At 62.1% G+C, this 222,180-nt stretch carries 236 protein-coding genes, 1 tRNA gene and 2 pseudogenes (2 of these 239 only partly in view); 103 read left to right on the top strand and 136 right to left on the bottom strand.

Annotated elements, in window-relative coordinates:
• From Q0949_RS04440 to Q0949_RS04430, 3 genes are all read right to left on the bottom strand, one after another.
• Positions 1-658 carry the start of a patatin-like phospholipase family protein gene (locus tag Q0949_RS04440; RefSeq protein WP_299369500.1) on the bottom strand. 1,259 nt of this gene lie to the left of the window's left edge, so only the first 658 of its 1,917 coding nucleotides appear in the window; its start codon is at positions 656-658; its stop codon lies beyond the left edge, outside the window.
• 154 nt (positions 659-812) lie between these two features.
• Positions 813-1,514 carry an arsenical resistance protein ArsH gene (gene arsH, locus Q0949_RS04435; protein WP_299369498.1) on the bottom strand — a complete coding sequence of 234 codons (702 nt, stop codon included), beginning with the start codon at positions 1,512-1,514 and terminating at the stop codon, positions 813-815.
• A 22-nt stretch (positions 1,515-1,536) separates the two neighbouring features.
• Positions 1,537-1,995, bottom strand: coding sequence for a hypothetical protein (locus Q0949_RS04430; RefSeq protein WP_299368992.1), 459 nt, complete (start codon positions 1,993-1,995; stop codon positions 1,537-1,539).
• Between the two features lie 451 nt (positions 1,996-2,446).
• On the opposite strand from Q0949_RS04430, the gene Q0949_RS04425 reads away from it, so the two are divergent.
• A complete protein-coding gene (locus tag Q0949_RS04425) occupies positions 2,447-3,025 on the top strand; it encodes a thymidine kinase (protein ID WP_299368990.1) in 579 nt (192 codons plus the stop codon).
• Between the two features lie 161 nt (positions 3,026-3,186).
• Here Q0949_RS04425 and Q0949_RS04420 read toward each other — a convergent pair whose 3' ends face one another.
• From Q0949_RS04420 to Q0949_RS04400, 5 genes are all read right to left on the bottom strand, one after another.
• Positions 3,187-4,143, bottom strand: a complete 957-nt coding sequence (locus Q0949_RS04420; protein WP_299368988.1) for a D-glycerate dehydrogenase — start codon at positions 4,141-4,143, stop codon at positions 3,187-3,189.
• Positions 4,140-4,478 (bottom strand): tRNA-binding protein, encoded by a 339-nt coding sequence (locus Q0949_RS04415; RefSeq protein WP_299368986.1) that lies wholly within the window; start codon positions 4,476-4,478, stop codon positions 4,140-4,142. Before Q0949_RS04415 ends, Q0949_RS04420 begins: the two co-directional genes overlap by 4 nt.
• On the bottom strand, positions 4,471-5,283 hold the full coding sequence (gene proC / locus Q0949_RS04410; RefSeq protein WP_299368984.1) for a pyrroline-5-carboxylate reductase: 813 nt from the start codon (positions 5,281-5,283) through the stop codon (positions 4,471-4,473). The genes Q0949_RS04415 and proC overlap by 8 nt, the downstream gene beginning before the upstream one ends.
• A 30-nt stretch (positions 5,284-5,313) precedes the next feature.
• On the bottom strand, positions 5,314-5,814 hold the full coding sequence (locus Q0949_RS04405) for a YbjN domain-containing protein (protein WP_299368982.1): 501 nt from the start codon (positions 5,812-5,814) through the stop codon (positions 5,314-5,316).
• Between the two features lie 311 nt (positions 5,815-6,125).
• The gene (locus Q0949_RS04400) at positions 6,126-6,362 is read right to left on the bottom strand and encodes an accessory factor UbiK family protein (protein WP_299141687.1); all 237 of its coding nucleotides are present in this window, start codon (positions 6,360-6,362) and stop codon (positions 6,126-6,128) included.
• A 96-nt stretch (positions 6,363-6,458) separates the two neighbouring features.
• Between Q0949_RS04400 and lgt the strand changes: the two genes are divergently transcribed.
• The 5 genes from lgt to Q0949_RS04375 all read left to right on the top strand — a co-directional run bounded on the left by lgt (position 6,459) and on the right by Q0949_RS04375 (position 10,551).
• Positions 6,459-7,352, top strand: a complete 894-nt coding sequence (lgt, locus tag Q0949_RS04395) for a prolipoprotein diacylglyceryl transferase (RefSeq protein ID WP_299368980.1) — start codon at positions 6,459-6,461, stop codon at positions 7,350-7,352.
• Positions 7,349-8,410: an SAM-dependent methyltransferase gene (locus Q0949_RS04390; protein WP_299369496.1), complete on the top strand. Its 1,062-nt coding sequence runs from the start codon at positions 7,349-7,351 to the stop codon at positions 8,408-8,410. The genes lgt and Q0949_RS04390 overlap by 4 nt, the downstream gene beginning before the upstream one ends.
• Positions 8,407-9,162, top strand: a complete 756-nt coding sequence (gene pgeF / locus Q0949_RS04385; protein ID WP_299368978.1) for a peptidoglycan editing factor PgeF — start codon at positions 8,407-8,409, stop codon at positions 9,160-9,162. The genes Q0949_RS04390 and pgeF overlap by 4 nt, the downstream gene beginning before the upstream one ends.
• A gap of 243 nt (positions 9,163-9,405) precedes the next feature.
• Positions 9,406-9,546, top strand: a complete 141-nt coding sequence (locus Q0949_RS04380; protein WP_299368976.1) for a hypothetical protein — start codon at positions 9,406-9,408, stop codon at positions 9,544-9,546.
• A gap of 225 nt (positions 9,547-9,771) precedes the next feature.
• Positions 9,772-10,551 (top strand): Hint domain-containing protein, encoded by a 780-nt coding sequence (locus tag Q0949_RS04375; protein WP_299368974.1) that lies wholly within the window; start codon positions 9,772-9,774, stop codon positions 10,549-10,551.
• A gap of 33 nt (positions 10,552-10,584) precedes the next feature.
• Here the strand turns inward: Q0949_RS04375 and Q0949_RS04370 are convergent, their stop codons facing one another.
• Entirely contained in the window at positions 10,585-11,085 is a 501-nt protein-coding gene (locus tag Q0949_RS04370; RefSeq protein WP_299368972.1) for an Lrp/AsnC family transcriptional regulator, read from the bottom strand.
• 194 nt (positions 11,086-11,279) lie between these two features.
• Here Q0949_RS04370 and trxB point away from each other — a divergent pair, with 194 nt between their 5' ends.
• The 3 genes from trxB to Q0949_RS04355 all read left to right on the top strand — a co-directional run bounded on the left by trxB (position 11,280) and on the right by Q0949_RS04355 (position 16,204).
• A complete protein-coding gene (gene trxB, locus Q0949_RS04365) occupies positions 11,280-12,245 on the top strand; it encodes a thioredoxin-disulfide reductase (protein ID WP_299368971.1) in 966 nt (321 codons plus the stop codon).
• 73 nt (positions 12,246-12,318) lie between these two features.
• Entirely contained in the window at positions 12,319-13,995 is a 1,677-nt protein-coding gene (locus Q0949_RS04360; protein WP_299368969.1) for an adenylate/guanylate cyclase domain-containing protein, read from the top strand.
• Between the two features lie 106 nt (positions 13,996-14,101).
• Positions 14,102-16,204: a bifunctional sulfate adenylyltransferase/adenylylsulfate kinase gene (locus tag Q0949_RS04355; protein WP_299368967.1), complete on the top strand. Its 2,103-nt coding sequence runs from the start codon at positions 14,102-14,104 to the stop codon at positions 16,202-16,204.
• Positions 16,205-16,262: 58 nt separating this feature from the next.
• Here Q0949_RS04355 and Q0949_RS04350 read toward each other — a convergent pair whose 3' ends face one another.
• The 4 genes from Q0949_RS04350 to Q0949_RS04335 are packed head-to-tail and all read right to left on the bottom strand — an operon-like array spanning position 16,263 to position 18,846.
• The gene (locus Q0949_RS04350) at positions 16,263-17,132 is read right to left on the bottom strand and encodes a PhzF family phenazine biosynthesis protein (protein WP_299368965.1); all 870 of its coding nucleotides are present in this window, start codon (positions 17,130-17,132) and stop codon (positions 16,263-16,265) included.
• Positions 17,132-18,208, bottom strand: coding sequence for a hypothetical protein (locus Q0949_RS04345; RefSeq protein ID WP_299368963.1), 1,077 nt, complete (start codon positions 18,206-18,208; stop codon positions 17,132-17,134). The genes Q0949_RS04350 and Q0949_RS04345 overlap by 1 nt, the downstream gene beginning before the upstream one ends.
• Positions 18,208-18,432 (bottom strand): DUF1150 family protein, encoded by a 225-nt coding sequence (locus Q0949_RS04340; RefSeq protein ID WP_299368961.1) that lies wholly within the window; start codon positions 18,430-18,432, stop codon positions 18,208-18,210. Before Q0949_RS04340 ends, Q0949_RS04345 begins: the two co-directional genes overlap by 1 nt.
• 3 nt (positions 18,433-18,435) lie before the next feature.
• Positions 18,436-18,846 carry an Hsp20 family protein gene (locus Q0949_RS04335; RefSeq protein ID WP_299368960.1) on the bottom strand — a complete coding sequence of 137 codons (411 nt, stop codon included), beginning with the start codon at positions 18,844-18,846 and terminating at the stop codon, positions 18,436-18,438.
• 159 nt (positions 18,847-19,005) lie between these two features.
• Between Q0949_RS04335 and Q0949_RS04330 the strand changes: the two genes are divergently transcribed.
• The 3 genes from Q0949_RS04330 (at position 19,006) to Q0949_RS04320 (ending at position 20,854) form a co-directional block, all read left to right on the top strand.
• Positions 19,006-19,230 (top strand): DUF465 domain-containing protein, encoded by a 225-nt coding sequence (locus tag Q0949_RS04330; protein ID WP_299368958.1) that lies wholly within the window; start codon positions 19,006-19,008, stop codon positions 19,228-19,230.
• Positions 19,231-19,299: 69 nt separating this feature from the next.
• Complete coding sequence (gene purE / locus Q0949_RS04325) at positions 19,300-19,794, top strand: 5-(carboxyamino)imidazole ribonucleotide mutase (protein ID WP_299368957.1); 495 nt, start codon at positions 19,300-19,302, stop codon at positions 19,792-19,794.
• The gene (locus tag Q0949_RS04320) at positions 19,787-20,854 is read left to right on the top strand and encodes a 5-(carboxyamino)imidazole ribonucleotide synthase (protein ID WP_299368956.1); all 1,068 of its coding nucleotides are present in this window, start codon (positions 19,787-19,789) and stop codon (positions 20,852-20,854) included. The genes purE and Q0949_RS04320 overlap by 8 nt, the downstream gene beginning before the upstream one ends.
• Here Q0949_RS04320 and Q0949_RS04315 read toward each other — a convergent pair.
• On the bottom strand, positions 20,851-21,987 hold the full coding sequence (locus tag Q0949_RS04315) for an alpha-D-ribose 1-methylphosphonate 5-triphosphate diphosphatase (protein ID WP_299368955.1): 1,137 nt from the start codon (positions 21,985-21,987) through the stop codon (positions 20,851-20,853). The two genes, Q0949_RS04320 and Q0949_RS04315, sit on opposite strands and share 4 nt — an antisense overlap.
• Positions 21,974-22,744 (bottom strand): alpha/beta fold hydrolase, encoded by a 771-nt coding sequence (locus Q0949_RS04310; RefSeq protein ID WP_299368954.1) that lies wholly within the window; start codon positions 22,742-22,744, stop codon positions 21,974-21,976. The genes Q0949_RS04315 and Q0949_RS04310 overlap by 14 nt, the downstream gene beginning before the upstream one ends.
• Before the next feature lie 71 nt (positions 22,745-22,815).
• Between Q0949_RS04310 and Q0949_RS04305 the strand changes: the two genes are divergently transcribed.
• On the top strand, positions 22,816-23,268 hold the full coding sequence (locus Q0949_RS04305; protein WP_299368953.1) for an NUDIX domain-containing protein: 453 nt from the start codon (positions 22,816-22,818) through the stop codon (positions 23,266-23,268).
• Here Q0949_RS04305 and Q0949_RS04300 read toward each other — a convergent pair.
• Positions 23,234-24,082, bottom strand: coding sequence for a DMT family transporter (locus tag Q0949_RS04300; protein WP_299368952.1), 849 nt, complete (start codon positions 24,080-24,082; stop codon positions 23,234-23,236). The two genes, Q0949_RS04305 and Q0949_RS04300, sit on opposite strands and share 35 nt — an antisense overlap.
• A gap of 541 nt (positions 24,083-24,623) precedes the next feature.
• Here Q0949_RS04300 and Q0949_RS04295 point away from each other — a divergent pair.
• The gene (locus Q0949_RS04295) at positions 24,624-25,256 is read left to right on the top strand and encodes a tyrosine-type recombinase/integrase (RefSeq protein ID WP_299368951.1); all 633 of its coding nucleotides are present in this window, start codon (positions 24,624-24,626) and stop codon (positions 25,254-25,256) included.
• Between the two features lie 114 nt (positions 25,257-25,370).
• On the opposite strand, the gene Q0949_RS04290 is transcribed toward Q0949_RS04295, so the two are convergent.
• Complete coding sequence (locus tag Q0949_RS04290; protein ID WP_299368950.1) at positions 25,371-26,870, bottom strand: CoA-acylating methylmalonate-semialdehyde dehydrogenase; 1,500 nt, start codon at positions 26,868-26,870, stop codon at positions 25,371-25,373.
• A 91-nt stretch (positions 26,871-26,961) separates the two neighbouring features.
• On the opposite strand from Q0949_RS04290, the gene Q0949_RS04285 reads away from it, so the two are divergent.
• A complete protein-coding gene (locus Q0949_RS04285) occupies positions 26,962-27,861 on the top strand; it encodes a LysR family transcriptional regulator (RefSeq protein ID WP_299368949.1) in 900 nt (299 codons plus the stop codon).
• On the opposite strand, the gene Q0949_RS04280 is transcribed toward Q0949_RS04285, so the two are convergent.
• From Q0949_RS04280 to iolG, 8 genes are all read right to left on the bottom strand, one after another.
• Entirely contained in the window at positions 27,846-28,808 is a 963-nt protein-coding gene (locus tag Q0949_RS04280) for an aldo/keto reductase (protein WP_299368948.1), read from the bottom strand. The genes Q0949_RS04285 and Q0949_RS04280 overlap by 16 nt on opposite strands.
• Positions 28,809-28,867: 59 nt before the next feature.
• Entirely contained in the window at positions 28,868-29,923 is a 1,056-nt protein-coding gene (locus Q0949_RS04275; protein ID WP_299368947.1) for an ABC transporter permease, read from the bottom strand.
• Positions 29,920-31,401: a sugar ABC transporter ATP-binding protein gene (locus Q0949_RS04270; protein ID WP_299368946.1), complete on the bottom strand. Its 1,482-nt coding sequence runs from the start codon at positions 31,399-31,401 to the stop codon at positions 29,920-29,922. Before Q0949_RS04270 ends, Q0949_RS04275 begins: the two co-directional genes overlap by 4 nt.
• 24 nt (positions 31,402-31,425) lie before the next feature.
• Positions 31,426-32,445 carry a sugar ABC transporter substrate-binding protein gene (locus Q0949_RS04265; protein ID WP_299368945.1) on the bottom strand — a complete coding sequence of 340 codons (1,020 nt, stop codon included), beginning with the start codon at positions 32,443-32,445 and terminating at the stop codon, positions 31,426-31,428.
• 158 nt (positions 32,446-32,603) lie between these two features.
• Positions 32,604-33,569, bottom strand: coding sequence for an NAD(P)-dependent oxidoreductase (locus Q0949_RS04260; protein ID WP_299368944.1), 966 nt, complete (start codon positions 33,567-33,569; stop codon positions 32,604-32,606).
• A gap of 1 nt (position 33,570) precedes the next feature.
• A complete protein-coding gene (locus Q0949_RS04255) occupies positions 33,571-34,389 on the bottom strand; it encodes an aldolase/citrate lyase family protein (protein WP_299368943.1) in 819 nt (272 codons plus the stop codon).
• 11 nt (positions 34,390-34,400) lie between these two features.
• Entirely contained in the window at positions 34,401-35,834 is a 1,434-nt protein-coding gene (locus Q0949_RS04250; RefSeq protein ID WP_299368942.1) for an NAD-dependent succinate-semialdehyde dehydrogenase, read from the bottom strand.
• Entirely contained in the window at positions 35,834-36,844 is a 1,011-nt protein-coding gene (gene iolG / locus Q0949_RS04245; RefSeq protein WP_299368941.1) for an inositol 2-dehydrogenase, read from the bottom strand. Before iolG ends, Q0949_RS04250 begins: the two co-directional genes overlap by 1 nt.
• A gap of 116 nt (positions 36,845-36,960) precedes the next feature.
• Between iolG and iolD the strand changes: the two genes are divergently transcribed.
• From iolD to Q0949_RS04230, 3 genes are read left to right on the top strand one after another with little or no spacing between them, the layout of a single operon-like run.
• Positions 36,961-38,832: a 3D-(3,5/4)-trihydroxycyclohexane-1,2-dione acylhydrolase (decyclizing) gene (gene iolD / locus Q0949_RS04240; RefSeq protein WP_299368940.1), complete on the top strand. Its 1,872-nt coding sequence runs from the start codon at positions 36,961-36,963 to the stop codon at positions 38,830-38,832.
• Entirely contained in the window at positions 38,832-39,728 is an 897-nt protein-coding gene (iolE, locus tag Q0949_RS04235) for a myo-inosose-2 dehydratase (protein WP_299368939.1), read from the top strand. Before iolD ends, iolE begins: the two co-directional genes overlap by 1 nt.
• Positions 39,725-40,558, top strand: a complete 834-nt coding sequence (locus Q0949_RS04230; RefSeq protein WP_299368938.1) for an SDR family oxidoreductase — start codon at positions 39,725-39,727, stop codon at positions 40,556-40,558. The genes iolE and Q0949_RS04230 overlap by 4 nt, the downstream gene beginning before the upstream one ends.
• A gap of 48 nt (positions 40,559-40,606) precedes the next feature.
• On the opposite strand, the gene Q0949_RS04225 is transcribed toward Q0949_RS04230, so the two are convergent.
• From Q0949_RS04225 to Q0949_RS04215, 3 genes are all read right to left on the bottom strand, one after another.
• Positions 40,607-41,491: a MurR/RpiR family transcriptional regulator gene (locus Q0949_RS04225; RefSeq protein WP_299368937.1), complete on the bottom strand. Its 885-nt coding sequence runs from the start codon at positions 41,489-41,491 to the stop codon at positions 40,607-40,609.
• A gap of 545 nt (positions 41,492-42,036) precedes the next feature.
• Positions 42,037-43,677, bottom strand: coding sequence for a chaperonin GroEL (gene groL / locus Q0949_RS04220; RefSeq protein ID WP_299369494.1), 1,641 nt, complete (start codon positions 43,675-43,677; stop codon positions 42,037-42,039).
• Between the two features lie 67 nt (positions 43,678-43,744).
• Positions 43,745-44,032: a co-chaperone GroES gene (locus tag Q0949_RS04215; protein WP_299368936.1), complete on the bottom strand. Its 288-nt coding sequence runs from the start codon at positions 44,030-44,032 to the stop codon at positions 43,745-43,747.
• A 294-nt stretch (positions 44,033-44,326) separates the two neighbouring features.
• On the opposite strand from Q0949_RS04215, the gene Q0949_RS04210 reads away from it, so the two are divergent.
• Both Q0949_RS04210 and Q0949_RS04205 read left to right on the top strand, forming a co-directional pair.
• A complete protein-coding gene (locus Q0949_RS04210; protein WP_299368935.1) occupies positions 44,327-44,608 on the top strand; it encodes a PepSY domain-containing protein in 282 nt (93 codons plus the stop codon).
• Between the two features lie 64 nt (positions 44,609-44,672).
• On the top strand, positions 44,673-45,167 hold the full coding sequence (locus Q0949_RS04205) for a hypothetical protein (protein ID WP_299368934.1): 495 nt from the start codon (positions 44,673-44,675) through the stop codon (positions 45,165-45,167).
• On the opposite strand, the gene Q0949_RS04200 is transcribed toward Q0949_RS04205, so the two are convergent.
• Positions 45,164-45,838: a DUF2161 family putative PD-(D/E)XK-type phosphodiesterase gene (locus tag Q0949_RS04200; protein ID WP_299368933.1), complete on the bottom strand. Its 675-nt coding sequence runs from the start codon at positions 45,836-45,838 to the stop codon at positions 45,164-45,166. The genes Q0949_RS04205 and Q0949_RS04200 overlap by 4 nt on opposite strands.
• Before the next feature lie 569 nt (positions 45,839-46,407).
• Here Q0949_RS04200 and Q0949_RS04195 point away from each other — a divergent pair.
• The 5 genes from Q0949_RS04195 to Q0949_RS04175 all read left to right on the top strand — a co-directional run bounded on the left by Q0949_RS04195 (position 46,408) and on the right by Q0949_RS04175 (position 50,304).
• Positions 46,408-47,328 carry a manganese-dependent inorganic pyrophosphatase gene (locus tag Q0949_RS04195; RefSeq protein ID WP_299295138.1) on the top strand — a complete coding sequence of 307 codons (921 nt, stop codon included), beginning with the start codon at positions 46,408-46,410 and terminating at the stop codon, positions 47,326-47,328.
• 105 nt (positions 47,329-47,433) lie between these two features.
• Complete coding sequence (locus Q0949_RS04190) at positions 47,434-48,306, top strand: TIGR01459 family HAD-type hydrolase (protein ID WP_299368932.1); 873 nt, start codon at positions 47,434-47,436, stop codon at positions 48,304-48,306.
• Between the two features lie 88 nt (positions 48,307-48,394).
• The gene (locus tag Q0949_RS04185) at positions 48,395-48,838 is read left to right on the top strand and encodes a MaoC family dehydratase (protein WP_299368931.1); all 444 of its coding nucleotides are present in this window, start codon (positions 48,395-48,397) and stop codon (positions 48,836-48,838) included.
• Between the two features lie 66 nt (positions 48,839-48,904).
• Positions 48,905-49,837 (top strand): bifunctional riboflavin kinase/FAD synthetase, encoded by a 933-nt coding sequence (locus Q0949_RS04180; protein ID WP_299368930.1) that lies wholly within the window; start codon positions 48,905-48,907, stop codon positions 49,835-49,837.
• On the top strand, positions 49,834-50,304 hold the full coding sequence (locus Q0949_RS04175) for a YcgN family cysteine cluster protein (RefSeq protein ID WP_299368929.1): 471 nt from the start codon (positions 49,834-49,836) through the stop codon (positions 50,302-50,304). Before Q0949_RS04180 ends, Q0949_RS04175 begins: the two co-directional genes overlap by 4 nt.
• Positions 50,305-50,540: 236 nt before the next feature.
• Here the strand turns inward: Q0949_RS04175 and Q0949_RS04170 are convergent, their stop codons facing one another.
• Together Q0949_RS04170 and Q0949_RS04165 are read right to left on the bottom strand one after the other, a co-directional pair.
• Entirely contained in the window at positions 50,541-51,338 is a 798-nt protein-coding gene (locus Q0949_RS04170; protein WP_299368928.1) for an alpha/beta hydrolase, read from the bottom strand.
• The gene (locus Q0949_RS04165; RefSeq protein WP_299368927.1) at positions 51,335-51,934 is read right to left on the bottom strand and encodes a 2-hydroxychromene-2-carboxylate isomerase; all 600 of its coding nucleotides are present in this window, start codon (positions 51,932-51,934) and stop codon (positions 51,335-51,337) included. Before Q0949_RS04165 ends, Q0949_RS04170 begins: the two co-directional genes overlap by 4 nt.
• Before the next feature lie 106 nt (positions 51,935-52,040).
• Between Q0949_RS04165 and Q0949_RS04160 the strand changes: the two genes are divergently transcribed.
• On the top strand, positions 52,041-53,060 hold the full coding sequence (locus Q0949_RS04160) for a ribose-phosphate pyrophosphokinase (protein ID WP_299368926.1): 1,020 nt from the start codon (positions 52,041-52,043) through the stop codon (positions 53,058-53,060).
• 3 nt (positions 53,061-53,063) lie between these two features.
• On the opposite strand, the gene Q0949_RS04155 is transcribed toward Q0949_RS04160, so the two are convergent.
• Positions 53,064-54,116: a fatty acid desaturase gene (locus Q0949_RS04155; RefSeq protein ID WP_299368925.1), complete on the bottom strand. Its 1,053-nt coding sequence runs from the start codon at positions 54,114-54,116 to the stop codon at positions 53,064-53,066.
• A 118-nt stretch (positions 54,117-54,234) separates the two neighbouring features.
• On the opposite strand from Q0949_RS04155, the gene Q0949_RS04150 reads away from it, so the two are divergent.
• From Q0949_RS04150 to Q0949_RS04140, 3 genes are read left to right on the top strand one after another with little or no spacing between them, the layout of a single operon-like run.
• Positions 54,235-55,050 (top strand): ABC transporter substrate-binding protein, encoded by an 816-nt coding sequence (locus Q0949_RS04150; RefSeq protein WP_299295149.1) that lies wholly within the window; start codon positions 54,235-54,237, stop codon positions 55,048-55,050.
• Positions 55,051-55,094: 44 nt separating this feature from the next.
• Complete coding sequence (locus Q0949_RS04145) at positions 55,095-55,856, top strand: amino acid ABC transporter permease (RefSeq protein WP_299369492.1); 762 nt, start codon at positions 55,095-55,097, stop codon at positions 55,854-55,856.
• Positions 55,843-56,571 carry an amino acid ABC transporter ATP-binding protein gene (locus tag Q0949_RS04140; RefSeq protein WP_299368923.1) on the top strand — a complete coding sequence of 243 codons (729 nt, stop codon included), beginning with the start codon at positions 55,843-55,845 and terminating at the stop codon, positions 56,569-56,571. The genes Q0949_RS04145 and Q0949_RS04140 overlap by 14 nt, the downstream gene beginning before the upstream one ends.
• A gap of 6 nt (positions 56,572-56,577) precedes the next feature.
• Here Q0949_RS04140 and Q0949_RS04135 read toward each other — a convergent pair whose 3' ends face one another.
• The 7 genes from Q0949_RS04135 to Q0949_RS04105 form a co-directional block, all read right to left on the bottom strand.
• Complete coding sequence (locus tag Q0949_RS04135; protein ID WP_299368921.1) at positions 56,578-56,994, bottom strand: VOC family protein; 417 nt, start codon at positions 56,992-56,994, stop codon at positions 56,578-56,580.
• 49 nt (positions 56,995-57,043) lie between these two features.
• Positions 57,044-57,394 (bottom strand): H-type lectin domain-containing protein, encoded by a 351-nt coding sequence (locus Q0949_RS04130; protein ID WP_299368920.1) that lies wholly within the window; start codon positions 57,392-57,394, stop codon positions 57,044-57,046.
• A gap of 124 nt (positions 57,395-57,518) precedes the next feature.
• A complete protein-coding gene (locus tag Q0949_RS04125) occupies positions 57,519-57,944 on the bottom strand; it encodes a F0F1 ATP synthase subunit epsilon (protein WP_299368918.1) in 426 nt (141 codons plus the stop codon).
• Between the two features lie 86 nt (positions 57,945-58,030).
• Positions 58,031-59,455: a F0F1 ATP synthase subunit beta gene (gene atpD, locus Q0949_RS04120; RefSeq protein WP_299368916.1), complete on the bottom strand. Its 1,425-nt coding sequence runs from the start codon at positions 59,453-59,455 to the stop codon at positions 58,031-58,033.
• An 18-nt stretch (positions 59,456-59,473) separates the two neighbouring features.
• Entirely contained in the window at positions 59,474-60,346 is an 873-nt protein-coding gene (locus tag Q0949_RS04115) for a F0F1 ATP synthase subunit gamma (protein ID WP_299368914.1), read from the bottom strand.
• 12 nt (positions 60,347-60,358) lie between these two features.
• Positions 60,359-61,900: a F0F1 ATP synthase subunit alpha gene (gene atpA / locus Q0949_RS04110; protein WP_299368912.1), complete on the bottom strand. Its 1,542-nt coding sequence runs from the start codon at positions 61,898-61,900 to the stop codon at positions 60,359-60,361.
• The gene (locus tag Q0949_RS04105) at positions 61,901-62,461 is read right to left on the bottom strand and encodes a F0F1 ATP synthase subunit delta (protein WP_299368910.1); all 561 of its coding nucleotides are present in this window, start codon (positions 62,459-62,461) and stop codon (positions 61,901-61,903) included. It lies immediately after the preceding gene.
• Positions 62,462-62,847: 386 nt separating this feature from the next.
• On the opposite strand from Q0949_RS04105, the gene Q0949_RS04100 reads away from it, so the two are divergent.
• Complete coding sequence (locus tag Q0949_RS04100; protein WP_299368908.1) at positions 62,848-64,317, top strand: hypothetical protein; 1,470 nt, start codon at positions 62,848-62,850, stop codon at positions 64,315-64,317.
• Positions 64,317-64,859, top strand: a complete 543-nt coding sequence (locus Q0949_RS04095) for a DUF3859 domain-containing protein (RefSeq protein ID WP_299368907.1) — start codon at positions 64,317-64,319, stop codon at positions 64,857-64,859. The genes Q0949_RS04100 and Q0949_RS04095 overlap by 1 nt, the downstream gene beginning before the upstream one ends.
• Here the strand turns inward: Q0949_RS04095 and Q0949_RS04090 are convergent.
• Entirely contained in the window at positions 64,856-65,599 is a 744-nt protein-coding gene (locus tag Q0949_RS04090) for a hypothetical protein (protein WP_299368905.1), read from the bottom strand. The genes Q0949_RS04095 and Q0949_RS04090 overlap by 4 nt on opposite strands.
• An 81-nt stretch (positions 65,600-65,680) precedes the next feature.
• On the opposite strand from Q0949_RS04090, the gene gloB reads away from it, so the two are divergent.
• The 3 genes from gloB to Q0949_RS04075 all read left to right on the top strand — a co-directional run bounded on the left by gloB (position 65,681) and on the right by Q0949_RS04075 (position 69,931).
• Positions 65,681-66,448 carry a hydroxyacylglutathione hydrolase gene (gloB, locus tag Q0949_RS04085; protein WP_299368903.1) on the top strand — a complete coding sequence of 256 codons (768 nt, stop codon included), beginning with the start codon at positions 65,681-65,683 and terminating at the stop codon, positions 66,446-66,448.
• A 193-nt stretch (positions 66,449-66,641) separates the two neighbouring features.
• Positions 66,642-68,963 (top strand): ATP-dependent Clp protease ATP-binding subunit ClpA, encoded by a 2,322-nt coding sequence (gene clpA / locus Q0949_RS04080; RefSeq protein ID WP_299368901.1) that lies wholly within the window; start codon positions 66,642-66,644, stop codon positions 68,961-68,963.
• Complete coding sequence (locus Q0949_RS04075; RefSeq protein ID WP_299368899.1) at positions 68,963-69,931, top strand: M23 family metallopeptidase; 969 nt, start codon at positions 68,963-68,965, stop codon at positions 69,929-69,931. Before clpA ends, Q0949_RS04075 begins: the two co-directional genes overlap by 1 nt.
• A 2-nt stretch (positions 69,932-69,933) precedes the next feature.
• Here the strand turns inward: Q0949_RS04075 and Q0949_RS04070 are convergent, their stop codons facing one another.
• The 3 genes from Q0949_RS04070 to Q0949_RS04060 form a co-directional block, all read right to left on the bottom strand.
• Positions 69,934-72,522 carry a peptidoglycan -binding protein gene (locus tag Q0949_RS04070; RefSeq protein ID WP_299368897.1) on the bottom strand — a complete coding sequence of 863 codons (2,589 nt, stop codon included), beginning with the start codon at positions 72,520-72,522 and terminating at the stop codon, positions 69,934-69,936.
• A 2-nt stretch (positions 72,523-72,524) separates the two neighbouring features.
• A complete protein-coding gene (locus tag Q0949_RS04065) occupies positions 72,525-73,742 on the bottom strand; it encodes a biopolymer transporter ExbB (protein WP_299368895.1) in 1,218 nt (405 codons plus the stop codon).
• A gap of 74 nt (positions 73,743-73,816) precedes the next feature.
• Positions 73,817-74,347, bottom strand: a complete 531-nt coding sequence (locus tag Q0949_RS04060; protein WP_299368893.1) for a gamma-glutamylcyclotransferase — start codon at positions 74,345-74,347, stop codon at positions 73,817-73,819.
• A gap of 65 nt (positions 74,348-74,412) precedes the next feature.
• On the opposite strand from Q0949_RS04060, the gene Q0949_RS04055 reads away from it, so the two are divergent.
• Positions 74,413-75,411: a DUF2125 domain-containing protein gene (locus Q0949_RS04055; protein ID WP_299368891.1), complete on the top strand. Its 999-nt coding sequence runs from the start codon at positions 74,413-74,415 to the stop codon at positions 75,409-75,411.
• Between the two features lie 2 nt (positions 75,412-75,413).
• On the opposite strand, the gene Q0949_RS04050 is transcribed toward Q0949_RS04055, so the two are convergent.
• The 4 genes from Q0949_RS04050 to Q0949_RS04035 form a co-directional block, all read right to left on the bottom strand.
• The gene (locus Q0949_RS04050) at positions 75,414-76,175 is read right to left on the bottom strand and encodes an extensin family protein (RefSeq protein ID WP_299368889.1); all 762 of its coding nucleotides are present in this window, start codon (positions 76,173-76,175) and stop codon (positions 75,414-75,416) included.
• The gene (locus Q0949_RS04045; protein WP_299368887.1) at positions 76,172-77,083 is read right to left on the bottom strand and encodes a prephenate/arogenate dehydrogenase family protein; all 912 of its coding nucleotides are present in this window, start codon (positions 77,081-77,083) and stop codon (positions 76,172-76,174) included. Before Q0949_RS04045 ends, Q0949_RS04050 begins: the two co-directional genes overlap by 4 nt.
• A complete protein-coding gene (hisC, locus tag Q0949_RS04040) occupies positions 77,080-78,168 on the bottom strand; it encodes a histidinol-phosphate transaminase (protein ID WP_299368885.1) in 1,089 nt (362 codons plus the stop codon). Before hisC ends, Q0949_RS04045 begins: the two co-directional genes overlap by 4 nt.
• A 357-nt stretch (positions 78,169-78,525) precedes the next feature.
• Positions 78,526-78,945, bottom strand: a complete 420-nt coding sequence (locus Q0949_RS04035) for a hypothetical protein (RefSeq protein ID WP_299368884.1) — start codon at positions 78,943-78,945, stop codon at positions 78,526-78,528.
• Between the two features lie 110 nt (positions 78,946-79,055).
• Between Q0949_RS04035 and Q0949_RS04030 the strand changes: the two genes are divergently transcribed.
• Positions 79,056-79,802, top strand: a complete 747-nt coding sequence (locus tag Q0949_RS04030) for a helix-turn-helix transcriptional regulator (protein ID WP_299368882.1) — start codon at positions 79,056-79,058, stop codon at positions 79,800-79,802.
• Here the strand turns inward: Q0949_RS04030 and Q0949_RS04025 are convergent.
• The 3 genes from Q0949_RS04025 to Q0949_RS04015 form a co-directional block, all read right to left on the bottom strand.
• Complete coding sequence (locus tag Q0949_RS04025) at positions 79,799-80,287, bottom strand: DUF2867 domain-containing protein (protein ID WP_299368880.1); 489 nt, start codon at positions 80,285-80,287, stop codon at positions 79,799-79,801. The two genes, Q0949_RS04030 and Q0949_RS04025, sit on opposite strands and share 4 nt — an antisense overlap.
• Positions 80,288-80,465: 178 nt before the next feature.
• Positions 80,466-81,086, bottom strand: coding sequence for a 30S ribosomal protein S4 (gene rpsD, locus Q0949_RS04020; protein ID WP_299368878.1), 621 nt, complete (start codon positions 81,084-81,086; stop codon positions 80,466-80,468).
• 132 nt (positions 81,087-81,218) lie between these two features.
• The gene (locus tag Q0949_RS04015) at positions 81,219-81,794 is read right to left on the bottom strand and encodes a DNA-3-methyladenine glycosylase I (RefSeq protein ID WP_299368876.1); all 576 of its coding nucleotides are present in this window, start codon (positions 81,792-81,794) and stop codon (positions 81,219-81,221) included.
• A 120-nt stretch (positions 81,795-81,914) separates the two neighbouring features.
• On the opposite strand from Q0949_RS04015, the gene Q0949_RS04010 reads away from it, so the two are divergent.
• From Q0949_RS04010 to Q0949_RS03990, 5 genes are all read left to right on the top strand, one after another.
• Entirely contained in the window at positions 81,915-82,754 is an 840-nt protein-coding gene (locus Q0949_RS04010) for an EAL domain-containing protein (protein WP_299368874.1), read from the top strand.
• A 139-nt stretch (positions 82,755-82,893) separates the two neighbouring features.
• Positions 82,894-84,069: an acetyl-CoA C-acetyltransferase gene (locus Q0949_RS04005; protein ID WP_299368872.1), complete on the top strand. Its 1,176-nt coding sequence runs from the start codon at positions 82,894-82,896 to the stop codon at positions 84,067-84,069.
• A 141-nt stretch (positions 84,070-84,210) separates the two neighbouring features.
• The gene (gene phbB, locus Q0949_RS04000; RefSeq protein WP_299368870.1) at positions 84,211-84,933 is read left to right on the top strand and encodes an acetoacetyl-CoA reductase; all 723 of its coding nucleotides are present in this window, start codon (positions 84,211-84,213) and stop codon (positions 84,931-84,933) included.
• A gap of 322 nt (positions 84,934-85,255) precedes the next feature.
• Positions 85,256-86,203: a transcriptional regulator GcvA gene (locus tag Q0949_RS03995; protein ID WP_299368868.1), complete on the top strand. Its 948-nt coding sequence runs from the start codon at positions 85,256-85,258 to the stop codon at positions 86,201-86,203.
• Complete coding sequence (locus Q0949_RS03990; protein ID WP_299368866.1) at positions 86,200-87,072, top strand: EamA family transporter; 873 nt, start codon at positions 86,200-86,202, stop codon at positions 87,070-87,072. The genes Q0949_RS03995 and Q0949_RS03990 overlap by 4 nt, the downstream gene beginning before the upstream one ends.
• Before the next feature lie 9 nt (positions 87,073-87,081).
• Here Q0949_RS03990 and Q0949_RS03985 read toward each other — a convergent pair whose 3' ends face one another.
• From Q0949_RS03985 to Q0949_RS03975, 3 genes are all read right to left on the bottom strand, one after another.
• Positions 87,082-87,246, bottom strand: a complete 165-nt coding sequence (locus Q0949_RS03985) for a DUF465 domain-containing protein (RefSeq protein WP_299368864.1) — start codon at positions 87,244-87,246, stop codon at positions 87,082-87,084.
• Positions 87,247-87,358: 112 nt separating this feature from the next.
• Positions 87,359-88,102 carry a methyltransferase gene (locus Q0949_RS03980; protein ID WP_299368862.1) on the bottom strand — a complete coding sequence of 248 codons (744 nt, stop codon included), beginning with the start codon at positions 88,100-88,102 and terminating at the stop codon, positions 87,359-87,361.
• Positions 88,080-88,295, bottom strand: coding sequence for a DUF2007 domain-containing protein (locus Q0949_RS03975; RefSeq protein WP_299368860.1), 216 nt, complete (start codon positions 88,293-88,295; stop codon positions 88,080-88,082). The genes Q0949_RS03980 and Q0949_RS03975 overlap by 23 nt, the downstream gene beginning before the upstream one ends.
• A 57-nt stretch (positions 88,296-88,352) precedes the next feature.
• On the opposite strand from Q0949_RS03975, the gene Q0949_RS03970 reads away from it, so the two are divergent.
• Complete coding sequence (locus Q0949_RS03970) at positions 88,353-89,351, top strand: polyprenyl synthetase family protein (RefSeq protein WP_299368858.1); 999 nt, start codon at positions 88,353-88,355, stop codon at positions 89,349-89,351.
• On the opposite strand, the gene Q0949_RS03965 is transcribed toward Q0949_RS03970, so the two are convergent.
• The 4 genes from Q0949_RS03965 to soxR all read right to left on the bottom strand — a co-directional run bounded on the left by Q0949_RS03965 (position 89,327) and on the right by soxR (position 94,374).
• On the bottom strand, positions 89,327-90,244 hold the full coding sequence (locus Q0949_RS03965) for a 4-(cytidine 5'-diphospho)-2-C-methyl-D-erythritol kinase (protein ID WP_299368856.1): 918 nt from the start codon (positions 90,242-90,244) through the stop codon (positions 89,327-89,329). The genes Q0949_RS03970 and Q0949_RS03965 overlap by 25 nt on opposite strands.
• Positions 90,231-91,943 (bottom strand): tetratricopeptide repeat protein, encoded by a 1,713-nt coding sequence (locus Q0949_RS03960; RefSeq protein WP_299368854.1) that lies wholly within the window; start codon positions 91,941-91,943, stop codon positions 90,231-90,233. Before Q0949_RS03960 ends, Q0949_RS03965 begins: the two co-directional genes overlap by 14 nt.
• 169 nt (positions 91,944-92,112) lie before the next feature.
• Entirely contained in the window at positions 92,113-93,762 is a 1,650-nt protein-coding gene (locus tag Q0949_RS03955) for an electron transfer flavoprotein-ubiquinone oxidoreductase (RefSeq protein WP_299368852.1), read from the bottom strand.
• 132 nt (positions 93,763-93,894) lie between these two features.
• Positions 93,895-94,374 carry a redox-sensitive transcriptional activator SoxR gene (soxR, locus tag Q0949_RS03950; protein WP_299368850.1) on the bottom strand — a complete coding sequence of 160 codons (480 nt, stop codon included), beginning with the start codon at positions 94,372-94,374 and terminating at the stop codon, positions 93,895-93,897.
• Between the two features lie 73 nt (positions 94,375-94,447).
• On the opposite strand from soxR, the gene Q0949_RS03945 reads away from it, so the two are divergent.
• The 3 genes from Q0949_RS03945 (at position 94,448) to Q0949_RS03935 (ending at position 96,487) form a co-directional block, all read left to right on the top strand.
• Positions 94,448-94,831, top strand: a complete 384-nt coding sequence (locus Q0949_RS03945) for a VOC family protein (protein ID WP_299368848.1) — start codon at positions 94,448-94,450, stop codon at positions 94,829-94,831.
• A 164-nt stretch (positions 94,832-94,995) separates the two neighbouring features.
• A complete protein-coding gene (greA, locus tag Q0949_RS03940) occupies positions 94,996-95,466 on the top strand; it encodes a transcription elongation factor GreA (protein ID WP_299141822.1) in 471 nt (156 codons plus the stop codon).
• A 4-nt stretch (positions 95,467-95,470) separates the two neighbouring features.
• Positions 95,471-96,487, top strand: a complete 1,017-nt coding sequence (locus Q0949_RS03935) for a hypothetical protein (protein ID WP_299368846.1) — start codon at positions 95,471-95,473, stop codon at positions 96,485-96,487.
• On the opposite strand, the gene Q0949_RS03930 is transcribed toward Q0949_RS03935, so the two are convergent.
• Genes Q0949_RS03930 through Q0949_RS03905 form a run of 6 tightly spaced genes read right to left on the bottom strand, consistent with a single transcriptional unit; the run spans position 96,484 to position 101,162 of the window.
• Entirely contained in the window at positions 96,484-97,089 is a 606-nt protein-coding gene (locus Q0949_RS03930; RefSeq protein ID WP_299368844.1) for a chemotaxis protein CheB, read from the bottom strand. The two genes, Q0949_RS03935 and Q0949_RS03930, sit on opposite strands and share 4 nt — an antisense overlap.
• 31 nt (positions 97,090-97,120) lie before the next feature.
• Positions 97,121-98,365 carry a gephyrin-like molybdotransferase Glp gene (gene glp / locus Q0949_RS03925; protein ID WP_299368842.1) on the bottom strand — a complete coding sequence of 415 codons (1,245 nt, stop codon included), beginning with the start codon at positions 98,363-98,365 and terminating at the stop codon, positions 97,121-97,123.
• Entirely contained in the window at positions 98,352-99,188 is an 837-nt protein-coding gene (locus tag Q0949_RS03920; RefSeq protein ID WP_299368840.1) for a molybdopterin guanine dinucleotide synthesis, read from the bottom strand. Before Q0949_RS03920 ends, glp begins: the two co-directional genes overlap by 14 nt.
• Positions 99,185-99,676: a molybdopterin-guanine dinucleotide biosynthesis protein B gene (gene mobB / locus Q0949_RS03915; RefSeq protein ID WP_299368838.1), complete on the bottom strand. Its 492-nt coding sequence runs from the start codon at positions 99,674-99,676 to the stop codon at positions 99,185-99,187. The genes Q0949_RS03920 and mobB overlap by 4 nt, the downstream gene beginning before the upstream one ends.
• The gene (gene mobA, locus Q0949_RS03910; RefSeq protein ID WP_299368837.1) at positions 99,673-100,275 is read right to left on the bottom strand and encodes a molybdenum cofactor guanylyltransferase MobA; all 603 of its coding nucleotides are present in this window, start codon (positions 100,273-100,275) and stop codon (positions 99,673-99,675) included. The genes mobB and mobA overlap by 4 nt, the downstream gene beginning before the upstream one ends.
• Positions 100,272-101,162 (bottom strand): formate dehydrogenase accessory sulfurtransferase FdhD, encoded by an 891-nt coding sequence (locus Q0949_RS03905; protein ID WP_299368835.1) that lies wholly within the window; start codon positions 101,160-101,162, stop codon positions 100,272-100,274. The genes mobA and Q0949_RS03905 overlap by 4 nt, the downstream gene beginning before the upstream one ends.
• Positions 101,163-101,212: 50 nt before the next feature.
• Here Q0949_RS03905 and Q0949_RS03900 point away from each other — a divergent pair, with 50 nt between their 5' ends.
• Positions 101,213-101,923 (top strand): AzlC family ABC transporter permease, encoded by a 711-nt coding sequence (locus Q0949_RS03900; RefSeq protein WP_299368833.1) that lies wholly within the window; start codon positions 101,213-101,215, stop codon positions 101,921-101,923.
• Positions 101,920-102,243: an AzlD domain-containing protein gene (locus tag Q0949_RS03895; protein WP_299368831.1), complete on the top strand. Its 324-nt coding sequence runs from the start codon at positions 101,920-101,922 to the stop codon at positions 102,241-102,243. Before Q0949_RS03900 ends, Q0949_RS03895 begins: the two co-directional genes overlap by 4 nt.
• A 54-nt stretch (positions 102,244-102,297) precedes the next feature.
• On the opposite strand, the gene Q0949_RS03890 is transcribed toward Q0949_RS03895, so the two are convergent.
• The 5 genes from Q0949_RS03890 to Q0949_RS03870 form a co-directional block, all read right to left on the bottom strand.
• Positions 102,298-102,903, bottom strand: coding sequence for a hypothetical protein (locus Q0949_RS03890; protein WP_299368830.1), 606 nt, complete (start codon positions 102,901-102,903; stop codon positions 102,298-102,300).
• Positions 102,904-102,940: 37 nt separating this feature from the next.
• Complete coding sequence (locus Q0949_RS03885; RefSeq protein ID WP_299368828.1) at positions 102,941-103,075, bottom strand: aa3-type cytochrome c oxidase subunit IV; 135 nt, start codon at positions 103,073-103,075, stop codon at positions 102,941-102,943.
• A gap of 119 nt (positions 103,076-103,194) precedes the next feature.
• Entirely contained in the window at positions 103,195-103,653 is a 459-nt protein-coding gene (locus tag Q0949_RS03880) for a DUF6173 family protein (protein WP_299368826.1), read from the bottom strand.
• Positions 103,654-103,656: 3 nt separating this feature from the next.
• Complete coding sequence (locus tag Q0949_RS03875) at positions 103,657-104,703, bottom strand: MBL fold metallo-hydrolase (RefSeq protein WP_299368824.1); 1,047 nt, start codon at positions 104,701-104,703, stop codon at positions 103,657-103,659.
• 3 nt (positions 104,704-104,706) lie between these two features.
• The gene (locus Q0949_RS03870) at positions 104,707-106,416 is read right to left on the bottom strand and encodes an acyl-CoA dehydrogenase (protein ID WP_299368822.1); all 1,710 of its coding nucleotides are present in this window, start codon (positions 106,414-106,416) and stop codon (positions 104,707-104,709) included.
• 131 nt (positions 106,417-106,547) lie between these two features.
• Here Q0949_RS03870 and Q0949_RS03865 point away from each other — a divergent pair, with 131 nt between their 5' ends.
• Positions 106,548-107,483 (top strand): L-threonylcarbamoyladenylate synthase, encoded by a 936-nt coding sequence (locus tag Q0949_RS03865; protein ID WP_299368820.1) that lies wholly within the window; start codon positions 106,548-106,550, stop codon positions 107,481-107,483.
• An 8-nt stretch (positions 107,484-107,491) separates the two neighbouring features.
• Here the strand turns inward: Q0949_RS03865 and Q0949_RS03860 are convergent, their stop codons facing one another.
• A complete protein-coding gene (locus Q0949_RS03860) occupies positions 107,492-108,064 on the bottom strand; it encodes a YqgE/AlgH family protein (RefSeq protein ID WP_299368818.1) in 573 nt (190 codons plus the stop codon).
• A gap of 143 nt (positions 108,065-108,207) precedes the next feature.
• Between Q0949_RS03860 and Q0949_RS03855 the strand changes: the two genes are divergently transcribed.
• Positions 108,208-109,020 carry a protein-disulfide reductase DsbD domain-containing protein gene (locus tag Q0949_RS03855; RefSeq protein WP_299368816.1) on the top strand — a complete coding sequence of 271 codons (813 nt, stop codon included), beginning with the start codon at positions 108,208-108,210 and terminating at the stop codon, positions 109,018-109,020.
• Here the strand turns inward: Q0949_RS03855 and Q0949_RS03850 are convergent.
• The 5 genes from Q0949_RS03850 to Q0949_RS03830 form a co-directional block, all read right to left on the bottom strand.
• Complete coding sequence (locus Q0949_RS03850) at positions 109,017-112,634, bottom strand: efflux RND transporter permease subunit (RefSeq protein WP_299368814.1); 3,618 nt, start codon at positions 112,632-112,634, stop codon at positions 109,017-109,019. The two genes, Q0949_RS03855 and Q0949_RS03850, sit on opposite strands and share 4 nt — an antisense overlap.
• A gap of 3 nt (positions 112,635-112,637) precedes the next feature.
• The gene (locus Q0949_RS03845) at positions 112,638-114,098 is read right to left on the bottom strand and encodes an HlyD family efflux transporter periplasmic adaptor subunit (protein ID WP_299368812.1); all 1,461 of its coding nucleotides are present in this window, start codon (positions 114,096-114,098) and stop codon (positions 112,638-112,640) included.
• A gap of 94 nt (positions 114,099-114,192) precedes the next feature.
• Positions 114,193-114,735 (bottom strand): molybdenum cofactor biosynthesis protein B, encoded by a 543-nt coding sequence (gene moaB, locus Q0949_RS03840; RefSeq protein WP_299368810.1) that lies wholly within the window; start codon positions 114,733-114,735, stop codon positions 114,193-114,195.
• Entirely contained in the window at positions 114,732-115,340 is a 609-nt protein-coding gene (locus tag Q0949_RS03835) for a LysE family translocator (protein ID WP_299368808.1), read from the bottom strand. Before Q0949_RS03835 ends, moaB begins: the two co-directional genes overlap by 4 nt.
• Positions 115,333-116,109, bottom strand: coding sequence for a uracil-DNA glycosylase (locus tag Q0949_RS03830; RefSeq protein ID WP_299368805.1), 777 nt, complete (start codon positions 116,107-116,109; stop codon positions 115,333-115,335). Before Q0949_RS03830 ends, Q0949_RS03835 begins: the two co-directional genes overlap by 8 nt.
• Positions 116,110-116,239: 130 nt before the next feature.
• Here Q0949_RS03830 and Q0949_RS03825 point away from each other — a divergent pair, with 130 nt between their 5' ends.
• The 11 genes from Q0949_RS03825 to Q0949_RS03775 all read left to right on the top strand — a co-directional run bounded on the left by Q0949_RS03825 (position 116,240) and on the right by Q0949_RS03775 (position 123,499).
• Complete coding sequence (locus tag Q0949_RS03825; protein ID WP_299368803.1) at positions 116,240-117,184, top strand: aspartate carbamoyltransferase catalytic subunit; 945 nt, start codon at positions 116,240-116,242, stop codon at positions 117,182-117,184.
• Positions 117,181-117,654 (top strand): hypothetical protein, encoded by a 474-nt coding sequence (locus Q0949_RS03820; protein ID WP_299368801.1) that lies wholly within the window; start codon positions 117,181-117,183, stop codon positions 117,652-117,654. Before Q0949_RS03825 ends, Q0949_RS03820 begins: the two co-directional genes overlap by 4 nt.
• Positions 117,651-118,193 (top strand): hypothetical protein, encoded by a 543-nt coding sequence (locus Q0949_RS03815; RefSeq protein ID WP_299368799.1) that lies wholly within the window; start codon positions 117,651-117,653, stop codon positions 118,191-118,193. Before Q0949_RS03820 ends, Q0949_RS03815 begins: the two co-directional genes overlap by 4 nt.
• Complete coding sequence (gene pyrC / locus Q0949_RS03810; RefSeq protein ID WP_299368797.1) at positions 118,190-119,473, top strand: dihydroorotase; 1,284 nt, start codon at positions 118,190-118,192, stop codon at positions 119,471-119,473. The genes Q0949_RS03815 and pyrC overlap by 4 nt, the downstream gene beginning before the upstream one ends.
• Complete coding sequence (gene plsY, locus Q0949_RS03805) at positions 119,474-120,088, top strand: glycerol-3-phosphate 1-O-acyltransferase PlsY (protein WP_299368795.1); 615 nt, start codon at positions 119,474-119,476, stop codon at positions 120,086-120,088.
• Positions 120,085-120,339 (top strand): hypothetical protein, encoded by a 255-nt coding sequence (locus tag Q0949_RS03800; protein ID WP_299368793.1) that lies wholly within the window; start codon positions 120,085-120,087, stop codon positions 120,337-120,339. The genes plsY and Q0949_RS03800 overlap by 4 nt, the downstream gene beginning before the upstream one ends.
• 9 nt (positions 120,340-120,348) lie before the next feature.
• A complete protein-coding gene (locus tag Q0949_RS03795) occupies positions 120,349-120,972 on the top strand; it encodes a LysE family transporter (RefSeq protein WP_299368791.1) in 624 nt (207 codons plus the stop codon).
• A gap of 68 nt (positions 120,973-121,040) precedes the next feature.
• Positions 121,041-122,027: a hypothetical protein gene (locus tag Q0949_RS03790; protein WP_299368789.1), complete on the top strand. Its 987-nt coding sequence runs from the start codon at positions 121,041-121,043 to the stop codon at positions 122,025-122,027.
• Between the two features lie 75 nt (positions 122,028-122,102).
• A complete protein-coding gene (locus Q0949_RS03785; protein WP_299368787.1) occupies positions 122,103-122,642 on the top strand; it encodes a MarR family transcriptional regulator in 540 nt (179 codons plus the stop codon).
• Positions 122,643-122,665: 23 nt separating this feature from the next.
• Positions 122,666-123,118, top strand: a complete 453-nt coding sequence (locus Q0949_RS03780; protein ID WP_299368785.1) for a hypothetical protein — start codon at positions 122,666-122,668, stop codon at positions 123,116-123,118.
• 12 nt (positions 123,119-123,130) lie between these two features.
• Positions 123,131-123,499 (top strand): hypothetical protein, encoded by a 369-nt coding sequence (locus Q0949_RS03775; protein WP_299368783.1) that lies wholly within the window; start codon positions 123,131-123,133, stop codon positions 123,497-123,499.
• 61 nt (positions 123,500-123,560) lie between these two features.
• Here the strand turns inward: Q0949_RS03775 and Q0949_RS03770 are convergent, their stop codons facing one another.
• The 4 genes from Q0949_RS03770 to Q0949_RS03755 all read right to left on the bottom strand — a co-directional run bounded on the left by Q0949_RS03770 (position 123,561) and on the right by Q0949_RS03755 (position 127,165).
• Positions 123,561-124,931, bottom strand: a complete 1,371-nt coding sequence (locus Q0949_RS03770) for a glutamate--cysteine ligase (protein WP_299368781.1) — start codon at positions 124,929-124,931, stop codon at positions 123,561-123,563.
• 112 nt (positions 124,932-125,043) lie between these two features.
• Positions 125,044-125,580 (bottom strand): hypothetical protein, encoded by a 537-nt coding sequence (locus Q0949_RS03765; protein WP_299368779.1) that lies wholly within the window; start codon positions 125,578-125,580, stop codon positions 125,044-125,046.
• Positions 125,577-126,443, bottom strand: a complete 867-nt coding sequence (locus Q0949_RS03760; protein WP_299368775.1) for a GNAT family N-acetyltransferase — start codon at positions 126,441-126,443, stop codon at positions 125,577-125,579. The genes Q0949_RS03765 and Q0949_RS03760 overlap by 4 nt, the downstream gene beginning before the upstream one ends.
• Complete coding sequence (locus Q0949_RS03755) at positions 126,440-127,165, bottom strand: 16S rRNA (uracil(1498)-N(3))-methyltransferase (RefSeq protein WP_299368772.1); 726 nt, start codon at positions 127,163-127,165, stop codon at positions 126,440-126,442. Before Q0949_RS03755 ends, Q0949_RS03760 begins: the two co-directional genes overlap by 4 nt.
• 11 nt (positions 127,166-127,176) lie before the next feature.
• On the opposite strand from Q0949_RS03755, the gene ubiA reads away from it, so the two are divergent.
• The 3 genes from ubiA (at position 127,177) to Q0949_RS03740 (ending at position 130,427) form a co-directional block, all read left to right on the top strand.
• Positions 127,177-128,139, top strand: a complete 963-nt coding sequence (gene ubiA / locus Q0949_RS03750; RefSeq protein ID WP_299368769.1) for a 4-hydroxybenzoate octaprenyltransferase — start codon at positions 127,177-127,179, stop codon at positions 128,137-128,139.
• A 61-nt stretch (positions 128,140-128,200) separates the two neighbouring features.
• Positions 128,201-130,114 (top strand): OmpA family protein, encoded by a 1,914-nt coding sequence (locus Q0949_RS03745; protein WP_299368765.1) that lies wholly within the window; start codon positions 128,201-128,203, stop codon positions 130,112-130,114.
• Positions 130,101-130,427 carry a hypothetical protein gene (locus tag Q0949_RS03740; RefSeq protein WP_189369708.1) on the top strand — a complete coding sequence of 109 codons (327 nt, stop codon included), beginning with the start codon at positions 130,101-130,103 and terminating at the stop codon, positions 130,425-130,427. The genes Q0949_RS03745 and Q0949_RS03740 overlap by 14 nt, the downstream gene beginning before the upstream one ends.
• Positions 130,428-130,538: 111 nt before the next feature.
• Here Q0949_RS03740 and Q0949_RS03735 read toward each other — a convergent pair whose 3' ends face one another.
• The 11 genes and pseudogenes from Q0949_RS03735 to Q0949_RS03685 all read right to left on the bottom strand — a co-directional run bounded on the left by Q0949_RS03735 (position 130,539) and on the right by Q0949_RS03685 (position 139,220).
• A complete protein-coding gene (locus Q0949_RS03735) occupies positions 130,539-130,985 on the bottom strand; it encodes a molybdenum cofactor biosynthesis protein MoaE (protein ID WP_299368761.1) in 447 nt (148 codons plus the stop codon).
• A 3-nt stretch (positions 130,986-130,988) separates the two neighbouring features.
• Positions 130,989-131,234: a molybdopterin converting factor subunit 1 gene (gene moaD, locus Q0949_RS03730; RefSeq protein ID WP_299368757.1), complete on the bottom strand. Its 246-nt coding sequence runs from the start codon at positions 131,232-131,234 to the stop codon at positions 130,989-130,991.
• 5 nt (positions 131,235-131,239) lie between these two features.
• Positions 131,240-131,899 (bottom strand): CDP-diacylglycerol--glycerol-3-phosphate 3-phosphatidyltransferase, encoded by a 660-nt coding sequence (gene pgsA / locus Q0949_RS03725; protein ID WP_299368754.1) that lies wholly within the window; start codon positions 131,897-131,899, stop codon positions 131,240-131,242.
• Between the two features lie 56 nt (positions 131,900-131,955).
• Positions 131,956-133,842: an excinuclease ABC subunit UvrC gene (gene uvrC / locus Q0949_RS03720; RefSeq protein WP_299368750.1), complete on the bottom strand. Its 1,887-nt coding sequence runs from the start codon at positions 133,840-133,842 to the stop codon at positions 131,956-131,958.
• Positions 133,843-134,118: 276 nt separating this feature from the next.
• Positions 134,119-134,904, bottom strand: a pseudogene (locus Q0949_RS03715) (SDR family oxidoreductase); the annotation flags it as partial.
• 18 nt (positions 134,905-134,922) lie between these two features.
• Entirely contained in the window at positions 134,923-135,876 is a 954-nt protein-coding gene (locus Q0949_RS03710) for a calcium/sodium antiporter (RefSeq protein WP_299369490.1), read from the bottom strand.
• A 5-nt stretch (positions 135,877-135,881) separates the two neighbouring features.
• Positions 135,882-136,049, bottom strand: a complete 168-nt coding sequence (locus tag Q0949_RS03705; RefSeq protein ID WP_299368748.1) for a hypothetical protein — start codon at positions 136,047-136,049, stop codon at positions 135,882-135,884.
• A 3-nt stretch (positions 136,050-136,052) separates the two neighbouring features.
• A complete protein-coding gene (locus Q0949_RS03700) occupies positions 136,053-136,850 on the bottom strand; it encodes a S49 family peptidase (RefSeq protein WP_299368745.1) in 798 nt (265 codons plus the stop codon).
• Between the two features lie 69 nt (positions 136,851-136,919).
• Positions 136,920-137,681, bottom strand: a complete 762-nt coding sequence (locus Q0949_RS03695; protein WP_299368742.1) for an ABC transporter permease — start codon at positions 137,679-137,681, stop codon at positions 136,920-136,922.
• Positions 137,678-138,616 carry an ABC transporter ATP-binding protein gene (locus tag Q0949_RS03690; RefSeq protein WP_299368739.1) on the bottom strand — a complete coding sequence of 313 codons (939 nt, stop codon included), beginning with the start codon at positions 138,614-138,616 and terminating at the stop codon, positions 137,678-137,680. The genes Q0949_RS03695 and Q0949_RS03690 overlap by 4 nt, the downstream gene beginning before the upstream one ends.
• 85 nt (positions 138,617-138,701) lie before the next feature.
• Positions 138,702-139,220: a carbon monoxide dehydrogenase subunit G gene (locus Q0949_RS03685; RefSeq protein WP_299368736.1), complete on the bottom strand. Its 519-nt coding sequence runs from the start codon at positions 139,218-139,220 to the stop codon at positions 138,702-138,704.
• A 108-nt stretch (positions 139,221-139,328) separates the two neighbouring features.
• Between Q0949_RS03685 and Q0949_RS03680 the strand changes: the two genes are divergently transcribed.
• The gene (locus Q0949_RS03680; RefSeq protein WP_299368733.1) at positions 139,329-140,312 is read left to right on the top strand and encodes a DMT family transporter; all 984 of its coding nucleotides are present in this window, start codon (positions 139,329-139,331) and stop codon (positions 140,310-140,312) included.
• A 4-nt stretch (positions 140,313-140,316) separates the two neighbouring features.
• On the opposite strand, the gene Q0949_RS03675 is transcribed toward Q0949_RS03680, so the two are convergent.
• Positions 140,317-141,282, bottom strand: coding sequence for an NADPH:quinone oxidoreductase family protein (locus Q0949_RS03675; RefSeq protein WP_299368731.1), 966 nt, complete (start codon positions 141,280-141,282; stop codon positions 140,317-140,319).
• Positions 141,283-141,531: 249 nt separating this feature from the next.
• On the opposite strand from Q0949_RS03675, the gene Q0949_RS03670 reads away from it, so the two are divergent.
• The 6 genes from Q0949_RS03670 to Q0949_RS03645 all read left to right on the top strand — a co-directional run bounded on the left by Q0949_RS03670 (position 141,532) and on the right by Q0949_RS03645 (position 145,959).
• Positions 141,532-142,026, top strand: a complete 495-nt coding sequence (locus tag Q0949_RS03670; protein ID WP_299368728.1) for a nuclear transport factor 2 family protein — start codon at positions 141,532-141,534, stop codon at positions 142,024-142,026.
• A 51-nt stretch (positions 142,027-142,077) separates the two neighbouring features.
• Positions 142,078-142,959, top strand: a complete 882-nt coding sequence (locus tag Q0949_RS03665; protein ID WP_299368725.1) for an MBL fold metallo-hydrolase — start codon at positions 142,078-142,080, stop codon at positions 142,957-142,959.
• A 61-nt stretch (positions 142,960-143,020) separates the two neighbouring features.
• Positions 143,021-143,788, top strand: coding sequence for a nuclear transport factor 2 family protein (locus tag Q0949_RS03660; protein WP_299368722.1), 768 nt, complete (start codon positions 143,021-143,023; stop codon positions 143,786-143,788).
• An 82-nt stretch (positions 143,789-143,870) separates the two neighbouring features.
• Entirely contained in the window at positions 143,871-144,755 is an 885-nt protein-coding gene (locus Q0949_RS03655; RefSeq protein WP_299368719.1) for a LysR family transcriptional regulator, read from the top strand.
• Positions 144,756-144,945: 190 nt separating this feature from the next.
• The gene (locus Q0949_RS03650) at positions 144,946-145,380 is read left to right on the top strand and encodes a hypothetical protein (protein WP_299368716.1); all 435 of its coding nucleotides are present in this window, start codon (positions 144,946-144,948) and stop codon (positions 145,378-145,380) included.
• A 105-nt stretch (positions 145,381-145,485) separates the two neighbouring features.
• Entirely contained in the window at positions 145,486-145,959 is a 474-nt protein-coding gene (locus Q0949_RS03645; protein WP_299368713.1) for a DNA starvation/stationary phase protection protein, read from the top strand.
• A 31-nt stretch (positions 145,960-145,990) separates the two neighbouring features.
• Here the strand turns inward: Q0949_RS03645 and Q0949_RS03640 are convergent, their stop codons facing one another.
• From Q0949_RS03640 to Q0949_RS03625, 4 genes are all read right to left on the bottom strand, one after another.
• Complete coding sequence (locus Q0949_RS03640) at positions 145,991-146,236, bottom strand: DUF1289 domain-containing protein (RefSeq protein ID WP_299368710.1); 246 nt, start codon at positions 146,234-146,236, stop codon at positions 145,991-145,993.
• A 76-nt stretch (positions 146,237-146,312) separates the two neighbouring features.
• Entirely contained in the window at positions 146,313-146,789 is a 477-nt protein-coding gene (locus Q0949_RS03635; RefSeq protein WP_299368708.1) for a hypothetical protein, read from the bottom strand.
• Between the two features lie 2 nt (positions 146,790-146,791).
• On the bottom strand, positions 146,792-146,968 hold the full coding sequence (locus Q0949_RS03630; protein ID WP_299369488.1) for a hemin uptake protein HemP: 177 nt from the start codon (positions 146,966-146,968) through the stop codon (positions 146,792-146,794).
• Positions 146,969-147,134: 166 nt separating this feature from the next.
• Positions 147,135-148,133, bottom strand: coding sequence for an extracellular solute-binding protein (locus tag Q0949_RS03625; protein WP_299369486.1), 999 nt, complete (start codon positions 148,131-148,133; stop codon positions 147,135-147,137).
• Positions 148,134-148,479: 346 nt separating this feature from the next.
• Here Q0949_RS03625 and Q0949_RS03620 point away from each other — a divergent pair, with 346 nt between their 5' ends.
• Entirely contained in the window at positions 148,480-149,724 is a 1,245-nt protein-coding gene (locus Q0949_RS03620; RefSeq protein ID WP_299368705.1) for a cation:proton antiporter, read from the top strand.
• On the opposite strand, the gene cysG is transcribed toward Q0949_RS03620, so the two are convergent.
• The 21 genes from cysG to Q0949_RS03515 all read right to left on the bottom strand — a co-directional run bounded on the left by cysG (position 149,721) and on the right by Q0949_RS03515 (position 175,878).
• Positions 149,721-151,124 (bottom strand): siroheme synthase CysG, encoded by a 1,404-nt coding sequence (gene cysG, locus Q0949_RS03615; RefSeq protein WP_299368703.1) that lies wholly within the window; start codon positions 151,122-151,124, stop codon positions 149,721-149,723. The genes Q0949_RS03620 and cysG overlap by 4 nt on opposite strands.
• Positions 151,121-152,056 carry a glycosyl transferase family protein gene (locus Q0949_RS03610; RefSeq protein ID WP_299368700.1) on the bottom strand — a complete coding sequence of 312 codons (936 nt, stop codon included), beginning with the start codon at positions 152,054-152,056 and terminating at the stop codon, positions 151,121-151,123. Before Q0949_RS03610 ends, cysG begins: the two co-directional genes overlap by 4 nt.
• Positions 152,053-154,629, bottom strand: a complete 2,577-nt coding sequence (locus tag Q0949_RS03605; protein WP_299368697.1) for a nitrate reductase — start codon at positions 154,627-154,629, stop codon at positions 152,053-152,055. The genes Q0949_RS03610 and Q0949_RS03605 overlap by 4 nt, the downstream gene beginning before the upstream one ends.
• On the bottom strand, positions 154,626-154,961 hold the full coding sequence (nirD, locus tag Q0949_RS03600) for a nitrite reductase small subunit NirD (protein ID WP_299368694.1): 336 nt from the start codon (positions 154,959-154,961) through the stop codon (positions 154,626-154,628). The genes Q0949_RS03605 and nirD overlap by 4 nt, the downstream gene beginning before the upstream one ends.
• A complete protein-coding gene (gene nirB, locus Q0949_RS03595) occupies positions 154,958-157,384 on the bottom strand; it encodes a nitrite reductase large subunit NirB (protein ID WP_299368691.1) in 2,427 nt (808 codons plus the stop codon). The genes nirD and nirB overlap by 4 nt, the downstream gene beginning before the upstream one ends.
• Positions 157,381-157,806, bottom strand: a complete 426-nt coding sequence (locus Q0949_RS03590; protein WP_299368688.1) for a globin family protein — start codon at positions 157,804-157,806, stop codon at positions 157,381-157,383. The genes nirB and Q0949_RS03590 overlap by 4 nt, the downstream gene beginning before the upstream one ends.
• Before the next feature lie 5 nt (positions 157,807-157,811).
• Positions 157,812-159,476: an ABC transporter ATP-binding protein gene (locus Q0949_RS03585; protein WP_299368685.1), complete on the bottom strand. Its 1,665-nt coding sequence runs from the start codon at positions 159,474-159,476 to the stop codon at positions 157,812-157,814.
• A 5-nt stretch (positions 159,477-159,481) separates the two neighbouring features.
• The gene (locus Q0949_RS03580) at positions 159,482-160,555 is read right to left on the bottom strand and encodes an ABC transporter permease (protein ID WP_299368682.1); all 1,074 of its coding nucleotides are present in this window, start codon (positions 160,553-160,555) and stop codon (positions 159,482-159,484) included.
• Between the two features lie 77 nt (positions 160,556-160,632).
• A complete protein-coding gene (locus Q0949_RS03575; protein ID WP_299368679.1) occupies positions 160,633-162,003 on the bottom strand; it encodes a CmpA/NrtA family ABC transporter substrate-binding protein in 1,371 nt (456 codons plus the stop codon).
• 248 nt (positions 162,004-162,251) lie between these two features.
• Positions 162,252-163,397, bottom strand: a complete 1,146-nt coding sequence (locus Q0949_RS03570) for a CmpA/NrtA family ABC transporter substrate-binding protein (RefSeq protein ID WP_299368675.1) — start codon at positions 163,395-163,397, stop codon at positions 162,252-162,254.
• Positions 163,394-163,978: an ANTAR domain-containing protein gene (locus Q0949_RS03565; RefSeq protein ID WP_299368672.1), complete on the bottom strand. Its 585-nt coding sequence runs from the start codon at positions 163,976-163,978 to the stop codon at positions 163,394-163,396. Before Q0949_RS03565 ends, Q0949_RS03570 begins: the two co-directional genes overlap by 4 nt.
• Before the next feature lie 140 nt (positions 163,979-164,118).
• On the bottom strand, positions 164,119-164,511 hold the full coding sequence (cueR, locus tag Q0949_RS03560; RefSeq protein WP_299368669.1) for a Cu(I)-responsive transcriptional regulator: 393 nt from the start codon (positions 164,509-164,511) through the stop codon (positions 164,119-164,121).
• A gap of 10 nt (positions 164,512-164,521) precedes the next feature.
• Positions 164,522-167,032, bottom strand: coding sequence for a heavy metal translocating P-type ATPase (locus tag Q0949_RS03555; RefSeq protein ID WP_299368666.1), 2,511 nt, complete (start codon positions 167,030-167,032; stop codon positions 164,522-164,524).
• A 373-nt stretch (positions 167,033-167,405) separates the two neighbouring features.
• Entirely contained in the window at positions 167,406-169,022 is a 1,617-nt protein-coding gene (locus Q0949_RS03550; RefSeq protein ID WP_299368662.1) for an MFS transporter, read from the bottom strand.
• 96 nt (positions 169,023-169,118) lie between these two features.
• On the bottom strand, positions 169,119-171,272 hold the full coding sequence (locus tag Q0949_RS03545; RefSeq protein WP_299368660.1) for a molybdopterin cofactor-binding domain-containing protein: 2,154 nt from the start codon (positions 171,270-171,272) through the stop codon (positions 169,119-169,121).
• A gap of 46 nt (positions 171,273-171,318) precedes the next feature.
• Positions 171,319-171,771: a (2Fe-2S)-binding protein gene (locus Q0949_RS03540; RefSeq protein ID WP_299368657.1), complete on the bottom strand. Its 453-nt coding sequence runs from the start codon at positions 171,769-171,771 to the stop codon at positions 171,319-171,321.
• 177 nt (positions 171,772-171,948) lie between these two features.
• A complete protein-coding gene (locus Q0949_RS03535) occupies positions 171,949-172,251 on the bottom strand; it encodes a GNAT family N-acetyltransferase (protein WP_299368654.1) in 303 nt (100 codons plus the stop codon).
• Positions 172,252-172,263: 12 nt separating this feature from the next.
• Positions 172,264-174,129 carry an amidohydrolase gene (locus Q0949_RS03530; RefSeq protein ID WP_299368651.1) on the bottom strand — a complete coding sequence of 622 codons (1,866 nt, stop codon included), beginning with the start codon at positions 174,127-174,129 and terminating at the stop codon, positions 172,264-172,266.
• Positions 174,130-174,252: 123 nt separating this feature from the next.
• Complete coding sequence (locus Q0949_RS03525; protein ID WP_299368648.1) at positions 174,253-174,891, bottom strand: hydrolase; 639 nt, start codon at positions 174,889-174,891, stop codon at positions 174,253-174,255.
• A 31-nt stretch (positions 174,892-174,922) separates the two neighbouring features.
• Positions 174,923-175,177: a DUF1427 family protein gene (locus Q0949_RS03520; RefSeq protein WP_299368645.1), complete on the bottom strand. Its 255-nt coding sequence runs from the start codon at positions 175,175-175,177 to the stop codon at positions 174,923-174,925.
• On the bottom strand, positions 175,174-175,878 hold the full coding sequence (locus Q0949_RS03515) for a pirin-like bicupin family protein (protein WP_299368642.1): 705 nt from the start codon (positions 175,876-175,878) through the stop codon (positions 175,174-175,176). The genes Q0949_RS03520 and Q0949_RS03515 overlap by 4 nt, the downstream gene beginning before the upstream one ends.
• Before the next feature lie 120 nt (positions 175,879-175,998).
• Between Q0949_RS03515 and Q0949_RS03510 the strand changes: the two genes are divergently transcribed.
• Positions 175,999-176,940, top strand: coding sequence for a LysR substrate-binding domain-containing protein (locus tag Q0949_RS03510; RefSeq protein WP_299368639.1), 942 nt, complete (start codon positions 175,999-176,001; stop codon positions 176,938-176,940).
• Positions 176,941-176,944: 4 nt separating this feature from the next.
• Here Q0949_RS03510 and Q0949_RS03505 read toward each other — a convergent pair whose 3' ends face one another.
• On the bottom strand, positions 176,945-177,550 hold the full coding sequence (locus tag Q0949_RS03505; protein WP_299368636.1) for an alpha/beta hydrolase: 606 nt from the start codon (positions 177,548-177,550) through the stop codon (positions 176,945-176,947).
• 12 nt (positions 177,551-177,562) lie between these two features.
• Positions 177,563-178,498, bottom strand: coding sequence for a VOC family protein (locus Q0949_RS03500; RefSeq protein ID WP_299368633.1), 936 nt, complete (start codon positions 178,496-178,498; stop codon positions 177,563-177,565).
• A gap of 112 nt (positions 178,499-178,610) precedes the next feature.
• Here Q0949_RS03500 and Q0949_RS03495 point away from each other — a divergent pair, with 112 nt between their 5' ends.
• The gene (locus Q0949_RS03495; protein WP_299368630.1) at positions 178,611-179,516 is read left to right on the top strand and encodes a LysR family transcriptional regulator; all 906 of its coding nucleotides are present in this window, start codon (positions 178,611-178,613) and stop codon (positions 179,514-179,516) included.
• A gap of 110 nt (positions 179,517-179,626) precedes the next feature.
• On the opposite strand, the gene Q0949_RS03490 is transcribed toward Q0949_RS03495, so the two are convergent.
• From Q0949_RS03490 to Q0949_RS03465, 6 genes are read right to left on the bottom strand one after another with little or no spacing between them, the layout of a single operon-like run.
• Entirely contained in the window at positions 179,627-181,381 is a 1,755-nt protein-coding gene (locus Q0949_RS03490; protein ID WP_299368626.1) for an FAD-dependent monooxygenase, read from the bottom strand.
• Positions 181,378-182,439, bottom strand: coding sequence for a branched-chain amino acid ABC transporter permease (locus Q0949_RS03485; protein ID WP_299368623.1), 1,062 nt, complete (start codon positions 182,437-182,439; stop codon positions 181,378-181,380). Before Q0949_RS03485 ends, Q0949_RS03490 begins: the two co-directional genes overlap by 4 nt.
• On the bottom strand, positions 182,439-183,302 hold the full coding sequence (locus Q0949_RS03480; RefSeq protein WP_299368620.1) for a branched-chain amino acid ABC transporter permease: 864 nt from the start codon (positions 183,300-183,302) through the stop codon (positions 182,439-182,441). The genes Q0949_RS03485 and Q0949_RS03480 overlap by 1 nt, the downstream gene beginning before the upstream one ends.
• Positions 183,299-184,006, bottom strand: coding sequence for an ABC transporter ATP-binding protein (locus Q0949_RS03475; RefSeq protein WP_299368617.1), 708 nt, complete (start codon positions 184,004-184,006; stop codon positions 183,299-183,301). Before Q0949_RS03475 ends, Q0949_RS03480 begins: the two co-directional genes overlap by 4 nt.
• Positions 184,006-184,725: an ABC transporter ATP-binding protein gene (locus Q0949_RS03470; RefSeq protein ID WP_299368614.1), complete on the bottom strand. Its 720-nt coding sequence runs from the start codon at positions 184,723-184,725 to the stop codon at positions 184,006-184,008. The genes Q0949_RS03475 and Q0949_RS03470 overlap by 1 nt, the downstream gene beginning before the upstream one ends.
• A 37-nt stretch (positions 184,726-184,762) precedes the next feature.
• Positions 184,763-186,148, bottom strand: coding sequence for an ABC transporter substrate-binding protein (locus Q0949_RS03465; protein WP_299368611.1), 1,386 nt, complete (start codon positions 186,146-186,148; stop codon positions 184,763-184,765).
• Between the two features lie 209 nt (positions 186,149-186,357).
• On the opposite strand from Q0949_RS03465, the gene Q0949_RS03460 reads away from it, so the two are divergent.
• From Q0949_RS03460 to Q0949_RS03435, 6 genes are all read left to right on the top strand, one after another.
• Complete coding sequence (locus tag Q0949_RS03460; protein ID WP_299368608.1) at positions 186,358-187,308, top strand: LysR family transcriptional regulator; 951 nt, start codon at positions 186,358-186,360, stop codon at positions 187,306-187,308.
• Between the two features lie 1,330 nt (positions 187,309-188,638).
• Complete coding sequence (locus Q0949_RS03455) at positions 188,639-188,974, top strand: hypothetical protein (RefSeq protein WP_299368605.1); 336 nt, start codon at positions 188,639-188,641, stop codon at positions 188,972-188,974.
• A gap of 59 nt (positions 188,975-189,033) precedes the next feature.
• Positions 189,034-189,501 carry a DUF411 domain-containing protein gene (locus Q0949_RS03450; protein ID WP_299368602.1) on the top strand — a complete coding sequence of 156 codons (468 nt, stop codon included), beginning with the start codon at positions 189,034-189,036 and terminating at the stop codon, positions 189,499-189,501.
• A complete protein-coding gene (locus tag Q0949_RS03445; protein ID WP_299368599.1) occupies positions 189,501-189,965 on the top strand; it encodes a cytochrome c in 465 nt (154 codons plus the stop codon). Before Q0949_RS03450 ends, Q0949_RS03445 begins: the two co-directional genes overlap by 1 nt.
• Before the next feature lie 12 nt (positions 189,966-189,977).
• Entirely contained in the window at positions 189,978-190,322 is a 345-nt protein-coding gene (locus Q0949_RS03440) for a copper resistance CopC family protein (protein ID WP_299368596.1), read from the top strand.
• A complete protein-coding gene (locus tag Q0949_RS03435) occupies positions 190,319-191,197 on the top strand; it encodes a CopD family protein (protein ID WP_299368593.1) in 879 nt (292 codons plus the stop codon). The genes Q0949_RS03440 and Q0949_RS03435 overlap by 4 nt, the downstream gene beginning before the upstream one ends.
• 4 nt (positions 191,198-191,201) lie before the next feature.
• Here Q0949_RS03435 and Q0949_RS03430 read toward each other — a convergent pair whose 3' ends face one another.
• Positions 191,202-191,474, bottom strand: coding sequence for a metal-sensitive transcriptional regulator (locus Q0949_RS03430; RefSeq protein ID WP_299368590.1), 273 nt, complete (start codon positions 191,472-191,474; stop codon positions 191,202-191,204).
• A gap of 155 nt (positions 191,475-191,629) precedes the next feature.
• Here Q0949_RS03430 and Q0949_RS03425 point away from each other — a divergent pair, with 155 nt between their 5' ends.
• Positions 191,630-192,415, top strand: coding sequence for a glutaredoxin (locus Q0949_RS03425; RefSeq protein WP_299368587.1), 786 nt, complete (start codon positions 191,630-191,632; stop codon positions 192,413-192,415).
• A 311-nt stretch (positions 192,416-192,726) separates the two neighbouring features.
• Here Q0949_RS03425 and Q0949_RS03420 read toward each other — a convergent pair whose 3' ends face one another.
• Positions 192,727-193,281, bottom strand: coding sequence for a TetR/AcrR family transcriptional regulator (locus Q0949_RS03420; RefSeq protein WP_299368584.1), 555 nt, complete (start codon positions 193,279-193,281; stop codon positions 192,727-192,729).
• Positions 193,282-193,586: 305 nt separating this feature from the next.
• Here Q0949_RS03420 and Q0949_RS03415 point away from each other — a divergent pair, with 305 nt between their 5' ends.
• Both Q0949_RS03415 and Q0949_RS03410 read left to right on the top strand, forming a co-directional pair.
• On the top strand, positions 193,587-194,312 hold the full coding sequence (locus Q0949_RS03415) for a hypothetical protein (RefSeq protein WP_299368581.1): 726 nt from the start codon (positions 193,587-193,589) through the stop codon (positions 194,310-194,312).
• 106 nt (positions 194,313-194,418) lie between these two features.
• Positions 194,419-195,633 (top strand): multidrug effflux MFS transporter, encoded by a 1,215-nt coding sequence (locus Q0949_RS03410; RefSeq protein WP_299368578.1) that lies wholly within the window; start codon positions 194,419-194,421, stop codon positions 195,631-195,633.
• A 73-nt stretch (positions 195,634-195,706) separates the two neighbouring features.
• On the opposite strand, the gene Q0949_RS03405 is transcribed toward Q0949_RS03410, so the two are convergent.
• Positions 195,707-196,276 carry a TetR/AcrR family transcriptional regulator gene (locus tag Q0949_RS03405; RefSeq protein WP_299368575.1) on the bottom strand — a complete coding sequence of 190 codons (570 nt, stop codon included), beginning with the start codon at positions 196,274-196,276 and terminating at the stop codon, positions 195,707-195,709.
• A 129-nt stretch (positions 196,277-196,405) separates the two neighbouring features.
• Here Q0949_RS03405 and Q0949_RS03400 point away from each other — a divergent pair, with 129 nt between their 5' ends.
• From Q0949_RS03400 to Q0949_RS03390, 3 genes are all read left to right on the top strand, one after another.
• Entirely contained in the window at positions 196,406-196,783 is a 378-nt protein-coding gene (locus tag Q0949_RS03400; protein ID WP_299368572.1) for a DsrE family protein, read from the top strand.
• Between the two features lie 71 nt (positions 196,784-196,854).
• Entirely contained in the window at positions 196,855-197,802 is a 948-nt protein-coding gene (locus Q0949_RS03395; RefSeq protein WP_299368569.1) for a pyridoxamine 5'-phosphate oxidase family protein, read from the top strand.
• Positions 197,803-197,880: 78 nt separating this feature from the next.
• A complete protein-coding gene (locus tag Q0949_RS03390; protein WP_299368566.1) occupies positions 197,881-198,309 on the top strand; it encodes a GFA family protein in 429 nt (142 codons plus the stop codon).
• A gap of 108 nt (positions 198,310-198,417) precedes the next feature.
• Here the strand turns inward: Q0949_RS03390 and Q0949_RS03385 are convergent, their stop codons facing one another.
• On the bottom strand, positions 198,418-199,314 hold the full coding sequence (locus Q0949_RS03385; protein ID WP_299368563.1) for a LysR family transcriptional regulator: 897 nt from the start codon (positions 199,312-199,314) through the stop codon (positions 198,418-198,420).
• A gap of 100 nt (positions 199,315-199,414) precedes the next feature.
• Between Q0949_RS03385 and Q0949_RS03380 the strand changes: the two genes are divergently transcribed.
• Positions 199,415-200,566: an FAD-dependent oxidoreductase gene (locus tag Q0949_RS03380; protein WP_299368560.1), complete on the top strand. Its 1,152-nt coding sequence runs from the start codon at positions 199,415-199,417 to the stop codon at positions 200,564-200,566.
• A gap of 51 nt (positions 200,567-200,617) precedes the next feature.
• Complete coding sequence (locus Q0949_RS03375) at positions 200,618-201,505, top strand: SDR family oxidoreductase (RefSeq protein ID WP_299368557.1); 888 nt, start codon at positions 200,618-200,620, stop codon at positions 201,503-201,505.
• Between the two features lie 59 nt (positions 201,506-201,564).
• Here the strand turns inward: Q0949_RS03375 and Q0949_RS03370 are convergent, their stop codons facing one another.
• The gene (locus Q0949_RS03370) at positions 201,565-202,158 is read right to left on the bottom strand and encodes a flavodoxin family protein (RefSeq protein WP_299368555.1); all 594 of its coding nucleotides are present in this window, start codon (positions 202,156-202,158) and stop codon (positions 201,565-201,567) included.
• Positions 202,159-202,313: 155 nt separating this feature from the next.
• Between Q0949_RS03370 and Q0949_RS03365 the strand changes: the two genes are divergently transcribed.
• Positions 202,314-203,234 carry a LysR family transcriptional regulator gene (locus Q0949_RS03365; RefSeq protein WP_366523984.1) on the top strand — a complete coding sequence of 307 codons (921 nt, stop codon included), beginning with the start codon at positions 202,314-202,316 and terminating at the stop codon, positions 203,232-203,234.
• A gap of 10 nt (positions 203,235-203,244) precedes the next feature.
• On the opposite strand, the gene Q0949_RS03360 is transcribed toward Q0949_RS03365, so the two are convergent.
• Complete coding sequence (locus Q0949_RS03360; RefSeq protein WP_299368553.1) at positions 203,245-203,844, bottom strand: TetR/AcrR family transcriptional regulator; 600 nt, start codon at positions 203,842-203,844, stop codon at positions 203,245-203,247.
• 318 nt (positions 203,845-204,162) lie between these two features.
• Between Q0949_RS03360 and Q0949_RS03355 the strand changes: the two genes are divergently transcribed.
• The 3 genes from Q0949_RS03355 (at position 204,163) to Q0949_RS03345 (ending at position 205,989) form a co-directional block, all read left to right on the top strand.
• On the top strand, positions 204,163-204,633 hold the full coding sequence (locus tag Q0949_RS03355) for a hypothetical protein (protein ID WP_299368548.1): 471 nt from the start codon (positions 204,163-204,165) through the stop codon (positions 204,631-204,633).
• A 749-nt stretch (positions 204,634-205,382) separates the two neighbouring features.
• Positions 205,383-205,763, top strand: coding sequence for a nuclear transport factor 2 family protein (locus Q0949_RS03350; RefSeq protein ID WP_299368545.1), 381 nt, complete (start codon positions 205,383-205,385; stop codon positions 205,761-205,763).
• A 4-nt stretch (positions 205,764-205,767) separates the two neighbouring features.
• Positions 205,768-205,989, top strand: a complete 222-nt coding sequence (locus Q0949_RS03345; protein ID WP_299368542.1) for a 4-oxalocrotonate tautomerase family protein — start codon at positions 205,768-205,770, stop codon at positions 205,987-205,989.
• A 226-nt stretch (positions 205,990-206,215) separates the two neighbouring features.
• Here Q0949_RS03345 and Q0949_RS03340 read toward each other — a convergent pair.
• From Q0949_RS03340 to Q0949_RS03320, 5 genes and pseudogenes are all read right to left on the bottom strand, one after another.
• Positions 206,216-207,023 (bottom strand): annotated as a pseudogene (locus Q0949_RS03340) (transposase); the annotation flags it as partial.
• Between the two features lie 339 nt (positions 207,024-207,362).
• Positions 207,363-207,439 (bottom strand) — tRNA-Arg (locus tag Q0949_RS03335).
• A 69-nt stretch (positions 207,440-207,508) separates the two neighbouring features.
• Positions 207,509-208,891, bottom strand: a complete 1,383-nt coding sequence (locus Q0949_RS03330) for a HAMP domain-containing sensor histidine kinase (protein ID WP_299368539.1) — start codon at positions 208,889-208,891, stop codon at positions 207,509-207,511.
• Between the two features lie 12 nt (positions 208,892-208,903).
• Complete coding sequence (locus Q0949_RS03325) at positions 208,904-210,322, bottom strand: FAD-dependent oxidoreductase (RefSeq protein ID WP_299368536.1); 1,419 nt, start codon at positions 210,320-210,322, stop codon at positions 208,904-208,906.
• A gap of 5 nt (positions 210,323-210,327) precedes the next feature.
• Positions 210,328-211,059: a TVP38/TMEM64 family protein gene (locus Q0949_RS03320; RefSeq protein WP_299368533.1), complete on the bottom strand. Its 732-nt coding sequence runs from the start codon at positions 211,057-211,059 to the stop codon at positions 210,328-210,330.
• Between the two features lie 318 nt (positions 211,060-211,377).
• Between Q0949_RS03320 and rpmH the strand changes: the two genes are divergently transcribed.
• From rpmH to Q0949_RS03260, 12 genes are all read left to right on the top strand, one after another.
• Positions 211,378-211,512 (top strand): 50S ribosomal protein L34, encoded by a 135-nt coding sequence (rpmH, locus tag Q0949_RS03315; RefSeq protein ID WP_005980833.1) that lies wholly within the window; start codon positions 211,378-211,380, stop codon positions 211,510-211,512.
• 43 nt (positions 211,513-211,555) lie between these two features.
• The gene (gene rnpA / locus Q0949_RS03310; protein WP_299368531.1) at positions 211,556-211,930 is read left to right on the top strand and encodes a ribonuclease P protein component; all 375 of its coding nucleotides are present in this window, start codon (positions 211,556-211,558) and stop codon (positions 211,928-211,930) included.
• Entirely contained in the window at positions 211,927-212,169 is a 243-nt protein-coding gene (yidD, locus tag Q0949_RS03305) for a membrane protein insertion efficiency factor YidD (RefSeq protein ID WP_299368528.1), read from the top strand. Before rnpA ends, yidD begins: the two co-directional genes overlap by 4 nt.
• A 60-nt stretch (positions 212,170-212,229) precedes the next feature.
• Entirely contained in the window at positions 212,230-213,108 is an 879-nt protein-coding gene (gene ttcA / locus Q0949_RS03300; protein ID WP_299368525.1) for a tRNA 2-thiocytidine(32) synthetase TtcA, read from the top strand.
• Positions 213,109-213,183: 75 nt separating this feature from the next.
• Positions 213,184-214,731 carry a bifunctional diguanylate cyclase/phosphodiesterase gene (locus tag Q0949_RS03295; protein WP_299368522.1) on the top strand — a complete coding sequence of 516 codons (1,548 nt, stop codon included), beginning with the start codon at positions 213,184-213,186 and terminating at the stop codon, positions 214,729-214,731.
• 175 nt (positions 214,732-214,906) lie between these two features.
• Entirely contained in the window at positions 214,907-216,721 is a 1,815-nt protein-coding gene (gene yidC / locus Q0949_RS03290) for a membrane protein insertase YidC (protein WP_299368519.1), read from the top strand.
• A complete protein-coding gene (locus Q0949_RS03285) occupies positions 216,718-217,449 on the top strand; it encodes an MOSC N-terminal beta barrel domain-containing protein (RefSeq protein ID WP_299368516.1) in 732 nt (243 codons plus the stop codon). The genes yidC and Q0949_RS03285 overlap by 4 nt, the downstream gene beginning before the upstream one ends.
• On the top strand, positions 217,446-218,099 hold the full coding sequence (gene yihA / locus Q0949_RS03280) for a ribosome biogenesis GTP-binding protein YihA/YsxC (protein WP_299368513.1): 654 nt from the start codon (positions 217,446-217,448) through the stop codon (positions 218,097-218,099). The genes Q0949_RS03285 and yihA overlap by 4 nt, the downstream gene beginning before the upstream one ends.
• A gap of 124 nt (positions 218,100-218,223) precedes the next feature.
• Positions 218,224-219,087: an acetylglutamate kinase gene (gene argB, locus Q0949_RS03275; RefSeq protein ID WP_299368510.1), complete on the top strand. Its 864-nt coding sequence runs from the start codon at positions 218,224-218,226 to the stop codon at positions 219,085-219,087.
• Positions 219,088-219,144: 57 nt separating this feature from the next.
• Positions 219,145-219,939: a sterol desaturase family protein gene (locus tag Q0949_RS03270; protein WP_299368507.1), complete on the top strand. Its 795-nt coding sequence runs from the start codon at positions 219,145-219,147 to the stop codon at positions 219,937-219,939.
• Between the two features lie 44 nt (positions 219,940-219,983).
• Positions 219,984-220,550, top strand: coding sequence for a ferredoxin (locus Q0949_RS03265; protein ID WP_299368504.1), 567 nt, complete (start codon positions 219,984-219,986; stop codon positions 220,548-220,550).
• The gene (locus tag Q0949_RS03260; RefSeq protein WP_299368501.1) at positions 220,547-221,038 is read left to right on the top strand and encodes a histidine phosphatase family protein; all 492 of its coding nucleotides are present in this window, start codon (positions 220,547-220,549) and stop codon (positions 221,036-221,038) included. Before Q0949_RS03265 ends, Q0949_RS03260 begins: the two co-directional genes overlap by 4 nt.
• Before the next feature lie 26 nt (positions 221,039-221,064).
• On the opposite strand, the gene Q0949_RS03255 is transcribed toward Q0949_RS03260, so the two are convergent.
• Positions 221,065-221,832, bottom strand: a complete 768-nt coding sequence (locus tag Q0949_RS03255; RefSeq protein WP_299368498.1) for an amino acid ABC transporter ATP-binding protein — start codon at positions 221,830-221,832, stop codon at positions 221,065-221,067.
• Positions 221,833-221,847: 15 nt separating this feature from the next.
• Positions 221,848-222,180 carry the 3' portion of an amino acid ABC transporter permease gene (locus tag Q0949_RS03250; protein WP_299368495.1) on the bottom strand. It continues 957 nt past the right edge of the window, so the window shows 333 of its 1,290 coding nt (coding positions 958-1,290); the start codon falls outside the window, past its right edge — the gene reads right to left on this strand; the stop codon is at positions 221,848-221,850.

Raw genomic sequence — 222,180 nt, 5'->3', positions numbered from 1 at the left:
TATCCACGCAGAGCAGCACCAGCTTGCCATGGGCCGCCTCCTGCGCATCCAGCCACCGCGCCAGCGCCACCCGGTCGCCCACCACCTCCTCCGGACAGCCCGCAGGCTCCAGCACCCGCCATGACGGCTCCCCGTCAAAGGCCGCCCTCACACCGTCCACAAATCCCGGATCCAGCGGCAGGTCCGCCGCCGGAAAAACAGCACAGACCTGGCCCGCCTGCGGCCGCAAAACCGGGCTCGCCGCCACCGTCCGCGACAACCGCTGCGACACCGCCGCAAGAATACCATTGGCCAGCGCAGGGGTCCGCGCGGCCAGCGCATCATAGGCCCCGCGCGTCAGGCACATCACCGAACTGTCCCGCGCCGCAACCACGGTTGCCGTCCGCACGCCACCGGCAAAAAACGCAAGCTCTCCAATGGGTTCGCCCATGCCGATCTCTGCAATCGCACGGCCCGCCGCCAACACGGTAAACCGTCCCCGCAACACGATATACAAACTGTCCGCCGCGGCCCCCTCGTGGATCAACGCCGCCCCGCGCGGCACCATGCGGTACTCGGACATGGCCGCCATCTGCTCCAGCACATCAGGCGCCAGAACACTGAACCCATCGATACCATGCAACAGAGCAATCAGCTCGGTATGCCCAACCTCGTCCACCAAGAAACAGCCGCCCCCTCACACTGGGTAAAACTCTACCAACCGATCACGTCGAAACAACCCACAATGACCCACGCAAAACGTGGCGCCCCGGCCAAGGGTCGGCGGGTGGGCGCCTTTTTCCGCCACGCGGAAAAACAGTCCCACCCGACGGCTAGATATCCTTCAACGACACCCGTACATGCACATCCTCGACGCTCTCGCAGCGCTCCGAATAGCGGTCCACCAGATACGCCGACCGCCCGCGCACCATCCAGGTGAACTTGACCAGCTCCTCCATCACGTCCACGACACGGGCATAAAACGGCCCTGCCGGCAAACGCCCGTCCTGAAACTCCAGCCACGCCTTGGCAATGCTTGACTGGTTGGGGATCGTCACCATCCGCATCCACCGGCCAGGGATGCGCATCTGGTTCACCGCATTGAAACTCTGTGACCCGCCCGACACCTGCATCACCGCCAGCGTCTTTCCCTGCGTGGGCCGGATGCCCCCCTTCAACGACAAAGGCAACCAGTCGATCTGGCTCTTCATAAGACCGGTCATCGCCCCGTGACGCTCCGGGCTCGACCACACCATGCCCTCGGCCCAGACCGCCAGCTCCCGCAACTCCACGACCTTCGGATGGGTCCCGTCATCGCCATCCACCTGCGGCAGGCCCGCCGGATCGAACATCCGCGTCTCACAGCCCAGATGACGCAGTACGCGCGCCGCTTCCTCCGCGGCACGGCGCGAATAACTCTCCGCCCGCAACGACCCGTACAACAGCAGAATACGCGGCGGATGGCCCGGATCATCCGGCGCCCGCAGCACCTCCACATCAATCGCCGGCAAGGCCGCCGCGACCAGTGCAGGCAATCCATCGTCCCCGCGGGATGGCTCAGCCACTCTCTTCTTCCAGATGCAGCTTCATGTCGATCAACACCTGCTGCAACAGCGTCGTCTCCTTCAGCAGACGCTTGGCCTCGTTGACGGTGATGATCCCGTCCTCGATGGATTGCTGATACTCGCTCATCAACATGGCAAACCGCTGGCTCAGCGCGATCACGTCGCTGTTCACCCCGCCAGAGCGTTCGGAATTGGGCCGCCGGTCGTCATGGCTCAGCGAAATGCCCTGCAACTCGGCCAGCGCGCTGGTGACATGCGGATAATCCGCCACCTTCTCCAATGCGACCACCGCATCGATGGGCATGAACCGGTCGGCATGTTCGGGATTGTCGGAATAATACCGCCCCAGCGTCGCCTTCGATTTGCCCGTCGCGGCACAGGCGGGCTCGATGCCCACATCCTTCACCAGCGCCTCGGTGTGCTTCTTCAAATAGCTGCCTTCTCCGGCCATGCGCCCATCCCTCATTACCCCGTCCGACGATTCAACCAAAAGTGTGGGGAACCTGACAGGTCTTTTCCCATTAATTGCAGACGATTGAAATGTCATTCCTTTAATCGTCCCATCGGTTTTCGGGACGTAACGAGTACCCGGTGCCCCCAGCATCGGGTCCGGGTGGGGCCCACCAACAACCTTTGTCGTGTGGGGGCGGCAGGCTGGCGCAAGCCAGCAGCAGGTTTGGTGGGTCTGTCGGAGGTTACGAGTAACAGGTCGGGCGCCATCCCCAAAAGAGCTTTGCCGCTCGATTGCCCGGCCTAAGTGCCCTTGGTGCCGAAGCGGCCCGGTGGTCTTCAAGACGTGCAACCCAATGCACGCGAGGTCACCGGTCCCGCCCGCACTGCCCCCCCTGTTTCACACGTCCCGACCCTTGTTCCGGCACGGGCTGCGCAGTATGCAGCCCGCCATGGCGAAGCTTTACTTTCACTACTCCACCATGAACGCGGGCAAATCGACCGTTTTGCTGCAAGCCGCGCACAACTACCGCGAACGCGGCATGGCGCCCTATCTGCTGACCGCGCGATTCGATGATCGCGCAGGTGCGGGGCGCATCGCTTCGCGCATCGGGATCGAGGCCGAGGCCGACACGTTTGATACCCGCGATGACCTCTTTGCCCGGCTTGAGGCCCGGCTGGCGCAGGGCCCGGTGGCCTGTGTCTTTGTCGACGAGGCGCAGTTCCTGACCGAAGACCAGGTCTGGCAACTGGCCCGCGCCGTCGATGATCTGAACGTGCCCGTCATGTGCTATGGCCTGCGTGTGGATTTTCAGGGCAAGCTCTTTCCCGGCTCCGCCACCCTGCTGGCCCTTGCCGATGAAATGCGCGAGGTCCGCACGATCTGCCATTGCGGGAAAAAGGCGACGATGGTGATCCGTCAGGACAGCAGCGGCCAGGCCGTCACCGATGGTGCGCAGGTGCAGATTGGCGGCAATGAAACCTATGTTTCGCTCTGCCGCCGCCACTGGCGCGCGGCCACCGCCACCTGACCCCCGCGCCCGGTCGGGCGTCATCTTGCCGGATGTCTGGTTAACGGCGGACTAGCGAGGCGTGCGCTGCGCACGGCATTGATCCTGTTGGAAAAATGCGCAGGCATTGCCAAATCGCAAAGCCCGCGCACGCCCTGTCCCCGCGGGGACAGCGCCCCGTTTCAGACCGCGTTCGGCACCCGATCGCCTGCACAGAACGCGGCAATATTGTCCACCGCCATCAGCCCCATCGCCGTCCGCACCTCCAGCGCCGCGGTGCCCAGATGCGGCAAGAGCGTCACCCGGTCCAGCGCCCGCAGTGCCTCGGGCACCTCCGGTTCACGCTCATAAACATCCAGCCCCGCGCCCCCGATCTGCCCCGTCTCCAGCGCGGTGATCAGCGCGGCCTCGTCCACCACGTCGCCGCGCGCGATGTTGATCAGGTGCGCGTGCGGCTGCATCGCGGCAAATGTCGCGGCGCCGATCATGTGGCGCGTCTCCGCCCCGCCCGGCACGGCCACCACGACAAAGTCGACCCGGCCCGCCAGTTCCTCCAGCGTCTCCGCCCGCGCGGCCGGAAAGTCGAGCGTCTTGGCCGACCGGTTGGCATAGTGCACCTCCATCCCGAACCCGAAATGACAGCGCCGCGCAATCGCCTGCCCGATCCGTCCCATGCCGACGATGCCCACGCGCTTGCCGGACATGTGCAGGCCCAGCATCTGCGTCGGGTGCCAGCCCGCCCAGTCGCCCGCGCGCACCAGCCGTTCGCCCTCGGCGGCCCGGCGGGCCGACATCAGCATCAGCATCACCCCGATATCCGCCGTCGCATCCGTCACTGCACCGGGCGTATTGCTCACCGTCACCCCCGCGGCCTGCGCCGCGGCCACATCGATATGGTTGAACCCCACGCCAAAGTTCGCCAGCAACCGGCACCGGGGCGCCGCCACATCGGCAAAGACCTGGGCCGAGAACTGATCCCCAAGCGTCGGCAGGACGATGTCGAAATTGGTCAGTGCCGCGCGCAACTCGTCGGGTTCAAGCGGCATCGTGTTCTCGCGAACAACCACGTCGTCGCAGAGCTTGCGCGCCGCCGCGACAACCTCATCCGGCAAAGGCCGCGTGATCCAGATCCGAGTCAATGCAACCGCCCCCCCTCGGGCACATCATGGTCGGGGCGCGCCAGCACGATCGCCCCGTCCGCATCAGGAAAGCCCAGCACCAGCACCTCGGACATGAACGGCCCGATCTGGCGCGGCGGAAAGTTTACGACCGCCATTACCTGCTGCCCCACCAGCGTGGCAGGATCGTAGTGCACCGTCACTTGGGCCGAGGTCTTCTTTTCCCCCAGTTCAGGCCCGAAATCGATCCACATCTTGATCGCGGGCTTGCGCGCCTCGGGAAAGGGTTCGGCCCGCACCACACGCCCGACCCGCACGTCCACCTTCAAAAAATCGTCAAAGTCGATCTCAGCCACGGGCAAGCTCCTTCGATCTGTCCGTCGCCGCCGCAACCGCTCGCGGCATCAGCGCGGGAAAGCCCTGCGCCGCGTCCATCAGCACCTCAAGCGCGGCCTGCGTTGTCCCGTTGGGGCTGGTCACATTGACCCGCAGCTGTGCGGGGTCCTCACTGGCCCGCATGGCCAGCGCGCCCGCACCCGCGACCGTCGCCTTGGCCAGCTGCATCGCCAGCGGCGCGGGCAAGCCCTGTGCCTCGCCCGCCGCAGCCAGCGTCTCGATCAGATGGAAGACATAGGCCGGGCCCGACCCGCTGACCCCGGTGACGGCATCCATCTGGTGCTCGCCCTCCAGCGTCACAACATCGCCCACGGCGGACAGCAACGCCTCTGCCATGCCCAGCGCGGATTGACCGGCGGCATTGGCACAGATCGCGGTGATCCCCTGCCCGATGGCCGCGGGCGTGTTGGGCATGGCGCGCACGATGGGCGTGGCCGCACCAAAGGCCGCCTCGAACGCCGCCAGCGGCGTGCCCGCCGCAACAGAGACAAAGACCGTGTCGCCCCCGCCCAGTGCGGCAAGCGTCGGCAGGGCATCGCCCATCATCTGCGGCTTGACCGCGATCAGCACGACGGCAGGCGCCTCTGGCACGCCTGCATTCACATGCACGCCCAGCGACTGCACCCAATCGGATGGGTGCGGATCCAGAACCCAGACACTGTCCTCGGGCAGACCACGTTCCAGCCACCCGGCCAGCATCGCCGACCCCATCTTGCCGCAGCCCAGAAGCACAAGGCCCCGCGCCGCGATCTCTGTGTCTTTCATGGATACCCCCCGTCTTATCAGGGGCTCAGGTTACGCCCGGCCATAGGCCTCTGCAATGGCAACCTGCATGGCATCCGCCGGAGTGCGATCCCCCCAGATCAGCAGCTGCAAGGCGGGATAATACCGCTCCGCGCTCATCACGGCGGCACCGATCATGGTGTCGATCTGCTCGGGGCTGGCCATCTGGCCACCGCTGAGCACAAGACCATAGCGATAGACCATCAGCTTCTGCTCTTCCCAATAGGTGAACGACCCCGCCCAGCATTGATCATTCACGTGGTTGAGCAACTCGTACAGCCCCGCCAGCTTCTCTTCGGGCGGCTCCATCTCGAAGGTGCAGACCATGCGCAATGTCTCGTCATAGCCGGACCAGGCCAGCGTGAGCGAATACGTCCGCCACTGCCCTTCCACCGCCATCGCGATCTGATCATCCGCAATGCGGTCGAAATCCCACTCGTGATGCTCCGCCAGATGTTCGACGATATCAATCGGGTGAATTTCATCTTCCAGGAACTGCTCGGAAAGGGCCATGTCGCCACCTCTTATTCGCTGTAGCGATTGGGGCTGGCAGCGCCCCAAGCGCTAGGTGCCTGCTCTGAGATCTCGGGGCGATCCCCCGTGCCTCTACCAGATATGGTGACCGTGCCGCCGCCATCTGGCAACCCTTTATTTGGGGATAACCTCAATAAGTTGGGGAGAACTCTGAACTAACACCAAAATAGAGGCATGCCGCTGGCACGGCGTGCGCGCGCACCCGGCCACAAAAAAACGCCCGGTCCGAACACCGGGCGATCATCATCCGCTTGCAGAATATGGAATGGCGCGGCAGCGCCGCCGTTTGGTTACTTTTCCAGCGCTTCGATCCGGGCCTTGAGCGCCTCGTTCTCTTCGCGCGCCTTCTGCGCCATTGCGCGCACCGCGTCGAATTCCTCGCGGGTGACAAAATCGCGGTCCGCGAGCCAGCGGTCCATCATCGACTTCATCGCCGTTTCCGCCTCTTCGCGCGCGCCCTGTGCCACGCCCATCGCGTTGGTCATCAACTGCGAAATGTCGTCAAAAATCTTGCCGCGTGCCTGCATGGTGTCGTCTCCCGTTCAAACGCACCCTCTATATGGGGTGCATCCGCCCCCCAAGCAAGGTTGACCTTGGCCTAACACAGGGGCATTCAGACGCAGATGAACGCCATGATCCCCTTTCCCGACATCTCGCCCGAGATCTTTACCATCACCGCCTTTGGCATGGAATTTGCCCTGCGCTGGTATGCGCTGGCCTATATCGTGGGGATCATCATCGGCTGGCGGCTGGTGGTGATGACGGTCAAGGCACCACGTCTGTGGCCCGGCCAGACGCCTGTGATGACGCCCGCGCAGATCGAGGACATGCTGACCTGGATCATTCTGGGCGTGCTGCTGGGCGGGCGGCTGGGTTACGTGCTGTTCTACCAGCCCGGTGCCTATCTGGACGATCCGCTGTCGATCATCGCGATCTGGGAGGGGGGCATGGCCTTTCACGGCGGCGCGCTGGGGGTGATCCTGGCCGCGTGGCTTTATACGCGGCGGCACGGGATCAACCGGCTGAGTGCCGCGGATGCCATCGCGCTGGGTGTGCCGCCGGGCCTATTGCTGGGGCGGTTTGCAAATTTCATCAACGCAGAGCTGTGGGGGCGTCCGACGGACATGCCCTGGGGCGTGGCCTTTCCGGGCCGCGCGGCGCAGTTCTGTCCCGAAGTGGCGGGCGTTTGTGCGCGCCATCCCTCGCAGCTTTACGAGGCATTCCTCGAGGGGTTCGTCCTGCTGGTGCTGTTGTTGTGGATGGTGTGGCGGCGCGGGGCCTACAAGCGGCCCGGTCTGGTCTGCGGCACCTTTCTGGCGGGGTACGGTCTGGCGCGGTTCGCGGTGGAATTCGTGCGCCAGCCGGATGCGCAGTTCGTGTCAGAGGGCAATCCGCTGGGGCTGGCCTGGCAGATGGGCGGCTATGGCCTGACCATGGGACAGATCCTGTCGTTGCCGATGATCCTGATTGGCGCGTGGCTGATCCTACGGGCCCGCGCCCGGCCGCCGCTGGCATGAGCCTTGGCGCGGATCTGGCGCAGCGGATTGCCGCGGCGGGCCCGATCACCGTGGCCGATTTCATGGAGACGGCGCTGCTGCACCCGACCAAGGGCTATTACACGACCCGCGATCCTCTGGGTGCTGCGGGGGATTTCACCACCGCCCCCGAGATCAGCCAGATGTTCGGAGAGCTCATGGGCCTGAGCCTCGCGCAGGCCTGGCTGGATCAGGGGGCGCCGCCCGATTTTGTGCTGGCGGAGCTGGGCCCCGGTCGGGGGACGCTTATGGCCGATGCGCTGCGGGCGGCGGGCCGGGTGCCCGGCTTTGCCGAGGCCGCGCGCGTGGTGCTGGTCGAGGTGTCGCCTGCCCTGCGCGCGCGCCAGAAGGACGCGCTGGCGGGCATGGACGTGGCTTGGGTGGATCACGTGGATGCGTTGCCCGCTGGGCCGCTGTTCCTGCTGGCCAATGAATTCTTTGATGCGCTGCCTGTGCGGCAGTTCCAGCGCGCAGGCGCGGGCTGGCGCGAGCGCTGTGTGGGGCTGGAAGGTGACAGGTTGCGCTTTGGCTGGTCGCCCGTTGGCCCGCAGGCCACGCTGGCGCACCGGTTGGAGGACACCGCCGAGGGCGACATCGTGGAGACCTGCGCACTGGCCGCAGGCGTCGTGGCCCGTATTGGCGCGCAGATCGCGGCAGAGGGCGGCGCGGCGGTGATCATCGATTATGGCGACTGGCGCAGCCAGGGCGACACGTTGCAGGCGCTGCGCGCTCACAGCCCGGTGGATCCGCTGGCCGCCCCGGGCAGTGCAGACCTGACCGCGCATGTGGATTTCGAGGCACTTGCCCGCGCCTCGGCCCCGGCCGCGCACAGTCGTCTGACCCCGCAGGGCGTGTTCCTCGAACGGCTGGGCATCACCGACCGCGCCCGCGCGCTTGCCGCAAATCTGGCCGGAGCAGCGCTTGACAGCCATATCGCCGCACATCGGCGGTTGACGCATCCCGAGGAAATGGGAAACCTGTTCAAGGTGCTGGGGATCTATCCCCCCGCCGCTGCCCCGCCGCCCGGATTGTTGCCATGACCCTTGAAATCCTCACCGCAGACAGCCTTGGCCCTGTGCGCCACGGCTTTTTCACCCGCAAGGGCGGGGCGTCGTCGGGGATTTTCGCAGGGTTGAACTGTGGCACGGGCAGTTCGGACCAGACCGAGATCGTGGCCATAAACCGCGCCCGCGCGGCGGACGCGATGGGCGTGGGCCCACAGATGCTGGCCGCGGTGCATCAGGTGCATTCCCCGGACGTCATCCACATGGAGGCGCCGCAGGACCCCAAGCCAAAGGCCGACGCGCTGGTCACGGCCACGCCCGGCGTGGCGTTGTCGGTTCTGACCGCAGATTGCCAGCCGGTGCTGTTCAGCGCCCCGGAAGCGGGTGTGATCGGTGCGGCCCATGCGGGCTGGAAAGGGGCGCAGGCCGGTGTGCTGGAGGCGACGGTGGATGCGATGGTCGCGCTGGGGGCCGCGCGGTCGGACATATCCGCGGTGATCGGCCCGTCGATCAGCCAGCGCGCCTATGAGGTCGGGCCGGAGTTCTTTGACATCTTTCTGGACGAAGACCCCGAGAACACGCGGTTCTTTGCGGGCGGTGACGGCGACCGGATGCATTTCGACCTGCCGGGATACGGGTTGGCGCGGCTGCGCGCGGCGGGCGTGGGATCGGCGGAGTGGACCCGGCACTGCACCTATTACGACCCCGACCGGTTCTATTCCTACCGCAGGTCGGTCCACGCCAAGGACCCCGATTACGGGCGGCTGATTTCGGCCATCGTGCTGTGATCCGGGCGCAAATGCGGCGGCGCGCGGCGTGGTTTTGCCTCATTCGGCCGTGACGGCGGCGGGCCGCGCCGCCGGACCCTTTTGAAAACTTGGGGTTTGGGCCGCGCCACAGTTCGCGGCAGACCGCGCCAATTTTCTGAAAAGTTTCTGCACCTGCGCCGCAAACCTGCCGGATTGGCCCGCCAATATGTCCATGAGCCGGGCAAAAGACCCGGTACAGAGATCGAGCACAGGACCAAACATATGAAGACCACCCGCTTTGTCACTTCTGTCGTCAAGACAGCACAAGAGCAGACCCCCCAGATGCCATGGGCACGCGGCACACGCCGGGCGGCGTTCATCGCCAAGCGCAAGGGCGCGCTGGAGCTGCGCAAGACGGCCTGAGCCGACCCTCGTAGAATCAAATTGTGGCGCACAGCCTATGCGTGCGTGGACAATTCCGGAAAAAGGCGCGCCATTGGTGCGCTTTTTGACGTTAATGTCCGGTGAATTTTGACAATTTGAAGGAATTCACCAAATTATCCACCATCACTTTGACACATGGACACATTCCATCTGTCGTCGCTGGTGGGGGCCGGCACAGATGTGACCAGATTTATGAGGTTACATATGACTCGTCCCATCGCCCTGCGCGTGCCCCGCGCTGACGCAACCCTGCGTGCCAGCCGCACACCCTATGACCGGTTTGCGTCCCCGATGACCCAATCCAACACGGCCGCGCTGCGCAGTTTCGAGGTCGCCGCGATCCGCGCCGATGGCAGCCGCAGCATCGCGACGTTCAAGGCGCCCGCCCTGCCGCTGTTCGAATCCGCCTTTTCCGCCTTTGCGCGCGGCGTGGTGCTGTCGAGCCCCGAGGGCAGTGTCGCCATCGAGGACCTGCAACCCGGTGACTGGCTGAACACCACCGCGGGTGATCCGGCGCAGGTGCTGTGGATCGGGTCGTCGAATTTCGTGCCTGCGGATGCGGGGCGGCGGATGCCGCTGATCCGGATCATGGCAGATAGTTTCGGGCAATCGCGGCCTGCGTCCTTTGTGACGGTGGGACCGGGCGCGCGCCTGTTGCAGACGCCTGCGCATCTGCGCGGCACCACGGGCGGTGCGCCGCTGTTGACGCCGGCCAGTGCCTTTGTCGACGGGGTCAACGTGATCGAGGTTGTGCCCCCCACCCCGGTGCGCCTGTTCCATATCTGCCTGTCGCGCCATGCGGCCATCGATGTGGGCGGAATCGCGATGGAGACGTTCCATCCCGGCATGGCGGCGACCCGTCAGGTGACCCACGCCCAGCGCGACCTGTTCCTGTCGATGTTCCCGCATATCGCCCACGTGACGGATTTCGGGCCGCTGGCGCATCCGCGCGCGCCCGAAGAGGATATTGCGCAGGCGGGGTGATCCCGCCACGCGCCCGGTGTCAGCTGCCGGGTGTCAGGCGGATTTGGCCAGCCGGTCCTCGAGCACGTCAAAGGGCACGCCGGGCGCGTCCTTGGCCTGCCGGATCACCAGCGACGTCTTGACGCTGGCCACATTGGGCGTGGTCAGCAGTTCGCCGGTCAGAAAGCTCTGGAAGCTTGAGAGGTCGGGGGCCACGCATTTGAGGATGAAGTCCACCTCACCATTCAGCATGTGGCATTCGCGCACGAGCGGCCATTCGCGGCAGCGGTCCTCGAAGGCACTGAGGTCTGCCTCGGCCTGACTGCCGAGGCCCACATTGGCGAACACCTGTACCTCAAAGCCCAATTCGTGGCTGTCCACGTCGGCGTGGTAGCCGCGGATATAGCCATTTTCCTCGAGCGTGCGCACGCGGCGCAGGCAGGGTGGTGCCGAGATGCCCACCCGTTTGGCCAGTTCAACATTGGTCATGCGGCCATCGGCCTGCAATTCCGCCAGAATCTTGCGATCAATGGGATCGAGTCGCGTGCTTGCCATAAGCGCCCCTTTATTTTGCGGTTGTTATAACAGCCCCGGCGTTATGCGCAATATTGTTTCGCAATTGCGCAATATTGTGAAATCCGAATGCTTGCATTCTGTGCAACCCGGCTGCCCAATATCAGGGTTCAAACCGGCGCGGGCTGCGTCTATATCGGGTGGACTGCTCAATCAAGCTGCATCGGGGGTGCGACATGGCCGACACAAAACGGACAAAGGTTTTGATCATCGGATCGGGTCCTGCGGGATATACTGCGGGCGTTTATGCGAGCCGTGCGATGCTGGACCCAATTCTGGTGCAGGGCATTGAGCCCGGCGGTCAGCTGACCACCACCACGGAAGTCGAGAACTGGCCCGGTGACACCGAGGTGCAGGGGCCGGACCTGATGGTGCGGATGCAGGACCACGCCAAGGCGATGGGCTGTGAGATCATCGGCGACATCATCACGTCGGTGGATTTCTCGCGCCGTCCGTTCGTGGCGCAGTCCGACAGCGGCACGGAATATGTGGCGGATGCGATAATCCTGGCGACGGGCGCGCGCGCCAAGTGGCTGGGCCTGCCGTCGGAAGAGAAGTTCAAAGGATTTGGCGTCAGCGCCTGTGCGACCTGTGACGGGTTTTTCTATCGCGGACAGGAGATCGTGGTGATCGGTGGCGGCAACACGGCCGTCGAAGAGGCGCTTTTCCTGACCAATTTCGCGTCCAAGGTGACGCTGGTGCACCGCCGCGACGAGTTGCGTGCGGAGAAGATCCTGCAGGACCGGTTGATGAAGAACCCCAAGATCGAGCCGCTGTGGTTCCACCAGCTTGAGGAAGTGTATGGCACCGACAGCCCGTTGGGTGTCGAGGGCATCAAGGTCAAGCATGTGGAGACCGGCGAGATCACCGACATCCCCGCCAAGGGTGTGTTTGTCGCCATCGGCCACGCGCCTGCCAACGAGTTGGTCAAGGACGTGCTGGAGACGCATATGGGCGGCTATGTCGTGACCAAGCCCGACAGCACCGAAACCTCCATTCCGGGCGTCTTTGCCGCGGGCGACCTGACCGATCACAAGTACCGGCAGGCGGTGACGTCGGCGGGCATGGGCTGTATGGCAGCACTTGAGGCGGAGCGGTTTCTGGCCGAGGTCGAGGACGCCGCGGATCTGGCCGCCGAGTGAGGCGGAGCCCCTATTGGCTTGACCGGGGGCGCGCGCGCGGCCACGAATGAAGCGTGGCAAGGGAAGGTCAGGCATGACACATGTGTTGTGGCGCGGCAGTTGGGCGGCCCGGGTGCGGATTGCATCGGGGCTGATCCTGATGGGCTATGTGACGCTGCATCTTCTCAACATCGCCACCGTTCTGATTTCGCCCACGGCGTTTGACGTGTTTCAGGATGCGCGGCTGTGGCTGACGCGGTCGCTGCCCGGTACGGTGGTGATCGGGGCCGCGCTGCTGGCGCATATGGTGCTGTCGCTGTCCAAGGTCGTCACGGGTCGGACGCTGCGGATGCCGGTGCGGGACTGGGTGCAGATCGGGCTTGGCGTGCTGATCCCGCTGCTGCTGGTGGATCACATGATCTATACCCGTGGCGCGTACGAGATGCTGGGCGTGGACACGATGCTGGGCTATGTGACGCGGCTGATCTGGGGCACGCAGGATGGCTGGGGCCAGGCGGTTCTGCTGCTGGTGACGTGGGTGCACGGGTGCATCGGGCTGCATATGTGGCTGCGGCTGACCGACTGGTGGCGACGCTGGCTGCCGGTGATGTTCGGGCTTGCCGTTCTGGTGCCGACACTGTCGCTGATGGGATTTGTGGTGTTCGCGCGGGTGATTGACGGGCTGTTGAGCGATGCGCGGGCCGAGGCGGCGGCCCATGCGGCGTGGAACTGGCCCGATGCCGCCGGGTTTGCGCGGCTGGACATGGCCGCCACCAACACGAGCTATGTGGTCTATGCGGTGCTGGGGGCGGCGGCGGCGGGGTTTGCGCTGCGGCGCATCGTGGCGGCCATCGCCAAGCCGATCCGCGTGCATTATGTCGACGGGCCGTCAGTGCGGGCACCGCGCAACCAGACCATTCTGGAGACATCGCAGGCCAGCGGCGTGCCCCACACCGCCCTGTGCGGGGGCCGGGGCCGCTGCACGACCTGCCGGGTGATCATTGAGGACGGGCTGGAGGATCTGCCCCCGGCGTCGGAGGCCGAGCGCCGCAGCCTCGCCGCCGTGGGCGCGCCGCCCAATGCGCGGCTCGCGTGCCAGGTACGGCCCACCGCGCCGGTGACCGTGTTCCGCGTCTTTGACCGCGACGGCAAGAAGGGGCGTGCCCATGCGAGCCAGGGCAAGGAGGCGCGGCTGGCCGTCCTGTTTCTGGACATGCGCGGGTTTACCGCGCGCACCGACGGGCAGCTGCCCTATGACGTGGTGTTCCTGCTGAACCGGTTCTTTGACCAGATCGTGCCGCCCATTGTCGCGGCACGCGGCACGGTGGACAAGTATATGGGCGACGGGCTGATGGCGGTGTTCGAGACCGACAGCGCCGACAGTTCGGCCCGTGCCGCCATCGAGGCGGTGCAGGGCATCGGGGCCGCGCTTGACCGGTTCAACGCCACATTGGCCAGCGAAGGCGGCGCGCCGGTGTCGATTGGCATTGGTGTGCATCTGGGCACTGTGGTGCTGGGCGAGATCGGCGCGGCGGGTCAGGCCCCGCGCACCCTGATCGGGGACACGGTGAATTTCGCCTCGCGGCTGGAAAGCGAGACCAAGGCGATGGGCGTGCAGGCGCTGTTGTCCATCGACACGCTGGAGGCCGCGGGCATGGCCGCGCCCGAGGGGGGCCTTGTCGCGCTGAGCCTGCGGGGGCGCGAGGCGCCGTTGGAGGCCCTGCCCCTGACGCTGGCGGCGGACGCCGCAGGTCTGCGCGCACATGTCTGATCCGGCCCCATTCGGGACCGTTGCGTTTTAACCACGATGTTCAAAATCGTCGCAGGGATAAAGTTTGTTCTTTCGTGAACATACTTTTTCTGACATGTGTTCACGCATGAACGCAACTGAGTCTCATCCAGCGCCAAGCGTCGCCGTCAAGGCAAGCCCGGACCATGAGGACCAGCTGTTCCGCCTGTTGCGCCAGCTTGATCTGGCCCCGCAGGCGTCGCAGCGGTCGACGGCCCAGGCCATCGGCGTGTCGCTGGGCCGCCTGAACGCGCTGCTGCGCGATGCCACGGCGGCGGGATATGTCAAGGTTGGCGGGCATGACGGCCCCGACAAGCGCCAGCGCTACTCCTATGCGCTGACCACACGTGGTGCCGCCGAGAAAAACCGGCTGACCGACAGTTTCCTGACCCGGAAATTTGCGGAATACGATGCCCTTTATTCCGAACTGACCGGAACGACTTCCGGTTTCAACCCTTTGAAATACAGGACCAAATTTATGGAAAACAACCTCGCGCCGATCCCGGAGCTGTATGTCTCTTATGACAGCGCCCAAAAGCTGAAGGTCGAAGCCGCCGATCTGGTGAGCTGGGACCTGACACCGCGCCAGATCTGTGACCTCGAGCTGCTGATGAACGGCGGGTTCAACCCGCTCAAGGGGTTCCTGTCTGAGGCCGATTACAACAGTGTCGTCGACACGATGCGCACTGTGGACGGCGCGCTGTGGCCGATGCCCATCACGCTGGACGTGAACGGGAAATTTGCGGACAGCCTCGAGATCGGTCAGGACATCGCCCTGCGCGATCAGGAAGGTGTGATCCTCGCCACCATGACCGTCACGGACCGCTGGGCCCCCAACAAGGCGCACGAGGCCGAGAAGGTGTTTGGCGCCGATGACAGCGCGCACCCTGCCGTCAACTACCTGCACAACACCGCGGGCGACATCTATCTGGGTGGCCCGGTGACCGGCATCCAGCAGCCTGTGCACTATGATTTCCGCGCCCGTCGCGACACGCCCAACGAATTGCGCGCTTATTTCCGCAAGATGGGCTGGCGCAAGGTTGTGGCGTTCCAGACCCGGAACCCGCTGCACCGTGCCCACCAGGAGCTGACCTTCCGCGCGGCACGCGAGGCACAGGCCAACCTGCTGATCCACCCCGTTGTGGGTTTGACCAAGCCCGGCGACGTTGATCACTTTACCCGCGTGCGCTGCTATGAGGCGGTTCTGGACAAGTATCCGGCGGCCACCACGTCCATGTCGCTTTTGAATCTGGCGATGCGGATGGCCGGCCCCCGCGAGGCGGTCTGGCACGGTCTGATCCGCAAGAACCACGGCTGTACCCATTTCATCGTCGGCCGTGACCACGCGGGCCCCGGTTCGAACAGCCAGGGCGAAGATTTCTATGGCCCCTATGATGCGCAGGACCTGTTCCGCGAGCATCAGGAAGAAATGGGCATCGAGATGGTCGACTTCAAACACATGGTTTGGGTGTCGGAGCGTGCGCAATACGAAGCCATCGACGAGATCAAGGACAAGGATGACATCACCATCCTGAACATCTCGGGCACCGAGCTGCGCCGTCGTCTGGCCGAAGGTCTGGAGATCCCCGAGTGGTTCTCGTTCCCCGAGGTGGTCAAGGAACTGCGCCGCACCAAGCCGCCGCGCAACAAGCAGGGTTTCACCGTGTTCTTTACCGGGTTCTCCGGGTCGGGCAAGTCCACCATCGCGAACGCGTTGATGGTCAAGCTGATGGAGATGGGTGGCCGTCCCGTGACGCTGCTGGATGGGGACATCGTGCGGAAAAACCTCTCGTCAGAGCTGGGTTTCTCGAAAGAGCACCGTGACCTGAACATCCGCCGCATCGGCTATGTGGCATCCGAGATCACCAAGAACGGTGGGATCGCGATCTGTGCGCCCATCGCGCCCTATGCCTCGACCCGCCGGGCCGTGCGCGAGGACATCGAAGCCTTTGGTGCCTTTGTCGAGGTGCACGTGGCCACGTCGATCGAAGAGTGCGAGCGTCGCGACCGCAAGGGTCTCTACAAGCTGGCGCGTGAGGGCAAGATCAAGGAATTCACAGGGATTTCGGACCCTTACGACGTGCCTGCCAACCCCGAGCTGAGCGTTGAGACAGAGAATGTGGATGTGGACAACTGTGCGCACCAGGTTCTGCTGAAGCTGGAGAGCATGGGCCTGATTTCGGCGCAATAAGCGACCGATTGGCAAGATTTGAAAGGCGCGCCTCTCACCAGGCGCGCCTTTTTCGCGTTCAGAGGTGGAGCGTGCCGGACATCAGCACATGCGCCTTCCCCGCGACCACCACGCCGGTGATGGCGTCGCGGGGGCCCAGCACCTCGACCTGTGCCTGACCGGGGCGGCCAAGATCGTGGCCCTGTTCGGTGGTGAAGGCGGGGCTGTCGATCAGCCCTTCGGACCAGAGATAGGCGGCCATGGCCCCGGTGGCGGAGCCGGTGAACGGGTCCTCTGGCGGGCTGGGCGGGGCCATCAGCAGGCGCGAGAAGGTGTGGCCGGTGGCGGTGGCGCCGTCGAGGGTGACCCAGAACGGCTCCATCACATCTGTGCCGTGCACGCCCAGCGCGTCCAGATAGGCGCGGAAGGCGGTCATATCGAAGCGCAGGGCGCGCAATGTCGCCTGATCGCGCAGGACGGTGATGCAGAACGGCAGGCCGGTGGAGACGACGCGGGGCGGGTGCAGGATGTCGGAGGCCGCGATGCCACCCACGGCGGCCACAAGTTCAGGTGCGGGTTGCGCGCCAAAGGTCGGGGCGACTTGCGTCATGCGCACGGCCATGCCGTCCGCTATCACCTGCACCACCCCTGCCCCAGTTTCGAGTGTGAGGGGGCCGTCGCCGATCAGGCCCCGGTGCCGCAGGGCCGCGACGGAGGCCACGGTAGGGTGACCCGCAAAGGGGATTTCGCGGCTGGCCAGGAAATAGCGGACGCGCACATCCGCCACATCAGAGGGGCCGAGGAAGGTGCATTCGACAAGGGAGGTTTCGCGCACGAAGGCCATGCAGGTCGCGTCGTCCAGCGTCGCACCACCATGCACCACCGCGCAACCATTGCCGCCAAAGGCGCGGTCCGAGAACGCGTCCACCCAATCCACATCATATTGCATCAGCGATCCTCGCGCCCAAACCGTCGGGCGGCACCATAGTCACGGCGCAGGGTTTCGAACAAGGCCGCATAGGCGGCTGGGGATTGGTCGAACGTGGCCTGGAACGCCTGCGCCTGATCCATGCCCCGGCCCAATGCACGGAAATAGTCAAAGAGCGCGGCCATTCCGTGCCGTTGCGCCAGCAGATAGGCGGCAAAGCGGGCAACGCCGTAAGCCTCGCTGTCGCGCACGGTGCCATGGGCGGACAGTTGATCCAGCGTCAGGCGGCTGCGGCGCGCAGCGGTTTGCAGATCAAAGAGCGCAGGCCCGTCGGCCAGTATCCGGTCGCTGTCGAACTGCCATTCCACCAGTTCCGCGACACCCTCGACCATCCAGTGAGGGCCGAGCGCCCAAGCTCCATCGACCTTTTGCGCAGGGTCGTCGGCGGCCAACGCATATTGGACCTGATGGGTGTATTCATGGGCCATCACCTTGGCCAGGCGGGCGGTGTCTTCGGGCGACCAGCCCCCTTGGGCGATGGTGTCGGACCAGCAGAACATCACATAGGCCCGGTTGGCCGCGCCGCCGACCCCGCGTTCGGGGCAAAAGCGGGTGGTGTCCACGGGTTTGGCGCGGCCCGGTCGCTGTTGGGCAGCGTTCACGCGGGCGATGGCCGGATCGAACGTCGCCGGGTCGGCAGAGCCGATGACGGCCACGGCAGTGGCGAGTTCGATGTCGTGACTGTCCCGGAAATAGGCGCGCACGCGGTCCAGCGTGGCGCGCAACAGATCCGCATCGGCAGGCGCTTCGGTCAGGATCAGGGGGTCCTGTTCGCTTGGCCAGAAGGCGCGCATGTCGGGGTTTGTGCGGCCGATCTCGCGGCACCAGCTGGTGGCGGTCCGGCGGCGCAGGTCCGGCAGGCCGGGGACCTGGTCCACCTGTGCCGCCGCCGCCCGCACTGACGGGCGCATGGTGCCGTCGGCAGGCCCCGGATAATGGCCAAGGGCGGCCAGTTGGTTTTGCAGACAGGCCACACCATCCTGCGCGGCCAAAGGCCCGGCCCATACCGCGAGGGCAAGGGCCAGGGCACACCGCATCAGTGCAGCGGTTGCGGGGCGTAGTCGTTCTGGACCGCGAGGGCGAAGGCCATCTTGCGATCCGCCACCAGCGCCAGTTGCTGGCCTTCGGCGTCGTGTACGGCAAAGAGCAGTTCCAGCCCCTCGGCCTGATCGCGCACCTCGCGCGGCAGGTCGGTCACGAGGACCGGTTTGACATATACCATTCGGCCCACATCGGCGTTCAAATCAAAGGGTGTATGCATGACTTATCCTTTCCGTATGTTGATCGTCTGGACGACGGTTTCGGGTTGTGCGCGGGTCAGATCCACGTGCAGCAGGCCGTTTTCCATCACGGCCTCGCCCACCTCGACCCCGTCGGCCAGCACAAAGCTGCGCTGGAACTGGCGGGCGGCGATGCCGCGGTGCAGGAACACGCGTCCCTCGCTGTCATCGGCCTGACGGCCCCGGATCACCAGTTGGCGGTCCTCGACCGTGATCGACAGGTCCTGTTCGCCAAAGCCGGCCACGGCCAGCGTGATGCGGTAAGAGCAGTCGGAGGTCTGTTCGATGTTGAACGGCGGGTAGCCTTCACTGCTTTTGGCGGTACGCTCAAGCAGCCGTTCGAGTTGTTCAAATCCCAGCATGTGGGGATAGGAAGCCAAAGTCATTTTCGTCATGCGACACGTCCTCAGGTATATCAAGCGACAGTCAGGTCCCGCCCCTGAAACGGCAGCGGATGCGGTAAATATGGGCAGAAACCATGTCCGGAACAAGGTCTAGGCGTGAGGGATGGTGATGATTATATTAAGGATTGCCCAACTGCCTGGATTCGCACCATGAACGCACCGTCCGACATCTCGATGAAAACCGATGACGTGCTGCGCATCGAGCTTGAGGTGTTTCGCAGCGAGCACCGCGATCTGGACGAGGCGATCCGGGCGTTGCAGGAAAAGGGCACGGCGGATCAGCTGACGGTGCAGCGGCTGAAGAAGAAAAAGCTGCGGCTCAAGGACAAGATCGCGGTCATTGAAGACCGTCTGACCCCCGATATCATCGCCTGATACCGGCCATTGCGCCGGGGGGCGATCTGGCTATAGTGCGCGCTTTCTGATTTGCCGGGGCCTTTGAACATGACCGAACCCAAGCCTGTTGTGGGCATTATCATGGGCAGCCAGTCCGACTGGCCCACCATGCGCGAGGCCGCAGAGATGCTGGATGCGCTGGAGGTGCCATACGAGACGCGGATCGTGTCGGCGCACCGGACCCCGGACCGGTTGTGGGACTATGGCAAGGGGGCCGTTGGCCGGGGCCTCAAGGTGATTATCGCAGGTGCTGGTGGGGCCGCGCATTTGCCGGGCATGATGGCGTCCAAGACGCGGGTGCCGGTGATTGGCGTTCCCGTACAGACCAAGGCGCTGTCGGGTGTCGACAGCCTCTATTCCATATTGCAGATGCCGCGCGGCTTTCCGGTGGCGACCATGGCGATTGGTGCGGCAGGTGCTGCCAATGCCGGACTGATGGCAGCGGGCATTCTGGCGGTGTCTGACGCGGATCTGGGCGCGCGGCTGGATGCGTGGCGCGACGCGCTGTCGGCGTCGATTCCGGAGGTGCCGCAGGATGACTGAGCCCCTCGCCCCCGGTGCGACCATTGGCATTCTGGGCGGTGGCCAGCTGGGCCGCATGCTGTCTGTCGCGGCCAGCCGCCTTGGGTTTCGCAGCCACGTGTTTGATCCCGGCGCCCTGCCCCCGGCGGGCGATGTGGCGCATCTGGTGACCACCGCCGCCTATGAGGACAACGACGCGCTTTATGCCTTTGCCAGCACGGTCGATGTCATCACCTACGAGTTCGAGAACATCCCCACGCTGACGCTGGACGCGCTGGAGGATCACGCGCCGATCCGTCCGGGCCGCGAGGCGCTGCGGGTCAGTCAGGACCGGCTGGTGGAAAAGGAGTTTCTGGTCGGGCTGGGGCTGAAGACCGCGCCTTATGCAGATGTGCCGGACATGGCCGCGCTGGCCACGGCCCTGGGCCAGATCGGCGCGCCTGCGATCCTCAAGACGCGGCGTTTCGGCTATGACGGCAAGGGGCAGGCCCGGATCATGGATCCCGGCGACGCGCAGGCCGCGCTGGACGATATGCAGGGCGCGCCCGCGATCCTCGAAGGGTTTGTGGAGTTCAGCCACGAGGTGTCGGTGATTGCGGCGCGTGGGCTGGACGGGGCCGTGGCCTGTTTCGATCCCGGCGAAAATGTGCACCGCGACGGCATCCTGCACTCGACCACGGTGCCTGCGCGCCTGTCGGCCAGCCAGCGTACGGATGCGGTGTTGTTGGCGGCCAACATCCTGAATGCGCTCGACTATGTGGGGGTTCTGGGCGTCGAGCTGTTTGTGACGCCCGCCGGGCTGGTCGTGAACGAGATCGCGCCGCGCGTTCACAATTCGGGCCACTGGACGCAGAACGGCTGTGTCGTGGATCAGTTCGAGCAGCACATCCGCGCCATTGCCGGTTGGCCTTTGGGTGATGGCAAGCGCCATGCGGATGTGGTGATGGAGAACCTGATTGGCGACGACATGGACCGGGTGCCTGCGCTGGCCACCGACCCGGCCACAGCGCTGCATCTTTATGGCAAGGCCGAAGCCCGTGCGGGCCGCAAGATGGGCCATGTGAACCGGATCACCGGCTAGGCCGCGACGAACCGTTCGGCCACGTCGCCGGACATGAAGCTGACGCGCCCGCCGCTGATCGTGGCGGCGACGCGGTCGGCGTCATCCAGCACCACGAGATCGGCGCGCAATCCCGGCGCGAGCGTGCCACGGTCGGTCAGGCCCAGCACCGCCGCAGGCCCCGAAGACACCAGCGCCCACGCACCTGCCAGATCCAGCAACCCGCTGCGCGCCAGCATCAGGGCGGCACGGCGCGGCGACGGGTAGTGGTAGTCGGAGGCCAGCGCATCGCAGAGCCCCATGGCCACCAGATCGAGCGCGGATACGTTGCCCTTGTGCGACCCGCCGCGCACGAGGTTGGGCGCGCCCAGCACGACACCTGCGCCTTGTGCCTGTGCGGCCTCGGCCGCCTCGTGCGTTTCGGGGAATTCGGCCACTTGCGCGCCGCGCGCGTGCCAGACCGCGCGGCCCTCGGCGGTGGCGTCATCGTGGCTGCCCATGCGCACGCCCATGGCCCCCAGCCTGTCGCAGAGCGGGCCCAGCAACGGTTGCGCCTGCACCGCGTTGGCGTGCAGGTCGAGCAACATGGCAAAGTGGGCCTCGGGGTTGCGCCCGGCCTTGAGCGCCTGCCCCGTCAGGCGGGGCGGTTTGCGCCCTTGGGCCAGCCGGTCATGGGGCAGATGGTCGTTGAAGACGACGTATTCGACGCCCCATGCCGCCACCCGTTCGGGCAAAGTGTCATAGAGCTCTGTCAGGCTGATCTCGAACCGAAGTTGCGGGCGCAGGTCGGTCACCACATCCGCATCCCGCAGCGCGCCAAACACCTTGTCGGCAAAGTCGAGGCCGCGCAGCCCCCCCTCCCAACTGACGAACTGGGCCAGCACACCGGTGGTGATGCCGTTGGCGGCCAGTTCCGCCTCGACAGCCGCGAGGCCTTGGGCCGTGTCCTTCATCGCGCCGCGGCGCGGGGCCATGTGCCGTTCGAACCCGTCGCCGTGCACGTCGATGATGCCGGGCAGCACGCGGTAGCCGGTCAGGTCCACGGCGCGGCCCATCGGGTCGGCGGTGATCACGCCCCCGGCCATCGACAGCGGCGCGTGGGACAGGCCCTGCGGGTGCAGCACCTCGGCCCCCGTCAGATCAATCGCGAGCATTGCCGCCCCCCACGAAACAGGACCCTGCAGGGCAGCCCAGCTGATCCAGCACCTCATCGACCCAGCCGCGGCTGTGGTCGAAGACGCCCAGTTCCAGAAAGGTCAGCACCTGCGTCATCACGTTGGGATTGTTCATCATGAAGGTGTGGGTGACCGGCAGCACCATGTGGTCGGCCATCCCTTCGACATGGGTGGAGGCCACCGACACCTTGCCATCGTCCGGGCCGGGCAGCAGGGACGAAAAATAGGGGTTGAGCGATTGATCGCCCGCAATCACGCCCACCGAATAGTCCACGGGCGGCAGGGCGCGGGGCACGCTGTCGGCACCGGTGCCCATCTGCACCCCCGCCGGCCCGTTGAGCCAGCCAAAGGCCTCGAGATCGCCCAGCGTGTCGACAACCTCGCTGCCCTGATTGGGCGGGCCCATCATCACCACGTGGCCCAGACGCGCGGGCCGGGGGTGGTTGGCCAGCCAATACCGCACGAGGATGCCACCCATCGAGTGGGTCACGAAGTGGACGCGCGTGTCACCGCATTGCGCCATAGCCTGCGGCACCACCGCCGCGGCCAGCGTTTGCACCGTTTCGGAGGTGGAGGGGTAGCCGGGGCGCACAACCTCGTAGCCTTCGAGCCGCAGCGCCTGTTCCATGACCACCAGCGATGCCTCGGTCCGGGCCAGCCCGTGCAGCAGCACGACGCAGTCGGCGCGCGCGGCATCGGCGGTCAGGATTGCAAAAAGAAGCGCAAGCAGTCTCATGCTGCTTGAGATAGTCGCATCCGACGCCCTATGGAATGGGGACGCCCCGTCGCAAAGGAAAGATTCCCGCCATGCGCCCCAAATCCCCCCGCCTTGCCGTGCGTGCCATCATTGTCGAGGATGGGCGGCTGTTGGTGGTCAACGCCTGGCACACGGCCAAGAGCGCGTTGATGTGTGCGCCGGGCGGCGGTGTGGAGGTGGGCAGCAGCCTGCCCGACAATCTGGCCCGCGAGGTGCACGAGGAGACCGGCTTGACGGTGACGGTGGGCGCGCCCTGTCTGGTCAACGAGTACCACGATGCGCCCAGCCAGTTTCATCAGGTCGAGGTGTTCTTTCGCTGCACCATCGTGCCCGGCACCCTGCGCCCCGAGGTCTGGCATGACAGCGAGGCGGTGGTGACGGAGCGGCGTTGGCTGACCCGCGCAGAGCTGGCGCAGACGCCGCACAAGCCCGACAGTCTGGGGGCGGTTGCCTTTGACGGCGACGCGATCAGCTATGATCCGCTGGAGCCTTTGGCGCGGTGATGGCCAGCGCGATGCCGCCCAGCACTAGCACGGCGGCGGCGATGATCGTGAGGCTGATGGCCTCGCCCAAGAGCGCCGCGCCCATGGCAATCGCGATGATCGGCACCGACAGCTGGATCACGGCCGCGGTCTGGCCCGCGAATTGCGGCAGCACGTGGTACCAGAGCGCATAGCCCAGCCCCGAGGTGATGGCCCCCGCCAGAATGGCCAGCGCGATGCCCGAGGGTGCGGCGTGCAGCCCTGCCCCCGCCACCAGCACCAACAAGAGCGGCAGGGCCACCACGAAATTCGCAGCCGTCGCGGCCAGCGGGTCCGTCGTGCCGCGCCCTGCGAGCGTATAGGCGGCCCAACCCAGCCCCGCGATCACCATCAGAATGGCCCCGCTCAGGTCGCCCGCCGCCCCGTCCTTGGGCCAGAGCGCCAGCAGAAGCCCCGCAAAGGCCACGCCCGCCCCGCCCAGTTGCCGCGTTGTGGGTGCGGCCCCGCGCAGGGCAGTCCATGCAAACATCGCGATCTGCACGGTGCCAAACAGGATTAGCGCGCCGATGCCCGCGTCGAGCGTCACATAGGCCAGCGAAAACCCGATCATGTAGGCCGCCAGACTGACCGCCCCGATCACCCGCCCGCGCACGAGGATGGGCAAGCCGCCACCGCGCACCGTCAGGATCATGCACAGCGCGATGGCCCCCGCCAGCACCCGGATGATGGCAAAGCTCGACGGATCAATCGCCCCGCTGTCCACCGCCACACGGTTCAGGATCGAATTGGAGGCAAAGGCCACCATGGTCAGGCAGGTCAGGAGGATCAGGCGCATGGGCGCGGGTTACGCGGATTGCCCTGCGCCGTCCAGTCACAGATGTGGCAGGTGGACTGCGGGGCGCGGCGTTGCAGCCTTTAGGGTTGAACTTGTGTACCTTGGAGCGGTTCGCAGCGAAGGTCGGCTTTGAGCCCAACCTGTGAGTTCCAATTTTTCGCTGCGCGCGCTCGCAGCAAGAAAATCGCCGCAACGGCATCGCTTCCTACGCCGCCGCGCAGCGAGAAGAACTGCCATTCGTTCGGGATGCATTGAGGCTCAAGGCAGCAATCTACAGGTTGTGGTCCTACTTGCCGTTGATGATGAGCCGTGCCGTCGACAGAACGGTGGCTGGCGATTGCATGGCGGCCTTCGGACTTAACTCCGTGCCTTGGAACTCTTCGCAACCGACTTCCAAAACGAGATCCAAGCGGGCGAATCTATGAGCAGAAACAAATTGCTCAAATTGCCTTCGCAACGGGCCGTTCAACGCCTCTTGTAGTATCAGCACATCAGCGCGGTGCTGATGAAAGGGCGCGGAGGGAGGATCGGAGGACAAACCATGCCAAGAGTCCAACTACCCGCCGTCACCCCGAAACGCAGAGCCTGGAATAAAGGCCGGATCATCGGACAGAAACGACCGCTGCTGCCAAAACAGGTCTGGGCAATCCGCGCGCGGCTCGAACTTGCTGGCAACCTGCGTGACCTTGCGTTGTTCAACGTCGCGATTGACAGCAAGTTGCGCGGGTGCGACCTCGTCAAACTACTTGTAGCCGATTTGGTGAAAGACGGCCGCGTTCGCGAACGGGCCTCGGTCGTTCAGAGTAAAACCAGGAGGCCGGTCCGGTTCGAGCTTTCCGACAGCACAAGAGACACGGTCATCGCATGGACAAGATCGCCCGAGATGATCGGGTGCCGGTACATGTTCCCTAGCCGGTTCCATGACCGCCAGCACATCTCGACGCGTCAATATGGTCGGATCGTTCGCGGTTGGGTGTCGTCAATTGGCCTAGAGCCCAGCGGCTCTGGCACACATTCACTGCGGAGGACGAAAGTCGCTGAGATTTACCGCAAGACCGGCAATCTCCGAGCTGTTCAGCTTCTGCTAGGACACACGAAGGTCGACAGCACTGTTCGGTATCTGGGCGTTGAACTCGATGACGCTCTGAGCATTGCAGAAAGCATAGATATCTGAGCGGCGTCTACGCACTCAAGTCTGCCGATTTTCCGCCGATTGCTCTGCCGCATTAGATGCATTGTCTTGATGCAAGCGGGGCGGCCAATGGCCGCCCCAAATTCTCGCAATAGTTTAGCCCAGCGTCGGCATTGCGAACTCCGGACCGCTTCGCACACCCGTCGGCCATCGGGTCGTGATTGCCTTCATTCGCGTGTAGAACCGCACGCCTTCCATGCCGTGCATGTGGTGATCGCCGAAGAGCGATTGCTTCCAGCCGCCGAAGGAGTGAAACGCCACCGGAACGGGCAGCGGGACGTTCACACCGACCATACCAACCTCGATCTCGTGCGAGAACGCGCGGGCCGCGTCACCGTCGCGTGTGAAAATAGCGACGCCGTTGGCGTATTCATGCGCCTGCACTAGTTCAACGGCCCCGGCGTAGGTATTCCGCCGAACCACCGAGAGGACTGGCCCGAAAATCTCGTCCTTCCAGACGCTCATGTCCGGCGTCACGTGATCGAGGAGGGTCGGGCCGACAAAATACCCGTTCTCATGGCCCTGCGGAGGGATAAAGCGACGCCCGTCCAAAACAACTTTGGCTCCCGCAGCCTCTCCCTGACCGATGTAGTCGACAATTCTCTTACGAGCCGCCTCGGACACAACTGGCCCCATCTCTGCCGAACGGTCTGTAGCTGGACCAACCCGGAGCTTCTCCATCATCGGAACCAGTCGCTCGACGAGCGCATCGGCGACCGCATCGGTCACCGGGACCGCAACCGAAATCGCCATGCACCGTTCGCCTGCCGAGCCGAAGGCTGCGCCCATCAATGCGTTCGCGGCCTGATCAAGATCGGCATCGGGCAGGATCACCATATGGTTCTTTGCTCCTCCAAGCGCCTGGACGCGCTTGCCGTTCGCAGTCCCCTTGGCGTGGATGTACTTCGCGATCGGAGTGGAGCCGACGAAGCTGACGGCCTTCACGTCAGGATGCTCAAGGAGTGCGTCGACGGCCTCCTTGTCACCTTGGACGACGTTGAAAACGCCATCGGGAAGGCCTGCCTCAGAGAGCCATTCGGCGAGCAACAGCGACGCAGAGGGCACCCGTTCTGACGGCTTCAGCACAAAGGTATTGCCGCAGGCAAGCGCCACCGGAAACATCCACATCGGCACCATCGCCGGGAAGTTGAACGGCGTGATTCCGGCAACGACGCCCAAGGGCTGGCGCAGGGAGTAGCTGTCAACAGCGGTGCCGACATTCTCGGAGACCTCGCCCTTCAGAAGGTGCGGTGCGCCGGTTGCGAACTCCACCACTTCGATACCACGTGTCACTTCGCCAAGCGCGTCGTCGTGGGTCTTGCCGTGCTCGGAAGAAATGACTTCCGCGAGGGTTTCGGCACGCTCCCAGAGGATCGATTTGAAACGATCGAGGATGCGTGCGCGACGCAGTGGCGACATGCGGGCCCATTCGGGCCAGGCGGTTCTTGCCTTCAGAACCGCGGCGCTGACTTCTGCCGCGGTCGCAAGCGCCACAGTCTTCGTTTGCTGACCCGTTGCCGGATCGAAGACTGGCGCGGTGCGATCAGACCCGTGAGAAACGGCAGTGTTGCCAGTGAATTGCGGAATCTCGTTCATGTTCGTATCTCCTTGGATACCCCTGTTTCTCTAATTCTTTTTCGTATATAAACACCCAACATTGGGTAACTGTTATGCGAAAATATACATAATGAACTGGGACGATCTGAGATACTTTCTCGCCGTGGCAAGAGAAGGTCAGATGCTTGGCGCATCGCGTCGCCTTGGCGTCAGTCAAGCCCTGCTCAGTCGCCATCTTGCAAGGCTCGAAGAAGACGTGGGCGCGCGCCTTTTTGATCGCAGTACACGCGGCTGCACATTGACGGACGCCGGTTCCGATTTGCTTCAGACCGCTGAAAGGATCGAAGCCGAACTGCTTTCGGGCACGTCAAACCTGGAACGCGCGGGGGCGGTTAGCGGCACGTTGCGGATCGGTGCGCCAGACGGGTTCGGCAGCGCCTTTCTCGCTCCTAGGCTCGGAAAATTGCGGCAGCGCCATCCGGACTTGCGGCTGCAACTTGTTCCGGTTGCCCGTACGATCTCGCTGTCCGAGCGCGAGGCGGATGTGGCCATTATGATCGGCCGCCCTGCGAAAGGACGCCTCAGGGTCCGGAAACTCACGGAGTATACGCTCGGTCTCTACGCGGCGCAGTCCTACATCGATCGTCATGGGCGCCCGCGCTCAAAGGATGAACTGCGCGCCCACCCGCTCGTCGGGTATGTCGACGATCTGATCTACAGCTCCGATCTGACCTATACCCGCGATATCTTGCGCGACTGGAAGAGCGATATAGAGATCGCCACCGCTGTCGGTCAGTTCCACGCCGTTCGCGCCGGAAGCGGCATCGGCGTGTTGCACGACTTCATGGCCCATAAAGACAACGACCTTGTGCCGCTTCTGCCCGAAATCTCGATCCGGCGGGAGTACTGGCTGGTCTGGCACGAGAACCTGCAAGGATCGCCGAGATTGCAGGCATTCAATGACTGGATCGACGCCGAGGTTCGGCGCGATCGGACGATCTTCATACGGCAGTCTCAGCCAGGAACATAGACGCGCGCGGCCTCGGGATCGACCGTGTCAAAGGGCAGACCCGCCAGTTCAGACCAGAGATCTTCGACGACACTTTCGTTTGCCCACCCCAAGGTCTGGCGCACGCGGTCCGGTTTGCTGACGCCAACAACCGTGGTCCCGATCTGCGGCTGGCGCATCGAAAACTGAAGCGCTACTGCGCCGGGGGCAACGTCGTATGCCGCGCATGCCCCTTCGATCCGCTTGACCGGGGCCAATGCAGCGTCGTCCACCTCTTGATAGGTAATGCGCTTGACCTTGTCGCTGCCCTTGGCGAAGACGCCGCCTGCATAGGGCGCAGCGTTGAAGACGGTCATGCCCTTCTCAACGGCACGACTGAAAACCCCGTGCGCCGAGCGGTTGAGAAGCGTGTATCGGTTGTGGACCAGAACGAGGTCGAACGGCCAGTTTTCAACAAGCGGCGCCAAAATATCTGTCCGGCCCATCGCGATGCCCGCGGCCTGAACAAGACCCTCGTCTTTCAGCTTGAAAAGTGTGTCGAGAGCCCCGCCCCTCCGGGTGATCTCGTCGAGATCGCGGGCGTGCTCGGGGTCGTGTAAATGCAGAATCTGAAATCGGTCGATTCCTAGGGCTTGCAGGCTCTCTTCTGCGGACTGGCGCACCCGATCGCCGTCAAAACGCCCGGTCTCCATGTCACGATCGAGCTTGGTCGAGATGACAAACCCGTCGGGGATACCGCCGCGCTCGCGAATGACCTTGCCAATCCGTTTCTCGGCGCGTCCAAACCCGTAGTTCCGTGAGGTGTCGATCAGGTTGACCGGCCCGTCAAAGATTTCGCGGATGGTGGCGTTGGCCGTCTCGTCATCGACGCCGTAACCGTAGGTGTCGGGCATCCCGCCGAGGGCTGCTGTGCCGAAGCCGATGGGCGTTACGGAAAGCCCGGTGTTTCCGATGGGTCGCTTGTCCATGTCATCCTCCGGCAAAAAACAGGTGCCGCCCGTTGCCGGACGGCACCATTTCGACCCGATCAGGTCCGTGTCTTGACGCCACCCGAACGGCGGCTGGCAACGGTGGTCAGGATCGCGGCGATGATGATGACCGCGCCCGTCGAGGCCTGGACGTAGAAGCTTGGCACCTGTGCCAGGGTCAGCAGGTTGTTGATCACGCCGATCAGCAGCACACCGGAGACAACACCGACAATCGTTCCGCGCCCACCGCCGAGGCTGACGCCACCAATCACTGCTGCGGCGAAGGCCGAGAAGATGATGCCCTGGCCTTGCGTTGTGACCGCCGAGTCGAGACGACCCGTCAGAAGGATACCGGCGAGACCAGCGAGCAGACCGGCGAAGAAGAAGGCCGACCAGATCATGCGATCCACATTGATGCCCGCCGCCCGCGCTGCGTCTTCGTTGCCGCCGATGGCGTAGAGCGCCCGGCCGTAGCGGTGATACTTGAGCACCAGCCCCACAACCGTGGCCACGGTCAGGAAGACGAAGACCGCCATCGGAATCCCAGCAAACTGGGCCGAACCGAGCCATGTCAGCGACTCACCCGGCGAGTAGATCGAGCGCCCGTTCGAGATAATGAGAATACCGCCGCGCAACAGGACCAGCAGGCCGAGTGTCGAGATGAAGGGGTTGAGCCCGACCTTCACCACAAGCAACCCGTTGAAAAGCCCGATCAGACCGGCGCAGCCAAGCGCCACGATCAAACCCATCCATTGCGGCAGTTCGACCCCGAAACCGCCCGCCGCAGCAGGCACGAGCATCACGGCAGCCAGCATCGGAGCAAAACCTACGACGCCTTCAAGGGAGAGATCCAGGCGTCCGATCAACAGGACAAACGTCAGCCCGATGGTCGTCAGACCCAGCACGCTGACCTGCTCGAGGATGTTGATGATGTTGATGAAGGACAGGAAACGCGGCGCGATGAATGCGCCCACTATGATCAGGAGCAGCAGGACCGGATACATCGTCCAGCCGCCCGCCACGAAACCATGTCCGAAACGCGCCAGCGCCGATTGTCCGTCTGCAGCCATCTTCTTCCCCCCGTGCCCCTCGGGCACTCCAATTTCCATGGTCATGTTGCGCCCTCCATATGCAATATCAGGTCTTCCATGCGGTAGTCTCCGACCATTTCGTCGACGATCCGGTCTTCGAACACGATCACCACACGGTTTGCGAGTTGCGAGATTTCGTCCTCTTCATCCGAGACGACGATCACCCCGAGCCCCTTGCTCGCGAGATCGCGCAAGAGGGCATAAAGCTGTTCCTTGGCGCCCACGTCGACGCCGCGCGTCGGACTTAGGGCCACGATGATCTGCGGGTCGCGACACAGCGCGCGCGCAAAGACCACCTTCTGCTGATTGCCGCCGCTCAGCTGGCTGACGGCCTGATCGAGCGAAGAGGCAATGACATCGGTCTGCCGGGTCAGGCGGCTGACGAGGCTGTCCTCCTTCGCTTTCGAAATGAACCCAAAGTTGCCTGACAAGACTTCGAGACCGCCAAGCGCCACGTTTTCGCGAACGCCGAGGATGCCGACATAGCCGCTGGCATGACGATCGGTCGGCACGTAGCCGATGGTCGGCAAAGCGCCATTCGGCCCGCTGACCTGTCCGCGAGCAGGCGCTTGTTGACCGGCCAGCACCATCGCGAGGTCTTCCTTGCCGCTTCCGACAGGGCCTGCCAGCGCAATGATCTCGCCCGGACGCACATCGATGTCGATCTTCGGGCTGTCGGGCTTCAATTGAACCTGTCGCGCCGACAGGAGCGGGGCCGCGTCGCCGAAGGTGTGATCCTCACGTGCGCTGCGGGTCGTTTTCTCGCCCATCATCAGGTTGGCGAGCGTTTCCGTATCGAGCCCCTCGACCGAGGCGCGCGATTTCACAACCTGGCCATCCCGCAGGATCGTCACCGTGTCCGCAATCTCGAAAATCTCGTCGAGGTGATGCGAGATATAAACGAAGGACACACCGGCAGTTTTCAGCAACTTGACCTGATCGAACAACACCCGCTTTTCGGCATTGCTGAGGGCCGCCGTAGGCTCATCGAGAATGATCACCGGGACACCCCGGCTGAGCGCCTTCATGATTTCCAGAAGCTGACGCTGTCCTGCACCCAGTTCCCCGGCGAGATCGCTCGGAGCAATATCCATGTTCCAGTCGCGCATGAGCTTCTCGGTCTTCTCGATCATGCGCGTGTAGCTGACCATGCCCCAGCGATTGCGGACCAGGTCGTTCTCGAGGAAGAGATTCTCGGCCACCGACAGCAGGTCGAACATCTGCGGCGTCTGCTGCACATGGGCGATGTCGCCCCGGATGCGCGCCGCGTAGCTGCTGCCGTCGGCATTGAATTCTGTGGAGGCGATGCGGATCGTGCCTGTGTCGGCGGGCGTGTAGCCGCTCATCGCTGACACTAGGGTACTCTTCCCGGCACCGTTGCGTCCGAGGAGGGCGTGGATCTCGCCCTCCTCCAGGGTGAAGTCGACATCGCGAAGCGCGCGCGTGGAGCCGAAGGTCTTGGAGATGCCGCGCATCTCAACGATGGGTCTGATCTGTTCCATGGCCTTCGCCTCCCTGCGCGTTGCTTACATGCCGATCTTGTTGGCCCAGAGATCGTCCGAGTCGACGTTGTCAGACGTCACCAGCGTCGCATTAAGCTGGTACTGCGGACCGACAGGCGTCTCTACGACACGACCGTCATCCTTCTGGCCGATCTCGATGGTGCCACCGCCCATGACCAGTTCGATCAACTCGGCCGTCTTTGTCGCGTAGGCGCTCAGCGGCTGCGAGACGGTGGCGTCGAGGGCACCTTCGCGGATCAGCTGCAGGCCCTGGGGCGTGCCGTCGATTGCGATGCGGATGACGCTTTCAGGATCGCCAACCTCGGCACCGCGACCAGCACGCTTCAACTGCGCGTTCACCGCCGTTGCCATCAGTTCGGACGCCATGAACACACCATCCAGATCAGGGTTCTGTGTCAGCACGTTCTGGGTCGCATCGGCGGCCATGTCCGCGGTCCATTCGGTCGGACGCTGAATGATGGTGACGTCCGGCGCCAGCTCAGCCAACTTGTCGGCAAAGCCGTTCGAGCGGTCGAGGCCGTTCGGTGTGGTCAGCCCGCCCTGCAGTTCCAGGACAGTGCAGGATTTTGCGGCCCAGCAGGCGTCGTTCTGAAGACGGCGTGCCATCTCCTCGGCGCCCTGCGCACCGGCGTTGACATTGTCGGCGCGGACCGTTGCGGTCACCTGGCCGCCAGCCGGGCTATCGTCGATCGAGAAGACAAGCGCACCGGCGTCGTTGGCCCGCTTGACCGCCGGAACGATACCGGCCGCGTCGATGGGTGCGAAGACAACAACATTGGCGCCGTTCGCGATGAGGTTCTGCAGTGCATCCACCTGAGCGGCGATATCGCCGTTCGGATCAGGCGCGCCGACAAGCTCGAAGCCCTTGGCATCGAATGCAGCCTTGGAGAGATCCAGCATGAGTGTCTGGAAGTCGTCCTTCAGGAATTTCGGTGTGAAGCCGACCCGGACGTCGTCCGCGAAGGCGGTTCCTGCGGCGAGTGTGATGGCGCCTGCAAGTGCGGTGGTCGTGAAGTAGTTCATGGTCTTTCTCCTCCATTGTGGTTGCCCCGGCACTCCCGAACCAAGGCGGGTCTATCAGCCGTCGCTTTGCAAAGCTTGTTGCGACTTGACGGTATTGTCAACAAAAATTGCAAGAATATTTATTTCGCAACTTACGTTGAAATCTTTGCTCCCGGCAATCATGCCGAGAATCGAATTTCATGTGCATTTACAACTAGTTCTGGGTCCAGATGACCGTCGAAAAAGTCGAGAATGTTTTGCGCCGAGACAACCGCCATGCGCTCAGCACATTCCGCAGTCATGCTCGCGGAATGCGGCGTCAGCGTTGCGGTCGCACAGGTCGTCAAGCGGTTCGCAATCGTCGGCGGTTCGTCGACGAAGACATCCAGCCCCGCGCCGAAAATCCGTCCTTCCGACAAGGCATCGGCGAGCGCGGCCTCTTCGATACTGCCGCCGCGCGCCGTGTTGACGATGACAGCCGTGGACTTCATCAGGCCAAGCTCGCGCCGACCGATCAGCGGCTGATCCGTGCGCGGCACGTGGACCGAAACGAGATCTGCCGTTGCCAGCGCAGTGTCTAGATCGTCGACAACGGACACGCCGAGCGGCGCTGCCTGGGACATGTATGGATCGTAGGCGATGACCTCGATGTCGAAACCGCGCGCCATCCGCGAGAGATGCCGCCCGATCCGCCCGAGACCAATGATCAGAAGCGTCTTCCCTGAGACCTCTCGCGCCGAAAGGCTGTTGCGAAACCCCCAATCGCCGCCCGGACGGGTCGCACCGTCGTAGCTGATCAGCCGCCGGCTGGCCGACAGCAACAGAAGCATCGCGTGCTCGGCGACCGTTTGAGCATTCACATCGCCCACAATCGCCAGAGGGATACCGCGGGAATTCAGCGCCCCGACATCGACCGCATCGAAGCCGACGCCATGGCGCGACACCATGGCGAGCTTTCGGCTCTTGGCGATGGCCGCTGCTTCGAACGGCTGCGTTCTGAGAAGCACGGCCGTCGCGTCGGCGAGATAGGGCTCCATCGACGCTTCGCTGATTTCCTCGATATAGTCGATTTCGAAATCACTGCGTGCTTGCAGAAGCGCGAGACCGCTGTCGTGCAGTTTTCCGGCAACAAGAACACGTGCCATCTCAATACCCCGCTTGTTCAAGTTCTTCGGGCTCCGACGCCTGATCGTCGGCCATCGCCCGCGCCTGTTTGACAGTGCGCGAAGCCTCAGCGGCCAGCAGCCTGACGTCATTCGACAAGGTCACCATGTCGAAGCCCCAGTTCATCGCCGTGGCGGCGTAGTCCGGCGTCCCACAATGCAACGCGGCGCGGATACCTGCCGCCTTGGCCGCGTCGCGGATCCGGTGGATCGCCGCAATCATCTCGGGCTCTTTGCGATCAAACCCCGGCGGCAAGGCGCCGTCCGACAGGCCCAGCGTCAGATCGGCAGGGCCGATATAGACACCGTCGAGGCCAGGCGTTCTGACGATCTCGTCGAGGTTCGCCATCGCCTCTGCGGTCTCGATCATCGCGAAAGCCAGCATCTCCCCATTGGCCTCATCAGCGTATCCCTCCCCGGCGGAGAAATTCGCCCGCGTCGGGCCGAAGCTACGAGTGCCAAGCGGCGGGTAACGCATGTAGCTGACCAGCCGCTCCGCATCAGCGCGGGTGTTAACCATCGGACAGATGATCCCGTAGGCCCCTGCATCCAGCGCCTTCATGATCGCGCCCGGATCGAGCCAGGGAACCCGCGCCATCGGCACTACGCCCGACGCTCGCATCGCCTGCAGCATCCCGAGCGCCCCTTCGTAGCTGACCGCCCCGTGCTGCATGTCAATTGTGACACTGTCATAGCCTTGCGCAGCCATGATCTCAGCCACGAAGGGTGAATTGATCGAGAGCCAACCATTGATGGTCGCTTGTCCGGCGTCCCAGGTCGTCTTGAGTTTATTCTTGATCATGCCGGCTACCCTCAAAAAACCGATTGCGTGAGTTTGGTGTCGAGATATTCGGCGATGCCCTCTGAGCCGCCTTCCCGACCCATGCCCGAGAACTTGGTGCCGCCGAACGGCGCTTCAGCCGCCGCCAAAGCAAAGCTGTTTATCCCAACCATCCCCGCCTTGAGCGCCGCCGAAACGCGTCGCGCTCGTGCTGCATCCTTGGTGAAGGCGTAGGCAGAAAGCCCCATGTCGCAGGCGTTTGTGCGGGCGAGCGCTTCGTCTTCGTCTTCAAAGGAGGTGATCGCGGCAATCGGACCGAAGTTCTCTTCATCCATGACGGCCATGTCATCGCGCACATTTTTCAGAACCGTCGGCTGGAAGAAGAAGCCCTTGTCCCCGACGGCCTTGCCACCAGTCACGATTTCCGCTCCGCCAGCCACGGCACCCGCGACTGCGAAGGCGATCTCGTCGCGGCGCTTCTTGTTGATGAGCGGACCCATCGCATTCGCTGGATCTAGCCCATCGCCCAACTTCAGCGCCGCTGCGCGTTTCGCAAAACCGTCGACAAAGGCGTCATGCAGCGACGCATGGACGAAAAACCGATCCGGCGTCACACAGACTTGGCCCGCATTGGCGAACTTCGTCGCGACCGCGACATCCAGCGTCGCCTCAAGATCGCAATCCTCGAAAACGATCAGCGGCGCATTGCCACCAAGCTCCATCGACACCTTTTTCATCGTGTCGGCGGCATCTCGGACCATTTGTTGTCCGACATGGGTCGAACCGGTCAGAGACACTTTCCGCACCACCTTTGACGCCATCAAAGGCCCGTAGGTTTTCGACGTCGGACCGACAACGAGGGCGACCGACCCCTCGGGCAATTCCCCGGCCCGCACGCAATCCACGAGCACCATCGCAACGCCAGGCGTTTGCGATGATGGTCTGCAAATGACCGGGCAGCCTGCAGCGAGTGCGGGGGCAACTTTTCGCGCAACCAAGGCAGCCGGGAAGTTCCAGGCTGTGAATGCGGCGACAATGCCGACAGGCTCTTGCGTGACGTGAAATTCGCCGCCCGGCACACGTGACGGCACGATCCGCCCGCTCAAACGCCGCGCCTCTTCGGCGTACCAACGGAACTGATCGACCGCGAGCGCCCACTCCCGGCGCGATTGCGCAATCGGCTTGCCGGTCTCAACCGAGATCATGGTCGCCGCTTCGTCTTCCCGGCGCTTCATTTCGTCGGCGATACGATGAAGTCGATCCGCGCGCTCCCAACCGCCCAGGGAGGATAGCGCCGGAAGCGCGCGTTCGGCAGCGGCAATCGCCGCTTCAGTGTCTTCGATGGTCGCCGGGCGGTAGGCCCCGACGGGGCGTTCGGTGACCGGGCTGATCACCGGTGTGTCGCCATCTGTTCCGCCGATCCAGGAACCCGCGATGAAATTGCCAAAGGGTTCGTAGAGTGACATCACGCGATCTCCGAAACTTGCACCAGCCGACCTTCGGCAAGTGACTTGTAGGCCGCCTCGGCCAGGATCAGCGCCTGCCGCCCATCCTCGAAACCGACTTCTGGTGCGGTGCCGTTCTCGACCGCGTCGACGAAGTAGTCGATCTGGGCGTTGAAGGCCTCGCTGTACCGTTCGAGGAAGAAGAACTGGTAAGGCGCGGAGACTTCGGTCGTGGTCGCCGAATAGGTCCGCATCTCGTGCGGTTTCCGGTTGTCGGAAAGCGCCATGCCTTTTGAGCCCATTAGCTCGACGCGCTGATCATAGCCATAAACGGCTGTGCGCGAGTTGTTGATGTGACACTGCTTGCCGCCCTCGGTGCGCATGATGATCATGGCACTGTCGATCTCGTTCAGTTCTGCGCCAAGCTCCGGATCGATCAGCGCACCCCCGACGGCAAAGACCTCCTTCACGGGGTCGTCCCCCAGCATGAAACGCGCCAGGTCGAAGTCGTGGATCGTCATGTCGCGAAGAAGACCGCCCGCGGCCTCCAGGTAAGCACGCGGCGGAATGGCCGGATCTCGCGAGGTGATGATCACCTGATGCAAATCGCCAATCGCGCCATCCCGCATCGCGTCGCGCGCGGCCCGGTGGCCGGGGTCGAAGCGCCGGTTGAAGCCGAGCTGGATCGGAACGCTGGTCCCGGCGATCTTCTCGGCGCAGGCGTTGACGCGGCCGAGGTCGAGATCGATCGGCTTCTCGCAGATCGCGGCTTTGCCGGAGGCGACAGCCATCTCGATGTAATCTGCATGTGTGGGCGTCGCTGTTGCGATCAGGACGGCATCGACATCTTTCGACGCAAAGACATCCTCTGCCGTTGCCGCGATCTTTGCCCCCTCGCGTAAAGCTACAGCCTCGGCGGCGGGCGCGTGGACATCATAGACCATGGCGAGCTCGGTCCGCGCATGCCGCGCGACATTCGCCGCGTGCATCTGCCCGATTCTCCCGCATCCAAGGACCGCAATTCGCAACATTTATCAACCTCCCGAAGTGTTCTGCAATTTTTGTAGCAGCATCGCAATAAATGTTGCAAGAGATTTTTTTCGCAATTATACGTTTTTCAAACGATACCGAAATTTGGGAGGTTCAGATGACAGAAACAGTCCATCTTACTATGGGTCAGGCGCTTGTACGCTACTTGTGCAATCAGTTCACAGAGATCGACGGAGAGCGCGTTCCGCTCTTTGCCGGCGTCTTTGGAATCTTCGGGCACGGGAATGTCACCTGCATTTCCGAAGCGCTCGAACAGGTGCAGGACACCCTGCCGACCTGGCGCGGTCAGAACGAACAAAGCATGGCTTTGGCCGCGATCGGCTATGCAAAAGCCAAGCAGCGCCGCCAGATCATGGTGTCACTCTCTTCGGTTGGCCCTGGGGCCACCAACATGATTTCCGCGGCGGGCGTTGCACATGCCAACCGGCTTCCGGTGCTTCTGCTGGCCGGCGATACATATGTAAATCGTCTGCCCGATCCGGTTCTGCAGCAGGTCGAACACTTCGGAGACCCGTCGATCACCGTCAACGACGGCTTCAAAGCGGTATCGCGGTACTGGGACCGGATCGTTCACCCTGCACAAATCCTGCAATCCCTGCCGAACGCGATCAGGACGATGCTCGACCCGGCGGATTGCGGACCCGCTTTCATAGGTCTGCCCCAGGACATCCAGGAAGTCGCTTATGACTACCCGGTCGCTTTCTTTGCCGAGAAGACCTGGTCGATCCCACGCCCGCGCCCCGCGCGGCACGAGGTCGCAAAGGCCGCCGAACTGCTAAAAACCGCCAAGAAGCCCTTTATCATTTCGGGTGGCGGCGTGCGCTACTCGGGCGCCGGTGAAACATTGGCCGAGTTTGCAACTAAACGCGGCGTTCCCTTTACCGAGACCATCGCGGGCAAGGGCGCGGTCGTGCATGACCACCCGGCCTATGTCGGCGCGATGGGCATCGAGGGTACCGAGGCGGCCCGCGAACTGGCGGAGGCGGCCGACGTCGTCATCGCTATCGGAACCCGGATGCAGGACTTCACGACCGGCTCGTGGACGACCTTCTCCAAGGACGCGAAGTTCATCAACATCAACGCGGCCCGCTTCGACGCCTCCAAGCATTTCGCGCAGCCTTTGGTGGGAGACGCGCTCGAATCGCTCGCTGAACTCGACGACGCCCTTGGAGACTGGAAAGCCGACCCGGCCCAGATGCAAATGGCACAGCAGCTTTACGCGGATTGGAACGCCTTCCTCGATGCCGAACAGGCGCCATCCAACGCACCTGTGCCGTCCTATGCGCAGGTGATCGGCGTTGTGAACAAGGCGGCCCGCGAGGTTGATACGATGGTCACGGCGGCAGGAGGACTGCCCGGCGAGACAGCCAAGAACTGGCGCGTAAAAGCCCCCAACACTTATGATCTCGAGTTCGGGTTCTCCTGCATGGGCTATGAAATCGCCGGCGGCTGGGGCCACGCAATGGCCAAGACCGACAAGGATGGCAATCAGACGGGGGTTCCCATCGTTATGGTGGGCGACGGCTCCTACATGATGATGAACTCGGACATCTATTCGACTGTCCTGACGGGCCACAAGATGATTATCGTGGTGTGCGACAACGGCGGCTTCGGCGTCATCAATCGCCTGCAGACCGGCATGGGGGTTCCGGGGTTCAACAACCTGCTGAAAGACGCGCGTATCAAAAATCGCGAAGAACCGCTCCACGTCGACTTCGCGGCGCATGCCAAAGCCATGGGAGCGGAGGCGCGGCACTGCGACGGCCTCGCCGACCTCGAAGCTGCAATGGAATGGGCGCAGACCACCGACCGAACAACCGTTCTGGTGATCGAGTCCGACGCCCATGCGTGGACCGACGGAGGCGCCGATTGGTACGTCGGCGTGCCTGAGATCAACGAACGCGAAAGCATCCGTGAGGCCCGCGCCAGACAAGAGACTTTCCGCGCCAAGCAAAGGGAGGGCGTCTGATGCCATCTGCGAAACTTGGCATCGCGCCCATCGCGTGGTGGAACGACGATCTGGAAGAACTGTCAGACGACGTGAGCCTCGACGAGTGCCTGCGACAAGCGGCCGAGGCCGGACTGACCGGCATGGAAACCGGGCGCCGCTTTCCCATGAACATGGACGAGCTTGGCCCGATCCTTGACCGGCACGGCATCTCGGTCTGCGGCGGCTGGTTCTCCGGCCTGTTGCTTGACGGAGATATCGAAGCCGAGAAAGACCGCATCGCCGAACAGCATGCGTTCTTCAAAGCGGCTGGTGCTCCCTGCATCGTCTATGGCGAAACCGCGCGGTCCGTTCAGGGCGAGCGCCAGACACCTCTCGCCCAGAAACCCGTCATCTCGGAACCCGAGATGGCCGCCTACGGTCGCAAGATCAGCGATTTCGCCGACTGGTGTGCAACCGAAGGCATGCCGATCGCCTATCATCATCACATGGCCGCGGTCGTCGAAACCGAGGCTGAGCTTGATCTGCTGATGAAGCATTCCAGCGTGCCTCTGCTGTTTGATGCCGGGCACATGGCGTTCGCCGGCGGCGACAACTTTCGCGTGATCGACAACCACCACGCCCGCATCACCCATGTCCACACGAAGGACATCCGACAAACCGTCATTGATAGCCTCGACCGCACAAGCGAGAGCTTCCTCGATGCCGTCATCAAGGGCGCCTTCACGGTCCCCGGCGATGGCTCGCTGGATTTCGAAGCCATCGTGAAGGCGCTGGCTGACAAAGGCTACGAGGGCTGGTTCGTCATCGAGGCGGAACAGGACCCGAAAGCCAATCCCCCGCTTGATATGGCCATCAAGGGCCGTGCGGAATTAAAGCGCGTCATGGACGCAGCAGGATACGAGGTAACGAAATGAATCGCATCGATGGAAAAATCGCCGTTGTGACGGGCGGTACGCAAGGATTGGGCGCAGCCATCGCCCGCCGCCTCGCAGAGGCCGGGGCCGCAGGCATCGTGACCTGCGGGCGCGGCGTCGAGAAAGGAGAGGCCGTCGCCGCGGCCATTCAGGCGGACACCGGCTGCAAGGTCGTCTTCCAGAAGGCCGACCTTGGAAACGTCGCGGACTGCAAGGCGGTGACGGCGCGGGCGGATGCCGAGTTCGGGCGGATCGACATTCTGGTCAATGCGGCAGGCATCACGGATCGCGGCGACATCCTGCGGACAGACGAGGCGCTCTTCGACAAGATGTTCGCGGTCAACACACGCGGCCCGTTCTTCCTGATGCAAGGCGCGATCGAGATCATGATCCGCGAGGGCATCGAGGGCGCAATCGTCAATATCGGCTCCACGTCAGCACTCGCCGGTCAGCCGTTCATTTCGACCTATTGCGCATCAAAGGAGGCATTGGCGACGTTCACACGCAACACCGCTTTCGCGGTCATGCGCAACCGCATCCGCGTCAACCAGCTCAACATCGGCTGGATGGCCTCCGATGGCGAGGATAAGACCCAGCGGGAATATCACGGCGCCGATGAGAACTGGCTTGAAAAGGTCGCGGCCGAGCAACCCTTCGGCCGCCTCCTGGCGCCCGAGGAAGTCGCCAAGGCAGTGAACTATCTGGCGTCCGAAGATGCGGGCATGATGACCGGGTCGGTCATCAACTTCGACCAGTCGGTCTGGGGCGGCTATCAGTTTGCGCCGCCGACGCCCGAGCGGGCGATGTCGCTGGAAGCTCAATACGGCTGACAATTACAAGACCGTCGGGCACCCCCCGATGGTCTTTCCCGAACCGCGTCAGGGCGCGCTGACAACCGGAATGAGCGGCGCCTTGGGGGCAGTGCCATCTGCCTGCCGCGCCGCCAATCCCAGCATCAAAGCCTGCGCAAGACAAATGGGCGCGGCCAGTGAGCGCGAAAAGGCCTGCTCTCGCTCCGGCACCTCGAAGAGCACGTCGGCAGACTTTGCCAGCGGCGAAAGTGTCGAATCCGAGATCGCAATGATCGGAATGCCACGCGCAGCCACTTCTTCCGCCGTGTTCACAACTTCCTTGGCATAAAACCGAAACGACACCGCCAGAAGCACGTCGCTCTCGCCGATGACTTTGCCCATATGCGTCGCCAAACCGCCGGCGGCATCAATCAGAACCGCGCGCCGTCCCAGCATGGTCAGAATGTAGCGCAACAGGACCACAACCGGTTCCGACCGAAGCTGCCCGATGAGATAGACGCAATCGGCGGCCTCGAGAAGATCGATGGCGCGATCCAGATCCTTCTCGTCGATGTCGGACACAAGCTGTTCGAGCGACGCCAGATCGTTTGCGACGAGATCGAGAAGATGTCCTCTCACCCCACTGTCGCCAGCCTCGGCCAATCGCGCCTTCATCTGCTCGGCGCGCGTTTCAAACCCCGGCGCGGCGGTATTCAGGCGCTGGCGGAAGATGCCCTGCAACTCTTTGAACCCCTTATACCCGAAATGCTGCGCAAAACGGACGAAGCTTGACGGATGCACACCTTGCTTCTCGGCAATGGAGTTCACCGAGTTCATTGCCACGTCGTTTGGATTCTGGGTCAGATAGACGGCAATCTGTTGATTGGTCTTGCTCAGATCGTCGTACTGCGCGTGGATCTCCGTGATGAGGGCTTCGAAGCTCCCGGGTTGTTTCGTATCTGTGGCCTGCATTCGTTCCATCTCCACGCCGTAAGTGCTGTAATTGCAACAAATGTATTGTGCAATTTTTGTTGCAGTACAGCAAGTGCTCGTTCAGAATTCTCTGCGGACTGAAGTCAAAAAATCGAGACTGTGGAGCAGTCGGTTAATTCCGACGGGAGCCACAGTGCGGTAGAAGGTCAGATCTGAGGCGGTGTCAGGGTCGTCAATTCGAATGACCGGTTTGGCGCTTGGGCCACAACACGAAGCCGATCCCGCGGCGCCTGCAAACAAATGCTGCGCAAGCAATAGCTGCAACTGCACAAGGCCGGTTTGTCCCGCACACCCGAAACCCCTTCAAAGTATCATTCCGATCCAATTCAGCCCGTTTGCCAGCGCAAACCATCCCGACCTTTTGCGGCCGATTTCTGCGCTAACGACGCTGATGGGGGCAGATTTCGTGACAAAGGCCCCACGAGGGGGCCTTTGCTTTTGGGTCTGACGCGTCCCCTGTCGGGACCATTTTGCGGGCAAAACAATCCTGCCGGGGGGCCAGACTTCGCGAAAGCGAAGTCTACTTACATCATGCCGCCCATGCCGCCCATGTCGGGCATTGCGGGCGCGCCGCCGCCGTCTTTGGCGGGTTTGTCGGCAACCATCGCTTCGGTGGTGATCAGCAGGGCTGCGACCGATGCGGCGTCTTGCAGAGCTGTACGCACCACTTTTGCCGGGTCAATCACGCCGAAGGAGAACATGTCGCCATATTCTTCGGTCTGCGCGTTGAAGCCAAACGTGACGTCGTCGCTTTCGCGGATCTTGCCCGCAACCACGGCACCGTCCACACCGGCGTTCTCTGCGATCTGACGCAGGGGCGCTTCGATGGCCTTGCGCACGATCGAGATACCGACGTTCTGGTCGTTGTTGGCGCCTGTCAGACCTTCGAGGCCCTTGGCAGCTTGCACCAGAGCGACACCGCCGCCCACGACAACACCTTCTTGAACAGCTGCACGTGTCGCGTTCAGAGCATCGTCCACACGGTCCTTGCGCTCTTTCACTTCGACTTCGGTCATGCCGCCGACGCGGATCACGGCAACACCGCCAGCCAGTTTGGCCACGCGCTCTTGCAGTTTCTCACGGTCGTAGTCGGAGGTGGTTTCCTCGATCTGGCCACGGATCTGTGTGACACGGGCTTCGATCTCGTCCTTGGAGCCCGCACCGTCGATGACGGTGGTTTCGTCCTTGGTGATCTGAACGCGCTTGGCGGTGCCCAGCATGTCCATGGTCACGGATTCCAGCTTCATGCCCAGCTCTTCGGAGATCACCTGACCGCCGGTCAGAATGCCGATGTCCTGCAGCATGGCCTTGCGGCGATCGCCGAAACCGGGTGCTTTGACGGCTGCGATTTTCAGGCCGCCGCGCAGTTTGTTGACAACCAGAGTTGCCAGCGCTTCGCCTTCGACATCTTCAGCGATGATCAGCAGGGGTTTCTGCGACTGGATCACTTGCTCCAGCAGCGGCACCATGGGTTGCAGCGACGACAGTTTCTTTTCGTGCAGCAGGATCATGCAGTCTTCGAGCTCGGCGGTCATCTTGTCCGCGTTGGTCACGAAGTAGGGGCTCAGGTAGCCACGGTCGAATTGCATACCTTCGACGACGTCGGTCTCTGTTTCCAGACCCTTGTTTTCCTCGACGGTGATGACACCCTCGTTGCCGACCTTCTGCATCGCGTCCGCGATCTGCTGGCCGATGTCGGATTCGCCGTTGGCCGAGATGGTGCCGACCTGGGCAACTTCGTCGCTGTCGGACACAGGGCGGGCGGCCGCCTTGATCGCGTCGACGACCTTGGCTGTCGCCAGATCGATACCGCGCTTGAGGTCCATCGGGTTCATGCCTGCGGCAACCGATTTCATGCCTTCCTTGACGATGGCCTGGGCCAGAACAGTTGCGGTTGTCGTGCCGTCGCCTGCTTCGTCATTGGTGCGGGAAGCAACTTCCTTCACCATTTGTGCGCCCATGTTCTCGAACTTGTCTTCCAGTTCGATTTCCTTGGCAACCGACACACCGTCCTTGGTGATGCGGGGCGCGCCGAAGGATTTGTCCAGAACCACGTTACGGCCTTTGGGGCCCAGCGTGACTTTGACGGCGTCTGCGAGGATGTTCACGCCGGACAGCATCCGGTTGCGGGCATCCGTGTCGAATTTGACGTCCTTAGCCATGATATTTCTCCTTTGAGAATGTCGTAGTCGTAGGGTGCGCAGTCACTGCGCACCATGCGTCAGGGCTCGATTACTCGATGATCCCCATGATGTCGGATTCTTTCATCATCAGCAGCTCTTCGCCGTCGATGGTGACCTCGGTGCCGGACCATTTGCCGAACAGCACCTTGTCGCCGGTTTTCACACCCATCTCGATCAGCTCTCCGCTGTCTTTGCGGGCGCCGGGGCCTGCGGCCACGATTTCGCCTTCGCTGGGCTTTTCCTTGGCGCTATCGGGGATGATCAGTCCGCCAGCGGTTTTCTCTTCGCTTTCCGTGCGGCGTACCAGCACGCGGTCATGAAGCGGTTTCAATGCCATCTTTGCAGCTCCTTAAGGCTCAAAGTTTCTCCCTCGGGGCCGGTTTCGACCCCGTTAGCACTCAGTAGGCCTGAGTGATAACGACGGGTAGTTAGGCAGAGCCGGGACCCGAGTCAACGCCCGCGCGCGCCCGGACATCGAAAATTCTCGCAAAATTTTGCGCATCGGCCGCATAAACCTTTGGCCTACACGCTGCGGCATCCGTCGCAAGGCCGATTCCGGTGCCTGCGCTGGCCCCACATCTCCATCCCAGCCGCAACGGTGCGGCGTAACATGACCACACAGGAGAAACCCATGACAACTTTCGTAAAATCCGCCGCCCTGACCGCCCTGCTGGTGCCTGCCGCCGCCCTTGCCGGTCTCGATGTCGGTGCCAGTGTCGGCACGACCGAAGCCGATATCCGCGCGGCACTTACCGAGATGGGCTATACCGTGCAGGAGATCGAGGTCGAAGACGATGAGATCGAGGCCGAGGCAACCCTCGAGGGCGTGGCCTATGAAATCGAAATCGCGGCCAGCACCGGCCTGATCACCGAGATCGAGCTGGAGGATGACGAAGACGACGCAGACGACTAAGCTGCGCAGATCACACGGCCGCCCGGCCCCGTTCGGGCGGCCTTTGCACTACATGGAAGACCACATGCCGACACGTCGCACCATCCTCTGGGCTCTGTTCACGCTTCAGGCGCTGTGTTGCGCCTATTTCCTGGCCGACATCTTTTTCGATCTGGTTCTGCCGGCGCAGACAAATACGCTGGCCGACAGCGACGCGATCGAGGCCATCGTGACCATCGCACTGTTTTTCGGGCTGGCTTTTACCGGGTCGGAACTGCGCCGGATGATGCGGCGCGAGGACCGCATCAATGACCAGCTCAAGGTCGCTTCGGGGGCCTTTGCCGATCTGCTGGAAGTCCGGTTTGACGAATGGGGCCTGACAGAGGCCGAGCGGGCCGTCGCGGTTCTTGCCCTCAAGGGATATTCCGTGGCCGAGATGGCCGAACTGCGCACCACGGCGCAGGGCACGATCAAGGCGCAGTGCGCCGCGCTCTATCGCAAGGCCGACGTGTCGGGGCGGCTGCAATTGCTGAGCCTGTTTCTCGATGACCTGATGGCCGACACGCTGATGCCTGCCTAGCCGCCCAGCACATCGCCCGACGCGGCGACGGCCTCTGCACCTTTGGGAGACAGGCCGTAGACGCCCTTGTCGACCTTTTCGAACCAGCCATAGTGGTCGTCGCGCATCATCGTGGTGGCGCGGGCCACACCGGTTTCGCGGGCCACATCCGCGCCTTTGCTCGCGCCCACTTCGAACAGGTACATCGCCAGTTTCAACGCGTCCTGACGGTAGGCGGTGATCAGCCCCACGCGGGTCTGGCCGCCATCGTTGGGATCCCCCACTCGGCCCGCGAATTCCTTGAGCAACTGCCCCTGACGCTTGGTGTTCTTGCGCGGCGCATAAGGCCCCGGATCGCAATGCACCTGCACCAGCCCGTCCGACCCGCGCACCGTCATCAGACCGATCCCGAGGCGGCGGCACAGGCGGGTCATGTCCTTGACCGACTTGAGGAACCGCTTTCCCTTGCCGCGCGCGACGGCCATGTAGACGTCATCCGTCACCGACAGGCGCGCCACGCATTGATGCACAAGCGTCAGGGAAAACCCCAGCTTCAACTCGACGATCACCGGCGGCTCGGCCCCGCGCAGGGCCACAACATCGGCGGCGCCGACCTCGGACTTCACCACATATCCCTGCCCTTCGAGAAAGGCTTTGACGGGCGGGTAAAGATCGGTTTCGCGCTCGGCCACGTCGGTCTTCTCTGGTCTGTTGCGGGCCGCGCAAGGAAACCCCACGCGCGGCCCGCTGGCAAGGGACTAGCGCCCCCCGGTGCGCCCCGGAAAGCGCGGTGGCCGCCCGCCACGCACTTGGGTACGCAGGTGCTGGCGGTCCGGTTGCGTCACGGCGGGTCGTGTTGCACCCGGCTTGGCGGGGGTAGACACAACTCGGGTGTCGCCGCGCGTGCGGCGTTTGCTGGTTTTTCTGGGCATATGGTGCCTCGTGGGTCTGAAATCTTGGAACATGCAGCGCAATGCGCCACGGATCACATCACCCGCGCGGGGCGGGTCAGGCGGACTTGTCCATTGTCAGATCACTCCTCTCTGAAGGGCGCGCATCAGGGGCGCGGGAACGGGCGTGCGGTCAGGCCAGTTTGTCCATGTGCAGGGCACTCCTTTTCAGATGGCGGCAACGGTATCTGGCCGGGCCGCCATGCGTCAAGCGCATACCGCGACATTTGGACAGGAACACCCCCCGTGACACGGCCACACACCTTGTTATAAGGGCGCAAATTTCATACCCGCCCGAAGGACGCATTCACATGACAACGCTTGTATTTGGCCACAAATCCCCCGACACCGATTCCACCGGATCGCCGATCATCTGGTCGTGGTACCTCAACGAGATCAAGGGCGTCGAAGCCGAGCCCGTGCTGCTGGGTGAGCCGAACACCGAGGCGGCGTTTGTGCTGCAAAAATGGGACCTGCCCAAGCCGCGCATCATCAATGCCGTGGACGCCGACCAGCCGGTCGTGATCGTGGACACCAACAACCCCGCCGAATTGCCCGACGCCATCAACGATGCCGACATCACGGCCATCATCGACCACCACAAGCTGGTGGGCGGCCTTGAGACCAAAGGCCCCATCGACATCCGCATCGAGCCGCTGGCCTGCACCGCCACCATCATGTGGAAGATGATCGGCAAGGACATGGCGCAGATGCCCACGGGCGTGAAAGGCGCGATGCTGTCCTGCATCCTGTCTGACACGCTGGAATTCCGGTCGCCCACCACGACACAGGAAGACACCGCGATTGCCCATGATCTGGCCAAGGATCTGGGCGTCGACATTTCGGCCTACGCGTCCGAGATGTTCGAGGCGAAATCCGACGTATCGGCGTTTTCCGATGCGGAACTGCTGCGCATGGACAGCAAGGAATATGCTGTGGACGGCACGCAGTTCCGCGTCTCCGTTCTGGAAACCACCGCGCCCAAGCTGGTGCTGGACCGCAAGGACAGCCTGATGGCGTCCATGGTTGATGTGGCGAAAGAGGACGGCGCGGACGAGGTTCTGCTGTTTGTCGTCGACATCCTGAACGAAGAGGCCACCATGCTGATCCCCAATGACCGGGTGAAAGGCGTGGCCGAGAAAAGCTTTGACGCGACCGTGACCGGCGACACCGTGGTCCTGCCCGGCATCATGAGCCGCAAGAAACAGATCATCCCGAACCTGAAGGTCTGAGGATGTGGGCGGGGCACGTCCCTGCCCTAGATCAACATGCGGCGCGTGGCGTCGCGCTGCGGGCGGGCCATCGGTCCGCCTGACTTTTTTGAACCGGAGTGACAGATGACCCAGATCGTTTCCTCGCTTGCCGAGATTTCCGACCGCTATGACGCGCTGTTCGTCGACCTGTGGGGGTGCGTGCACAACGGTGTGCATGCCCTACCCGAGGCGGTCGCTGCCTTGCAGGCCTATCGTGCAAAGGGCGGCAAGGTCGTGTTGGTCACCAATTCGCCCCGCCCCCGCGCTGGCGTGACCAAGCAGCTGGTGCATTTCGGCGTGCCGGATGACGCGTGGGACACCATTGCGACCTCGGGCGACAGTGCGCGCGCGGCGATGTTCCGTGGCGTGGTCGGCTCGCGGGTCTATTTCATAGGGCAGCCGGGGGAAGAGAAGTTCTTTGAGCCCATCGGCGTGATCAAGGAACCCATCGACGTCGAGATGGTGCCGCTGGAACAGGCGGAGGGCATCGTGTGCACCGGTCCGCGCGATCCCATGGCTGACCCGGATACGATGCGGCCCGAGTTCCTGATGGCCAAGCAGCTGGGTCTGAAACTGCTCTGCGCCAACCCCGACATCGTGGTGGACCGGGGCGAGGTGCGCGAGTGGTGCGCCGGCGCTCTGGCACAGCTTTATACCGAGATGGGGGGCGAAAGCCTCTATTTCGGGAAACCGCACCCACCGATCTACGATCTGGCGCGGCGGCGGTTGTTCGAACTGGGCGTGGACGTGCCCGACAGTGGCATCCTGGCCATCGGTGACGGGGTGCTGACGGACATCGCGGGTGCGATGGGCGAGGACATTGATTCCCTGTTCATCTCGGGCGGGTTGGCCGCGGAGGAGACAAAAACGTCGCACCAGCCGGATGCGGATGCGCTAAACGCTTATTTGCAAAAGGAAATGAGCGCGCCGACCTTTACGATAGGGCATTTGCGCTGACATTCTTTTCGCTTGATTTTCTGCGCGCGCAAAGTAATAACCTTGCGTGACAACCGCGATTGCGGTCAGAAAGTTACCGGAGCCTGACATGTTGGACAATCTGCCCCGCGGCACAATCTGCATCGAAGATATCGAGATGGGCATGACCCGCCACCTGCGCAAACAGGTGACGGACCGCGATATCGAGATGTTTGCCGAGGTGTCCACGGACCACAATCCGGTGCATATGGATGACGACTATGCGCGCGACACGATCTTTGCCGGGCGCATCGCGCATGGGATGCTGACCGCTGGTCTGATCTCTGCCGTGATCGGGGAGCAGCTGCCGGGTCATGGCACCGTCTATATGGGTCAGTCGCTGAAGTTTCTGGCTCCGGTGCGCCCCGGCGACATGGTCTATGCCGAGGTCAAGGTAATCGACATCGACTTTGCCAAGCGGCGCGTGCGTCTGGATTGCCATTGTTCGGTGGACGGCAAAAAGGTTCTGATCGGCGAAGCCACGGTGCTGGCACCCTCGCGCAAGTTCGACTGAAACCCCCCGCCGGTCGGTGGGAAACTGCATCTTGCCCTCGCCTGTGCGCGGGACTAGGCAAGGGCCATGAAGATCATTCGCGACTATCAGTTTGTGGACCCAAGTGATCGCGGCGCGAGCGTGGCGATCGGGAATTTCGACGGTGTGCATGTGGGCCACCGGACGGTGATCGACCTGGCACAGGCCGCAGCACCCGATGCCCCGCTGGGCGTGCTGACGTTCGAGCCGCATCCGCGCGAGTATTTCGCCCCCGACGCCCCGCCTTTTCGCCTGATGAGCCAGGCCGCGCGCGCCAGCCGGTTGGACAAGATCGGCATCCGCTATCTCTTTGAATTGCCTTTCCATTCTGGCCTTGCGGGCCTCAGCCCCGAAGAGTTTGCGCGCGACGTGATTTGTGACGGTCTTGGGTTGGCGCATGTGGTCGTTGGGGCGGATTTCTGCTTTGGCAAAAAACGCGCGGGCACGGCGCAGGATCTGGTGCGATTTGGCGAACAGATGGGGTTTGGTGTCACGGTGGCACCATTGCTGGCGCGGGGCGACAAGACGGTGTCGTCCACAGCCATCCGCACCGCATTGACCGAAGCACGGCCACGGGACGCCGCCGACATGCTGGGCCATTGGCACCGGATCGAAGGGCCGGTGATCGGCGGCGAACAACGGGGTCGCACGCTGGGCTATCCAACCGCGAACATGTCCATCGAAGGGCTGCATCCGCCAGCTTTTGGCGTTTATGCCGTTCTTTTCAATGTGTTGGACGGGCCACACAAGGGCGCGTATCACGGCGTGGCGTCGATGGGCGTACGCCCGATGTTCGGGGAAAACCTGCCCAATCTGGAAACCTATGTCTTTGATTTCTCTGGCGATCTTTATGGCGCGCCGGTGTCCGTGGCGTTGGTCGAGCATCTGCGAGGCGAGGAGAAGTTCGACAGCCTTGAAGCGCTGATTACCCAGATGGATGCCGACAGCGCGCAGGCCCGCGCAATTCTGGCCGCCCTATGAGCGATCCGATCCCCCGCGACGGGCTAAGCCCCCGGTTTTGGGAGAAAAAGCCGATCTCCAAACTGTCCCGCAAGGAGTGGGAGGCGCTGTGCGACGGGTGTGGCAAGTGTTGCCTGAACAAGTTGGAAGACGAGGACAGCGGCGAGGTGGCGCTGACCCGAGTGGCGTGCCGTCTGTTGGACGATGACACCTGTTTGTGCGCGCATTACGACACCCGCCACCAGTTTGTACCGGATTGCATCGTGCTGAAGCCGTCGAATATCGAGGACCACCTCTATTGGATGCCGCAGACCTGTGCCTATCGGCTGGTGTATCACCGTCAGCCGCTCTTTGACTGGCATCCGCTGATCTCCGGCACGCCGGACAGTGTGCATGCTGCGGGCGTGTCGATGCGCGGGCGGACGGTGAGCGAATTCGATGTGGCCGATGACGATTGGGAAGATCACATCATCGATGAGCCGACCTGAGCGGTCGGTCCGTTAACCGGGCCTTTGCGTGCATGCGACGGGCCGGAACCGGGCACGCAGGGCGCGTAACCGAGCAGTTTGCAGCCTGAACTGTACAGTTTGCGCGCCGCACGCGGAGCAGGTTTCGCAGCCATTTCGGTAAAATGTACAGTTTCGGGGCCAGACTGCACATTTCGGCCAATGCATTGATAAATCGTAAATAAAAGTGGTTAACGCGGGTCGATATGCCGCAGTGTTCAAGCCCTGCCCAGCAGGTCCAGCCAAACGGCGGCCACTGCGTCCGGATGGGTGATGGGCCCCATATGTCCCACATCAGGCAGCGTGATGTTCGTGGCGTTGGGCAAACGCCGCGCAATCGCGTTGTTCACGGGTGCGGCCATTTTGGACCGGGCCCCTGCGATCAGCAGCGCGGGCATGGTGGCGGCATCAAAGCGACCCGGACAAAGCAGGCCCGCGCTGTCGTCCACCAGAAACGGCGCGGAGTGCGTGACGAAATGGATGCGGTCGGCCATGTACTGTCGGGTCAGGGCGGGGATGTCATCCCAGGCCGGGCCCTCGGCCCATGTCGCGTTGAAGGCCCGCGCGGCGGCCTCGGTATTGCCCGCTGCGATGGCCGCGTCAAAGGTGGCCGTGTCCTGTTTGTAGCGGGGCAGAAACGTCGGGTCGTCGGCGATTGCAGGCGCGAAATAGACCGGCTCGTACATCGCCACGCTGCGCACGCGGTGGGGATGTTCGATGGCCAGCCGCAGGGCGACGGTCGCGCCAAAGCTGTGGCCGATGAGGTCGATGGGATCGGGGCCGATGTCACCCAGCACCGACAGGGCCATATCGGTGGCCGTGTCGTGCATGATCCCCTGCCCGTCCCAATCGCCGGACTTGCCGTGACATGGCAGATCGAAGGCGTGCAGGGTGAGGTGGTCGCCCATGTGCTGCGCCAGCCCGCGCCACGCGCCGGAATGGGCGAGCGAGCAGTGGATGGCCAGCACAGGCCGCGCGCCGGACCCGAAGGTCCGGCGGTGGATGTGTGGGATCACAGTTTGCCAGAGAGGTGCAGGTCGAGGTCTTCGATCTTGTCCTGACCCCAGAACCGCTGATCCCCGTCAACGATGTAGAAGGGCGCGCCAAAGGCCCCCTTGTCGATCGCCTCTTCGAGGTTGGCGGCATAGGTTTCCGCACCACTCAGCAGGCCGCTGTCGGCAAGGCTGGGATCGAACCCCGCGGCTTCGAGGCAGGATTTGACCACATCGTCCTGCGCGATGTCCTTATCCTCGGCCCAGACGGCGCGCAGCACACCCTGAACCAGCGCACCCAGATCCCCGCCGCCTGCGTTTTGCGCTGCGATGATGGCGTAGGACGAAGGTGCCGCGTTTGTGGGCCAGTGGGCGGGTTTCAGGTTGAACGGCATCTCGTATTTCTTGGCCTGCCGCACCAGTTCCTGCGCACGGTATTCGACGCGGTTGATATGCCGATCCTTGGGCGGTGTGCCGCCCGTGCGCGAGAACAGGGCCATGATGTCGAGCGGTTTGTAGGTGACGGTCGCGCCGTGCCGTTTGGCGACCTCTTCGAACCGGTTCCCGGCCAGGTAGGTGTAGGGGGACAGTGTCGCAAAGTAATAATCGATATGGGCCATTTAATCTCTCCGGTTCGGGGTCTTTGGTTTGGCGGGACGGTACGCGCGTGTTAAGCGGTGTCAACATCACGAATCTGTCACATTCGATGCTGCCCGGGGAAAACACATGCCGACAATCGAAGAACCGAAGCTGATTTCGGGCAATGCCAACCTGCCGTTGGCCAAGGCCATTGCACGGCGCATGTCGCTGCACCGTGGGGTCAATGTGGGGTTGGTCGATGCCCGTGTGGAACGGTTCAATGACGGCGAGATTTTCGTCGAAGTGTTCGAGAATGTGCGCGGCGAGGATATGTTCATCATCCAGCCGACGTCGAACCCGGCCAATGACAACCTGATGGAACTGCTGATCATGTGTGACGCGCTGCGTCGGTCGTCGGCGGCGCGCATCACGGCGGTGATCCCCTATTTCGGCTATGCCCGTCAGGATCGCCGGACCAAGGCGCGCACGCCCATTTCGTCCAAGCTGGTGGCCAACATGCTGGTGGGTGCGGGCATCGAGCGGGTGCTGACGATGGACCTGCACGCAGCCCAGATCCAGGGGTTCTTTGATATCCCCGTGGACAACCTCTATGCCTCGCCGATCTTTGCGCTGGACATCAAGACGCAGTTCGCGGGCCGCATGGACGAGTTGATGATCGTGTCGCCTGATGTGGGCGGTGTGGCGCGGGCGCGCGAGTTGGCCAAACGGCTGAACGCGCCCTTGTCGATTGTGGACAAGCGTCGTGAGAAACCCGGCGAGATTGCCGAGATGACCGTGATTGGCGACGTGAAGGACAAGGTGTGCCTGATTATCGACGACATGGTCGATACTGCGGGCACGCTGTGCAAGGCCGCCGAAGTGCTGGTCGAGAACGGCGCCAAGGAAGTGCATTCCTACATCTCGCATGGCGTGATGTCGGGCCCGGCGGTGGAACGTGTGACCAATTCGGTGATGAAGTCGCTGGTCATCACCGACAGCATCCAGCCCACTGATCCGGTCAAATCCGCACCGAACATTCGCATCGTGCCTACGGCTCCTGTGTTTGCGCAGGCGATCCTGAACATCTGGCACGGCACGTCCGTGTCGTCCCTGTTCGAGGCCGAGACGCTGTCGCCGATCTATGACGGGATGTATGCCGCCGAGTGACGCCTACACGGCGTGGGGCAGCAGGGCGTTGACCTCATCCCGGTAGGGCGTGGCCCCGGCGGGCAGGTCCGGCACGATCACCGCATCCTTGTACCGCAACTGTTTGCGCAGCACCGGGATCAGCCGCCCGAAGGCCGCCGCCAGCGATGGGTCGGGCGCGGGCAGGTCGTGTTTGACGATCTCGTGCAGCGCCGGCAGGTGGTAGTAGGGCACCATCGTGAACATGTGATGTTCGACGTGGTAGTTCATGTTCAGATAGATAAAGCGGCTGACCGGGTTCATCAGCACGGTGCGGGTGTTGAGCCGGTGGTCGGACACGTTTTCCGCCATGCCCAGATGTTGCAGCACGCCCGTCATCACCCGGTGCCACGCGCCGTAGAACGCAGGCAGCCCGATCACCATCAGCGGCAGGATCGACCCCATCCAGAGCGCCAGCAACAGCGTTGCGCCGTGCAGGGCCAGATGAATGCGGGCCACGCGGGTGATGCGCGCGCGGTCGCCCTCGCGGACATAGGTTTCCTCGCCCGGATGCAGCCGGCCCCGCGCGTGCAGGACCATGCGCCGGATCATGTGCCAGCCATCGACCAGTCCGAACACGTTCAGCATCAGCAGCCCCAGATCCGGCGGGCGCATCGCCTGAATTTCCGGGTCGCGCCCCACGACGATGGTGTCGGTGTGGTGGCGCACGTGGCTGTGCCGCCAGACGTAAGGATTGCGGAACAGCATGAAACTGGCGATGTGATAGACGGCGTTGTTCATCCACTCGGTCTTGAACGCCGTGCGGTGGCCGCATTCGTGCCAGCGCGCATCCGCGCCCGAGCCGTACATGACCCCGTAGACGAACCAGAACGGTGCGGACCACCACGACGGCCAGAGCGCGATGCCAATTGCGGCGCAGACCGCCATGATCCCCAGCCACAGCAGCGCATCGCGCCCCGCAATCGCGTCGGATTTCTGCATCAGCGCCCGCATGGCGTCCTTGTCGACCTGCGGGCGGAACCAGTTGGGCGTTTGCAGCGCGGGCGTGCTGTCGGTGAGGGAATAGCGCGTGTCCATACCCCGGACGCTAGAAAACACGGCAGGCCCGGTCAATCATTTCGCGCAGGTTCCGAACGGGCTGGACACCTTTGGCGGCTTGGCGGAATATCACGGCAACCACATGGGGAGACATCGCATGAAGACCTTTCTGACCGCCACCATCCTGAGCCTCGCCGCCACCGGCGCCTTTGCGGCAGGCCACTGCGCTGCGGGCAAGACGCTGACCGACGGGACGCTGACCATCGCAACGGGCAACCCGGCCTATTACCCTTGGGTGCTGAACGACGCGCCCGAAGCGGGCGAAGGGTTCGAGGCCGCCGTGGCCTATGCGCTGGCCGAAGAGATGGGATTTGCCGCCGACGCGGTGACATGGGTGCGCACGTCCTTTGACGAGGCGATCCAGCCCGGCGCCAAGAATTTCGACCTGAACATGCAGCAATATTCCATCACCGCAGAGCGCGACAAGGTGGTCGACTTCTCGGCCCCCTACTACACCGCGCCGCAAGCGGTGATGACCACGACGCCCGTGGTCGAAGGCGGGGCGACCGCCACGATGGAGAGCCTCAAGGGCCTGAAATGGGGTGTGGTTGCGTCGACCACCGCCCTGCCCGTGGTGATGGAACAGATCCAGCCGAGCCAGAGCCCGCTGGTCTATGACGACAATGCCAACATCACCGCTGCGATGAAGGCGGGCCAGATTGATGCCGCCCTGTTCGACCTGCCCACGGCGCTGTTCACGGCCGCGGTGCTGATGGACAATGGCGTGGTGCTGGGCCAGTTCGACCCCGCAGCCGCAGAGAACCCGGACCAGTTCGGCATGTTGATGCCCGAGGGCTCCGCACTGAAGGCCTGCGTTGACGAGGCACTGGCGGCGATGACCGAGAACGGCACGCTGGCGGCCATCGAGGCGCAGTGGCTGCAAGAGGCAACCGGGGTTCCGCTGATCAAGTGACACGGCGCGCGGCTTACGAGGCGCGGCAGAAACGCCGCGCCAACATGATCGCAGGGGTCAGCACCGCCATTGTGCTGGCCCTTGTTGTGTTGCTGGTCCCGCTTGCTCCGGGGTGGGAGGCGGTGCGGTCGTCGTTCTTTAACGGCGAGGTGTTTGTGCGGGTGTTTCCGGACCTCTTGCGTGCCTTTGTGTTGGATGTCGCCATCTTTGCGTGGTCGGTGCCGTTGATCTTTGCGCTGGGGCTGGCGATTGCGCTGGCGCGGGGCAACACGAACCCCGCCCTGTTCCCGTTGCGCATCTTTGGCGCGGTCTATGTCGATCTTTTCCGCGGCATTCCTGTGGTCCTGCTGGTCTATCTGGTGGGGTTCGGCATCCCCGGTCTGGGCCTGCCGCGCCCGTGGAATTCGCCCTATATCTGGGGCACTGTCGCGCTGGTCCTGACCTATTCGGCCTATGTGGCCGAGGTCTTGCGGTCGGGCATCGAAAGCATCCATGCCAGCCAGCGCAACGCCGCGATTTGCCTGGGGCTGAGCGAGCGGGACACGATGCGTTATGTTATCCTGCCCCAGGCCATTCGCCGCGTGGTGCCTGCGAACATGAACATGCTGGTGGCGTTGCAAAAGGATGTGGCGCTGTTGTCCTTTATCGGCCCTGTCGAGATTTTGCGGCAGGCGGGCATTTTCAAATCCCTGCTGGCGAATTTCACGCCCTATGTGGCGGCGGCGGTGATCTTCCTGTGCATCACCGTGCCCGCGACGCGCTATGCCGATTACCTGATGAACCGGGACCGCGATGCCAGATCCTAGATTATCCCTGCGCGGTGTGACCAAGAGCTTTGGCGAGGTGCAGGTGCTGCGCGGCATCGACATGGACATCGCACCGGGCGAGATGGTGTGCCTGATCGGGGCGTCCGGGTCGGGCAAATCCACGCTTTTGCGCTGCATGAACGGGCTGGAGCCGGTGGATGACGGCGCGGTTTTGCTGGATGGCGTGGACATCGCCGAGCCGGGCTTTGACCTTGGCCCCATACGCCAGCGCATTGGCATCGTGTTCCAGTCGTTCAACCTGTTCCCGCACATGACCGCCTATGACAACGTGGCGCTTGCCCCCCGCCGGGTGCTGGGCGAAGACGCGCGCGCGCGGATCGAGGCGCTGTTTGCGCGGTTTGGTCTGGCGGATCATATGGCGAAATACCCCGACCAGTTGTCGGGCGGGCAGCAGCAACGGGTGGCGGTGATCCGGGCGCTGGCGATGCGGCCTCAGACCATGCTGCTGGACGAGATCACGTCCGCCCTCGACCCCGAGTTGGTGGGCGAGGTGCTGGATGTGCTGCGCCAGTTGCGCGATGACGGCATGACGATGGTGCTGGCCACGCACGAGATGGCATTCGCACGTGAGGTAGCCGACCGCGTGGTGTTCATGGATCAGGGTGTCGTCGCCGAGGAAGGCACGCCGGAGCGGATATTCTCCGCCCCTGCGCGCGACCGGACGCGCCAGTTTCTGGCCAGCGTCCTGCGCTAAGGTGGTTCAGTCGTCGCGGCCGGGCTCGGTCGGGTCGCTGGAAAAGATCGCAATTTTGTTGCCCTGCGGGTCGCGCAGATAGCTGACATAGAAATGTGCGCCGTAAGAGGCACGGAACCCCGGCGCCCCTTCGTCCGATCCGCCCGCGGCCAGAGCCGCGGCATGGAGGTCCCTGACCTGTTGCTGGCTGCGCGCCTCAAAGGCCACCATGGATCCATTGCCCGCAGAGGCAGGGCGGCCGTCGAAGGTTGGCTTGACGTAGAACTCGGGCAGGACGGAAGGCTGGCCCTCTGGCACAGGCAGCGCATAGCTCAATCCTTCGGGCCCGGTGTCGAGCCCATAGCCCAAGGCGGGCAGAAACGCGTCGTAGAACCGCTGCGCAAGGTCGAGATCATCGACGCCGACAGTGACATAGGAAATCATGATGTCCGTCCTGTTCTTGCATAGGGCGCCGGTCGCGCACGACCTGACCCTAGTACAGGTCCCAATCGTCAGCCTGGCGCAATTCACCCATGGCCATCCATGCCAGGCGCACCCGCGCCACGCGCGTATCGCCCCAGGTCCGGAATACGAGATCGAACCCGTCCCGTGTGATCGTCTCGGCAGAGACATCCGCGCGCAAGGCAGACCCTGTATCCACATCCCACATGGAGATCGAGACATGCACATGCGGATCTGCGCGGAAAGGTTCGGAAAAGGCGATGCGCCGCCTGCGTTCGCGTTGCCCACGACCTGTCCACATCTCGCCCCCGTCTTCGAAGTCGGAGAACAGAACCGTATCGCCCTGGTCGATACCTATCAAATGGTTACGCAGTCGTTTCATTGGGTCGTCTTCTTGGCCGTCACAGGGTGGTAACACGTCAGAACGGCAAAATAAGGTCCAAAAAGTGAAAAAGGCCCTGCAAAATGCAGAGCCTTGTCCAAAATCATGTTTCGTCCGGTGTGGATCAGAGATTGGGCTGCTTGGAGCTGAGCCCGATTTCGGATCCGACGGCGACCATGTCAGCCAAAAGCTTGGCCGCATCGTCAACCAGGCCCGCGTCGGTCTGTGCGGCGGCCTTGGCACGGTCATAGCTGTCCTGCGCCTCGTCCATCATGCTGTCGAGATCACCTTGGGTGATGTCGGCGCGCGCGACGGCACGCTCGGCCAGCACGGAGACGCCGGACAGGCCAATCTCTGCAAAGCCGCCTGTGACGACAAACTCATGGGTCGTGCCACCGGCGTCGACCTTGAGCACACCGGGGCGCAGCGTGGTGATCGTGGGGGCATGGTCGGCCATCACGGTCATGTCGCCATCGGCACCGGGGATCTGGACAGATGTGGCCTCCATCGACGCAAGGCTGCGCTCGGGCGATACCAAATCAAATTGCATGTCTGCCTCCTATTTGGGTGGTGGGCAGATTGCCCACCCTACCCTTGGGCGTTGTCGTAGGGTGGGCAATTTGCCCACCACACGTCTTAGGCTGCGTCGGCGGCCATTTTCTCGGCCTTGGCTTTCACCTCATCGATGCCGCCAACCATGTAGAAGGCGCCTTCGGGCAGGTGGTCATATTCGCCAGCAACAACAGCCTTGAAGGACGCAATCGTGTCCTCAAGCGGCACCTGCACGCCGTCAGAGCCCGTGAACACCTTGGCCACGTCGAAGGGCTGGGACAGGAAACGCTGGATTTTCCGGGCACGTGCCACGGTCAGCTTGTCCTCTTCAGACAGTTCGTCCATGCCCAGAATGGCGATGATGTCTTGCAGCGACTTGTAGCGTTGCAGGATCTGCTGCACGTCCGAGGCCACCTTGTAGTGCTCTTCCCCCACAATCTGCGGGTCCATCAGGCGCGAGGAGCTGTCGAGCGGGTCCACAGCGGGGTAAATACCGAGCTCGGAGATCGCACGGGACAGAACGGTTGTCGCGTCCAAGTGGGCGAATGTTGTCGCAGGCGCGGGGTCGGTGAGGTCGTCCGCAGGCACGTACACGGCCTGGATCGAGGTGATCGAACCGGATTTGGTCGAGGTGATCCGTTCCTGCATCGCGCCCATGTCGGTGGCCAGCGTCGGCTGGTAGCCCACCGCCGAAGGAATACGACCCAGAAGGGCCGACACTTCGGAACCCGCTTGGGTAAAGCGGAAGATATTGTCGACGAAGAACAGAACGTCCGTACCAGAAGCATCGCGGAACTGCTCGGCCAGTGTGAGACCGGTCAGGGCCACACGGGCACGCGCTCCGGGAGGTTCGTTCATCTGACCGTAAACCAGGGCCACTTGGGACTCTTCGAGGTTGTCGGGCTTGATCACGTTGGATTCGATCATCTCGTGATAGAGGTCGTTGCCCTCACGGGTCCGTTCCCCCACACCGGCGAACACGGAATAGCCCGAGTGCACTTTGGCGATGTTGTTGATCAGTTCCATGATCAGAACGGTCTTGCCCACACCGGCACCGCCGAAGAGGCCGATTTTACCGCCCTTCGAGTAAGGAGCCAGCAGGTCAACCACCTTGATGCCGGTCACGAGGATCTCGGACTCGGTCGCCTGTTCGGAGAAGGCAGGGGCGTCCGCGTGGATCGGGCGGCGTTCCTCGGCCTCAACCGGGCCGCCTTCGTCAACGGGCTCGCCGACGACGTTCAGGATACGGCCCAGTGTTTTGGGACCAACGGGGACCATGATCGGGCCGTCTGTGTCCACAACTTCCTGACCGCGGACCAGCCCTTCGGAGCTGTCCATCGCGATGGTGCGGACGGTGTTTTCGCCCAGGTGCTGCGCCACTTCCAACACCAGCTTGTTGCCGTTGTTGTCGGTGGTCAGAGCGTTCAGAATTTCCGGCAGGTGGTCATCGAACTGCACGTCGACGACGGCCCCGATCACCTGTGTAATTTTGCCTTTAGCATTTGCCATGTTTCGTCTCCGGTTCTCTTACAGCGCTTCCGCGCCGGAAATAATTTCGATCAGCTCGTTCGTGATCACAGCCTGACGCGAACGGTTGTACTGAATGGTCAGTTGGTCGATCATGTCGCCCGCGTTGCGGGTGGCGTTGTCCATCGCGGACATCCGGGCACCTTGCTCGGATGCACCATTTTCCAGCAGGGCCGAAAAGATGGATGTGGCCACGGCCCGCGGCAGAAGGTCGGCCAGGATGGCCTCTTCATCCGGCTCGTAGTCATAGAGCGTCTCACCCGCTTCGAACCCTTCGGGGATCGCGAACGGGATGATCTGTTGGGCTGTCGGGATCTGCGTCACGACGTTCTGGAAACGCGCAAAGAAGATCGTCGCCACGTCGAATTCGCCCGCATCAAAGCGGCCCAGCACGTCCTTGGCCACGCCCTGCGCATCCGCGTAGGACATGCGTTTGACGTCGGACATGTCCACGTGACCGACGAACAGATCGCCAAAGTCGCGCTTGAGCTGGTCACGGCCCTTCTTGCCGACGGTCAGGATCTTGACCGTCTTGCCCGCGCCTTGCAGTTCCAGCGCCTTTGCGCGCGCCAGCTTGGCGATGTTGGTGTTGAAACCACCGCACAGGCCGCGTTCGGACGTCATCACAACCAGCAGATGCACCTGATCCGACCCCGTGCCCGACAAGAGCTTGGGCGCGCTGTCAGAGCCAGCCGCCGCCGAAGCCAGCCCCGCCATCACGGCAGTGAACCGTTCGGCATAGGGACGCGACATTTCGGCAGCTTCCTGTGCCCGCCGCAGTTTTGCGGCGGCCACCATTTGCATGGCCTTGGTGATCTTGCGGGTCGACTTGACCGACTCGATCCTGTTTTTCAGGTCCTTGAGATTTGGCATTGCCCGATCTCCTTATGCGAAGGTCGAAGCGAACTCGTCGAGGACCGCCTTCATCTTGTCGACGTTCTCGCCGCCCTTGAACTTGGGGTCTTCGTCCGCGATCCACTTGAGGAAATCGGCTTTTTGCGACCGCAGGAAGCTCAACAGACCCGCTTCGAACTCACCCACGCGGCTGACGGGGATGTTGTCGAGGTAGCCGTTGGTGCCTGCAAAGATGGTGCAGACGATTTCGGCGTTGGTCAGTGGCGAATATTGCGCTTGCTTCATCAGCTCGGTCAGGCGTGCACCACGGTTCAGCAGCTGCTGTGTGGCTGCATCCAGATCAGAGCCGAACTGGGCGAAGGCCGCCATTTCGCGGTACTGGGCGAGCGACAGTTTCACGGGGCCAGCAACGGACGACATCGCGTCTGTCTGGGCCGAAGAGCCAACGCGGCTTACCGACAGACCTGTGTTCACGGCGGGACGGATGCCCTGGTAGAACAGTTCGGTCTCAAGGAAGATCTGGCCGTCGGTGATCGAGATCACGTTGGTCGGAATAAAGGCCGACACGTCGCCGCCCTGGGTTTCGATGATCGGCAGGGCCGTCAGCGAACCCGCACCGTTGTCTTCGTTCAGCTTGGCCGAACGTTCCAGCAGGCGGGAGTGGAGATAGAAAACGTCGCCGGGATAGGCTTCACGTCCGGGCGGACGACGCAGCAGCAGGGACATCTGGCGATAGGACACGGCCTGTTTGGACAGGTCATCATAGATGATCAGCGCGTGGCGGCCATTGTCGCGGAAGTGTTCCGCCATGGAGGTCGCGGCATAGGGTGCCAAGAACTGCATGGGCGCCGGGTCCGACGCGGTCGCGGCCACAACGATCGAGTATTCGATCGCACCGGATTCTTCGAGCTTTTTCACCAGCTGCGCCACGGTCGAACGCTTTTGGCCAACGGCCACGTAGACGCAGTAGAGCTTCTTGCTCTCGTCGTCGCCTGCGGCATCGTTGTAGGATTTCTGGTTCAGGATCGCGTCCAGAGCAACGGCGGTCTTGCCGGTCTGACGGTCACCAATGATCAGTTCGCGCTGGCCACGGCCAATCGGGATCATCGCGTCGACGGCCTTGAGGCCGGTCGCCATCGGCTCGTGCACCGATTTACGCGGGATGATGCCTGGCGCTTTGACGTCCGCAACCGAACGCTTTGTCGCGCCGATGGGGCCTTTGCCGTCCAGCGGGTTGCCCAGACCGTCCACAACGCGGCCAAGCAGTTCGTCGCCCACGGGCACGTCCACGATGGAGTTGGTGCGCTTGACTGTGTCACCTTCTTTGATGTCACGGTCAGAACCGAAGATAACCACACCGACGTTGTCGGTTTCGAGGTTCAAGGCCATGCCCTGAATGCCACCGGGGAATTCGACCATCTCACCGGCTTGGACATTGTCGAGGCCGTAGACGCGGGCAATACCGTCGCCCACGGACAAAACGCGGCCCACTTCGGCCACTTCTGCTTCCTGACCAAAGTTCTTGATCTGGTCTTTCAGGATCGCAGAAATCTCTGCTGCTTGGATACCCATTTATCCGACCTCTTTCATTGCATTCTGGAGGGAAGCGAGCTTGGAGCGGATCGACGTGTCGATCATCTTCGAGCCCACTTTTACGATCAAACCGCCGATGAGGCTTTCATCGACGGAAGCATTGATGGTGACGTCCTTGCCCATGCGGGCCTTAAGCGTCTTGGCGAGCTTGTCGCTCTGTGTCTTGGTCAGCGCCTTGGCGGATGTGACGTCTGCGGTCACTTCGCCCTTGTCCTCGGCGATGATGTCGCGCAGCGCCTGCACCATGTGCGGCACCACGAACAGGCGGCGTTTGTCCGCCATCAGCGCGAGTGTGTTTGTCATCAGCGTGCTCAGGCCCGCCTTCTTGGCGATGGCTGTGATCGCGGCACCCTGCTCGTCACGGCTGTAGACCGGCGAATTGATAAGCGCGTTGAAATCGGCGCTGTCGGCCATGGCGGCGCTCAGCGTTTCAATATCGCCTTCGAGGCTCTTGATGGCCTTGCCGTCTTTGGCAAGCTCGTAGACAGCCGTGGCATAGCGCGCGGCAATGCCTGTGGAGATCGAAGCTGGTTCGGACACGTCCACCCTTTCGATGTCTGGCCCCGGTTGCCGCACTGCCGTGTGGTGCCGGGGGCGTTGGTTCGCCTTGATGAGGCTCAAGGCGGCAAAATCAGGGGGGATGTAGCAGAGGGTTTGTCACCCCGCAACATGTGTTCGTGAACGGGTGTTCAGGGGGTTTTTGAACGTTTTCAGAAGGTTAACAAAAGTGCGACCCTTTGGCCCGCCCAAAACGGGCGAAAACTGTCACAAAACGCGACCCTTTGGGTGCGATTCCTGTGCATTTCCCGCCGAAATCCGTCGGGCGGTGTGTCGTGCAGAATATCCGCCCGGCTGTCCGGTCAACTTGACTCTGACCCGCGTCAGTCGCACGCTGGTGGTGTTTGGTACCATCTGGGGGACACATTATGGGTCCGGTTGCACTGCTCGCTCTGCTGTCAGGCGCATTGTTCATGACCGCCGCGGACGGGTCAGATCCTGAGCCCGTCGAAGACCCCGGCATGGAGAAGGATCCCGTTCTGCCGGGTCCCGATCCGCAGGATCCGGGCGACGACATCGGCGCCACATTTGACGCCACCGCAGAGGGGATCACGATTGATGTGGGCGACGACGAGACCGGTCGCCTTGCCTCGATCATCTATGTCGATACCGAGGATGACCCCGACAACTTTATCCAGACCCACGAGGCGCGGTTCTATCTGGTGCCAGAGGATACGGACTGGTCCGCCGCCAGTTGGGAAACGCAGAACGACATTCCGGGCGCGTCCTCGACCAATTTCGAGCTGGACGATTTCGAGGAGACCTTTGGGCTTGAACTGCTGGGCACGGTTCCGCTGGGCACCGAGGGGTTTTCGGTCTTTCCCGAACAGGGCAAGATGGCGGACCGTTTGCCGGACGTTACAGCCAATCGCGACCTTGAGGTCTATTACCTCGAGGCCAATACGGACGGCGATGATCTGATCACCTTCCTGCCCGAGGATTTCGTGGTCACGCAGAACGGCGTGCCGGAGGTCGAAGTTGACGCGAACACAACCGGCACCGCCGGGTCGGACTGGTTCACGACGGGGGCGGACGGCATCGCAGTGGATGGCGCGGGCGGCGATGATGTTCTCTATGGGCCCAATGCGAATGTCTCGCTGGATGGTGGCGACGGGGACGACCTGATCCGGGCGACCGGCGCGGACGTGGTAGTTGAGGGTGGCGCGGGCAATGACAGCCTTGATGCGGCGTCCGGCACGGTGACGGGCGGTGCGGGCGATGACAGCATCAGCCTGCATGAAGGCACAGCGCGCGGCGGCGCGGGTGATGACAGCATGGTCAGCTATACAGATGCGGCTGCCGACCTCTTTGGCGAGGAAGGCGACGACCGGTTCACCATATTCGGCGAAGGGTCGCGGGCCTTTGGCGGAGCGGGCGATGATTTCATCGGGGTGAATGCCGGTGCGGCCGCATTTGGCGAGGCCGGGAATGATCACCTGCAAGTGGAATCGGGCGCGACGGCAGAGGGTGGCGCGGGCGATGACCTCTTTACCGTCTGGAACCAGTTCCGCGACGAAGATGGCCCGGCCACTGTCACTGGTGGCGACGGCGCGGATACATTTGATGCCCGCGTGTGGAATGCCGTGAACGGCACGGCGGACGACATTTATATGGAAGTGACCGATTTCGATCCCGCAGAGGACGTTCTGGCGGTGGGTGTCTTCCAGACCACCGGGGTCGAGGTCGACACGGTCGTGGTAAGCGAAGCCGCCGATGGCAGCTTTTCCGACGTGACGGTGACCTATACCGCGCGTGCGGGTCAGGATCCGGGCATTGCCGTCATCCGCCTGTCGGGCACCACGGGGATGACCGCCGATCAGGTGGTGGTGCTGGCATAATGGGGCTCCGGGCGGCGATGGCGCTTGTCCTCTGCGGATCAGCAGCGCAAGCGCAGTCTGCGCCGGATATCGCGGCGCCGCTTTTCTACCTGACGCACGGGATCAATTGCGTGCCGAAGGCAGGCAAGGTCGTCACCGGGCAGGACACGGTGGACGGCGAGATCATACAATACGAATCCAAAGGGTTGCCGATCCTGATCCAGACCACCCGGGTCCCGGCCAAGGTCGGCATCTCGATGATGACCGCCTTTGGCGTGCACCCGGACACCCCGCCCGGCGTGCTGACAGCCACAGTGACCCACCCGCCCATGGGTGCGCAGAACACGACGCACCAGACGTGGCAGATCGATATCAAGGGCGGGGACCAGAAGGCCATGGGCTACCTGCTCGAAGATACGTTCGAAGAGGTCACCGGCCCGTGGGTCTTTACGCTGCATCTGGAGGGCGCGGCGGTGATGCGCTCCGTCTTTTCCCTCGTGCCGCCCGACGATGCGCCCGAGGTGATGGACCGCTGTTTCCCGGATGTTGTGCCCGGATCCTAGAACCGACCGGCGATGGGCGCAGTCACGCCTTGCGGCACAGCCTCGCGGCGCGCTTTGGCGCGGTTGACCTTGCCCTTGGGCGGATAGACCAGCTTGGACGCCTCGACCATGAACGCGCCCCCTGCGAGCATCCCCGGCATCATGCGGCCCACACGTTCGAACATCTTGGCCGATTTCATCCAGACCCGTTTGCCCGACGGCATCTGATAAAGCGCGCCCATATGGCGTTCCGGCAGGAACTGGTGTTTGCGCAACTGCGTCTCAAGCTGCCCCGCCGAATAGGGCCGCCCAAAGCCAAAAGGCGTGCGGTCGCGGCGGCTCCAGAGGCCCGCACGGTTGGGCACAATAAAGAGCGCCTTGCCGCCGGGGCCCAGCACACGCCACGCTTCTTCCAACAGATCATAGGCGCGTTCGGACGTCTCGAGCCCGTGCAGCACCACCAGCTTGTCCACGTGCCCGGTTTCGATGGGCCACAGCGTTTCCTCGATCAGGACGGACACATTGGCCTGATCCGCGGGCCACGGCATCACCCCCTGCGGGCCGGGCATCAGCGCCATCACGCGCCGCGCATCCGCGAGATAGGGTCGCAGCAGTGGCACGGCAAAGCCGAACCCCGCGACCGTCTGGCCCTTGGCCTCGGGCCAGATCTCCAGCATGCGCCGCCGGAGCGACGCCTGCGCCGCCCGTCCCAGCGCGCTGCGATAGTAGAAGTTGCGCAAATCCTGCACGTCCAGATGCATTGCCTTGGTCCACAGCCCTTGCCCTGACGACGCACCCGCGCCACCTTTGGTATGATCCTAGCCGAAGAAAGCGCAATTGCCATGCCCCTCGACATCCGCACGATCCCCTGCCTTGACGACAACTATGCCTATCTGGCCCACGATCCGGAAACAGGCGCCACCGCGTTGATCGACATCCCCGAGGCAGCGCCGATCCTGAAGGCGCTGAAGGATCTGGGCTGGACCCTGTCGGACATCCTGATCACGCATCACCATTATGATCACATCGACGGGCTGGCAGACGTGCTGCGCCAGCATCCCGCCCGCGTGATCGGGGCCGCGGCGGATGCGCACAGGTTGCCCGCGCTGGACGTCAAGGTGGCCGAAGGCGACACGGTGCAGGTGGGATCAGAAAGCGGCACCGTGATCGACGTGTCAGGGCACACGGTGGGGCACGTGGCCTTTTACTTTGCCGGATCGGCGGCGGTGTTCACCGCCGACAGCCTGATGGCACTGGGATGCGGGCGCGTGTTCGAAGGCAGCAAACCGCAGATGCACGAGAGCCTGCAAAAGCTGGCCGCCCTGCCCGGCGAAACGGTGGTCTATTCGGGCCACGAATACACCGCCGCAAATGCGCAATTCGCCCTGACCATTGATCCGGACAACGCAGCCCTTATATCGCGGGTCCGGGAGGTGACGGAAAAACGCGCATCGCACCTGCCCACCGTCCCCTCGCTGCTGTCCGAAGAGCTTGCGACCAACCCGTTTCTGCGCGCCCACGATCCCGCGATCCAGGCCCATTTGGGCATGACCGGGGCAAACGCCGTCGACGTGTTCACCGAAATCCGCACCCGGAAGGACAACTTCTGAGACAGCGGGGACCGGTCACGCCCAAAACGCCAACAAAAAACAGCGCACACGCCAGTTTGTGAGCCGATGTGCAAAGAAAAGCCTTGAAGCTGCGCGTTGTTCAACCAAACTTAAACACATGAGGCCATGGTTGGTTCGGGGCCTCGATATTCCTTGATGCCCCACCCGACCCCGAGCGATAAGGAGCACTGCCGTGCCTTCATTCTCGACCACACTTGAAAAAGCCATTCATCAGGCTCTTGCGCTGGCCAACGATCGCCGGCACGAATTCGCAACGCTCGAGCATCTGTTGCTGGCGCTGGTGGATGAACCCGACGCGCGCCGCGTCATGCAGGCCTGTTCGGTCGACATCGACGAATTGCGCGGCACACTGAACGAATTTGTCGACGATGACCTGTCGAACCTTGTCACCGACATCGATGGATCGGAGGCCGTGCCCACGGCCGCGTTCCAGCGCGTGATCCAACGCGCGGCGATCCATGTGCAATCGTCTGGCCGTACGGAAGTGACGGGCGCCAATGTTCTGGTCGCAATTTTTGCCGAACGCGAGTCGAACGCCGCCTATTTCCTGCAAGAGCAGGACATGACGCGCTATGATGCGGTGAACTTCATCGCCCACGGCGTGGCCAAGGACCCGGCCTTTGGTGAAAGCCGCCCGGTATCCGGCGCACCCGAAGCCGAAGAGGAGGCGCAGGGCGTCACCGAAGGCGAAAAGAAGGAAAGCGCGCTGGCCAAATACTGCGTCGACCTGAACGAAAAGTCGCGTGAGGGCGACATTGATCCGCTGATCGGCCGCTCGGACGAGGTGGAGCGCTGCATTCAGGTGCTGTGCCGCCGTCGCAAGAACAACCCCCTTTTGGTCGGCGACCCCGGCGTGGGCAAAACGGCCATTGCCGAAGGGCTTGCGCGCAAGATCGTCGCTGGCGAAACACCCGAAGTGCTGTCCGGAACGACCATCTACTCGCTCGATATGGGTGCGCTGCTGGCGGGCACACGCTATCGCGGTGATTTCGAGGAACGCCTGAAGGCGGTTGTCACCGAGCTTGAAGAGCACAAGGACGCCGTCCTGTTCATCGATGAGATCCACACCGTCATCGGTGCAGGTGCCACATCAGGTGGTGCCATGGACGCTTCCAACCTGCTGAAACCTGCGCTTCAGGGCGGCAAGCTGCGCACCATGGGATCGACCACCTACAAAGAGTTCCGTCAGCATTTCGAGAAGGACCGCGCGCTGTCGCGTCGTTTCCAGAAGATCGACGTGAACGAGCCGTCGGTGGAAGATGCCACCAAGATCCTCAAGGGCCTCAAACCCTATTTCGAGGATCACCACGGGGTCAAATACACCTCGGACGCAATCAAGACATCTGTTGAGCTTGCCAGCCGGTACATCAACGACCGCAAGCTGCCTGACAGCGCCATCGACGTGATCGATGAGGCGGGTGCCGCCCAGCATCTGGTCGCCGCCGCCAAACGCCGCAAGACCATTGGCACCAAGGAGATCGAGAATGTCGTGGCCAAGATCGCCCGCATTCCACCGAAAAACGTGTCCAAGGACGATGCGGAGACCCTCAAGGATCTCGAAGCATCCCTGAAACGCGTGGTCTTTGGTCAGGACGACGCCATTGTCGCCCTGTCCTCCGCGATCAAGCTGGCACGGGCAGGCTTGCGCGAGCCGGAAAAACCCATCGGCAACTACCTGTTCGCGGGGCCGACAGGTGTGGGCAAGACCGAGGTCGCCAAACAGCTGGCAGACACGCTGGGTGTGGAAATGCTGCGCTTTGACATGTCGGAATACATGGAGAAACACGCGGTCTCCCGCCTGATCGGCGCGCCTCCGGGCTATGTCGGCTTTGACCAGGGTGGCATGCTGACCGACGGTGTCGACCAGCACCCGCACTGTGTGCTCCTGCTCGACGAGATGGAGAAGGCGCATCCGGACGTTTACAACATCCTGTTGCAGGTGATGGACCACGGCAAGCTGACCGACCACAATGGCCGGACGGTGGATTTCCGCAACGTGATCCTGATCATGACGTCGAATGCCGGTGCATCCGATATGGCCAAGGCCGCCATCGGGTTTGGCCGCGACCGCCGCGAGGGCGAGGACACCGCCGCAATCGAGCGGACGTTCACGCCCGAGTTCCGCAACCGTCTGGATGCCGTGATCAGCTTTGCACCCTTGGGCAAGGATACCATCCTGTCCGTGGTCGAAAAGTTCGTGCTGCAACTCGAGGCACAGCTGATGGATCGCAACGTGACCATCGAACTGACGCGTCCTGCCGCCGAATGGCTGGCCGACAAGGGCTATGACGACAAGATGGGCGCACGCCCTCTGGGCCGCGTCATCCAGGAGTACATCAAGAAGCCGCTGGCCGAAGAACTGCTGTTCGGCAAGTTGATGAAAGGCGGCGTGGTCAAGGTCGGCGTCAAGAACGGCGCGCTCGACCTCAAGCTTGAGGGGCCGGACAATCCGCGCCTGTCGGGTGACAAGCCACCGCTTCTGACCGCGGACTGATGCGCGCAGCAGCACTGCTTGCCGCGTTTACAACCCTCGCCGCCGGTCCACTGGCGGCGAGGGATATCATTTTAAATCCACCGATTGACTGCGATCTGGGCAGTGAGTGCTTTGTCCAGCAATATGTCGACCACGATCCGTCCAATCAGGCGATGGATTTCCGCTGTTCCAGCTTGAGTTACGACACCCATCAGGGCACCGATTTCGCGTTACGGTCGCTGGATCAGATGCGCCGCGGCGTGGACGTGATCGCAGCGGCACCCGGCACGGTGCGTGCGACGCGGGACGGTATGGAAGATGCCCTTTTTACCCCCTCCCGCGCGTCACAGATCAGCGGCAGGGAATGTGGAAATGGCGTTGTCGTGGATCACGGCGGTGGTTGGACAACCCAGTATTGCCACATGAAGCGGGGCTCGATCGCCGTGAAGCAGGGCGAACGGGTGCGTAAGTCCACGCCGCTTGGTCAGGTTGGCCTGTCCGGTCGGACGCAGTTCCCACATGTCCACCTGACTGTCCGCAAGGACGGAAAAGTCGTGGATCCGTTCGATCCGGACAACAAGATCAGTTGCGGCGCGCCGAGCGGCACGACGCTTTGGCAGACCGAACTGCCCTATCGCCCCGGCGGAATCCTGACCGTCGGATTCTCCGACCGCGTGCCCAAGTTTGATCAGGTGAAACAGGGCACCGCCGCAGAGACGACCCTGCCCACCGATGCGCCTGCGCTCGTCGTGTTCGGCTATGCCTTTGGTGGCAAGAAAGGCGACCGCGTGCGTTTGGTCATCGATGCCCCGAACGGGCCGATGATGGACGAGACCGTGATCCTCGACAAAAATCAGGCGCAGTTCTTTCGTGCCGTGGGCAAGAAACGCACCGCCCTTTGGACACCGGGCACCTATCGCGGAACTGTCACGTTGATGCGTGGCAATCGCGAAATCAACTTCGAAACCGGCAGTGTTGTTGTCCGCTAAGCCTATTTCTCGGTAAATTTCAACTCGATCCGCCGGTTCTGGGCACGGGCCGCCGCGGTGTCCTCCGGGTTGATCGGCTGGTACTGGCCAAAGCCATTGGCCGACAGACGATCCGGCGGAATCCCGAGGAAATTCACCATATATTTCACAACCGACAAAGCTCGCGCCTGGCTGAGTTCCCAGTTGTCAGCGAACTCACCCGTACCGGACAGCGGCACGTTGTCCGTGTGGCCATCGACGCGGATCACCCAATCAATCTCGGCCGGAATGTCATCGGCGATGTTGCGCAGAATGCCCGCGATCTTGGCGATCTCGCCCTCGCCTTCTCCCGACAGGTCGGCGCCACCGGGCGGGAACAGCACTTCGGACGAGAACACGAACCGGTCGCCCACGATACGCACCCCGTCCTGTCCGCCTAGCACGTCGCGGAGCCTGCCGAAGAACTCGGAGCGATACCGCTCCAGATCCTGCGCTTCGGCGGCCAATGCCGCGCGTTCTGCCTCAAGACGTTTGCGCTCAGCTTCCTCCAGCTCGCGGCGGCGGCGTTCTTCGGCGGCGACACGGGCCAGAGCGGTGTTCAGTTCCGAGCCCAGCGATTGCAGTTGCACGTCCCGTGCGGCATCGCGCGCGACCGCGTCGTCGAGCAAGGCTTGCAATTGCCCCAGTTGTTCGCGCAGGGCCGCAACCTGCTGGTTCAGCAATTCGGTTTGACGCTGGGCCTGCAACGTCGCGGCCTCTTCGGCGCTCAGCGCATCGCGCGCGGCGGCCAGCAGGGCGGCGCGCTGATCGGCCTTGGATGTCTGGTCTGCCAGCGCTGCATCCGCGGCGGTTTTTTGCGCCAGCGCATCCGCTAGGGCGGCGCGCAGCTCCGACGTGTCGCTGCCGAGGTTTTCCAGCTCGGCCTCGGCGGCAAGCCGTGCGGCCAGGGCTGCGGCCAACTGGTCGCGGACCTCCCTGTTACTGCTGCCCGCAGCCTCGGCATCGGCGAGGGCTGCGTCACGGGCGGCGATGGCAGTGGCCAGTTGCACACGCAGATCATCCAGATCGCCGATTTGCGCGGTCAGCTGGCTTTCTGCTGCCACCTTGGCGGCAACAGCCGCCGCCAGCCGGTCCCGCACATCGTCCAGTTCCAGCGCGGAGGCGGCGATGCGCGCCTCAAGCGTGGTCAGCCGCGCCTCGAGCCGTGCGGCGGCCTCGGCGGACAGCTCTTGCGCGGCTTTGGCATCGGCCAGTTGCGCCTGCGTTTCGGCCAACGCCGCCTCGCGCGCGGCGAGCGTCGTCTGCGTTTCGTTGAGTTCGGTCTGAAGCGACGCCGTTGTCGCCGTGCGCCCATCCAATGCCGCTTCGGCAGCGTTCAGCCGGGCCTCGAGCGTCGCCACATCCGCGGACCGTTCGTCCAATTGCCCCAGGGCGCGCGCCAGTTGCGCCTCAAGATCGGCGGCCGCCGCTGCCCCGCCCTCGGCATTCAGCAAGGCTGCGGCCAATTGCGCCTCGAGGCTCGAGCGTTCGCCCGCCAGCGCGGTGTTCTCCGCCTTTGACGCATCCAGCGCCGAAAGGGCCGAGGCCAGCTCGCTTTGCAAGGCGTCGATCCGCGCTTCGGCGGCGGTTTGGCTGCCTTGCGAATTTTCGAGGCGGACCAGTGCGGCGGCGAGTTGCTCTTCGAGCCCGCGCTGGTCGTCCGACAGCGCATCATTCTGCTCCCGCGCCAGCGCCAGTGCAGCCATGACCGTGGCCAGCTCTGCATTCACCTCATCCTCTGCGGCGCGCGCGGCGGCCAGCAGGGTCAGCGTGTCCTCCGCCTCCTGCCGCTGCGCCTCAAGCGCGAGGGTCATCGCGGTGAGCTCGGCATCCGCATTCTCCAGCCGTTCGCGCAGCGCTTGGGCAGCGGCGGCTTCGGCCAGGCGGGCGGCTTCTTCGGCTGTCAGCGCTTGCTGGGCGGCATCCAGATCAGCCTGAAGGGCCGCCGCCTGATCCGCGCTGTCGGCGTTACGGCTGCGCAGATCCGCAATCAAGGCCTGCAACGCTTCTGTCCGTGCGGCGGCAAGGCGCGCAGCCTCGGATTGGGCATCAACTTCCGTCCGGGCTTGCGCCAGCGCAAGGTTCAACGCCTCTTGCTCGGACAAAAGACGCGCCTGCTCCGTCTCAAGCCCCGCGACATTGGACAGGGCGGTGTCGCGTTCGGAAATCAGCGCGGCAACTTGCGCCTCGAAACTCGTGATCCGGGTTTGCGCTGCGTTCAGCGCTGCGGAGGCCGCATCACGCTCGCCTGTAAGTGCGGCTATCTGGGCTGCTTGCAGTGCGACTTGTGATTGGGCGTCGTTCAAGGTCGCATTCAGTGATGACAGGCGTGCATCCAACTGGCTGGCGCGGCGTTCTTCGAGGCCCAGCGCCTGCGCCAGTGCCGCCACCTCGGTGGCCAACTGGTCAAGCTCGGTTTCCTGCCCGCTAATGGTTTCGCGCAGCACGAACTGGACGACCATGAAAATAGTCAGCACGAACATCAGGACCAGCAACAGCCCCGTCATCGCATCCACAAAGCCGGGCCAGATCGATGCCTGAAACCGGGCCCCGGTGCGGCGCGACAGAGCCATGGTTAGCCGTCCCCTTCAGTTTGGGTGTTGCGCGGGCCGCGGTTCCCGTTGTTGCCCTGCCGCCGGTTCTGGCCGCGCGGTTGGCTGAGTGCGGTGGCCAGCGCAGAGATATCCGTGCGCAACTCGGCCATGGTTTCCTGGCGGCCTGCGCTGATCTCTTCGAGGATGCGCAGCATTTGCACGTCGATGGAGCGCAGCCGCATCCGACTTTCTGCGTCGATTCCGTCGCCGGTGCCCTGCCGTTCGATCACCTGGATCAGACGTTCCTGCCCTTCGGCGACCTGCGCCAATGCGTCACCGCCGGCGTCGCGGGCCTGCATCTGCGTGGTCATGCGGTCGACCGCATCGGCCAGTTTGCCCAGCTTTTCATCGACCATCGACCGGCTGATATCGGACTGGGTGAACATGGTTTGCAGGCTTTCCATCTGCTCTGCCAGATGGTCGATCACGCCCGCCATGGCGTTCTGGTCGCTGCTGCCGTCGCCTTCGGAACTCAGGCCCACGCGGGTGATCGAGCTGAGCCACTCTTCGAGCTCGCGGTAAAACCGGTTTTGCCCGTGCCCGGCAAACAGTTCGAGCAAACCGACGATCAGCGATCCCGCAAGCCCCAGCAGCGACGAGGCAAAGGCCACGCCCATTCCGCCCAGCTGCGCCTCGAGCCCGGTCATCAGACGGTTGAACACCTCAACCCCGCCTTCGCCGTCTTGGGGTGCAAGGCTGCGGATGGTGTCCACGACGGCCGGAACGGTTGTAGCCAGGCCATAGAACGTTCCCAAAAGGCCAAGGAAAATCAGCATGTTGACGATGTATCGCGTGATTTCGCGCACCTCATCAATGCGGGTCGCAACGGAATCCAGGATCGACCGTGTGGACGACGCGCTCAGCTGCATGCGCGCGCCGCGCGACCGCAAGAGCGAGGCAAGCGACGCCAGAAGCTGGGGTGCCTTGTCGCTGGCCGACGGGCCGTTGGCGGCAAAGCCTTCGATCCAGCGCACAGACACGATCAGCTGGTAGACCATCCAGAAACACGCCACCACGCCGATCACAAAGACGAACATGATGAACCCGTTCAGGTAGGGGTTCGCCTGGAACACCGGCAAGACGCGCGGCAGCGCCAGAACGGCACCGACGCCCGACAGGACGAGAACGATCAGCATCAGGGCAATTTGCCTGAAGGGCTGCGAGAAATACGGCTGTGCCTCGGGTGTGGTCTGCGCCATGGGCTGGCTCCTGACCCCTATTCTGCTCTGCTTTCCGCGTAATCTATCGGGTTTTAGGCAAAAGCGCCAAGCATTTATGCCAAAATCGCTGCAACGCGGCGTGAGAGCCAATCGAGGTCGGGATCCGCGACACCCAGCGCCGCCAGATGTTGCGCGGTGTTGAACAGATAGTCGCTGTTTGGACCGCGCCCGCCAGTGGCGTGGGCAATGATCTGCGCCTGTTCTTCCAGCGGCAGGCCGCCGCAATACTGCACGTGATCGGGGTCAATCACATAAGTGACCGCAGTGACCTCGCGCCCGTCCGCCAGCGTGAGGGCCAGCATCTTCTCCAGATAGGCTGAGGAGATCAGTTCGCGTTCGCGCAGGTAGGCCAGCGTTGCGTCCTCGGTGCCCGGTGCGACGCGCAAGGCCACGCCCGCACAATGCGCGCCGGGTGCGGCATCCAGCGCGAGGACAAGGCCCGGTTCCGCCTCTGAGCCGCGGTGGTGGATGGAGCGCATGCAGAACGACCGCGCCCAACCGGGCAAGGTGGCCATCATTTCCTCGGCCACGTCAAAGCCGGGGTTCCACAAAAGGCTGCCATATCCGAATACCCACATGCTCATTGCCACTGGTCCTCTTTGTATTCAGTGGGGTAGACCCGATTCCACAACAGAGGGAAAGAGGGCCGATGCGCAAAATCCTGTGGGTGATCTTGCTGGCGGGGCTGGCATGGTGTGGATGGTGGTTCGCGGCCTCGTCGGGCATGCGGGGCGCTGTGGCTGCGTGGTTCGACGCGCGCAGCGCCGAAGGCTGGCAGGCGGAGGTCGGCACCATAGAGGGTGGCGGCTTTCCGATGACCCTGTCCGCCGGGTTGCGCGACATTGCCGTGGCCGACCCTGCCGCGGGCGTTGCGGTCGAGACTGCGGCGCTCGACATCACGGCACCCGCGTGGTGGCCCGGCGACGTGACGGTCACACTGGACGAGGGGCCGATCCTGCTGGCCTCGCCTTTAGGGCGGTCGACATTGACCATGCAGGACGGCGTCATGGCGCTGGCGCTTCACCCCGGTACAGCGCTCGAGTTGGAGCAGCTGGGCTGGACCGCCGGGCCGTGGCAGGTGCGCGACGGGGCGGCGACGCAGATGTCGGCCGAGAGCCTCACCTTGACGATGACACAGACCGATGGTGCGACCTATGACCTCGTGGCCTTTGCCGATGCGTTTGCGCCGGGCGATGCGATACGCGCAGCACTACGCCTGCCCGACAGCATTCCACAGGCGTTCGAAAGCCTGCGCATGCAGGCGACGGTGGGCTTTGACACCCCGTGGGACCGGCGCGCGCTGGATCAGGCGCGGCCACAGCCGCGCGTCATTGATCTGCATCTGGCAGAGGCCATTTGGGGCGACGTGGTGCTGAACCTGTCCGCCGATCTGACCGTGGATGTCGCTGGCGTGCCCGACGGCACCGTCACCTTGCAGGCAGAGAACTGGCTCAAGATGCTGGATCTGGCCCAGGCCGCCGGCATCCTGCCGCCGCAATTCCGCGGGCAGGCCGAGGGGCTGTTGGGCATGCTGGCCGGTGCCTCGGGCAACGAAGAGACGCTGGATGTCGAATTGACCCTCAGCGGCGGCGCGGTGCGCTTGGGCTTTATCCCGCTGGGCCCAGCCCCGCGGCTGATCATCCGCTAGGGTCAGCGGCAGTAGGACCCGTTGCGGTAGCGCGCGGTGTCAAAGTGGAAGTGATCGCGGTGAAACCGGTCCGAATTGGGGCCGAGAACAGTGCCAAAGGGCCCACACGCCGCCTTGTGCATGGATTTCAGCGCGCGCCCGTGGCGCGAGTTCCAGTCGTTCAGGACCGTCAGCCGCGTGCCGTCCTTCATGGTGAAGGCCGAGATGTCGATGGCCCGCCCCTTGCCATGCTCCGAGATCCGCGCGCCGGGCTGATTGTTCCGTGTCCGGCAGGCGTAATGCGCGGCCACCCTGTAAGAGGCCAGCCCACCGCCAACGCGGCGCAGCGCAGGTTTCGCCCCTTTGTTCGTCCACGTTTTCAAGGCTTTGGCCGTGTTGCAATCCATCAGCGCCGGTTGGCTGAGCGTCACGCCGGACACCGACCGCAGTCGTACCGCATCGGCGATCCCGCAACCGGGGATGCGGCCCGGCACGGCCCCCACCGCATCGCCCTGAAGGTCCGGATCACCGCAGACTTGCCCCTTGCGTCGTTCTGCACGGCGGGTCATGGCGCGCTGGACAATCGATGGTGGGCGGATGCTGGGGCGCAGGGTGCTGGTGGCCGTGGGCAGTGCTGCGGCAACCTTGACCTGTTCGAGACTGGGCACCGGCACGCCGACATTGCGCGCATCCGTGCCCGCACGCGCCACGGGCCGCTTGGACACATCTGGTGCTGCGGAAGCGGCACTTGCCACCAGCAAACAGACCAGCGCCAGCCGTTTCATCGCACGCCACCGCGCCCAAAGTCGGGCGCATCCGTGTCTTGCCCGGCCTCGATGATGCCCCGCCGGATGGCGCGGGTGCGGGTGAAATAGTCGTGCAGATGGTCGCCGTCGCCGGTGCGGATCGCGCGCTGCAGGGCAAACAGCTCTTCGGTAAAGCGGCCAAGGATTTCCAGCGTGGCATCCTTGTTGGTCAGGAACACGTCGCGCCACATGGTCGGGTCGGATGCGGCAATGCGGGTAAAGTCGCGAAAACCCGCGGCCGAGAATTTGACAACTTCGCTGTCCGTCACGCGGCCCAGGTCATCGGCCACACCGACCATCGTGTAGGCGATCAGGTGCGGCGCATGGCTGGTTACGGCACAGACCAGATCGTGGCGCTCCGGCTCCATCTCTTCGACATTCGAGCCCAGCGCCTCCCAATAGCTGCGCAGCCTGGCCACCGCTGCCGGGTCGCTGCCCTCTGTGGGGACCAGCAGGCACCACCGGTTGTCAAAAAGCTCGGCAAAGCCGGATTCGGGGCCCGAATGCTCGGTCCCCGCCATGGGGTGTCCAGGTACGAAATGCACGCCCTCGGGCAGGTGCGGGCCAACCGCGTCGATCACCGCGCGCTTGACCGAGCCTACGTCCGTTACGGTCGCGCCGGGTGCCAGATGCGGTGCCATTTCGGCGGCAATCGCGCCCATGGCACCGACCGGCACGCAGAGCACAATCAGATCGGCCCCCTCGACCGCTTCGGCCACGCTGTCACAGACACGGTCGCACAGGCCAATCCGCCGCGCGGTGTCCCGCGTCTCTTGCGTCCGGGCAAAGCCGGTAACTTCGCCCGCCACATTCGCCCGTTTCATCGCCCAGAACATGGAGGACGCGATCAGACCCAGCCCGATCAGGGCCACACGGTTGTACATCATGCTGCGGCCTCTTCGCGCCAGCGGGTCAGGGCCGCGATCACGCGCCCTGTCTGATCCGCATCACCCACGGTGATCCGCAGCCCTTCGGGAAAGCCATAGCCACCCACCCGCCGGATCAGGATTCCGTCCGCGTTCAACGCCGCCTCCGCCGCATCTGCGTCGGCAACCGACGCGGCCCGCGCCAACACGAAATTGGTGTCACTGTCATCGCAGGCCAGCCCAAGCTGTCGCAACGCGCCGGTCAGCCGCGCGCGCTGTGTGGCGTTCCGCGTAGCGCAGTCATCGACCCATGCGGTGTCGCGCACTGCTGCCTCTGCTGCGGCAAGTGCCACGGTCGACAGGTTGAACGGCTGGCGGATACGGGTCATCACATCGATCAGCGCCCGTGGGCCATAGCCCCATCCGACGCGCAGACCGCCAAGGCCGTAGATCTTGGAAAATGTGCGTGTCATCAGCACATTGGGGCGGGTCTCGGCCAGCGCCAGGCCGCCATCGTACCCATCCGCATATTCCGTATAGGCCCCGTCGATCACCAGGATCACATGCATGGGCAGGCCATCGGCCAGGCGCACCACCTCGCTGTCGGGCAAGCGCGTGCCTGTGGGATTGCCCGGATTGGTCAGCAACACGATCCGCGTCGCCTGTGTCACCGCACCAAGGATCGCGTCCACGTCCACGACCCTGTCCGCCTCTGGCACACAGACGGGCGTGGCCCCCGCCATCCGCGCCAGGATCGGGTACATGGAAAACCCGTGCGCGGTGTGGATGATCTCGTCCCCCGGACCTGAAAACGCCTGTGTCACGAACTGCAACACCTCGTCCGATCCGACTCCACAGATCACCCGGTCCGCCGCGACGCCCCAAACCTCGGAAATGGCGGTGCGCAGGTCGGCGTGATCCGTCGATGGATAGAGGTGCATGCCCCCCGCCGCTTCGGCCAGCGCCGTCATCGCGGCAGGCACAGGCCCCGCCGGATTCTCGTTCGAGCTGAGCTTGAGCACGTTGTCCACGCCCGCCAGATGCGACGCACCGCCCTGATACAAGGCGATGTCCATGATGCCGGGTTGCGGTGTGATGCGGGTCATTGGGGCTCTCCTTCCCGTGTCGCGCCCGTTTTAGGGGGCCGACCCGACGGTGACCAGTGACAAAAATGCACCCGACCGCGCACAGGCGACAGGCCGCAAAGGCAAACGCCGGAGACCGGACGGACCGATCCCCGGCGGGGTGTGAGTGGTGACTCGATTGATCTTGCGAGAAACGGCGCCGACATCGTGCGTTGCACGGGCCAAAATCAGCTCATGCGCGCGATGCCTTTTTCGGGGACGTTGCGGGCGCTTTGCGGCGCCGCGCGTGATGTCTTTGGGACTCCAAATTCACTTAACCAATGGGTAAGCCTACCACAGGTTGCATTTTTGCCTAGCCGATTCGTGGCCTTTTGCCCTTCACCCCTTCGCCGGTCGCCACAGCGGCCCCACGGCGATCACCAGTACAAGCACGTTGAACAGGGCGTTTGATGTCGTTCCGGACGCGATGGAGCCTGCACTGTCCAGCACAAACCACGCCAGAAGGCCCGTCAGGACCGCGCGCCGCACACCCTCGGGTGCCGCGTCATAGACCCACAAACGCAGGCACCAGATCATCACACCCCAGCCAAACAGAAACCCGCCCGTCAGCGCAGACAGGAACCGCGTGCCATAGGCATCGTAGTCGGGCGATCCGTTCAACGGCCAACTCAACAGGTCCAGCGACCAGCGTGCAGGCTCTGCCGTGGCCGCCATCGTGCCAAGGAAAAAGACCGGCCCGAAGGACCCGACAACCACCGCAGTGATTGCCAGCCAGGACTTGTGAAACTCTTTGGTCATGTGCCCTGTCTCCTTGCGTGGCGTGTCGATGACTTAGATCGGGACCGATGCGCCCATCAATTACCTCACAGGTAATGGTCGTGCGGGCACTGGGGCGCTAGGCTCGGGGCATGACAGATTTTCCCGGAACCCTGCGTACGTGGCGCAAGGCGCGCAGGCTGAGCCAGCTGGACCTTGCCGGAGAGGCCGACGTATCGGCGCGCCACATCTCCTTTCTGGAAAGCGGGCGCGCGCGGCCCAGCCGCGAGATGATCGCGCGGCTCAGCGATGCGCTGACCCTGCCACTGGATGCGCGCAACCAGATGCTGACCCATGCGGGATTTGCCGCACGCTATCCCGGACGCGCCTGGGACGCGGCCGACATGGCCCCCATCCGCGCCGCGGTCGATCACATGTTGCAGGCGCATGCGCCGTTACCGGCCATGGCCGTCGATCGGCTCTGGACCGTGCTCGAGATGAACGCGCCCGGCCGCAAATTGTTTGCCATGCTGGGCCTTGAACCCGGCGCGTCGATGCTGGATCTGATGATGTCCGACACGCTGCCCGCGATGGTCGAAAACTGGCCAGAGGTTGCACATCATGCCTGCCAGCGCCTGCGCACCGAAAGCGCCGCACAGGGCGGGATCGCGGCCCTCGACCGAACAGCGGATCATCTTGGCCGGGTGCCGATCCGCCACGATCCGCCGCGCAGCCCCGTCGTGCCGACCATTTTTCGCGTGGGCGACATGCGGTTGTCCCTGTTTGCGACCATTGCGCAATTCGGCACACCCGAAGATGTCGCCCTGGAGGACCTCAAGGTCGAGCTGTACTTCCCGGCGGATGCCGCGAGCGCCGCCTTGCTGGACAGTCTGGCCTAGGCCGGGCGCGGTGTCGCGGTCGTGTCTTGCCGCGCCACGCGGGCCAGGGCATCGCGTGCAATCAGAATGTGAAATGGCATGATCGCGGCCAGATAGATCCGTCCGCCGACATTGTGCGGATGTACCCAGGTGGCAAGGGAAACAACTCCATCCTCGGACCGCACGGCCACGCGGAAATCAAGGTGCTTGTCGTCAAACCCGGCGATCAATTCCTGCGCCGTCTCGGTTTCCACCGGGAACGGACCCAGCTTGTCCTGCGCCTGCGGTCCGTCCTGCGACAGGCCAAACGGCGCCGTGATCACCGAACGCAAGGCCACCAATGCCTGCGCCCATGCCGGAAAAGTGGTGATGATCTCGGCCGCTGCGCGCGGCGTAGCAGTGGAAGCCACGCTGTAGCAGTCCAGAAAATCGCCGCGCCCCATCCGGGCATGCAGGGCACTGGCTGTGGCCAATCGGGTGGCGGTCACGCGGGGGGCACGGATCATGGCACATCTCCTTGGATCAGATCCCCCTCAGCCTAGACCGCGCGAAATCTCAGGCCTGCGTGACATCGCGCCACAATCCCGCGCCCCATTGCCGCAGAGGCAGCCACAACGAAAAAGGCCGCCTCCCGGAGGAAGCGGCCTGATCCTTGGCATGTGCGGGGCGATGCCCGCGCAGCGCTTAGTTCTTGGCGTAGAATTCGACCACGAGGTTCGGTTCCATCATCACCGGATAGGGCACGTCGCCCAATGTCGGTGTGCGCACGAATGTCGCGGTCAGCTTGGAGTGATCCACATCCATGTAGTCGGGAACATCACGCTCGGGCAGCTGCGTGGCCTCCAGAACGACGGCCAGTTGCTTGGACCGGTCACGGACCTCGATCACGTCACCCTCTTTCACACGGTAGGAGGGGATGTTGACCTTTTTGCCGTTCACACGGACGTGGCCGTGGTTCACGAACTGACGGGCGGCGAACACGGTCGGAACGAATTTGGCACGGTACACGACAGCGTCCAGACGGCGTTCAAGCAGACCGATCAGGTTTTCACCGGTGTCGCCTTTGACACGTTCGGCTTCGGCATAGATGCGGCGGAACTGCTTTTCCGTCAGGTCGCCGTAGTAGCCTTTCAGCTTCTGCTTGGCGCGCAGCTGAATGCCGAAATCCGACAGCTTGCCCTTGCGGCGCTGACCGTGCTGGCCGGGGCCATATTCGCGGCGGTTGACGGGGGATTTGGGGCGACCCCAAATGTTTTCGCCCATACGGCGATCGATCTTGTACTTGGCAGACGTGCGTTTTGTCACGGCTGATCTCCTTCGGTTCAGGTTTCCAAAGGGCGTTGTCCTCTCCCCGGATTTTGCCGGGACGACAGGGATCTTCTTGCGAAGGCCACCAACACCAATGAAGCCGCGCTTATACGCGCCGATGCGTCAGAGTCAACGCCCCGCCATCGCCGCACATTCCGCATGACGAAAACACGGGGTGATATGGTCGTTGACCAACCCCGTCGCCTCCATGAACGCATAGACAATCGTGGGCCCGACAAATTTGAAACCCCGCGCCCGCAGGTCCTTGGACACCTGTTCGCTCAGCGCGGTCTTGGGCGGAACCTCGGCACGGCTGGCGAAATTGGTTTGAAGCGGGGTACCGTCCACGTAATTCCATAAAAATCGATCGAACCCTTCGTGAACATTAACCTCGAGATAGGCGCGCGCATTGGTGATGGTCGCCTCGATCTTGCCGCGGTGGCGAATGATGCCCGGGTCCCCCAGCAGACGCTGCACATCAGCCTCGCCCCACGTGGCAATGACCGCCGGATCAAAATCCGCAAAAGCTGCGCGGAAATTGTCTCGTTTGCGCAGAATTGTGATCCAACTCAGCCCCGCCTGAAACCCGTCAAGGATCAGCTTCTCCCACAGCGTGCGCGCATCATATTCCGGCACGCCCCATTCGGTGTCGTGATAGGCCACGTATACCGGATCCTGCCCTTCCCAACCGCACCGCTGACACATGCAATCCCCTCCGCCTTTGGTTAACAGATAAAATTAGAACAAAATGCAAACATTAAGGATGTTTTTACGGTCCAACCGCCATTGTGGCCAGACATTTCGACGAGGGGGCGGCTGCTGCCAATGGCCAAATTCAAACCAATCGACATGCCTGCGGGTGCGGACAATCCGCTGAACGCCGCGGTCATGAACCGCGATCGCGACACCTTGGAAATGGTGGCCCAAGCGGTCAAGCACCAGCAGACGCTGCTCGCCTTCCAACCGGTTGTGATCGCTCAGGACAAGGGCCGCGTCGGATTTTACGAGGGGTTGATCCGCGTCATGGACGACACCGGCCGGATCATCCCGGCCAAGGATTTCATGCCCGTTGTCGAACGTACGGAACTGGGCCGTGAGATCGACGTGGTCGCGCTGAACATGGGGCTGAAGACGTTGCATCAGAACCCGTCGGTGCGCCTGTCGATCAACATGTCGGCCCGCTCCATCGGTTATCAGAAATGGATGCAGACCCTGAACCGCTGGCTGAAAAAGGATGAAACCCTTGGCGAACGGCTGATCCTTGAGATCACCGAAGGGTCCGCAATGGACCAACCCGAGCTGGTAGTCGATTTCATGGACCGTCTCAGCGCGCGGGGCATCTGTTTTGCGCTGGATGATTTCGGCGCAGGCTATACAGCACTGCGCTATTTCAAGGAATTCTTCTTTGACGTGCTCAAGATCGACATGCAGTTCTGCAACGGCATCGCCGATGACCCCGACACCCAGGTGCTGACCCGCGCCATGATCCAGATCGGCCACCACTTTGACATGCTGGTTGTGGGCGAGGGCGTGGAACGCGCGGAGGATGTCGAGGTCCTGATGCAACTGGGCGTCGATTGCCTGCAAGGCTACTATTTTCAGGCTCCGCAAGTCCGGCCAAACTGGATGTTCGGCGAACCGCGCAAGGCGGGTATGCGCGCCTGAGACACCCTGTCCGTTTGCGACTACGGCGCGAATCCGGTATCGGGACGGCAATGGCGGGGCAATCTGGGGCCCGCACAACGTGCAGACGGACGTGCATGTCTCGGATCATCCTCGCATAACTGCCAGAGGATTTGCCCCAATGACAAACATCGTGATCGCTTCCGCCGCCCGCACTGCCGTTGGCAGTTTCGGGGGCGCGTTCGCCAATACGCCCGCCCATGATCTGGGCGCCACCATGCTCGAAGCCATCGTGGAGCGCGCGGGCATCGACAAGTCCGAGGTGTCCGAGACGATCCTCGGTCAGGTCCTGACCGCCGCCCAAGGCCAGAACCCCGCCCGTCAGGCGCATATCAACGCCGGTCTGCCCAAGGAAAGCGCGGCGTGGGGCATCAACCAGGTGTGCGGTTCGGGCCTGCGCGCTGTCGCACTCGCCGCACAGCATATCCAGCTGGGCGACGCCGACATCGTGGCCGCCGGTGGCCAGGAGAACATGACCCTCTCGCCCCATGCCGCCGCCCTGCGCGCCGGTCACAAGATGGGAGACCTGAAATATATCGACACCATGATCCGCGACGGTCTGTGGGATGCGTTCAACGGCTACCATATGGGCCAGACGGCAGAGAATGTCGCCGATCAGTGGCAGATCACCCGCGACGCGCAGGACGAATTCGCCGTGGCCAGCCAGAACAAGGCCGAAGCGGCGCAGAAGGCGGGCAAGTTCGCCGACGAAATCACGCCCTTCACGGTCAAGACCCGCAAAGGTGACATCGTGGTGGACGCGGATGAGTACATCCGTCACGGCGCCACCATGGAAGCGATGCAGAAACTGCGCCCCGCCTTCACCAAGGACGGCTCTGTCACGGCCGCCAACGCATCGGGCCTCAATGACGGTGCCGCCGGGGCCCTGCTGATGACGGCCGAAAACGCGGAAAAGCGCGGAATCGAGCCGCTGGCCCGCATCGCAAGCTACGCAACCGCGGGCCTCGATCCTTCGATCATGGGCGTGGGCCCGATCTATGCCAGCCGCAAGGCCCTCGAAAAAGCGGGTTGGAGCGTCGATGACCTCGACCTCGTCGAAGCGAACGAAGCCTTCGCCGCCCAGGCCTGCGCGGTAAACAAGGACATGGGCTGGGATCCTGCGATCGTGAACGTGAACGGCGGCGCGATTGCCATCGGTCACCCCATCGGTGCCTCCGGCGCCCGCGTCCTGAACACCCTGCTCTTCGAAATGAAGCGCCGCGACGCCAAAAAGGGCCTCGCCACATTGTGCATCGGCGGCGGCATGGGCGTGGCCATGTGCCTCGAACGCCCCTGATCCGGTGTAGGGTGCGCCTTCACGGCGCACCTTCCCTCAATTTTTCCAACTTCGCCCAAACGTAACGGCAATGCGCAATAAAGTTGCGCAGCCCAAGCATTTGAGCGAAACATATTGAAAGACATAAAAGGAGTCTCAACAATGTCCCGTGTAGCACTTGTCACCGGCGGATCGCGCGGTATCGGCGCAGCCATTTCCACCGCCCTCAAGGACGCAGGCTATTCCGTCGCCGCGACCTATGCCGGCAATGACGAGGCCGCCGCCGCCTTCACTGACGAAACCGGCATCAAGACGTACAAGTGGAACGTCGCCGATTACGACGAATCTGCTGCCGGGATCGCCCAGGTCGAAGCAGACCTTGGCCCGATCGATGTCGTCGTGGCCAACGCGGGCATCACCCGTGACGCCCCCTTCCACCGCATGACGCCGGAACAGTGGCACCAGGTCGTGGACACCAACCTGACCGGCGTGTTCAACACGGTGCACCCGATCTGGCCCGGCATGCGCGAGCGCAAATTTGGCCGCGTTATCGTGATTTCGTCCATCAACGGGCAAAAGGGCCAGTTCGCCCAGGTGAACTATGCCGCCACCAAGGCCGGTGACCTCGGCATCGTCAAATCGCTGGCGCAGGAAGGTGCGCGCGCAGGCATCACTGCCAATGCGATCTGCCCGGGCTATATCGGCACCGACATGGTCATGGCCGTCCCGGAGAAAGTCCGCGAGTCGATCATCGCTCAGATCCCCGCCGGCCGCTTGGGCGAGCCCGAGGAAATCGCGCGCTGCGTCGTCTTCCTCGCCTCAGACGACTCTGGCTTTATCAACGGTTCGACAATTTCGGCCAATGGCGCGCAATTCTTTGTCTGACGCCGCCGTTCAGGTATAAACCAAATGAAAAAGGGCCGGTGCAGCGATGCACCGGCCCTTTCCTTATCCCGTAAGATGGCGCGCGCCCATCAGCGGGAAGTCTTACCCCCGAAAAGCCAGCTCCAGGCTTCGGCCAAGGCGGCACCGCGCTGAGCGTGGGCCTTTTCCATGGCGTTACGGATGGCGGGTGTGGCGGATGTCTCAAACATTCTTGTGTCTCCTGTGTCGCGGTGTCGCTTCGATTGGGTTGAATATGTGGGATTTGATCCCTCCCGACAAACGAGACTTTTCACGGCTTCACTTAAGGTGTACTTAACTGACCATGCCGGACCGCCTGCCCCCTCTGACCGCCTTGCGCGCCTTTGACGCCGCCGCCCGCCACATGTCCTTTGCCAAGGCGGCAGAGGAATTGCACGTGACACCGGCCGCGCTCAGCTTTCAGATCAAATCGCTCGAAGAGTATTTGGGCACGCAAGTTTTCCGCCGCCTGAACCGTGCGGTCGAGCTAACCGAGGCGGGCAAGGCACTTGCCCCCGGCATCTCCGACGGGTTCCAATCCTTTGCCGCCGCATGGCGATCCGCCTTGAGAACACAGGATAATCAAACACTTACGGTAACCGCAGGCCCAGCATTCACCGCAAAATGGTTGGCGCCACGGCTCTATGACTTCGCGCAGGCTCATCCCGAGGTCGAGCTGCGCTTTTCCGCCTCGCTCAAGATGGTCGATCTGGGCCGCGATCCGATCGACGTGGCGATCCGCTTTGGCTATGGCACGGATGAGGGGCTCTATTCGGTGCCGTTGGCCATGGAATGGGTCTGTCCGGTCATGACGCCGGAGCTTGCAGCGCGCTTCCCGACCCCGGAAAGCCTCAAGGACGCGCCGCTGATTTTTGACGACAGCATCAGTTTTCTCAACCCGCGCAGCGATTGGGAGGTCTGGTTTCGCGCCATGGGCATCCCCTTTGCGCCCAGCCATGGTCCGCGGTTCAGCCAGGCGGACCACGCGGTCGACGCAGCACTGGCTGGTGTGGGCGTCGTGCTGGGCCGCCGCGCGCTGGTGGTCAAGGATATCGACGACGGCCGTTTGGTGGCGCCGTTCCCGACGGCGCTCGACACCGGCGTACGCTTCCGTTTCCTGTGCGCCCAAGGGTCGGAAACCCGCCCGCAGATTGCGGCCTTTCGCGACTGGATCATCGCGGAAATTGACAAGACTTCTCATGTCACCGACGCACTGACCCGCGTACCATCCTCGGAGTATCAAGCGCCATGACACGATCCACCGCGACCCTGACAGGTTTCGTCGCCGTCATTCTGTGGGGTGTTCTGGCCCTGTTGACCGTCGGATCCGCACCGACCCCTCCATTTTTGCTGAATGCGTTGTGTTTTGCCATCGGCGGCGCGCTTGGGCTGGTCTGGACGGCGGCCAATGGGGGCTTGGGGCAACTGCGCGCTGTGCCACTGTATGTCTATGCGTTGGGGACGCTTGGCCTTTTTGGCTATCACGCGCTCTACTTTTCAGCCCTGCGTCTGGCCCCCGCGGCCGAGGCAAGCCTGATCGCCTATCTCTGGCCTTTGCTGATCGTTCTCTTTTCCGGGTTGCTGCCGGGCGAGCGGCTGCGGGGCGGCCATGTGCTGGGTGCGGTCGTCGGGTTTGCCGGGGCCGCGCTTATTGTCAGCGGCGGCGCACAGGGGTTTCAGACAGACGCCCTGCCCGGCTATGCGCTTGCACTGGCCTGCGCGCTGACATGGTCCACCTATTCCGTCATGTCCCGACGTTTTGGCAGCGTGCCCACCGCCTCAGTTGCGGTGTTTTGTGTTGCAAGCGCCGTTCTGTCCATCCCGTTGCACCTGATCACGGAACAAACCGTCTGGCCGCAGGGCAGCCTTGGTTGGGCCAGCGCAATCGGATTGGGTCTGGGGCCTGTGGGATTGGCGTTTTATGTCTGGGATATCGGCGTCAAACGCGGCGATATCCAGATCCTTGGCACCGCATCTTATGCGGCGCCGTTGTTGTCCACGATTGTCCTGGTTCTTGCTGGCGTGGCGGCGCCCAGCTGGACGCTGGTAGCCGCGGCGATTCTCATCACCGCAGGTGCGCTTCTGGCCGCCCGTGCGAGCCTCGGGAAACCCGTGTCGTAGCGTCGAACCTCAGCCCGACAGACGCGTGATTTCTTCTTTCAGTTTGAGCTTTTGCTTTTTCATGGCCGCCACCTGGACGTGATCCGTTGCAGGGGATCGTTGGGCCATATCGACCTGTTCACTCAGGCTCTGGTGCTTCTTTTTCAACTCTTCGAGATGGGCAGTGATGCTCATGCGGGTCCTCCTTGCTGATAAAGTGCACGTGCAGCCAAGCACAAGATATGCGCCAAGTCACGCCGCACGCGCAGCATGTGGATAACAAAAGCATCCCAACCTTAATGAGTGGTTAAAGGGGCAGCGCCGCACCGTTGCGCAAAACGGCTTGGATTTCAGGGGTATAGCTGTCGCCATCGCGCTCGTGCCGCGCACCGCTGTGTAAAATGATCGGAGAATGCAGGCGAAAATCCGCGCGACCGTCCTTGCGTGCCCGGAAAATCACCAGTTCTGCCGGTTTTCCGACCCGAGGACAGATCGGCCAGATTTCGGGCGAGCCCAGACGCCCATGCGCACCGCCCAGCATATCCGGCACCCGTTCGGCCCGGTGGATCATGTGCAGGAACCCCTTGTGCCGCAACCGTCGCGCCGCCGCATCAATCCAGGCCTCCACGTGCGTGTCATAGCCGCGTCCGGCCTCTCGGCCCTGATCGGACGCGCTGTGCCCTGCTGCGCGGTCGAAAAAGGGCGGGTTGGCGATGACGTGATCAAAGCTCCGGCTGCGAATGTCGTGCGGCAAGGCGCGAATGTCCGCCACCGCCGTCTCAAGCCCGTTACGTTCGGCGAGCGCCGCGTACTCCGCCTGCCGTTCCACGCCCAACAGCGACAGGCCCGGCACGCGCGCGCCCAGACACAGCGCCGCCGCCCCCGCACCGCAGCCCAGATCCAAGACAGATTGCCCCGCCCGCGCCGGGATGCTGGCGGCCAGCAGAACCGGATCGACCCCCGCGCGATAGCCCGCGCGCGGCTGCCACAGGTGCAACCGCCCGCCCAGAAAGGCATCGTGGGTCAGGTCATCGTCCGAGGTCGATTTCATTGTCCTGCATCACCCGCAGTGCCGCGTCATATTCATCCGCCCGCACCATCAGCCGACGCGGGAAAATTCCGATGCCGCCTTCGAGGATGCTCATATTTACGTCCATCTGAAAGCAGGCTATATCCTCGCCCTCGAGAAGGGCCGTGGCAAAGGCGATGATCGTCGGGTCGGTGCTGCGCAAAAGTTCCTTCATATCATGGATGTAGGGGCATCCCGTCGCAAATGTCGAGGGGGTGCATTGGGGCAAGGTATGGACGCATCTGACATCGCAAAACCGCATGACCGTCTGGCGGCATGGCTGGCGGATGATCTGGACGCTGTAAATCGGCTGATTCAGGACCGTATGGCGTCCAAACATGCGCCCCGCATTCCGGAGGTCACGCGCCATCTGGTCGACGCGGGCGGCAAGCGTCTGCGGCCCATGCTGACGCTCGCAACGGCACACATGTGCGGCAATACCAGCCCCTATCACGTGCATCTCGCCGCGACGGTCGAGTTCATTCACACCGCGACCCTGCTGCATGACGACGTGGTGGACGAAAGCGGCCAGCGCCGTGGCCGACCGACCGCAAACCTGCTTTGGGACAACAAATCCTCTGTGCTGGTGGGCGATTACCTCTTTTCCCGCAGTTTCCAGCTGATGACCGAAACGGGCAACATGCGCGTCTTGCGCATCCTGTCCGACGCCTCCGCCACCATTGCAGAGGGCGAAGTGCTGCAAATGACCGCCGCGCAGGATCTGGCCACCGACGAGGCGGTCTACCTGCAAGTGGTGCGCGGCAAGACCGCCGCCCTGTTTTCCGCCGCCACCGAAGTGGGTGGCGTAATCGCGGGTGCGGATGATGCAACCGTGCAGGCACTCTTTGACTATGGCGACGCGCTCGGCGTGTCGTTTCAGATTGTCGATGACCTCCTGGACTACCAAGGCATGTCAGCGGCCACGGGCAAGAACGTGGGCGATGATTTCCGCGAACGCAAACTGACGCTGCCAGTGATCAAGGCGGTGGCACAGGCCGATGCCGAGGAACGCGCGTTCTGGTCACGCACCATCGAAAAGGGCAAGCAGGAGGACGGCGACCTCGATCACGCGCTGGACCTGCTGCACAAGCACGGCGCGCTGGAAGCGACAAAGGATGACGCAATGGCCTGGGCCGCCAAGGCCAAGGATGCCCTGACCCGTTTGCCTGACCATGACCTGAAACAGATGCTGATCGATTTGGCCGATTACGTGGTCGAACGGATCAACTGAGGCACAGCACGCCTGCCACCGTTCAAGCGCCCCGCCTGCACCCACCAACCGGGGTGCGCGGTGCGGATTGCGTCTGCGGCATCCGTCGCCATGTGCATCCGGTCAAACAGGCCAAAACAGGTGGCCCCCGACCCTGACATCCGGGCCAGTTTGCAGGGCCCGCTGCGTTCCAAGGCCGCCAGAACGTCACCGATCTGGGAACAATCCTGAATGGCCGCGTCTTGCAAATCGTTACGCTGCGCCCGCATCCACGCCAGCGCCGCATCCCGGTCATCAAACGGCGCAGGCCATGGCTCCAGCGCCGGATTGTCCTTGATCTCCAACCGCTTGAACACGGCAGGCGTGGACACCTGCACGCGCGGATTGACCAGCACGACGGGATAGGCATGTAGGTCCGGCACGGGCGTAATCTGCTCTCCGATGCCCTGCACACGGGCCGGGTCGCTGAGCACACACATGGGCACATCGGCCCCGATATCCAGCAAATCCTGCGCGTCCTGCGGTGTCGGATCACGCGGCACATCCCGCCCCTCAACCGCCGCGCGCAGCATCAGCAAGCCGCGATAGGTCGCCGCCGCATCCGCCGACCCGCCGCCGATTCCCGACGCCATGGGCAGGTGTTTCTCCAACTGCATCGACAGGGGCCGATCCGGCGCCCAGAATTTCGCCGCCGCATGCCACATGATGTTGCTGTCGCTTTGCAATTCCGGCGCCGCTTCGGGGCCAGTGACCTCAAACGCCGTCTCTCGCCAGTCCGCGTGCAGGGTGATCCGGTCCCCGATATCTGCAAACCCCACCAGACTGTCGAGCAAGTGGTACCCGTCCGCCCGTTGGCCGGTCACATGCAGGGTCAGGTTGATCTTGGCCGGGGCAAAGACCTCAACCGTCGTCATTGGCCACCTTCAACGGCGCGGCACCTTCCTCTTCCAGAACCTGATCCAGACCGACCTCCAGCTTGCGGCGCATGCGGTCCGGGTCCGCCTCGGCATCGGCATCATCGGGGTCGACAAAGGACAGCGCCCGCATCCACTGAAACTGCGCCTCGCGGGTGCGGCCCACGGCCCAATACACGTCGCCCAGATGGTCATTGACCACCGGATCCACCGGCATCAGTTCCACCGCGCGCTCCATATGGCCCACCGCCTCGTCGTAGCGGCCCAGCCGGTAGAGAACCCAGCCAAGACTGTCGACGATATAGCCCGAATCCGGGCTGGCCGCGACGGCCTCCTCGATCATGGCCAGCGCCTCGTCCAGCTTGATCTGTTTCTCGACCAGCGAATAGCCGAGATAGTTCAACACCTGCGGCTGACCGGGGTTCAGCTCCAGCGCCCGCCGGAAATCCGCCTCGGCCCGCGGCCATTCCTTGAGCCGCTCGAGCGAGATCGCACGCGCATAGTGCAGGAACCACGCGCCGCGTTCTTCTTCCCCGGTCAGATCGATGGCGATGTCGTAGGCAGCGACCGCCTCTTCGAACCGATCCTGCTGGCGCAGCACGTCGCCCAGGGTCGAATGCACGATGGGCAGATCCCCGAACCGCTTGGCCAACTGCTCCAGCACTTCGATCGCGGCGTCTTGCTTGCCCGACTGGCGCAGAGCGGCCGCACGCCCCAGTTCGGCGGCGTGAAAGGCCGGATGATCGTCCGGCACCTGCTTATAGGCCGCAGTGGCCAGGTCAAACTGCTCCATCTCTTCGAGCAGATCGGCATTGAGCAACAGCGCGTCCACGTGATCGGGGCGCAGATGTCGGGCGACCCGGCCATAGATCAGGGTGTAGTCCGGCCCCGCCTCCTGCCGCAGCGCGCCCGCGAGGGAATAGAACACCTCCGCCAGCCCGTCGCGGGCCGAGGTGATATGGGTAAACGTCAACACCTCGCCCGCCTCAAGCGCCAGAACCATGGCGCTCAGCTCAGGATCAGACGAGGATCCAAAGGCCGCGCGCAGCGACGCAATCGCGTCCTCGTTCCGGCCAAGTTGCGACAGCACCTCGGCTCGCGCCATGGCACCCCGCCGTGTCTGTTGCAGCGGCCCCGCCTCGTCCACAAACAGCGCCTCGGCGGCCTCGAAATCACCCAAGCCCGCCAGCGCCATCCCCTTGTGATAGAGCGCAAAGCCGCGCACGCCACGTTCGCTGGCAATCTCGTCAAACCGCGCCAGCCCCTCATCCTCAAGGCCCGCGCCAATCTCTGCCCATGCGGTCAGCAACCCGTCCACCAATGGCCCAATGCCCAGTGTTTCCACATCGCGGGCGAGAAAGGTATCATATTCCTCGCGGGCCAGCAGATCGGCAATCACCGTCATATGCGCCGACTGGCTGCGCAGCCCCCGCGATTCCATCAGTTTGGCAATAGGCAGTGCCCGGTCGATGCGCCCCACCCCAAGATGCGAGGTCACCGTGGCCTCCATCAAACCCGCCCGCTCGGGCGCGCGCGACAGCGCTTGCGTGTAATACCTTGCCGCGGCTTCGAAATCGCTGTGCCGCGCGGCCTGACGGCCCGCGAGGTAAGGGCCTGCGATGGACTGCGCCACACCCGATTGCGCAGTGAGCGTGACAAGAGCGGCCAATGCGGTGGTGCTGAGAATGGATCGGATCATTGCCAAAATACTGCCTCTCAAACTGGAGTTTCGACAACGCTAACATGTCTGGCGCGGGGTGCAACGCGACCTCGCGAAATGGTCATCATATCCGCACTTTTGCGCTTGTTTGCCGCGCCAGAATGCAAAAGGCCGGGCACTGTGGCCCGGCCTTGCAACCCCCTTGGGATCACATGTTGGGATAGTTCGGCCCATCGCCCCCCTGCGGCGTCGTCCAGGTGATGTTCTGGCTCGGGTCCTTGATGTCGCAGGTCTTGCAATGCACGCAGTTCTGGAAGTTGATGACAAAGCGCGTGTCCTTGCCCTCTTCCTCCACGAACTCGTAGACCCCCGCCGGGCAATAGCGCGCCGACGGCCCGGCATATTTGGCCAGATTGACCTCAACCGGCACGGCATCATCGGCCAGGCGCAGGTGCGCAGGCTGGCTTTCCTCGTGATTGGTAAAGCTGAACGACACGTTGGTCAGCCGGTCAAAGGACAGCGTCCCGTCGGGCTTGGGATAGTCGATCGGCTTGTGCGCGCTGGCCGCCTCGGTCGCGTCCGCGTCCGATTTGCCATGACCGACGGTGCCGAACAGGGAAAAGCCCATCGTGTTGGTCCACATGTCCAGCCCACCCAGCATCAGGCTGGCCGTCAGACCGTATTTCGACCACAGCGGCTTGACGTTGCGCACTTTTTTCAGGTCCTGACCGATGGCGCCCTGACGCACTTCGGCCTCATACCCCGACAGCTCGTCACCCGACCGGTCGTTCTTGATGGCGCGGAATGCGGCCTCTGCCGCGGCCTTGCCCGACAGCATCGCGTTGTGGTTGCCTTTGATACGCGGCACGTTGACCATGCCCACCGAACAACCCAGGAGCGCCACGCCCGGCGCCACCATCTTGGGCATGGACTGGTATCCACCTTCGGAGATTGCCCGCGCACCATATGCCACGCGCTTGCCGCCCTTCAGCAGCTCGGCCACCATCGGGTGATGCTTGAACCGTTGGAATTCCATGTAGGGGAACAGGTGCGGGTTCTTGTAATTCAGGTGCACGACAAAGCCGACATAGACCTGATTGTTCTCCAGGTGATAGATGAACGATCCCCCACCGGCATTCTTGCCCAAGGGCCAGCCCATCGTGTGCGTCACGGATCCTTCGCGGTGCTTGGCCGGGTCGATCTCCCAGATCTCCTTCATGCCAAGCCCGTATTTCTGCGGCTCCTTGCCCGCCGACAGGTTGTACTTGGCGATCACCTCCTTGGACAGCGACCCACGCACGCCTTCGGACAGGAACACGTACTTGCCATGCAGCTCCATCCCCGGCTCGGTGTTTTCGCCGATGGATCCGTCCGCCTCAAGGCCAAAGACACCGGCCACCACGCCCTTCACTTCGCCCTTGTCGCCGTAAACCAGCTCGGAACAGGCCATGCCGGGGAAAATCTCGACACCCATTTCCTCGGCCTGCTCGGCCATCCAGCGGCAGACATTGCCCATCGACACGATGTAATTGCCATGATTGTTCATCAGCGGCGGCATCGGGAAATTGGGGATACGGATCTGGCCCGCCTCGCCCAGCATATAGAAATTGTCGTCCTTGACCGGCACGTTCAGCGGCGCGCCCTTTTCCTTCCAGTCCGGGACCAACGCATCCAGCCCGCTGGGATCCAGCACCGCACCCGACAGGATATGTGCGCCCACTTCCGACCCCTTCTCGAGGACAACGACGTTCAGGTCGGCGTCCAGCTGTTTCAGGCGAATGGCCGCCGACAGGCCCGCAGGGCCCGCCCCCACGATCACCACGTCATATTCCATCGCTTCGCGTTCAATCTCGGCCATCGTGCCTGCTCCCTTTTCACTCCAGCGCCACCGCGCAAATTTCTCTGTCGCTAGCGCACAGATCGTCCTTGCGCAACGTGGTGCAATGCCCCCGTGAAAAAATCCAGAAAAAATTCACGAAACGACGGCACGTTATGAATTTTGCTGCCCGTTTTCTGGCCGCACCGGCCTGTTGCCCATCAAATACCGCGGCCCCGTACCATGACGTGCCGCATCATCCGCCGGGTTGTAGAGGGCACAGGCCTCAAGGCTCAGACACCCGCACCCGATGCAGCCGTCCAGCGTGTCGCGCAACTTTTCCAACTGTGCGATCCGCAGGTTCAGATCATCGCGAAACGACGCACTGATCCGCGCCCAGTCGGCCTTGGACGGCGCGCGGTGCCGCGGCAGCCGGTCCAGTTCCACCCGGATCTGCGCCAGCGTAAAGCCGAATTGCTGCGCCACCATCACGAAACTCAACCGCCGGATATCAGCGCGCTGGAACCGCCTGCGCCCCGCCGAGTTGCGCCACGGCGCCACCAAGCCTTCGTCCTCGTAATACCGGATCGCCGACACGGCCAGCCCGGTGCGCGCCGCCAGATCCCCGATGCTCAACCCCTCGGACACCGCCATGAAAAAAACCCCTTGACCTCAAGTTAACTTGAGGTGGGACACTACCCCCAGACGCCAACAAAAGGAAAGCAAGATGACCGCACGGCTCGAACATACCAACTACACCGTCACCGACCCCGACGCGACCGCGCGCTGGATGTGCGACCTCTTCGGATGGCACGTCCGCTGGACGGGCGGCTCGCGCGATGTGGGCTACTCCGTCCATGTCGGCACCGACAGCCACTACCTTGCCCTTTACGTGCCCAAGGACGGTGGCCTGCGCGCGCGCGAGGACAACTACACCACCACCGGCGGGCTCAACCATATCGCCGTGGTCGTCGATGACATCGCGGCCATGCGCGACCGGGTTGTCGCCACCGGGTTCGAACCGGGCGAACACTATGACTACGAACCCGGCCAACGGTTTTATTTCCACGACCATGACGGCATCGAATACGAGGTCGTGCAATACGACTGACCCCTTCCTTTCGCACCAAATACCTCGGGGGAGGCCGCAGGCCGGGGGCAGCGCCCCCTTGCAAATCCACTTGCATTCCCCCGCCCCATTGGGTCAGGTATCGTCCATCGCATGTACCGGCGGCTCCCATTGCGGGGCCGCCGCTCGCAATTAGGACGACGCAGATGGAAAAGATCCCAATGACCCGCGCCGGTGCGACCGCACTGGAAACGGAATTGAAACATCTCAAGACCGAAGAACGCCCCGCCATCATCAAGGCGATTGCCGAGGCGCGCGAACATGGCGACCTGTCCGAAAACGCCGAATACCACTCGGCCAAGGAAAAACAGTCCTTCATCGAAGGCCGGATCAAGGAACTCGAAGGCGTGATTTCGCTGGCGGACGTGATCGACCCCTCCAAGATGTCCGGCGCCATCAAGTTCGGCGCGACGGTCACGCTGGTGGACGAGGACACGGACGAGGAAAAGACCTACCAGATCGTGGGCGAATACGAGGCCAACATCGAAAAGGGCCTTTTGAACATCAAATCGCCCATCGCACGGGCGCTGATCGGCAAAGAAGAGGGCGACAGCGTCGAGGTGCGGACACCCGGCGGTGAAAAGTCCTATGAAGTGCTGAAAATCGTCTATAGCTGAGGCCATGGCCGACAAATCCGCATCACAGTCACGCCCGACACCGCTCGGGATCTATGACAAGCCCAGACAGGGCGGTGTCACCGGGATCGAGGTGGCGGCACTTGTGCTGTCGGCCCTGTGGCTCGTTGGTGCGGCGGGCTATTTCCTGCTGTCGGATGCGGACACAACCGGCACCGGCGAAGGGTTGCGGTTTCTGATCACCATGCTGGCGGTGTTCATGCCCGTCGCAATGATCTGGGTCGCGGCCACTGCCGCGCGCTCCTCCCGCGTGATGCGCGAAGAAAGCCAGCGGCTGCAAGCCGCCATCGATGCCATCCGTCAGGCCTATATCGCCCAGAACCAAGGCCGCAACATCTCGGACGAACCTTCGGTCGCGCGCAAGCTGGATGAAATCGCTGCCGCGACCCGCAACACGGAAACCGCGCTGGCGACCTTCCACACCAGCCGCCGCGAAGGTGACCAGCCGCACCGCCCCAAGGCATCCGCCGAAACGGTGCCCGATGACCAACCGACACTGGCGCTTGGCACTACGGCCGAGGACATTACCCCGCCGCTTGCGACGGAGGATTTCATCCGCGCGCTGAATTTCCCCGAAACCGCCGAGGACGAGGCGGGCTTTGCCGCGCTGCGCAAGGCCATGCGCGACCGCGAGACCGCGCAATTGATCCAGGCCGCACAGGACATTCTGACCCTGCTCAGCCAGGACGGCATCTACATGGACGACCTGCGCCCCGACCGCGCGCGCCCCGAAATCTGGCGCCAGTTTGCCGAAGGGGCGCGGGGCCGTCCCGTGGCCGCACTCGGCGGCGTGCGGGATCGGTCGTCGCTGGCGCTGACCGCCGGGCGCATGAAGCAGGATCCGATCTTTCGCGATGCGGCCCACCACTTCCTGCGCCGCTTCGACAACACGGTGTCCGGCTTTACCCAAACTGCGTCCGACGCGGACATCTCCGCACTCAGCGACACGCGCACAGCGCGGGCCTTCATGCTCTTGGGCCGCGTTGCCGGGACCTTCGACTAGGCGCGTTGCCCGCTCCGGCGCAGCAGACCCCGTTCACCGGCAATCTCGTAAAGGCGCTGCGCGATGTCCTCCGCCAACAGAACGGCGTTGGGATGGTCGTTGGTGATGATGCTTTGCGGCATCGCGGAAAACTGGGCCTCCGCCGGGGATTGCACCAGCATCACGCCGCCCGCATCGAACACCGCCTGCGCGCCGCGGGTGCCGTCCTTCATCACGCCGGACAGCACAACCGCGATGATGCCCGCACCATATTGCGCCGCCGCCGTCTCGAACAGCACATCGACCGACGGCTGATAGAGCATCCCCGGCTGCGTCTCGCTGATCTGAAGGTTGCGCCCGTCGATCCGGCTCTGCTTGCCGCCTGGACAGACGTAGACCGTACCGGGATGCAGCGTCGCGCGATCGGACACCGCCTGCACCGGTAAAGCACTCGACCGGGCCAGCACCTGCGCCAACTTGCTGTGTTCACTGGAATGCACCGCCACCACCACGGGCGCATCAATGCCGGGTCGCAACATGTCGAGGATCTCGGTCATTGGTTTCAGCCCACCCGCAGATGCGCCGATGACGATGATATGCTCGCGGTCCGGGGATTGGGTCATGCGGAACCCTACGCTGGAACCGGCGACAGTGTCACGCGCCGAACCCGCCCCAGGGAATAAACCGGACCAGATCGCCCACGCTGACCTCGCCTGCGGCATCGGGCAGCTCCACCAGACCCTCGGCCCAGCTCAGCCCGCTGATGCGCCCCGACCCTTCGGAGGCAAACGCCTCGACCCTGCCATCACGGATACGGGCACGCAGATATTCGCGACGCCCCGCTTTCTTGCGTTTCGTGAACGCGGCGGGCACGGCGAACCCCTGCGGCGCGCGCCACGCCGCCCCGGCCAGAACCGACAGCGCAGGCGCGCCAAAGATGAGGGTACACACCATCGCCGCCACCGGATTGCCCGGCAGCCCGAACACAGGCACGCCCTGCCACAACCCAAGCGCCAGCGGCCGCCCCGGTTTGATCGCCACGCGCCACATCTGCATCGTGCCGGTATCGTTCAGCAGCGCGGAGACGTGGTCATGGTCGCCCGCCGACGCGCCGCCGCTGGTCAGGATCGCGTCCACTTCCCCCACGGCACGATCCAGCACGGCGGCAAGTGCCGCCCGGTCGTCGCATACATGGCCCAGATCGACGGCCACATGGCCCAGCTGCGCAATCAGCGCCCTGAGCATGGGGCGGTTGGCGTCAAAGATCTGGCCGGGCCGCGCCTCGGCCCCCGGCTGCACCAACTCGTCCCCGGTCGACAGGACGCCCACCCGCAGGCTGTGCCGCACCGCCACCCTGCCCACGCCCACGGCGGAGAGCAGCGCAAGATCGGCAGGCGTCAGCCGTCGGCCAGCGGGGGCCACCACCGCGCCCGCCACGACATCCTCGCCCGCGGCACGGGTATTTGCACCTTGTTTCAAAGGCCCCTCGAACCGGACTTGCCCGGCCTCGACCGTCACATCCTCTTGCAAAATCACGGTATCCACACCGGGTGGCAGTGCCGCACCGGTGAGGATGCGCACAGCTGTCCCCGCGGGGACAGATTGATCCGGGACCGCGCCCGCAGGCATGTCAGCGTCCAAAAGCGGCAATTCATGAGGCCCGTCACCCCGCCCCCCGGCAAAGCCGTAGCCATCCACCGCCGTGTTGGCCAAGGGCGGATGCGCGCGCGTGGCCATCACATCGCGCGCAACAATGCGGCCCAGCGCGTCCGGCACCGCGACGTCCTCCTGTCCCACGACTGCGCGCAGCCGCGACCGCAGCATGTCCAGCGCCTCGTCCACCGGTGTCCAGTGCACACCGGGCGGCAGGGCAAAGCAGTCGTTCCTAAGCGGCGGCATCGCGCAACCTTTCCTCGTGTCCGATCCCGAAAATCCACCCCTCGGGCGTGGGCGGCACGTCCAGAACGGCTGCAAGGTCCGCGCCCGGCATCTGCGCCATCATGGCCGCCACGCTGTGCACCTGCCATGCGTCCTTGATCCACCCCTCGGGTGCGGCACCAACCGTCAGCGACGGCCAGATTTCCACGAAGGCAACGGGGCGGTCCAGCGCCTCGAACGGCCACACGGCCACATGCGGGGCAAATCGCGCGCGCAGCCGCGCCAGCACAGGCAGGCCCATCATCGCCTGCCCGCCCACCGATCCCACGCCCGCCATCTGCCAGAGCGTGAATGCACCGGGCGCACGATGCTCCGCCACACGGCGGTCAACAAAGGGGTTGACGTAGCCCGCCTTGGTCCGGGGCAGGCCCGGCACATCCCGTTTTAGCCCATTGCCCCAGAACGGACCCCGGCCACCCTGCGTCAGGTTGATGGCCCCGGCCACGTCAAAGCGGTTGTTGGCCGTGGGCGCATCCTCGATCCGGTCGGCGAACCAGTGCCAGAGCGCGAAGGGATCCGTGGTTCCGGTCAGCGCAGCCCCGAACCCCGACGGGTAGCCAAAGGGAAAATCGAACCCCACCAGCACACGACGACCTGTCGTACAGGCGTCGTCCAACAGATCCGCCAACCAAGCCTCCGCCATCTGGCGGTGACGCAGATAGACCGGCGCGACGACGCCATCGCGGGTGGCCACGCAGGCCCAGATCGCATCCGCACGCGGCTTGACCGGTCCCTGATTGCCGCCCGACCAGTCCACCATCACGAAGGTGTCGAACCCGGTCACAGCCCCACCTGCCCTAGAATGAAATCTGCGATGGCGGACGTGTCGTCCAGATCGAACACCGGGCGATCAAGGCGGAGCGCGGTATCGCTGGCCACGGCGCGGATCGTCGGATCATCGGGCGCGATCAGCGGATTTCCCGTCGCGGCCCTGTGCGCCTCGACCTTGGGATGGCCGTCGCGTTTGTAACCCTCGACCAGAACCAGATCGACGGGTGCAAGCTTGGCCAACAAAGCGTCAAGCGTCGGTTCGTCCTCGGCGCGCAACTCGTGCATCAGCGCAAAGCGGTTACGCGAGGCCAGCAGCACCTCGGTGGCACCGGCGGCGCGGTGGCGAAAGCTGTCCTTGCCGGGATGATCGACGTCAAAGCTGTGATGCGCGTGTTTGACCGTCGACACAGTCAGGCCACGCCCGGTGATGTCGGTGACGAGCCGTTCCATCAAGCCCGTCTTGCCCGCGTTCTTCCAGCCCACGACACCGAACAGCCTCACAGCATCTCCTCCGCCCGGCGCAGATCATCCGGCGTGTTCACGTTGAAAAACGCAGCCTCGTCCGGGAACATCGCGTCGCGCGCGCCGTGCTGGTCCGTCCATTGCACGACCTTGCGCACGCCCTGCGCCAGCGCAGCACGCAGATCGTCGCGCAGTGCAACAGGCCAGAGCCCAAACGTCGGGTGCCGCGCTCGCCCGCGCGCAGGATCGGGCGTTGCGGCCAGGGCCAGCGGATGCGCCATCCCCTCGGCGGCAAGGTGCAGGCGCGGCACCAGATCACAGGGGAAAAACGGCGTGTCGGCGGCCACGGACACCACCGTATCGGCCCCGCGCTCCGCCGCCCAGTCGAGCCCCGCCAGCACCCCCGCCAGGGGCCCGGCAAAGCCCTTGATGCTGTCGGCCACGACATCCATGCCCAGCGCGGCAAAGCGCGCGGGATCCCCGTTCGCGTTCAGCGCCATGTCCGCCACCTGTGGCGACAGCCGGTCGATCACATGGCCCAGCAGGGTCTGTCCGCCCAAATGCCGCAACCCCTTGTCACCGCCCCCCATACGCGTGGCCTGCCCCCCGGCCAGAATGATGCCCACGGGCGGGGTCACGACCGCGCGCCTTTGCGGCCCGACCGGGCGCTTTCATCCGGGACCTGTGCCGGGTCAACGTCGCGGATCAGGCGGTCCTCCCCGCTCAGACAGACAAAGCGTTGTCCGCGCATCCGGCCAATCAACGTAAGACCAACCTCGCGCGCGATCTCGACGCCCCAGGCGGTAAAGCCCGAGCGCGACGCCAACACCGGTATGCCCATGAGCGCCGTCTTGATCACCATCTCCGAGGTCAGCCGCCCGGTCGTATAGAGGATCTTGTCCCCGGCGGGCACATCCTCGGCCATCATCCACCCGGCGATCTTGTCGACCGCGTTGTGCCGTCCGACATCCTCCATGTAAACCAAGGGCTTGTCCTGCTGGCACAGGACCGTGCCGTGGATCGCCCCGGCCTCGAGATAGAGCGACGGCGTCCGGTTGATCCGCGCCGCCAACGCATAAAGCCACGATGTCCGCACCGCGCTACCGGGCAGCTGAACACCCTCCAACCCCTCCATCATGTCACCAAACACGGTGCCCACGGCGCAACCGCTGGTGCGGGTCTTCTTTTTCAGCTTGGCCTCGTGATCGGTGGGACGCGCCGTGCGCACCACCACCGTTTCCAGTTCCTCGTCGTAGTCTACACCGGTCACCATGTCCTGAGGCCCCAGCATGCCCTGATTGCGCAGGAACCCCATCGCCAGGTAATCGGGATAATCGCCGATGGTCATGGCTGTCACGATCTCCTGACTGTTGAGAAAGATAGTCAGGGGCCGTTCCTCCACCACCGACAGATCGACGCGCGTGCCAGTATGATCAAACCCGTCCACCGACCGCGTCAAACGCCGCGCCGCAGGGTCCGGGGCAATGACATAACCCTCCAGATTTTCAACTTGTGCCAATTGCATCCCCGCAAAGTCGCCACTACGTCTTGTCGCAACCAATCTAAGGCGCGCGCATGCAGTCCACCACCACCAAATCCGCCTTTTGGGCCGGTGTTCGCGACGGCGCGCCGTTCATGGCCGTGGCCGGGCCCTTTGCGATGCTCTTCGGTGTGCTTGCGACCGAGGCGGGCCTGAGCATCTTCGAAGTCATGAGCTTTTCCATCGTGGTGATCGCCGGAGCCGCGCAGTTCACCGCGCTGCAGCTGATGCAGGACAATGCGCCCACGGTGATCGTGCTGATCTCCGCCCTCGCGGTGAACCTGCGCGTGGCGATGTATTCGGCGGCGCTCACGCCCTATCTAGGCGCGGCACCGCTCTGGCAACGGATCTTTGCCGCCTACCTGCTGGTCGATCAAAGCTATGCGCTCAGCCATGCCAAGTTCGACGCGGATCCGGACCTGACCGTGCCGCAACGCATGGCCTATTTCTTTGGCACCTGCCTGCTGGTGATGATCGTGTGGTTTGGATGCAGCTATGCCGGGGCCGCGCTCGGCACGGCCCTGCCCGCCGACCTGCCGCTCGACTTTGCGCTGCCGATTGCGTTCCTGTCGATGGTGGCGCCGATGATGCGCACGCTGCCCCACCTGATTGCCGCCGCGGTGGCCATCGTGGTCAGCCTGCTGGCGGTCTCGATCCCCTACTCATTGGGCCTGATCGTGGCGGGCGCGCTGGGCATGATGGCGGGCGCGCAGGCCGAACTGTGGCTCAAGGGGCGCAGGGCATGATCGACACGGCAACCCTGTGGCTGGTGATCATCGGCCTTGGCGCGGGCAGTTTCCTGCTGCGCTTCACCTTCCTGGGCTTTGTCGGGGACCGCCCCCTGCCGGACTGGCTGCTGCGCCACCTGCGCTATACGGCCGTGGCCATCCTGCCCGCACTGGTGGCCCCGTTGGTGGTGTTCTCCGGTGAAAACGGCAGCACGGATCCCACGCGCATCGCCGCCGCCATCGTCACGCTCGCCGTGGGGATCTGGACGAAAAACGTCTTCGCCGCCATCGGCGCCGGCGCGCTGACCCTCATTGTCCTTGTCTATGGGATAGGCTGACGGGACGGTGGGCGGGGCGTCTTTGCCGGAACGGCAAAGAGCGTCCGCACGGCGTCACTCCGGGATCACGATCCCAGCGACCCCGTCGACAATCGTGCCCTCGTCATCCTCGAAATACTTCTCTTCGACCACACCGGGAAAGGACGCCATCTGTTCCATCAGGTTGGTCGGGAAAAACGTCACATCGATACTCTCGAAACCGGGGATTTGCTGCATCAGGGATGTCGTCGCATTGGTGCAGAACGCGCGCGGCACGGCACCGTTGGTTGTCACCAGTTGCAAGGCAATCGCGGCCTGCTCAGGCGTCAGCTCGACGGTCTGGGACACCACGTGATAGGTGCTGCGCGCATGGGCACTCTTGTAGCCCTTCAGCACCGCAGGCGTCACACCATAGAGCACATCTTCCTGCTCGGGCACGCGCGCGTTCTCGAATGACCCCGCGGGGTCAAAGATCACCCGCTGGCTGCCATTGATCATCAGCGCCGAATGCGCACCCTTGCCATTGCGGTTGCTGACCATGGTCATCAGGGTCATCGTGTTCGGCCCCGGCGCGCGATAGGCCGAGGCCGCCACGCGCTCGTCCGACGCGTAGGGGATCGTCGGCGCTTCGGCGCAGGCCCCGAGGGCCGCCACAACGGCCAAAACTGCAAATATACGCATGCCCGACTTCCCTTGACCGACCGCAATCACATCAGCATCAGGTGATAAAGATCGCCATGCCGATGATCAAAACAATGATCGCCACGACCGACCACGTGGTCCACTGGACAAACCCGTCAAAGGTCTTTTCCTGGTCCTTGGTGTCCATCTCGCCATGCTTGTGCTCTGACATGTCCGCTTCCTTCTCTATTGGCTTGTCCGCGCTTTAGCGCATCCGCCGCACCCTGTCACTGCGTCTTTGGCGCACATTGTCAAACGGCCCGCATAGGCGCGCAACCGCCCCCACCACGCTCAGGTCTCTTCGAGATCCTGCGCCAGACGAAAGCCGATCCGGTTGGGTTCGGCCTGCTCTACCGACTTGGGCAAGGCGCGCAGCATCACGTTCAACTGGCTGACATGTTGCACCAGCTGTGTCTTGGCCCCGGTCGGGTCGCTGCCGTAGAACGTGATGATGTCCGGATCGAAATAGCCCATGCCCTCAATGCGCATCACGCCGACGTCGCCCCCGGCAAAGCCCATCGCGGCCTCGTGTTCATTGTCGAGGCTTTCCTCGAAATTCTTGAGATACATGATAATCCGCTCATAGGCCCATTGCGCCGGGCTCTTCTTGGCCGCAGGCGTTTTCTGCACGCCCTTGGGCACGGGTTGGTCAGCGGCGTTGCGGGCGTTAGGATCGGAATGGACCTCGTGACGGCGGGGCAAGGCCTCGGCCTCGGCGGCTTCGGCGGTTGTCTTGACTTCGTCACTCATGGTTCAGTCCTTGCGCTGGTACACCCACGCGCCATCGTCCCGTTTGGTCCGGCTGGCGCGCCCCTCCTGGTAAAGGTGCGACAGATGCGCGATGGCTTCAACCAGGGCCAGGCCATATTCGCCATCACCGATCTTGCGCTTAAACAGCGGCACAAAGCATTCGGCCGCCGATTTCGGCGTGTCGATATAATCGATCAGCCGCGCCAGCGCGCCGTGGTGATTGTCGATCAGTTGCCGCATCCGCGTGGGCAGACCGGTGAACGGCAGCTTGTGCCCGCCCAGAACAAGGTGATCGTCGCGCGCCAGCGGGGCCAGACGTTCGCAGGCCTCGAGCCAGTCGCCAATCGGATCGGCCATGGGTTCGGTCGCATAGACGCCGATATTCGGGCTGATCGAAGGCAGGATCTGGTCGCCCGAGATCACCAGATTGTCATCGCGGCTCCAAAAGGTCGCGTGTTCCGGCGCGTGGCCGTTGCCGATGTGGATGTCCCACGTCCGCCCGCCCATGCGAATCATGTCGCCCTGTTTGATGCGGGTGTAGCCCAGCGGCATGGTCGCCACGATATCCCCGAAGTTGAAGGGACGTTCGTTGGCGCGCTGGTCCAGAATGGCCGGGTCCATGCCTGCGCTGCGGTAAAATTCCAGCGTTTCGGCCACGGGCCGGTCCTGTACGTCCAGCGTCAGCATCCGCGCAAAGAGCCATGCCGTCCGCGTCGTGATCAGTTCGGCACCAAAGTCGCGTTGCAGCCACCCGGCCAGCCCCACATGGTCGGGGTGGTGGTGTGTAACGACCACACGCGCGATGGGTTTGCCCCCCAGCGGGCCATCCATCAGCGCCTGCCAGATGCCGCGCGTCTTGTTCGAGGCAAAGCCGGTGTCAATCACCGTCCAACTGTCGCCGTCATCCAGCGCATAGACGTTGACGTGGTCCAGCTTCATCGGCAGCGGCAGGCGGCACCAGAGCACGCCGGGTGCCACCTCTGTGGCGCTCCCGTGTTCGGGCGCGTCGGCCCACGGATATCTCAGCCCCGCAGGCGCGCCGTCGGCCACGCCTCAGGCCGCCAGTTCGTCGACAGACAGCGCATAGAGATCCCCAGCACCGGCCTGTGCATGGGCCAGAAGCCCCACATGTTCCGGCAACAGCCGCTGGATATAGAACCGCGCCAGTTTCTCGCGCGCGCCACCCGCATCGGCCACCGCCGCCTTGAGGTGGACGTGGCCACCCAGCACACGCGCGAAGGCCTTGAGGTACGGCACGGCACCGGCAAAACGGTCCTGCAGGTCACCTTGCGCGTTCAGCCAGTCGGTCGCCTCGCGCAGTGATTCCGACGCCTGCCAGACCGCATCGGCTAGGTCCGGGAATTGTGCCTTGGCGCCTTCGGCGTGCTCTTCGATTTCGTCCAGCAGACGGTTAGCCGCCTCTCCGCCGTCCATCATCTTGCGCGCCACAAGGTCCATGGCCTGAATGCCGTTGGTGCCTTCATAGATCGCGGTGACACGGACATCGCGGCTGAATTGCGCAGCACCCGTCTCCTCGACAAAGCCCATGCCGCCGTGGATCTGCACGCCCTGATGGGCGACATCCATGCCAACCTCTGTGCCAAAGGCCTTGGCGATAGGTGTCAGGAAGGCCGCGCGTGCCTTCCATTCGGCATCACCGGTGGCGGTGGTCATGTCGATGGCCACGGCACAGGACAGCGCAATGGCGCGGGCGGCAAAAATATCGGCCTTCATCGCCATCAGCATGCGCCGCACGTCGGCGTGGTCGACAATGGTGCCTGTCTCGCCCTTGGTCTTGCCCTGTTTGCGGTCCAGCGCATAGCCCAACGCGTGCTGATAGGCCCCTTCGGCGGCCCCGACACCCTGCCCGCCCACACCGAGACGGGCGTTGTTCATCATGGTGAACATGGCCGCCATGCCGCCACCCTCGGGCCCGACCATCCAGCCGGTGGCCCCGTCATATTGCATCACACAAGTGGGCGAGCCGTGCAGGCCCATCTTGTGTTCGAGGCTGACCACCTTGAGGCTGTTGGCCACACCGGGATTGCCGGCCTCGTCCGGGATATTGCGCGGCACGAGGAACAGGGAAATACCCTTGGTCCCCGCGGGGGCACCCGGCAGGCGCGCCAGCACGAGGTGGCAGACATTTTCGGTAAAGTCGTTGTCGCCCCAGGAAATATAGATCTTTTGCCCGGTGACACTGTAGGTGCCATCGCCGTTGTCTTCGGCCTTGGAGGTCAGCGCGCCCACGTCCGATCCGGCCTGCGGTTCGGTCAGGTTCATCGTACCCGCCCATTCACCCGAGATCAGCTTGGGCAGGTACAGCGTCTTGATGTCGTCGCTGGCGTGGTGTTCCAGCGCCTCGATCTGGCCCTGGGTCATCAGCGGGGCGAGTTGCAGCGACAGGCAGGCCGCCGACATCATCTCGTTCACCGCCGTGGTCACCGTCATCGGCAGCCCCATGCCGCCATATTCCGGATCCGCCGCAATGCCGACCCAGCCGCCTTCGGCGATTGCCTTGTAGCCCTCGGCATAGCCGGGCGACGTGCGCACCACCCCGTTTTCCAGCCGCGCCGGGTGCAGATCACCGGGCCGTTGCAGCGGGGCCATGATGTCCTCGCACAGCTTGCCCGCCTCGGTCAGGATCGCCGTGGTCACGTCACCGGTCGCTTCGGCAAAGCGGTCCGTTTCGACCACCTGGGACAGACCCACGACGTGATCGAACAGGAATGTATAGTCGTCAACGGGGGCACGGTATGGCATGGTTCAGGCTCCGAGAATGTCTTGGCAAGCGCAAAAGCTGCGCGTAAATGACCGTCTTTGAAATCATAAATGCGTTTGCGCGGAGCCTACCGCAACTTGAACGCCGCGTCACGGGATCAGACAGGACCGATATGCCCAAAATCTCGACCAAACGGCTGCCTGCGGATGCGGGCGGCGTCGCGGATGCGGCCCGCGCCCTGCGGGAGGGCCGTTTGGTCGCCTTCCCGACCGAGACGGTTTACGGGCTGGGCGGGGACGCGTGTGACGGCACGGCCGTGGCCGGGATCTATGAAGCCAAGGGCAGACCAAGTTTCAACCCGCTCATCGTACATGTCGCCGACAGGGAGATGGCCGCGCGCTACGGCATCTTTTCGGATCAGATGGCAGCGCTGGCGGCGGCGTTCTGGCCCGGTCCGCTGACCCTTGTCGTGCCTCTGGCGCCGGATCACGGGCTGTCGACGCTTGTAACCGCAGGGCTGGACACCGTGGCGCTGCGGGTGCCCGCGAATGCGTTGGCGCAGGATCTGCTGCGCGCCTTTGGCGGGCCGGTTGCGGCACCTTCGGCCAACCCGTCAGGGCGGATCAGCCCCACGACTGCGGATCACGTGCTGGCGGGGCTTGATGGGCGGATAGCGGCGGTGCTGGATGGTGGGCCCTGTTCGGTGGGCCTTGAATCGACTATTCTGGGCGGTGTGCCAATGGCCTTGCTGCGCCCCGGCGGGTTGGCCACCGAAGAGATCGAGGCCGTGACCGGCCCGCTGGCCACAGCGGGCTCGGACATCACTGCCCCCGGCCAGCTGGCGTCACATTACGCGCCGCGCGCGGCCCTGCGCCTGAATGCGAACCATGCCCATCCGGGCGAGCAGATGCTGGGGTTTGGGCCGATGCAGTCGGATCTGAACCTGTCGGTAACCGGTGATCTGGTCGAGGCGGCGGCGCATCTGTTTGACCACCTGCACCGGCTGGACGCCAAGGGCCAACCGATTGCCGTGGCACCCATTCCGAACTGCGGGTTGGGGCGCGCGATCAATGACCGGCTGCGCCGCGCCGCAGCCCCGCGCGACTGACCCGCACCTCAGGCCCGCCCGGCGGCCCCCGACAGCCCAAGCGGGTCAATGCCCAGAGACTGCACCGCGGCCATCCATTTGTCCTCGTCCGCGGTACCAAAGACCAGTTTCGGGTCCGACGCCACGGTCAGCCAGCCGTTTTGCGCGATTTCCCCTTCGAGCTGGCCGGGGCCCCACCCGGCATAGCCCAACATGACGATGGACCGGTCCGGACCCTCGCCCGCCGCGAGGTCTTCGAGCACGTCGAGCGTGGCCGTCATCCCGAACCCGTCGCACACGGCCAGCGTTTGCAGGCGCGAGGTATAGTCCGTGCTGTGCAGCACGAAGCCGCGCGCGGTTTCCACCGGGCCGCCAAAATAGACCGGGCGTTCGCGGTAATGCGGGGCGGCTTTGATCTCGAGCTGGTCGAAGAGGTCGCCACAGCCCATGTCCTGAGCCGGTTTGTTGACGATCAGGCCCATCGCTCCTTCGGCGGAATGGGCACACAGGAACACCACGGACCGGTCAAAGCGCGGATCCCCCATGCCCGGCATCGCCACCAGCAGGGTGCCCGTCAGATCCAGCGAGAGGGGTTCAGCCATTTACCATCCTGTTCGGAAGCGCCGTTCGCCGGCAGCATGCCGCGCTTGCAGCATGGGACGCAAGGGGCCAGCGCGCCGCAGGCAGGGGGCCGCGCACCGGAACGTGACTTGGAATTTACCCACCTTTTCGCCATCTAGGGCGCATGACAGTGCGATTTTCCCTTTTGGCTGCCGGTGCAATCTGTGCCGCTGCGGCATCGGCCAGTGCCCAATCTGGCTTTGACGACGTTGTGCAGGCGCAGGTTCTGCAAGGGTGGGACCTGCCTGACGGACGCCGGGTGGCGGCCTTGCACCTGACGCTTGCGCCGGGGTGGAAAACCTATTGGCGCGCGCCGGGCGATGCGGGCATTCCCCCAAGCTTTGACTGGCGCAGGGCACGCAATCTGGGCAATGTCGCGCTCAGCTGGCCCACGCCGGACGTCTATGTGCAATATGGTCTGCGGTCGATTGGATATACCGGAGAGTTGGTGATCCCGATGCATGTAACCCCGGCCAAACCCGGCAAGCCGGTGCGCCTGCGCGCGACGATGTCGCTGGGGGTCTGTGCGGATGTGTGCCTGCCGCATGAAATCCAGATCGACACGGTGCTGGATGCCCCCGACAGCAGCCCGACACCGGCGATCGTCGCGGCGCTGGCCGACACACCCTATTCCGCCGATGAGGCAGGTGTGCGCGCAGCCACCTGCGCGCTGCGGCCCACAGAGAACGGGATGCGGATCGAGGCGCGGGTGACGCTGCCCTCTACGGGCGGGCGCGAGGTGGCGGTGATCGAACCCGGCGTGCCCGGCGTCTGGGTCAGCGAAGCGGTCACCCAGCGCAGCGGCGATACACTCACCGCCGTGAGCGAGATGGTGCACCAGAGCGGGAGCGCCTTTGGCGTGGACCGGTCAAATGTGCGGATCACCATTCTGGGCGGCGACTATGCCGTCGATGTTCAAGGGTGCAGCGCGGGCTAGGTCGCCGCGCGCCAGCGCGTGATCTGGAATAGCACCGCGGCCAGCACGTAAGCCATCAGACCCACCGCCAGCACGCCGCCCGAGAACAGGGCAAGTGCGGCAGGCATTGCAGCCAAGTCCGCGACCTGCGGCACCCGATCCACGATCTGCGGCAGTATCGCACCACGCAGCATCGCGTGTCCCAACGTCGCGGCAAACCATGCCAGCACGACAACCCACAGCAGGGCAAAGCCCCAGCGCACCGTGGCCGCTGGCGACATCACGCCGCGACGCATCGCACGCACCTGTCGGCCCACATCGTGCTGGACCGCGACCAGAGCAGGCACCACCAGCAACACGAGGATCATGCCAAAGCCCAGCCCGTAGACCAGCGTGATGATCGTGGGCTTGAGGAACTGGGCCTGCTGCGAGGTTTCATAGAGGAGCGGCGCCATGCCCAGCACGGTTGTCAGGGTGGTCAGGATCACGGGCCGCAACCGGTCCGCCGCCCCGTCGATGATCGACGGGAACAGCCCGCGATCCTTGGCATAGCCATCGATTGTGGTCACCAGCACGATGGAATCGTTGATGATGATCCCCGTCATCCCCAAGAGCCCCACGACCGTGAACATGCTGAGCGGAACATCCCACAGCGCGTGGCCATAGATCGTACCCACAAGGCCAAAGGGGATGATCGCCATCACGACCATTGGCCGGGTCCAGCTGGAAAACACCCACGAAAGGACAAGGTAAATCCCCGTGAGACACAGGATCAGCCCGGTCAACGCGTCGCTGAGAAATGCGTTTTCCTGTTCGCTGAGGCCCGCCTGGCGATATTCGACCTGACGCTCGGCGGCGATGGTGGGCAGGATGTCTTGGGCCAGGGCCTCGTTGATCTCGGTTGCGCGGACGGCATCGTCTTCGGAAATGTCACCGGTGACCGAGATCAGGCGGATCCCGTTTTCGCGCCGGACGGTGGAAAACCCGGTGCGCCGGTCGACGCTGACGATATCGGCCAGCGGGACATAGTCGCCCTGCGGCGTGCGCATCTGTGTCCGGTCGAGGAAATCCGCAGTCAACTCGCCCTTGGGCAGTTCCACCCGGATCTCGGCGCTGCGCGGCCCGTCGGGATAGGTCGCCGCCTCGATCCCGTTGAGGCGGTCGCGCAGGGCACGGCCCAGCGTATCGATGGTGAAGCCCAGCGCCTGTCCCTGCGGGGTCAGATCGAGGATCAACTCTTCCTTGTCGTAGGCCAGATTGTCCTCCACCGCGCTCACCTCGGGATATTGCAGCAGCGCGCGCTTGAGGTCTTCGGACGCGGCCTTGAGCGTGTCGGTGTCGTTGCCGTAGAACTCGACATCCAGCGCATCGCCCCCCGGTCCCGACCGCCAGCCGCGGAAGCTGACCGTTTCGACCAGCGGGTGGTGCACGACGGCGTCCTGAAGTGCTGCCACAAAGGCAAAGGACGAATAGGGGCGCAGATCGGCGTCGATCAGTTCGATGGAGATACCGCCCAGCAGATCATTGTCCTTGCTGTCCGTGCCCGCCAGCCCCCGGCCCGCGTTCCCGCCAATTTCGGCAATCACATAGTCGATGGGATTGCGGCCGTGTTCGGCCTCGTATTCCTTGCCCAGCGCCTCGGTCGCGCGCTGCATCTCGCGCATCATGGCCAGGGTGTCATCGCGCGTGGCGCCCTCGACCATTGCGAAATTGCCAGTCACCGATCCGCGTTCGGGCGCGTTGAAGAACCGCCATTGCACGTCGCCGGTGATGAACAGCGACACCTGGCTTGCCAGCACCACGCACACCCCGGCGAGCACCGCGTAGCGTGCCGCAATCACCCCGGCCATGAACGGCCGGAAAAGCCGTTCGCGCGCCCATTCAAAGCCTGCGTTCACGATCAGCGACGGGGTATCGAGCCCTTCTTTGCCCATGGTCGCGACCCACGTGCCCTTGCGGGCGCGTGGCGTGATCAGGAACAGCGCCGCCAGCACGGCAGGCCCCGCGATCAGGTAGGGTGCTGCCGCGCGCCAATCGGTCAGCGCCTCGGGCCAGAGGACATAGCTGATCGCGCCCGAGAGGACCGCGGCCAGGGCCGCGAGGCTGAGCACGGCGATCAGCAGTTTGGAACGGCGGAACCTGCGCCCTTCGGATGCGCTAAGTGCGTGTCCCATGTGGTGCGGCAGGATCAGGAAGCATTCGATCAGCGATGCGATCAGCACCACGATGACGGTAAAGGGGATGTCGGCGATCAGGTCGCCAAACCGCCCACCAACGGCGATCAGGCCGAAAAAAGCGATCACGGTCGTCAGCGTGGCGGCGAAGACCGGCATCGCCATGCGGCGAGCGGCGTTTTCGGCAGCGACCAGCGGTGGTTCGCCATAGATCCGGTATCGGTGGTCGGCATGTTCGCCGACGACAATGGCATCGTCCACGACGATCCCCAGCGTGATGATCAGACCAAAGAGCGAGATCATGTTGATGGTCAGACCACCAACATACATCAGCGCAATCGCGGCCATGAGCGCCACGGGAATGCCCGCCGCCACCCAGAAGGCCGTGCGCCAGTTCAGAAACAGGAACAGCAGTGCCACCACGAGGGCCAGACCGATGCGCGCATTGTCCACCAACAGGTCGAGCCGCCCGGAGATCGCCTCGGCCCGGGTGCGGATCAGTTCGACAGTGACCGCTGGCGGCAGGGTGGATTTGAGTGCAGCGGCGACCTCTTCGACCTGGGCCTGCACCGCAATGGCGTCGCCGCGGTTCGACCGGTCCACGCGGATCGATACGGCGGGGTTTTCGCCCACGAAATAGCTGCGGTCCCGATTGGATCCGAGCCGGGCGATCGTCGCCACATCGCGGATACGCAGTTTCGAGCCGTCGGGGTTGGAGCGCAGGACAATCCCGCCGATTTCATCGGGGCTGCGTTTCTGGGTGCCGGTGCGCACGCGGGCATTGGCCCCTGTCACGTCGCCTGCGGGATCGGTATCGACCTCCGAGGCAATCGCGGCAGCGATCTCGGCCATGGTCACGTCATGGGCAATCAGTTGCAGCGATGGCACTTCAACCATGGTTTGAGGGGCCGCGACGCCGCGGATCGTGGTGCGCGTGACCCCTTGGGCAAAGAGGCGCACGACAAGTTCATCAGCGAAAAGGCCCAGCTGCTGCGGATCGACCGGGCCGGTGATCACCACGTCGGTTACCCGGTCGCGCCATGCGCCGCGGCGTACGGTCGGCTCGTCCGCGTCATCGGGCAGCGTGGTGACCGTATCCACGGCGGTTTGCACGTCATCTGCCGCGCGGCCCATGTCCCATCCGGGTTCGAATTCGAGCGTGATGGTCCCCACCCCTTCGCGCGAGTTGGCCGAGGAGGATGCGACCCCTTCGACCACCAGCAGCACAGGTTCCAGCACCTGTACGATGGCCGCGTCGACGTCTTCGGCCCCTGCTCCGTCCCAGCGTGCGGTGACAGTCACGTTGTCGACGATCACATCGGGAAAGAATTGCGCCCGCATGTTGGGAATGGCCGCAGCACCCGCCACCAGCATCACGAGGAGCAGCAGGTTGGCGACAGTGCGGTGGCGCACGAAGTAGGACAGGATGCCGCCCGCCGCCTTTGGGATATCGCGCGCCATGGCCTAGCCCCCCATCCGGCTTTCGATCCGGGCCACCATCTGGGCGGGCACGCGGTCCTCGCTGAGCCGAGCAAGGACGCGGGCCTTCGCCTCGGCGGGCATGCGCTGGTTGCCTTCGACAAAGGCGACGAGGCGGGCGCGGCGTTCTTCGGACAGCTCGAGCATTTCGGGCTCTGGCGGCGCTTCGCCCGGCGCGCGCGGACGCAAGGGCCGGACGGAAATGCCCGCGCCCAGCAGGGGCGAGCGGGCCTCGACCACGTCACGGCCCGCCAGATCGCGGCTGCGCACGAGGATGTCATCGCCCTGGCGTCGCAAAAGGCGGACCTGAATGGCCTCCAGCCGATTGTCCTCACCCAGCACCAGAACCGTGTCATTGGCGTCGATGGCCGAGGCGGGCAGCCGCACCACGTTTTCAAGCGGCGGCTCCTGCACGGACACGGTGACGAAATCACCGGGGATGAACCCGCGCGCCGTCTCGAGACGGGCAAAGACAAGGCGTCCGGTCTGTTGTTCGCCGGCGGCGGCACTGGCCCGGCTGATGACGCCGGTGGCCCGCAGATCGACCCCGGACACATCGAGCGTGGCGGTCACCGACGCGGGCAACAAGGCGCCATCCGCATCCAGAAGGCGCGCATATTGCGCGGTGGAGACGCGAAACGCGACCTCCAGCGATGTTGGGTCAATCAGGACGGCAAGCTTTTCGTTGGTCGTGGCCAGACGCCCGGCCACCACGTCCGTTTCACTCAGTGTGCCGTCGAAGGGCGCAGTCAGCGTGGTGTCATCCAGCGTGCGCTGTGCCTCGCTCAGGGCGATGCGGGCGCGGGCGAGCCGGGTGATCGATTGGTCAATGCGCGCCTCGGCACTGGTTACAGCCTGACGGCGGGACAGAACCGATTGCCGCGCAGAGGCCGCGGCCAGTTCGGCAACCTCCACCGCTGCCGCGGTGCCAACGCCCCGCTGGGCGAGGTCAACCTGCCGCTCATAGGCGCGCTGTTGCAGGTTCGCCTGATCCTGCGCCGCCGTTTCCTCGTCCCGGGCAAGGGCCACGGCCCGTTCGGCGTCTCGCACCTCTGCTTCTGCATCCAGCAGATCGGCCTCGGCCCGCTCAAACGCGGCTTGCGCGTCCGCCGGATCGATCCTGAGCAGAACTTGGCCCGCTGTCACCGCGCCGCCATCCTCGAACCCCGGCGCAAGCTCGATGATCCGCCCCGATGCAGCCGCGCGCAGCTCAAGCCGGCGGCGACTGTCGATTTCGCCAAAGGCCTCGAGCACGGGCGTTTCGGTGCCGGGTTCGGCGCGCACGACTCCGACGGCAAAGACACGCTCGCGCGCGGGCGGCGCTTTGGACTCGCGGGCCAAGCGCTCTTGAACAGCGCCGCCCACCAGTTGCGCGGCATAGGCCATCAGCCCCAGGGTCAGCGCCGCCAGCACCAGACCGATCAGGCTTTGCCTCAAAAATCGCATATTTTCACGCCTTTACCCGCAAACAACAGTGCACAGTATAAATTAGAACGGCTGCCACGAATACCAAGCAACAAAGCTGTTACGCGCGCACCGGCTATTTCCGTCGCTGATGTTCGTCCAAACGGGGTAAAATTTCGACAAAGTTGCAGGGACGGTGCCGGAAATCGAGCTGGCGGCCCAGGATTTCATCCCACGCGTCCTTGCACGCCCCCGGACTGCCGGGCAGTGCAAAGAGGTAGGTGCCGTTGCAGACACCACCCGTTGCACGGCTTTGCACGGCGCTGGTGCCGATCTTTTGCATTGATACGATGGTAAACACCGTCCCGAAAGCATCGATTTCCTTTTCGTAAACGTCGCGATGCGCCTCGACCGTGACATCGCGCCCCGTCAGGCCGGTGCCGCCGGTGGAGATGACCACGTCAATCGCCGGATCATCGCACCAAGTGCGCAGCTGATCCGCGATCTGCGCGCGTTCGTCGGGCAGCAGCCGCCTGTCCGCAAGCAGGTGCCCGGCCGCGGTCAGGCGGCCCACCAGCACATCGCCCGACCTGTCCTGCGCCAGATCGCGGCTGTCGCTGACGGTCAGCACCGCGATGCGGACGGGAATGAACTCCAGCGTGTCGTCGATCCGGCTCATGCGCGCTCCAGCAAGGCAAGGCGGACAGCGAGGCCCGCGAAAACGGTTGCGGTGATCCAGTCGAGCACCCGGCTGCCGCGGGCCATCCGTTGCCCGATCCCGCCGGCAAAAACGCCGACGGCTCCGTTGATGACAAAGCCCCCAAGGCTGAGGATCGCGCCGAACACAAGGAATTGCGCCAGTACGGGCCCGGCCTCGGGCACAACGAATTGCGGCACGAAGGCCAGAACAAAGAGGATGACCTTGGGGTTCGACAGGTTGACTATCAGCCCCGTTCGGAACGCATGGGCCGCGCGCACGGGCGGCCTGTCCACGTTCGGCCGCGCGTGCAGGGTTTGGACCGCCAGCCACAGCAGATAGGCCACACCAGCCCAGCGGATCACCTCAAAGGCCAGTGGCACGGTCGCAACCAGCGCACCCAGCCCGAGCCCTGCCAGAAACGTGTGTATGAACGCCCCGAGCGCAATACCGCCACTGGCCGCCATGGCCGCGCGCGGACCCGACCGCATGCCCTGCCCAAGGCAGAACGCCATGTCCGCCCCCGGCGTCAGGTTCAACGCCAGCCCCGCGGGGACAAAAGCCAAAAGCATCACCGAATCAACCATCGCGCAACCGTTTCTGCACGCTGAGCAGATCCGCCCAGGCCTCGCGCTTGGCCGCAGGGTTGCGCAGCAGGTAGGCGGGGTGGAACAACGGCAACGCATCCACATCATGGGCCCGCGTCCAGTCACCACGCAGCCGCGTGATCCCCCGCTTGCCCAACAGTGCCTGACAGGCGTGATTGCCCATGATCATCAACACGTCCGGCGCCGCCAGCGCGATATGGCGCCGCAAGAACGGCTGCATCATGGCAACCTCTTCGGGCTTGGGATCGCGGTTCTGCGGCGGGCGCCAGGGCAGCACGTTGGTGATGTACACGCTGTCCGCACGGCTCAGGCCAATCGCGGCCAGCATCCTGTCCAAGAGCTGCCCCGCCCGCCCGACAAATGGTTTGCCTTCCATGTCCTCGTCACGGCCCGGGGCCTCGCCCACGATCATGACGCGGGCGCCCGGCACCCCGTCGGCAAAGACCAGATTGCGCGCCCCGCGTTTCAACTCGCAATGCTCAAATGCCGCCAAGGCCGCACGCAACCCATCCAGATCCTGCGCCGCCCCGGCGGCCGCGCGGGCGGCAGCCACGGCATCATCCGCCGCATCGCGCGCTGACGCGACAGGCGCTGGCGCATCTTGAGCCTTGGCAGACACAACAGGCTTCGTCAGCGACGCAGGCACTGCATAGCGGTCAATCGGCGCATCCGCGATGCACGTGTCCACGCCCAGCTCGATCTGCCAGGCAAGGGCCGCGAGGGCGCTATGATACTCTGCCGATTCCATGGCGCAATCCTACGCGGGGTCGTCCCGAACCGGAATGCCCATTCATTGTTCCCCAAATATGCATTTCCAACGCCTTGCCGCCAACGCCCACCGGCGCATATAAGCGCGCAGGCCACGCCAAGGGACTGCCATGACCTTTACCCATCGCCACCTTCTGGGCATCGAACACCTGCGCGCCGAAGAAATCGTGACCATCCTCGATCTGGCAGAGGAATACGTGACCCTCAACCGGGCCGCGGAAAAGCATGGCGAGGCGCTGGCCGGGCTGACCCAGATCAACATGTTCTTCGAAAACTCGACCCGCACGCAGGCGAGTTTCGAGCTGGCGGGAAAACGGCTGGGTGCAGACGTGATGAACATGGCGATGCAGGCCTCGTCCATCACCAAGGGCGAGACGCTGATCGACACCGCCATGACACTGAACGCGATGCATCCCGACCTGCTGGTCGTGCGCCACCCGCATTCGGGGGCAGTGGACCTGCTGGCGCAAAAGGTGAACTGCGCCGTGCTGAATGCAGGCGACGGGCGGCACGAGCACCCGACGCAGGCGCTGCTGGATGCGCTAACGATCCGGCGCGCCAAGGGGCGGCTACATCGCCTGAACGTCGCCATTTGCGGCGATATCGCGCACAGCCGCGTGGCCCGGTCCAACATCATTCTGCTGGGCAAGATGGAAAACCGCATCCGCCTGATCGGCCCGCCGACGCTGATGCCCGCGGGCATCGCGGAATTCGGCTGCGAGGTCTATGACGACATGGAACAGGGCTTGCAGGATGTGGACGTGGTCATGATGCTGCGCCTGCAACGCGAGCGGATGGATGGCGGGTTTATCCCGTCCGAACGTGAATATTACCACCGTTATGGCCTTGATGCGGAAAAGCTGGCCCACGCCAAGCCCGATGCGATTGTCATGCATCCCGGCCCGATGAACCGCGGGGTCGAGATTGACGGCACCCTGGCCGATGACATCAACCGCAGCGTCATTCAGGATCAGGTGGAAATGGGCGTCGCGGTGCGTATGGCGTCGATGGATCTGTTGGCGCGCAACCAACGTGCCTTGCGGGGGGCTGCATGAGCGAGGCGGATGCCGATCTGATGCCGGGCGAGACCGTGCTTTACAGCTGGACGATCTCGGCGCGCACATTCCTGATCCGCACCGGTGCCATCCTGCTCTTTTGGATCGTGGTCGGTCAGGTGGCCAGCCTGGCGCAGTTGCACACAACGTCGCTGCTGGCCCTGCCCGTGGCGGCACTCTTTGGTCTGTTCTATATGTGGGTGTTCGGAGAGCTGGACGTCTGGCCGCGCAACCGCAATACCAACTGGCACCTGACGGACCGGGCCATCCATATTGTTCCGGGCGACGATCTGCCGTCGCGCCTGCCCTTGACGGACATCCGGGGTGTAAGCCGCTGGCCGATCTGGTCACTGGTGATCCGGTTCAATGCAGGCACCGCCACGGTCCTGCCCATTCCCCCCGATCCCCAATCCTTGCGCGCCCGCATCCTCGCCGCCCGCGCCCATGCCCTGCCGGAGGCACATGCATGACACCAACTCTGCATATCCCCGCCAATGAACATGGTGTCATTCGGGTCTTTGCGCTGTCCATGACCGACCCGGAGGCCAAGGCGATCAAGGACGATCCCGCCGCATTGATCGGCGTTCTGGGTGTACCCGTGGACGCCTCGCATGTCGAAATCTTCCCACTTTCCGACCTCGAAGGGGTTGGACTGCCCGGGTATCTGATGGATGGGCACGCGGTGCCGGAGGCGCAGATTGCGCCGGACCGGATCAAGCTGGACAAACTGGGTGGCTGGGTGCTGGTGCTCTACTCCCGCGCTTTTGACGGGGCCGAGGTGACACTGACGCCCAGCCCTGCCTTGACGCTGATCGGCACCTACGGCACACCGGGCACCAACTGGCAATCCACCGAAACGCTGAGTGCCGAGGCCGCCAAACCCTATAGCGCGCCACCCGAGACGGTGAAAAAGCGCCCCTCGGACGCGGCCATGTCCGGGCGCATCGCCATGGTGGTTCTGATTGGACTTGCCCTGTTCACGTGGCTCTTCATATGGATCGCCGGATGACTGACACCCTGTTCACAAATGCCAAGCTGATCGATCCGGAGGCGGGCACCGTCACCACCGGCGCCGTCGCCGTCACGGGCGGGCGCATCAGCGCGGTCATCACCGATGGTGCCGAACTGCCGGACGCGCGCGAAACGGTGGATTGCAACCGCAAGCACCTTGGGCCCGGCCTGATCGACATTGGCGTCAAGGTTTGCGAGCCGGGCGAGCGCCACAAGGAAAGCTTTGGCTCTGCCGGGCTGGCGGCTGCGGCGGGCGGTGTCACGACGATGGTGACGCGGCCCGATACCGATCCGGCCATCGACAATCCCGAGACGCTTGAATTCGTGATCCGCCGCGCCCGCGAGGCCGCACCTGTCAACGTGTTGCCCATGGCCGCGCTGACCAAGGGGCGGCAGGGGCGCGAGATGACCGAGATCGGGTTCCTTCTGGATGCAGGGGCCGTGGCCTTCACCGATTGCGACCATGTGATCACCGACAGCAAGGTGTTTGCCCGCGCGCTCACCTATGCGCGGTCCCTGGGTGCGCTCGTGCTGGGCCATCCGCAGGAACCCGTGCTGAGCGCGGGTGCGGCGGCCACATCGGGTAAGTTCGCATCACTGCGCGGCCTGCCCGCGGTGTCACCCATGGCCGAACGCATGGGCCTTGATCGCGACATCGCCATGGTCGAGATGACCGGCGCGCGCTATCACGCCGACCAGATCACCGCGCAGCGCGCCCTGCCCCCGTTGGAACGCGCCAAGGCCAACGGGTTCGACATCACTGCGGGCACATCAATCCACCACCTGACGCTGAATGCGCTGGACGTGGCGGATTACCGAACGTTCTTCAAGATCAAGCCGCCCTTGCGTGACGAAGAGGACCGGCTGGCCATCGCCGAGGCCGTGCGGTCGGGCCTGATCGACATCATCAGCTCCATGCACACGCCGCAGGACGAGGAGAGCAAACGCCTGCCCTTTGAGGCGGCGGCCTCCGGTGCGGTCGCACTTGAGACACTGTTGCCGGCGGCCATGCGCCTCTTTCATGCCGATCAGGTAGACCTGCCTACGCTGTGGCGGGCCATGTCGCTGAACCCCGCGCGCCGCCTGGGCCTTGATGCCGGTCGCATGGCCGTTGGCGCACCGGCGGATCTGGTTCTTTTTGATGCACACGCCCCGTTTGTGATGGATCGCGGTACGTTGCATTCGAAATCGCGCAACACGCCCTTTGACGGCGCGCGCATGCAGGGTAAGGTTCTTCAGACATTTGTCGCTGGCCATTCTATTTACAAAAGATCCTAGATGCCCATTCTTGAAAGCAGTTTTGCAACGCTCGCCCTGTGGGCGGTGATCGGATACGGCCTCGGCTCCATCCCTTTTGGCATGGTCCTGGCGCGCATGATGAACCTTGGCAACCTGCGTGACATCGGATCAGGCAATATCGGGGCCACCAATGTCCTGCGTACCGGCAACAAGACGGCCGCCGCGCTGACGCTGTTGTTGGATGCGGCCAAGGGGGCCGCGGCGCTGCTGCTGGCGCGCGCGGTCACTGGCGCGGAGGATGCGGCCCAATTGGCGGGATTGGCGGCGATGCTGGGGCATTGTTACCCCGCGTGGCTGGCGTTCAAGGGCGGAAAGGGGGTGGCGACATTCCTGGGCCTGCTGCTCGCCTTGCACTGGCCCGTGGGTGTTGGGGCCTGCGTGGCGTGGCTAGTGGGTGCGGCACTGACCCGAATCTCGTCCATGGGCGCACTGGTGGCCGCCGCTTCATCCACGTTCCTGTTGGTGTTTCTGGGCAAGCCTGACGCGCTGTTTCTTGGGGTCATACTGACCTTGCTGATCTTTTGGCGGCATCGCGCGAACATCGCCCGTATCCGCGCGGGCACGGAACCCAAGATCGGCAAGAAATCCGCGTGAGTTTCGCCACACGACTGGCGGCCCTGCCCGAAGGCACGTTCACCGGCACGGCCCATGGGCGCCGCTATGTCGTCACCAAATCCAGCTTTTCCGGCGGCAAATCCGTCAAACTGGTGGCCGAAGAGCTGGGCGGCACGGATTACATCAGCCTGAACTGGTACGAACTGAAAACCGGCGGTGCCCTCAGGCCCTGCGAAATGCCCGAGACCAAAGTGCGCGCCTTTGTGGACGCGCTGGACGTCACCGCCTAATGTGGCGGCATGACAGACATCAACCTCCCTCTCATCCTCGCGGCGGCGTTACTGGCCGGGGCCAGCCCCGGCCCGGCCACGTTGACCATCGCGGGCACTTCGATGGCATCGGGACGTCGCGCAGGACTTGCCGTGGCGTCGGGGGTGACCACGGGCTCTTTCATGTGGTCGGTGTCGGCGGCGTTCGGGTTAGGCGCAATCATGTTGGCCAATGCGTGGCTCTTTGAAATCGTGCGCTATGCCGGGGCCGCCTATCTGGGCTGGCTCGCCATCAAGTCCGCCCGCGCCGCATGGCTTGGCGCGGCACTCAAGGTGCCACCCGTCAGCCAGCGGTCGATCCGGGGACACTATGCCAAGGGGCTGGGGCTGCACCTGACCAACCCCAAGGCCATCCTGTTCTTTGGCGCGCTCTACTCTGTCGGGGTGCCGCCGGGCGCATCGATCAGCGCGCTGTTGACCGTGATCCTGTCGGTCGGAGCCCTGAGTTTTACCGTGTTCCATGGCTATGCGTTCGTGTTTTCCTCTGCCCCGATGATGCGGGCGTATACCCGGGCGAAACGTCTGTTCGAGGCGGCATTCGCGCTGTTTTTCGGGGCTGCCGCATTGCGTATCCTGACCGCGCGGCTGGCGTAGACGCATATCGAAGCGCTTGAAATTTCTCAAAATTTTCGACCGTACTTGTGTCACATAGAGGACGCGTGATGACACAGTGCGGATATCGAAGCGGTCTGGATCTGGATCACGGCAGGCAGAACTGGGACGGTACCGGGCCGCGCCCGCTGTCTTGGCGTGCGTGGTATCCCTGTCCCGATACTCCGATGGCACCATCCAGCGACGCGTTCTTTGATCCCGGATCGGTCGCGACGGGTGCCCAACTTGACGGGGCGACCCCGCTGCCCGTGGTTCTGATCTCGCACGGGACCGGCGGATCGGCGGACAGCCTAGGTTGGATCGCACGGGCGCTCGTTTCTCGCGGGCACGTGGTCATCGGGGTCAACCACCACGGCAACACGGGCAGCGACGTGCGCGCCGAGGGGTTCTTGTGCTGGTGGGAGCGGGCCACCGATCTTTCGGTCCTGTTGTCACACCTGTCAGAGACCGGGCCATTTGCGGGCCACCTGGATCTGCAGAACGTGACGGCCATCGGGTTTTCTCTTGGGTCGCATACGGCGCTTTGCCTCGCCGGAGCCAGAACGTCCCTGAAACACTTTGAACGCTGGCGCAGTTCCGAGGCCCCGGGCATGTCAGGTCCGCGGGAGTTTCCTGACCTTGTGCAGGCAATACCCGGATTGCTCGACGCCAATCCCGTATTCCGGACCTCATGGGATCAGCATGGCGCCGATTTTAGCGACCCGCGAATCGGGCGGGTCATTGCCTTGGCTCCGCCCCCGCCTGTCCAAGGGTTCACGGCAGCATCCTTGCGCAATGTCTCTTTGCCCGTTCTGCTCGTCACCTGCCAGAACGACACCGAGGCTCCGACGACCCATGGCGCTGATTGGCTGACGACCTGCAATCCAGGTTTTGTGCATTGTGACATCGGCACGGATGCAGGCCATTATTCGTTTCTCGACTTGCCTGCGGATCCGGATCTGCTCCAGCGCGACGAAATTTTCCTCGAAGCGGATGGGGTGAACCGGCGCGACATTCATCAAAGGATCTTGCGGCTGATCCTTGGCGCGATGGGGTGACCAGCACGATCAATGCTTGACTTTGCCGATACGCCTGTTATTTCTGGAATTACAGAAATTTCAAGCAGAGTCGAAATGATGCACCTGACGCCCGCCATGCAAGACTTTATCCTCCACTGGGGGGAGATGGGCCAGAAATGGGGCACCAACCGCTCGGTCGCGCAGATACATGCCCTTTTGCACATCTCGCCGGAACCGCTGAGCGCGGATGAGATCTGTGACCTGCTGAACCTTGCGCGGTCGAACGTGTCGACCGGCCTCAAGGAATTGCAAAGCCTCGGGTTGGTGCACAGTTCACGCAAACTGGGGGACCGGCGGGATCATTTTCATTCGATCCGGGATATGTTCGATCTGGTGCACACGGTGGTCGAAAGCCGTCGCGCCCGCGAGTATGCGCCCACGCTGAAGGCCTTGCAGACCGTGCAGAAGGAAGCCGCGATGGATGCCACGCCTGAGGCGGTCAGAGCACGTATCGCGGACACGTTGGAAACGATGCAGATGTTCGATGACTGGTACGCAGAGGTGAACCGCCTGCCCCGGTCCGTACAGATGGCACTGGTGAAGATGGGGGCCCGGATCGCCCGGTTCCTACCCAAGGCCAAATCGCCCGATTAAAAATTTGCCCCGGAGTTTCTCCTATGACAGAAATATTGAAAATATCTGAAAGAATTGGAAAAGGCCCGCGCTACGCCATCGATCCGGTGGCTTTTGTGGCGGCCCTGTTCGGAGCGCCTGTCCTTGTGGCCCTTTTGGGCTTCTGGGTACTGGGCCTGCCTGTATTTGCATTGATCCTTGGCGGACCCGTCTACGTGATTCTCGGCACGCCACTGCTGCTGATCCACCTGCATCGGCATCCGGGCACAGCAAACGGGACCGGCCAACTGGCCTTGATGACCGCGATCATCGGCTGCGCCTTGGTGGCTTCGTTCCTTTTTGCTGCCGGCGAATTGGATGGCTTGCCCGTTTTGGCAATTGCGAGCGTATTCGTTGCCGGATTTGCCCTGATCTGGGGCAAGACCTTTGGCATGCTCTACAACCGCTGGCGCAGCGATCTGTCGCGCCGGCCCCTTCCCCCACTTTTTGCAAACTGAAAGGAGCACACCATGCTGACCATCAGCCTTATCTACTTCAACCTCGCCTTGGGCGCTGTCGCGGCGCTGGCCGTCATGATCCTGCGCATCGCAGCACTCGCGGAACATTGCGACGGGAACGGCGCGCGGGCCCATGCCGCGGGCATCACCATTGCGACCGGCTTTGCCGCGATTGGTGCCGGTGGTGTCATCCTGATCGGCGCGGGCCTATTTGCCCTGCCAGATACACCTTATGCCGCGCTGATGCTGGCACTTGGGTTTGCCGCGCTTTGCCTCGGTCTTGGGTTCACCCACGCCGTCGGCACCTTGCGAGCGGTGCTGGCTCCACCGCTTGAGCCGCATCGCGCAAAGCAGGAACCGCAAGCCAGCGGTGCGCAGTGAATGCGCACCCTACGGGCCTTGCTTCACGAATGTAAGGTGCGCGTTCATCGCGCACCTTTTGTCAATAGGAATAGTCCGCAAACACCCGCGTCACATCCCCATCCCAATCGCCGTGATAGCGTTCAATCAGTTCGTCCGCCGGCACTTTGCCGCTCTCGACACTCTCCTGAAGCGCATTCAGGAAATGGGTTTCATCGGGGATCAACCCCCCGGCACCGGGCCGCGCCCGCGCCTTGAGACCTGCATGGGAAATCGCCACTGCTTCGCGCGCCAGATCGTGCATGCGCACACCGTTCACTTCGGCTTGCAACCCGTCGACCGAGGCCGCCACGCGCAGGCCTTCGCGCGTTTCGGCATCCAGCCCTTTGACCAGATCCCACGCCGCATCCAGCGCCGTTTGATCATAGGTCAGGCCCACCCAGAATGCAGGCAGAGCACACAGACGCCGCCAAGGGCCGCCATCGGCACCGCGCATTTCGATGAATTTCTTGACCCGCGCCTCGGGGAAGGCCGTGGTCAGATGGTCGGCCCAGTCGCTGAGCGTCGGTGTTTCACCAGGCAGCGCAGGCAGCTTGCCCTTGAGGAAATCGCGGAACGACATGCCCAGCGCGTCGATGTATTTTCCGTCGCGATAGACAAAGTACATTGGCACATCGAGCGCATATTGCACCCATGCCTCGAACCCGAATCCGTCCTCGAAGATGAACGGGATCATACCCGTGCGGGCCGGATCCAGATCGCGCCACACGCGGCTGCGCCAGCTTTTGTGGCCGTTCAGACCGCCCTCGAAGAACGGGGAATTGGCAAAGAGGGCTACGGCAACAGGCTGCAACGCCACGGCCACGCGCATCTTTTGCACCATGTCCGCCTCAGTACTGAAATCGAGGTTCACCTGAACCGTGCAGGTCCGGCGCATCATGGTGCGGCCCATCGTGCCGACCTTGCCCATATAGGCGTCCATCAACTTGTAGCGCCCTTTGGGCATCAGGGGCATTTCCTCATGGCTCCAATGCGGGGCCGCGCCCAGGCCGATAAAGCCCACGCCTATCTCGTTGGCGATGTCCATGACCTCGCGCAGGTGGCTGTTCACCTCGTCGCAGGTTTCGTGGATCGTCTCCAGTGGTGCCCCTGACAGCTCAAGCGCGCCGCCAGGTTCGAGCGAGATATTCGCGCCGCCCTTTTCAAGGCCCGTCAGCTTGCCGCCTTCGCGCAGTTCGAGCCAGCCGTGGCGGTCGCGAAGGGCGCCCAGCACCGCTTCGATGGAGCGCGTCCCCTCGAATGGCAGGGGCTTGAGCGAGTCCCGACAGTAGCCGAATTTCTCGTGTTCTGTGCCAATGCGCCAATCCGCCTTGGGCTTGCAGCCGTCAGCCAGATACTGGGCCAACTGGTCGTGATGTTCGATCGGCCCACCGCCGGACTGAGGAATGGACATGAGGGGCGCTCCGCGGTTGTTCGTGAGGCAAAGGGATGGGGCGAATTCCCCGGGGTGTCAATGCAGGGCCTCGGTGCGCAGGGTCACGGGATTGTGCGCGCGGATGCAGAGATCAGGCACGGCCCTGTGGTTGCATGTCCGCCAGGGTCGGCGCGCCGCGTTCCCAGATCACAACCGGCGTTTGGGGGGCCGCGCGCATTTGGGCCAGCATATGTTCTGTCTTCAGCCCCGGCAGTGCGGCAAATGCGTCAAAGAGCGCATCGGCCCCGTCAGCATCCACAGGGATCATCAGCGGCGGGTGATCGGGCTGTTGCAAGTGCCAGTGCGCGGGGCGCTGTCCGCCATCAAGGGTCAGCCGCGCCAGTTCTCGCATCGCGATGGTGCCGCCCGTGAGCGGGCCAAAATAGGTCACCTGCCCTTCGTCCACCTGCACCGTGCCAAGGCCCCCGCCCGCGCCGCGGAACCGGCCGCGTTGCAGGCCGACCATGATCAACGCGCCGGCCCCGACCAGCAGCACCGGCGCGATCCAGCCCAAAAGGCCGCGCGGCCCCGCAAGCCACCACAAGGCCAGAACGGCAAGCGCCACGCCCACCAACACTTCGCGCCAGCGCCACATGGCGGCGCTGGCTTCGGGTCTGACAAAGCTCATCCGGTGTCTCCGATCCATGTGGGCGTGGCGAGGAGAGCCACGCGGTATTGGCCGATCAGACGGTAACCCAGCGCCTCATAGGCGTGGGCGGCGGCGTCATTGTTGGCAAAGAGTACGGATTGCATGGCCCCGTCGCGTTCGGCGCAGCGGCGCAGCAGACCGGCCACAGCCCGCCGGGCAAAGCCCTGGCCGCGCAGATCATCAGGCGTGAAAACGCCGCCTATCTGTACGATGTCCGCCGCGCGCGCGTTCACTGCGGCCATGGCCACGGGCGCGCCTTCCTCTTCGAGCAGGACGATATGCTCGGCGTTCACAGCGGCGGCGGCCCGCGCGCGCCCCGACTCAGTGGGGTCGTCAGACGCGGGCGCGAACCCTGTATCCGTCTCATATGCGGTGAACCAACGTTCCAGCATCGGAACATCCGCCGCAGTCGGAGCGCGGACATTGGCGGGCATCTGCGGCAGGTCGGCCAGATGGATATGATAGAGCGGCTCGTCCGCTAGCAATCGCCATGGGCCATCGCCCAGACCACAGGCCCGCAGGCAGGCCTGAACTTGATCGGGGACGCCGGTCATGCCTTGCACCGTCTTTCCGTGCAGGACATTCGCGAACGCAGCCCAGTCTTCGGGCGACGCCGCCGGGGCTTGCGCCATCAGGTACCCGCTGTTGGTGCTGGCAAACACGCCTGTCAGCGCGCCATCTTGCTCACTCAAATAAAAAGCGGTGCCATGCGGGTTGTCTGTGTCATCCGTCCCAAATCGAGCCAAGTTAGACCGCAGGAACATCGAGGTGGGACCATGCCCGGACAGGAACGCGTCGATGGTTGCCGCATCGGCCATCCGGGCCCGATGCAAAGCGGTCACGTCCAGTCTCCCAAACGCTGCTGCCACAGGGTCAATGCCGCGACCGCCGCCGTATCAGCGCGCAGGATACGCGGGCCAAGCTGCACGGGATGCGCCGTGTCCATCGCGCGCAGACGCGCGCGTTCGGCATCGGAAAAGCCGCCCTCAGGCCCGATCAAGATGGCCCATGGTCCGGGCAATTCCGGCAATGTGCCACCGTTGGATTCATCTGCCAAAGCTTCGTCACAGAACATGATCTGCCGGTCGCCCAGATCAGCCAACACACGGTCAAGGCGGAGCATGTCCGCCACCTCCGGCACATAGGTGCCACCGCATTGCTCCGCGGCCTCGACCGCGTGCGCCTGTAACCGGGCCTGTTGCACACGGCCGGCATTGGTGAATGCCGTCTGGACCGGAACGATACGCCGCGCCCCCATCTCCGTGGCCTTTTCCACGATGAAATCCGTCCTCGCCTTTTTGATTGGAGCAAAAAGCAGCCACAGATCAGGTGGCATCTGCACGGGCCGCGTCTGGGCGCTGCACGTTAGCACGCCACCACGTTTGCCCGCCTCGGCAACTTCGGCCAGCCATTCGCCATTCTCCCCGTCAAAAAGCAGCACCTGCGCCCCGACGCTCAGCCGCATGACCCCGAAAAGGTAATGGGCCTGTTCCCGCGACAGCACGACGGATTGCCCTGGGCCCAAAGGGTGCTCTACATAAAGGCGGATTTTCGCATCACTCATGGGCCCTACATATGACCAACCCGACCTCATCACCAGATGGTCACGTCGCTGACGCGGTAAAAGGCAACTGGGTGGACACGCTGGCGCCTGCCGCCACGCGGCCTTTCCTCAGGCTCAGCCGGGCGGACAGGCCGATTGGGACGTGGCTGCTGCTGCTGCCGTGCCTCTGGGGCCTGACCCTTGCCATGCTCCACGATCAGTCGCCCCGGTGGGAGGACGCGTGGATCGCCATCGGGTGCGCGGCAGGGGCGTGGTTGATGCGCGGTGCGGGATGCACGTGGAACGACATCACCGACCGCGATTTTGACGGTCAGGTCGAACGCACCCGGTCCCGGCCAATCCCGTCGGGACAAGTCAGCGTACGGGGTGCTGTTTTGTGGATGTGCGTGCAGGCCCTGATCGCCTTTGGCATCCTTTTGACCTTCAATACCAATGCAATCCTGCTGGGCGTCCTCGCGCTGGTGCCCGTAGCCGTCTATCCCTTTGCCAAGCGTTTTACATGGTGGCCACAGGTCTTTCTGGGGCTTGCCTTCAACTGGGGCGCGCTGCTGGCCTGGACCGCGCATACAGGGCAATTGGAGGCACCGGCGGTCGTGCTGTATCTTGCCGGGATCGCGTGGACCCTGTTTTACGACACGATCTATGCGCATCAGGACACCGAGGATGACGCCCTGATCGGGATTAAGTCCACCGCGCGCCTGTTTGGCACGAACACCGCCCCGTGGTTGCGCCGCTTCCTGATGGCGACCGTTGGCCTGATCGGGATCGCGGTCATCTTTTCCGCTATCGACGACGCATCCGTGCTGGCCATGGTGCTGGCGCTGGGTGGACCGTGGGCCATGGGCTGGCACATGGCCTGGCAATTGCGCGGCCTCGACATCGAAGACCCCGCGAAATGCCTGCAACTCTTCCGCGCCAATCGGGACACCGGCATGATTCCGCTGGTGTTTTTTTGCGCCGCCCTGCTCGTTTGATTGAAACGCAGCGCCAAGCGGCTTAGACCGTTGGCGACCGACACCAAGCAAAGGCCCGTTCATGCGCCTGTCTTCTCTTTTCGTGATCATCGGCACCTTTGCCGTTGCGGCCCTGTTGTCGCTGGTGGCCGCCAACCTGTCCGTGAAGCTGATTGAGGAAACGTCCGAAATCGGTGTGCGCGACGCGCTGGACGATCGCGGCATGACATGGGCAGAGGTGCAGGCCGACGGATTGCAGGTCACATTGGCGGGCACAGCGCCGACCGAAGCGGTGCGTTTTGCCGCCCTGTCCACCGCGGGCACGATCGTTGATGCGGCGCGGGTGATTGACGACATGCAGGTCGAGGCCGCCGCTGCCATCGCGCCCCCAAGGTTTTCCGCCGAGATCCTGCGCAATGATGCGGGGTTGTCGATTATCGGACTGATCCCCGCCTCGACCAACCGTGACGATGTGCTCGATCGCATCCGTGCAATCAGCGGCGACCTGCCTGTGACTGACCTGATCGAGGTGGCGGATTATCCTGCCCCGAACGGCTGGTCCGACGCGCTGGGCTTTTCGCTGACCGCCATGGAACGGCTGCCGCGAGCCAAAGTGTCTGTCGAAGCGGGGCGGGTGTCCATCACTGCCATTACCGACAGCGCCGAGGAAAAGGCCAGGCTGGAGGCACAGCTGAACCGAGCCACTCCACCGGGCTTGCGCGTGGCCCTGGATGTGGCCGCCCCCCGGCCCGTGATCACCCCATTCACCTTGCGGTTGGTCAAGGACGAGGAAGGTACCCGATTTGACGCCTGTTCAGCCGATACGGACACCAGCCGTACACGCATTGTGAATGCCGCCTTCGCCGCGGGGTTGACCGGGCCCGGGCAATGCACGGTGGGCATGGGTGTGCCCAGCCCGAATTGGGGATTGGCGGTGGAACAGGCTATCGGCGCCCTAGCCGATCTGGGCGCGGGCTCTGTCACCTTTTCGGATGCAGACGTGACGCTGGTGGCTGCCGAAGGCACGCCGCAAACCGACTTTGACCGCGTGGTGGGCGAGCTGGAAAATGCCCTTCCGGAGGTCTTTGCCCTCTACGCCAAGCTTCCCGAAACCGTGGATCCCAATCAGGGGCCGCCGGAATTTGTCGCCACGCTCAGCCCCGAAGGCCTGGTGCAGCTGCGGGGCCGTATCAGCAATGAAAACCTGCGAAACGTGGCCGACAGCTATGCCAAGGCCGCGTTCGGATCGTCCAATGTCTACGTTGCGACCCGTGTGGTCGATGATCTGCCAAATTCATGGCCGGTCCGCGTTCTCACCGGGCTCGAGGCGCTGGCGCAACTGTCCAACGGCGCGGTGACGGTAACACCCGATACGCTGACCGTCTCGGGCAACACCGGCAACCCGCAGGCCAGCACCACCATCGCGTCCCTTCTGGCGACCAAGCTGGGCGAAGCAGAAGACTTCGACATCCGTGTCGTCTACCAGGAAAAGCTGGACCCGGTCGCGGCCCTGCCGACGCCTGATGAATGCGAGGCGGAAATCTCCGGCATCCTGTCCAATGCCAAGATCACCTTTGAACCCAGCAGCGCCACCATCGACGCATCGGCGCTGGGCACGATGGACGACATCGCCGACGTGTTGCGCCAGTGTGGTGACATCCGCCTCGAAATCCAAGGCCACACCGACAGCCAGGGCCGCGAAGAAATGAACCTCAACCTCAGCCAGGCACGCGCCCAGTCGGTCCTGAACGAATTACGCGCACGTCGGGTGCTGACCTCGACCTATTCCGCAAAGGGCTATGGCGAAACCGCACCAATCGCGGATAACGACACCGAAGACGGCCGCGAAGCCAACCGTCGCATTGAATTCAAGGTCATTCGACCGACATCCTCTGCGCCCGAGGTCGAAACAACGCTGGAAACCATCGCCGGAACAGGCGATACAGAGGCATCCACGGACGAAGACACGACAGGAACACCCGATGAGCAGAACTGAGTTTGTCATTGCGACAGCCATCATTCTCTTCATCGCTTTCTGTCTGGGATGGTTCGCCAACTGGCTCATTCATCGCTTTACCCGTGTGGCTGCCGGTGACGTTGCCGAACTGGACCGGATGAGCCAGGAGCTGCATGAGGCCGAGGAAACCCGCGATCAGGCGATCACCTACCTGCAACAGCGCGAGGCGGAACTGACCAATCAGTTGAGCCAGACCGAAGCAGAACTACGCGCCGCAATGGACGGATTGCGCGACGCCCGCCACGAGGCCGAGGAGCTGCGCGCCTGGATCGACCGCCAGCAAGCTAGCTGACCACGGCGTCCGGCACTAACTTTTCCATTTGAAAAGAAACGAATGACACCCACCCGATGAGGGCCCGGCCCCCATCGTATCAGGATCGCGTCGCCGCAGGCGTCCTTTGGATCACGTTTGCCACCGGTCCAACGCGTCTTCGTCTGTCTCTTTGGCCGCCACCCATGCCGAACCCGCCTGCGTGATCTCGCGCTTCCAGAACGGTGCGCGGGACTTCAGGAAATCCATCAGGAATTCCGCGGCCTCGAACGCATCCTTGCGGTGGCGCGCCGCGGTCGCGACCATCATGATCGTCTCGCCAGGTGCCAAGCGCCCGTGGCGGTGGACCACCAGCGCGTCCTCCAACGACCACCGCACCTTTGCCTCTTCGGCGATCTCGGCAAGGGCCGCTTCCGTCATCCCTGGATAGTGTTCGATGTCCATCGCGATCAGACCGCCTTCGACGTCGCGCACGATGCCGGTAAATGTCACGACCGCACCTGATGCGCGTTGCGCTTCGGCGAACGCCGTTGTCTCTGCGCCCAAGTCAAAAGGCGCGGATTGCACCTCAATACGCATCCCCTAACCTCCGGTCATGGGTGGAAAAAATGCGATCTCGCGCGCATCGCCAATCGGCGCATCAAAGTCGACAAGCGTCTGATCAACCGCAACCCGCAGGGCCGAGATATCCGCAAAAGCCGCCGCATAGCGGTCTTCGCGCGCGCGCAGTTCCTGCACGAGGTCCATGACCGTCGCGGCTTCGGTCTCCACAACTTCGCGCGGCAAACCAATCCGTTCACGCACCCATGCGAAATACAACACATCCATGGTGTTCAACCTTTCAAATAGGGCATCGCCTTGCGGAAATAATCCCAGCCGGTCACCAGTGTGAGGCCCGCCGCAAGCCACAGCAGCCAAAGCCCGATCCGGCCCGACCAATCGGCGCCCGCGAGCTTCCAACCGAGGCCTTGGAGGTCCGGCGCATCACCGTTCAGGATCGCAACGACCATCTCGTCATCCATTCCCCAGATGGACATGCCGAAGTAATGCTCGAACACGCCCTGCGAGAACAGGACCGCAATGGCCACCATCTGGAGCGTCGTCTTCCATTTCGCCAATTGCGTGACCTTCAGCGTTCCAGCCGTGTCACCCAGAAACTCGCGCAGTCCTGACACGAACACTTCGCGAAACAGGATCATCGTCGCAGGCAGCACCAGCCAGGGCGACCACGAGGAAAATCCGATGATCACCATCAGCGCAATCACCACCATTGCCTTGTCCGCGATCGGGTCGAGCATGGTGCCCAGTTTTGTCTGTTGTCCCCAGGCGCGCGCCAGATACCCATCGAACCAGTCGGTGATCGCGGCACCAACAAACAGTACGACCGCGAGTATGTCCGCATAGGGACGCGTGAAATACAGAAACATCACCGCCACGAGCGGCGCTGCAATCAAGCGCATGGTGGTCAGTATGTTCGGTATGTTCCAGATCATGTCACACCTCTACCTTGTCCTGACCGGCGCAGAAAGGGGGCGCAGCCCATCCCGCGTCACTGATCGTGAAAGAAGTCATAGACCTTCTGCGCCAACCCTTCGGACACCCCGTCCACGGCCTTGAGATCCGCCAGATTTGCGCGGCTGACCGCCTTGGCAGACCCGAAATGCGCCAGAAGCGCACGTTTGCGCGCGGCCCCTACGCCCGGAATGTCATCAAGCGGGTTCTTCATGTTGGACTTGGCGCGTTTGGCTCGGTGTGTGCCGATGGCAAATCGGTGTGCTTCGTCCCGCATCCGCTGCACGAAATACAGCACCGGATCGTTGTGACGCAGCGCAAAAGGGCGTTGGCCGACACGGTGGAATTCTTCCTTGCCCGCGTCACGATCAATGCCCTTGGCCACACCGACCATGGGAATATCCTCGACCCCGTGTTCCGCCATGATCTGCGCCACAGCGCTTACCTGTCCCGCACCACCGTCGATCAGCAACAGATCGGGCCACATGCCTTTTTGGCGATCCGGATCCTCGGTCAGCAGGCGTTTGAAACGGCGATGCAGCACTTCTTTCATCATTCCGAAATCGTCGCCGGGGGTCAGGTCGTCGCCGCGAATATTGAATTTGCGATAGCTGTTCTTCACAAAGCCTTCGGGGCCGGCAACGATCATGGCACCCACGGCATTCGTGCCCTGAATGTGACTATTGTCATAAACCTCGATCCGGGCGGGCGGTTCGGCCAGATCAAACGCCTCGGCGAGACCGCGCAGCAGTTTGGCCTGCGTCGCACTTTCCGCCATCTTCCGCGCAAGGCTCTCGCGCGCGTTGCGCAGGGCGCTGTCCACCAGCTCTGCCTTTTCGCCGCGTTTCGGCACCAGCAATTCGACCTTGCGGCCCAGCTTGCCGCTCAGGGCTTCGGACATCAGGTCCGGGTTCTCAATCTCATTGGACAGGATCAACTGCCGGGGTGGCTCCTTGGTGTCGTAGAACTGACCCAGAAAGGCCTCTAGCACCTCCGCGGCGTCCACATCCACGCCAACACGGGGATAAAAGTCGCGATTGCCCCAGTTCTGGCCTGCGCGGATAAAGAACACCTGCACGCAAGCCTGCCCCTGTTCCATATGCAGCGCGACGATATCCGCCTCGGTCACGCCGCGCGGGTTGATTCCCTGCGCCGTCTGTACCTGCGTCATCGCGCGGATCCGGTCGCGCAAAGCCGCCGCGCGCTCGAATTCCATCGCTTCCGACGCGTCCTGCATCTGGCTGGCGAGCTTTGCCTGAATGTCGGTGGATTTCCCGGACAGGAACCGCTCGGAATCCTTCACCGACTGGGCATAATCTTCCTCCGAAATCAGACCGACGCACGGGCCTGAACACCGTTTGATCTGGTACAAAAGGCAAGGCCGCGTCCGGCTGTCGAAGACAGAGTCGGTGCAGTTGCGCAGCAGGAAGACCTTTTGCAGCTGGTTCAGGGTCCGGTTCACCGCACCTGCGCTGGCGAAGGGACCATAATAGGCACCCTTTTGCGTTTTGGCGCCGCGATGTTTCTTGATCTGCGGATAAGCGTGGTCGCCGGTCACAAGGATATTTGGAAACGACTTGTCATCGCGCAGCAGCACATTGAACTTGGGTTTGAGTTGCTTGATCAGGTTCTGCTCGAGCAGCAGCGCCTCTGTCTCTGTCCGAGTGGTCAGAAACATCATCGACGCGGTCATGGAAATCATCCGCGCGATGCGACCCGAGTGCCCCGATGGCCGCGCATAGTTCGACACGCGCGCGCGCAAGTTGCGGGCCTTCCCGACATAGAGAACGCGACTTTCCCTATCCAGCATCCGGTACACGCCCGGCGAGCTGTCCAGCGTTTTCAAATAACCTTGAATGACCTCGTGCCCGACAGGCGCATTCGGATCAATTTCGGTTGGATTTGATTCGGTTTCGTCTGGCATTTGATTCGTCGTTTGGCTGCACTGATTCCGGATAGTGTTCAAGCAATCTTGCATCCACGAAACATGTGGATAAGTCTAAGGACAAGTTCTGGGGCGATGCAAAAAATCGTTATTTTTTCGACCCTTCCCATGTGTGCCCAATTTTTAGGCGCTACATTAAGTCACTATTTTTGCTATATATTTTATTGAACCGCGTGCAAGTGACTGAAAATAAAGGCCTTTTGGTAACGGTTTTGTAACAGACATTAACGCGGTGCAAAACTCACGTAGGGTAAGCTACTCGACGCCCACAACGTCAGGTGTTTCCCATCCCAGATGTTGCCCGCCATCAGTGCAAAGAAGCTGCCCAGTGACAGCTGGGGAGTCGAGAAAATAGCCCAGTGCGCCGACGATATCGGAGGGGTTGGATCCGCGTTGCAGTACGGTTGCAGCCCGCTGTTTGGCAAAGTGTTCCGCGCTTTGGCGTCCACCTTGCAACGTCGGCCCCGGCCCGATTGCATTGACGCGGATCGCCGGTGTCAGCGCGCGCGCGCTTGTTTGCGTCAGCGCCCACAGCCCCATCTTGGCCAGCGTATAGGTCATGAATTCCGGCGTCAGCTTACGCACGCGTTGGTCCACCATGTTGACGATCAGCCCTGAGGCGACAGGCTCGTCCATATCGTCAAGCGCCGGGGCCAGACCCTGATCCGCCATCGCCTGGGTCAGAACGAATGGCGCGCGCAGGTTGGAACCGAAATGTCTGTCCCATGTCTCCCGCGTTGCGGTCTCAACCGTGTCATACTCAAAGATCGACGCGTTGTTGATCAAACAGGTGATCGGCCCGCCCAGGGCATCGACCGCACGACCAAACAGTGTTTGCGTCTCGGCCTCATCGACAAGGTTGGCTTGAAGCGGGACGCCCTTTTGTCCCTTCGCTTCGATCATCGATTGTGTTTCACGGGCCCCTGCATCCGAACTGGCGTAGTGCACAGCGACGTCATACCCGCGCCCGGCCAAATACACCGCCATTGCCCGCCCCAAACGGTGCCCGGCTCCTGTTACAAGCGCACGCGTCATCGCACTCTCCCTCGTTGATTGATCTTAGCTTAGTACAATTGCCAGATAGGCCACATACAGCCCGGTCAAGGCAATGCCCCAACCCCGCGTGATGTCCCGGCGCATGTAGACGAAGGGGACAAGCAGGACAGACGCCGCCAGCATCACCCACAGGTCAAATTGCAGGAACGCCTGATCGACCGGGATGGGTCCCACGAGGCTGGCAACGCCAATGATAGCCAGTAGGTTGTACATGTTCGACCCGATCACATTGCCCAATGCCACGTCCGCCTGGCGGCGCAGCGCGGCCATGACGGTTGTTGCCAGCTCCGGCAAGGACGTGCCCACAGCCACCAATGTCAGGCCGATCACCGTGTCGCTGACGCCATAGGTCTTGGCAATGATCGTTGCATTGTCGACCAGGAGGTTCGCGCCCAGCGGCAGCCCGATCAGACCCAACACCAGAAAGACACCGATGCGCCACCACGGCAGGTCCGGGTCAACACCTTCGATCTCCTCTTCGCTTGCCGTCCCGGCCGCGCAGGCGGCGCGGTGGCCCTTGGCCTCCATCGCCTGATCGAAAAGGACGAGGGCCAGCGCCCCGAGCAATACAAGCGCCGCGATCCAGTCGAACACGCCACGAAAGGCCAGCGCGATGAACAGGACCGATGCCGCGATCATGTAGTTATAGCTTTTCTTGGTGTCGCATTCGGACGTGTGCATCGTGGCCAGAAGAGCCGGGATGCCGAGGACCAAAAGGATGTTGGCCGTGTTCGAGCCCACGACGTTGCCGATGGCGATACCGGGCGCGTCGTCCAGAACGGCCTGAATAGCGATCAGCAATTCGGGCGCCGAGGTGCCGAAGGCCACAATGGTCAGACTGACAATCAGCGCAGGCACGCCCAGACGCAGCGACAGGTTCACCGCACCCTTCACCAGGGAATCACCTGCCAGCAGCAGGATCACAAGACCCAGACCGCTCAGCAGCCATGGCATCAACGCGCTCATCCCTTCTTGCCCCCGCCGCAAGCGCATGGGCCTTTGCCAATACGGTAGCGTCCGCAGGAACATTTGGACTGTGTCAGGCGCTTGCCGCCGATCCAGTGCAATTTGCCGAACATGGCCAGCACGCCCATAAAGACCAGAAACAGAACAACGATCTTTGACAGCATGCGTTAAAGTCCAAACTGGGCATAGGCTGCCCGTTCTTCGATGGAACTGATTGTGTCGTCAACCATTTGTGCGCCCAATCGAGAGAAAAACGGACGTCGCACGCCGTAGCGGCGAAGCTTGACCCTGCCGCCAAATCGATCCTTGAGGAACGGTTTGAGGTGCCCGATCCCGTCGATCAGGCCAAGCTCTTGCGCTTTCTGTGCCAGCCAAACCTCGCCCGTGAACAGATCCTGTTCAGTGGTCAGCTTGCCCGCGCGTCGCGTTGACACGTGGTCGATGAAATTGCGGTGGATGTCGTCCAGTAGCCCCTTGAGCCGCGCAACGTCTTCGGGCTTTTCCGGGCGGAACGGGTCCAGCATCGATTTGGACTGACCAGCGGTATAGACGCGCCGTTCAACCCCCTGTTTCGCAAGAAACTCATGCGCACCAAACCCGGCCGAGATCACGCCGATGGATCCTACAACGGATGAAGGATCAGCATAGATTTCGTCTGCCGCCACAGCGAGCCAGTACCCGCCAGATGCCGCCACATCCTCGACGAAGGCGAGAACGGGAATGTCTTTTTCCTCGGCCAACCGCCGGATGCGTGCACCGATCAGCGACGACTGCACGGGGCTGCCGCCGGGGGAATTGATTTCCAGGGCGACCGCTACGGGTTTTCCGCGCGCAAACGCCTTTTCGATGACCGGGGCAAGCGCGCGGTCATTCAGCGTGCCGCGCGACCCGCCGACTATGACCCCCTGCAGCCGGATAACGGCAACAGTCGGGTCGGATTTCATGAAGGGGATCCAGCGTTTCATTACAGCCCATGTAGATTGCACCCCCGACCCAAACAAGCCCGCGGCGCAAACGAGTTATCTGCCGCTGCGTTATTGCCGAATGCGCCAGCCAGTTTTGAAGATCCACCAGACCGCCCCGAGACACAGCGCGGTGAACCCGGCAATCGCAAACAGCGACGTCGCGACCGGCACGTCGGACAGGCCAAAGAATGCCCAGCGAAAGCCCGAGATCAGGTAAACAACCGGATTGAACATCGAAATCGTCTGCCAGACCGGTGGCAGCATCGAGATCGAGTAGAAAGATCCGCCCAGAAACACCAGTGGCGTCACGATCAGCAGCGGGACCAGTTGCAACTGTTCGAAGCTGCCCGCCCATATACCGATGATGAACCCGAACAATGCAAAGCTGACGCAGGTCAGCACGAGGAACAGTACCATGGCTACGGGATGCGCGATCTGGATTTCGACAAAGAAAAACGACGTGATCAGGATGATAATCCCAATAAACAGTGCCTTTGTCGCCGCAGCACCGACATAGCCCATGACGATTTCCAGAAAATTGATCGGCGCGGACAGCAATTCGTAGATTGTGCCGATAAATTTCGGGAAATAGATCCCGAAGGACGCGTTCGAGATGCTTTGCGTCATCACCGTCAGCATGATCAGTCCGGGCACGATGAACGCGCCATAGCTGACCCCATCCACCTCCTCGATCCGGCTGCCGATGGCGGCACCGAACACCACGAAATAGAGCGAGGTGGACAGAACAGGCGACACGAGCGACTGTGCAATGGTCCGGAAAAACCGCGCCAATTCGAACACATAAATGGAGCTGATCGCTGACCAGTTCATGACGTACCCTCCCGATCCTTTTGCACCAGTGACACAAAGATATCCTCAAGGCTGGATTGCCGGGTCACCACGTCCCGCAATTGCAGACCCGCCGCGGATACGTCCGACAGCAGCTTGGTGATGCCTGTACGCTCGGCCCGGGTGTCGTAGCTGTAGACAAGCGTCCAGCCGTCGTCGCCCAGGCTCACGTCATAGGCGGCGAGGCTTTCCGGCACTTCATCCAGTTGCGCGGTCAGTTGGACGTCCAACTGCTTTTTGCCCATGCGCGCCATCAGGCTGTCCTTGTCTTCGACCAGCAGGATTTCCCCACCGCTGATGACACCGACCCGGTCGGCGATGGCCTCGGCCTCTTCGATATAATGCGTGGTGAGGATCGTGGTTACGCCATCGGCGCGCAACTGGTCGACGATGTCCCACATATCCTTGCGCAGTTCGACATCGACCCCGGCCGTGGGTTCGTCGAGGAACAGCACACGCGGCTCGTGCGCCAATGCCTTGGCGATCAGAACGCGGCGTTTCATCCCACCGGAAAGCTCCCGGATCTGATTGTCGCGCTTATCCCACAGAGACAGACGCCGCAGTATGTCCTCGACCACCGTGTCCTTGCGACCCTTGCCAAACAGCCCACGCGAGAAACGCACGGTGTTGATCACCCGCTCAAACGGTTCAAGTGCGATGTCCTGTGGTACGAGGCCAATAAGGCTGCGGGCCTGCCGGTAGTCCGTCAGGATGTCGTGGCCTGCAACGGTCACACTGCCCGAGGTCGGGCGCGTGATGCCGCAAATCGTTGAAATCAGTGTCGTCTTGCCCGCCCCGTTCGGGCCAAGCAGGGCGATAATCTCACCTTCGTTGATGTCCAGCGACACGCCTTTGAGCGCCTCGAAACCGCCATCATAGGCTTTGCGCAGGTCCTTGATGCTGAGAATGGGTGGCATGGGGTCTCCGGATTATTCGCGCGCACAGGTAGCCCGACAGCCGCGGCATCGCCAGCGCGCACGCGCACATTGCCATGTGCAGCTGTCAGTCTTTGCCAGTAAGGCGGCCCAGCCAACCCTTTTTGGCACCTTCGCCCTCGGGGGTGTCGTCGGCCGGTTCTGCCGGTCCCTCGAGCGTCTCCTGAAGGTTGGAAAAGAACTGGTCCGCCATCTTCTTGGCAAAGCCGTCGATGATCCGGCTGCCCAGTTGCGCCAGCTTGCCGCCCACCTTGGCCTCGACATCATAGCTGAGTTCAGTGCCACCGTCGGTAGCGGCCATGCGGACTTCGGCGCCGCCTTTGGCAAAACCGGCCGCGCCGCCCTTGCCTTCGCCCGTGATGGTAAGGCTCTGGTTCTCGACCATGTCCGACAGGGTCACCTGCCCTTTGAACGTCGCCTTGACCGGGCCCACCTTCTGGGTGACCGAGGCCTCGAACCCATCCTGCGGATTGCCTGTCACTTCGGTCGCTCCCGGCACACAAGCCTTGAGCACATCGGGGTTCAAAAGGGCGGCATAAACCTCTGCCGGGCTGGCAGCGATCTGGCGTGTATCGGACATCTGCATGAGAGCGTTCCCTTGGGTCTTGGCGTCGCCCCGTCTTACATCAGCCGAAGCATCTGCGCCACGCAGGAAATGTCGTGACACGCCAGAGCGACGTGATAGGGCTGAGGCATGACACAAACACGGCAAAATATCGCGGGGCTTGGCATCCTGTTTGTCCTGATCGGCGTGTTCTGCATTTCCATCAATGATCTGCTGATCAAGCAGCTGTCGGGGGGATACCCACTGCACCAGATCGTGTTTGCGCGGTCGGCTCTGGGCATTCTGGTCACGCTGATCATCGTACAGTTCGAGGGGGGGTGGGGCATCCTGCGCACACGGCACCCGTGGGCGCATGCCCTGCGCGGGTTGTTGATCGTGATCGCGAACATGACGTTCTTTCTGGCGCTTGCCGTCCTGCCGCTAGCGGATGCGACGGCGCTGTTCTTTGCTGCACCCCTGTTCATCACGCTGTTGTCGATCCCGATCCTCGGCGAAAAGGTGGGCCCCCTGCGACTGACGGCGGTGGCGGTGGGGTTTGCGGGCGTCATCATCATGCAGCGCCCCTGGGCCGACGCCAGCACGCTGGAGGTCAGCCGCCTTGTCCTGATGCTGCCGGTCTTGTCGGCGCTGACCTATGCGCTGAACCAGCTGATGACCCGCAAATTGGGCGTAGAGAGCAAAGCCAGCGCGATGGCCGTCTATATCCAGGGCACATTCATCATTGTGTCGCTGCTTTTCTTTGCGGTCGCGGGCGATGGACGTTTCGCCGACGGCGCGACCAACGGATCGGTGGTCTTTTTGTTGCGCGCATGGGTCTGGCCTGCGGATTCAGATCTTTGGGTATTCATCGGGCTGGGCGTCAATTCCGCTGTGATCGGGTATTGCCTCAGCCAAGCCTACAGGCTGGCGGACGCAGCGACGATCGCGCCGTTCGAATATATCGGGCTGCCGCTGGCCGTGGTCTGGGGATTTGTCGTGTTTGGTGATCTGCCCGTCATCGAGGTCTGGATCGGCATTGCGCTGATCCTTGGCGCGGGCCTGTTCGTGTTCCTGCGCGAACGGCAAAAGGCACGGACGGCCCACCGCCGCCCTATTCGCGGCCGGAACGGCTAAGCGGTCAGACGTCGACCTGGATCACGACCTTGCCGGTGGCCTTGCGCGTGCGCAACAGGTCCAGCCCTTCGTTGGCCTGCGCCAGCCGCAGGACATGGCTGACATGGGGCTTGAGCTTGCCTTCGGCATACCAGTCAAACAGGATGGCAAAGCTGTCGGTCAGTACGCGCGGGTTCACGCGGGTGTAGCCGCCCCAGTAAAAGCCCAGAACGGACAGGTTCTTGACCAGCAGATAGTTGGCAGCAATCTGCGGCACCGTGCCCGAGGCAAAACCTAGCGGCAAAAGGCGTGCTTCTGGGTTGCAGGCGCGCAAGGCTGCGTCGAACAAATCACCGCCCACCGGATCATAGACCACGTCCGCACCGCCCAGCGCCTTGACGTCGGCCTTGAGATCGCAGGTTTCACTGTCCAGCAAGTGATCGGCCCCGGCCTTGGCCGCGATCTTGAGCTTGTCAGCGCCGCGTGCGCAGGCGATCACCTCCGCCCCCATCAGCTTGCCCAGTTCAACCGCTGTCAGCCCCACACCGCCTGACGCACCGAGGACCAGCAACCGCTCACCCGGTTTCAGATGCGCCTTGTAATCCAGCGCCACATGGCTGGTGCCATAGGCCACGAGAAAGGCGGCGGCGTCGATTTCGGTCATGGCGTCCGGGATCGGCACACAGATGTCAGCTGGCAGCGCCGCATATTCACCCAGGCCGCCGAACCCCGCATAGGCTGCAACGCGCTGGCCCACGCTCAGATGCGCCACGCCGTCGCCAAGCGCTTCAATCGTGCCACACATCTCCATGCCGATGGTAGCGGGCAGCGCGGGTTTTTCCTGATAGGTGCCCTTGACGATCAGCGTGTCACCAAAGTTCAACCCGCAGGTGTGGACCCGGATCAGAACCTCGCCCGGTTGGGGGCTGGGTGTATCAATGTCGCGCAGCTCCAAAGGTTGGCCGAGAGCGGTGACTTGCATGGCGCGCATGATGTGATCCTTCTGTGGTTGGGAACCCGGTGCTAATGCACGACGCCATATCCGATTTGGACTGGCCGGAACAGCGCGCCGTTGCGGCGCAAAATGCCGCGCTTGCCGACCGTACAAATGGATCTCTGTTCACCCAAGGCGAACAGTCCAATCTGGATAACAAAGGTTATCCGGAACACCGGCCCTCCCTACCTTTCGCTGCAACACTGCGGGCGCGCCCGCTTGAACACTCAGCGAAAGGAACGTGACATGCACCGAAGAACAGCACTCAAGGCGACGGCAGCTGCCGCATTGGCCACACTGGTGGCACAATCGGCCGCGGCACAGGACTTGGACGCCACCAGCCAGGCGTCCTTTGACACGGTGATGGCGTTCATGGGGGCCATGGGGAGTGGCGACATGGACAGCATGGCCGCCCTGATGGCCGATGACATGGTCTGGCACAACGAAGGCGATCCCGCCTTGCCCTGGATTGGGGAAACCCGCGGCAAGCAGGAGATTTTCAAGTTTCTTGGCATCTTCTCCGAGAACTTCCAGACCACGCTTTGGGAAAACACGGATGCCTTCGCGTCCGGCGATACGGTGGCCGTTTTCGGCCGCATGAACGGCATCACGACGAAATCCGGTCAGGAAATCGGTCCTTTCACCTTTGCCCTGCGCGCCAAGGTCAAAGAAGGGCAAGTCGTCCTCTGGAATTGGTTCGAAGACAGCTTTGCCGTCAGCCAAGCCTATCACGGGCGTTGATCGAGCACAGGCACGCACACCACGCACGCAACACCAGACAAGGACCCGTCCATGACACACGCATTGAACCGCCGCCAGTTGATCAAAGGCGCCGCATTGACGGCCGGCGCCATTGCGTTGATCCGGGGCGGACTGACCCCCACGCCCGCCGCTGCTCAAGGAGAGATGCCCGCAGGGACGGTCGTGTCCTTCGCCAAGGCTGGCGTGACGTTTCACACCTATGTGTCACCCGCGCAGACGGTAAACGTGACCAGTCATGTGATCGAGTTGGGCGACCAACTGCTGGTCGTTGACGCGACAATGCTGCCGCCGACCGCGGCAGAGGTCGCGGCCCTGATCGCCTCGACCGGCAAACCGGTGCACACTGCCTATGTCAGCCACGAACATCCCGACCACTGGGGCGGCGTATCGACACTGGCAGACCTCGCGTTCAGAACGCTGCCCGGCATCCGCGAGGGCCTGCGGGCAGAGGCGACCAGGGGCGATTTCCCGACGCCCACGTCTCTTTTGACCGGCACTGATCTGGAGCTGGGCACAACGGAGATTGGCGGGGTCGCGGTCGAGTTTCGTGCCTATGACAACGCCGAAGCACCGCAGACAATCGTTGCCGTGTTGCCCGAACAGAAGGTCGCGGTGGTGCAGGACCTTGTCTATAACGGCGTCTATTTCGCGCCCGGCGTGGATCGGCAAAACTGGATTGCCACGCTCAAAACGTTGCGGGACGATCCCTCTTTCGAGACCCTGCTCGTCGGGCACGGATTGCCGACAAGCCGCGGCGAACTGGACACCGCAATCGCATATCTCGAAGTGTTTGACGCGGCATGGAACGCTGGCGACACGCCCGATGCGGTCAAGCAGGTGATGATGGACGCATATCCCGGATATGACGGCGCGTTTCTGCTGAGTCTGATCGAGCCCTACTGGGACAAGTGACGCAATTTGCGGCCCGGACCCTTCGGGTCGCACCGCATCACATCAAAGACAGGAGACCGCCATGGGTCAGGGACTGGAGAATGTCCGCCGTATCTATCTGGAAGGTATCGCGGGCGGCAACGCGCGTGAGGCGGTGCACGCCTATACCGGTCATCGCTACACGCAACACTCGACCGGCGTGGGCGATGGTGCCAAAGGTTTCCTTGCCTTCTTTGAACCCTTCGTGGCCCGCAACCCCAAGCGGGAGATCGAAATCGTCCGCATCTTTGAAGACGGCCCATGGGTGTTCTGTAGCGCATATCAGTCGCTCAATGACGGCGCGGCCAAGTGGGTCACCATGGACATGTTCTACACCGATGCCGATGGGTTGATCCTTGAGCATTGGGATACCATTGCCCCATACGTGGCCGAATCTGTGTCGGGCGAGGACATGGTTGGCGGCGCGCGCAACGTGGATCTTGGCGCTGATACCCGGGCAAACAAGGCGTTGGTTCTGGAATACACCAAACAAGTACGCCAAGGCGGCAACCTGGCAAAACTGGACAAGTTCGTGGCAAAAGACCTGGTGCAACACAGTGCCGCGATCGCCAGCGGTCGCGATGGATTGGACGTGTGGTTGCGGTCCGAGACGTGCGGCGCATACGAGATGCTGTTCCGCCTGATTGGGCAAGGGGATTTGGTCGCGACCTACGGCAAACGCCACGCCTGCGGAAAGTATATCGCGGTCTTCGATCTCTACCGTGTGGCAGGCGGCCGGATTGTTGAGCATTGGATGAACGAAGAAGAGATCGCGCCGCGGGCGGATTGGGGCAATTCGGGCAAGTTTTGACGCCTGAAAAGGGTCGTCGGCCTGCCGTGCATGTTCGGAAATTCCGAGCTATGGTCGGCAAATATGTCGGCAGAGGCGACAAATGATCAACAAGCTCCGCAGTATCGCGATTTTTTCGACCGTGGTTGACCAGGGCACATTCCGGGCGGCGGCGACACATCTCGGGCTGGCCCCGTCACGGGTCAGCGAGGTGGTGTCGGAGCTTGAAAAAGACCTAGGGGTCACGTTGCTCTACCGCTCCACCCGCCAGTTGTCGCTGACGCACGAAGGGCAACAATTGCATGCGCGGGCGCTGGAAATGCTGCGCGCCGCAGAGGACGGACTGGATGCCGTCAGCCAGACCTCTTCAGAACCCGCAGGCGCGTTGCGTGTCACTGCACCCGCCTACACCACGCAAACTGCACTGATGGACACGATTGCAGGCTTTGCCAAACGCTATCCGAAGATTGATCTGAGCTTTGATTTTTCTGACAAACCGCGCGAGTTGATCCGCGACGGGTTTGATGTCGGTATTCGCGCCGGGTGGTTGAAAGACAGCGAACTTCTGACGCGCAATATCGGCCATGCGGACCGTCTGGTTGTGGCACACCCCGATTACATTGCGGCGCGCGGCTTGCCGGAACACCCCAGCGATCTGGAAAGATGGGATTGGGTAAGGTTTTCGCTGCGCCCCGCCACCACGGAAATGACATCGAAGACGGGCGAAGTCGCCACGGTGCTTGGCCAGTCCAGTTTTGCCGTCAATTCGGCGGATGCGCTGTATGAATTTGCAACGCGCGGGTTGGGGGTAACGGTCATCCCCGAAAACATGGCGCATCGCGGTATTGAGCGCGGCGACCTCCAACACCTATTGCCGGAGTGGACCGTCAAGCCTCTCGGTTTGCATGCCGTCTGGCCGAACCGCACCGAACGGCAGAGCGTGACACAGTTGTTCGTGCGGTACTTGGCAGAGCACGGTGAACACTGATCTGCCTTGACCGGGACCAGAGGTGGGTGCCGGTTACGACCGCTCGATTACAATTCGGCCAGACAGTTTTCGATCACAGGCGTTTGACCGCTATCCGCACCAACCCTATTGATCCAGAGGAAATACCTTATAGATATAGTCAGAAATATGATGGCCATCACGCTGCCATCCACGCCGGAATGGACCACGAATGCCCGCTTCGATCTTGGCACTGTATCACGACGCTGCGACGCAACCGTGTCCATCGAATGATGTTACGGAACACCGCGCCCTGCTCAATCAGTTGCGTGTGACCGGCCTGCGGTGCCGGGTTGCCGCACATACGGACCTGATTGAGGCTTGCGCGCTCCTGACACTTGAGGGGGAAGAGGCGCAACGGACCTATTTGGGAACACTGGTCAAATGTCTGCCGGATGCCTTGGGTCGCAGGTGCATTTGGCACACGCCCGGCACTCAGGAACTGTCGTTTGACGAAGCATGGTTCGTGCAGTGCATCACATCCATTCGAAAGAACGACACAGACAGCATCGAATTCCTGCTGCGTTCGCGTATTGTCGCCGCGGATCGGCGTTATATCGGCTTTCTTTTGGCGCAGATCAGCGACCAGACCGCTAAGTTAGAATAATTCTAAAAAACTGTTGGCATTTCGCGCTGGCATCCTATTTTATGGATGCAAGCCAGCAAGCCTTACGCCAGCTCGCCGAAACCGCACAAACTTCGAGGTGAGTACATGACTCAGACAGCCGCCGCGTTGACCACGGACGCACGCACCGCAATTGGCGACGCATTGAACCAATCCGTCGCGGAAACCGCAGTGACCACCATGCTGGCGCAGAATTTCCATTGGAACGTCAAGGGTATGGCCTTTGGCCCCTTGCATGACCTGTTCCAGAAAATCTACGAAGACCATTTTATCGCCCAAGACGATCTGGCCGAACGCATTCGGGCGCTCGACATCCATGCCGAAGGCACGCTGGCAGGTATGCTCAAACGGTCGAAAGTCCGCGAACATGACGGACACGCCACAGATCAGGAGATGATCAAGGCCATGCAGGATGCGCAGGAGACGCTTGCCGCGACGCTGGCAGGATGTGGCGCGTTGGCCGCGGAACATGGTGACACACTGACCGAAGACCTGTGCATCGCGCGCGGGCAGGAGCACGAGAAATTCGCCTGGTTCCTGCGCGCGCATCTTGCGGGCTGATCAAGGCCTGAGTTGTTTACGGAAATCGCGGTCAGAGGATCTGCTCGGCCGCGATTTTCCGTTTGGCGAGTTTCTTGCGATAGGCCCGGTCCCAGTGGGCGTACTTACCCATGCGCGCCTGTTGCGCAGTCAGCATCTGTACAAAGGCGGCGCGATGACTGTCTTTTTTCAGCCCCTTGAACAATGATTTTTGCGCCTTGCTCATGGAACAGCCAATGCAATGGCCTTCGCGCTTGAACTTGCACACATCGATGCAGGGGCTGGGGGTCTTTGGCACGGCTGGTTCCTTTGTCGGCCTTTGAACTGGTATGCCACCCGCAAGATTTCAACAGATCGGCAAGCGGTGCGACGATTTAGTGAAGCGGCGTGCGCGGTCGGTCGCCCGCCTCATCTGCAACCGGGGTCGCGACATCAGAGATATGGCGGGTGGCGACACCCACCTGAGCGGCCATCAGAGCAACACGTTCCGCATGGGCCGGCAGCACAACCAATGCAGCCACCATGGCCGCATCGTGAATGTCACCCGCACTTGCCGCCCGGACGATATGCAGAAAGACTGCCTCATCCGCACCGAGGCACGCGCACTCAACATGATGGCGCACAAGTGTCCGGCGTGCATAGGTCGACAGGGTGGCGATAAGGTCCTCGAACACATGAATATGTGCGCCTGCCGTACCGCGTGGCAGGGTCAGTGCAAATCGGTTCCAGACTTGTGCCCGCCCGTCCGGCCCCTGACACCAGAGACGCAAATCGTGGATCAGCGCCTGTTCCCATGCTGCCAGCATCGATAGGTCGCCAACCGCAACGCCACCGTTGTTTTTCAGGTGCATCGTCATTTCGTCAGGATCAGTTTGCCAGCGCGCGTGATGCGCAACAGATAGGTTTGCCCATCGAGGATCAACCGCGCCTGATCTCCGCCCTGAACGATGTCGCGGACATCATAGGCAGGCAGTTCGACCGGCGCTGCAACGGTAGAGGGCAGAGGTGAAATCCCCTCGCCGTTCGTCATCGATCGCCCCATGCCGGGCCGCGATGTTGCATAGGTCTGTGTCATCTTTGCCTCCGGGGGTGTGGGGTCCGGGCTGGCCCATGTGGGTTGGCTGGGAAGACAATGAAATCGTGGCGATGTCCTCGTTCCGGACGGGCGGCTCCGGCCGCCCGTCCGAGTGGTCGGCTTACTTCCAGCCGACGTCGTTGAAGATCTGCTGGGCCAATGGCACGTTCTTGGCCACCGCGCTCAGGTTCACCGCATCGGGGCGGAACAGACCAAGTGCCGCAACAGACGGGCTGAGTGCCACACCCGGCACAGCCGGGTATTCATCGTTGCCGGCTGAGAAATACTGCTGCGCCTGATCGGAGGCGAGGTATTCCAGGAACAGGACCGCGTTGTCCTTGTTCGGCGCATGGGCCGCCACACCGCCACCCGACAGGTTCATATGTGCTCCTTCGGCGTTTTGCGCGGGGAACACCCAGCCGATGTTTTCGCGTGCGTCGGCAGGCAGGCCACTGACATCACGCCGGATCGCACGGGCAAAATAGTAGGTGTTGGAAATCGAGATGTCACATTCCCCCGACACCAATCCGCGAAGCTGATCCGTGTCGCCACCCTGCGGGTCACGGGCAAAGTTGTCGACAACACCCTGTGCCCACGCTTTGGCGGCCTCGGCACCGTGGTTTTCAATCACCGCGGCCAACAGGGTCTGGGAATAGACGTTGGTCGACGACCGGTGACACACCATACCCTTGTAGGCGGGATCCGCCAGATCGACATAGGACTGGGGTGGCGTTTCAACGTCTGCCTTGTCGTAGAAGATAATGCGCGCACGCTGGCTAAACCCGAACCACTGGTTGTCGCTGTCCTGAAGGCCATCGGGCACCCGCGTTTCCAGCACGTCACTGTTGATGGATTGCAAAACGCCCGCATCTTTGGCCCGTTCCAGGCGCGACGTATCGACCGTCAGCAGGATGTCCGCCGGAGAGTTCGCACCCTCGGCCTGCATCCGCGCGATCAGTTCGTCCGCTTTGCCTTCGATGCGGTTGATGGTGATGCCGGTCGCATCCGTGAAATCGGAATAGAGCCGCTCATCAGTGTCATAATGGCGCGAGGAATAGAGGTTAAGCTCGCCCTCAGCTGTGGCGGCGACGGGACCGAAGGCCACCAATGCAGTGGTCATGGAAGCAGTCAGGATTGAGACAGAACGTGACATCGTCACTCCTTGAGAGTTGTTTACTAAAACACTCAGATAACATTTTCACTGGAGCGTCAACCTTTCTGATTGTTTTTGTCAGGAAATATTTTGGCGTGGCCGTTCCGATTGGATTCATACAAGTCACCCCCGGACTGCCCCCCCTGACACCGACCCGCCAAAGGGCGTGCCCGCGCGACATCCTTCACGTGATTGCGAAGGTCACCTGCCAGATAAGCCTTTGGGGTCCGCGTGCGGCCTGTATAGGGTCGGCGCGACCAGAGATGCGGTGCGTCACGCGACCTGCACCGACACCAAAAGACAGGACTACGCGATGTTGGGCTTCTTTCTTGTTTGCGCGCTTGCCGCCACGTTCACGATGGTGGCCCATCGTCTCGCGTCGACCGTGGTGACCCCACCGATGATCTTTCTCGGACTTGGCGCGATCCTGTCGGTCGCGGGATTGATCGAAGTGGATCTGGCCGAAACACTGTTGCACCCGGTGGCGGAAATCACGCTGGTTGTCTTGCTGTTTCTCGATGCGTCGCAGATCGATTTGCGGGCCCTGCGGCACCAACATGTGTGGCCCATGCGGATGCTGTTGATCGGGCTGCCACTGGCGCTGGTTTTTGGCACCGTTGCAGGGGCACTGATCCTGCCCGGCTGGCCTCTGGTGGCGGTGGCTCTCGCCGCGGCCATACTTGCACCGACCGATGCGGCGTTGGGTCAGGCGGTTGTGTCGAACCCGGCTGTTCCGGATCGCGCGCGCCGGGCGCTGACCGTGGAAAGCGGGCTGAACGATGGTCTGGCCCTGCCTGCGGTCCTCTTTTTTGCCAGCATGATCGCGGCCTCGGAGGCGACCGGCGCCACCAATTGGCTCGCTTTTGCAACTGCCCAGATCCTGCTGGGTCCCATCGCCGGGGCCGCCGTGGGTGCTGCGGGCGGGTGCGTGCTACTGCTGGCCAAAAAGCATAACACGACGTCAGAACCCTACGAGGGTGTCGGCGCGCTTGCGCTGGCCGGGGCCGCGTATCTTGGCGCGACGCTGATAGGCGGCAACGGGTTCATCTCTGCATTTGTCGCAGGCCTTGCCTTTGGCGCGGTGGTCAAGGGCGCTTGTGCCTTTGTCTACGAATTCACGGAAAGCGAGGGGCAGCTTCTTGCATGGTCTGCGTTCCTGTTGTTGGGCGCCGCCATCGTGCCCGAAGCAATTGCACATCTCAGCTGGCCGATGTTCGCGCTGATCATGGTCAGCCTGTTTGTCATACGCCCACTTGCCATCTGGGTGTCGCTTATCGGCACAGACGCGTCTTTGCGTACGCGCATCTTCTTTGGCTGGTTTGGCCCGCGCGGCCTGGCCACGGCGTTGTTCGCGCTGCTTGTGGTTGATCAGATCGTTCATGACTTTGCCGAACCGATCCTGCATCTGGCGGTAAATGCCGTCTGGATCAGCGCCTTGTTGCACGGGCTGACTGCAGCGCCTGCCGCCCGATGGTACGGATCACGCGAAGCAGGCATGGCCCCTATTGATGCGTCGGCCAAACCTCTGGTGACCAAGATCGGCGCGCAAAACGATTAGGACGAAACTGCAGCCAAGCGCATGGGCGGTATAGTCTGCGATTGTGCCTCGGTATGTGACCAGCGCAGGAACAACATCGCCTCGCCCGTGATCTCGTGGGCGACCAGCGCGCTTTCCAGATCCGCCAGCGGACAGGTGACAACAATCTGCCCCTTGCGCTGCGCCTTGGCAACGATCTGCACCTCGAACGGCATGCCGGGGTGATCCGTTTCCAACCGCGTTCTGATCTGCGCTGCCGCACCAACGGCCATGTAGAGGGCAACGCAGGTGCCGGGCCGTATGTCCTTGATCGGGCTCGGGACGGTATAGCCGTCGCGCAAGTGGCCGGTTGTCAGAACGAGCGTGTCGATGTTGCCCCTGTCGGTCAGGCTGTGGCCGACGCTCGCGGCGGCGGCACAGGCGGCGGTCACGCCCGGCACGACCTCAACCGAGATATCGGCAGCGCGCAGCGCGTCCAGTTCTTCGGTGCTGCGCCCGAAGACACCCGGGTCCCCGCATTTCAACCGCACCACGCGCTGGCCCCGCTGCGCCGCTGCGACCAGCGATCGGGTGATCTTTTCCTGTGGCCAGCTATGGCAGCCGGGTGCCTTACCGACATAGATCCGCTCGGCGTCGCGCCGCGCCAATTCGAGAATTTCGGGATCAAGCAGGCGGTCATAGTAAATCACATCGGCCTCTTGCAGCCGTTGAACGCCGCGCAGGGTGATCAGGTCCTTTGCCCCCGGCCCTGCCCCGACCAAGGCAACGCTGCCGCCAGTGGCGGTGCCGATTTCGCCTGTATCAATCGCCGCTTTGATCAAACGCGCCGCCTCGCGTTCGGCACCTGTCGCAAACATCTGCCGCGGGCTGTCGTTGAACACCCATCGCCACAGATCGCGGCGGGTGCGCGGCCCAAGGCGCGCCGCAGCCATATGCCGCAACCGTCCCGCCAACGCGGCCAGGTCACCAAGGCGCGGCTCCAGCATCTCTTCGACCTTGGTCTTGATCTGACGTGCCAGAACAGGTGCAGTTCCTTCGGTGCCGATGGCCACGACCACAGGATCGCGGTCTACAATCGATGGCGTGATGGCATCGCAGAGCGCGGGCTGATCCACCACATTCACAATCGCGCCCGCCTCCTTGGCAAGCGCATGCAGCGCCATATCCGCACCGGGACACCCCGTCGCCACAAAGACCAGTGCACTACCGGAACACGCCGCAGGCGTCACCGGACCCATCAAATGCGCCACGCGCCCCTTCTGGACCAAATCGACCAATTCGGGATCAAGCGTTGGCGTCCAGATCTCGATCTGCGCCTCGGTTTTGAGGATCAGCCGCGCCTTTTGCGCCGCTTGTTCTCCGCCACCGATGATCATCACCCGGCGGCCGGCCATTTGCAGGAACATGGGAAAGGTTTTCATGCGGACAGGCTTTCTGTTTGATGTCTTTGTTCCCACAGCTGCCGAGCCATAATTTCGGCGTCCGTCAGGGTTGGTGCGGCCTTGAGCGCCCACAGGGCAACCGCCGCCGTGCCCTTGATCGTCGCAATCGCAAACGGATCGCTGTCCGCGCCGAACCAAAGGGCGCGCAGGTCAACTGGCGCGCCCGGCTCGTGCAAACGGCGCGTGTCATGGGCAATGGGCTCAGCGGGTTCCTGAATATGTGCGCCGTCGCGTAGACCGAACACAGTGATTGTCTTGGACGGGTGACGTTCGAATTCTCCGCCGCCCCCCTTGATGATGCACAGTGCCTGTTGTCCCAACATCTGGGCCGCCTGCGCTTGCAGACTTCGATACGATGGATGAAACACGCCTTGCACGCTCAACGCCGCGCCAGAGGGGTTCCACATGCGCAGGACCGTATTGATGCACGAGCGGAGCCCGAACGTGTCCCGCAGGTTCAACAGAGCAAAGGCGGCCGGGCTCAGGTCTTCGAGCGCGGTATAGGTCACATTTGGCCCGGCCAGTTCCACGGCCTCGCGCACGGACGCTGCCGTGGATTGGTGCGAATTCCAGCCGTGCATCGACACCCGGTATCCCGCCCGCCCCACCAGCCGCGCGGCGAGCAGGAACAGAGGCGCACCCCGGCTGCGGCCCGCGGCGTATGACGGCCAGTCGATATCCGCGCGCGGCAGGTGCCCGTCGACATGACCGCGCAGGGCAGCGGTGAACCCGGCAATCTCCTCCGGTGTCTCGCCACGCAACCGCAGAACCATAAGCAACGCGCCCACCGCCTCCGGGGCCGCATCACCTTTCAGGATCAGGGTCATGGCCTCTTGCGCTTCGGCCATGGTCAGAGATCGCGCGCGCCCTTTGCCGCGCGCCACGATCTGGACAAAGGGTGCGAGCGTCATTCGGCGGCCATGGGCAGAGCGGCACCGGCCAAGAGCGCTGTGAGTTCGGGCTTGCAGGACCCGCAATTGGTGCCCGCGCACGTCACCTCGCCCAGCGCGGCGACACTGTTTGCGCCCTTGGCAGCGGCGGCCAACAACGTATTACGGCCTACGTTGAAACAGGCGCAGACGATGGGGCCTGCATCAGGCTGATCAGACGCAGCATGTCCTGCGAGCGCCGCGAGCGGTGGCGTCTGCGTGCCGATCAGGCCGACAGTGGCGTTGCGCGACAGGACCACGGGCTGGTGTGCCGCAAAAAAGAGTGCCGTGATCACGCCATCCTCGACAAAGGCCACACGCGCCGTGCCTGTCGCCCGATCCGTTTGCAGGCAGGCATCACCTGCAACACCGCCGCAGAGCGCACGCGCTTCGGCCTCCCAATCGGAGGGCAGTCTGCTGCCCGCCACTTCGGCTTGCCAGCCTGTTTGCGTGCGGGAAACGGCAGAATATGGCGTCTGTGGCTGCGGCGCAGATCGCGATGCGAGGTATCCATACCATTTCGCATGGAATATCTCGGCCTCTGCCGGGGTGGATTTCAAAGCGGGCTGGCCGGACACCGGATCCGTCACCGGCGCCGTGACCGCGTTGACCGCGCCCAATGTCGTCCGCTGCCGGGTCCAGTGCATCGGCGCAAAGAGGTGTCCCTCGGCCACACGCGGCGTGATCAGCGCCCGCAAGATCGCCCGACCGAAACTGCTTTGGACACGCAGCAACGCACCGGGACCTGCGCCAAGTGCGGCCGCATCCGCCGGGTGGATTTCGACGTAAGGTTCCGCCAGATGCGGCCCTAGGCGCGGCGATTTGCCGGTGCGCGTCATCGTGTGCCACTGGTCACGGTTGCGACCCGTGTTCAGCAAAAAACGTGGTTGCGACAAGATCGGCGGTGTCACGGCAACCATGCGCGCCTTTCCGTCCGGGTGATAGAAAGCCCCGTCTGCAAAGAACCGTCGGCCATCGCGAGGCCATTGGGTCGGGATCAACGCGGCATAATCGGCGTCGGCAAAGATGCTCAGATCAAGATCGCGGGGGAATTTCGAGACCGCCGCATCCAGAGCGACGTATTCGGCGAATACATCCGCCGGCGTGTCATAGGCAAATGCATCCCCAAACCCCATCCGTGCGGCGACATCGCTGATGATGCGCCAATCGGGACGCGCGGCGCCGGGCGCGGGCAGGAACGCGCGCTGTCGCGACACCCGGCGCTCCGAATTTGTGACGGTGCCGTTCTTTTCGCCCCAGCCAACGGCGGGTAAAAGGACATGGGCCAAATCGTTCGTGTCGGTGCGTTCCATGATGTCGGAAGTGACAACGAAAGGGACGTTCGCAATGGCCGCCGCGACACCATCCGCGTCCGGCAGGGACACGGCGGGGTTCGTTGACATGACCCACAGCGCCTTGATCTGCCCATTGGCGCAGGCTTCGAACAGGTCCACGGCTTTCAGGCCGGGCTGCGTGCAGATCGTCGGGCTTTCCCAGAAATCCTGCACCGCGTCTCGGTGATCCGCGTTGCCCAGTTCCAGATGGTTGGCCAGCATATTGGCCAGACCACCCACCTCGCGCCCGCCCATCGCGTTGGGTTGTCCCGTCACCGAAAACGGCCCCATGCCCGGTTTGCCGATACGGCCCGTTGCCAGATGGCAATTCAGGATGGCGTTGACCTTGTCGGTGCCGCACGCAGACTGATTCACGCCTTGGGAATAGACGGTCACGACCCTCTCGGTGCTGGACCAAAGGGCATAGAACGCTGCAAGGTCCTGTCCCGACAGGCCGGTGTCAGCCGTGTCCGTCGCGCGGGCGGCGGCGACGGCCTCTGCCATCCCGTTGACATGTTGGGCGACAAATGCCTCGTCGACCACCTGCGCTTCGACCAAATGCGCGAGCAAACCGTTAAACAGTGCGCTGTCACCATCGGGCGCAATTTGCAGGTGCATGTCGGCAATGTCGGTCGTCGCCGTGTGGCGCGGATCGACATTGATGATCCGCATTTTGGGCCGCTTGTCCTTGGCCGCTGCGATCCGCTGGTAAAGCACGGGGTGGCACCACGCGAGGTTGGAGCCCACAAGGACGATCAGGTCCGCCTCTTCGAGATCTTCATAGGTGCCGGGCACGGTATCAGTGCCAAAGGCGCGCTTGTGCCCAGCCACTGACGACGCCATGCACAGCCGAGAATTCGTATCGATATTGGCCGAACCGATGAACCCTTTCATCAGCTTGTTGGCGACGTAGTAATCCTCGGTCAGCAGCTGGCCGGAGGCATAAAAGGCCACGCTGTCCGGCCCATGTTCCGCGATGGCCGCACTGAATTTCTGTGCCACGAGATCAAGCGCGCTGTCCCAATCGGCGGTCTTGCCATGCACTTTGGGATGCAGAAGCCGCCCCTCAAGGTCAATCGTCTCGCCCAGCGCGGCCCCCTTGGAGCAGAGCCGCCCATAGTTTGCCGGATGATCCGGATCGCCCTTGATCGTACCATCCGCACCCGCCAGCACCCCGCAGCCAACGCCGCAATAGGGGCATGTGGTCCGGGTCAGGCTCATGCGGCGGCCCGTGCGCGCAGCAATGCGCGATCCAGCAGGATTCGCCCGTCTGAAACCCGCGCGGGATAGGTCGCAACCTGCCCCTCATCCGCGCCTTGTGCCGCGCCTGTTTCCAGTGAGATCACCCAGTTGTGCAGCGGGCAGGTCACGGATTTGCCGTGTACGATCCCCTCGGCCAGTGGGCCGGCCTTGTGCGGACAGGCATTGTCGAGCGCAAAAACCTCGTCCTCTGCTGTGCGGAACACGGCAACGCAGCCCATCGCGGTCTTGACCATGCGCGCACCACGGCGCGGTACGTCTTCCAGCGGTGCGATGTCGATCCAATCGGTCATTCTGCGGCCTCCAACGTCAGATTGGCCAAGGGCTGATAGCGGTCCGCCTTGGTCTGGGCGTGTTCCGCCCACGGATCCTTGCGATAAATCGTCTGGCTCAGTTCGAACCGGTCGACCAGCGCGTCACGCTCGGTCTCGATGCGGTCCTTGATCCAGTCGAGCCCGACCTTGCCCATCCATTTGTAGATGCGATCAAGGTACTTGGCGTTTTCACGATAAAGCTGCGTGACCGCCTTGATCACACCGATGGCCTCTTGTTCGGTGGCGACCTGCACCAGCAGTTCGGTTTCGCGGACATCCATGCCCGCAGCACCGCCGATGCTGACCTGATACCCGCTGTCGACGCAGATCACGCCGATATCCTTGCACGTCGCTTCGGCACAGTTGCGCGGGCATCCCGACACGGCCAGCTTGAGCTTGTGCGGGGTCCATGACCCCCACAGCTCTTTCTCCAGCTTGATGCCAAGGCCTGTGCTGTCTTGCGTGCCAAACCGGCAGTGATCCGTACCGACGCAGGTTTTCACCGTGCGCAACCCTTTGGAGTAGGCGTGCCCAGACACCATGCCAGCGGCGTTCAGATCGGCCCAGATGTCAGGCAGATCCTCGCCCTTGACCCCCAGCAGGTCGATCCGCTGTCCACCCGTGACCTTGACGGTGCGCACCATGTACTTGTCCGCCGCATCCGCGATGGCCCGCAATTCGTCCGGCGTCGTGATCCCGCCCCACATGCGCGGCACCACGCTGAACGTGCCATCCTTCTGGATGTTGGCGTGCTTGCGTTCGTTGATGAACCGGCTTTGCGGATCGTCCTTGTATTCCAGCGGCCAGTCGGCCAGCAGGTAAAAGTTCAATGCCGGGCGGCACACATGACACCCGCACGAGGTTTTCCAGCCGCATTCCTGCCAGACGGCGGGCATCGATGTCAGCTTTTGCGACTTGATCATCCGCCGCACATCTTCGTGGGTCATGTCGGTGCAGCCGCAGACTGACGCCGCCGTCGGCATGACAAAGTCATCGCCAAGGCTGACGGCCAGAACCTGTTCGACCAGCCCGGTGCAGGTGCCGCAGGACCCCGATGCCTTGGTGGTTGCCCGCACAGCGCCCAGATCAGCAGCGCCCGCCGCGATCGCGTCTTCGATTTCACCTTTGCAGATTCCGTTGCAGCCGCAGATCTCCGCGTCACGCGGTAAGGCTGCAACAGCTGCTAAAGGGTCCAGGGGGGTCCCCCCTTGATAGGCCGGTCCGAAGATCAGCGTTTCGCGCATCTCGGCAATATCCGTCTTGTCTCGGATCAGGCCAAAGAACCAGTTGCTGTCGGCCGTGTCGCCATACATCACCGCCCCCTTGACCACATTGTTCTCGATCACGAGGCGTCGGTAGACACCGCGCGCGGGATCGCGGAAAACGATGTCCTCGCGCCCCTCGCCATCGGCAAAGTCACCCGCGCTGAACAGATCACACCCCGTGACCTTGAGCTTGGTCGAAAGCTCCTTTTGGACAAAGCGTGCCTCGGCGCCCATCAGCGTCTGCGCCGCGACCTTCGCCTGGTCGTAGAGCGGCGCCACAAGGCCAAAGATCGCGCCGTCGTGTTCAACGCATTCCCCAACGGCCAACACGTCCGGATCGGACGTCACCATCTGATCGTCGACATGGATACCCTTGCCCACAGCCAACCCACTAGCTTGGGCCAGTCCGACGTTAGGACGGATCCCCACAGCCATCACGAGCAGATCGCAGGGCAATTCAGTACCGTCATCCAAGAGCAGCGCCCGCACGTGCCCGTCCTCGCCAAGGATCTCCTTGGAGTTGGCCGAGCATTTGACCGTAATCCCCTTGTCAACGAGCGCCTTGCGCAGCAGATAGCCCGCCGCCTCGTCCAGCTGACGTTCCATAAGGTGGCCCATGATGTGCACCACCGTGACGTCCACACCGCGCGCCGCCATGCCTGCCGCGGCCTCAAGACCCAAGAGGCCCCCACCTATGACGACGCACTTGTTGTCGGGACCCAGATCCATCATGCGCTGCGTGTCTTCGAGATCGCGGTAGGCGATGACACCCTCCAGGTCATGACCGGGCAGCGGGATCATGAACGGGTTCGACCCGGTGCCAAAGATCAGCTTGTCATAGGCCAGGACATCACCGTTGTCGGCTTTGACCGTCTTGGCCACGCGGTCGATTTCCGCGATCCTTTCCCCGAAGCGGCAGGTCACACCGTTGGCTTCGTACCACGCGGCGTCATGGGTTACGATTTCGTCATAGGTTTTTTCCCCTGACAGGACGGGCGACAGCATGATGCGGTTGTAGTTGCCGCGCGGCTCTGCGTTGAAAAGGGTGACGTTCACGTCGGCGCTAGCGTCAAAGAGATGCTCAAGCACCCGTCCCGACGCCATGCCCGCGCCAATCACGATGATGTTCTGCGTCATTGCGCTGTCTCCATGTCAGGGTAAGCAGCCGCGATCATGACACCGGACAGGGTGCCATAGGCCGTTTCCCACGCACCCTTGGTTTCGGGCGTGAAATCGTCGCCGAGCCCCTTTTCCAACGTATCAAGCAGGGCGGCGCCCACGCTGGCGTAGTGGCCAGGCTCGACGCCATAGTCGATGTGCTGGACCGCCAACTGCTGCGCGACCGGCACGATCTTGTCGAGGTCGCGCAATCCGTTCACAACTACGCCCAGCGTTGCCATCAGCTTTGCGCCCTGCTCGGTCATGTCGCCCTTGAACAGCGGCTTGACGTCGGGTGCGATTTCAAAAAGGCGGTCATAGAAGATTTCCGCCGCGGCGTCCTTGATCGGGACGACCTTGGCGAAACTGTTCTGCACCGCTGTGATGTCTTCGGGTGTCATGGCGGTTACTCCGCTGCGATGGCTTTGGGTTTTGACTTGGGCGTGGCGCCCTTCTCGTATTCCTCGAGGAAATCGAGCACTTCCTGCCGGTAGGCGTAGTAATCGGGATGTTCGAGCAGCGCCTTTCGGGTGCGCGGGCGCGGCAGGTCGACATCCGTGATCTTGCCGATTGTCGCCTGTGGCCCGTTGGTCATCATCACCACGCGGTCGGCCAGCAGGATCGCCTCGTCCACATCGTGGGTCACGCAAATGGCTGTGACCTTGGTGCGCGACCAGACCTCCATCAGGACTTCTTGCAGCTCCCAACGCGTCAGGCTGTCGAGCATCCCGAACGGTTCATCGAGCAGCAGCAGTTTCGGCGAAAGTGCAAAGGCGCGGGCAATGCCGACACGCTGCTTCATGCCGTTGGACAGGCTCGCTGCGCCCTTGTCCATGCTGTCCGCCAGACCGACGCGTTCGAGGTAGTATTCGACCACGTCCTGCCGCTCGGCCTGACTGGCCTTGGGATAGACCTTGTCGACACCGATGGCGACGTTCTCCTTGGCGGTAAGCCACGGGAACAGGTTGGGCGATTGGAAGACAACCGCGCGCTCGGGGTCTGCGCCCTCGACGTTCCAGCCATCCAGCCGGATCGCCCCTTTGGAAATCGGATTCAGCCCTGCGGCCATGGTCAACACCGTCGACTTGCCGCAACCCGAGTGTCCAATCAGCGAGATGAACTCGCCCTTGTTGATCTTGAGATCGAAGTTTTCGACCACAGTGAGCGGACCCTTGGGCGTCGGGTACACCTTGTCGAGTTGCGAGAAGTTCAGGAACTTCTCTTCGATGGATCCTTCCTGAGCGCGCGCAACAGCCGTCGGCACACCGTGGATCGGCGTGACATTGGGCAAGATGCGGGATCCTTCGACCTTGGCCGCGATGCCTACGTCCATCAGGTAGTTGGTAACCTGCCCGCGCAGGGCCTTGAACGTCGCATCATTGTTCATTGCGATGCGATCACGCGGGCGTTGGATATCGACCTTGAACTCGTCGCCCAGCGTGCCGTCGGGGTTCAGGGCGATGATACGGTCGGCGAGGATAATGGCCTCGTCCACATCGTTGGTGATCAGAACGCAGGTTTTCTTGTCCGCGTCCCAGATCCCCTCGATCTCGTCCGCCAGATTGGCGCGTGTCAGTGCATCAAGCGCCGACAGCGGTTCATCCAGCAGCAGCATCTCCGGATCCATCGCCAGCGCACGGGCCACGTTCACCCGTTGCCGCATCCCCCCCGACAGTTCCGCAGGACGCCGACTGGCGGCATGTGACAGGCCCACCATGCTGACATAGTGATCAACCTTGGCGGCGCGCTCTGCTTTGGACAAGTCGGGGAACATCGTGTCCACCGCCAGCGCCACGTTGCCGTTGACCGTCAACCAGGGCATCAGAGAATAGCTCTGGAAAATCACGCCGCGTTCGCGCCCCGGCTCTGTCACCGGCGCACCTTTGAAGGTGACCGCGCCCTTGGTGGGCATTTCCAGACCGGCCATCAGGTTGATCAGCGTCGTTTTGCCGGTCCCTGAAAAGCCGAGGATCACCAGAAACTCACCTTCGGCAACGCTCAGGTCGATGTCCCGCAAAACCGGCGTGTCGCCATAGCTTTTCGAGACGTTCTTGAATTCGAGAAAGCTCATCTGGATCACCGGTTGTTTGTGAAGGTGAACATGGATTGCAGCGCGTACATCACCCGGTCGAGCAGGAAGCCGATGATGCCGATAGTGAACACCGCGACCATGATGCGGGCCAGAGATTGCGAGCTGCCGTTCTGGAATTCATCCCAGACGAATTTGCCGAGGCCGGGGTTCTGCGCCAGCATCTCCGCCGCGATCAGCACCATCCAGCCCACGCCCAGCGACAGGCGCAGACCGGTAAAGATCAATGGCAAGGCAGAGGGCAGGACAAGCTTGGTGATCTTTGTATAGGTGTTCATCTTCAGCACGCGGCTGACACTGACGAGGTCCTTGTCGATCGAGCTCACGCCAAGTGCGGTGTTGATCAGCGTGGGCCACAGCGAACACAGCGTGACAGTGATGGCAGAGACAAGGAAAGACTTGGAAAACAGCCCGTCATTGGTGGCGTAAACCGCCGAAACGATCATCGTGACGATGGGCAGCCACGCCAGCGGCGAGACCGGTTTGAAAATCTGGATCAACGGGTTCAGTGCCGCATTGGCCGTGGCCGACAGCCCTGCTGCGATCCCCAGTGGAATGGCCACGATGGAGGCGATCAGAAAGCCGAAGAATACAGTTTTGATGGAGGTCCAGATCTGGTCGTAATAAGTGGGCTTGCCGGTATAGACACGGTTGCGCACCGCATCGGGCCTGCCGTCGGCGATGGCCTTGGCATTGCGCGTGTCCTGACGTTCGTAGAACGCGGCTTCGCGCTCTTTCTCGCGGATGTAATCCGCATGCAATGTGCCGACCTGTTCCCAGACCTGCACCGGTCCGGGCACCGCGCCCAGCGACGTCTGCACTTTGGGCGCGAGAGTGCCCCAGGCCACGAGGAACACGAGGATCGACAGCAAGGGCACGCCCAGCTGACGCCAGATTTCCTTGCCTTGTGCCTTGGGGGCGTCGCCAGCGGCCGCGCGCAAAACGGGCGTCATCCATCCCAATCCCAGCACCTGGAACCAGGCATCTGCCTTGTTGATACGGGCAAAGCGCCGCGCGCGGCGGGCTTCGATGTCGAGTGTATTCGGATCAATCGCGGTCATGTCAGATGTCCAATAGATGCTGCCAATGTCGGGAAAAGAGACAGGGCACCGCGCATGAGCGGTGCCCTGTTCTGCGATCAGCCGTCGACGCCGTCGCCAACCACCGTCTGGCCGGATTTCAGGCCGATGGGCAGGCTGTCGATATAGGCGTTGGGCGTGCGGCCGTCATAGGCAATGCCGTCGATGATGTCGGCCGCCGGTGTCGGTGCCTTGAACCCATCGCTGTCCCAAGGGAAGTCTGCCTCGTTCGCCATGCCGTCATCCACCAGCATACGGGCTGCACTCAGATAGATGTCGGGCCGGTACACGTCCGCGGCCACGTCAAAGAACCACTGGTCGGTCTTTGTCTCGTCGATCTGGCCCCAGCGGCGCATCTGCGTCAGGTACCAGATCGCGTCGGAATAGTAGGGATAGGTGGCGTTGTAACGGAAGAACACGTTGAAGTCGGGCGCGGGACGGACATCCCCCTTTTCAAACTCGAAGAACCCGGTCATCGAATTTGCGATCACCTCGGCGTCGGCACCCACATATTCGGGGCGCGACAGCATCTGAACGGCCTCTTCGCGGTTGGCGTTGTCGTTCTCGTCCAGCCAGATGGCCGCACGGATCAGTGCCTTGGTCAGGGCGAGTGTGGTGTTCGGGTTTTCCTCGGCGAACTCTGCCGTGATGCCAAACACTTTCTCGGGGTTGTTCTTCCACATGTCATAGTCGGTGATGACCGGCACGCCGATGCCCTTGAACACCGCCTGTTGGTTCCATGGCTCGCCCACGGCGTAGCCATAGATCGTGCCAGCTTCCATGGTGGCGGGCATCTGCGGCGGGGGTGTCACGGACAAAAGGACATCCGCACCGATCTGACCCGATATATCCTGCGGGCTGTAGTATCCCGGCTGCAGGCCACCCGCCGCCAGCCAGTAACGGATTTCGTAGTTGTGGGTCGACACCGGGAACACCATGCCCATGTTGAAAGGCTGGCCCTGGTCCTTGTACTCTTCGACCACCGGCACCAACGCCTCGGCGCTGATCGGGTGCTGCGGACGGCCATCGTCCATCAACGGCACATTGGGGCGCATCTGGTCCCAGATCTCGTTCGACACGGTGATCGCGTTACCGTTCAGGTCCATGGAGAAGGGCGTGATGATGTGCGCCTCGGTGCCATACCCGATCGTGGCCGCAAGGGGTTGGCCCGCCAACATATGCGCGCCGTCCAACTCGCCCGAGATTACACCGTCCAGCAACACTTTCCAGTTGGCTTGCGCCTCGAGGGTGACGAACAGACCTTCGTCTTCGAAAAACCCAAGCTCATAGGCCACAGCCAGCGGCGCCATGTCCGTCAGCTTGATAAAACCAAGCGTCAGGTCTTCTTTCTCCAGCTCGAGAAACTCGGCCGAGGCCGTTGTTCCCAGGAATGTCGTTGTCGCCAGGATGGCCGCCAATGTGTATTTCATCTGTTTTTCCTTTTTCTGTCCCGGATCGGGGAAAACAAAAAAGCCGCACGTAGGGGTCACGGGGGAGGAGGTCCGTGATCCATACGAGCGGCTTTGCTCTTGGGAGGTGCACGACCGTCAGTGGTACGTGCATATTGTTGGGCAGCGTTGCCCCTTGCACTTAACCTGCCCCTGCGACGGGCAGAGGTCCAAGACAAATTCGGGTTCACTGTGCAATTTTTGCTGCGATGCAGAATATGCACATTTCTTCAGCGGTTTTCTGAGGAGAAGTCGAATGTTCTGCCGTCAAAAAATGCATCCGGCGCAAGAATCATATGCCCACGGGTAGAGGCCACGTCGGTTTCCACGCGCAATGCGCCCTCTTCCTTTTCCGATGCGCCCGGCATATCCGCGCCGATTCCCGACAGGTTCCTGCGATAGAGATCCGACCGGAAACAGGCCTTGGCCTTTTCCATGCCGCCCACGTCCGCACCAAGCTGGTCGGCGATCCACGCCGCCTGGCTGCGCCACGGAAAGGAAGCCGCGTGATTATGGAATTGCAAGAACCTCGGCACGACGGCGGGCGACGCCGTTGGCGATGGCGACAGGTGCCCGGTCAATGCGGGGTCGATCAGATAGGGCGACAGGCTCAGATGTTCACTGCGCCCGAGGATTTCGACGGCGAGCGGCTTGTTCCTTGGCGTATCAAGCCATGCCGCCGCCTGATATATTGCGCGCATCAAGCGGCGCACGATATCTTCGTTTGCTTCAACCCAGTCGTGCCGGGCGGCCAGCACCTTTTCAGGGGCGAACTGCCAGACATCGCGCCCGGTCATCATCAATTCCGCGACACTCTGGTGCACGGCCAGACTGCCCCAAGGTTCTCCGACCCAGAACGCATCGACGAATCCATCGGCCACGGCGTCCGCCATCCGCGGCGGCGGCACGGTAATTTCCTCGATGGCCAAACCCGGCGCAGCTGAGGTCCAGTAGGACAAAAGCAGGCGGTGCATCGAATAGTGGAACGGCACGCCAATGCGCAGCGGTGCACCACCACGCGCAGCCAAGGCGGCCAGCAAGGCGTCGGCATCACCAAACAAAACCGGACCCAGTTCCGCGCGCAGGGCGTTGGACACGCCAAACACCGTGCCGTTGACCGACAGCACCATCAGCGTATCGATCCGCGCCGGCATGCCGCCCAACCCCATGGACATGGCCACAGGCATCGGCGACAGCATCTGTGCGGCATCCAAATGGCCCGCCGCCAGCAGATCGCGCAGGGCCGACCATGACGGCTGCCGCAACAGGTTAAGCGACAGCCCCTCTTCGGCGGCAAAGCCCAGTTCCTTTGCGATCACCAACGGCGCGCAATCGACAAGCGGGACATAGCCACAGTTCAGAACGGTATCACTCATGACAGCAACTCCGCAGCTGTGACGAGGGCCTGGGCCACGTCGATAACCTTCTTGTTCTGGCCCATGGCAGTCTTGCGCAGCAGGTTATAGGCATCATCCTCGGACATGCCGCGCTGGCGCATCAGGATCCCCTTGGCGCGATCAATTGTCTTGCGGTCTTCGAGCGCCTGTTTTGCGGCGTCCAGTTCCGACTGCATCTGGCGCATGATCTTGAACCGGGCGATGGCCGTTTGCAGAACGGCCTTGATCCGCTCCATTTTCAAGCCATCCACCACATAGGCGCTGACACCGGCGTTCAATGCGGCCTGCGTCAGGTCGTCATCCGTCTGGTCCACGAACAGCGCAACCGCGCGTTTCGTCGTCTCGGTGGCATACGAGATATGTTCCAGCGTGTCGCGATCCGGGTTTGCCAGATCGATCAGGACGATATCGGGGGCAAAATCCTTGACCGTGCGGTCCAGCGCCGAAATCTGCGCCAAAGCTTTGACGTCGGACCAACCTGCCTCGCTCAGGGCATCGACGATCTCGCGCACCCGCTCGGGATTTGGTTCGACAACGAGGATGCGCAGGTTCTGGATCATGTGGCCGACATTCGGCCCGCCCCGCGGCACGTCAACGGCGCGCCTGGCGATTGCCTCCCTGCCCTGACTGGACCCGCACAGAAATCAAGCACATCGACCTGAATTGCCCATCTTTTTCGCAGTCAGCACCTTGGCGCTTCCTAGTCCCGCCCTCCAGACAGGTCGCGCAGGATGGGACAATCGGGTCGGTCGTCGCCGCGACATGCGTCCACCAAGTGAGACAAGGTATCTCGCATGTCACGCAACTGGGCAATTTTCACATCGATTTCCGCCAGATGAGCCTCGGCCACTGTTTTGACCTGTGCACTCTCTCGGGAGCCATCCTCGTAAAGGCCCAGCAGGGTCCGGCACGCCTCGATCGAGAACCCGAGGGTGCGGGCACGCCCCAGGAACGCGAGTTTGTGCAGATCGGCTTCACGGAACGATCGATAGCCGTTGTCGCTGCGCAGCGGGCGCACCAGACCGATATCTTCGTAGTACCTGATAGTCTTGGCAGGCAGGCCTGAGCGTTCCGAAACTTCTCCGATGTTCATTTTCTGCGTCCTATTCTGCCGGTTCCGCCATCGCCTGCGACGACAAATCCCGCGTTGCGGTGTCCTCGGACAATGCCACCGAGATGCGGCGCAGGCGCAAAGCGTTGCCAAGAACCGACACCGAGGAGAGCGCCATGGCTGCCGCTGCAAAAACGGGAGACAACAGGATGCCAAAGGCCGGGTACAGCACACCGGCGGCGACGGGGATCAGTGCCACGTTGTAACCAAAGGCCCACATCAGGTTTTGGCGGATGTTCGCCATGGTCTGTCGCGACACGGCGCTGGCATTGACCACGCCGCGCAAATCACCGGACATGAGAACCACATCAGCGGATTCAATGGCCACATCGGTGCCCGTGCCGATGGCGATGCCCACATCCGCGTGGGCAAGCGCGGGTGCATCATTGATCCCGTCGCCGACAAAGGCGACCTTGCGGCCTGCACCGCGCAGATCGTCGATGGCTGCAACCTTTCCCTCCGGCAACACCCCGGCGATCACTTGGTCGATCCCGATGTCACGGGCAATCGCATCAGCCGTTGCCTGCTTGTCCCCGGTGATCATGGCAACCTCAAACCCGCGGGCGCGCAGGGCTGCGATTGCCGCGGCACTGGTGGGTTTGACCGGATCCGCAACCGCAATGACCGCGGCAAGCTGCCCGTCAATCGCAGCGAAAAGAGCGGTGCGTCCACGCCCGGCCAAGTCCTGTTCGTGGTGGGCGAGCGACATTGTGTCCACGCCTTCGCGGGCCATGAACCTGTCGGCGCCAACGATGACACGCTGCCCTTCCACCGTTGCTGCGGCCCCAAAGCCCGTGAGTGTCTCAAAGCCCGTGGCGACTGGCAATTCGAGACCTTGCAACTGCGCCGCCTGAACGATCGCTGCGGCGATGGGATGCTCTGATTGCGCTTCGACCGCCGCAATGCGCGTCAGAATATGTGTCCGGTCCATCCCTTCAGCGACGATCAGGTCGGTTAGCGCCGGCTTGCCTTCGGTCACCGTGCCGGTTTTGTCGAGCGCGACGACGTCGATCTCGGACAAGGCCTGCAATGCCTCGCCCTTGCGAAACAGAACACCCATCTCAGCCGCGCGACCGGTTCCGACCATGATCGATGTGGGCGTGGCCAATCCCATCGCACAGGGGCACGCAATGATCAGAACCGACACCCCGGCGACCAGCGCCAAGGTCAGCGCGGGTTGAGGTCCGAACACGAGCCAGAGCAGGACCGTCAAAGTGGCGAGCACCATCACTGCGGGGACAAACCAGAGGGTGACGCGATCCACCAGTCCTTGAATGGGCAGTTTTGCCCCCTGCGCGGCCTCAACCATGCGGATGATCTGCGCCAATGTGGTATCGGCACCGACCCGCTCTGCCCGTATGGTCAGGCTGCCCGTGCCGTTGACGGTTCCCGCGGTGACCTCTGCGCCCGCAGATTTCGCGACCGGCACAGGTTCACCCGTGATCATGCTCTCGTCCACATGGCTGGCCCCATCGGCGATCCGCCCATCGACGGGCAGTCGTTCGCCCGGACGTACCAGCACCGTATCGCCCACCATGACCGCGTCAGCAGGGATATCAGATGTCGCGCCATCGCGCAGGACCCGCACGGTCGGCACCTGCAAGCTCATCAACGCCTGAATGGCGGCGCCTGTCCGCCCCTTGGCCCGTGCCTCCAACCAGCGTCCCACGAGGATCAGGACGACAATGACCGCCGCCGCCTCGAAATACACTGCCCGGACCCCGTCGGGTAGCAATGTAGGCAGGAAGGTCGCGACAACCGAAAAACTCCATGCTGCACCGGTGCCGACCGCAACGAGGCTGTTCATGTCCGGCGCGCCGCGCAGCAACGCCGCGCCCCCTTTTATAAAGAACCCCCGACCGGGTCCGAACAGGACAATCGACGCCAGAACGCACTGGATCACCCATGACGTCTGGATTCCGATCCAGTTGGCGATGGCCATGTGGAAGGCGGGGACCAGATGCGCGCCCATTTCCAGCACAAAAACCGGCAATGTCAGGACGGCGGCAAGAATGACCCGCCTAAGCAGGTGCTCCGCCTCTTTAGACTTGCGATCCACCCGAGACTGCGTAGACCCGCCTTCGACAACACGGGCCGGATAGCCGCCATTTGCAGCCGCAGACACCAGCTCTGACACCGACGTGGCACCGTCAAGATAAGTGACCATCGCGGTTTCAGCGGCAAGGTTGACCGAAACGGCGGTCACGCCCGGCACTGCACTCAGCACCCGTTCGACGCGCCCCACGCAAGAGGCACAGGACATCGACGCCACGGACAACGTAACTGTGCCGGTGCGCGCAGGATAGCCCAGAGCATCAAGCGCATCCGCCACATCTGTCAGCCGTGATGCGTCAGGCAAGGCAAGGTTCGCGGTTTCCGCCGCCAGGTTGACCGAGACATCGGTGGCAGTTTGGACGTTTTGCAAAGCTTTTTCGACCCGCGCCACGCAGGACGCACAGCTCATGCCGTCAATAGCGACTGTATATTGGTGGTACTCGTTCATGATCCAGCCCCTGACTTGTCTGTCGCATCCTCAGATAAGGCCTCCAGTTACTGGAAGCTCAATAGGTGCGCCATGAAAACTTTGCACAGTTGCTGTTCCGGGCATTGCGGATCAGATGGCGGGCGCGCGGTATAGGGTTGGCATCGCCAGTTTTCGATTGCCGGGGCAGCGTGCCCATATGGACAACCAAAGCCAGCTCTAAGCGGGAAACTCCGGCACGCGGCCGGACGGGTCCGAAGGCCGGCCGTCAATTTTTTGAAAAGACCACCCGCGAGAAATCGTTTCAGCACTTTGTGGCGTCCCCAAAATGGACAGGCCATTACGCACGGGCCAGACATTTTCTGTGCGCCACGTACAGCCATGTACATCGGGTTCATTCACCGGATGCGGCCGATACGAAATGGCGCACCACGGGCCCCGATGCCCGTGTGTCAAAGGCGCGCAGTTCTGATTGCAAGTCCGCGTCGTCTCTCGTCACACGTTCATGTTGCTCAAGGTGCTCGGACCAGCTTGGCAGGTGAAATGTTTCGACCCATGTGCCGGGCGTTTCGACACTTTCATGCACGAACCAGCGTGTTGCGCCATCTCTGTACCTTTCCCTTGCAAAAGTGTGCAGTTTTTCAAGGAATGCGTCGCGTTGGGCCTCGGCCACCTGGTATTCGACCGTAACCATTGCCTTTTGATGCGTCGCCTGCCCCGGGTTCAGGCTTGGCGCTTCCGGCCAGACCGACGCGGGCGCAAGGTCCGACGTCTCGCCCTTGCCCACCTTGAATTTGCGGGTCACGACGATGCCGAGGCCAAGGCCAACCGTTGCGATCAGCAAAGCCACCTGAACCGATGACGCGTTGGCCACCTGCCCCCATATGATGGATCCCGTCGCCATCGAGCCAAAAAACACCATCAGGAAAACGGCGAGGCCCCGCGCCCGGACCCAATCAGGCAGCGCCATCTGTGCAGATACATTGAATGAGGTCAAAACCGCGATCCACGACAACCCGCCCAGAAAGGCGGCGAGCATCAAGGCGTTTGGTGTCGCCGAAACCGCCATCGCGCAAAGTGCGATCATGGTGCCCACGGTCCCGGCACGGACGGTCGTGTCAGACGAGATCTTCTTTGCAAGGCGAGGCAAGAGCAACGCGCCTGTCACAGCGCCCGTCCCGATCAATGCCATCAGGATACCGTAAAGTTCCGAACCGCCCCCCTCTGCCTGCCTTGCGATCAATGGCAACAGCGACCAATAAGCCGAGGCAAAGATGAAGAAGGCCATTGACCTGTAAGCCGTTTCCTTCAGTGCATCGTTGTAGCGCACGTGGCGCAAACCGGTTGCCATATCGCCAAGAATTGGCCCGTGATAGCGCGACTTGTCTGCAACCGGCGGCTTCCACAAAACGAGCGCCAGAATGATGACAAGGTGGCTGGCCGCGTTCAGGGCGAAAGGCGCAGCCAAACCCACACTGGCAATCAAGAGCCCGGCCAATGCGGGGCCGATGGCCCGGCTGATATTGATCCCCATCGAATTCAGCGCGATGGCAGGCTTGAGTTTCTCACGCGGCACCAGTTGCGGGACAACCGCCTGCCAGGCAGGTGCCATGAACGCAGCGCCAGTTCCCATGGCAAAAGTGAACAAGATCAGCAAAACCGGCGTCATCGCCTCCTGCCACACGATCACTGTCAGCAGGACGGCAACGCAGGTCGCGATGATATTGATCGTGATCAGCATGCGACGCTTGTCCAACCTGTCTGCCAGAGTTCCTGCAAAAAGAGCAAAAAGGAAGACCGGCAGCGTGGTTGCCGCCTGAACAAGCGTCACGACAGCGGGGCTTGGATTGAGAGTGGTCATCAACCACCCTGCACCGACATCATGCATCCAGGTGCCGACATTCGAAATCAGCGTTGCGGTCCACAGCAGCGCAAAGGCAACATGACCAAACGGCGAAAATGCCCCCGCAGGAGCGGTCGTCACATTCGCGTCTTCAGGTGTGTTCGGCATGTTTGTTCGCTCTCCGGATATTTGGGAAATTCAGGGATCGGCGGCAACGCGCGTGGATGCTGTTGCCGATCTGCATTCGTGCGTGCATTGGATTTATCAGCTGTTGAGTACCTCGAGGACCCGGTCCGGGGTGAACGGCATGTGACGCAGGCGCTTGCCGGTCAGGGCGTGAAATGCGTTGGCAATTGCGGGGGGTACGAAGGGCAGGCCCAGTTCACCAACGCCGGTCGGATGTGCGTTCACTTGCGCCATGTAGACATCAATCGGAGGCACCTGGTGTGCACGGGTGATTTCGTAGTCCCAGTAGTTGTTCTGGACGACTTCGCCTGCCTCGATGTCGATCCGTTCTGTCAAGGCGCAGGAGATTCCGAACACGGCGGCCCCTTCGATCTGATTGTGGGCATTGTCCGGCGACACGATCAATCCAGCGTCTGCGGCCACCCAGATATGTTTCAGACTAATTTCACCGCTATTCCGGTCAAGCGCGATTTCGACGACACCCGCGGCCATTGATGAATGGTAACCGGCAAAGGCAAGCCCCATGGCGCGATCGCCACGATTGCGCCAGTCTGACATCTCGGCCACCTTGCCCAACAGATGACGGCCACGCAGGTTATCCTCAACCAGATCCAGACGGAAATCCAAAGGATCGCGACCGGCCGCCTCGGCCAATTCGTCCATAAAGGCTTCGGCGGCAAACCCTGTATATGCCGCGCCGATACCGCGATAGGGCGACAGCCGCGCCTGGCGTTCGGTGATCACGTGATCGGCCAGAAAGTCCGGGATCGAATAGAACTTGCTCTCCGCCCCCCGCATCGAAATGACATCGTTCGGTTTTACCGCGTTCCAGCGCCCGGGATTGAAGAATCCGATGACAGTCGGTGTGGCCACCCGGTGATGGAAGCCTTGCAGCATTCCATCCGTTGACACACCACCCGACATCCGTTGCACCGCCAGCGGCCGGAACACGCCGTTCTTGACGTCATCCTCGCGCGTCCAGATCACCTTGACCGGCCTGCCCACCGATTTCGAACACAGCAGCGCGTCGCGGACATAGTCCTGGACAAAGGCAGTACGTCGACCGAAACCACCGCCCATTGTCATCATGTTCAGCCGGACGCGATCCCGGGTCGTTTCCAATACGTCCATGACCGTGTTCGTTGTCCAGGATTGGGTCTGCGTGCCGGCCCAGACCTCGGCGCCTTTGCCGTCTGCGTCGACATGCGCGACAGCTGCCATGGGTTCGATCTGGGCGTGATACGCATAGTCCGACAGGTAGGTTTGGGTCAGCCGCGTGTCTGCGCCCGAAATCGCCGCCGACGCATCACCTTTTTTTGCCCAGACCGCTGGTGTCTCCGAAGGAGACTCGGCCTCGGCGGCGTAGAGGGCCATCGTGGCCTCGCTGCCATGGGCGCGAAATGGCGACGTTTCCGACCATGTGATATCCAATGTTCCCCGCGCCAACAGCGCACTCCAATAGGTTTCCGCAACCACCGCAACCGCATCGGGCAGTGCCACAATGTCCAGCACACCGGGCATCGCCCGTGCCTCGTCATCTTGCACCGCAACGGGTCGTTCCCCTTCGACCGGTGCACGCTGGATGCAGGCATAGGCCATATCGGGCAGGGTCACATCAATGGCGTACACCGCCTTGCCGGTGCTCTTTGCGGGAACGTCTCGACGCGGAATGTCATGCCCGATAATCCGAAAGGCATCGACGGGTTTCAGCGGGACGTCATCAGCACCGGGAATTTGGATCCCTTCGGCACCCGCAGCGGCCAAATCGCCATAGCTGATGCGTGTGCCATCCTGCGTCACCACGGCGCTGGGTGCGGTCATCAGAGTTTTCTTGTCAACGCCGATCTCGCGCGCCGCGATCTGCAACAGGACGTCGCGCGCCTGTGCGCCAGCCTTGCGCATCGGGTCGAAATACCCCTCAACCCCGGTGCTGCCCGCCGTATAGAGAACGCCACCGAACGCCGGATTGCCAAAGGTGCGGTCGTCTTCGTTCAACTGCTCGATGACGACATCGCCCCAGTCCGCATCCAGCTCTTCGGCCAGAATTTGGGGAAGTGTTGAGTAGCTGCTTTGTCCCATTTCGGTGGACGGGAAAATGATCGAAATCTTGCCATCGGCGCGGATCGTCATCCAGGGGTTCACCTTCAACATTTCCGAACCGGCAGCCTGCGCGTCGACGGACAAAAGTCCACCTGCGCCGACGACAAAGGAAAGCCCCGCAGACGCTTTCAAGAATCCGCGCCGACACAGCGTCGCATGTGTGCTTCGGTGGGCCATGTCACACCTCCCGCGCGGCGCGTTCGACCGCTTTGAAAATCCGGTTGTAGGTTCCACAGCGGCACAGGTTCGCGCTCATGTAATCGACAATCTCTGCGCGCGACGGGTTGGAAATTTCCGACAACAATGCCGCCGCCCGCATGATCTGGCCGGACTGGCAATAACCACATTGCGGCACCTGTTCGTCAATCCAGGCTTTCTGAAGCGGGTGTGTTCCGTCCGACGACAGGCCTTCTATCGTCGTGACCGTAGCACCCTCGACATCGCCCACGGTCAGCTGACAGGCAAAACTCGCTTCGCCATTCACATGAACGGTGCACGCGCCGCACATGGCCGCGCCGCAGCCATATTTCGTACCCTTCAGGCCGACGCCGTCGCGTATAACAAGCAAAAGCAATTCTTCGGGCGGATTGTCCACCTCTACGGGTTGGCCATTCAACGTGAACTTCGTCATCTTCGGATTCTCCTGTGCGGTACGGTTTCTAGGTCAATTGACAAGTTGATGGGCAAAGGCCGCTTGATTTCTCGTCAGAACAGGCACCGCGCACTACAAGGGGAAATGTCGATGCCTTGAAATCGAGAGGCGCCGGCAGCGAAGCCAAGGGTCCGCTGAAACTGTGATGCGCACCCGTCACCACTGAATGACATCGCTGAGCGCGTCCCGGTGTTTCTCAGCATAGGCCCGCAGAAATGGACACAACGGAACAATTCGTTGCTTCTTTCTCCGCGCGTCCGCGATCAAGTGCAGGGCAAGCGCCTTGGCTGCACCGCTCCCACGCAGGGCCACAGGAACAAAAGTGTGGTCAGCGATGACAAGCTGCGGCGTCGCTTTGGAGATCGTCAGTTCGGCCTCTTCCGGAACCCCTTTGATCACGGTCGAAAATCGGCCCTTGGTATCACTTTCCACATAGCGAATTTCGATCTCGCTTGCCATTTTGAGCTCCAATCAAGCCATGAAACAGGAACAGCCCAATGCGCCCCAGAACGCTTTTGGGTCTCGCACGGGAATTGGGTTGGCCCATGCGATCTGGTGGTTGTGGCCGTGCATCCCGCATCCCGACGCACACCCGTCTGCACAGGCCCGCATCTGCATCGGGGCCGGGGCTTGGGGCACATCCCGCATGGCAGGTGTCGCGAATGTCGCGGTGCTGCCCCAGTCAGGGCTGGCGGGCGGCATTGGCGGCGACAGGTCGGCATAGTCGCCTGTGCCATGGACAACCCTGCCATCCACCATGGTCAGAACCGAAGTGATGCTGCGGATCTTGTCCTCTGGCACGGTCATCAAGTCGTCAGAGAGCACGGCCAGATCCGCATACATGCCTTCGGCCAATGTGCCTTTCACATCTGCTTCACCCGAGAACCAGGCCGAGCCTGTCGTCCATATCGACACCGCCTCTTCGCGGGTCAGCAGGTTGTCATCGCCATAAAGCCGCAGACCGCCCATGGTCTTGCCGGTGGTCAGCCAGTACATCGCCATCCAAGGATCATAGCTGGCAACGCGTGTCGCATCAGTGCCGCCTCCCACGGGCAGGCCGGTTTTCAGCATATCGCGCACGGGTGGCGTGGCCTTGGCAGCATCCGCTCCGTAACGATCTACAAAGTACTCACCCTGAAAAGCCATGCGATGCTGCGTAGCAATCCCGCCACCGAGCGCTTTGATCCGGTCGATATTTTTCTGGCTGATGGTTTCCGCGTGGTCGATGATGAAACGGGTCTTGAAAGGCGTTCGACCATTGACGCGCTCGAACACGTTCAGGAACCGATCAATCGTCTCGTCATATGTCGCGTGGATACGGAACGGCCATTCGCGATCCGCAAGCAGTTCCACGATCTTTTCCAACTCCGCTTCCATGACCGGTGCCAAATCAGGGCGCGGCTCAAGAAAATTCTCGAAATCGGCCGCCGACCACGTCAGGTTCTCCCCTGCCCCATTCATCCGCAGCATGGTGTCGCCGGCCCCCGGTTCGGTGATCTCGACCCACTTCTCGTAATCGCTCAGCTCTGATCCTGCGTTCTGCGCAAAGAGGTTGTACGCTATGCGCACGGTAAGATGGCCCTCTTCGTTCAGCTGTGAGACGACGTCGTAGTCCTCGGGGTAATTCTGCCCGCCGCCACCGGCATCGATCACGGATGTCACGCCAAGGCGGTTCAGCTCACGCATGAAATGACGCGTAGAGTTGATCTGTTCCTCCGGAGGCAGTTTCGGGCCTTGCGCCAGGGTCGAATAGAGGATCAGCGCCGATGGCTTTGCCACCAGCATGCCCGTGGGATTGCCGTTGGTGTCCCGTTCGATCTCTCCTCCGGGTGGGTTCGGCGTGTCCCTGGTCATCCCGATCGCTTTCAGCGCAGCGCGGTTCAGCAGGGCCGATCCATAAAGATGCAGAATGAAGACTGGCGTGTCGGGGGCTGCGTCATTTATTTCCGCCAGCGTTGGCATGCGGCATTCGGCGAACTGGAATTCGCTCCATCCGCCGACGACACGCACCCATTGCGGCGCAGGGGTTACGGCAGCTTGTTTGCGCAACATCGCAAGCGCGTCGGAAACCGATGGCACGTTCTCCCAACGCAACTCGATGTTGAAGCTCAGACCGCCGCGGATCAGGTGTGTGTGGCTGTCATTCAGACCTGGAATCACGCGACGGCCGCCAAGATCGATGACCCGCGTATCGGTGGTTTTCAGCATTTGTATTTCTTGATCGGATCCGGCCCGCAGAACTTTGCCATCCGCGATTGCGATGGCCGTCGCATCCGGTGCTTTGGGGTCCAACGTGGTAATTTTTCCGTTGAAGAGAATTGTGGCAGGCGTGGCCATGGTGTGGGTCCTTTTTAAGAAAACAGAGGTGCTCAATGCCCACATGGCAGGCGGCGAAATGGTCTGTCGCCCGCTCGGTTCAGCAAGGCAAAAACTCGGACCGAGCGAGCGTTGCATGGCTGATCAGCCAACTTCGGAAGCGTGCTCTCCCAAGGCCCATTTCGAGAACCTCACCTGAATGCCGTAGGGGGTATGGGTCTTGAGGATGTCCATGACGCCGTCGTAGGTATTGCCACGCGCCCAGTCCTGCTGCAGCTCAAAGACGAATTGCAGAGCGTTCATAGGCACCGCTCCAGCCTGTACCAATCGGTCCATCGCGCGCTCATGGGCTTCGGGCGTGACATCGCCACACGCATCGGCAGGGATATAGACTTCATAGCCCTCGCGCAGCAGATCAAGCGTCGGGAACATCACACATGCTTCTGTCCAAAGGCCGGCGAGGACGATTTTCTTGCGTCCGGTGGCCGCGATGGCCTTGCGGAAATTTTCATCCACCCAAGAGTTGATCGAGGTGCGGTCGATAATTTCGAGACCGGGGTACAGGTCCGTCACCTCCGGCATAAAGGGACCGGAAAAGCTGTCCTTCGCCACGGTTGAGATTACTGTCGGCAAGCCAAAGAGTTTGGCGCCCTTGGCAAGGATCTGCACGTTGTGCATCACCGAAAGGCGATCATGGCTTTCGACACCTTGGAACATCGCGGGTTGAAAATCGATCAGCACAAGAGCCGCATTTTCCGGCGTAATCATTTCTTGTTTTGACATGAGGGTATCTCCGTTAATTTGTAGTTGGTCGTTAGAGGGTTTCTGTCGTGTCTGGCGCTGCGGACGTATCCGCCTCGGTCACGGCAAAGGACTTGAGGTGGAGTGCATGTGCGACGACATCAGAGTGGCCCCGGAGCCATTGGACAGCCGCCTCTCCGGCCAGCATTCCAAGAAGGCCAAGCAGGGCTATGATGGGCGGCGCCGGGCTGCGCACGGCGATCAGCCCGTAGATGACGCCGATGCCAATGCCAGCGGCCAGCGACATCAGGTAGGGTGTCCAACTCATTTTTGGGTGTCCTTTCTTGTGAGCGGCATTTCGAAGAGGAGCGCTTCGCCTTGTGAGATCCACGACAGCCCGATCGCATCGGAGGGTGGAATTTGAAGACCATCGCCAGCGCTGAGGTTTTCGCCATCCGCACGGGCCATCCCGTCAACCAGATGCAGAAATCTCAGGGCTTCCGGGTTCTCTGGGAGCGCATAGGTGTCGCCGTCTTCGAACAGCAAACGCGTGATTGAACTCCTGGACCGAAGGGGCACAAGCCCCCCCTTAGGCGCGGCCAAGACGGCTTGCCCTGCCTCGGGAACAGACGCTTGGGCATAGGTTGGCTGACCGCCGGGAACGTCAGGGATCAACCATATCTGCAAGAAACGGGCTGGATGCGCACGGGAAGCATTGAACTCCGAATGGCGCACACCGTCACCTGCGGACATCAGTTGGATCTCACCCTTACCAATGCGAGAGTGATTTCCTTGATCGTCCTTGTGCTCAAGCGCGCCGCTCAAAACGAAGGTCAGGATATCCATGTCGCTATGATCATGCGGCGCAAAGCCTGACCCCGGCGCGATGGTATCTTCGTTCAGGACACGCAGGTTCCCGAAACCCATTCTTGTCGGGTCATTGAACGACCCGAAGGAAAAGGTGTGAAAGCTGTTCAACCACCCGGTTGTCGTGCGGCCTCGGGTCGCTTTTTCATGCAGTTTGATCATTCTGATCCGTTCCAGCCAGAGCATGTCTGTTGGGGCAGGAGATGACCTCAAGTCTCACATCGACAAACGATAAGTTCTCTTCTAATGATATAGAAAATCTAAACCATAGAGATCCCCTCCATGGCTCGCAGCCGTCTTCCGTCACCAAAGGCATTGGTCGCCTTCGAAGCCGCTGCGAGGCTGCTGTCGTTCAAACAGGCCGCAAATGAACTCGCCGTCACGCCCGGGGCAATAAGCCAGCAAATTCGAACGCTTGAAGAAACTCTGGGTACGGCCTTGTTCACCCGCAAAGCACGTTCTGTCACTCTTACGCCGAGCGGTGAAGTGTTGAGCAAGAGCGTCTCGGAAAGCTTTCAGAGAATTCAGGATACGCTCGGCGCAATCTCTGCTCGAGCCGAAACGCGGCTTTGCATAAACACCAACGCGTCGATCGTCGCAAAATTCCTGCTTCCGCGCATCAGCACCTTCTCGGACAGGTTCCCGAATATTGACGTCGATATCGATACCCAGATCGGCCTCCATTCAATGGACGCGGACGGGCCTGACGTATTTATCCGAACGACCCAAACACCACCGCCCCAATCGCATCATGTGCTTTTGCACAAAGAGCTGCTCTTGCCGGTCGCGAGCCCGGACTTCATCAAAAGACACGACCTGAATGCACCGCAGGACGCGGCTCGAGTGCCTCTTCTGAAGGACATGAGCCTTGAAAAGTTCGACGGCACACCCGATTGGCGCGACTGGTTCAAAAAGGCCGGATTGACGCGTGCGCTGCCGTCCGAGCGGGTCCGTTTCGCAAACAGCGGCGCCGACTTTCTCGTGGACATGGCGATTTCCGGTGACGGGTTGCTTCTTGGGCGCTCGTCGCTGGTTTACTCGGCACTGTCCGCGGGACAACTGACTTGCCCGTTCGGGCCAATCCTGCCGACGCAGGTTGGCATCTACGCCATGTGTCGGCAGGAAAAGAGGAGCAACCCAAGGGTGCGCGCCTTTATTGGTTGGGTAAAGGAAGAAGCGGCGCTGCTTTCGACGATCAACGCCTTGCACAGCGCCTTTCGATGACCTGCTAGGTATTCAGGAACTCCGCAAGGGCCTGAATTTCCGATTGCCGCAATTCGTGCCCGCCTTCATGAGCCTCAAGCGTAACCTGAGCTTTCTGGTTTTCCAGCCAATCGACCAACCTGGTCGTCAGTTTCCATGGCGTAATCGGATCGTGTTTGCCGGCTGTTACAAGAATTCGCTTGCCGACCAGACCAGAAACCTGACCCGGATCCCATGTGATCAAAGGATGCAGCAAAGCCGACTTGTCAAACAGATCCGGACGGGCCATCAGGACAGAGGCGAGTATGTTGGCACCGTTGGAATAGCCAAAGCCGAAAATCGGCACGTTCGGGTGCAGCGACTTGTGAGCCTCCACATACTCGACCATCTTGATCGTCCGTGCGGCAAGGTCCTCCATATCGTAAACGCCCTCTCCGGTCCTGCGAAAGAACCGCGCGGCGCCCATCTCGGACACGTCTCCTCTGGGTGACACGACGCCACCGCCCGGCACCAATTGCCGGGCGAGACCGAAGAATTGATGCTCGTCTCCGCCCGTCCCGTGAAAGGCGAAAACAAGCGGACGACCAATATCAGGTTCGACCGACATTGCATGATAGTGAGTGGTGGCCATGATCCAGCTTTCTCAGGTGGTCAAAGGTGGGAGCAATTGTTCAATCTGGGCGCGGTGGGCCTCGTACCGCGACGGCAGTTTGAGCGCCTCACCAAGGTGCGCAGTGTCTTCGTCCCGGTCGAAACCCGGTTCATTGGTGGCAATCTCGAACAGGATCCCCCCCGGTGTCCGGAAGTAGATCGCCCAGAAATAGTCCCGATCAATGACTGGCGTGACTTGATAGCCGGTATCCATCAGCGCCTCGCGCACCCGCAACTGCGCGGCACGATCATCGACGGCAAACGCAATGTGATGAACCGATCCAGCACCCTGATCGGCGACAGGGGCTGCAGACGCAAGTTGCTCCACATCAATTGTGTCCGCGGCGTTCCCGCCTTCTATCAAGTATCGCGAGATATCGCCTTGAGTCTCAGCCTTTTGGTACCCCATAAAGGTCAGAAGTTCCCCGGTTGCAGCAGCGTCACGGACACGAAAGCGCGCACCATTGAAGCCCAGAATTCCAACGTCTTGGGTCATTCCGGCGCCCGTCCAAGCCTCTCGATTGCGCGCTTCACTTTCGACAAGCGCAAAACTGTCTCCGTCGGGACCTGCAAAGTGCAAGCGGCTTTCACCGAACGTCGTCTCTGCCTCCAGACCGGGTACGCCTTTCGATACGAGGTGATCCGTCCAGAACTTCAGGCTTCCCTTGGGAACGGCAAATTCCGTGATGCCGACTTCGCCTGCTCCGCGACGGCCCCTTGGCATGTTGCCAAACGGAAAGTAGGTCATCACCGAGCCCGGCGTGCCGATCTCGTCACCGTAGTAGAGATGATAGACCTCGGGGGCGTCAAAATTCACGGTCTTCTTCACCCGACGCAAACCCAAAGTGTCAGTAAAGAAACGGTTATTCTTGTTCGCATCAGCCGCCATCGACGTGACATGGTGGAGACCTTTGATGTCTCTGATCATCGTGAAACCCTCATCTTCGCGTTGTTGACCGACAAGTAAGCGAAGTTGCTATTCACTAAAATAGAAACAATTATTCATTTACTATTGCTGTGAGCGAAATAATTATAACGGGATGACAGATCTGAAATCGATCCGCGTCTTCCTTGAGGTTGCCGCAAAACTCAATTTTTCTGCCGCTGCACGGGCGCTGCAGATGACCCCTGCATCCGTTACGCGGATTGTCTCCAAGCTTGAGGACGACATGGGCCAACAGCTGTTTATCCGCACCACGCGTCAGGTCTCCATGACCACCGCGGGAGCAATTGCGGCAACCCGTTACCGCCCAATTGTCGAGGAGCTGGATAGAACAACCCGGGACATCACCAAGGCAACCAGGCCGGACATGGGCCGCCTGAGGATCAACGCGCCGATGTCTTTGGGCGCGCGTGTTATGCCACAACTGGTGGAGAGTTTTCGCCTCGCTTATCCCGGGATCGAGTTGGAAGTTTTCCTGACGGATACGCTCGTCGATATCATCGAGGGGGAATGTGATCTTGCCGTACGTGTGTCCGAACCTCCGACGGACAAATCAACGATCTGGCGCAAGATCTGCCAGGTTCCGCGCCACGTGATTGCGGCACCGTCGCTGTTTCAACGTATACCCAAACCAATGATACCCGATGATCTGAAGCCGGATACGCTGCTCGGGTACAGCGATCAGGGTCGTTCGGAAACATGGAAGCTGCGAAAGGGCGGTCAAAAGCGCGATGTAAAAACCTCTAGCAAGATGATCTCCAATAGCGGGGACTTCCTGTACTCAATCGCCGTAAGCGGTGGAGGCATATGTGTTCTGCCGGACTTCATTGTCAGGCCAGGGCTCGAATCCGGAGACGTCGAAAAGCTGTTGCCGGATTGGGAGGTGTCACCACTTTGGCTTACCTTGTTCTACCCACCATATGACCAGTTTCCGCCCTTGGTTGCGACGTTCACGGATTTCTTCGAAGCGTATATGCGCGAATACAAGGGCATGATATTTTAACTTCGCGGCGAGGATGCAGACCGAACAGCGACAGCATTATCGTCAGGCAGTTTCTCCGAGAAATACTTCTGGGTTCATCCTCCTTTAAAGTGAACCGTCCGCAGAAATCCCTAAAGGGCCAGGACGGAGGTCAGGACACGGGTCAACTCGGCCTCGGGCTCGGATGCCATAACATCGTGTCGCCAGCACACATGTTGGTCTGGCCTTGTCAGGACACACCCGGCATCTCCAATTTCGCGCGCGCGGGCCCAGTCTCCGGTGTGATCGACATATTCCTGTCTTGGGCCGATCACATGTGTCTTGATTGTGACGCCGAGGGTCTCGCCGACGGCCGCGGCGGCATCTGCCCACGCGGTGCCGCCCAAGCCCGTAAACAGAGTAAACACACCGCTCCCCGCCAGATCCAGGGTGGAATGCTTGCCGCCATCGCGATCAAACAGCCAGACATGCGGGATACGCGCGCCCGGCCAGGTCGTTGGCTGGTAATGCAAATCTGCATCCAGTTTGAATGCAGGCTCGACTTGCCCGTCGGTGACAGTTGCATTGGACTTGTAGCGTTGGTTCATTTCGACACCATGCGCGTCGAACTCATATTTCTTGAACGCAATCGCCTCCCGGATCGCCGCACGCTGCCTTTCCGCCTCGGGCGTTGAATTGCAGCGGCCTTCGAGGTTCGCTTGCATCGTGTCCGGGTCATTACTCTCGGTCAGGCCAAGAGCTTCGAAAATCGGTCCGAATTCACCGATGGATTGATTGGCCCGCGTGACGATCTGTTTTGCTACCGGCGCCCGTTCGGTGGAGTAGGTCTCGAGCAGAGCCTCGCCCGCCTGCCCTTTCAGAACTGCGGCGATTTTCCAGGCAAGGTTAAAGGCATCCTGGATCGAGGTGTTCGACCCCAATCCATTGGAGGGCGGATGGCGATGAATGGCATCGCCCATACAGAACACCCGGTCTTTCTGCAGATGTGTGGCGTAAAAATTGTTTACCGTCCAAGTTGACCAACTGGTGATGTCGACGTCCAGATCGGGATCGCCCACCAGATCGCGCACAACCTTTTCGGCAAAGGCAGTATCGACATCCGGTGCGGGCTGGTTGATGTCATAGCCCCACACGATCAGCCATTCGTTCCACGGCCGCACCATGCGGACCAAACCCATTCCAATTCCGCCCACATCCGCACCGGGCTGCACCACCCAGTAGAGAACCGACGGACGGTGTGCCACGTATTTGGTCAGGTCAGCCTTGAACAAGATATTCATCGAGCCGCCAATCCCCATTTGACCTTCGAAAGGAAGACCCAAATGCTCGGCCACCAGAGAATTACCGCCATCGGCACCCACCAGATACTTTGACCGTACAGTAAATTCCTTACCCGTGAGGCGGTCGAGACATGTGGTTGTGACGCCATCGGCATCCTGTTGGTGGCGGAGGTACTCTGTGCTCATACGGGCCTGGGTTCCACGCTGGCAGGCGGTCTTGAACAGCAAGGGCTCCATGAAGGTCTGCGGCAAGTCGTTCATGAACGTGGGTGAGGACAGCAGATGCTCGGCCTTGGACAACGGATGTGTGCCCCAGCTTTTGAGGCGGCCGATTTCTTCGCCAACAAGGCTTTCGCAAAAAACGTTTTCGCCCATCAGATCCTGATCGGAGGCGAACAAGTACGCTTCGTTTTCAACATCGGGGCCCAGGTCGCGCAACACCTCCATCGTGCGCTGGTTGGTGATATGCGCGCGCGGCGTGTTTGCCAGCCAGCGATAGCGGTTGATCACCATGTTCTCGACCCCGTAGGTCGACAGCAGCGCCGCGGTTGCCGAACCGGCAGGCCCGGTCCCGATGATCAGCACGTCCGTTGTAATATCCGTCATGGTGTGTCCTCCGATCTGTTAAGTTGGCCGCCCTGGAGGCGACGCCGAATTGGAAATAGGTGCAGGCCCGTTTTCTCCGACAGAAGGCCCCAAAGGCCCCGCGGCGCAACGAGCATCACGATAATGGCAAGAACGCCCAGTGTCATAAGGTACCAGCTGCCGTAGTCTGCCAGCAGCGACTGCAGCGCGAAAAAGATCAGAACACCGATGATGGGGCCTTCGATTGTGCCAATTCCGCCGATCACTACGATGAAGATCACGTAGGCGGTCCAGTCGGTGACACTGAACGCGGCGTCGGGGCTGATCCGCGCCTTTTGCAGGTAGATCAGTGCGCCGGTCACCCCGGTGCCAAAGGCCGAGGTCAGAAAGACAATCCACTTCATCCGGGCCGCATCAACGCCAACCGATCTCGCCGCGTCGACATTGTCGCGGACCGCCGCCAACGCCAGACCACGCCGCGTCCTCAACAGCCAATAGATGCCGCCGATGGTCGCCAGTGCCAGAACAAGGGAAATCCAGTAGGCCAATATGTCCCGCGCCGCGGCAGACCGCACGCCAAGGCTGGCTTCGATCAACTCGACAAACCACATGTCCCGCGTCGCATCCCGCGGCAGTGACGTGCCCGTTCCGCCGCCCAGTGACTTCCACTGTGCCACAATCAGACGCACGACCTCGGCGATAACCCAGGTGCCGATCGCGAAATACGCGCCATTGAGGCGAAAGGCGAAGAAGGCCGTCGGCACAGCGACCGCCAGTGCAGCCCCCCCGGCAAGCGGAACGGCCAAAACAGGGTCGAGCCCGCCCAGGATCACCAGAGCAAACAGAGCATAGGCCCCTGCGCCGACAAAGGCCTGCTGGCCCACGCTGACCAGGCCGCCATATCCGGCAAGCAGGTTCCAGAACTGTGCCAAGGTCAGCATCGTCAGGATAAAGAACATGTCCCGGATGGTTCCGCGCCCCGCAAAAAACGGCAGCGCGAACAACAGCAGGATCAGGATGCCGCCAGCAACGGTGGCAATGCGGGATGCGGGGGTCTGGGTTGTTACAAAATAGGTCATCAGTCATGCGCCCTTGGAAAAAGACCACGAGGCCGGACCAGCAACACCAGCAAGAATGCAATGTGGCCCGAAAGAATCTGCCATTCTGGGTTGATCGCGGCACCGACAGTCTGGGCCACACCGATGATGATGCCACCAGCCAGTGTCCCCCAGAGCGAACCTAGTCCGCCGATAATCACCGCTTCGAACGCATAGATGAGGCGCGCAGGCCCGACATTGGGGTCGAAATTTGCCCGTAGGCCAAGATAGAGCGCCGCGATTGTAACAATGACGAGGGCAATACCAGTTGCAGCCGCAAAGATATTCGCAGGCTTGATGCCCATCAGACTGGCGGTCGTGGCGTCGTCTGACGTGGCGCGAAAGGCGCGGCCAAGCTCCGTGCGATAAAACAGCTGGTTCAGCCCAATGATCACGAGAACGGCCGACCCGAAAGTGAGCAACGGCATTACCCCAAGAGAAATGGGTCCTGCCTGGAACGAGGCCGTGGTCATCGCATTGGTGGGCAAGCGCTGGCTGTCGGCAGAGAACCCTTCGAGCAGCGCGTTCTGCAAGGCGATGGACAGGCCGAAGGTGACCAGAAGCGGCGGAAGGATGTCGTCACCCAACGTGCGGTTCAGCAGGAATTTCTGCAAGCACCACCCAATGCAAAACATCAGCGGCATCGCGACGGCGGCAGCCAGAAACGGTGGCAGACCCAACAGGGTCACAAGGAGCAAGATCAGGTAGGCTCCCATCACGATCAGGTCGCCGTGTGCAAGGTTGACCAGCCGCATAATCCCGAAAACAAGACTAAGGCCTGCCGCAAAGAGCGCGTAGAGCCCTCCCAAAAGAACCCCCTGAGCAATCGTATCAACCCAGATCATTTGCTTGCTCCGAAATAGGCGTCATGGATGGCGTCGCGGTTCAGGCTCTCGGGGCGGCCGGTCAGCGTGACGCGTCCCTCCATCATGCAGTAGACACGGTCGGCCACGGCCAGCGCCTGCGCGATGTCTTGTTCCACGACGATCAGGCTGGCGCCCGATTTCTTGATTTTGGGAACCGCTCTGTAGATGTCCTTGATGACGACAGGTGCGAGGCCGAGACTTATCTCGTCACACAACAGCACACGGGGGTTGCTCATCAGGGCCCTACCAATGGCCACCATCTGTTGCTGCCCACCCGAAAGAGCGGTCCCGGGATTGTGCCGTCGATCGCCCAGGATGGGAAACAGATCGTAAATCGCATCAAGGGTCCAGTAACCGCCGCCCTTACGCCCGTAGGCACCGATCAACAGGTTTTCCTCGACTGATAGTGACGGAAACAGCTTGCGCCCCTCCGGCACCATGGCGACACCCTGTGTCACGATCTCTTCGGCCGGTAGCGTCCCGACATCGACCCCGTCAAAGCGTACTGCACCGGCGGCGTTTTTCAGTACCCCGGCGATGGATCGCATCAAGGTGGTTTTGCCGGCGCCATTTGCCCCGATTATGGCGATGGTCTCGTGTTCGGACACTTCGATATCCACACCAAAGAGGGCTTGAAAATCTCCATAGTGGGCGGTCAGTGCGATTGTCTGCAACAAGGCCATCAGACGTCAATCCCCAGATATATCTCGCGTACCTCCTTGCTGGCCATGATCTCATCCGGGTCTCCAATCCCGATGATCCGGCCAAAGTCCAAGACCAGCAAGCGTTCGACCACTGACGTGAGGGCATGCAGAACGTGCTCGATCCAGATGATGGTCACGCCACGGGCATGAATGTCCTTGATGGTGCCGACAAGAGCCCGGCATTCGCCCTCGGTCAGGCCGCCAGCGATCTCGTCGAGCAAGAGAAGATCAGGATGCGTCGCCATGGCGCGCGCCAGTTCCAGTCGCTTGCGTTCTAACAACGATAACTGCCCAGCAGGGACATTGGCGCGTCGGATCAACTCTGTGCGTTCCAGAACCTCCGCGCAATCTGCCTGAACGGCGCTTTCGCGGAGGTTCCGGCCATGGGTGGCCGCAACCAGAAGGTTCTCGTACACCGTTAGTTTTGCGAAAGGCTGCGGAATCTGAAAGGAGCGCCCGACACCTGACAGGCACCGATCCATTGCCGGTACGCGGGTCACATCACGGCCCTGGAAAAAGACACGGCCTGCATCCGCGCGCAAGTTTCCGGTGATGAGATTGAACAGCGTCGATTTTCCCGCGCCATTCGGCCCGATAACCCCCAGCGCCTGCCCTTTGGGCACGTCAAAGGTGACGTCGTCAGTGACCTTGAGCGCGCCAAAGCTCTTGCTGATACCGTCAAGCGAAAGAATGTTCATTCCGAGGCTCCCTGTGACCCAGTGGGGTCACTGCTGATCAGCTGATCGCTTCCATCGTTCCGCCGGTCGGAATGTCGGGATGGTCGGTGTTGTCCACGACAACCAGGTCATACCCCCCACTGTCCTTCAGTCGCCACTGACCTCCAACCAATGGCGTCTTTGCGACGTTGGTTGCCGCAAAGGGCGGCAAACCGGCGCCGTCAAAGGCGAGACGCCCCACGATTGAATTCAGCTGGGTCGCAGCGATGGCGGACGTCACCTCATCGGGATCACGGCTGTCTTCGACGCGCCCCATGACGTCGGCGGCCATCTCAAACAGCGCATGCACAAAGCCGATGGGTTGGGTCCATTGCTTGCCAGTTGCCGCCGAATAGCCTTTCGCCAGATCGCTGGCGGAGGTGCCGGTCAGTGAAGACGCGAAGGGATGGTTCGGCGTCCACCAAACCTCGGAACTGAGGTTGTGCCCCTGATCTCCGAGCGCCTCGACCGCCTGAGGGAAAAGGATCGCCTTGCCGATGCTGGCGGCTTTTGGGGCGAACCCCTGCTGTTTTGCCTGCGTCCAGAAGGTTGTGAAATCGGGTGGGATTGGAACGCCAGTGACGATCTCGCAATTGGCCTGTTTGAACGCATTGATCTGCGCACTGAAATCGTCTGTGAGGTTCTGGTACCGCCCAGGGTCGGTCAGGCCATAACCCTGATCCGCCAAGGGCTTAGGAAAGCCTACACTTGGATCTCCCCAGGCATTGCCATCGCCATCATTCGGAAACAACCCACCCACCTGCTTGTTCGTGTCAAGTTGGTTCCACATTGCGGTAAACACGCTGATGACATCCTCGAGGCCCCAGAAAAAGTGAAAGCTGAAATCAAAAGGCTGCCAGGAACCGGGATCGCCTGGGTTGCCCTGTTGCCCGATAAAATACGGTTGCCAGGGCGCCACAGTGGAAATCACCGGGATTTCTTCGGCCTCACAGGTCGTTGCGACGGGGTTTGTCGTCTCTGGTGTGGAGGCGACCAGCATCAGATCGATTTCGTCATCAATGATCAGCTCCTTGGCGACCTCGGCAGCACGGTTGGGGTTGGACTGGCTGTCCTTGACCACCACCTCGAAGTTTCCGCCTGCGTCGGAGTTCAGAAAACCCTCGATGATGAATTGGTCGGCTTCGGAAAATGCCGCCAATGAGCCAGATTGCGGGCTGACATACCCGATGCGGATCTTGGCACCTTGAGCCAAGGCAGGAGCGGCAAGTCCGGCACCGGCCAACGTCAACCCCGTTGCGGCGGTCGTTTTGAGTAATTTACGGCGTGTGATCATGGTCTTGTCCTCCCTGATCTGTATCGATTTTCGATTCTGTGTCGTTTTCCCGTGATGCTTCTGCTGCCGAGGTAACCGGACACAGCGGCCCATACCGTCGGGATCATTCATTGGGGTGCGGGGATTTTGTTCGCCCCGATCGGGCCGTTTTTTTCAAACGCCCGGTGCCGTGTCGGCGCACCGTTGCGCACGCAAACTGCGCAGGTTTTGCAATTTATATCATTTGCCATCAGCCACCTCCCACAGACGGACAGGTCCTGTTTAACCGTGCAAATTCGATCAGTTGATCGAATTCCAAACAGTCAATATAACATCAAGTTATGAAAATTGATCCAAATCACCTGCAACTGCTGTCAGCTATCGTTGATGCCGGCGGCCTCAGTGATGGCGCTCGGACTGTCGGCAAATCTCAGCCCAGCGTTTCGCGAACGATCATGATGATGGAAGCGCGGCTGGGTTCTCGGCTTTTCGAGAAGGGAAAGCGCCCTTTGCGACCAACGGAACTGTGCCTGTCACTGGCACAACAGGGACGGATCATCTCGGAGGCCGCGCAAAACGCCGAAATTGCAGCCGATCTCTACAACCGTGGCAAATCGGGCACTGCAAGGCTCGCAGGGACGCCTATTTTCATGGACGGTGTCATCGCCAGCATGATCGCATCCTTTCAAACCACATTTCCCGAGGTCGCCATTCACCAATCCTACGGGTACCTTGCCGATCTCTGCGAGCAACTGAACGTTGGCAACATCGATGTCGCGATCTGCCCGGTGCGACGCGACAGTGTGCCACAAGGATTGAAGTTCAAACCCATCCTCACCGGCAGGAACGTAATTGCCTGCGCGCCCTCGCATCCACTGGCACGCAAAACTTCATTGAAATTGACTGAAATCGCAAATTTTCCCTGGATCGCTCCACCTGCCGAAAGCCCGCTTTACGAAGACCTGCTGCTGGCTCTCAGATCCATTGGGATCAAGGACTTCAAAGTCAGTTTCACCGGTGGGTCGTTGGCGTCATTGATCAGCATTCTGGGCGGGTCTGACGCGCTGACAGTGTTGCCATATTCGGTTGTGTTTATGCAAAGTCACAACAAGGCATTGGTGTCCTTACCGATCAAGATCGAACATCCCGATCGAGAACTTGGCCTACTGTGGCGGGGTGACCGACACCCGCGACCCGCCGTGAAACGGTTCAGCGAATACATTGAAACCGAATTTTCAGAGCTCGGACAGAACATCAACCTAAGAGGTCGGGACGCGGTTTGGCGGGCTTGACCAAGTGGATACGATCCGAGACTTCGAAATCGGACGGAACGACAAATTGCGGATACGTGTCATCAGGTAGACAATCACATGCGACATAGGTCAGGAGGACCTTTTCAGCGGGCCGATCTGCGCATTGAAGTCCAAACTCTGCGCACAGCTCTTTTTCAGAAAGGCCTTTCTTGCCCGCCCGACGCAGGCTTGGTCGGAGTGTTTGGCCGTTCGGGCGACGCTCAAGCTTGTGTGTAACTGATTTAGCTGTTGACGGAGCATCTCTGTCCGTTCCGAGCTGCGCAGGCCGGATCTAAGCCGACCGAATGGTTTTGCCGACGTTCGGAAGGCTGCGGTTGTTAAACGGTCAAAGCCATTCGATGGGGACGTATCGCCGCTGCCCTGCAGAATGAAGGCCGAAGTAGAAATCGACAGATGGCCGCGCGTGAGAACCGTCGCAGTGGTCCATTTCCGATGGCGCGATCTTTGCCAAGAACGGCGATGCCCATCGCTTCAACACGTGCAGCGCTGCCGTCGAACAACCCCCTGTCCTTGCGAGGTTTGGGTTTGCGGGTATCGCGGATTGCGAGCAGCCGCTTGGTCGATTTCGGTGTCTTCACTCAGTTATTCGTGCAGGCCACCGGCGATGTTCATACCGCGTCCGATCGGATAAAGCACAGCGCCGCGATCAGCAGTCGACAGCCACCCCGGAGAGGGGGCCATTCCTTAGATGCAGGTTGCCGGCAGGGAGAGCCTGTGCGCGATTGCAGCATTCGGATCGTTGAGAATTGGCAAGGTGTTGATGACATCATTCAGAACGCACCCGCTGTTCTCGCCATCGTGTGTGCCGTGGATGACTGACATGACCCTGTACGCCTTTGGTTACCGCACGCGGCTGTTGACCGTCTTGCATCAAGACAGGCGCGCGGGCGCCCCTGACCGGACGGCCAACTCTGTCCACCGTCCTAAGATCGGATTTCATGTTTCTTCCCTTATTGGTGAAATGTCGTCTGGCAGAGAGTTTGAGCGGATGCATCGGAGCAACATGCCCAGTCGACGAGAACGCACGGGCCCTTGAGCGATTGAAAGTTCCGTTGCATTTCCAACGGTTTCCGCCGCTGCATGCGTTCCGCACACGAAGGGATCGAGAGACCCTGCATCCGATGTGCCCGCTCGTGCCCAAGTCATCGGTCCGACGCAGCGGTAGCGTCCCACTTGCCAGCATGCACTGCTGTTTCGGTGCGGCGTGATCATGAGACTTGGCGGGGCCGGGCTGTGGGCAGCGAGGATCGGTTCCAGCGACACATCCTCGTGACTTGTCAAGATCTCATACCCCCGGTAGGTATTTGGCATGTTTCGCTTGGTTCCCTTAATCCTCCTTATCGTCACATTGGCAGGTGCCTCCGCTGCATCTGTGATGCATGGCATCAACGAGGAATCGAACCATGGCAACCACCACGCTGAAACCACGCTGGGCGATGTGGTGGCAGATGCGGAGCGGGCGCTTGCAGATTGTTGTGACGCCGCGGGCGGCATGGGATCCTTGTCCTGTTTTGCAGATTTCGTGGCCGCCGCTGCGATGGCGCTCATTGATCCGCCGGTCGCGACAAACAACAGTCCGGCACATGCTGGTTCCAATTTTCCGGACCGGGCTCTGGCCGTTCCAACTGGCCCTCCGAAAGTCTGAACGGCAACGGGCGCATGTCCGCATCCCATTCAACTTTCACGCCAAAAGGACCGACTGACATGATCACACGTCGTCATTTCAACGCTTTAACTGCCACATCTTTGATTGCTGCTGGCCTCCCGGCCCAAGCGGGCAGCCCGATGCACGTTCTCACATCGCCGAGTTGCGGTTGCTGTCATGCGTGGGCGGACCTTGCCCGCGCACGGGGCTACGCTGTCACTGTTGAGGAACTGACCGATCCCGAAGCTCAGAAATTAGCACGCGGCATCCCGCGCGCGCTGGCATCCTGTCACACCATTGAAACCGAAGGTTACATCTTTGAAGGGCATGTGCCGTTCGACGCTTTGGAGGCTGTGCTGCGGGATCGGCCAGCGATCACCGGGCTTGCGGTTCCGGGCATGCCTATGGGTTCCCCCGGCATGGGCGACGATCCGACGGCCCGGTACGATGTGATCGCGTTTGGTGGAGAAGCTGGAGCCGGAAAGGTGTTCTACCGCTCGGGCACTGCAGAGCCGTTCGACACGTGATGGCAGGTCGCCTGACCCTGTTGGTGACCGGCGGACTTGTGTTCGCCGGTTTTGCAGCCTTCACCCTGATGACCGCGTCTTCTGAACCGATCGATCTCTTGACACCTGATGACACCGCTGTGGTCACCCTTGGACGTAACATCTACGCGGACCAATGTGCTGCCTGCCACGGTGCGCAGCTTGAGGGGCAATCCAACTGGCGCACGCCCGGAGAAGATGGTTTGCTCCCCGCACCGCCACATGATGCGACCGGGCATACCTGGCATCACGATGACGAAACGTTGTTCACCCTGACCAAGTATGGGCTGGCTGGCCTTATGGAGAACCCGCCGGCGTCCGGGATGCCCGCCTATGAAGGTGTTCTTCGCGATGAGGAGATCATCGCTGTGCTATCCTTCATCAAATCGACATGGCCCGAAGATCTTCGTGCATATCACGATGATCTAAATGCGCTGTCCGAATAGAGGAATATTCAGATGATCAAACAAACTCTTCTGGGCTTGGCCGTCACGGTTATCCCAATGTTGGCGGCGGCGCATTCAAAGTCCGAAGCAACGACACCTGCCAACGGTGCAACGGTCTCGGATGTGTCCGAGCTGTCAATGCGGTTCGATGATCCGATGCGTATCATCTCCGTCACGTTGATCTCGCCAGACGGCAACATCGACATTGAACGCGAAACCGGCATGGACCCGGCAACAGAATTCCGGGCGATGCCGGTCGAAGCACTTGAGCCCGGAAGCTACCGTTTCGACTGGCGTGGTATGGCGTCGGACGGCCACCCGATGCAGGGCAGCTTCTCCTTCACGGTCGCTGAGTGACCGGACTCGCGCCTATCGACGGTCTTGTCGTTTTGGCCATCCTGGCCAAAGCAATTGACTATGGCGCGGCCTTGCTCGCAATAGGGGGCGTTTTATTTTCGATCATATTTTCTCAGCGTGCAGAAGCATCCGTACTGCGCCTTGCGCGGCAACTGGCTGTCGGCGCGGCGCTGGTTGGACTTGCTGTGCTGGCTGTACGGTTCGGCATCAGGGCGGCCCGGATATCCGGGATGGGTTTGGACGGCGCGATAGACCCGATGATGCTTGGTTTCGTTTGGGAGAGCCCGCTTGGCACGGCCGCAATTTGGCGTGGAATGGGTGAACTCGCGATTTTGACGGTCTTGATCCCGCGTATCGGGCGATGGATTGCTCTCGCAGGCAGTCTTGCTGTTGCGATTTCCTTTGCCCAGGTGGGACATTCGCTGGGCGCCCCCAGAGCGCCGCTTGCCATTCTGTTGGCCCTGCATCTGTTGGCCGCTGCGTTCTGGGTTGGTGCCCTGCTTCCTTTGCACAGAGCGGCTCGCACTCCTGCGGGCGGGGATCTACTGCATTACTTCGGCAATGCGGCTGCTTTCGGCGTTGCCGTTTTGATTGTCGCGGGGGTCGCTCTTGCATGGCTGCTCGCGGGGTCGGCAGCAGCCCTTTGGGGAACAGCCTACGGAGCGGCTCTGTTGGCCAAAGTAGGACTCGTCTCGGCCCTGCTTGGCCTTGCGGCACTGAACAAGGTAAGGCTTGTTCCGGCATTCCGGGTTGGTTCACCCAGCGCGACGACTGCGCTCAGACGGTCGATCTCAATAGAGATGTTGGCGGTTGTCCTGATCCTGTTGGCAACGGCCACCCTCACGACAGTGACAACACCCCCCGTAAACCTGTGACGGCCTAGCCGCGCGCCTTGTCGAGAAGTTCGAGCAATTCGGTGAATTTGGCCCGCTGATCCTCTCTGTCACCCGATGCGAGCGCATCTTCGATACAATGCGCGGCGTGATCGTCGATCACCAGCTTTTCAACGCCCTTCAACGCCGCGCGCACCGCAGCAATTTGCGTCAGAACATCGACGCAATAGCGATCCTCTTCGACCATTCGAGCGATCCCTCGGACCTGCCCCTCCAGGCGCTTGAGACGTTTCAATGTGGCATCACGGTTTTCGTGCATGGGTCTCTTTTCGCATGGCGACCGAGGCAAAGTCGAGTGTGGCGGGGAACCAAGTTACCCACCCTTGAGTATATACCCTATGGGGGTATATAGATCTCACGATGCCCCGCACAACTGCCGCCGCATTGGCACAAGGAAGGTGATTGGAGAGACCGATGGCAAAAGATACGCGCGATGTTTCGAATGTGGATACAAATCCTGTTGATGCAGCGGTCGGCAAGACGGCCGTGCTTTACCGGATGGCCTTGCCGGACCACCTGTGCCCATCCGGGCAAAAGGCGCGTTGGCTTCTCGAACGTCAGGGCTTTGACATCGATGATCGGCTGTTCCGGACCCGTGCAGAAGTTGATGCCTTCAAGGCTGAGCATCACGTCAAGACAACGCCGCAAGTCTGGATCGAGGGACACCGCATCGGGGGCTACTCTGACCTTCGGGAACAACTGACGGGCTGGGATCCCAAAGCGACCACCTATCGGCCCGTCCTGTATCTGTTCGCCGTGGCTGCATTGACGGCGATTGCGCTGTCCGTCGGCTTCCTCGGCACTATCACGTGGCAGACACTTGGCTGGTTCATCTCGGTCTCGATGATCCTGCTGGGTATGCAGAAACTGCGCGATGTCGAAAGCTTTTCGACAATGTTCCTGAATTACGACCTGCTTGCACGGAAATGGGTGCCGTACGCCTATATCTATCCATTCGCGGAAACGGGTGCGGGAATCTTGATGACTGGCATGATCCTGACATGGGTATCCGCACCCATTGCCCTGATCATTGCGAGCATCGGTGCGATCAGCGTGTTCAAGGCCGTCTGTATCGACAAGCGTGAACTCAAATGTGCCTGCGTTGGCGGAAATTCCAACGTACCGCTCGGTTTCATAAGCCTGACCGAGAATCTGATGATGATCGGAATGGCGGTTGTCATGCTTTGGTCGATCCTCTGAGCCAGATGTTTCCACCGGATTGGCTTGCGTCTGCCGCTGCAGATGGCCGTCGACGAAGCGGCGCGGCAGATGACTGAGCGTTCCCAGGATTTGGCGGCGTCCTGGCATGTGATTTTAGGTCCGAGCCGGGCACGTCAGTGGAGTAGAAGAGTGCCCCGACGAATACCATGGGCACCACTGTGGATGGTATCGCATCACATCTGGAGCGCATCAAAGGTTAGCGAACCCGCTGTATTTTCGGTTTAATTCCCGCTTGTCCGTCCCGCATCTTGAGGCATCCAGTGCCAGCCTGATTTCCGCAGTGACCCGGCTTAGGGCGTTGCTGCGTCAAGCCGGCGAACCGCATCTCTGCCCACGTCGATTATGCGCGTGGCGTCAGCATCGGATTGAGCCAACCGCGCAAGAGTTATCGTTCCAATCAAAAGGGCCAAGGTTGCGATGCCGTCATCGTCGCCCGGCTTCTCTGCTCCGCCCAGCATGGACGAAATCCGCCCGATTGCATCAGCTGCTTCCGACCGCACACCTTCGCCAAACCGGGTCACCTCTGCGCCATTGGCGGCGAACGGGCAGCCCTGACCGGCGTTTTGAACATGCGCGAGTGAGAGGTATTTCGCGATAAAATCCGCGCGCTTCTGGCGCTCAGTCTTGCCTCGTGTCTTGTTCAGTAGTTCATTGGCTGACCTCTCGAACGCCGCAGCGACAAGCGCCTCTTTTGAAGAGAAGTGGCGGTAGAAGCCGCCCTGCGTAAGCCCCGCAGCCTGCATCACGTCCGACACGCTGGTCGCACCGATACCGTCGCTTCGAAACAGGTGCGCCGCCGCATCTATGATCCGCTCATGGCTCTTGCGCTTGTCGGCTTCCGACATTCTCGGCATCCGCTGCCTCCTGGGGATTGACAATATAGAGGTTGCATAACATCTATAATTTTAGAGTACAAACGTAATCTAAAATCCGGATGGAGTTACAGCGATGCCAAAGCATCGAAAGATCGGCCCGCAAGACCGCCCGTTGCCAGCAACGACCAAGAGACCAACAGGGCGGCACGGCATCATCCGCCGATCGCCGGCGGCCGGACGCACCATCAATACCTGTTCAAACCTCGAATTCGGACAGCCGAATTTGCCCACCACAACCTGAGAGAAGTGACATGACAGACTTTCTGATTTTCTATGTGCGCACCTTTGCCGTCGCACTGCCCTTGATTGCTTTCGCCATAATGATGATCGGCGTAAGCCGGGCCAACCTGACCGCACAGCAAACCGGCATAACCGTCATCGTAGCGGCATTTCTGTTCGGGCTCTGGTTTGCGATCGTGGTGCCGCCTTCGGAATCCAATGTTCTGAATGTACCGCCAACCCTTCAGGACCCGCCGATTGTGCTCGCCTTCCTGTTTGGCGGTGCCCTGATTGTCTGGGGGCTTGCCTGGCTCACTCCACTGGGGCGCCGCATTTCGATGGCCACGCCCCTCGCGGCCATCGCCGCGTTTCAAATCCCCCGTATCATGGGCGGCGTCTTTCTGATCGGGTGGCTCGGTGGCAGCATCCCAGCCGAATTTGCGTTGCCTGCCGGGCTGGGTGACATTTGGGCTGGTATCGCGGGATGGCAGGCCAGCAAGGCCTTGGCAAACGGCGCTCCAAACGCAAGGAGACTTCTGGTGCGCGCCAATATCATCGGCATTCTGGACTTTGTCTTTGCCGTTGCCCTCGGCATCATGACATCGGAAGGGTTTGCACATCTGCTGTCCCATGACGCGCCGAACATCGTCAACGATCACCCACTGGCGCTGTTCCCGGCTTTCTTTGTCCCGATCTTTCTCGGGTTCCACTTCATTTCTATCAGCAAACTCCGTGCAGAGCGCCGGTGCTCAACGGCGACTGCGGCATCACACGCCGCTTGACCCGCAGCGGACCTACCACCGGCCGGGTGACGCAATTGTGGGCCCTCGCACACAATTGCCAGCCGGTGGGGAGGTCACGTCAACCTGAGAAATGAAGGGGCTTGAAATGCCGTCCGGCCGCAGATCTCGAAACCTCTACCAGCGCAAGCTGGCGGCAACGACGTCGACCATTTTTCTTTTGGCCGGGATTGCCGCCGTCGGGCAATTTGCATCCAACATATATACGCCATCCTTGCCCAGCGTGGCCCTTGATCTCGGGGTGTCTCAGGGCGCAAGCCAGGCCACGCTTGCCGTATTCCTCGGCGCATTTGCCATTACGCAGCTTGTTGTTGGACCTCTGTCAGACCAGTTCGGACGAAAACCGATCCTACTGATTGGGTTGGCCGTTTTCCTGGTCGGAACCATGCTGTGCAGCACAGCGGTCGATTTTTCGGACCTGTTGTTTGGCCGGATCGTGCAGGGATCCGGTTCAGCCGCAGGAATTGTGGTGTCTCGGGCCATGACGCGCGACAGCTTCGAAGGGGTCGAACTGGCCCGTGTTCTTGCAGCCGTGACAATCGCTTTTGCCCTTGTTCCGGGGTTCACGCCGCTGATTGGCGGTTTTGTTGAACAGATGCTCGGCTGGCGGGCCACCTTCTGGATCACCGGTGCTCTCGGGCTGCTTCTGGCCTTGATCGTGATCAGAACGTTGCCCGAAACCCTCGCATCACATCGCCGGGTGTCACCCCTCATGGAAGTCGCAGAATATGGCGCGATCCTGCGCGACCCGGTTTTCGGGCCGAACGCGCTCGCGGTCGCCTGCGCCTTTGCATCCATGTCAGCCTTCTTTTCTGGCGCGCCAGCCGTCCTGATTGGGACCTTGGGTGTGTCCCCGATCGAGTTCGGTCTCTATCCGCCCGTGGCCGTCTCAGGCTTTGTGATCGGTGGGGTCATCACAAGGCGCATGGCGGCACGCGTTGCCGCCCGGGCGATGTCCGTGCTCGGGGCGCGCATCATGTTGGCGGGTGCCGTCTTGCTCTTTCTGCCACCTGCTTTTGGGCTGTTGAACAAATTCCTGATCAACGGTGCGATGGTGGTGCATGTGACGGGGCTTGGGATACTGTTACCGGCATCCATCGCAGCCGCTTTGCAACGGTTTCCGAAAAAGGCCGGTGCGGCTGCGGCCTTGCAGGGTTTCCTGCAAATGTCGGGGGGTGCTCTTGGAGCGGCCAGCGCTGCCGCATTGATGAGCGCTCTGGCGGAGCTGTCTTTCCCGACAGTCATGCTTTTGGCAGCGACGCTCGCCTGGCTGACAGCATCACGGCTTGTTCCGGAACCCTAGGCCATGGGCAGACCAAGTCGACCGCGCAGACGAAGCCATATCGTTGAGGTCTGCGCGGGCCCTCGCACCTGAGTCATCGGCGCCCAAGCAGTTCATCGGGTAACGTTTCCAGAAACCGTTCAAACGGTCTTTGCGACCCGGTCCCCCGCGACAAGACCAAGCTGCCATGCAAGAGAACAACAACCCGTTCTGCCCTTGCCCGCGCCTCCGCCGCGTCAAACCCCTGCCCCTCAACAAGACTGGCAAATGCATCAATCAGCGCATGGAAGATCCTTTTGATCGCCTCGGCAAAGGGACTGTCGTGATCGCTGGCAGAACTGAGCATATTCAGAATGCAGGCCTGTTTGCCGCTGGAATAAAGCGCGTCCAGTTTCCGGGTCATTGCCTCAAGCCTCAGGTCGACCGGACCATCGCCCTTCAGCGGCTCAAAGAGGTTTTCCGCCAGCCAGATTTCCGTAGCACCGAGAACCTCCCGCGCCATCTGCTCCTTTCCACCGGGAAATCTATGGTAAAGGCTTGCGCGCTGCAGGCCAGTCTCCTGCGACAGGGAGGACAGGGTCGCCCCCTCATACCCGGTGTCACGAAATACACGCGACAGGGCCTCAATCAGGTCTTCCTCAGCGATGCTCGACTTTCGTCCCAAATGCAGATCCTCCAGATCACCATCATGTTACCGAACGAACGGTAAATTATAGTTGCGAGCAAATTTGCCGCGACCTATCCAATAGTTGAACGTTCGTTCGGCAAACACAAGACACAACAGGAACTCCCCATGTCCAAAACTGCAATCGTCATCTACTCGGATCCGCAAGCAAACTCCGAAGAAGCCCTTGGTCGCGTTTTCAACGCGATGTTTCTGGCCTACGAGCTGAAGGAAAAAGAGCAAGATGTCGCCCTCATCTTTCAGGGCACCGGCGTGCGCTGGGTCGCGGAACTGGTCAACCCGGACCACCCGGCAAATCCGCTTTATAATGCGATCGCGGACAAGGTGGCCGGTGCCTGCCTGGGATGCGCCGATGTCTTTGGCGCGACCGAGGACGTAAATGCGACCGGCGTTGCCCTGGTCGGTGACAAGGCGATCCCAGGCACGTCCGGCGTGATCGACCTGTCCCGCTACCTCGATGAAGGATATCGGCTCGTCACTTTCTAGGCGCGACGCGCTCCAGTGCATCGCCGCTCGGGCGGTGCACCCACTAACCGGAACCAAGGGGTATGCTTGCGATGTTTCATCCTGGTGAATTGGCGATCCAGCGCGCAACCGGCGTACGCGATATCGCTGCGGCAAACTCGAAACTGATCTGGTCGTCGATCCCCGACCACGTCGCCCCTTTCGTGGCGGCGCAATCATATTGCGTTGTCGGCGGGGTGTCCGCGGTTGGCGACGTGTGGGCGGATTTCCTTGTAGCAACCACCGGCTTTACGACTGTCGGCGCCAACGGCGCATCGGTCACATTGTCCCTTGGCTCTGACAAACTGGGCGCGCGGCATCTGGATCTGAATGCAGGAAGTCACCTTGGCTTGCTGTTCATTGATCTTGCGACGCGCAAACGGTTGCGGGTCAACGGCCGCATTGCCGGAGTGACGGGGCAAAAACTCACGCTGACCGTCGACCAAGCCTATCCCAACTGCCCCAAGTACATTCAGGCGAGGCACTTGACGACAACAGGTACGCCCGGCGACCCACATAGTGACGAGGCCGGTGCAAACCTGCCCGATCATGTCTTAACTTGGATCACGAATGCCGACATGTTTTTCGTGGCCAGCACCTCCACCGACGGATCGGCAGATGTCTCGCATCGCGGCGGCAAACCCGGCTTTGTCCACGCACGAGGTCAGACACTTTTCATCCCCGACTATCCCGGAAATTCAATGTTCAGCACGCTGGGGAATTTCCTGCTGAATCCAAGCGCGGGCCTCGTCTTTGTCGATTTCGAAACAAGTCGTCGTCTTCAGCTGACCGGGGATATCGAACTGGAATTCGACGCCCGTGGCGCATTGCCTGCCTCGGTCGACACAGGCCGATGGTGGAAGTTCCGCGCAAAGAAATACGTAATCTCACCCATGCGGTCACAGGTTTCAGCCAAATTTATCAGCGCGTCGCCGTTCAATCCCTCCGTCGCCGCGGCTTCCACACATTCAATTTCTCCCACGGCGCAGGACGCAGGCTGAACGCATTGCTCCGTGCAGATGCCGGGTTGAGCCTACTGCTGCCCCACAGGGCGCGATACCTCAAGAAAGGGTAACCTGATGACCAAACCTGAAGCGCAAAAAGCGAAAGGGCGTTGCCTGTGTGGCGCAGTCTCGTTCGAAGTCGCCAATGCTTTCGAAAAGCTGTTCTTGTGCAGTTGCGATCACTGCCGTCAAATTACAGGATCAGCGTTTGCATCCAATCTGTTCGTCGACGCCCGAGAGTTTGACTGGCTTGCAGGCACGGAAGAGATTGTCCGGTTTCAGGTCACGGGACGGGACATTTCCAAGTCGTTTTGCCGGATATGTGGGTCCGGCGTTCCGTGGCCCAATGGTGATGGCACAAAAATGATTGTGCCTGCCGGTGCGCTCAGCGGTCCTGTTAATACTGCTGAGCGGATGAGAATTTTCGCGTCTGAGCAACCAGAGTGGGCATCGGGTCTGGAGCACATTCCCACATATGCGACGTTCCCGAAAACTGAGGGCTGATGAACTCTGGATCAACGTCTCGTCGAAAGCCAGTTCGAGGACACCAATCGGTGACACCCGGAGCGACCCGACACCGGCTCATGACCAGTGTTTGCCGACGCCCGCGTGTCACGGTCCCGTTGCTGCACCCAGCGGCCCCTCGAAAAGCGCCGTGTCGGCGCGAGCCCCATCGATCATTGCGTCAAAAACGGCCCTGACCCGTCGATTGCGGCGCATGTCATTGTGACAAACGATCCAGAGGTCTCCCACCGGATTGTCGAGCACATCACCGACACGGCGCAGGCCCGGCCAGACTTCTCCCAGGATCATCGGCAGTGCGGCGGCGTGTTCACCCTGGGCGCACATAGCCGCGCGCAAGACCAACGAGCTTGCAAAGAATTGGGCACCATCGGCGGCATTGGGGTCAAAAGCGGTCGAGCCAAAATGCGCGGCGAGGCGAGGATCGCCCGCGTGACCGATATAAGTGTCCGGCGGATGATCCTCATCATGGTGGCTCGCGTCCGCCACATAAGTCGCCCATCGGATCGTGGCGAGCTTGCGACCGAACAAGGCATTCGAGCAGAGACGTTTGGGCCGGATCGCGACGTCCGCTTCGTGTCGCGACAAATCCAGCATCCTGTCGCTGCTCACAACCTGAACTTTCAATTTCGGGTGATCCCGCCCCAAAGCCGTCACATGACGCGCGACAAAGAATGACGACAACACCTCGCTTGTCGTGATCTTGACGGATCCCGACAACGTCTGGCTTTCACCGGAAAGATAACGCGCAACGCCGGCGGTCTCCTGCTCCATTTTCTCGGCGGCGTTCACGATGGCCGCACCCTCTTCTGTCGGGGTGTACCGTCCACCGTCCCGTTGAAATATCGGCATGTTGAGTTTGCTCTCAATGGCGGCAAGGCGACGGAATATGGTCGATGACGTCACCTTCAAATGATCTGCCGTTTCAGAAACCCTCCCGAAACGCGCGATATGCAGCAAAAGGTAGTAGTCGTCCCAATCAAGCATCTGCATTCTCACTTTTGCGATTCAGAGTCGCAAAGCTGTTCGTATACTCGCAGCAATGCAAGAGGTATTCGATCCGCCTGAAACAACAGGATAGATCAAAATGTCAAAAATCCTTATTGCGGGCGGTGGGTTTGCTGGGCTCTGGGCCGCCATGTCCGCTGCGGCAACGCGGCACCGCCAAAACGCGCACGACATCGGCATCACGCTGGTGTCCAAAGACACGCATCTGTGCGTCCGCCCACGTCTTTACGAAGGGGCGCGTCCCGAGATGTTGGTCCCATTGCAGCCCCTGCTGGACGCCATCGACGTCACCTTCGAACACAGCCGGATAGCCGCAGTGTCGTCCACCGCATTGCGGACCGAAACAGGTGTCATGATGGACCATGACCGGATGATCCTCGCCATGGGCAGCCATGTGGCGATGCCCCCCGTCCCCGGTGGCGCGGAACATGGCTTTGTCGTGGATGCGTACAAAGAGACCGCTCATCTTGACGCGCATTTGTCGAAGCTAAACACAAATATTCCCGGGGCACCTGCACTTATTGTCGTTGGGGCAAGTTTCAGCGGCCTTGAAATAGCAACGTCCTTGCGCGATCGCTTGGGGCCCGACGCAACGATCTACCTCATTGATCAGCAAGACGTCGCGGGCCAATCGCTTGGCGCCAGCCTGACCCAGGAAATCAAATCCGCGCTCGACAGGGCGAACATCCAATTCATAGGCGGCGAGATCTTGACCCAAGTCACCGCGGATCAGGTCGTCCTGCGTTCCGGCAGGGAAATTGATGCGCAAGCCACCATATTCGCAACCGGCCTGCGCCCTTCGCCCCTGGTCAAGGGCATGGGCCGTCCGGCCAGCGATGGGCGTCTGCAACTTGACCGGAACTTGAAGGTGATCGGCGAGATCGGCATGTTTGGCGCGGGCGATATCGGGATTGCCGCGGCGGACGATACACACAAGACCCTGATGTCGTGCCAACATGCGATGCCCATGGGGGTGGTTGCCGGCCAGAACGCTGTGCTTGATCTGCTGGGACACGACTTGCGCGACTTTGCTCAGCCTGACTATGCCACATGTCTCAGCCTCGGCATGTCAAACGCCGTGTTCACCCAAGGTTGGGACAGAACCATCGCGATGAAGGGCACCGACGGCGCCGCGATGAAAGCGCAGATCAACGAAAAATGGATCTATCCGCCCACACCCGATGTTGGACGCGACGCCATCTTTGACGCGATTTTACCGTCGCAGTCATGAGACCGGAACACACACCGCGTCATCCACCAATCAATTTCCAAGAGGTCTGACATGGCTAACACAAAAACAGTTCTCATCACAGGCGCAAGCCGCGGCATTGGGCGTCTTGCGGCGCTGACGCTGGCTGCAAACGGACACAAGGTATATGCCGGAATGCGCGACATCGTCGGGCGCAACCAAAAGGCGGCAGCCGACTTGCGGGCACAGGCAATGGCGGATGGGCTCGACCTCTCCCCGCTCGAGCTGGACGTCAGCGACGAGCAGGCCTGCCAAACGGCGATCGACACGATCGAAGTGCAAGGCCCTCTTGATGTGCTGGTCAACAATGCCGGGGTAATGCCCGTCGGTTTGACCGAAGCATTCACGATGGAGCAGACCGTCGATGTCTTCGACGTGAACCTCTATGGCATCATGCGTCTGACGCGGGCCGCGTTGCCGAACATGCGCGCCAGAAAATCCGGCTTGGTGATCAACCTCAGCTCTTCCGCCGGTCGGTTCGGGATGCCCTATTTCGGTATCTACTGCGCCAGCAAGTGGGCCGTGGAAGCCTATACCGAAGCGCTGCACCACGAGCTCGAGACCTTTGGCGTCGACTGTGTCCTGATCGAACCAAGCGGACACGGTACCGATCTGGTGGGTACGGCACCCGCCCCCCAGGACACAGAACGGCTGGACGCGTATGGCGATCTTGCAGCAGGTCGCGAGCGCCTTTTAGCCATGTTCGAACATATGTTCGAAACCGATCTGAACGGGACGGATGCCAACAATGTCGCAACGTCGATCAGCAAGGTGATCGAAATGACAGGCGGGCGGCCAATGCGCGTGCAAGTTGGGCACGACATGGGGGTGAGCGCAGTCAACGACGCAGTCGCCCCGATACAGGCCAAGCTGATCGACATGCTGAAACCGGTCTATCGCGGTGAGGTGCCAGATACCTGATCGCGGCACCCGGGCTCGACACCTCACGTGAACCTTGCGACTAACTGTCTGGCCTTTCTTCAGGCGGCCACGTCTGCCGAACTGCGTCCAGTGCCCCAGCGCTGGGCGGATTCCGCGACGCGGCGGCCAAGATACTCGGCGGTTTTGAGGTCAGAGCCAGCTGGCGCAACTTCGGGCGGCACGTCCGCATCCGCCTGCGACATCGCACCGAGAAACCCGCCAAGCCGGTTCAGATCATCGGGCGAGCCGGTGCTGGTGTTGTTTCCCGGTGGCAAGCCCAGTCCGACCCAGACCATGCCGTGTTGCATCGTAAAGTGATTTATCTGTTGGAGCGTGGCCAGTTTGTCGCCGCTCATGCCGGCGGAGTTTGTGAACCCCGCGGCAAGTTTGTCGCGCCAACGACCTTCAAGCCACCGCCCCGAGGTTTCGTCCAGAAATGCTTTGAACTGCGATGACGCGCTGCCGAAATAGGTGGGTGAACCAAAAATAATCGCATCGGCCGCGTCAATCACGTCCCAGTTGCGTTCGCGTTCTTCGACCGGGATCAGGGCGACCTCTGCACCGGGCACGGCGCATGCGCCACTCCGCACCGCTTCGGCCTGAACAGCCGTGTGGCCGTATCCACTGTGGTAGACGATTGCTATTTTTACCATTGCTTTCTCCAATATGGGCCGCGTCGATCCGACGGGCCAGATCGCGCCTGAAGGGGACACCACGGGTCTGGCGTTGGATTTCCATCCAAGCGCCCCAAGGGGTGTCTGGCTTGGATCTAGCCACGGAGAGCATCAATTGATAATATTGAGTTTTCATGCTTATGATCGAAAATTGCGATCGAATGGGGCCGCCGATGACTTTGGACCAACTTGTTGCTCTAGACGCAATTGTTGCCTCCGGCACCTTTCGCGGGGCAGCAGATCGACTGCACAAAGCGCAGTCCGCCATTAGCCATCAGATCAAGAAACTTGAGGATGAACTCGGGTTCGAACTTTTCCTGCGCGATGCCTACAGGCCCAGACTGTCGCCCGAAGGCGAGGTCTTTTTCCGCGAAGCAACGCGGGTTCTTGAACAGGTGCACGGGCTCAAGGCCGTTGCTGCCGGTCTCAGGAGTGAGCAGGAACCCGTGATTTCTGTGGTGATTACCGCCACGATGTCTCTCGACCCGATCCTCTCGATCCTTGGCAACGTCGGAACCGCCTTTCCGGGCACGCATCTGAGGCTGGTGACCGAGATGATGGGCGGTCCGCTCGCGCGGCTGATGGAAGGAAGTGCTGACCTGATCATTGCCGGGCTGGAGGGCGTGCCGATTGACGAAGTCGCAACTCTTCCGGTCGGCTCGATCACGATCCGCCCCGTCGCCAGCCCGGATTTCCCCGCCGCTCAGCGACCGGGGGTCAAGTCGCGTCGTGAAATGCAAAGCTATACACAGGTCATCGTATCAGGCACGGGTGGCAAGGACTTCGACCAGAGCAGAGACCTCTTGTCAGGCGGACAACGGTGGACCGTATCGGACTTTGAAGCCAAGAAGTCGATTATCAAGGCAGGGCTTGGCTGGGGCGGTGTTCCGGACCATTTGATGCGCGACGACCTCAAATCAGGTGCTCTTGTTCCCCTTGCAATCGAAGGCTACCCGCCACGGCACACAGAGATATTCGCGATCAGACGCCGCGATCGCCCGATGGGAACGGTCATGTCCAGCCTTTGGAGCAGCTTGGCAGAAAAATCAGTCTAGCACGCTTCATTCAGTCATGCCGCCAGCTCGCGTCCGATGAACCGGACCGAAACGCGACCAAGGCCGCGGCCTTGCTGGCCTCCGCGATCCGCGCCGCAATCGGTGCCGATCCCGTTGCCCGCGCGACAATAAGGGCGCCGATCAGCGACGTCAAAAAGGACCAGGCCTTCTGCTGTTTCTCAATTTCTGTAAGCGGTTCGGGAATACCCTTTGCGACTTCCTCCGCGATCTTCTGCATCAGATCGGTGTATTCCTGCTGTATGTCCGGCGCGGCCCGCACGACGTCGGGCGACAGACCCGCCATGGCGCAACCGTTCTCGATGTCCGCCCTATGCGCCTCTCCGAGGTAATAGTCCGCGAAGGCCTCTGGCCAGTCCGCACTGAAATCCTCGCGGAACTTGGGCAAGGCGGTCAGGACGTCTCTTAAACCGGCCAGCAAAGCGGACTGAAAGGCTCCATCCTTTGACTTCAGGTGCGCGTAGAATGCGCCGGACGTAACACCTGCTTCCTCAGCGATCGAATCCACGCCAACGCCCGCATAACCGGCCCTGCGGAAGTTCCGCCCCGCTGACGCAACCAGAGTCGCCCGCGTTCTCTCAGCTTTCTTCATCTGCTCTTCATCTCCAGATTAAAATATAACGAACGCTATTTTTTTATTGACGGCGCTCACCTGCCTCAATATCAAAATATAGCGACCGATATATTTTAACCTGCCGCAAGTAGCAAGGCTTTGGTCGGGGCAGGCAATTCGAAAGGAACAAAACACACCGCATGATCCCTCATGCGAACGGTGAAGGTTGCGCCATCAAGGCGCGGCCCAGGACAGCCGCCATTCATGCCTTCGTCCCGGCACGCGTACCCGACAGGGCAAGTCGCGGCCTGAACTTTTCTTACGACCACCAAGCAAACTTCCGGAAAGGAAATGACTATGAAAATCACCTCGATAGCGGGGGCCGCTCTGGCTCTTGCATTGTCCTCGACAGCCGCGCTTGCAGCCAGTTGCATCGACATTGGCGGCGTCGCCATTCCCAATTTCTACCCCGAAGGCGAAGGGCAGCCGATCATCATCTCGGCGACCCTTACGGGAACCATCGAACATGCCAGCGGTAAAATCCTCGCCACGCGGGAGACTGACACAGGTCTGGAGATGGACATGGAGCACTATTTCGGGCGCGGCGATGGCGGCGGCTTTCAGACCCGCGATCTCGGCGTTCTGACGGCAGTGCCGGGCAAGCCTGGGCGTTTCATGATCGAGATCACCTACGACCTCGATCCCTCCGTCACGCGCGGCACCCTGCATGGCTACTCCGGTCAATTCCAGAGCTACGGCCTAGTTGACTTGCGCAACAATGACAACCTCGTCGGTTTGGTGCGCTACAGCGGCGAGATTTGCCGCTGACCTCCATGATCAAGGGAGGCGTGCGGTGCGCGCCTCCTGCTTACCTCTTCGGAACGCACACGATCATCAAAGATATCCCAAATCCGGACATCACGTCGCGCGCGATACGCCGCTCAATGCTTCGCGTGTCCGAGCTGGGCGCCTCCAACTCATTTTACCGCGATGGCCGTGGGACGTCAGAGCGGCGCCGCAGCACACCTCCCAAAAGGGCGGCTCACATCGGTGTTCATGAGCCAAGGGTCCGCTGGGATGGCCGTATAGCCGACATGGCACTGCGACACCGCAACTTTTGGTAAGTACACCGGTCTCGGTCATGTCGCTCTGGCTGTGCGCGACACCCATGGCGCGTGCAATAGACTGATGAACATCGGGGCCGCAATGATACGCAGTCTAGGGCGAATGTTCATCGCGCATGCGGATTCCGGAAAGCAACAAGGACATCGCTTTGCTGTCGAATCCGGACGGCTACGAGATTGAATTGGTCAGGCAGGAAAGGTGGATTTGTTCCGCTTCATCACCGGCACGTGCGCACAACCCTCGATGATCTTCTTTTTAGATCACAAATATGAAAACTCGATATTAGGACTCGACGGTAAGGATAGGTAGATCAGGGTGAGACATCACAACGGAGTGTCCAATGAAGACCCTGTCGAAAAATCCCACTTGCACTGCCCCCGCCCTCTTCAAGCGCCGCTGCCGCAGCGCTCGTTTGTTGGCGCAACCCCCTTTCGGCCCGGAGGAACACTGAGATGACCGGATCGAACGACACCGAAGTCCGAGAGCTCATGACGCTCTACTTCGATGGGCTTTACCATTCGAGCAGCGACACGCTCCGCTCTGTTTTCCACACCGACCTCACCTACGTGAACGGTACGGCCGACACTTACGAGCACATGGGGCTCGAAGACTATATGGCGCGCATCGATGCGCGTACACCGCCAGCGACCCGCGGTGACCTCCGAGAGGAATTCATCGAAAGGATCGAGATCAAAGGAGATCGCATCGGCATCGTCGAAGCGCGCATGACGATGCTGGGCCGCAACTATCAAGATCTGCTGACAATCATCAAAACGGATGATGGATGGCGCGTACTCACAAAGGTTTTCTCATTTGTCGAAAGAAAGGACTGACGCAATGCCATATGTAAACATCAAGGTCACGCAGGAGGGCGGCCCCAACGGCACCGGGCCGTCGACGGACGAAAAGCAACGGCTTGTCGCCGGTGTGACGGACCTGCTCTTCAAGGTGCTCGGCAAGAACCCGGCCACAACCTTTGTCGTCATCGACGAAATTCCATTGGAAAACTGGGGCATGGACGGTCGTCAGGTCAGCACAATTCGGGCCGAGCGCGCCTGATCGCAAGCAACCTCATCTGCAGCTATTTCTGACCCGACCGCGGTGCCGCGCCATCTCGAATCCCAACGGCGCGGCACAAGGTACGGGGTCACGCGAGTGGCGTCAGAAAGTCGATTGTTTTCGAGAAGAATTAACAGGTTGCTGAAAAACTCGATGTGATCCGCTGGTGTCCGCGTTTTCGATTGGGTTGGGTTTGTTTTTCTGAGCGTTCGGTAACTTCCTGTGGTTATGCAGCGAATAACCTCGGCAGTCTTGCGAGATTGCAGACTGCAATCGTCCTGGTGAACAGGGCGCGGACCTTTTCGATGCCGCGATGGGCGGTCTGGGTCATGCCGCCAACCGTCTTGATCCAGCCGAAGCGTTCTTCAATCTTTTTGCGGGCCTTATGGGAAAGGCTTAGCCGGGATGCCGGGTGGACCGCCCGTCTTCGGCGGAATTTCGGGCCTTCTGTGCGATGTGCGGGGTGACGCAGGCCTGCCACAGTTCCGCGACGAAACCGGCGCTGTCGTATCCGTTGTCAGCGCCCAAGGTAAGTTGCCGCGCTGATCCTTGTGAATGCCGGTGGATCATTTCGAAAGCGGCTTTTCTCTCCGAATGCCCTCTGCATGGGTCAGGTCGGCCTGGACGATGGTTGCGTTTCGGTTTTCCATCAAAGTATGCCCCATGAAGCAAAACACCGCGCCGGTGCCGGGTGCCTTCTTGTAAAGCCGCGCGTCCGGGCCGGTAACCGAGGTGGCGTTCGAGCGCTTCTCGCCATGGAATTCGACCTCTGCGTTTAGGTCCTGGCGGAGCATGGCCGTCATCCACGGGGTTTCGGGCTGATCGGGCGTTGCAGGTGTCTCGTCGGTCGCCGGTAGCAGCGGGCCTCCGGCATCTTCTTTGCCCGGCGGCGGAGAACACTCGCTTGGTTGGAAGCTCGTCATCGTAGTCCTGGCTTTGATCAACGTGCCATTGACCGAGAAATGATCATCCGACAGGAGCGGCGCGACCTCCGGCTGCGCGCGGGTCACGGCCATGACCTTGCGCAACATGTCTACTTTCTGTCGGAGGCTACCCGGACCAATCAACCATTACAGCTAAAGCGGCCTTTTGCGCTTGCGGCGAACTGCGATCCATGTGGCCCAGACGGCAAAGCCTGCTTGAGTTAGAGAACGGCAAGTTTTAGCCGTCCCAATTGGTCAGTCCCACTTGCTTGCCCCTTTTGCGCGATTGTCAGTATCTCGCCTCTTCATTCGAGGGTCTAAGACACGCGGTGGCGAATCCCTACTTGATGACTGTCCGTGCTTGGCTGATTGGGAGCGCATTTTCCCCAACGAAAAGGCACGATCGCGATCAAAGAAGAAACTTATGTTCGTTTTCGCAAGTTGCTTGAGTGGCGGACCGAGGAGGATTCGAACCCCCGACCCCCTGATTCGTAGTCAGGTACTCTATCCAGCTGAGCTATCGGTCCACTGGCGGGCGGTTTAGTCCTGTGTTCCGGGCAATGCAAGAGGGTAATCGGGGAAAACGGGATCCACCGTCAAATACCGTCGCCTTTCGGCAGCCGGATGGAAAACACTGTGCCGCCCGGCCCTGTCCGGTCGAGTTCCAGCGCACCGCCGTGGCCCTTGATCAACTCCTGTGCGATGGCGAGGCCTAGGCCGGTGCCACCCTTGCTCACGCCACCTTGGAACGGTTGGAACAGATGTTCCTGCGCTTTTTTCGGCAGTCCGGGGCCAGTGTCGGTGATCTCGATCCACCACGTGCTGTCATCCTCGTAGGCGGAGACGTTGATCTCTCCGGGTTGGCCGCTGGCGATGATGGCCTGGCGGGCATTGCGGACAAGGTTCGAGATCACGCGGAAAAGCTGTTCGCTGTCGGCCCGCAGGGTGAACAGCGGCGGAATGGTTTCGCTGAGCGACAGGTCATGGTCACCCACGGCAAGCCGTTCGCTGTCCAGCACATCGGCGACAAGGTCATCGAGCGTCAACATGGTGAGGGTCGGGCTGGGTTCCTCGGCCTTGCCGAAGGCAAGCGTGCTTTCGCACAGATGCACCGCACGGGTGATCGAGCCCACGAGCTTGGGCGCCATGCGGCGCACCAGCGGGTCTTCGGAGGCCTCGATCCGATCGGTGAACAGCTGTGCAGACGTCAGGATGTTGCGCAGATCGTGGCTGATCTTGGAGACGGCAGAGCCAAGCTGCGCCAGGCGGTCCTTTTGGCGCAGGGCCGAGATCAGCTCTGTTTGCAGGCTGCGCAGCGCCTCTTCGGCCTCGCGCAGTTCGGTGACACCTGCGTTGGGGGTGATGATGCGGCGCACGTCCTCGGGGGCGGCGGCGTAGTGTTGCATGTGACCGACCACACCGCGGATCGGTTTGACGATGATCGCGCGCACCGCAAAAAAGAGCAGCATGGCCGTAAAGATGGAGATGACCGCGGACAGCACGAGAATGCGGACGCCGTAATCCAGCATGGCGGCCCGCATTGGCGCGGTTTCCATCGTGATCTCGATCAAGAGACCCGCCTCTCGCACAGGCGCGCCGATGACACGGATCACCTTGTTTTCAGGCTCTACCAGCCGCATCATCGCATCACGGATCAGCACCATCGCTGTGCCGTCGCGCAGATCAAAGGTCGCGTCGATGGGGCGTGGCATCGGGGTAGCCAGCATCAGCTGGCGCACCTCGTCCCGGCGTAGTACCACGTTGAACACCCCGGCGTTTTCCAGCAGCTCTTCTTCGAGTTCGCTGTCGATCATGTCATCGGCCAGCAGCGCCAGCGACGCGATCTGAGACCGCTCCAGCCGGGTCAGCAGGTATTCCTCCCGGAACCGGGCGATGGAGGGCACAAAGATCAGCACTTCGGCCAGCATCACGAAGATGGTTGTGAGGATCAGGAAACGACCGGAGAGGGAATTCAACATGCCGCTATCTGGTCAGGGAATGAGCCGTTGCACAAGCCCGACAACCCGTTTGACCAGATCACTTTCGAACAGGCGCGGGCTGAAATAGGCCCCGGCGGCGCGTTTGTTGACCTCACCGATGGTTGGGTAAGGCGCGACCATCGCGGCGACCTGGCTCATCTTCATGTTGTTGGCCAGCACCAGTGCCCACAGGTTGATCAACTCGCCCGCCTGATGGCCCGCAATCGTGGCGCCCACGGGGCGTCCCTTGACCACCATCACCTTGATCAGGCCTTTGGTCTTGCGTTCGGCGATGGCCCGGTCGTTGTGTACGTAGTGAAACCGCACGACCTCTAGCTTGTCCCCGTGGGTGTCGCGCGCCTGCGCCTCGGTCAGGCCTACCTGCGCCAGTTCGGGGTCGGTGTAGGTGGCCCACGGGATGTGGCTGGTCTTGGCCTTGGAAGGCAGCGCAAAGAGCATCGAACGGATGATCACCCCCGCATGGTAGCCTGCAACGTGGGTGAATTGCAGCCCGCCCGCCACATCGCCAATGGCATAGACACGGCGGTTGGTGGTTTTCAGACTGTCATCGACCTTGATGCCCGTACGGGTGGTTTCAATCCCCGCGGCCTCGAGGCCCAGATCGGCCGTATTGGTCTTGCGCCCCACGGCCACCAGCAGGTGTGTACCGTGCACGCTCTGCCCATCTTCGGTATGCACTGTGACAGCGCCCGCCTTGCCCTCGATACGGGAGGCTTGTGCGCCTTCGATGATCTCGATGCCTTCGGCGCGCAGGTTGTCCAGAACGATGGCGGCCGCCTCCGGATCGTCCTTGCCCAGCGCGGTGTCGCCTTCGATCACCGTCACCTTGGATCCCAGACGCACATGGGCCTGCGCCATCTCCATGCCGATGGGACCGCCGCCGATGATCAGAAGGTGTTCGGGCCGTTCGCGCAGTTCCCACAGGGTTTCGTTGGTCAGATAGGGCACGTCGTTGATGCCCTCGATCGGCGGCACCAGCGGGCTGGAGCCGGTTGCGATAACGATCCGGCGCGCGGTGATCACTGTGTCACCTGCCTGTACTTCGCGGTCCGAGATGAACGTGCCGAATTCGCGGATCACCTCGACGCCCAGCCCCTCGAAACGGTCCTGGCTATCCACAGGCTCGATCTGGGAAATGACACCCTGCACGTGGTCCTTTGCCCCGGCATAGTCGATCTGCGGCACCGCATCGGCCACGCCATAGACAGAACTGTGCGCCTGTGCGTGCGCGGCCTTACCGCTTGCGATCAGCGCCTTGGACGGCACACAACCGTAATTCAGGCAATCGCCGCCCATCTTGTGCCCCTCGAGCAGGGTGACCCGCGCGCCCATCTGGACAGCACCGGCCGCTACGGACAACCCGCCCGACCCGGCGCCAATGACCAGGATGTCAGTCTTGATACGTTTCATGGATGTCAGAGACCTTTTTTGCCGCGTACGGCCTTGAGAACGATGGGCAGCGCCGCGAGGGCACATAGACCAAGGATGGGCAGGAGGATCGCCGGTTCAAATATGATTCCCAGATCTGGTGTTTCACCGCGGTCAAATACCTCGCCCAGGCCTGCGCCCACGGAGGTATAGACCACCGCGCCCGGGATGATGCCCAAAAACGTGGAAATCACGTAGCGGCCCAGTGGCACGCCGACCAGCGCAGGCACGAGGTTGGCCACAAAGAATGGCACCGCCGGCACAAGCCGCATCAGGAACAGCATCGACCACTGGTTTTCATCGATGCCTTCCTTGATCTTCTTGATGGCGCCCTGGCTTGTGTCCATCTTCGCCGCAAGGCGCGCGCCGAGGCCCCAACGAGCGGCAAGAAAGATGCCCACCGCCCCCAGCGTGGCGCCGATCACGTTGAACAAGGCGCCCGGGAAGGTGGCAAAGAGGAACCCGCCCGTCAGCGTCATGATCGACGCACCGGGCAGCGAAAAGGCGACAACCGCCATATAGGCCAACACGAACACGACCGCTGTCGCGACATAGTTACTGTCGCGGAAGGCAAGCAGCGCCTCGCGGTTGTCGGCCAGGGTTTGGAAATTGAGATAATCGCGCAGCGTAAAAGCGCCGATGGCCGCGACAAGGGCGATACAGATCAACGGCAGGTGCCGGATCAGACCGGGTTTGCGGGGGTGGCTCGTATCGGACATGCCTGTTCCTTCTTTGTCATCTGCCATCATGTCACCCTGTGCTGGGTGTGTTGTGCCCTAAATGCACGCCGTTGGGGTGACGAAACAGGCCCGCTCACGGTCCCTTGAACACCAGCCCCCGATTTCGTGAGAACTGCGGCGTCTGGGCACCCTGACTGAAACATATCAACGCAAGATCAACGCGATTTGTTGCACAACGCCCACTTTTCGACCTTCCGGGGTTTGACTTGCCCCCCCTGCCCCTTTAGAGGACGGGCTTCGAATACTGCCTTGTCCCGAATCCGCGGGCAACAGGCCAATGATACCGGAGCCACTGCGATGAAACGCACTTACCAACCTTCGAACCTCGTGCGCAAACGGCGTCACGGTTTCCGTGCACGCATGGCGACCAAAGCCGGCCGCAAGATCCTCAACGCCCGTCGCGCCCGCGGCCGGAAGTCGTTGAGCGCATAAAGCGCCCGATCGGTTTGCAAAATTGACCCCGCCGGAGGCACCGATGATTTGCGACAGCGCAGATCAGGGCACGCCACCGGCGGGTGTTTTGCGTTTTGAGGTTCTGAAAAAGCGCGCTGACTTTCTACGCGCCTCGCGGGCGCGGCGTGTGGCGATGCCGGGATTCATCCTGCAAGCCCGCGCAGGGAACGGGCTGGATCACGTGCGTGTCGGGTTCACCTGTTCCAAGAAGGTTGGCAATGCGGTGGCGCGCAATCGGGCCAAGCGGCGGCTGCGCGAAATCGCGCGTCTGGTGCTGCCCCAACACGGCACGGCCGGGACGGATTACGTTCTGGTGGGCCGAGCCGAAGTGACCGCGTCCCGCCCCTTTGACACCATGCTAGCCGATCTGCGCGACGCGCTGGGACGGATGTCATGACGCCTCTGGCGTTTATGGTGTCCCTGCCAGTCCGTGCCTACCGTTTGATCTTTTCGCCCTGGGTCGGGTTCAACTGCCGCTATCAGCCGACATGCAGCGCCTATGCGATGGAAGCGCTGGAGAAACACGGAGCGATCAGGGGGTCGTGGCTGGCCGCGCGGCGCATAGGCCGGTGCCATCCGTGGGGCGGCGATGGCTATGATCCGGTGCCGCAGGACCGCGATGATCCACCCGCCTGACCCCTTTTGGTTCAGGACGCCCATGCTATAAGCGCGCAAACCGGTTTAAGGGGCGCATTGATGCTTGACCACAGCGACGACATTCACCCGCTTTTCTCTGGCGCGCCTGGCACGACCGAGTTCAAGAAACTGCGCAAGCGCATCGTGCGGGCCACGCGCGAGGCCGTCGAACAGTACGGCATGGTCAATGCGGACGGGCCACGGCAGAAATGGCTCGTCTGCCTGTCGGGCGGCAAGGACAGCTATACCCTTTTGGCGGTGCTTTACGAGCTTCAGTGGCGCGGTCTCTTGCCGGTCGACCTGCTGGCTTGCAATCTGGATCAGGGACAACCGGGGTTCCCGGCGACGGTCCTGCCCGCGTTTCTGGAAAAGATGCAGGTGCCGCACCGGATCGAATTTCAGGACACCTATTCCATTGTTGTGGACAAGGTGCCGCAGGGGCGGACGTTCTGTGCGCTGTGTTCACGTCTGAGACGCGGAAACCTTTACCGTGTCGCGCGCGAGGAAGGGTGTAGCGCCGTAGTACTGGGCCATCACCGCGACGACATCCTCGAAACCTTCTTTATGAACCTGTTCCACGGGGGGCGTCTGGCGACCATGCCGCCGAAACTGGTCAACGAAGAGGGGGATCTGTTCGTCTATCGCCCCTTGGCCCACGTGGCCGAGGCCGATTGCGAAAAATTTGCGCGCGCCATGAACTATCCCATCATTCCCTGCGATCTGTGCGGCAGTCAGGACGGGTTGCAGCGCCAGCAGGTCAAACAAATCCTCGATGGGTGGGAGGCCAACAGCCCCGGCCGCAGGCAGGTCATGTTCCGGGCGCTGATGAATGCGCGCCCGTCGCACCTGCTGGATCCCAAACTGTTCGATTTCGCAGGTCTGGCCCTGAATTCCGAACAAATTGAAGCAAATTCCAGCGACATTCCCGACCTGCGTTAAAGACCGGCTTACCAAGGGCTTCTACCACTGACGGGCACGCCATGACCGGGCGCGCCTCACGTGAAGGGAAGTTTCATGCGCATTCGCCTGCCTAGGACATTTTCGGCCTTTAAATCACGGCTGGCGACGGCGTTCACCGGACCTCAGATGCTGGCGTTCATTCCTGCCTTCACATTAGCGGGGTTCTGGCTTGGCGGCGAGGCGACGCTGGTTCTGATCGCGGTCCTCGTGCCGCTCACGTGGTTGATGCTGGGCGGTGCTGGCTTGCGCGGGTCGCGCGCACCGGGTGGGGATCAGGGCAAGGGGCTTGTCGGATCGGACATGTTTACCGCGCACGCCGACGGGTTGCGCGAGGAGTTGTCGGGATCTGCCTTGACCAGCGCGATACTGGCCGTGGAACTGGACGAATTTGCGGTGTTGACAGACAGGTATGAGCCCGGCGCGGTTGACCGTGTCCTGAAGGCGATCGGCAGTCGGATCATGACCGCCGCGCGCGATCAGGACACGATCAGCCAGATTGGCGATGCCCGGTTCGGCATCTGCCTCGAGCCGGTGCGCCACCTCGACCTTGAGAGTTGTATCCAGTTGAGCGGGCGCATTCAGCAAGCGATCGAAGAACCGATCTCGATCGATGGCACGTCTATCTACATGACGGCGAGCGTCGGGTTTTGCCTGCTGGGCCGTGCCCCGCGAGAGACCGGACGCGACTGGATCAACGGCAGTATCGCCGCCTTGCACGAAGCGCAAAGGCGCGGCCCGTCCTCGGTGCGCGCCTACTCCACCGAATTACACTCGCGGCTGCGCACCCGCGCCAGCTTGCGCGACGAAGTGGCCGCCGCGTTGGAACGCGGACAAATCCAGCCGTGGTTCCAACCCCAGATTTCCACAGATACAGGCAGAGTGTCCGGCTTTGAGGCACTGGCCCGATGGATCCACCCGGATCGCGGCGCAATATCACCGGCCGAATTTCTGCCTGCAATCGAAGACGCCGGTCTGTTGGAACGGTTGGCCGAAGTGATGATCTATCATGCGTTCACTGCGCTCAAGGCATGGGACGCAGCCGGGTTGCACGTGCCGCAAGTGGGCGTAAACTTCAGCGGATCGGAACTGGGCAACCCCCGTCTTGTCGACAAGCTGCGTTGGGAACTGGACCGGTTCGATCTGACCCCGGACCGGCTTGCGGTGGAGATCCTGGAAACCGTGGTGACCGGATCAGCGGACGATTCCACGACGCGCAACATCAAGAAATTGACCGAGCTTGGCTGCCGGATCGATCTGGACGATTTTGGCACGGGCCATGCCTCCATCGCGGCCATCCGCCGGTTCGGCGTTGGCCGGATCAAGATCGACCGTTCCTTTGTAATGAAATCGGATCGTGATCCTGAGCAGCAGCGCATGATCAGCGCGGTTCTCACGATGGCCGAACGACTGGGCATCGAAACACTGGGCGAGGGTGTGGAAACCGCGGGCGAGCATGCACTGCTGGCACAATTGGGCTGCGACTATGTGCAAGGGTTCGGCATTGCGCGGCCGATGCCCTTTGAAAAAACGCTCGACTGGGTGCGCACGCACGAGGCCAAACTGAAAGACACCCCTACCATCCCAAGCCGACGTGCGAACTGAGACGACTTCTGGCGCGCCCTGAGATGGACCGAATGCCGCATGGCAAGAAACCGGTGCCCGGACTGCCTCGCCGCCTCGGCAAAGAACCTTGTGATACGGGCGATTCCGCTTGACCTTTGTGCCCGCACTCTGTTGAACCCGTGCGAACGTTTCAGACAGCAGGTGGCAGTCCCCAATGGACGATCAGAACAAGAACCTCATTCTTGCAACGGCACTCAGTTTCCTCGTGATCCTTGTGTGGTTTGTCCTGTTCCCGCCACCAGAACCGGATACGCCGCTGGTCGACACTGCCAACCAATCCGAATTGAACGCGCCCGCCGCCGCATCCGGCGCGGAAGCCACAGTGCCAACTGCAGCCGACGCATCGACCGCTGCCACCAACACAACCACCGAGGCGTCCACAGAAGCCGCCGAAGCGGCCCGTGTTCCGCTGGACACCCCGCGCCTGACGGGCTCTGTTTCGCTGCTGGGTGGCCGGATCGATGACCTGTCCCTCAAGGACTACAAGAATACTCTGGACCCGGACTCCGGCATTGTGCGGATGCTGACACCCGTGGGGCAAGTCGGTGCCTACTATGCCCTCTACGGCTGGGCCGCAGGCGCGGGCCTGACACCCGACGCGGTCCCGGGACCCAACACCATCTGGCAGGCCGACCCAGACGCAACGCTGACGCCCGAAACGCCCGTTACACTGACATGGGACAATGGCGCGGGCCTTTCCTTCGAGCGGATGATTTCAATCGACGCCGATTACATGTTCACGGTCACCCAATCGGTCACGAACACGGGCACGTCCCAGGTTGCGCTTGCCCCCTATAGCGTGCTGGCCCGCCACGGGTTGCCTGCGGATACGACGAATATCTGGGTGGTGCACGAAGGCGCAGTACAGTTTGCCCAGGGCGAATACCTGGAAACAGACTGGAATGATTTCGACAGCTATGCCGAGCGCGACACCGAAGCGGGTCAGGAGGCACGCTGGGCCGGGTTCACAGACCATTACTGGCAAACCGTCCTGATTGCGCCGCAAGACGACACGACCCGCGTCGAGACCTTTTACGACGCAAACCGCGACATCTATCAGACCACGGCCAAGCAGAATACCAAGACCCTGGCCGCAGGTAGCACCGTCTCGGTCACGAGCCAGGTCTTTGCCGGCGCAAAGGAATGGGAAACCATCCAAAACTACCAATCCGGCGGGATCGAGAAATTCATCGACTCCATCGACTGGGGCTGGTTCTTCTTCCTGACCAAGCCGATCTTCTGGCTGCTGCACGAGCTGAACGCACTGGTGGGCAACATGGGCTGGGCAATCATCGGCCTCACGCTGATCATCAAGGCGGTCCTGTTTCCACTGGCCTACAAATCCTACGTCTCCATGGCCAAGATGAAAGAGCTGCAACCACAGATGGAAAAGCTCAAGGAGAGCGCGGGCGACGACAAGCAAAAGCTGCAACAGGGCATGATGGAGCTCTATAAGAAGGAAAAGGTGAACCCTGCCGCAGGCTGCCTGCCGATCCTTCTGCAAATTCCAATCTTCTTTTCGCTCTACAAGGTGATATTTGTCACCATCGAACTGCGCCACGCGCCCTGGTTCGGCCCGTTCCGGGACCTCAGCGCGCCCGATCCTACATCGATCATGAACCTCTTTGGTCTGCTGCCGTTCGAAGGGCCCGAGCCCGGTTCGATCCTCGCCCTGATCTTCATCGGTATCCTGCCGCTCCTGCTGGGCATCTCCATGTGGCTGCAGCAAAAGCTGAACCCGGCCCCCACGGACCCGACGCAGCAGATGATCTTTGCCTGGATGCCATGGGTGTTCATGTTCATGCTTGGCAGCTTTGCCAGCGGACTGGTTGTGTACTGGATCGCGAACAACGTCATCACCTTCACCCAGCAATACCTGATCATGCGCAGCCAAGGCTATAAACCCGACTTGTTGGGCAACATCAAAGGCAGCTTCAAGAAAAGCCGCGCGGAAGACGTCAAGAAGTGACCGCAACTCTCGCCCATATCTGGCGGCACCCGCTCAAGGGTCTGGGCAGCGAAGCGTTGGAACAGGTTCGGCTGGACCCGGCTGAGGCCGTCGTCGGGGATCGCGTCTGGGCACTGCTGAATGCGGCTGCGGACGACATCGACGCATGGCAGCCCCGCCGCAACTTCCTCCAAGTGGCGTCCGGGCCGCGACTTGCCTCGATCGGGGCGGTCAGCATCGGCGACGGAATTGTCTTGACGCATCCCGACCGTGATCCGCTTGAGTTTCGGCCAGACAGCGCGCCCGATGCCTTGGGTGCTTGGATCGATGATCTGTGGCCCCAGGAACGCCCCGGTCCCGCGCGCCTGGTAAAGGCGCCGGAACAAGGCATGACGGATGTTCCCTACGCCTCCGTGTCTGTGGGCAATCTGGCCTCCCTGCGCGCCCTCAGCGGCCGGGCGGCGTTTGACATCGACATGCGCCGCTTCCGCATCAACCTGTGGCTGGACGGACTTGCCCCATTCGAGGAAATCGACCTGCTGGAACGCGACCTGACCCTCGGCACGGCAACGCTCAGCCCGGTGGAACCGATTGAACGCTGCCGCGCACCGGACGCCAACCCGCGCACCGGCGCGCGGGACATCAACATGCTGCGTCTGCTCGAAGACGGCTGGAGCACGCGTAACTTCGGCGTGTATTTCAAAGTCAAAACCGCAGGCGTGGTCACAATCGGCGACACACTCTCATGACGGTTCTACCCTTTCCCATCGCCGAAACGCCCGACCCGCAAACCGTCGAACGCGGCAGGCTGCTCTTTGCGGGTGAAACCGAGTTCGTCAAAGGCGTCGTGGCCATGTCCGGCCTGCCACCTGCCGACCGGATGGAAGTGTGCTTTGCGGGGCGCTCCAATGTGGGCAAGTCGTCCCTGATCAACGCCCTTACTGGCCGCAAGGGACTGGCCCGCGCCTCCAACACGCCGGGTCGGACGCAAGAGATAAACTATTTCACCGCCGGTGAGAGCCACTACCTTGTTGACCTGCCCGGCTATGGCTATGCCAATGCACCGCTGCCCGTTGTCGCCAAATGGCAAAAACTTCTGAAACAATACCTGTCGGGCCGTCAAACCTTGCGCCGCGCGTTTGTGCTGATCGACGCGCGCCACGGCGTCAAAAAGGTCGACGAGGAAATCCTCAGCCTGCTCGACAGCGCTGCCGTCACTTTCCAATGCGTGTTGACCAAAACCGACAAGGTCAAAGCCCGCGACCGCGACACCGTCTTGGCGCAAACCCGCAACGCCCTGTCGAAACACCCCGCCGCATTCCCCGAATTGATCCTGACATCAAGCGAAAAGGGTGACGGCATCGAAACCCTGCGCGCCACGATCGCCACGCTGGAATAGCAGGACAACCGCGCAGGTACGTCCCCTCCCCATGGGGGAGGGCCAGGGTGGGGGCAGGACATGGCTTGCGCGACAGCGCGCAATTCTGGATAAGCGGCGAAACCCTTCGAGGCCCCTCAGAAAGATGCAGACCAGAGACATGAACCGCGATTGGATCGCCACCGCCCGCACCCTGTCGCAGGCTCTGCCCTACATGCAGCGCTATGCAGGGGCCACCGTCGTCATCAAGCTGGGCGGCCATGCCATGGGCTCGGACGAGGCGATGGCCAGTTTTGCAAATGATGTGGTCCTGATGCGCCAAGTCGGGGTGAACCCGGTCGTCGTGCATGGCGGCGGTCCGATGATTAACGATATGCTGGATCGGCTAAACATTCAGTCCGACTTTGTGAACGGCAAGCGCGTCACCGACACCGCGACCATGAACGTCGTGGAAATGGTCCTGTCCGGCGTCGTGAACAAACGCATCGTACAAGCCATCAATCGTGCAGGGGGCCGGGCCGTGGGCTTGTCTGGCAAGGATGCCAACTTGATGATTTGTGACCAGACGGATCCTGCCCTCGGGCTGGTCGGCACGCCGTCGCAACTGGATCCCAAGATCCTGCACACCCTGTTCAACACCGCCATGATCCCCGTCATCGCCCCTCTGGGTGCTGGGCTCAATGGCGAGACATTCAACATCAACGGCGACACGGCCGCGGGCGCAATTGCCGGTGCGCTCAAGGCGGACCGCTTGCTCTTGCTCACGGATGTCTCGGGCGTCAAGAACGAGGATGGCGAGGTTGTGACCGAAATCACCGCCGACCAGATTCGCGACATGACGCGCGACGGCACGATTGCCGGTGGCATGATCCCCAAGACCGAGACCGCGCTGGACGCCATTGCCAGTGGCGTGCGCGCGGTCGTCATTCTGGACGGGCGTGCGCCCAATGCCTGCCTGCTTGAACTTTTCACCGATCACGGTGCCGGGTCCATCATCCGCCCACGGTGACGCAAACGTGTCTATCCACCGCATTGCACCGGGCGCAGCGGGCGGTAGGTTTGGATCATGGAAAACGAAACTCTCATTCGCTTTAGCGTCTTTCTGGGCCTTTTCGCGCTCTTTGCGCTGGCCGAAACGCTGTTGCCCCGCCGTAGCCGCAGTCAAAGCCGTGCCAGACGCTGGCTGACCAATTGGGGCATCACCGTTGCCAACACGATCTTCATCCGCGCGATGGCTTTTGTATTGCCCGTGCTGGCCGTGGGGGCCGCGATTGATGCGCAGGCGCAGGGCTGGGGGTTGCTCAACGCGCTGACGCTCCCGTCCTGGATCGAAATAGTGGCCGCTATCCTGATCCTCGATTTCATCATCTGGGCACAGCACCTGATCACCCACAAGGTGCCTCTGTTGTGGCGTCTTCACCGAGTCCACCACGCGGATGTCGATATGGACGTTACCACGGCGATCCGCTTTCATCCGGTCGAGATTGGCCTGTCCATGCTGATTAAGATCGGAGCAGTGTACCTGCTTGGCCCCGCTGCCATCGCGGTCATCCTGTTCGAAATCATCCTGAACGGCACGGCCATGTTCAACCACGCCAACATCCGCCTGCCCCTGTGGCTCGATGCCATTGTACGGCGAGTTCTGGTGACGCCCGACATGCACCGCGTGCACCATTCGGTGCATCGGCACGAACATGACAGCAATTACGGCTTTGCCCTGTCGATCTGGGACCGGATGTTCGGCACCTATATCGCCCAGCCGGAGGCCGGGCATGACGAGATGCAGGTCGGGCTTGAGTGGCAGGATGACCGGCCTGCACGGCTTGGCTGGTCACTTGCCCTGCCTTTCGCCCGCAAATGAAGCTTGACGCGATTGACGCGGCGGTGCGCGCCCATGGATTGTTCATGATGGGCCATGACGGCGCGCGGGTGTTGATAGGCACGGACGCGCAGTGGTGGGATGTGTTCTGTGATAGTCCAGAAGCCTCCGACGGCGCGCCTGACCCGGTCGACAGATGGTCCAAACGCGTCTTGGGTGCGCTTGCCGCCGATGCCGGTGCGCGGGCGGTCTTTCCCTCAGACGGCCCACCCTATGCACCGTTCATTGCGTGGGCGCTGGCGACGGGTCGGTTCTGGCAAAGCCCGACCGGCATGATGATCCACGATACCGCAGGGTTGATGATTTCCATCCGCGGCGCGCTGGAATTTGCAACACCCTTTGCTGCGGGCCCGGATCTGCGATCCCCTTGCAGCGACTGCGGGGACCGTCCTTGCATCACCGCCTGCCCGGTCGCCGCACTCAGCGAAACCGCGGCCTACGATGTCCCCGCATGCAAGGCATTCCTTGACACCGCTGCGGGCGTTGATTGCATGGGCGCGGGATGCCTTGTCCGGCGCGCATGCCCCGTCAGCCAGGCCTTTGACCGTCCCGCAGCGCAGTCCGCCTTCCACATGGCAGCCTTCCACAAATGACACGCACTCTCGTTCTGATGCGCCACGCAAAGTCCAGTTGGGATGACCCAATACTGCCGGACCGCGACCGCCCCCTGAATGACCGTGGACGCAGGTCCGCACAGGCGATGGCGCAATGGCTCCGGTCCAAGGGCATCATCCCGGATGCGGCGACGGTTTCCGCTGCCAAACGAACGGCAGAGACATTTCATCAGATTGGCTTGAAATGCCCGGTGCAGTTCACACAACGCCTGTACCATGCGGGGCCTGACGTCATGATGGATGTCCTACGGGGTCAGACGGGCGCTACCGTGCTGATGATCGGGCATAATCCGGGGATCGCCGAATTTGCGCACCGGCTGGTCGAAACGCCGCCGCCGCACGCACGATTTGCGGATTACCCGACCTGCGCCACCTGCATCATCCGCTTTGATACCGGTGCCTGGAACGACATCGGCTGGCACGAGGGCCAGCCGATGGATTTCGCGATACCACGCGAGGTGATGTAGGGTGCGCATTGACTGCGCACCTTTGGTCAGTGACCGAGGATCTGACTCAGGAACAACTGGGTCCGCGGGCTTTGCGGGTTGTTGAAGAACTCTTCCGGCTCGTTCTGTTCGACGATCTGGCCTTCATCCATAAAGATCACGCGGTTGGCCACCTGACGGGCAAAGCCCATCTCGTGCGTTACGCAGAGCATGGTCATGCCCTCTTCGGCCAGCTCGACCATTGTGTCGAGCACTTCCTTGATCATTTCGGGGTCCAGAGCCGAGGTCGGTTCGTCAAAAAGCATGATCCGTGGGCGCATGCAAAGCGAACGGGCAATCGCCACACGCTGCTGCTGACCACCGGACAACTGACCGGGATACTTGTCGGCCTGATCCGGGATTTTCACTTTCTCAAGGAAATGCATCGCGATCTCTTCAGCTTCCTTCTTGGGCGTCTTGCGCACCCAGATCGGGGCCAGTGTGCAGTTCTCAAGGATCGACAGGTGCGGGAACAGGTTGAAGTGCTGGAAGCACATTCCGACCTCTGACCGGATCTTGTCGATGTTCTTGACGTCCGAGGACAGCAGCGTGCCGTCCACGGTGATCGACCCCTGCTGATGCTCTTCCAGAGCATTGATGCAGCGGATCAGCGTGGATTTTCCGGACCCGGAGGGGCCCGCGATCACGATACGCTCGCCCTGATAAACGGTCAGGTCGATGTCGCGCAGCACGTGAAAGGACCCGTACCACTTGTTCATCTTGTCGATGGAAATCGCGACTTCTGTCGAGATGTTTTGTTCAACTTGCGTGTTCATGTCAGCCACTCCTTATCAGCGGTGATCAGTCGCGAGCTGGCGTTCCAGCCACTGCGAGTATTGAGAGATGCCGTAGCAGACGACAAAGAAGAGAAGTGCGGCAAAGCCCAGAAGCTCCCAGTACACCCCGTTCCATTCGGTCGAGGCGAGGATGGGACCCCGGATCATGCCCAGCAGGTCAAACATCGAGATGACCGACACCAGCGTTGTGTCCTTGAACAGCCCTACCGCCACGTTCACGATCCCGGGAATGGAGATCTTGAGCGCTTGGGGCAGGATGATCAAACGCATCGCTTGCGGGTAATCAAGGCCGAGGCTGTCTGCGGCTTCGTATTGGCCACGTGGCAG

This window comes from uncultured Tateyamaria sp. (assembly GCF_947487805.1).
Lineage (GTDB): Bacteria > Pseudomonadota > Alphaproteobacteria > Rhodobacterales > Rhodobacteraceae > Tateyamaria.
This window is presented reverse-complemented; position numbering and strand designations above follow the sequence as displayed.

Coding starts and splice junctions, on each gene's coding strand:
- Q0949_RS04430 (WP_299368992.1), bottom strand. CDS start 1,995: ATGGCCGGAGAAGGCAGCTATTTGAAGAAGCACACCGAGGCGCTGGTG.
- Q0949_RS04425 (WP_299368990.1), top strand. CDS start 2,447: ATGGCGAAGCTTTACTTTCACTACTCCACCATGAACGCGGGCAAATCG.
- proC (WP_299368984.1), bottom strand. CDS start 5,283: ATGAAAGACACAGAGATCGCGGCGCGGGGCCTTGTGCTTCTGGGCTGC.
- Q0949_RS04405 (WP_299368982.1), bottom strand. CDS start 5,814: ATGGCCCTTTCCGAGCAGTTCCTGGAAGATGAAATTCACCCGATTGAT.
- Q0949_RS04400 (WP_299141687.1), bottom strand. CDS start 6,362: ATGCAGGCACGCGGCAAGATTTTTGACGACATTTCGCAGTTGATGACC.
- lgt (WP_299368980.1), top strand. CDS start 6,459: ATGAACGCCATGATCCCCTTTCCCGACATCTCGCCCGAGATCTTTACC.
- Q0949_RS04390 (WP_299369496.1), top strand. CDS start 7,349: ATGAGCCTTGGCGCGGATCTGGCGCAGCGGATTGCCGCGGCGGGCCCG.
- pgeF (WP_299368978.1), top strand. CDS start 8,407: ATGACCCTTGAAATCCTCACCGCAGACAGCCTTGGCCCTGTGCGCCAC.
- Q0949_RS04380 (WP_299368976.1), top strand. CDS start 9,406: ATGAAGACCACCCGCTTTGTCACTTCTGTCGTCAAGACAGCACAAGAG.
- Q0949_RS04375 (WP_299368974.1), top strand. CDS start 9,772: ATGACTCGTCCCATCGCCCTGCGCGTGCCCCGCGCTGACGCAACCCTG.
- Q0949_RS04370 (WP_299368972.1), bottom strand. CDS start 11,085: ATGGCAAGCACGCGACTCGATCCCATTGATCGCAAGATTCTGGCGGAA.
- trxB (WP_299368971.1), top strand. CDS start 11,280: ATGGCCGACACAAAACGGACAAAGGTTTTGATCATCGGATCGGGTCCT.
- Q0949_RS04360 (WP_299368969.1), top strand. CDS start 12,319: ATGACACATGTGTTGTGGCGCGGCAGTTGGGCGGCCCGGGTGCGGATT.
- Q0949_RS04355 (WP_299368967.1), top strand. CDS start 14,102: ATGAACGCAACTGAGTCTCATCCAGCGCCAAGCGTCGCCGTCAAGGCA.
- Q0949_RS04350 (WP_299368965.1), bottom strand. CDS start 17,132: ATGCAATATGATGTGGATTGGGTGGACGCGTTCTCGGACCGCGCCTTT.
- Q0949_RS04345 (WP_299368963.1), bottom strand. CDS start 18,208: ATGCGGTGTGCCCTGGCCCTTGCCCTCGCGGTATGGGCCGGGCCTTTG.
- Q0949_RS04340 (WP_299368961.1), bottom strand. CDS start 18,432: ATGCATACACCCTTTGATTTGAACGCCGATGTGGGCCGAATGGTATAT.
- Q0949_RS04335 (WP_299368960.1), bottom strand. CDS start 18,846: ATGACGAAAATGACTTTGGCTTCCTATCCCCACATGCTGGGATTTGAA.
- Q0949_RS04330 (WP_299368958.1), top strand. CDS start 19,006: ATGAACGCACCGTCCGACATCTCGATGAAAACCGATGACGTGCTGCGC.
- purE (WP_299368957.1), top strand. CDS start 19,300: ATGACCGAACCCAAGCCTGTTGTGGGCATTATCATGGGCAGCCAGTCC.
- Q0949_RS04320 (WP_299368956.1), top strand. CDS start 19,787: ATGACTGAGCCCCTCGCCCCCGGTGCGACCATTGGCATTCTGGGCGGT.
- Q0949_RS04315 (WP_299368955.1), bottom strand. CDS start 21,987: ATGCTCGCGATTGATCTGACGGGGGCCGAGGTGCTGCACCCGCAGGGC.
- Q0949_RS04310 (WP_299368954.1), bottom strand. CDS start 22,744: ATGAGACTGCTTGCGCTTCTTTTTGCAATCCTGACCGCCGATGCCGCG.
- Q0949_RS04305 (WP_299368953.1), top strand. CDS start 22,816: ATGCGCCCCAAATCCCCCCGCCTTGCCGTGCGTGCCATCATTGTCGAG.
- Q0949_RS04300 (WP_299368952.1), bottom strand. CDS start 24,082: ATGCGCCTGATCCTCCTGACCTGCCTGACCATGGTGGCCTTTGCCTCC.
- Q0949_RS04295 (WP_299368951.1), top strand. CDS start 24,624: ATGCCAAGAGTCCAACTACCCGCCGTCACCCCGAAACGCAGAGCCTGG.
- Q0949_RS04290 (WP_299368950.1), bottom strand. CDS start 26,870: ATGAACGAGATTCCGCAATTCACTGGCAACACTGCCGTTTCTCACGGG.
- Q0949_RS04285 (WP_299368949.1), top strand. CDS start 26,962: ATGAACTGGGACGATCTGAGATACTTTCTCGCCGTGGCAAGAGAAGGT.
- Q0949_RS04280 (WP_299368948.1), bottom strand. CDS start 28,808: ATGGACAAGCGACCCATCGGAAACACCGGGCTTTCCGTAACGCCCATC.
- Q0949_RS04275 (WP_299368947.1), bottom strand. CDS start 29,923: ATGACCATGGAAATTGGAGTGCCCGAGGGGCACGGGGGGAAGAAGATG.
- Q0949_RS04270 (WP_299368946.1), bottom strand. CDS start 31,401: ATGGAACAGATCAGACCCATCGTTGAGATGCGCGGCATCTCCAAGACC.
- Q0949_RS04265 (WP_299368945.1), bottom strand. CDS start 32,445: ATGAACTACTTCACGACCACCGCACTTGCAGGCGCCATCACACTCGCC.
- Q0949_RS04260 (WP_299368944.1), bottom strand. CDS start 33,569: ATGGCACGTGTTCTTGTTGCCGGAAAACTGCACGACAGCGGTCTCGCG.
- Q0949_RS04255 (WP_299368943.1), bottom strand. CDS start 34,389: ATGATCAAGAATAAACTCAAGACGACCTGGGACGCCGGACAAGCGACC.
- Q0949_RS04250 (WP_299368942.1), bottom strand. CDS start 35,834: ATGTCACTCTACGAACCCTTTGGCAATTTCATCGCGGGTTCCTGGATC.
- iolG (WP_299368941.1), bottom strand. CDS start 36,844: ATGTTGCGAATTGCGGTCCTTGGATGCGGGAGAATCGGGCAGATGCAC.
- iolD (WP_299368940.1), top strand. CDS start 36,961: ATGACAGAAACAGTCCATCTTACTATGGGTCAGGCGCTTGTACGCTAC.
- iolE (WP_299368939.1), top strand. CDS start 38,832: ATGCCATCTGCGAAACTTGGCATCGCGCCCATCGCGTGGTGGAACGAC.
- Q0949_RS04230 (WP_299368938.1), top strand. CDS start 39,725: ATGAATCGCATCGATGGAAAAATCGCCGTTGTGACGGGCGGTACGCAA.
- Q0949_RS04225 (WP_299368937.1), bottom strand. CDS start 41,491: ATGCAGGCCACAGATACGAAACAACCCGGGAGCTTCGAAGCCCTCATC.
- Q0949_RS04215 (WP_299368936.1), bottom strand. CDS start 44,032: ATGGCATTGAAACCGCTTCATGACCGCGTGCTGGTACGCCGCACGGAA.
- Q0949_RS04210 (WP_299368935.1), top strand. CDS start 44,327: ATGACAACTTTCGTAAAATCCGCCGCCCTGACCGCCCTGCTGGTGCCT.
- Q0949_RS04205 (WP_299368934.1), top strand. CDS start 44,673: ATGCCGACACGTCGCACCATCCTCTGGGCTCTGTTCACGCTTCAGGCG.
- Q0949_RS04195 (WP_299295138.1), top strand. CDS start 46,408: ATGACAACGCTTGTATTTGGCCACAAATCCCCCGACACCGATTCCACC.
- Q0949_RS04190 (WP_299368932.1), top strand. CDS start 47,434: ATGACCCAGATCGTTTCCTCGCTTGCCGAGATTTCCGACCGCTATGAC.
- Q0949_RS04185 (WP_299368931.1), top strand. CDS start 48,395: ATGTTGGACAATCTGCCCCGCGGCACAATCTGCATCGAAGATATCGAG.
- Q0949_RS04180 (WP_299368930.1), top strand. CDS start 48,905: ATGAAGATCATTCGCGACTATCAGTTTGTGGACCCAAGTGATCGCGGC.
- Q0949_RS04175 (WP_299368929.1), top strand. CDS start 49,834: ATGAGCGATCCGATCCCCCGCGACGGGCTAAGCCCCCGGTTTTGGGAG.
- Q0949_RS04165 (WP_299368927.1), bottom strand. CDS start 51,934: ATGGCCCATATCGATTATTACTTTGCGACACTGTCCCCCTACACCTAC.
- Q0949_RS04160 (WP_299368926.1), top strand. CDS start 52,041: ATGCCGACAATCGAAGAACCGAAGCTGATTTCGGGCAATGCCAACCTG.
- Q0949_RS04155 (WP_299368925.1), bottom strand. CDS start 54,116: ATGGACACGCGCTATTCCCTCACCGACAGCACGCCCGCGCTGCAAACG.
- Q0949_RS04150 (WP_299295149.1), top strand. CDS start 54,235: ATGAAGACCTTTCTGACCGCCACCATCCTGAGCCTCGCCGCCACCGGC.
- Q0949_RS04145 (WP_299369492.1), top strand. CDS start 55,095: ATGATCGCAGGGGTCAGCACCGCCATTGTGCTGGCCCTTGTTGTGTTG.
- Q0949_RS04140 (WP_299368923.1), top strand. CDS start 55,843: ATGCCAGATCCTAGATTATCCCTGCGCGGTGTGACCAAGAGCTTTGGC.
- Q0949_RS04135 (WP_299368921.1), bottom strand. CDS start 56,994: ATGATTTCCTATGTCACTGTCGGCGTCGATGATCTCGACCTTGCGCAG.
- Q0949_RS04130 (WP_299368920.1), bottom strand. CDS start 57,394: ATGAAACGACTGCGTAACCATTTGATAGGTATCGACCAGGGCGATACG.
- Q0949_RS04125 (WP_299368918.1), bottom strand. CDS start 57,944: ATGCAATTTGATTTGGTATCGCCCGAGCGCAGCCTTGCGTCGATGGAG.
- atpD (WP_299368916.1), bottom strand. CDS start 59,455: ATGGCAAATGCTAAAGGCAAAATTACACAGGTGATCGGGGCCGTCGTC.
- Q0949_RS04115 (WP_299368914.1), bottom strand. CDS start 60,346: ATGCCAAATCTCAAGGACCTGAAAAACAGGATCGAGTCGGTCAAGTCG.
- atpA (WP_299368912.1), bottom strand. CDS start 61,900: ATGGGTATCCAAGCAGCAGAGATTTCTGCGATCCTGAAAGACCAGATC.
- Q0949_RS04100 (WP_299368908.1), top strand. CDS start 62,848: ATGGGTCCGGTTGCACTGCTCGCTCTGCTGTCAGGCGCATTGTTCATG.
- Q0949_RS04095 (WP_299368907.1), top strand. CDS start 64,317: ATGGGGCTCCGGGCGGCGATGGCGCTTGTCCTCTGCGGATCAGCAGCG.
- Q0949_RS04090 (WP_299368905.1), bottom strand. CDS start 65,599: ATGCATCTGGACGTGCAGGATTTGCGCAACTTCTACTATCGCAGCGCG.
- gloB (WP_299368903.1), top strand. CDS start 65,681: ATGCCCCTCGACATCCGCACGATCCCCTGCCTTGACGACAACTATGCC.
- Q0949_RS04075 (WP_299368899.1), top strand. CDS start 68,963: ATGCGCGCAGCAGCACTGCTTGCCGCGTTTACAACCCTCGCCGCCGGT.
- Q0949_RS04070 (WP_299368897.1), bottom strand. CDS start 72,522: ATGGCTCTGTCGCGCCGCACCGGGGCCCGGTTTCAGGCATCGATCTGG.
- Q0949_RS04065 (WP_299368895.1), bottom strand. CDS start 73,742: ATGGCGCAGACCACACCCGAGGCACAGCCGTATTTCTCGCAGCCCTTC.
- Q0949_RS04060 (WP_299368893.1), bottom strand. CDS start 74,347: ATGAGCATGTGGGTATTCGGATATGGCAGCCTTTTGTGGAACCCCGGC.
- Q0949_RS04055 (WP_299368891.1), top strand. CDS start 74,413: ATGCGCAAAATCCTGTGGGTGATCTTGCTGGCGGGGCTGGCATGGTGT.
- Q0949_RS04050 (WP_299368889.1), bottom strand. CDS start 76,175: ATGAAACGGCTGGCGCTGGTCTGTTTGCTGGTGGCAAGTGCCGCTTCC.
- Q0949_RS04045 (WP_299368887.1), bottom strand. CDS start 77,083: ATGATGTACAACCGTGTGGCCCTGATCGGGCTGGGTCTGATCGCGTCC.
- hisC (WP_299368885.1), bottom strand. CDS start 78,168: ATGACCCGCATCACACCGCAACCCGGCATCATGGACATCGCCTTGTAT.
- Q0949_RS04035 (WP_299368884.1), bottom strand. CDS start 78,945: ATGACCAAAGAGTTTCACAAGTCCTGGCTGGCAATCACTGCGGTGGTT.
- Q0949_RS04030 (WP_299368882.1), top strand. CDS start 79,056: ATGACAGATTTTCCCGGAACCCTGCGTACGTGGCGCAAGGCGCGCAGG.
- Q0949_RS04025 (WP_299368880.1), bottom strand. CDS start 80,287: ATGATCCGTGCCCCCCGCGTGACCGCCACCCGATTGGCCACAGCCAGT.
- Q0949_RS04015 (WP_299368876.1), bottom strand. CDS start 81,794: ATGTGTCAGCGGTGCGGTTGGGAAGGGCAGGATCCGGTATACGTGGCC.
- Q0949_RS04010 (WP_299368874.1), top strand. CDS start 81,915: ATGGCCAAATTCAAACCAATCGACATGCCTGCGGGTGCGGACAATCCG.
- Q0949_RS04005 (WP_299368872.1), top strand. CDS start 82,894: ATGACAAACATCGTGATCGCTTCCGCCGCCCGCACTGCCGTTGGCAGT.
- phbB (WP_299368870.1), top strand. CDS start 84,211: ATGTCCCGTGTAGCACTTGTCACCGGCGGATCGCGCGGTATCGGCGCA.
- Q0949_RS03995 (WP_299368868.1), top strand. CDS start 85,256: ATGCCGGACCGCCTGCCCCCTCTGACCGCCTTGCGCGCCTTTGACGCC.
- Q0949_RS03990 (WP_299368866.1), top strand. CDS start 86,200: ATGACACGATCCACCGCGACCCTGACAGGTTTCGTCGCCGTCATTCTG.
- Q0949_RS03985 (WP_299368864.1), bottom strand. CDS start 87,246: ATGAGCATCACTGCCCATCTCGAAGAGTTGAAAAAGAAGCACCAGAGC.
- Q0949_RS03980 (WP_299368862.1), bottom strand. CDS start 88,102: ATGAAATCGACCTCGGACGATGACCTGACCCACGATGCCTTTCTGGGC.
- Q0949_RS03975 (WP_299368860.1), bottom strand. CDS start 88,295: ATGAAGGAACTTTTGCGCAGCACCGACCCGACGATCATCGCCTTTGCC.
- Q0949_RS03970 (WP_299368858.1), top strand. CDS start 88,353: ATGGACGCATCTGACATCGCAAAACCGCATGACCGTCTGGCGGCATGG.
- Q0949_RS03965 (WP_299368856.1), bottom strand. CDS start 90,244: ATGACGACGGTTGAGGTCTTTGCCCCGGCCAAGATCAACCTGACCCTG.
- Q0949_RS03960 (WP_299368854.1), bottom strand. CDS start 91,943: ATGATCCGATCCATTCTCAGCACCACCGCATTGGCCGCTCTTGTCACG.
- Q0949_RS03955 (WP_299368852.1), bottom strand. CDS start 93,762: ATGGCCGAGATTGAACGCGAAGCGATGGAATATGACGTGGTGATCGTG.
- soxR (WP_299368850.1), bottom strand. CDS start 94,374: ATGGCGGTGTCCGAGGGGTTGAGCATCGGGGATCTGGCGGCGCGCACC.
- Q0949_RS03945 (WP_299368848.1), top strand. CDS start 94,448: ATGACCGCACGGCTCGAACATACCAACTACACCGTCACCGACCCCGAC.
- greA (WP_299141822.1), top strand. CDS start 94,996: ATGGAAAAGATCCCAATGACCCGCGCCGGTGCGACCGCACTGGAAACG.
- Q0949_RS03935 (WP_299368846.1), top strand. CDS start 95,471: ATGGCCGACAAATCCGCATCACAGTCACGCCCGACACCGCTCGGGATC.
- Q0949_RS03930 (WP_299368844.1), bottom strand. CDS start 97,089: ATGACCCAATCCCCGGACCGCGAGCATATCATCGTCATCGGCGCATCT.
- glp (WP_299368842.1), bottom strand. CDS start 98,365: ATGCCGCCGCTTAGGAACGACTGCTTTGCCCTGCCGCCCGGTGTGCAC.
- Q0949_RS03905 (WP_299368835.1), bottom strand. CDS start 101,162: ATGCAATTGGCACAAGTTGAAAATCTGGAGGGTTATGTCATTGCCCCG.
- Q0949_RS03900 (WP_299368833.1), top strand. CDS start 101,213: ATGCAGTCCACCACCACCAAATCCGCCTTTTGGGCCGGTGTTCGCGAC.
- Q0949_RS03895 (WP_299368831.1), top strand. CDS start 101,920: ATGATCGACACGGCAACCCTGTGGCTGGTGATCATCGGCCTTGGCGCG.
- Q0949_RS03890 (WP_299368830.1), bottom strand. CDS start 102,903: ATGCGTATATTTGCAGTTTTGGCCGTTGTGGCGGCCCTCGGGGCCTGC.
- Q0949_RS03885 (WP_299368828.1), bottom strand. CDS start 103,075: ATGTCAGAGCACAAGCATGGCGAGATGGACACCAAGGACCAGGAAAAG.
- Q0949_RS03880 (WP_299368826.1), bottom strand. CDS start 103,653: ATGAGTGACGAAGTCAAGACAACCGCCGAAGCCGCCGAGGCCGAGGCC.
- Q0949_RS03870 (WP_299368822.1), bottom strand. CDS start 106,416: ATGCCATACCGTGCCCCCGTTGACGACTATACATTCCTGTTCGATCAC.
- Q0949_RS03865 (WP_299368820.1), top strand. CDS start 106,548: ATGCCCAAAATCTCGACCAAACGGCTGCCTGCGGATGCGGGCGGCGTC.
- Q0949_RS03860 (WP_299368818.1), bottom strand. CDS start 108,064: ATGGCTGAACCCCTCTCGCTGGATCTGACGGGCACCCTGCTGGTGGCG.
- Q0949_RS03855 (WP_299368816.1), top strand. CDS start 108,208: ATGACAGTGCGATTTTCCCTTTTGGCTGCCGGTGCAATCTGTGCCGCT.
- Q0949_RS03850 (WP_299368814.1), bottom strand. CDS start 112,634: ATGGCGCGCGATATCCCAAAGGCGGCGGGCGGCATCCTGTCCTACTTC.
- Q0949_RS03845 (WP_299368812.1), bottom strand. CDS start 114,098: ATGCGATTTTTGAGGCAAAGCCTGATCGGTCTGGTGCTGGCGGCGCTG.
- moaB (WP_299368810.1), bottom strand. CDS start 114,735: ATGAGCCGGATCGACGACACGCTGGAGTTCATTCCCGTCCGCATCGCG.
- Q0949_RS03835 (WP_299368808.1), bottom strand. CDS start 115,340: ATGGTTGATTCGGTGATGCTTTTGGCTTTTGTCCCCGCGGGGCTGGCG.
- Q0949_RS03830 (WP_299368805.1), bottom strand. CDS start 116,109: ATGGAATCGGCAGAGTATCATAGCGCCCTCGCGGCCCTTGCCTGGCAG.
- Q0949_RS03825 (WP_299368803.1), top strand. CDS start 116,240: ATGACCTTTACCCATCGCCACCTTCTGGGCATCGAACACCTGCGCGCC.
- Q0949_RS03820 (WP_299368801.1), top strand. CDS start 117,181: ATGAGCGAGGCGGATGCCGATCTGATGCCGGGCGAGACCGTGCTTTAC.
- Q0949_RS03815 (WP_299368799.1), top strand. CDS start 117,651: ATGACACCAACTCTGCATATCCCCGCCAATGAACATGGTGTCATTCGG.
- pyrC (WP_299368797.1), top strand. CDS start 118,190: ATGACTGACACCCTGTTCACAAATGCCAAGCTGATCGATCCGGAGGCG.
- plsY (WP_299368795.1), top strand. CDS start 119,474: ATGCCCATTCTTGAAAGCAGTTTTGCAACGCTCGCCCTGTGGGCGGTG.
- Q0949_RS03795 (WP_299368791.1), top strand. CDS start 120,349: ATGACAGACATCAACCTCCCTCTCATCCTCGCGGCGGCGTTACTGGCC.
- Q0949_RS03790 (WP_299368789.1), top strand. CDS start 121,041: ATGACACAGTGCGGATATCGAAGCGGTCTGGATCTGGATCACGGCAGG.
- Q0949_RS03785 (WP_299368787.1), top strand. CDS start 122,103: ATGATGCACCTGACGCCCGCCATGCAAGACTTTATCCTCCACTGGGGG.
- Q0949_RS03780 (WP_299368785.1), top strand. CDS start 122,666: ATGACAGAAATATTGAAAATATCTGAAAGAATTGGAAAAGGCCCGCGC.
- Q0949_RS03775 (WP_299368783.1), top strand. CDS start 123,131: ATGCTGACCATCAGCCTTATCTACTTCAACCTCGCCTTGGGCGCTGTC.
- Q0949_RS03770 (WP_299368781.1), bottom strand. CDS start 124,931: ATGTCCATTCCTCAGTCCGGCGGTGGGCCGATCGAACATCACGACCAG.
- Q0949_RS03765 (WP_299368779.1), bottom strand. CDS start 125,580: ATGAGCTTTGTCAGACCCGAAGCCAGCGCCGCCATGTGGCGCTGGCGC.
- Q0949_RS03755 (WP_299368772.1), bottom strand. CDS start 127,165: ATGAGTGATGCGAAAATCCGCCTTTATGTAGAGCACCCTTTGGGCCCA.
- ubiA (WP_299368769.1), top strand. CDS start 127,177: ATGACCAACCCGACCTCATCACCAGATGGTCACGTCGCTGACGCGGTA.
- Q0949_RS03745 (WP_299368765.1), top strand. CDS start 128,201: ATGCGCCTGTCTTCTCTTTTCGTGATCATCGGCACCTTTGCCGTTGCG.
- Q0949_RS03740 (WP_189369708.1), top strand. CDS start 130,101: ATGAGCAGAACTGAGTTTGTCATTGCGACAGCCATCATTCTCTTCATC.
- Q0949_RS03735 (WP_299368761.1), bottom strand. CDS start 130,985: ATGCGTATTGAGGTGCAATCCGCGCCTTTTGACTTGGGCGCAGAGACA.
- moaD (WP_299368757.1), bottom strand. CDS start 131,234: ATGGATGTGTTGTATTTCGCATGGGTGCGTGAACGGATTGGTTTGCCG.
- pgsA (WP_299368754.1), bottom strand. CDS start 131,899: ATGATCTGGAACATACCGAACATACTGACCACCATGCGCTTGATTGCA.
- uvrC (WP_299368750.1), bottom strand. CDS start 133,842: ATGCCAGACGAAACCGAATCAAATCCAACCGAAATTGATCCGAATGCG.
- Q0949_RS03705 (WP_299368748.1), bottom strand. CDS start 136,049: ATGCTGTCAAAGATCGTTGTTCTGTTTCTGGTCTTTATGGGCGTGCTG.
- Q0949_RS03700 (WP_299368745.1), bottom strand. CDS start 136,850: ATGAAACGCTGGATCCCCTTCATGAAATCCGACCCGACTGTTGCCGTT.
- Q0949_RS03695 (WP_299368742.1), bottom strand. CDS start 137,681: ATGAACTGGTCAGCGATCAGCTCCATTTATGTGTTCGAATTGGCGCGG.
- Q0949_RS03690 (WP_299368739.1), bottom strand. CDS start 138,616: ATGCCACCCATTCTCAGCATCAAGGACCTGCGCAAAGCCTATGATGGC.
- Q0949_RS03685 (WP_299368736.1), bottom strand. CDS start 139,220: ATGCAGATGTCCGATACACGCCAGATCGCTGCCAGCCCGGCAGAGGTT.
- Q0949_RS03680 (WP_299368733.1), top strand. CDS start 139,329: ATGACACAAACACGGCAAAATATCGCGGGGCTTGGCATCCTGTTTGTC.
- Q0949_RS03675 (WP_299368731.1), bottom strand. CDS start 141,282: ATGCGCGCCATGCAAGTCACCGCTCTCGGCCAACCTTTGGAGCTGCGC.
- Q0949_RS03670 (WP_299368728.1), top strand. CDS start 141,532: ATGCACCGAAGAACAGCACTCAAGGCGACGGCAGCTGCCGCATTGGCC.
- Q0949_RS03665 (WP_299368725.1), top strand. CDS start 142,078: ATGACACACGCATTGAACCGCCGCCAGTTGATCAAAGGCGCCGCATTG.
- Q0949_RS03660 (WP_299368722.1), top strand. CDS start 143,021: ATGGGTCAGGGACTGGAGAATGTCCGCCGTATCTATCTGGAAGGTATC.
- Q0949_RS03655 (WP_299368719.1), top strand. CDS start 143,871: ATGATCAACAAGCTCCGCAGTATCGCGATTTTTTCGACCGTGGTTGAC.
- Q0949_RS03650 (WP_299368716.1), top strand. CDS start 144,946: ATGCCCGCTTCGATCTTGGCACTGTATCACGACGCTGCGACGCAACCG.
- Q0949_RS03645 (WP_299368713.1), top strand. CDS start 145,486: ATGACTCAGACAGCCGCCGCGTTGACCACGGACGCACGCACCGCAATT.
- Q0949_RS03635 (WP_299368708.1), bottom strand. CDS start 146,789: ATGCACCTGAAAAACAACGGTGGCGTTGCGGTTGGCGACCTATCGATG.
- Q0949_RS03630 (WP_299369488.1), bottom strand. CDS start 146,968: ATGACGAACGGCGAGGGGATTTCACCTCTGCCCTCTACCGTTGCAGCG.
- Q0949_RS03625 (WP_299369486.1), bottom strand. CDS start 148,133: ATGACCACTGCATTGGTGGCCTTCGGTCCCGTCGCCGCCACAGCTGAG.
- Q0949_RS03620 (WP_299368705.1), top strand. CDS start 148,480: ATGTTGGGCTTCTTTCTTGTTTGCGCGCTTGCCGCCACGTTCACGATG.
- cysG (WP_299368703.1), bottom strand. CDS start 151,124: ATGAAAACCTTTCCCATGTTCCTGCAAATGGCCGGCCGCCGGGTGATG.
- Q0949_RS03610 (WP_299368700.1), bottom strand. CDS start 152,056: ATGACGCTCGCACCCTTTGTCCAGATCGTGGCGCGCGGCAAAGGGCGC.
- Q0949_RS03605 (WP_299368697.1), bottom strand. CDS start 154,629: ATGAGCCTGACCCGGACCACATGCCCCTATTGCGGCGTTGGCTGCGGG.
- nirD (WP_299368694.1), bottom strand. CDS start 154,961: ATGACCGATTGGATCGACATCGCACCGCTGGAAGACGTACCGCGCCGT.
- nirB (WP_299368691.1), bottom strand. CDS start 157,384: ATGACGCAGAACATCATCGTGATTGGCGCGGGCATGGCGTCGGGACGG.
- Q0949_RS03590 (WP_299368688.1), bottom strand. CDS start 157,806: ATGACACCCGAAGACATCACAGCGGTGCAGAACAGTTTCGCCAAGGTC.
- Q0949_RS03585 (WP_299368685.1), bottom strand. CDS start 159,476: ATGAGCTTTCTCGAATTCAAGAACGTCTCGAAAAGCTATGGCGACACG.
- Q0949_RS03580 (WP_299368682.1), bottom strand. CDS start 160,555: ATGACCGCGATTGATCCGAATACACTCGACATCGAAGCCCGCCGCGCG.
- Q0949_RS03575 (WP_299368679.1), bottom strand. CDS start 162,003: ATGAAATACACATTGGCGGCCATCCTGGCGACAACGACATTCCTGGGA.
- Q0949_RS03570 (WP_299368675.1), bottom strand. CDS start 163,397: ATGAGTGATACCGTTCTGAACTGTGGCTATGTCCCGCTTGTCGATTGC.
- Q0949_RS03565 (WP_299368672.1), bottom strand. CDS start 163,978: ATGATCCAGAACCTGCGCATCCTCGTTGTCGAACCAAATCCCGAGCGG.
- cueR (WP_299368669.1), bottom strand. CDS start 164,511: ATGAACATCGGAGAAGTTTCGGAACGCTCAGGCCTGCCTGCCAAGACT.
- Q0949_RS03555 (WP_299368666.1), bottom strand. CDS start 167,032: ATGAACGAGTACCACCAATATACAGTCGCTATTGACGGCATGAGCTGT.
- Q0949_RS03550 (WP_299368662.1), bottom strand. CDS start 169,022: ATGCCGAACACACCTGAAGACGCGAATGTGACGACCGCTCCTGCGGGG.
- Q0949_RS03540 (WP_299368657.1), bottom strand. CDS start 171,771: ATGACGAAGTTCACGTTGAATGGCCAACCCGTAGAGGTGGACAATCCG.
- Q0949_RS03535 (WP_299368654.1), bottom strand. CDS start 172,251: ATGGCAAGCGAGATCGAAATTCGCTATGTGGAAAGTGATACCAAGGGC.
- Q0949_RS03530 (WP_299368651.1), bottom strand. CDS start 174,129: ATGGCCACGCCTGCCACAATTCTCTTCAACGGAAAAATTACCACGTTG.
- Q0949_RS03525 (WP_299368648.1), bottom strand. CDS start 174,891: ATGTCAAAACAAGAAATGATTACGCCGGAAAATGCGGCTCTTGTGCTG.
- Q0949_RS03520 (WP_299368645.1), bottom strand. CDS start 175,177: ATGAGTTGGACACCCTACCTGATGTCGCTGGCCGCTGGCATTGGCATC.
- Q0949_RS03515 (WP_299368642.1), bottom strand. CDS start 175,878: ATGATCAAACTGCATGAAAAAGCGACCCGAGGCCGCACGACAACCGGG.
- Q0949_RS03510 (WP_299368639.1), top strand. CDS start 175,999: ATGGCTCGCAGCCGTCTTCCGTCACCAAAGGCATTGGTCGCCTTCGAA.
- Q0949_RS03505 (WP_299368636.1), bottom strand. CDS start 177,550: ATGGCCACCACTCACTATCATGCAATGTCGGTCGAACCTGATATTGGT.
- Q0949_RS03500 (WP_299368633.1), bottom strand. CDS start 178,498: ATGATCAGAGACATCAAAGGTCTCCACCATGTCACGTCGATGGCGGCT.
- Q0949_RS03495 (WP_299368630.1), top strand. CDS start 178,611: ATGACAGATCTGAAATCGATCCGCGTCTTCCTTGAGGTTGCCGCAAAA.
- Q0949_RS03490 (WP_299368626.1), bottom strand. CDS start 181,381: ATGACGGATATTACAACGGACGTGCTGATCATCGGGACCGGGCCTGCC.
- Q0949_RS03485 (WP_299368623.1), bottom strand. CDS start 182,439: ATGACCTATTTTGTAACAACCCAGACCCCCGCATCCCGCATTGCCACC.
- Q0949_RS03480 (WP_299368620.1), bottom strand. CDS start 183,302: ATGATCTGGGTTGATACGATTGCTCAGGGGGTTCTTTTGGGAGGGCTC.
- Q0949_RS03475 (WP_299368617.1), bottom strand. CDS start 184,006: ATGGCCTTGTTGCAGACAATCGCACTGACCGCCCACTATGGAGATTTT.
- Q0949_RS03470 (WP_299368614.1), bottom strand. CDS start 184,725: ATGAACATTCTTTCGCTTGACGGTATCAGCAAGAGCTTTGGCGCGCTC.
- Q0949_RS03465 (WP_299368611.1), bottom strand. CDS start 186,148: ATGAATGATCCCGACGGTATGGGCCGCTGTGTCCGGTTACCTCGGCAG.
- Q0949_RS03460 (WP_299368608.1), top strand. CDS start 186,358: ATGAAAATTGATCCAAATCACCTGCAACTGCTGTCAGCTATCGTTGAT.
- Q0949_RS03455 (WP_299368605.1), top strand. CDS start 188,639: ATGTTTCGCTTGGTTCCCTTAATCCTCCTTATCGTCACATTGGCAGGT.
- Q0949_RS03450 (WP_299368602.1), top strand. CDS start 189,034: ATGATCACACGTCGTCATTTCAACGCTTTAACTGCCACATCTTTGATT.
- Q0949_RS03445 (WP_299368599.1), top strand. CDS start 189,501: ATGGCAGGTCGCCTGACCCTGTTGGTGACCGGCGGACTTGTGTTCGCC.
- Q0949_RS03440 (WP_299368596.1), top strand. CDS start 189,978: ATGATCAAACAAACTCTTCTGGGCTTGGCCGTCACGGTTATCCCAATG.
- Q0949_RS03430 (WP_299368590.1), bottom strand. CDS start 191,474: ATGCACGAAAACCGTGATGCCACATTGAAACGTCTCAAGCGCCTGGAG.
- Q0949_RS03425 (WP_299368587.1), top strand. CDS start 191,630: ATGGCAAAAGATACGCGCGATGTTTCGAATGTGGATACAAATCCTGTT.
- Q0949_RS03420 (WP_299368584.1), bottom strand. CDS start 193,281: ATGTCGGAAGCCGACAAGCGCAAGAGCCATGAGCGGATCATAGATGCG.
- Q0949_RS03410 (WP_299368578.1), top strand. CDS start 194,419: ATGCCGTCCGGCCGCAGATCTCGAAACCTCTACCAGCGCAAGCTGGCG.
- Q0949_RS03400 (WP_299368572.1), top strand. CDS start 196,406: ATGTCCAAAACTGCAATCGTCATCTACTCGGATCCGCAAGCAAACTCC.
- Q0949_RS03395 (WP_299368569.1), top strand. CDS start 196,855: ATGTTTCATCCTGGTGAATTGGCGATCCAGCGCGCAACCGGCGTACGC.
- Q0949_RS03390 (WP_299368566.1), top strand. CDS start 197,881: ATGACCAAACCTGAAGCGCAAAAAGCGAAAGGGCGTTGCCTGTGTGGC.
- Q0949_RS03385 (WP_299368563.1), bottom strand. CDS start 199,314: ATGCTTGATTGGGACGACTACTACCTTTTGCTGCATATCGCGCGTTTC.
- Q0949_RS03380 (WP_299368560.1), top strand. CDS start 199,415: ATGTCAAAAATCCTTATTGCGGGCGGTGGGTTTGCTGGGCTCTGGGCC.
- Q0949_RS03375 (WP_299368557.1), top strand. CDS start 200,618: ATGGCTAACACAAAAACAGTTCTCATCACAGGCGCAAGCCGCGGCATT.
- Q0949_RS03370 (WP_299368555.1), bottom strand. CDS start 202,158: ATGGTAAAAATAGCAATCGTCTACCACAGTGGATACGGCCACACGGCT.
- Q0949_RS03365 (WP_366523984.1), top strand. CDS start 202,314: ATGCTTATGATCGAAAATTGCGATCGAATGGGGCCGCCGATGACTTTG.
- Q0949_RS03360 (WP_299368553.1), bottom strand. CDS start 203,844: ATGAAGAAAGCTGAGAGAACGCGGGCGACTCTGGTTGCGTCAGCGGGG.
- Q0949_RS03355 (WP_299368548.1), top strand. CDS start 204,163: ATGAAAATCACCTCGATAGCGGGGGCCGCTCTGGCTCTTGCATTGTCC.
- Q0949_RS03350 (WP_299368545.1), top strand. CDS start 205,383: ATGACCGGATCGAACGACACCGAAGTCCGAGAGCTCATGACGCTCTAC.
- Q0949_RS03345 (WP_299368542.1), top strand. CDS start 205,768: ATGCCATATGTAAACATCAAGGTCACGCAGGAGGGCGGCCCCAACGGC.
- Q0949_RS03330 (WP_299368539.1), bottom strand. CDS start 208,891: ATGTTGAATTCCCTCTCCGGTCGTTTCCTGATCCTCACAACCATCTTC.
- Q0949_RS03325 (WP_299368536.1), bottom strand. CDS start 210,322: ATGAAACGTATCAAGACTGACATCCTGGTCATTGGCGCCGGGTCGGGC.
- Q0949_RS03320 (WP_299368533.1), bottom strand. CDS start 211,059: ATGTCCGATACGAGCCACCCCCGCAAACCCGGTCTGATCCGGCACCTG.
- rpmH (WP_005980833.1), top strand. CDS start 211,378: ATGAAACGCACTTACCAACCTTCGAACCTCGTGCGCAAACGGCGTCAC.
- rnpA (WP_299368531.1), top strand. CDS start 211,556: ATGATTTGCGACAGCGCAGATCAGGGCACGCCACCGGCGGGTGTTTTG.
- yidD (WP_299368528.1), top strand. CDS start 211,927: ATGACGCCTCTGGCGTTTATGGTGTCCCTGCCAGTCCGTGCCTACCGT.
- ttcA (WP_299368525.1), top strand. CDS start 212,230: ATGCTTGACCACAGCGACGACATTCACCCGCTTTTCTCTGGCGCGCCT.
- Q0949_RS03295 (WP_299368522.1), top strand. CDS start 213,184: ATGCGCATTCGCCTGCCTAGGACATTTTCGGCCTTTAAATCACGGCTG.
- yidC (WP_299368519.1), top strand. CDS start 214,907: ATGGACGATCAGAACAAGAACCTCATTCTTGCAACGGCACTCAGTTTC.
- yihA (WP_299368513.1), top strand. CDS start 217,446: ATGACGGTTCTACCCTTTCCCATCGCCGAAACGCCCGACCCGCAAACC.
- argB (WP_299368510.1), top strand. CDS start 218,224: ATGCAGACCAGAGACATGAACCGCGATTGGATCGCCACCGCCCGCACC.
- Q0949_RS03270 (WP_299368507.1), top strand. CDS start 219,145: ATGGAAAACGAAACTCTCATTCGCTTTAGCGTCTTTCTGGGCCTTTTC.
- Q0949_RS03265 (WP_299368504.1), top strand. CDS start 219,984: ATGATGGGCCATGACGGCGCGCGGGTGTTGATAGGCACGGACGCGCAG.
- Q0949_RS03260 (WP_299368501.1), top strand. CDS start 220,547: ATGACACGCACTCTCGTTCTGATGCGCCACGCAAAGTCCAGTTGGGAT.
- Q0949_RS03255 (WP_299368498.1), bottom strand. CDS start 221,832: ATGAACACGCAAGTTGAACAAAACATCTCGACAGAAGTCGCGATTTCC.